This window comes from Vibrio methylphosphonaticus, from assembly GCF_023634655.1.
In the GTDB taxonomy this organism is placed as follows: domain Bacteria; phylum Pseudomonadota; class Gammaproteobacteria; order Enterobacterales; family Vibrionaceae; genus Vibrio; species Vibrio methylphosphonaticus.
Window position 1 is genome coordinate 57,672 of sequence record NZ_JAMKMS010000006.1, and the last position, 230,686, is coordinate 288,357.

The following is a 230,686-nucleotide window of genomic DNA, read 5'->3' on the forward strand; positions in this document are numbered from 1 at the left end:
GGGTGAGTTATCTTCCAATGGAGGTGAACAAAACGCTCACGGAAAAAACGCTAGGATTTGATAAGTTTATGTTGGTGCTTAGGGCTGATCACCCACTTAAAAGTAATGCGCTCAACGAAGTAATACAGTATCCGTTGTGCGTCAACGTTATCCCTGGTTATATTCAGGCTTCCAAAGTAGAAATGCTGATCAAGAAGTACGATTTAGAAAAAAGCATTGCAGTACGAAGTAACAATATGAACTTGATATTGGAGATTGTTAAAGACAGCGATTGTATCTATATCACTTCTTCAAAATGCCGTCGTGTCATTGATGATTCTTATCGTTGTGAAGAACTTCCGCCCGAGTTATTAAAAGATACCTATCGTCGAGAATTAGCGCTTTTTACGCACCAAGCCAATCGCCATAATCCATTTACCGATTGGTTGCAGAAAGAAATCACTTCACTCATCCAGTCTTAGTCTTTCAATCGCCATTATTAAAGATCGTAATAGTGGCTATCACGCTATTTTTGCCAGCTTTCTTATACCATTTCTATCAACAACGGTTCGTTCGAGGTTACTGCACTTTTAGTAATAACTTCAGCGCTTTATTCGTAGTCGAAGAGGAATATAAATGTATAAGTCTTTTGTTAAATCTGCCCTCGCACTTTCCGTGCTGGCCAGTGTCAATGTGCACGCGTCAAGCCAGCCAAATGTCGTTGCTATCATGCTTGATGATGTTACACCTGGAGATATCTCAGCTTACCATCGTGGTTTAGGTGCAGTAGAGACGCCGAATATTGATCGCATTGCGGATCGTGGGATGATGATCAGTGATTATTATGCTCAAGGTAGCTCAACGGCCGGTCGGTCTGCGTTTATTACTGGGCAATACCCATTTCGAACCGGTTTAACTTCAGTGGGCCAGCCTGGCTCGTCGCTCGGGCTTCAGAAAGAAGACCCAACTTTAGCAGAGATGCTCAAAGATAAAGGCTACGCAACGGTTCATGTTGGTAAGAGTCATTTAGGAGACAACAACAGCCACTTACCAACCGTTCACGGCTTTGACGAATTCTTCGGGTTCTTGTATCACCTCAATGTAATGGAAATGCCAGAGCAGCCAGAGTTCCCAAAAGACCCTAACTTCCAGGGTAAGCCGCGTAATGTAATCCACACTGTTGCCACAGAAAAAGTAGATACAACAGATGACCCAAGATTTGGTGTTGTTGGTAAGCAATCGATCGAAGATAAAGGCCCTCTAGGCGCTAAACGGATGCAAACCATTGACGGTGAATTCTTAGACTTTGCTATGTCATGGCTTGATAAGCATGAAACGCAGAACGATGATCAGCCTTACTTCATGTGGTACAACCCAACTCGCATGCACCAAAAAACCCATGTACGCCCTGAGTATAGAGGCGCGAGTCAAACCAATACATACTACGACGGGTTGATGGAGCTTGATGATCAGATTGGAGTGTTGCTCGATAAGCTAGAGGACCTAGGGGAAATTGATAACACAATTATTCTGTTTACGTCTGATAACGGAGTCAACCTAGATCACTGGCCAGACGCGGGTTCTGCCTCATTCAGAGGACAAAAAGGAACAACGTGGGATGGCGGATTCCGAGTACCAATGCTAGTAAGTTGGCCAGCCAAAATTCCTCAAGGTGAATATACCGATGGCTTCATGACCTCTGAAGACTGGGTACCTACCATCATGGCCGCTGCTGGTGAGCAAGACATTAAGCAAGAATTGTTAGAAGGCAAAGCGCTCAATGGTGAGCAATATCGAGTTCATCTTGATGGTTACAACCAACTAGACATGTTAACTCAAGGTGCACCAAGTGAGCGCCATGAGTTCTTTTTCTACAACGAGCAGGATCTTAACGCATTCCGTGTAGATGAATGGAAAGTCCATCTAAAAACGAAAGCTGAGTGGATCGCAGAACCAGAAGAGTGGCCTCTGGGTATGCTGATTAACATCAAAGCGGATCCTTATGAGCGCAGCCCTGATACGCGTGGTTGGTTCTTATGGATGAAAGAAAAGTCGTGGGTATTACCAAACTTGCAAAAAGCCGCGGCGAAATATCAACAATCTTTGAAGGCGTTCCCACCAAGACAAAAGGCGGGTGGTATTGGAATGGCTGACAAGTCAGTCGTGACTAAATAGTAGTCAGCCCCATCAACGAAAAGGTGTGCTTTTCAAAGCACACCTTAGGTTCGGAAACGTTTATGAACAAAACATCCATTTGGCACACTGTGATTGCGCTTACTTTGCCTTTGTCCTTTGTCGCCTCTGCACAAGACTCAGCAAAGAGCGATATGGCCAATCCTATGTCGGTGTATACCGGCGGTGAACTTATTGCCGGAAATAAAGGATTAGGCGCAACATTCCAGTTTGGCGTCAATCAAGGTAACTGGGGGTTATTGGGTAAGTTGGAAGGGAAGAACAATTTCGAAAACTACCGTGCTCGATTTTTTACACCCAATAAGAAAACGGGAACAGGCTTGTTTATTGATGCTGGGCATGATTTTTCAAATGAAGGCATGACATTAAACTATGCTTCGGTCGGGATTATGCAAGCATTCAAGTTGAGCGATAAGGTCAACCTATACAGCGCCTTGACTTATGGGCAGATGTGGGAGGAGAGCAATCAATTTAAGGACACGCAAATCATTAGTAGTGTCAATTATCTCAAGTATGACTTTGCCGACCAATTCTATCTTCAACTCGTCCCTCAATACACCTACGGATTAGATGGTGAAAATACACGAGACTTTTCTGCTGAAATGCAACTGGGATACAAAGTGGATAGTGACAACATCATTATCTTTAGCGGTGATACTGACAACAACGCTTGGATCACCTTCCGCAATCGTTTTTAGTCCGGAATAATACTTATGAAAAAAACAATACTCGCCTCAACCCTTGCTTGTGCTTTTATGGTCACCGCTCCTTTTACCACGATGGCCAAGCAGGGAATGGAAGTGACCACCGCCTCGACTGCTATCCATAATGGAACAGTACCGATTGAAATGGCAGGTGAAGCTGCTCAGAAACAAGACCAGCAACAGTTGGCTCAATTGGCTTATGAGTACGCTTTCTCTATTGATGAAGCCTATAAGTATTTCTATCAAACTGTCGTTGAGAAAGATTATCCTCTGAACCAGTTCCAGAATATTAGAGTGTTGGCTGATGATACTTATACCGCACACCCAAGCATCAATAATGACACTTTACACATCATGGGCTGGATGGATTTAGCGGCTGAGCCAGTGATCATTACCATCCCTGATCATGACGAAGATCGGTACTGGTTGTTCCACACAATGAATATGCAGCACTTTACCGATTCTGCGTTTGGCTCACCTCAAAGAGGAACAAAAGGCGGCAGCTTTATGTATGTCGTTGAGGGCTGGGAAGGGGAGGTGCCTGAAAGTGTGGATGAGGTGATCTATGTGGAGCACCCATTAGTCAAAATGATGGGTAGAATTATGGACCTTGGTGGTGAGGATTCTGCTACGGCCCAAAAATTAATGGACCAATGGAATATCCGAACCTTATCCGCGTATTTGGGGCAAAAAGGACCAGAACCTGTGGTTCGTGATTACCCCCATCCGGAGCACACCAACTGGGTAGAGCGGACTAACTTCGTTTTATCTGAAGGGACAATGATAACTCATGACCAAGCATTGCTCGACTATTTCAAGTTCCTAGGTCTTGGCACCCCGCCAGTTAACTTTACTGACGAGCAGTTGCGACTGATTCAGTTGGGTAAAGAAAAGGGGTTTCTACGAATTAAGAACTCTGGCTTTGACGATTCTCGCGACGTGCTTGGAACTCGCGCTGAAATGACACGAGTACCAAATTTCCAGCATGCTTATGGTACGTTGATGGGGCAATGGGGCTTACCAGCCAAGCACACCATGTATACGGGTGATTTCTTTGATAGCGAAGGTGATGTGCTTGATGGGAGCAAGTTCGATTACACGGTGACGTTCACTCCGCCTCCTTTGGAAGACGGTGGGTTTTGGTCTTACACGGCCTACAGTGGCAATACTCGACTCATGGAAAATAATGCCTTGAATAGGCACTCCCGAGGCGACCGAACGCTGATACCCAATGAAGATGGAACGTATACCATCACCATGAGCAGCAACACAGATGGTCACGAAAACAACCCTAACTTCTTACCGATACCTGATCATCGATGGTACTCAGTGCTTCGTATGTACACACCAGGTGAAGAGGTGAGAATGGATGAGTGGAAATCAGTACCTTTTACAAAAATTAAAACGAGTGCGAAGAAATAATCTATCAAATAAACGTCCATATTTGAGTTACTAGGCGTTGACTAGAGTCAGTAAGGTGTTACTGACTCTTTTCTTCAACGAATAAGCGTTGTAGCACAACTGGCACCACTTTTGGTTATTTTACCCAAACCACGCCGTTATCCTCTCCTTTACGCTAGCATTCTTTTTCCAAATCCAATATATCCCATCTTCAAGCTCTTCCACTGTCATACTTTCGGGTTGATATACGGGATGACTACCGTCGTATTTTGACCAGTCGGTGGTCAAAATACGCCCTTCTTGCTCAAGTTGATTGAACGTCTTTGAACCGGGAAAAGGGATCATATAGTGTGGGATCACCTTATCAACGTTAATCTCTTCTACAAACTCTTGGGTTTGCTCAAATATAGAAGCATCGTGTTCATCAAAACCGAACAAAAAGTCTCCCCACACTTCGATGCCGTGACGCTTTATTTCTGCGATGTGCGCCTTCATTTTGGATGGCTTCACAAACCCTTTTTTCTGTGCTTTTAACGCTTCCTCGGATGGGGTTTCTATCCCTAACAATACCGCTTTAAATCCGGCTTTAGCCGCCGCATTCAGTAACTCTTTGTCGCGAGCAATTAACACGGTCGTTTCACCATAGAAGCTCATGTTAAGTGGTTCAATCGCCTTAAACAGCACGATCGCGTACTGTCGGTCGTGATATACAGTCAGTTAGTGGTAGTGAACAACTAACTGGTTGGTTTCTTCCTGTCCTAATGCATCAAGATAATGCGTTTCTACTACCGCTTTCACAAACCGGCGAAAGTTAATCTTTTTCCAGGTATTGGTTATTTCTTCTTTACTATTCTTGCCGCGATTCAACAATTGCTCCCCCTGCTCACTGGGGATAAGTTTAATATAGCCATCTTTCTGAATGCTCGCTTCGACAGGAAAACCAATAATGACAGTGGCATGATTGAAGTTTGTATCCATGTTTTTATAGATCACTACTAGGCGATCAAGTGTTTCTGGTAAGTCTTCTTGCTGGGTGATTTTATCTTCAAACTCTGCCCAAAGTGCAGCGACGTTATCCAGTGAAATAGTTTGCGTTACGACACTTCGGACATAGGTTTTGTTTTTATCCAGTGAGTGCTGTTTAACCTGCTTCTGAGTGGGGGACTTCTCTGCTTTGAATGACGCTTGTCGCTTGGATGAGTGTTCAGCCATTACGGGTTGCATAAGTACTGCTCCCAAAATGGCACCCGCGATGATCACGGTTGTTAGTAGTGATGCGAATAGTTTCATTTCTTCTCCTTAGATTTATTCATTATCAGGAGAAGTGTACGACTGTAATGGTAACCAAAAGGTTATCAATTTTAGAATCTGAGTTAGAATCTCAACCAATCAGATTACATGGTTTTTCATAGCGAAGTGTAACCATTCAACGTGTCGCTTACTTATGACTATAAGTGGAAGTGACGACACGGTTAGGGCAGTTAGACGGATAAGTTACGTTGACTCTAGAGCTTGAATATCTCTAGAACGCCATGAGCTATAATGGATGTGATTTCATGACTACCAAAGGTAAACTATGAAAATGTTTCTGGTATTAAGTGCGGCTTTATTCACTGTTACGTCACCAATTGCTCAGTCCGCTGATAACGTAAATCTTGCGGAAATTATGCTGGTTTCTTCGCTGGATGATTCACCGGGTACTGCTTAGATATTGCTGGGGGAAAAGGAGCAAATGCACCGATAGATAGAGGTTTGCAAGCTCATACTTGTTATCACTAGACTAGCGACATACTTGAAGACCAAGGCTTTGATACATCTTTGATTTCACAAGGTGTTTTTCGAATCGCGTACTTTGACGTTTGCATGTCTGCATCATCAATAAAACAAGGGGCATCACTTGGTTTAGAGCGGTGTGATTCTTCGGCAAATGAAAGTTTTACATTGAATGATAGCGGCCAAATTACACTGAACAGCGATCCTAAGTTATGCCTGACTGTTGATAGTGAAAATAAAAGAGAAGGCCGTTGTGGGTCGCCCGTTCACGTGATGAGACCATTATTTCTGCAGTTATGTGAAGAAAGTCAAGGTGACTATCAATACTGGGCAATTAAATCTCTGTAAGCATTTAATTTAATAGGTAACGAGCGTTTAAAACGTCGAGGGGTTTTTCTAATCTGGTATCCGTCATTTATAGTGTGGTAGACGAATATAGTGTGGTAGACAAAAGATTTAAACCCGGAACAGTGTTGGCTTATTTATCGCGAGTAAATTTGTATCCCATGTCTTACTTCGTGATAAAGACACGCGTGTTTCCCTTAAAAGGGTCGTAAGACCCTTTTTATCACACGGACGAGAGTCAGTGTTAGACGATCGGTGCTAAGTCGGCAGGGCGGTAGTAAACCGACTTGAGTACTTTGCCTTTACGAATAGTTTTTGCATCGGAAACGAAATCTTCAGCACATTTCGCTATGATGTAAGCGCCTTTTTGTACTGCCATCAAAGTGATACCTTGCTTTGCATAGTGCGCTTCTGTTTCTGAGTATTCCTGCTCGTCGCGACAGACTTTACTCATGTTGCTTGAGTGAATTTCATCCCAGCATTTGATGAAATCGATGTTACGATTTGCAGCGACGTGCAGTAGCAATTCGATTAAATAGCTAATGGCGAGGTTGGCTTCAACTTTATCGTCACCCAGGTGCACCAGTCTTCCCATTAACACGTAAACGGAATCAATGATGGCATCGGCTTGCTCTATTTTTGAGTCGGCTTCTGCCAGCTCGGTCATTTCTTCAATGGCTAGCGAGCTATGTAACATATCTGCCGCATCATCTAACGAAGACGGCGCATTCACGGGAAGATCGAATGTGGCACGAAACTCCGTGATATCTTGATATAAATGGTCAAATATTTCTTGGGTCAGTTTAGTTAAGTTCATCGGTTCTTTTTCGTTAGATTACAATGAAAATGATCCTATCAAACGGCGTTGTTGATAGCTAGCTGAAGTTAAGTACGGATGAGCCTACACGAATGATGATATTTATTTCACCAAGTGAAATAAATTGTTAGTTATGATATTGTTATGCACAGATATGCTGAAAATAATATTGCGCAACCTATAAGTGATTAATATACTGATCTGAATTTCAACAATCGAGTAAATGCACTCGATTGTTTACGGTTTTGCTTCGTTCAGCTCAACGATAGATGAACTAAGCAACCAGTTTCAAAAGGTACACGTACTTTTTGGAAACGACGTTTTGGAATTAGGGTCCCGATTCGTCACAAAAAGCCACCTCGAGAGAGGTGGCTTTTTACCGTATTCGTTTCTAGTGCTTGAAAGATACCTGATTAAGTGCGTAAATATTTACCCACATTCCGACACGTCTTGATAAAAACTATCGAATTTTCCCCACAAGTGAAGCAATTGATTGAGCGATGGGGCATCAATAAACTTTGCATTGATATGATCTTGCTCGCTCATTAGGACCAAAAAGTGACTTGTGATGCTTTTCGCTTGTGGAGTGGCATACCACTGAGCGAGTAATTCGCTTTCGCTTAATTCATTGTAGCGCGCAAGCTCGATACCGCTATCTTCATTACGTATATAGATTGCAAGCGACATTCCCATGATTACCCCATTAAAACACGCGAACTTTAAGCGCGATGTTAACAGTAATTACTTTACCAATCATCATATGGAAAGATGAAATTTGTGTCCGTTTGTAAAGTACGGCTCTAGATGTCACAGCTTCGCAATGACCAGATTTTTATGATTGGATGATGCTTGCCCTAATCATCGGAAATCACTTGTTGGGCTATGGTATTGGCGTCGTGATGCTCCATTGAGTCCACAACGTCGTAAGTGATGCAGTAGCTGATGAGCAGTATGAGTGGAATGAACTTAATCCAAGCTTTCATGGTGATAGCCTCTAATCGATGAATACTTAGAAACTATCACTCACTTGGTGTCGACGAAATCGTTATTATCGCAATGTTACTTTGCTATCTTCGTTGCTGTGGAAACGGTTGAAGCAGGAAGACACTTCTACTTACTTTACCTTCTGTTAATTAACTGGCAAAGAGGTAAGGAAATAACTTCTTACGTTCAAGCTCACTAAGACCACTCACACGAGCGATATTGTTATCAGGTATAGCGTCAGGCTCAGGGTAGTGCTTGAGAACTTTTTCCATACTCGCTTCCCGAATTAAATGAAAAATCGGATAAGGGGAGCGATTGGTGAGATTTTCAGCGTCTTCAGGCTCAGCGCCACCAAAACAGTAGTTTGGATGGAAAGTCGCGACTTGATAGATGCCTTCCCAGTCATTTTGTTTGATGAGTGCTTCCACCCAATCGATAAAGAAGTTGTAGTCCATGAAGTCATCAAGCATGTTAGGCACTACGACAAGGGTAGTCTCAAGGTCTTCAGGTTCAGTTTGCTCTAACAGCATCAGCTCCCCCAGAATATCCTCTAGCAGTCCTTCTTCTTTGTTCGCCAAACTGACAAAGGTTTTGATCTGCTTATTACGCTCTGGCTTTGCGGCAAAAGGGCATAAATTTAGCCCAATCACGACATCTTTTAACCATTGTTGGACTTGCCCTTCAATGTGGACGATTTCTTCTCGTAACGACATAACACTCTACCGATAAAATTATTAAAGCGGATTATATGATCGCTGAAGACGTTTCGCTAATAATCGCTCAAAATAACGGTTAAGCAGGGGAGTTGGCAGGCAACTGAGATTCGCCGATGAGTTTTAGCTTCCAGCAAAGTGCAAAGAGTAGTAGGTATAATAACCCACCGCCTTCTACCACTCCCAACCATTGCGACTGCTGCCAGCAATACAGTAAAAAGAAGCCACCTAAACTGCCACCAATGTAATAGTGCACTAAATACAACGCGGTCGCGGTCGCTTTAGCGCGTTGTGCTTTTTGGCTAACCCATGAATACGCCAAGGTATGAGTAAAGAAAGCGCCGCCACTAATGAAAAGTAGGCCGATAACCATGGCAGGAATGCTGTCGATGATAGCAATAAGCATTCCGCAAAGGCTTATGGTTGCGCCGAGTGCCATTCCTGTAATAGGGGCAAAATGGCGGCTCCAGATCCCACTCCATTTCGAGCTTAAGGTACCGGCGAGATAGCAAAGGAAGATCAGTGCTGCCATGGCAATAGGTAAGTTGTGAGGGGCACTGACTAGTCTAAATCCCATCACGGAATATAGATTAACAAATAGTGCAAAATTTACCCCGCCAATAAGCATGGCGAGCCAGATTCTATTGTCGGAGAGGTGCATGACTAAGGCGCGATTATGATGGCGGAACATGCCTCGTGTCGGTTTGAAATGTTTCTGAGGCGGTAGCAGCCAAGCCACAATGATCACGCAAACGAGGGTGAAGCACGCAATTACAATGACGGCTGTTTGCCAGTTAAACATATCGGTTAAGACACCGCCTGCGATCCGCCCGGCAATGCCACCTAAAGAATTGGCGGCAATATAGCCGCCAATTGCATTATTGAAAGCGTCGCTAGAGAGCTCTTCAACCATATAAGCGACAGCCACGGAGGCAAATGCAGCTAAAGCAACCCCCATTAATGCACGCAACATGACAAGGGATAATAAGCTTGTTGTGAGTAGCATTAATGCGCCCACGACAGGAAGCATGAACAGTCCGGTTAGCATCACCGCGCGCCTTCCAAAGCTTTCTGAGCTGATTGCCCATGGCACTAACGAGAAGGAAAGCGCTAATGTTGCGGCGGCAAAGACCCAATTTATTTCTGTCTCAGAAACTGAAAAATGGTGCGACAATTGAGGAAGAATGGGCTGAAAAACATAAAGGTTACAAAATACCAGAAATGACCCTAATGAAAGCGCCCACGTCACTTTACTATATTCTGCTGAATGCCGTTCAATCACCGTTCACCCCATTACTTTTCAATGCCGACCAAAGCGTCGTAATGTGATGAAATTATCACTCAGGCGTGAATAAATAAAATATATTAATACTATCGTCATAATATATTTTATTTATATGGATATTCGTCAGCTTAAACATTTCTTAGCCGTGGCTCGGGAGCAAAACTTTACCCGGGCTGCGAAGAAGGTCAACATTGCTCAACCGGCGCTAAGTATTTCAATAAAAAAATTTGAGCAACAGTTAGGCGTGCAGTTATTTTCGCGGATCGACAAACAAGTAGTGTTGACTCAGGAAGGGCGAGCATTGAAGCCCCATGCGCAAAAAATATTGCAACAAGTCGACGATGCAACGTTGGCAATCGATGAGCTGAAAGGGTTGTTGAAAGGAGAAGTTCGCTTGGGAACGCCGAGCATGATGGGGAGCTATTTCTTTCCTAAAATCATCATGGCGTTTAAATCTCAATACCCGAACTTGAAGATGACAGTGGTTGAAGCTGGGACTCAGGACATTCGTAGAATGTTGCTGGCGGGGGAGATTGATTTGGGTGTCATTCGTAATACGGATGTGCCAGACGATCTTGACGTCGACCCAATTTATCGTTCCGAAATGGTAGCGGTTATGAGTGAGCACCATCCGTTTGCATCACGAGATAAGTTAACCTTTGACGCGTTTTTTCAAGAAGAGCTGGTGATGTTTAAGCCCGGCTATTTTCATCGAGACTACATTGATGAAGAGTGTCAAAGAAGAGGGGTAGAAGCTCAGTTTTCTTACGAAACAAATTTGCTGCCGATGATTTTGAGCATAGTAAAGCAAGATTTTGCTATTACGGCTTTACTTGAACTCGTGACTGAGCATGAACCACAAACGCGCGGTATTTCATTCGATCCGCCGGTGTTTGTGGACTTGGCATTGGCATGGCGTAAAGATGGTTACCTGTCTCGCGCCGATAGAGCGTTTATGGAATACATCAAAATTCATACTTGAACCGTTAATTGCGTGAATCGGCCTCAATTCGGCTCAGTTTGTCTGTGGCTTAATTAACGTCGCTAAGGTCGGGTGTTATTGACCCGACTTAGCTTTTCATTACATGTCTAATGGATAAAATGTGTTTAGTGACTGACGGTTTTTGACAATAGGTTAACGATGAGAACCCCTGCCACAATAAACCCAATCCCAATCAGGGCGGGTAAGTCAAGTTTTTGACCGTAGACAAAGTAGCTAACGGTAGCGACTAATACGATACCCGCGCCACTCCAAATCGCATATACCACACCAACTGGCATTGACTTGACTGTGACCGATAGTAAAAAGAAAGCGATACCATAACCAATGATTACAATAATACTCGGCGACAGTTTGGTGAACTGTTGTGTTTTTGGGATGAATGAAGTTGCAATCACCTCAGCCACAATGGCAATAGAGAGCGCAATGGCAGGGGGCAACGAAACAAGTAGTTGGAACATATAGCAACACGCCACATAGATGAACACGAAACAGCTCGTATTCTGAGGTGCGAAGTATAAATAAAAACTATCGATTTGAAAGTAATGAAAGCGTAATTGAATATTACGTTGCTGCAATAATCAGGTGAAGGTGAAGGTGTAGATATCGATGTTTGATGGGTTTCAAATCAGCGAAAGCCTCGTTCTAAAATTAAATGAGTGAGGCTTATAAGTAGGGGCTGTTGAATCTTAAATCCATTTACGTCAGGACAAGCAAACGCTATTTAACGGTATTCGAACTCTAAGATTATTGAAACCGTATGAGGGGGTGCTTGGCTAGAACTGAGTAAGCTTGCATTAGTTTGAGTTGTACATGCGCTCAAAGTTCTTTTGATTCCAGCCAACCATGACTTGATCGCCAATCTTTAGTACCGGGATTGAGCGTGCGCCCATTGCTTGCAGCTCTTTGCGTCCTCTTTGCATTTTTGCATTAGTCAGACGATATTTGTAGCCTTTACTATCCAAATAGCGTTGGGCATCTTTACAGTGAGGGCATTTGTCAGCGACATACAGGACTAAACGTTTCATAGCATTACTCTAAAGCGGGTTTTGACGGGCGCAGTGTATCGACAATTGGTGGAAATTACCACTTGCCTGCTAGTGAAGAGCAGGCAAGTAAGATGACGACGTTACTCTATTTGTTGTTTAGGGCCAAAACTGGGTCGCTTAGGTGGGGTTTACCGATTCGAGAGTGTGTCGCGTCAAGAGAGTGTCGCGGGATCGATAAAGCACAGTTGTTGATATAACGTTGCTGTTTTCGGCATGTCAACATTATGAGAGCCAGCGAGGTCTAGTACGTTTTTGTACATGTATTGCAGCTCTAACGCTCTTTGATTCTTTAAATCGAGAAGCATACTTGTTTGGTAAGGCTTCATCGCCGCAGTATTACTAAGCATAGTGTCAATTAAAGTCGATGGCAGATCGGTCCCTAACGCCTTTGCTGCCGCTTGGACTTCTTGCATGACTTCCTTTGCCAATGTGACGAGTTCGGGACACTGCATGATTTGCTTGGTATCAGCGGATAACACTGCAGACAATCCATTGAATGGCACGTTCCAGAGCAGTTTTTTCCAGCGCGCGTCGACAATGCGTTCTTCTACATCAACGTCTACACCACTTTCTCGAAAATCACTTGCAACACTTTCTACTGGTGCAAGACCTTGCGCGCCAAACGCGCCGAGAGTGAGTCGGCCGTAGTCGATATGATGAATATGCCCTGGGCCAATCTTGTTAGAGCAGATGAAGCAAAGCCCACCAGCGACAAAGGGTAAGTTGAGCTGCTCACAAAGCTCTTGCTCTGCTCCAATGCCGTTTTGTAACAATACGATGAGTGTGTCAGGTTTGACTATTGGCGCAATGAGGTTAGATAACAGCTGGTTGCTTGTCGTTTTGATTGCGACCAATATGACATCGGCTTTTGGCATGGTTTCACTAGTCGAATAGGCTTGCAGTGAACTAGAATTAATCGAAAAGTCGCCATAGTGGGAGTCAACCGTTAGGCCATGTTCGCGAACATGAGCAAAATCGGAGTGGAAAAGAAAATGCACATCTTGCCCGCTGTGATGCAATCTCGCTCCGTAATACCCACCAATTGCGCCAGTCCCGATGACGGCGAACACCTTCTTTGTCATATTTACATCCTTGTTATACCTTGATTTAAGTAATGTACATGAACTAACGAATTAGGGAACCTTTGGTCGCAATGTTGGTAGCAAAATGTGAACCGCCGGTTACGTTAATTTTTTGATATTAATAACGCTGAAACAGATACTTGCCGCGTGTTCTCGGTTTTAAAAAGTATTCATTGCTGTGCCATGGTATGCGCTTTATCATTCGTAAGTATTTATTCGGTTTAAGCCGCACATGTAGATGTAATAGCAGGTAGTAAGATGATTGAAAGAAAAGAAACAAAACAACGTATGAGCCGTGCCGTGATTCATAACGGTACGGTTTACTTTTGTGGTCAAGTTGCCAAGGATTCAACGCAAGACATAACTCACCAAACAACCACTATGTTAGAAAAAGTTGATGAGTTACTTGAAAGTGTGGGCTCTAGCCGTGAAAAGTTACTATCAGCAACGATTTATGTAAAAACAATGGCAGATTTTAAAGCCATGAATGAGGTGTGGGATGCGTGGGTACCTGAAGGTCACGCACCAGCACGTGCTTGTGTTGAAGCAAGCATGGCTCGAGAAGAACTGCTGGTTGAGATTTCGGTTGTCGCTGCTGTATAGCATTTAGCTTACATTTGATATCGAGGGGCATCGATACAGTATGTTACTTGCTCAAATGACTCTATCGGCAAACAATTGGGCTACGTCCTCTAGATCTCTAGGTCTTTAGATTTAGAGGGCTTGTAGTGAACTCCCGTTAAGACGCGAGTTGCCTTGAAAGTAAGTTTGGCGAAAAAGGAATAACCATGAGTCAGCAGATTTTATTATGCCCTAAGTGCAAAGTAGAGCTATTACCTAACAGCGGGAATGAGTGTCGAGAGTGTGCGACAAAATACCGTAAAATCGCTCATTGCCCTGAATGTAACGATTCGTTGGAAGTGTTAAAAGCATGTGGTAATGTAAGTTATTACTGTAACTGCTGTAGAATGCAAAAATCCCGCACAACCATTGATTGGCAATTTGAGGCCGTAAGCCGCAGCCAGTCATAGTCATTAACGCTTGGCTTTGTTCCTAATGCATTGTAGAAGGAAGTGCATTAGGCGTGGCATGTCAACACCCGCTAGAAAATCTTCGATGACACCATCACTTGTTCTATGTTTACCCGTTATCATTATTAAATACCACATGACAGGTATCAGGTTTGCCTTCCACCTAATGCTCCATCATAGATTTCCCATCGGTATCCATCGACTCGCACAGGCGGGGATTGTTTTGTAAACGACCGAGTTGATTAGGTTCACCAATTTAAGTGCAACCTCACGCTAACGTAAAGAAAACAAATATATTTTTGGTATTTCAGCTATCTATTCCTATCCTGATAATTACAAAGGGATATTGCGGATAGTGATGAATGGGAAATGTCGAACTTAGTAATGATCATTCTAAAAGAGCGATTTTACTAGTTGAAGACGATAAAACAACGCAGACGCTAATGAGTTCGTTGTTAAAAAAACGTGGCTATGATGTCACGGTAGCAAACCATGGGTATGAAGCGCTAGAAGCACTCAATAAGAGTGAGCACATTCAGTTTGTAATTAGTGATTGGGTTATGCCAAAGATGAATGGCGTTCAATTATGTAAAGAGCTGAAATCCAACGACTACAGTCGATATATGTTTTTTGTTTTGCTGTCGTCGCAAGACGATCAGGATTCAATTATCAACGGCATTGATGCTGGTGCAGACGATTTTGTTGCCAAAAACACCCCTATAGATGAATTAGATGCCCGTATACGAGCGGGTTTCAGAAATCTAGGGCTTCATAATGAACTTCTAAACAAAAATCGTCAGCTTGATTCCGCTTATGCAACGATTAGGCAGGATTTAGATTCAGCGGGTGACTTCATACGTCAATTGCTTCCTACGCGCACTGAGTTTCATGAAGCGTCGATGGCGTATACCTCTATTCCAAGTGCACAGATTGGGGGGGATATTCTTGGTTATTTCCGTTTAGATGACGACCATTTGGGTTTTTATCTATTAGATGTCTCTGGTCATGGTGTCGCGTCGGCGTTGTTGTCTTTCTCAGTTCATCAAACATTGTCAGTCGTTAATGGTCCAAACTCTCTTGTCTTTAAAGGCGATGGGGATAAAAAGCAGATCCGCCCTGCGGATGAAGTGGTGACAAAACTTAACGAAATATATAGCCAAGACTCTTCAAACCACCTCTATTTCACCATGGTCTATGCGGTACTAAATAAAAAAACTGGAGAATTGAATTACTGCTCGGCGGGTCACCCGCCGATTATTTGGATGCAACGAAAGGATAACTCCGCTCAATTTTTAGGCGATGACAATTTTGTTGTTGGAATGTTTGATTTTGCTGATTATAAACAAGATACGATATGTTTAGGACCTGAGGATGAAATTTGGCTTTACACCGACGGAATTACCGAGGCGAGAGTTGGGGACGAGTTTTATAGTGAAGAGCGACTGAAAGACTTAATTGAATCTCAACAACAGAAGACGTTTGACGAGAAGCCAGGGCATATCGTGTCCTCTGTACGTGAATGGCAAGAAAATGAAATGTTTGACGACGACGTCAGTATTCTAGGTTGTAAGTGGGCACCGCAAAGGTAAGGGGTTTTTATGAAGTACGATATTTCTAATAGCGACTTGTTTACGGTTATTCAGGTTAAAGAAGAACGGTTTGATGCTGCACTTGCGACGTCTTTTTGTCAAACGATAGAAGGGATTCAGTCAGAGATACAACCCAATCTATTACTTGATGTTTCTGAGGTTACATTTATGGATAGCAGCGGACTCGGCGCAATGATGCAGATATACAAATTGCTGAGAGATAAACAAATCTTTTTGGTTGGGGCGACACAGCCAGTGTGTGACTTGTTCAAATTAACGCGTATGGATAGGCTGATTAATATCTACGATTCTGTAGAAGAAGCGATGATGAGGTCAGATTAATTTTTCGAATCGTTTGAATACTCAGTAAGTTAGTTAGATAAGGCAGTGTTGTGAGTGTATAGGCGTTATGATTGTTGCGCCGTTTAACGGAAGAAGTCATTGACTCATATAAATGAAACCTGCGGGATATTAGTGATCAATAGGAGTGAGTTATGGCCATGGATGGGGAAATATACTCAAATACATACAAGAGTGCGATTGAAACATCTCGATTAGCAGTGGACGATCTAAAAGAATTTTGGAGGTCGAGCCTTCTTAATGAAAATAATATCGGTGAGCTTGAACTTTGTGTGGTTGAATTGCTCAATAATACTTTTGAACATGCATATGACGGCAAAGATGGGCAGTTAATTGAAGTCGTTAGCCGATGCAACGAAAGCAAAGTTTTGGTCGATATTAGCCACTTTGGATCAAGTATGTCGCAAGAAGAGTTTCATAGTGTACTCGAAGCAGATTTTATTGCCCCCGATCCTAATGACCCTGAAACATGGGTAACATCTGGTCGTGGGTTCATGATTTTGGCTGCGCTACTAGATGAAATTGAACTCACACAGGAGGGAGATAAAAGTACATTTACATTAATTAAAAGAGTACAACGAGAGCTCTCTCCGTATAGGTAAGAGTTAGCTTGATTTGATAAAGCCCCTCACACCCATACGATAGACGACCTGTATTACCCCATCGTATGAGCTTTAGATATACACATACTTAAAAATACATGGAATGTTGGATGCGTCTCTATGAAGAATAACAGCAAACGTCAAAGGGTGTCAGTGACCCCGCTTTTTCTATTATCTGCTTTCGCCACATTTGTGCCCTCTACTGCTTACACCGCACAGCTGCCGGAACAGGTACAATTAGCCCCTACTCAGCATGTTGTGAGAGGTAATGACGCTGAAGCTGCGACCTTAGACCCAGCGAAGGCTGAAGGGTTACCTGAAATGCATGTAATTCGGGATCTGTTTGAAGGCTTAGTGATTCAAGATGCCGATGGGAATGTGGTTCCTGGTGTCGCAGAATCATGGGAAACCAAGGACAACAAAACCTTTGTTTTTCATCTGCGATCCGATGCCAAATGGTCGAATGGTGATCCTGTCGTCGCTTCTGATTTCGTCTTTGCGTTACAGCGAGCCGTTGATCCAGCAACTGCATCGCCTAATGGCTGGTACCTGAAAATGACCAAGATTAATAATATTGCCATGATCTTGAATGGCGAGAAGCCAGTATCGGAACTGGGCATAAAAGCAATTGATGACCAAACCCTTGAGTTTACTCTCGACAGTGCGGTGCCTTATTTTGTTGCAATGACAGGTCATACGTCGATGATGCCAGTTCATCAAGCATCGATGAAAGCCAGTGGTGACAAGTGGGCGCGGGCGGGCTTATTGGTTTCAAATGGCGCATTCACTCTAACGCAGTGGGTTGTGAATGAGCGTATTGAACTGGCAAAAAACAGTGAATACTGGGATAGCTCAAATACCGTCTTAGACTCAGTGACGTTTATTCCTTTTGAAAGTCAAACTGCAGCTTTAAATCGTTATATGACCGGTGAAGTCGATATTACTTCAGACGTCCCCGCTCAGATGGCGGCACAATTAAAGAAAGAACAGCAAGACGCGTATAAAGTCGTGCCATTACTGTGTACCTATTATTATGCGTTCAATACCACGCGAGCACCATTTAACGATGAGCGAGTTCGTAAAGCGGTGTCTTACACGATTATGAGGGATGTAATAACTAACGGTATTACTCAGGTTGGTAATATTCCCGCTTATACGTTTTCTCATCAGTATGTTGCAGGGTTTGATGCAACTCAGCCTGAATACAGCCAGTGGACTCAAGAACAGCGCGATCAACAAGCCCGACAATGGTTATCTGAAGCCGGCTATGGGGAAGATAATCCTTTAGATGTTAGGTTACTTTATAATACCAGCGAAAGTAATAAATCCATTGCAGTTGCTATCTCCTCAATGATGAAGAAGAACTTAGGCGCCAAAGTGGCGCTCGAAAACCAAGAATGGAAATCCTATTTAGTGGCTCGTCGAGAGGGGGACTTTGATATTTTACGAACCTCATGGTGCGGTGACTATAATGAGGCGTCAACATTCTTATCTTTAATGACGTCGGATAGTGCTGGAAATCGAGCCTTTTACAAGAGTGATGCCTACGACCAGCAAATAAGTCGTGCGTTGTTAGCCACTGATATTGAAGCGCGTAATCAATACTACGATGCGGCGGAAGCAATTTTGGTCGAAGATATGCCAATTGCGCCTATATATTATTACATGCAGGCTAGATTGGTACGCCCAACGGTTGGCGGGTTTCCCGTTAATAATGTAGAAGGGCGGATCTACTCTAAGGATTTATACGTGTTGGCACAGTAACATTGGCGAGAACACCCGCTACCTAAAACTCGCGATGGTTAGTAAAAGAAAAGGATGCCGTAGGCATCCTTTTCGAGTTTAAGACGATAGCTTGTTAACTTCGCTGACTAAGCTAAGAAAGAATAATCAGTATGGTACCAGCAAGTGTCATCAAAATATTCGCGATGGCATAAGTCCCGGCATAGCCAAGCGCAGGAATGGTTGAACGAGCGTGTTCATTCACTACATCCATCGCGGGTGCACACGTACGGGCCCCGACAATCGCGCCTATTAGCAATGCGCGATTCATTTTCAAGAAATACGCACCTACTAAGTAGGCAAGCACGACAGGCACAACGCTAACGAGAAAAGCGATAACAATGACTTGTGGGCCAACCTGAGTTAGGTGCTCAAACATTTTTCCGCCAGCACTCAACCCGATTCCGACCATGAAGAACATCAGCCCGAGATCTTTGACCATATTGAGGGCGCCTTGAGGAACGTAACCGAAAGTAGGGTGGTTCGCCCGCAAAAACCCAAGCGTGATGCCAGAAAGCAGCAGTCCGACAGCATTACCCAAGCCAAATGACACTTGACCAAATGTCATAGTAATCAGGCCGAACATAATACCCAAAATAAAGAAGCTACAAAAAGCGAGTAGGTCTGCCATTTGGCTATGTATAGAAATAAAACCGACCTTTTCTGCCAGCCCCAAGACGCGACTTTTTTCGCCACTGACTTGCAAAATATCGCCTTTCGCGAGCACGATATTCGCATCCATCGGCATTTCAATTTGAGCTCGAACTACGCGGTTTAGGAAACAGCCAAACTCTGACAAGTTAAGATTTGATAGGCTCTTTCCTGCGATATTATCACTCTTAACAACGATCTCTTCTTCAACGATACGAAGGTCAAGCAGGTTACGGTCGAACACCTCTTTTCCGTTTCTGAAGCTTGGGTCCAATCGTGCATGACTGTCGGGGAAACCAACAAGCGCGATCTCATCACCTTCTTGTAAAATCGCATCGCCGTCAGGATGGGCAAGAATACCATTACGACGAATTCGTTCAATGTAGCAACCAGTTTGACGATAGATGCCAAGCTCACGCAGGTTTTTGCCGTCGGTCCAGTCAATTAGCTCTTGCCCTACTCGGTAGGCGCGAATAATGGGAAGATAAACCTTACGTTGACCAGAGCCGCCAAGACCGCGCTCTTGAGCGATTTGTTGTGCGGAGTCATGAAGATTTTGCTTTTGCAGTTTCGGCAAGAGTTTGGCCAACATAATCATACTGATAAGGCCAATCAAATACGCCATGGCGTAGCCCACGGAGAGGTTTTCTAGAACCAAACCAAAATCCATACCGCGTGGAATGGTGGCTAATCCTGAATTCAAGGCATCTTGCGCACCCACAAGCACAGGTGTTGCTGTCAGGGCACCTGCCATCACTCCAGCGGAGAGTCCGTAATCTAGCCCTAAATAATGGCTCGCGAAATAGGTTACCGTTAACGCAGTGACCAACACGACTAAGCTTAAGATGAGGTAGTGCTTACCATCTCGAAAGAAAATACCAAAAAAGTTTGGCCCGGCTTCAATCCCGACACAGTAGATAAACAGCATAAATCCGATGGTGAGGGCTTCGGCGTTAAATGAGAATCCGAGATGTCCCATAACCAGTGAGGTGATTAACACACCAATCGAGTTACCGAGCTGAAGATTTCCAAAGCGAATTTTGCCAAATGCAAGGCCGATCGCTAAGGCGACAAAAATAAGGAGGATAGGGTTTTGATCTAACAATTGTACTACGTCAATGTTCACTGTAGCGACTCGAAGCAACCAAGTTGAATGGATTATAAAGTGTGGCGATTGTAGCGGAAATAATCAAAAAGATAAGTGATTTTTTTTAAGATTGACCATTAGATTACATATTGTGGGTGTTCTCTGACTTCGCTGTATTAGATCAATAGATATTTGGTATCGGTTTGTCGCAATATTGATATAGATCCCAATAAAAAAGCCAACTCCCAAGAGTTGGCTTTAAGCTTGATACTTTCAACTATACTGTTGATTAGACAGTGAGTTACTCGTCGAAAAGGCCTAGATTTTCTTTTGCGTACGCTTCAAATTCTGTACAGCCACCGATATGGTCTTGATCGATGAAAATCTGAGGAACCGTTTCAACTGGCTTGCCTACAGTTTTCTCTAGGTCAGCTTTAGAAATACCTTCCGCGTGGATGTCAACATAGCGGAAGTTGAAATCGTCACGTTTTGCTTTAAGCGTTTCTGCGTGCTCTTTTGCACGAACACAGAATGGACAACCTGGACGACCAAAAATTACGACAAACATTGACTTTCTCCTTGAAGATTAAATTCTTACTAAGCACTAGGAGTTTGATTAACTCGGCTCTTATAGTGTATTGACAACAACTATGCCTTAAGATGAAAAGGAAATAAAGCCGGAAATACCACTCACTGCCATAGGTAAAACCTATTAGTACATATGTTAGTCAGTTTGCAGCTTCAGTTGGTGCGTTTATGTTGTGACCCATGCCGAAATTGCGAATTTAAAAATGGGTAAAACGTTTGTTGATTGGTTTATATCAACTTTTCATTTCTCGGGTCACTGCATGCTATTAGTGGCTTATAACTCTCATGTGTTTTTACTATCGGCAGGGCTTGCAATTTGAGACACCACTTTTTCAACGTCGTATTTTGATCTTCAACGACACTGCACTTTAGGTTTTCGGTATTGGATGAATCTTTTATCTGCTGAGGCTTAAGTTTCTCGCATCGAAGATGAGTCGACAATGGTGTAATGGTGAGCTTGACGATATACCGAAAGGATATTGGTATGTTTCAGTTTATGACTTCGAGTCGTATCGTATTTGGCGAAGGCGCTTTGCAATCGTCTCTCTCTATCATCAACCAATTTGGCTACAGCGTATTGCTTGTCACAGGGCAGGATAGGCAACGCGCAGAGCCAGTTATTCACTATCTTCACAGTCAAAATATGCGCTATCAGCATGTGGCAATTTGCGGCGAACCGAACATTACTATGGTGGAAGAAACCGCAATTATGGGTCGCCGTTTTAACCCCGATATGGTCATTGCTATTGGCGGGGGAAGCGTTTTGGATATGGGGAAAGCACTCGCCGCAATCATTCCTAATCAAGGTGATGTTTATGACTATGTGGAAGTTGTGGGGAGAAATGTACCATTAAAAACAAAGCCGATTCCAATGATTGCGATTCCAACGACTGCAAGCACGGGGGCGGAGGTCACTAAAAATGCAGTATTAAAATCAGGACAAGATAAGGTAAAAGTGAGCCTGAGAAGTCCAGATATGTTGCCTGATGTCGCAATTGTGGATCCAGTACTGACTTATGGGACGGATGCTTATACTTCGGGACGGGGAGCAATGGATGCGTTTACTCATTTGATGGAAGCTTATGTATGCGGTGAGCCAAACCCTCTGACGGATATGGTCTGTGAGGAAGGGTTAAGAAGGTTAAGCCAATCCATAATTTCAGGCTGTAAGCAAGACAATCCAAAAGCGCGCGCTGACCTTTCTTTTGCCGCTATGCTTGGTGGCATGGCGATTACCAACGCTAAACTTGGCGCGGCTCATGGGCTTGCCTCTGCACTGGGCGGTAAAATTTCAGCGCCTCATAGCGTGATCACGGCACAATTAGCGCCCCATGTGATGACTGAAAATGTGAAAGCAGCAAAGCGTGCTGGGCGTAGTGATGTGCTGAATCGTTATCGTCATATTGCTCAGATTCTAACCTCACGCACCGATGCGTCGATTGAAGATGGGGTTGAATGGGTCATCATGATTTTAGAGCGCTTAGAATTACCAAAATTATCTGATTTTGGCGTTTGTCATACTCCATTTGACGTTGTTGCAGCAGACGCAATGAAGTCGGTGGCGATTAAAGGCAATCCGTTACCGTTAACGGTTGATCGCTTAGAGCATATTTTAAATCAAGTATGTCAGTGTCATTGTGATTCTCGAGACAAGGTGACACAAGACCCAGCGCAGGTGGAGTATAGAAATAATCCAATCGAAACGGATTAGGGATAAGAAGAGACAAAAAAGAGAGGCATTAGCCTCTCTTTTTAATGTTTGTCAGCTGGCTTAAAAATTAGGCAGCTTATCGTAGCGTGAGTCTTTTAGTACTTCTTTAACACGTTTCAGATTGTCTCTGAAGCGACTACCACGTCGAAGGGTAAAGCCAGTAGCAAGGACATCGATAATGGTCATTTGTACAACACGACTCGCCATTGGCATATAGACATCGGTGTCTTCAGGTACGTCAACCGTAATAGAAAGCGAACTGGCTTTATCGAGAGGTGAGTCTTTTGCTGTAACCGCAATGACAGTAGCACCATTTTCACGGGCAAGATGCGCAATCTCTACCTGACTCTTTGTTCTGCCGGTGTGCGAAATAAGCACAATAACGTCGTTATCTGAACAGTTAATACAACTCATTCTTTGCATCACAACGTCTTCATAACAAGAAATTGGGATATTGAAGCGAATAAATTTATTTTGTGCATCTCGGGCAACCGAAGACGATGCACCGAGCCCAAAAAATGAGATTCTTTTCGCTTGTGTCAGTAGATCTACCGCGCGGTTGATCTGCATTGAGTCTAAGCTGTTTTTGGCCACATCCAAGCACGCCATTGTCGATTCGAAGATCTTATGGGTGTATGCGTCAGGTCCATCATCTTCCTCAACATTTCTGTTGACGTATGGTGTGCCATTAGCAAGGCTTTGTGCCAAATGCAGTTTAAAATCAGGGAAACCTTTTGTGTCGAGTCGTCGACAAAAACGGTTTACCGTCGGTTCACTGACATCTGCCATTTTAGCTAAGGTGGCAATGCTAGAGTGAATGGCTGTCTGGGGAGACGCCATGATAACTTCAGCTACCTTTCTTTCAGATTTGCTGAAATTTTCTAAGTTCTTTTGGATTTTCTCTAATGTATTCATAGTGTTCACAGGGTAAAGAGAACATCTTGTTAGCGCATAATGGTTTGATAAGGTGCCAATGATCTAGGGGTAGATTAGTGGATTCTTTATCAATATCGAGTTTATAAAGTGACTTTATCGAGGTAATAGAGACACTGTCGATACGCGCTAACTCCATAAGTTCAGTATAAACGAACAAGCCAGTCAGCTGTAATAAAAGGTCACATGAAATCTTTAGAATATGACAGGCATCAAACAAAATTTTGGAAGAAAAAAACAAATGGGCAAAAAATAAGCGAAAATGGTGCTTTTCTAGCCCGTTTTCGCCGTATTAGCGCCACAAAATAGAAATAAAATTTCATAATGTGAGTATTGCACCTGGTTTCTTCTAAATCTAAGGTGTTAACTGATAATGCATCAGTTGGTTGAATGGTGCGGCGCAGCGTTTATCTGTTTCGCGAGGTGTTCGATCTGAGTGATTAACTCCGCGCCACTCTCTTGTGCTATTTCACGTTGTTCTTGTAATACTGCTCTTAGCACATCTGTAGAGGTGAGTGGGTTCGCTAAAACTACTCGAAAAACAATGGTATTGAGCTCGTTCCATCGAGTCGGGTTCAACTGTGTGCGTGACACAAATGAGCGTCCGGTTTCGCGTTGTTTCTTCTGAATGAGTTTGGTCAGCTCATTTAGAAGCGTATGGATACGAGAGACTTGCGTCGGTGTCGCGATGTTTAGAGCCTGTTTGGCGGACTCCGGTACATAACGATAAGTTAATAGACACAATTCGGGCTTGGACACCAACTCAAAATCGGGTTGCTTATCGATCAGTTCAGAAAAGAATGTCGCTTTTTCGATACTTTGGTTAATGAGTAATTCATAACCAGGCCGGCTAATAATATGCATTGCGGCATACACGAGCATCGCCATACCAGATCGCGAGCCCTCTAAAGTATGGCTGCCGAGATCTTTTGACCCTTTACGAAGAATGTATTGGGCATGATGTTCAATACTCTTCATTGCATCTGGGTTTTTGAAGAGAACCATTCCAGCACCCATAGGGATATATAGCTGCTTATGCGCGTCTATTGTGACTGAATCAGCCAGCTCAATACCATCGAGCAAGTGGCGGTATTTATCAGACATTAAGGTCGCGCCACCCCATGCTGCATCAACGTGGAAATGGCATTGCTCTTGTGCACAGATCTGAGCAATATCGCGTAATGGGTCAATGTGGCCTGTTTCTGTGGTGCCAGCCACGCCAATTACCGCGAATGGCTTGATTCGTTGCTGATTTAATTGCTCAAACTTGAGTTGCAAGTCTTTAGGGCAAATTCGGTTGTTATTGTCAGTCTTTACGGCAACGAGCCCTTCCTGACCAATACCAAGAATATCAGCGGCTTTTTTCAGTGAATAATGACCTCGTTCGGATACCAAGATAGCAAGCCCTTCGTAGCCATAATGTTTCATGGCTTTGAACAAACCCTCACGTTCAACACCTTTAAAGTCGGCGTCAGCGCATAAGGCGTTGTTTCGTGCGACCCAAAGTGCCGTAATGTTGGCGATAGTTCCACCAGAGCAGAATGCGCCCAATGAATGGTTGGCACTGTGCATCCAGCGTTGATAAAAAGGTTCATTTTGCGAGTAGATAAGCTTATGAAGCATACCTAGTACTTGACGCTCCAATGGCGTAAATGCTTTTGAAGTCTCTATTTTGACGAGGTTTTGATTCAGCGCGATCATTATTTTCGATAGCGGCATCAAAAAATAGGGTAGTGCTGATGTCATATGGCCAATAAAACTTGGCGATGATGTGTGTACGGAATGAGACACCAGCGTGTCTAATAAGTGCTGCGTATGCTCTGAAACGAATTCAGGCTGCTCGGGAATAACCGCGCTAGAGAAATCTTTTTCAATTTCATAAAGCGGTTTTTCTTCAGCCACAATATGCTCTCGCAAAAACTCGTTAAGGTTTCGCGATAAGCTTTCTTCGATTTGTGTCAGCGTTGAATCTGGTCCTTCAGGGATAGTGAATATGCGAAGAAGGCTCTCAAAGCTGACGTTAGCAATTTTTTGCTCAGATACCATATCGTAATCTACTAATATTCCATTGGTGCAAGCGGCACAATCTAAACCAATTAAACGAGAATGTCTTCCAATAATTGAAATGAGAACTAAAGTTTCAGCGTGCTACAGATAAAATGGTGATGTTTTGGCTAATTTAGATGCAAAAGCTGGCTAAAAAGCCAGCTTTAGAGACTGAAACACTATTTACAACGGGTTGCTTCGACTTTAGCAATCGCATCGTTGTATTTGTTCAGGGCAGAATCAATTTTCTTTGGATGGCTAAGCAAGTCAGCGAAGGCACTGCGCAATTCATAATTTTGTTGATGTGGTGTTGCTTGACGGTCAGCAAAGCTTGTAGCGGCAATTTTACCCAACTCGTCATTACGCTGAGACAGTGTTTTGATATCTTGTTGCTCAAGTTGTAGCCAACTTTCAATCGGGCGCTCTGTTGACACTTTATTTTGGTCATTTTCTAGATAGTAATGCACTGCGACTCGATTGAGTTCAAAGTGGTTCTTACGACCCTCTAGAAACCACTGGCTCACATCTTGTAGCTCGGGATACTGCTCTGTGGTAAGAGTGATTAAATCTTGATACCAGTTAATGGATGCATCGACATAGGCATCATATTTACCAGACAGGCATTGAGTATCTGCAGCAAGCGAAGAGAATGAAGTTGTTGCTAGCATCATAGCGGCAAGCCATTTTTTCATTATTAAGTCCTTTAAATGGGCTGAAATAAATTAATTATAATTATTAGAGTGCGGGGAGTATAACGACTTTACGCAAAAAATCCTGCGATCTAACTTCCAAGAGAAACAAAGAACAGCATTAAAACAGGCACTAATAAGCTGAGAATAAAGCCACTGACAATGGCGACAGGCACACATTTCACGCCGCCGGTACTTTGGATTACAGGCAGGGTAAAGTCCATGGCGGTAGCACCGGCGTAGCCGATCGCTGTACTTGGCTTTTTCTGAATAAAGAGGGGTATAAAGACTAATGCAACTAACTCTCTAAGTAACTCTATCATAAAAGAAGCGCCTCCAAATACGGGACCAAATGCGTCCCCCATTAAGATACCTGCAAGTGAATACCACCCGAACCCCGATGCCATCGCAAGCCCTTGGTAGGCAGGGATTTCAAGCACCCACGCTGCTAAAAGACCACCGATAAGGGAACTCACAATAATAAGAGCAGCGATGGCCATGCCTTGTTTATTGACCAAAATTTGCTTAAGCGATAAGCCACTATTTCTTAGTTGAATACCGATGAAAAAGAGTAGTACAAACAAGATCCACTCACTGGCTGCCTCGACCCAGGTTAAGCCAAGTGGCAATAAGAGACCTGCGGCAAGACCGCTTCCTACGACAATGATCAGCTTTAGGGACTCAAGTGCCATGCGAGACAGAGGTAAGTTTGAACTCTTGTTTTCTGACTCCAAGGGGAGGAAGCGATCAATTAGTGGAAGGCACAATAGATTACATGTACTAATAATGACAAAGAACGTCACCGTCATTGTAATGATTATTTTTAAGTTACTACCAAAGTCTTCTAAGGCTGCGAGGCTCAATCCCATTAAAAACAAGATGACGTAAATCAGCCAAGACGTTGCTTGGTTGATTTTGTCGAGCACGTCGATACGAGAGATCGAAAAAAGATAGCCGAATACCAATGGAGCAAAGATAAACAACATGCCGGAGAACATAAGCTCAATAATCCTTCAAAATACGAACTGGTCGTATTGTGTAGCCTTTGCGCTTTAAAAACAAGCAGGTAGAAAGGTGTTTACCTTATAGAATGCGCACCGGATCCTTTAACTACATTCCGGAACTGCGCATGATGTCGGCGGTATGAGACTTAAATTCAGCATCATTCATTGATGTCAGCTGAAGCATGACCTCGGCTCCGTCTATATTGATCTCAACTTCGTGTTCAGCCAGTTCTTCTTCATTTTGTTTTCGAAATAACAGAATGTGGTTTGCGATTCGTGCAATATCGAGATACGACACTTCTGGCCTATCTGAGACCTTTTCTTGGTTAGATGCCACTTCAACAAAGTCTTGATCGAATGCCCAAGTTGTTAGCACTTTCTCGCTAATAACGGGGCAGCGAGAATGAAAAATTTGCATCGCCAGCTCAGGTTTGAGGTAGTTACCTTTTTCTAAGTAGAGATGATATTCATTGACCAAGCAGAACAGTCCAATGTCTGCGAGCAGACCAACCAATAGTGCTTTCTCTTGCTCTAAGTAGCCGTACTCCTCTTTTGATTGTTCTTGAAAAGCGCGAGTAACAAGAACCATAGTCGCCGCTAACTCGCGTGAAACTGCGGCACTTTGCACAAGGACACTTTTGCAATTATCAGATAGGTTAACGGAATGCTTGAGGAGTTCAATAGACTGAGCGGTGACGATATCACGTACTCTTAATATGCCAAGTCGAGAAACAGCAGTGTGTAAATCGTTACAAGTAATATTTCTGCGATTGAATACAACGGAGTTTGAGACGCGTAAAACAATGGCAGCTAGCCCCGGATCGTCCAAAAGACATTCCGCAATCTCTGTGATTCCAGTGGCCTCAAGCGTACAAAGCTTTTGTATCTTTAAAACAACTTCAGAGATAGGTGGCAAGGAAATTTTGCCCGTATTGATAGATTGTTTAACGAGCTCGGCAAACTCGGTCTCTAAGCTTTCTATTAATAATTGTTGATTATCAGGGAGCCAGTAAAACGATAAGTGATTCATAGGACTTCGGCAGCTAAATATAAGCATCCAGTTTACCTGTGCTTGCACTTAGTTGACAATATTCTTAGTGCCAAAATGTCGTGCCAAGTCAATTGTTTGACGTTTAAAACAGCGTTCATATATTGATAGTTATGCCACTAGATGAGCATGATATAAAATCGTGAAGTGACTCGCATTTGCTGTGAGGTGTGGTTATGTAAATGTGATGTTGCCCCAGACTTATTTTGCAATGTGAACTATGATTGAAGCATATTATATAAAAAGAGAGACACCGCAGTGGTAACGCAGGTCTACTCTAGTTTTACTTTTTTCGCTTAAAATAATGCTGCTTTTCTGGTGATCACGTTAATCGGGGTAATGGATTAAAGGATCAATGGAAATGATTGAGCAAAATTTTTACAACTATACAATTCAATTTGGTGAATCACAAAAGCGTTCAATGTTTGGAGGTACAGGCTTATTCAAAGAAGGCGCCATGTACGCGTTAGTTAGCAATGATCGTATTTTTATTCGTGGTGGATTAGACCTAGATGACGCTTTAAGTGACTTAGGTTGCGATAAGTTCAAACACGTGAAAAAACAGTCTACTGCGACGGTTAACTATTACGACATTACAAAAATATTCGAATCTGATTCGCCACGTTTGTATGACTTAGTCAAAAAATCTATCGAGAACTCGGTAAGTCAGCGTTGTACAAAAAACTCGATAGAAAACCGACGACTTCGTGACTTGCCTAATATGCAATTGACATTAGAGCGCATGGTTAAAAAATCGGGTATTGAAGACGTGAAGACATTCTTAGAGCTAGGTGCCCCGAATGTGTTCAATCGAGTAAAGCGCACTTACGGTAGCGATGTAGACGTGAAACTATTGTGGAAGTTTGCTGGTGCGGTTGATGGTGTCCATTGGAAACTCATCCAAGATCCAATGAAACAGCAATTACTGGATAACTGTTCTCAACTTGATGCCTAATCATTGTCTGCAATTGCGTCTGTTATGGAATGAATAAAATGAAAAAGGTCATACTACATGTATGACCTTTTTGTTTTCTATTCTGTTTTAGATAAGGCTAAGCGTAGCTGTAAGAAAACTTAGCGGTAATAAACTTAGCGGTAATAAACTAAGTGGTAAGAAAACCTAGCTAATAGAACACCTAGTTAATAGAACACTGAGTTAATAGAACACTGAGCTAAGATAAAGCTTAGAAAAACAGGGTGTACTCGTTGGCACTTTAGAATGCGAAGCGCGCTGTAAACATCAATTGATCACCGTAGATGTGATTGATGCGGCCTTCTAAACCAAGAGAGAATAGCTCTGTTGAGTGGAAACGTCCGTAGATAGAGCCCATCCAACGATCTTTATCGCCAACATTTAAGTAACCCGCTTTACCACCGATCTCAAGTTGTGGACCTAACCATTGGCGCACACCAAGGTTGACTTCCATACCAGTGTCCGTTTTATGGTGCTCACCATTGTCATGGATATGCGCAAGCATTTCACCGGTAAAGTCAGCCCAGTTGTTTACAGGAGCATGGAAGCCGACACCACCAGTAATATCATAATCGCCTTCGAATTTTGAATCGATACTACCAACGATGTGAGCATTTGGGTGAATAGACTTACTGATTCCCGCTCCAAATGTCATTGGGCTAGCACCGATACGAGCTTCGGCGTAATCGTAGCTAAAGTTGCTCATCGTTGCTTGATTTTGCTCTTGCTCTGCAAATGCATGCTGCGATGTTACGACCATTAATGCTGCTAAAAGAGTCTTGCGCATAATCTTTGTAAACCTTTTTGTTTGATTTTAGTTCCCTGCACATAAGTGCGCGCCGTGTATTGCATTATTGACGGCAATGATATGTGGATATGATAATCGAAAGTGTCCCTTAATCACCAACAAAATGTGTCATCAACGCGGGGAAATTCCCAAAAAATGACATAGTTAAACAAATTTCCAGCAGTATTGACGTATCTATACGGTAAAAATTAATGAATTGTTACTTTCTTAAGTGGACGGTGCTTGGTGATAAGTACGCCGTTTAAGTTGTGCCTATCACCATAGAGAGCGCTTATCAGCGTTTTTTAACCACCGTTATCTCACAAGTAAGTTATTACTTAGTGAGCAGTAACCGTTGATTAGGTTCTCTAGTCACCATAATTAATGCGATTTTTAGACAAGGCGTCAAAAACGCGCTCAGTGTCTAATATCCTCGCCCAAGGCATGAGCTCTGGTTCATGCTTGATCATAAAGGTCGTTAACTGCTGTTTTATGACATCCCTTAGTTCATCACCGCGCCATGGTTTGGTGATGTAAAAGTCCAAGCAGGAGTGATTGACGGCTTCGATGGTGTCTTCATGACCCGCTTGTCCAGTGAGAAGGATTTTTCGACTGGCATGCGTGTCTTCGTTCTCGTTGAGTTGGATAAGAAAACTGACTCCCGTTTCTCCGGGCATAATGTGGTCACACAAGATAAGCGCGAGCGGGACATTTTCACGTTGTTGTTCTTGAATAACCTCTTTTGCTTCAGCAACGGACTCAGCACCCTCAAGAATAAAGTTATCTTCAAAATCCGATAAGTCTTGTAACACGCTGTCGAGAACGTCGCGTTCATCGTCAACACATAAGATTAAATACTCTTTCATCATGTTCTCCTTTGTGCGTGTTGCTTGGTAAGCTCTATTCGTGTTGCTTGGGTTTATTAAGTTCAATTGCAGCTATTCGTTTCTCATTACCGGTTATGCACTTGGCGTTTCTAACGGTAGGTAGACAGACATGTTGGTATAGACTCCCAGCTTTGAATCGACATTAATCCAGCCTTGATGTTGGGCCAAAATTTGCTGGCAAACCGATAAGCCGATACCTAGACCAAAGTTGCCTTCTTTTTTTGTGGTGTAATTCAACTCAAATATAGCCCCTTGCTGCTCAACCGGAATGCCATCGCCGTTGTCGATAAATTGATAAACTGCGTAATCGAGTCCTTGGCGCTGTTCACAGCTAGTTAGAATTTGAAATTGTCCGTTTTCAGGTAGTGCATCTAGCGCATTTGAAATTAGGTTGGTCCATACTTGCTGCAACGCGATCGGCATACATCGAATCTTAGGAATATCACCGTATTCCTTAATGACATCGTGGCGTTTCAGCCTATTTTCAAAGATCACTAACGTGTCTTCTATCCCTTCATGTAAGTCAACCCACTCATAAGACTCATTGTCTGGCCTTGCATAGCCCTTGAGGCTTTTCACCATGTCAGCGATGCGCTGTGCACATACTTGTATGGACCGTAATGTGGCGCCCGTTTGTTGGTATTGTTCGAGCTGGTGGAGGCGCTGCGAGAGTTGCTCTGGTGACACTTGGGCAAGTTTTAGTAAATCAGAATTGTGGTGTAAATCGAGCTGCACAAGTCGTTTAGCTAGGCGTCGGTCGGTAATTGTAGTCTGTAGGTTCTTCGTTCTCGTGCGTAATTCCGACGTAGAGAGGGGCGTTGATAGTCTGGACTTTTCGAACACATTAACCCCAAAGGAGAGATCGTCTAGGTGACTATCTTGTTGAAGGATCGTGCTTATTTTATCGGTCACCGTTTCTGCACCCCGTAAGATGGCGGAAACCGGATTATTGAGCTCATGGGCGACGCCCGCCACTAATTGACCGAGCATGGCCATTTTTTCTTGGTCGATGAGTTGTTGGTGCGCGGACTCGAGTGATTCTAGCGTCTTTTGTAGTTCAAGCTTAGTGTTAATGCTGCGTTGAAGTCGGCGATTAAAATGGCGCAGTAGAAGGTTTGTAAACAAGGGGAGCAAGTCGGTATTCGAATGCATGACTTGTGTGAACACTTGTCGGTCTAATTTTATGACTTTGGTGCGGGTGAGCGTCATTGCTGTGGAAAATGAGCATTCTCCAGTGACAAACGACATTCCTCCGACAATCCCTCCTTTATTGTGCCTAATGACTTCGCATTGTTGCCCGAGTTGGTCTTTTTTGTACAAGGCGACTTGCCCATCCACAATGAACCACAGAAATTGGTTGGCCTGTCCTTCCTTGGTGAGCAAGTGCTCGGCAGAGTATTGTCGTACCGCCTTCGTTTCATCACTTTCAGTAAAGAATTTAAGCAAGGCTTCTATGACTTGTGCCGCGAGATCATCGTCGGAGAGCTCATGAAAATCATGAATAAAGCTCGCACGATAAGAGTGCATCTTACGTTCGATATGCGCTCGCATTAATTTTTGTTGATCGAGTATCTGGCTGTAGTGCAGTAAGTCATTTTTCTCTTGGGAAACGATATACGTAGACAGCTCTTTCTTTACCGTTTTTCGTAGGACGTTTTCAGCTAGCGGTAGCGTTAGGCAGTGGTCAAGCTGACCTTCATTGACCGCGTTAAGGATGGCTTGAATGTCGCCATAGTTTGTTTTTGTCATCAAAATCTTTCGAGCGGTTTGGGTGTGGTGAGAGCCCTCAAGCTGAATTAGAAATTCGCCACCATCAAAGATGTTTGAATGACGAGCGATAACAAGTGCGAGCTGTTGTCCCGTCGAACCAACCAGAGTCAATAGTTCATGAGCATCCTCAATAGAGGTAACAAGATGAACATCAAAATGCGATTGATATGAGGATAACTCGGTGTCGAGTAGATCGAGATTCACCAAGTCATTGTCTAGACATAACACCGCATATCGATTTTGTTGTCGCATTCGTTTCCAAACCTTCTCCATCAGAGTTACGTTTTAATATAACAATAAAAAGCATGGGGTTATGAGAAGTAGGTATGAGATTGGAGATCCTTTCAAGTTAGGTTAGACTGAATGAAATACACATCAATAAAATGTCTATACCTCTATGCATCAATTAAAGAAAATGGCGGCTATCGGTGGCGCTGTCGCACTCGTTTTATGTTGGCCTTTTGCCGTCGGACATATTGGCCAAAAAGTGATCGAAGATGGCGTCGAGCATCTAGATAGCGACACGGTAAGCGCTGAAGTGGTTCGCTATGATCGTGGTTACTTATCCTCTCAGGTAGAAACTCACTATCAAGTGAATGATCCGGCTTTGAAAGAGCAGCTGGAATTAGATGGGTTACCGACAGACTTCGTGGTCGCGAGTGATATTACCCATGGTTTGTTCAGCCTTAGCGCTGAATCGGTAATGGCGAATTATCCAGACTTTCCTCTGTTACTTAAAACCGTCACCCAGCTCAATGGCAACACAGATTATGACTTCGCACTGGGGAGTTGGAGTTATCAAGGCAATGAAAGTCAGAAGGTAAACTTTTCTATTTCTCCATCGTCGGCGAGTGGAACTGTTACCGTGCTTGGACAAGTATCGATAGATGCGACAATTCCTTCTATTCAATTAGATTTTGAAAATGGAGAGCAGTTACTGGTTTCTGACTTAAGCATTAGTGGTGATGGTAAAAAAGAGCAAGATTTTTGGCTGGGCGAACAGCAAGCATCAGTGAAAAGCTTTCGTATCTTAGACCAGCAACACACTAGTATTTTTGATATTGATACAGCGTCTTATACCTTTAAGTCCATGTTGGATTCAGAGCAAGATAGAATTGATACTCAGCACCTGTTTGACTTGAAAGCGTTGACGTACCCAGAAGGTGCAGAGCTGAGCAATTTAAAAGTGGATTTCTCACTAGAATCTTTAGACCGTGCCGCATTTGAGGGCTTGGTTGGGATCTATCAGTCCAATCCTTCTTTACAACATGCCGACATTAACACGCTGGCGCCGCTGGTAGAGACGTTGTTTGCCAGAGGTTTTAAAGTTGCGATGAATGATATGCACTTTGCACTTCAAAATGGTGAGTTTAAGTCTAAATGGCGAGTTGAAATTCCTGAAGGGACAGTGAATGTCTCTAAAGACCCAAGCCTAATTATGCCAGCACTGACAGGCAATATGGATGCATATATGTCCAATGACATGATCGCTTCTCATCCTATGTTGTCTCAAGGCGTAGATGAGCTCGTGGTTATGGAAATGATCGAACAACAAGCGTCGGGATATCAGTTGAAAGCTGATATTGAAAACGGTCAACTGATGTTTGCAAATGGACAAAAAATTCCGCTGCTTGCCCTGTTTCTGCCATTGATGATGGCGCAGCCCGGTGCCCAATAATCACGTGTTGTGAAAACTCGCTGTGTTTAAGCAAGAAAAGAGGTCTTAGGACCTCTTTTCTTGCTTCTTATCTATATAAAAACATGATATTACTGAATCTTAAACCGATTAAAGAGTAGTTAGGAGTAGTAAGTTCATGGAACCGATTCAAGATAATGTCTTCAATTTTAGTGCTGGCCCTGCGGCACTGCCAAAAGCCGTAATGGAAAAAGCTCAAGCAGAGTTTATTGATTGGAACAATCTCGGCACATCGGTCATGGAGGTCAGCCACCGAGGTAAACCGTTTATTCAGGTTGCAGACGAAGCTGAGCAAGATCTTCGCGATTTGATGGCGATTCCTGATAACTATAAAGTCTTATTTTGCCACGGTGGGGCGCGAGCACAATTTTCCGCCGTTCCTCTGAATTTGTTAGGAAAAAAGACCAGTGCAACCTATATCGATGCTGGTTACTGGGCAGAAAGTGCAGTTGAAGAAGCTCAAAAATATTGCACGCCTAACGTATATCAAGCAAAGACGACGATTGATGGTAAGGTTACGGTAAAGCCCGCAAGTGAATGGCAGATTGATGCAGACTCTGCCTATGTTCATTTTTGCCCTAATGAAACGATTGATGGCATTGAGATCAACGAGCTTCCTCAAACTGATCTACCCATCGTAGCGGACATGTCATCAACGATTTTATCGCGTGAAATCGATGTATCTCAGTACGGTGTGATTTATGCGGGCGCTCAAAAAAATATCGGTCCGGCTGGGATTTGTATTGTGATTGTTCGTGATGATTTATTAGATCTTGCTAGTCAGGTGTTACCCTCTTTTTTGAACTATAAAGTATTGGCAGAGAAAGACTCGATGTATAACACGCCACCAACGTTCGCTTGGTATTTATCAGGGTTGGTATTTAAGTGGTTGAAAGCGCAGGGTGGGGTTGCTGAAATTGAAGTTCGTAATAAAGAAAAAGCCGCCATTCTTTATGACTTTATTGATGCTTCCAATTTTTATAGAAATGATGTGCATGAAGCAAATCGCTCATTGATGAATGTGCCATTCCAACTGGCAAAACCTGAGCTTGATGACCAGTTCTTAGCACTAGCAGACGAGCGTGGCTTGCGTGCGTTGAAAGGGCACCGTGCGGTAGGTGGAATGAGAGCATCTATTTACAACGCAATGCCTATTGAGGGTGTACAAGCACTCGTTGCGCTAATGAAAGAGTTTGAAGCGCAATACGCGTAAAGATAAAACAGAGTTAACGAGTTACGTAAAACCGCACGAGAGTGCGGTTTTTTGTATTTGTCTACTCAGAAGTCCTGGGATAGTAGTGATGTTGATGGATGCTCGCTGAGATAAAAAGCCCCCCAATAATTGGTGTCCAACTATTAATTGGTGTTCAACTATTTGGAGGGCCGTTCAAAAGGAGCGGCTTGTTACGCTATTATAGTGTTTGATGCAGCTCGAAATAACGACCTTGCTTAGCTAGCAATGCATCATGATGCCCAAGTTCTAGGACTTTACCGTCCTCAAGTAAACAAATGGTATCGAATGTATCGAGGCTAACCAAGCGGTGGGTAATAAACACAACGGTTTTACCTGCGAAATGATGATCGAAGAGCGCCATGATTTGCTGTTCTGTTTGCTTATCTAAGCCTTCGGTTGGTTCGTCGAGTAATAGAATAGGCGCATCGTGCAACAGCGCTCGAGCGATACCAATTCGTCTTTTCTCGCCACCCGAAAGTTGACGTCCCCCGTCACCAAGCCAAGTGTCCAAACCCGAATCAGTGAGCAACGTGTCTAGGTTTACTTGACTTAATGCGGCCTCTAACTCTGAGTCTTGAGCATTAGGCTTTGCCATTGCTAAGTTATCGCGTAATGAGCCATTTAGAATATCAACGCGTTGGCTGACAATGCTCATTGATTGTCTTAACTGTACTTCACTCCAGTTTTGAATATTGTGACCAGCCAGTTTGACGCTGCCGGCTTGAACGTCCCAATAGCGAGAGATAAGTTGTAATAAAGTGGACTTGCCGGAGCCAGTTTGTCCTACAATCGCTAATTTTTCACCGCTATTAACGAAGACTGAGACGTTTTCTAGCGCATGTTGATGGGCGTCGTGGTAGCTAAATTGTACGTTATCAAACTCGATCGAGAAGTTGTCGTTATGCGCGACAGGTTCTGTGGGAAACTGCACTTCTGGCTTAGCAAGGATAATTTCGTTTAAGCGCTTAGCTGATGTCAGTGTTTGTCCAAGGAACTGAAATGCGCCAGCGATAGGCATCAGTAATTCAAAACTGGCCATGGTGGCAAACACCATGAGAGCAATGAGTGGATCCGGTTGATTGCCAGCAACACCATCAGCGGATAACCACAAAATTAGGATGAGTAACCAACCATTAGCCAGAATCAATAACCCCTGTGCAAGACCAGAGATTTTGGCATGGAGAAACTGGTTGCTTAACAAGCGTTGCTGCGCATCTAGAATCGCGTCGCGGTAGCGGGACTCGGCCCCGAATAAGGTTAATTCGCTATAACCTTGTAGCCAGTCTAATGTCCGAATTCTAAGATCGGCTTTATTTAACGTTAGATCGTGGCCGTTGTTCTTACCAAGGGAGTAAAATAAAATCGGCCAGATAATCAACAGTGCCAGTAAAATGCCACCCAGAGTAAGGGCTAGCGTGGTATCAAACCAGCACAGTACCGCGGTAAGACCAATAATACCCAAAAAACCCACAACAATCGGGCTGATCAAACGCAAGTAAACATGATCCATTGCGTCGACATCGGCAACTAAACGGTTAAGCATGTCTGCGTCACGAATATTAATCGCTTTACTTGGGATGAGCGGCGCAAGTTTGCTAAAGAAGAATACTCGCAGATCGGTCAGGAGTTTAAATGTCGCGTTGTGGCTAACAACGCGCTCCCCCCATCGCCCTGCTGTTCGTCCCATGGCGGCGCCACGAACGCCTGCGCCTGGAAGCATGTAGTTGAAGGTTTCTCTTGCGATAGTCAGTCCAGCAACGGCGGAGGCGGAGATAAACCATCCCGACAGTGTTAATAGACCGATAGAGGCAAAGAGTGTCGCAAAGGCGAGTAGCATCCCCAGAGACAGACCAAACCAGTGTTTCTTATACAATTTAAGATAAGGGAGTAACTCACGCATCTAAATTCCCCTTATTGTTATCAACCATCGTTTCGTGTGCTGACAACATGGATTTAAATAACCCATCCGTTTGTGCTAAAGCTTCAAAGTTGCCAGATTGTTCCAAAGACCCGCGATTCATGACCCATATATTATCGACGCTTTTAAGCTGTGATAGCTGGTGAGTCACCGTTAACGTGGTTTTTCCTTGAGTCGTTTGTCTGATGCCTTGTGTGACTAACCGTTCACTTTTAGCGTCTAAGCTGGCGGTAGGTTCATCAAGAAGCCAAAATTGACCGTCTTGAATCATAGCGCGAGCGAGTGCCAAGCGTTGAGCTTGCCCGACGGATAAACTACTAGAACGGTCGGTAACATGGTAATCAAGGCCATGTTGATCGACAAATTCATTTGAAAATGAGGAGGATAGGGCGTTTAGCACGGTGTTATCGCTGACATTTTCCTTGCCCAATGTAATGTTTTCACGGATGGTGCCGTGTAAAAGCAGTGGGTTTTGGCCCACCCAACTGACGTTCTCACGCCAATCATCACAGGCAAGATCACGCAGTTCTTGTCCATTGATTTTCAGTGAGCCCGAGTAAGGCATAAAGCCTAAGATCGTGTTCACCAAGCTTGTTTTACCCGCGCCGCTCGGACCGACAAGCGCAATGCTTTGGCCATTTTCAATATGGAAGCTAATAGGACCGACGAGTCGCTTACCTTCTGGACTAAATATCTCAAGATTATCAGCGCAGAGCTCAATCTGAGAGTTGGTGTTCAGTTTGTCTTGGCCCTGCGGTAGGTTTTCCACTTTAGTATCTAGGAACTCTACGATGCTTTCCGCCGCGCCAACCGCTTGCGCTTTAGCATGATAAAACGTACCAAGATCTCGTAAAGGTTGATAAAATTCAGGGGCAAGGATCAAAATGAACAGACCCGCAAACAGGGTAACGCCAACGCCGTAATGACCAAAATTGATTTCACCAATCAAGCTAAAACCGAAGTAAACGGCAGTCATTGCAATTGAGATAGACGTGAAAAACTCGAGGACGGCGGAGGACAGAAACGCTAAGCGAAGCACGTCCATTGTTCTCTTTCGAAAGACTTCAGAGGCGCCTTCAAGGACATCCTTTTCTGCCGCCGTTCGGTTAAAAAGACGGATTGTTGTCATGGACTGCAAGCGATCATAAAAGTGTCCGGACAAACGTTGCAGTGCTTTGAAGTTCTTTCTGTTTGCGTCCGCAGCTTTCATCCCAACCAATGCCATGAAAAGTGGCACAAGGGGCGCGGTAATCAGGAAAATGAGACCCGCGGCCCAGTTAATAGGGAACACGACAATCAAGATAACAAAAGGCACTAAGACCGCGAGTGACATTTGCGGTAGATACTTGGCGAAGAAGTCGTGCATATCTTCTACTTGTTCCAGTACCAGTGTTGCCCAAGTCCCAGCGGGTTTGCCTTTTATATAGCTTGGTCCCAGTTCATGGAGTTTATTGAGAATAAGCTCTCTAATGTAACAGCGGATTTTTTCGCCACATTTAAACCCAGCAATTTCTCTTCCCCACGCGCAACCTGCACGCCCTGCCACCGAGACAATAAGTCCGATAAAATAGGGGATAAGTTCATACTTGTCAGTATGTTCAATAATGAGCTGGTGGAGTATGGTCGCAATCAAGGCAGCTTGTGCGAGCAAGAACAAGCTGGACAGCACACCGAGGCCAACTGCGATCAGTAGCCAGCGCTTTGCCAAACGACTTTGCGTTTTGAGCCAGGTGTTCAAGCTTCGTTGTTTCTTTTTATCCATTTAGACGGCTTAACTTAATGAGTATTATTCTTAGAAGAAGCGGGGAGTATACAAAAAAGAACCCAGTGTATACACCACTGGGTTCTAAGGTTTTACAATTGCTTTAGGAGTTGATAGCGTCGAGGAAGCGTTCTGCGTCCAGTGCAGCCATACACCCTGTGCCTGCGGAGGTAATCGCTTGGCGATAATTATGGTCCATCACATCCCCAGCCGCATAGATACCCGGGATGGAGGTTTGTGTAGCATTACCCTCCAAGCCTGATTTCACGATGATGTAACCATTATTCATCTCCAACTGGCCTTCAAATAATGAGGTGTTTGGTTGGTGCCCAATGGCAATAAATGCCCCCATTACTTCAATGTGCTCAATGCTGTCAGTTTGAGTGTCTTTTACATTTATTCCCGTCACGCCCATTTCATCGCCCACGACTTCATCAAGCGTACGGTTGGTGTGCAAAACAATGTTGCCGCTTTCTACTTTATCCATTAAGCGCTTGATTAAGATTTTTTCTGCGCGGAATGTCTCACGGCGGTGGACTAGGTGTACTTCTGACGCAATATTTGCGAGGTACAGTGCTTCTTCCACAGCGGTATTACCGCCACCGACGACGGCGACTTTTTGATTGCGGTAGAAGAAACCATCACAGGTCGCACAGGCTGAGACACCGCGCCCTTTAAATGCTTCTTCGGACTCGAGTCCTAGGTACTTGGCTGAAGCACCCGTCGAGATAATAACAGCGTCGGCTGTGTATTCTTGGCTGTCACCAGAAAGCTTAAATGGGCGCGAACTGAAATCGACGTTATTAATGTGATCGAAGATGATTTCGGTGTCGAATTTCTCAGCGTGCTCTTTCATTCGTTCCATTAGAAGGGGACCACTAAGATCCTCTGCATCACCAGGCCAGTTCTCAACATCGGTGGTCGTAGTGAGCTGTCCACCTTGCTGCATTCCCGTGACGAGCACTGGGTCTAGGTTGGCACGAGCTGCATAGACAGCGGCAGTATATCCAGCAGGACCTGAGCCAAGAATTAGCAATTTACAATGTTTTGAATCAGCCATGTTTATTCTCACTTATTTATCTTTAGGCAGCGATGTTGAGCTACTCGCTTTATCTTCCCTAATATATTGGGCTTTGCGGATAAGAATCAACACTTAGCACGCAACAATGTCAGATATTTACAAAATCCGTTAGCGATAGATGGATAAATAGCCCGATAGGCCTAGCTTTTTACGTTAACCAACTATCGTCATCTAATTTAAAAGCATAATCGACTACTCTCAATGGTGATGGAGGTAGGGCATGATTAGTTATGGTATTCGGCGGTGATTAATGTTGTTAAGTTATTGAAAAATAATGTTTAAATCCATTGTGATAGTTGGCTGTGCTAGTTTTGGGCTGCTTAGATAGGTTTGCTTGATGGTGATGTGCTGTAGAGTGAGCAATTGTTGGTTGTATATGTTGAATTTGTATTTTTGCCGGGTGTAAATGCTGGAAATTGTTGAATTAATAGATTTACTGCGTTTTACTTATTTGTAATGAAATTGTTGCATTTGTAGCTAAAGTGCAAACTAACAAGGCGATTATTATGTTACATTCCAATGAGAACACCCTACATTTAACTCAACTCAGTGCGGAAGCGACACAACAGCTTTCTCCTTCCTTTTCTAAACTACCCAATACCGAGCATGCTGATGGGCAATATCGCCTGCGTCGTTATTCGGTGATTCAATTTTGCGATGGAAAAGTGGTGGAAGAAGATAAACATGACTTTATTCAAACGGAGCACTTTAATCATTTCCAAGGGGATGTAATTCGTCGCTTTGAGCCAATCCTCTCCAAAACATTGCATAGCGAAGGCATGCGTGAATTGGTCTCGTTATTTATGACGTCAAACCACCTCCCTAATGGACAAGAAATCGAAATACATCAAATGCGCATCGCTGCCGTTTATGAAGAGACTCAAGTCGCGCCAGAAGGGGTACATCAAGACGGTTTTGACCATATAGCGATTGTTGGTATTGAGCGCAAGAACATCGTGGGAGGGGAGGTGATGCTTTACAACGACAATCACGAAGCGCCGTTCTTTAGAAAAGTGCTCGAAGATGGCGAAGTGGCTATTTTAGATGACCATCGCTTATGGCATAACGCACAACCTATTCGTTGTGTTGATTCTGAAACAGAAGGTCACATGGACGTGTTTGTACTTACTGCTAAGGATGCAAACAATGCACTTCACTCCTAATTCAGCTAGAGAACACTTTCCAGCGCTAGCACAGCGGCATAATGAACGACCGGTTGTGTTTCTCGATGGACCGGGCGGGTCGCAAGTACCGCATACTGTACTTGAGGCAATGACGCACTATTTAGGACGTTATAACTCAAATCTCGGCGGGCATTACTTTTCGAGTCAACATACTGTCACGTTGATGGCAAAGGCTCGCAGCGCAGCCGCTGAATTTCTTAATGCGGAAAGCGGTGAGCAGGTTATGTTTGGGGCCAATATGACGTCCTTGACGTTCCAGTTAAGTCGTGCGATTTCTCGTGACTGGCAACCTGAGGATGAAGTCATTGTCACTGCTTTGGATCATTATTCGAATGTGTCGTCTTGGCAACAAGCGGCCGACGATAAAGGCGCCATTGTTAAGCAAGTTCAGGTAGATGAGCGCCATTGCACTCTGGATTATGAGCACTTTGAATCATTACTGACCACTAAGACGAAGCTGATTGCTGTGACGTATGCATCGAATACGACAGGGTCCATCACCGATATTCGCCGTATTGTGGCGGCGGCAAAGAAAGTCGGGGCCCAAGTGTATGTGGATGCGGTCCATTTTGCACCTCACGCATTAATCGACGTACAAAGTTTAGGCTGCGACTATTTAGTGTGCTCCGCCTACAAGTTCTTTGGACCCCATTTAGGTCTTGCCTACATTGCACCGCAGCATCTGCAATCGCTCAAGCCATATAAGGTTGAACCGGCAACCAATATTGGCCCGGGTAGATTTGAAACAGGCACTCAGAGTTTTGAATCATTGGCAGGTTTAATCGCGGCAATTGACTATTTAGCCCAATGGGGCGAAGGAAACGGGGCTCGTAAAAAGTTAATATCATCGGCTCGCATCATTGCCCAGCATGAAGAGCAAATCAGTCGTTACTTTTTAGAAAGACTGTCTAGGTTAGACTACATGACGCTCTATGGAACGCCGGAAGCAGACCATCAGCTAAGAACCCCAACCTTTGCTTTACGTTCGGATGTACACTCACCTGAATGGATGGCAAAAGTGCTCGGGGAACAAAATATCTGCGTGTGGAACGGGCATTTCTATGCGTTAGGTTTAGTTAAACAACTGGGGATTGAGGCGTTGGGTGGCGTATTAAGAGTAGGCTTTATGCATTACAACACCTTAGCCGAAGTGGATACGTTTTTTGATGCTCTTGAATCGATGCATTGATCTATTGCGCATTGATGTTTGCTAATTATCGCCCTCATGAAAGAGGGCGATATTGGCTCTGTCTTCTGACTATTCAGACACTTCCACTTCGTAAGATGTAAACTTCCTAATGTTAATCACGCCTGTATCAAAGATCAGGTATTGACCTTTAATCCCCTTTAGTACGCCAGAAACAACCGGCTCTTTATCAAAGTTATGGGACTTAATCTTAGTTGGGTGCTCGTCTACTGGATAGCTAAGAGGTGTAATGCTCTCGGCAAGTATTTCGATAGAGTGTTCGCCATATTGCGCGCGGATCTCGGCAATTTTATCGGCAACAAGAGGAAGCAACTCTAGTGCTTTTTCTTGCAGCGCAATGGGAGCACCATCTTCTTTTAATAGTGTGCGCCAGTTGGTTTTGTCGGCAATGTGCTTTGCCAGTTCAATCTCAATTAAGCCAGAAATGTAGCGAGTTGATACTTTTAAAATAGGTAGACCCTGTGTGGCACCTTGGTCGATCCAGCGAGTGGGAATTTGAGTGTGACGAGTGATACCCACTTTTAGGCTCGAGGTATTCGATAGGTAGACAAAATGGTCCACCATGCAGTTGGCTTCGCCCCATTCTGGCTCTCGGCAAGTACCGGCATCGTAGTGGCAAGTTTCAGGTTTCATGATGCACATATCGCAACTGGCGAGCTTACGCATACAGACGAAGCAGTGACCTTGAGAATAGCTTTTTTTCGTTTTTTTACCGCAGGCACTACAAAAGATATTGCCAGTATGGGTAAGGGTTAATGTGCGGCCGATGAAGGACGCGAGTTCAATTTCGTGCTCGCCAACAGGCAGACGATATTGAACCGTTGAGTCGAGAGTAGCACGCATTTTGGACAGCGTGCCAGATGCTAAAAGCGACATGACATTACTCATTTTTGTTGTTTTGTTTAGTGTAACAAATACTAGATAACGGGTCTGTCTAAAATCGTATTGGTCCCCCCAAATATTAAACGTGATTTAGTTGTTACAGGCTAGTTTAAACCGTCCGGACTAACTCAAATATTTGAGACTGGCTAAAGCATTCCAGACAGGTTTAAAGGTGACGGGGAGCCTATCGGTTATTGAAATGGAGAGTGCCAGTGCGTTTGAGAGCTACCATTATGTTTGGCGTTATACATGGCTTGATCCGCTAACTTGATCAGTTCATTGGGGGTTTTGGCTGACTCAGGATAAATAGAAACACCGATACTCAGTGAAAGCCCATACCGGTCTAATTGCAGCGATCCAACCAGGTCCTCCATAGCGTAATGGAGCTTGTCGCAAATGATATGAATGACGTTGAGCTGCCTTAGGTTTGAAAGCAGAATCACAAACTCGTCACCGCCATATCGGCAGACAAGATCACTACTGCGCAGGTTATTGGTTAAAAGATTTGAAATGCCTTGTAAAAGGTTGTCCCCGACGTGGTGGCCTTCATTATCATTTACGGCTTTAAAATTATTGACGTCGAGAAATAGCAACCCAAAGTGTAATTGATTAACTTGATGGTGCGCGATTTCGTTTTCTAATCGGGAGTGAAAATCTTTCCTATTCGGGAGTCTAGTGAGGTCGTCTCTGCGGGCTAGTTCCTGAAATTTTTGCTCGGAAACTTTGAGTTCATGAAATTTAGTGTTGAGGTGGTGCTGAAGATAGTTGAGTGCTTTTGCTAAATCCCCAATCTCATCCGTTTGGTTGAATTGATAGAAGTGAGCTGTTTTTCCGAGTGCTATGCGCTGTGCTAAGCGTGAGATTCTTGTTAGTGGAAGGGTGATCAGCTTGAATAGTGAGTAAGAAAGCAGTAGTGCGGTCAGCATAAAAATGAGAACGGTGACACCAAACCCACGGATTGCGGTGTGCGTCCACAGCTCTGTAATAGAATCGCGCCTTGTTTGCCCAAACATATAAAAATGAGATGTGCCGTGAATGAGAAATTTGGCGGGAGAAAAATAAACGTAGCTATGCCCCTCAGGTAGCTGTTGATCAGTTACCTTAAAAAATGACACGATATTTTCTGAAATAGTGTTAAAAGCTACAGGGTGATCTTGCTGAATTTGCTCTATTTTTCCGCGAGTATAGCCAAACTGCTTATCGTTATCACTGTGTAAAAGATAGTCGCCGTCAGTATTGGTGATAAAAAACGTAGAGGGCGCATCCATAATGGATGTTGCATTCTCCATTAATTGCTCAATGTCGATAGCAATGAGTAACGAAAGGTCACGCTTGTTCAATGTCGGCAAGGGGTAAATGACAAAAACAAAAGGCACCGGTTTTGGGTGCGATATTCTATCGTAGTGCATTGAAATTGGCGATACAAAGATCTCGTGCGGATGAAATGCAAAGGCTTGTGTATAAAAGGAAATATGGGCAAGGTTATTCAATTCATCACTATCAACTTGAATCACATTTTGTTGTTGGTTGCGTTCTAAGCGGAGTATTTCTTGATGCGATTGAGCTCGATCGATCACAGAGATACTGTTAAATATCACATCATTTTGGATCACTGCGGCGATGATAGAGGATAAAGCCGCTGAATTCGTATTGTCTTGCTGGGTGTCGTCTTGCAGGGTATTTTCTAGCAGTGTTGCTAAGGTATCATTCATTCGTTCGATGTCATGCAGCTTTTCTTGCAAAGACCGAATAACGGTACCTGAAGTTTGCTTCATCTTTTCTTCGGTGTTAGAAACGAGTAATGTCACCGAATGTTGATAGGTGAGCCAAGCAACACAAGAAAATGTGCCAAAGATAGAAACAAAGAAGATCAAGGTTATTTTACTAGAAAGCTTCATGGTTCGGCTCTTTTGGTATGTTCCATTACTTTTTCAAGCGACTTTCCACTGTATACGGCATCCCACATTGCTTCACGTTCGTGCGGAGATTCAACGGGCGCTAACCAAATGAGTTTTTGTTGTTGTGTTTTAGGCGAGAACTGAGCCAATGGGCTCTGTAGTCCGTGGCGCTGAGTGATTTCCAATTGAACCCAAGGTTCTAGAGTGAAATTAATCCATTGGTGTGCGAGTTCAGAATGTTCAGTATCGGCAAGTATTGCCCAGCAGTCTAGCCAAGCTAGTGCGCCTTCTGTTGGAATAGTATAAGCAACATTCGCGCCGGATTGTTGTAATGACGTTAACTGCTGGAGGCCAAAGTTAGCAAACATCAGTGACAATTCAAATTGATTGAATAGTTGGGTCGCTTCTTCAACCGAGTCATAAAAAGTCTGAGAGTTATCTCTAAGAGCGATGAGCTTTTTGGCGACATTGGACTGCTCGGTGGCAGGGATGTTAAAAGGGTCATCAAGGCTAAGTGTCAATGCAGCAAGGCTTGTATTGTGTGTCCCACCATCATAGCTCAACACTTTTTTATCGTAAGCAATAGACCAAAATTCGTTCCATGAAGAGGGAGGCGTTTTCACGCGATCTTTATGGTAGATCATCCCCATTGAAGAATAAGTAAACGGCATGCCATAGATCGTGCCGTGCTGTGATGTTCTGGTGTTACGATTAAGGGGTGTAAACTGATCACTTAACCACCGGTTATTTGATATCTTAGATATATCAATGGGAAGAATGCGTTTTAATTTAATATATCGCTTTAGCTCAGAGGAGTTTAATACCACGATATCAAATTTATGCTTGGCATTATCAATATTGTTCCGTAACTGCTTATCGTTAGTGACATATGTGATGTTTATATCGGTGTTATATTTTTTTTCAAAATAAGATACGATATCCATGTCGGTATAACCATGCCAAGATAGTATATTTAAGTTGGAATTTGCTTCTGATTTAGCGCAAGCAAAAGCCATGATTAATATAGAACTGCAGACTATCTTTCTCTTCATTTTATTGCCTATTAAGACCTAACCCTAAAGAGTAATAGGATCGATTTTTGTTATTTCAAATTAAAATTAACAAATCCATCAACTGGCTTGTTTTTGATGTTGGATTTGAGATCTTCGTCACCAAAAAGCTAATTTTTGAGGTCGGTATCACATTTTTAGTGAGATTGGGTTGTAACGAATCTCAAAAGTTGGAATGGGTATCGTTACCAGTCTTTGTTGAGTATTTAGTCAAATAAATAAATAGATCACAGCTAATATCGTTATCGGTTTGCTAGTAAATAATAATTCTAAAGCACATGTAACCATGATGAGTTAGAGATAATAAATGTTGAGGTTTAAATGGAATTAACTGAGGCAAAAGATTTTGTTAATTTAAATAATACGCAGTACTTTAAATTCAGCAAGAAGGTTTTTACATTCATAGCGGTAATATCGGTAGCGGTTAATATCCTTTTTTTGGTGTTGCCCTTGTTTTCTATGCAGGTTTTTGATCGTGTTTTATCGTCAGAAAGTAGAGAAACCTTGGTTATGCTAGCATCTGTCGCATTATTTCTTTTATCTATTCAAGCGTTACTCGATTGGGTGAGAGGGCAAGTAATGCTGCGTTATGGTTATGGAATTGAACAGCACTCATCAGATTTTGCGTTTAATATTTCAATGCTAAAGTCTCAAGAGAACAATGGGATACATAGCCAACCGCTCTCAGACCTATCACGAGTAAAAGAGGTCATCGCATCACCCGGCATTTTTGCTCTTTTTGATGCGCCTTTTGCCCCAGTTTTCCTAGCGGTTATGTATTTAATGCACCCGTTACTCGGTCACTTTGCTCTTGCTGGTGCCACTGTCCTTTTTGTTATTTCGATTCTAAGCCTGCTCGTTACTAAGCGTCTGCAAAATAATGCCAGCCAGCATGCCGGCACGTTTAATGCGTTAACCAGTGATTGGCTCAAAAATGCTGAAATTGTTCAAGCGCTTGGGATGAACGACAACTTAGTGGCTAAGTGGCGCAAAGAATCGATTAATCCAACCGTAGACAAAGCAACCGCAGACAAAATCTCACGAGGGATTTTGGCGCTAGCAAAATACGCTCGAATGCTGTTACAGATAGGGGTGCTATGTGTCTCTGTGATTCTAGTGCTCGAAAATGAAGTGGGAGCCGGTGTGTTGATTGCCGCCTCGATGATCATGAGCCGAGTCCTGGCGCCCGTAGAACAAGCAATTCACAATTGGCAGAGTTGGTTAGAGGGATGGAAGGCACATAAGCGCTTACGTCAAGCTTATCTTGAGCAGCCGGCAGATGTGGTGGAGCTACCGAAAATTAAAGGTACCATCCAATTTGAAAAGGTCACGCTTGGGCATCACGGAAGTGAAAAGCCGCTACTTGAAGAACTGTCATTTGTTATTCCTGCCGGCGCTTCTGTCGCTATAGTAGGAGGAAGTGGCGTCGGAAAATCGACGTTAGTGAAAGCCATGTTGGGGCTGGTTACCCCTGTTAACGGCCAAGTGCGTATTGACGGTGCCACCTTGAACCAAAGACAAGTGTCGGAACTTGGTAAGCAGGTAGGTTATGTGTCCCAAAATAGCCAACTACTGTCCGGTACTATTGCACAAAATATTTGTCGCTTTGATGACGCTGTTGAAGCAAAAAACATTGTCGACGCCGCCAAATTAGCCGGTGTTCATGAAATGATTCTTACCCTTCCCAATGGATACCAAACGCTGGTTGGGAGCTTAGGTATTCGGCTCTCGGGTGGGCAACAGCAACGAATTGCCATGGCACGAGCACTTTATACCAAACCTGCACTGCTCATTCTTGATGAGCCCGATTCGAACCTAGACCATCCGGGGCAAGCCGCACTAACCGACTTTATCGCGCAGGCACATTATAAGCGCATCACCGTTATTGTTATTTCCCATCGAATGTCGATCATTCAGCATACCGGTCTTTGCATGGTGCTTGGCGAAGGGCGAATGCAACAATATGGCAAGACAAGTGACATTCTCAACATCCCCAAAAGCAAAGAAAGCGGTATGGAGAGTGCATCATGAAACTGACTCACACAGAAACCTCTCGTTCATTCAATTTGTCATTAAGCGGCTACGTTCTATTGGGTTGGTTGGTGTTGTTATTGTGCGTGATTGGCGTTGGATACTGGAGCTATCGAGCGCCGCTTAGTTCCGCATCATTGGCACCGGGTAAATTGGTCACCGAGTTAGAGAATCAGGCGGTTCAGCATCACACCGGAGGGGTGGTTGAAATCTTATCCGTTAAAGAGGGACAGCGTGTAGAGAAAGGCGATCTGCTATTGGTGCTGTCTGACCCACTATTAGTGAGCCAGTTAGAGCAACTTAACCAGAAGAAATTTATCGTGCAGTCGAGGCTTTCTCGGGTAGCCGCTGAACTATCTGGCGACACCATACAATGGAAGCAAGCGCATGAGCTCACTCCTATTCAAGCTCAGATACGCCGTGATCAGGCATCGCTACTTAATCAAAATCGATTAATTCACAAAGAGCAACTTGCATCGTTACATCAACAAATTACCCAGTCTGAAAACGACAGTGATAGTTATAAAGCGTGGTTATCAAGCGATGCACAGTCACTAAAACTATTGAGCGAAGAGATTGAAGCCAACTCTGCTCTGTTGGAAAAAGGCTATGTGTCAAAAGTCGCCTTTTTGGAACTAAAGCGAGAGTACTCCAGCTTGGTGGCAAGAATTGCCGAACATCGAACGCGTATTAACAGAGCTCAAAGTAAAATCATTGAGCTAGGTTCGCAGATTGACGCCATGAAAATGAACTTTATGCGCACCGCGCAAGAAAAGAAGCAAACGCTCGTTTCAGAAGAACAAGCCATATTAAAGCAGTTAAAAGCATCCAACACCCTCAATGATCGAATTGAGGTAAGAGCGCCGGTAAGTGGTGAAGTCATTAACCTCACCATTCATACCCAAGGAGGCGTTATCGCACCCACCAGTACAATTTTAGAAATTGTGCCGAAAAACACCCGTGTGGTAGCGAGCGTTAATATTCAACCCAAAGATATCGAATCGGTGTATGAAGGTCTGTCAGCAAATATCCGACTGACATCATACAGCTTTCGACAAGTCCCAGCGGTAACAGGTGAGCTTATACACCTCTCTGCGGACAGCATCGTGGATGAGCGGCTAGGCGGTCATTTCTATCAAGGAAAGATAGCCCTCGATGCAACGGAGCTTCTCGATCTTGGCTTAGATCTTAAACCGGGTATGCCGGTAGAAGCACAAATAGTACTAGAGGAACGCACGGTTCTCGATTATTTACTTTCTCCGCTGATACAGAGTATGGAGAAGGGGATGAGAGAGATTTAGGGCAACGTCAGAAAGGAATGATCGACATGGAATTAACAAATATAAAAGGCACGTTAGGAGATAACGAAATCAACGGTGGAAATGCCAATGAACACATTAGGGGGCGTAAAGGAGATGACGTAATCAACGGTGGAGATAATAATGACATCGTTGAGGGAAACCAGGGCGATGACACTCTCAATGGTGGTGCGGGTGATGACATCCTATTTGGCGGCGTGGGAAACGACACACTAACTGGTGGTGTTGGTGCGGATACATTCGCCATGCGTATCACCCATGGTGGTAAAAATACCATTACCGACTTTGAGGTTGGCACCGATAACTTACAGTTCTTAGTGGATCGCAAACATTTCGTGTTGTCGAATGATTTAGCACGAAATGACACCCATGAAGGTCACGTAGACAATAAACTGGACCAAAAGCTCGAAAGGTTAAATGATAAATTTTTTGACGATTCACTGGGACTTAAAGTGGCTGCTGAAGGTAGCAATGAAACGTTCGGCCTTGAAAATGCGAATACGTTTGTTGACACTGCAGTTGACGAAGAATTGTCGATTATTGTTAATGGCGATGATCTTGTTTTAACTTTTTTCTCGGGTGTTGGTAATGGAAATAAAGGGACAACCATTACTCTTAATGGCGTAGCTGATAATGTCTATATTGCACGTATTATTGATGGTAGCGAAGAGTTAACTGATGCTCAACAAGATAACATAGTCGGTATCCTCACGGGTGACATCCCAGTATTTGAGGGCTCAGTTCTCGATTATCACTATCAAAATCGTTTAACATTGACAGATACCGTTAATGATCGTGATGGTGTGGTCCAACTTGATGAAAGTGTAGAAAAAGCAAGCTTTGCAGATGGGACATATACGTTGGTCACAGGTCACAATGGTTACGACAACTTGAAAGCCGAAGAGGGAGTCGACTCTCTTTTAATCGGTACTCATGGTCATGATGACCTCACAGGCAACAACGGCAATGATGTCTTAATTGGTGATAATGGGGTTGGGTTTACCCACGCCCCTGGTAACGATAACCTAAATGGCGGTGGAGGCGATGACATTCTCCATGGTGGTTCTGGTAATGACCATCTTGATGGTGGCGAAGGGATCGATAAGGCCGTATTTGGCGGCTCAGTATTGGACTATAACTTCTTACATCAGTCTGGCGGTAATACGGAAGTAAGAGATTTAGTCGGCGGACGAGACGGTAATGATTTTGTCAAAAACACCGAAACCTTTTCCTTTGCTGACGGCGAGTATGCATTTCTACGTGGTCACAACGCAGGTGATAATTTAACGGCTGGAGATATTGATACTCTATTAGTTGGGTTCACTGGTGATGACACTTTGAACGGCGGTGCCGGAGACGATGTATTGCTCGGCGATAACGGTGTTGGTTTTACTCACCATGGTGGTAATGACAACCTCAATGGTGGCGCAGGGAATGATCTTCTTCACGGTGGTGCTGGAAATGACAACCTCAATGGTGGAGAAGGAATCGATACTGCGATATTTAGTGGGTCTTACCTAGAGTATCATTTTCAAAATCGCCTCACGGTCACAGATACAATTGGTGGACGTGACGGTAAGGATCAACTAAGCAATGTTGAAAAAGCCACTTTTTCAGAAGGAACGTACACACTAGTAACTGGTCACAATGCCTACGATAATCTTAAAGCAGAAGAGGGTGTTGATTCCATGCTTATTGGTACTCATGGTCATGATGATCTCACCGGTAGCAGCGGTAATGATGTGTTATTTGGAGATAATGGCGTTGGGTTCACGTATCTGGGAGGCGATGACACGCTAGACGGCGGAGATGGTCAAGATTACATACATGCAGGTGCGGGTAATGACACCATATATGCTGACCAAAAGGCACCAGCACACTTAGCTATTAACGCTGAAAGTGACATTATTGATGGGGCTGAAGGTATCGATACACTGACCTACAATGATACTTACAAAAATGCTGACTCCTTAAAAGTAACGGTTGTTGATAGTGATACCTTTAATGTTGAGACGTTGCAAGGTTCTGATGTCACATCAACGGATACGGTTTCAAATGTTGAAGTATTAAACGGTACTCGTGGTGACGACATTATCGACTTCAGTGGCTTAGGGCATGGTATGACCTATAACGACAAGTGGACGGGCGCAGGTCAAGAGGAAGTAACGGGTACTGACTACGACGATATTATTAACGTGATGCACGGTGACGATACCGTCTACGCAAGTGGCGGCCAAGATTATGTAAATGGAGGGCACGGTCAAGACTCATTGGTGTTTAACGCTGCGAAAGCGGATATAAATGTTGAAGTAAACGGAGCTGCCCATAAACAAGAGTATAAAGTTTTTGATAGCTCTCTCGATGTGAACCTTGACGTAGATACAGCTAATGATGTGTTTACTATTATAACAAATGTTGAGTATATAATCGGAAACGATGGATCTTTTGAGATTGTTTAGTAGTAATGGGTAATATGTACTTGAAGAGGTCTTCGACATATGTCGAAGACCTTTTTGTTATTTTCCCTAAACCAGTGCTTCATACGGTGGTGATTGTACCGAAGGGCTACTGACCGAAATCAAGGTCGGATATTCGAAAAAGACAATTTGAGAAAGGCAAGAACCCTTTTGATTGCGTATTAAACCGATCCCCCACAACCAGCAATTTATAGATCACACAAAATTGTCAATGTTAAGCGCTGGATAGAGCGAGAGGCTTCATGGTATCGGAATTTGATGATTGCGAATCATAACGCCAAACAGTACGTTATTGATGTACTAGTCAAGGAGTTTTGCGCCACTTTATGAAGTTTCCTTATCAATGCCTCTTGCTAATGGTTGTTGTCACGGTAGCGGTTGTTCAGTCTTTTCAATTATGGGGGGACCAGAAACGGCTGGTTTTAACGTCTGAGCAATTTAAGCGCTTTGCGACCAACGATCAGCAAGATGGAGGTCAAAGCCTGTCGACGCTGACAGCCAATAAAAACCAAGTTCAACTCAGTTGTGAATTAAAAAGCAGCGACTACCCCTGGCCCTACTGTGGGTTGTCTATTCATTTAACTGATGATGCATCAAAAGGAAAAGATCTTTCTGCGTATCATACGTTAGAAATTGAACTGGATTACCCCCAACCGCTTGATGCCGAAAAATCGCTGCGCCTTTATTTGAGAAACTACAATCCCGCCTATTCAAACCTTGAAGATGAGTATACTCATAAGTACAACGGCATTACGCTGAATTATGACAATCAGAGGTTATCGATCCCTATTAAAAACTTTCAGGTGATGACGTGGTGGTTAGTCGACAATAAAATACCCTTAGAATTTGCTTCCCCTGAATACAGCAATGTTACTAAGTTTGAGTTAGCGACGGGGTCAAACTCCGCGCTGGGTGACCATCAAATAACGATTAAGAACATCACGTTGATAGGGCGCTATATTGAGGGTGAAGGCCTGTTTTTAATGTTACTTGTGATTTGGGTTATTGCTGCCACCAGTTTGATTATGTGGGAGTTTAGAAAGCACCACCGAGATATTGAACGTTCGCAGCAAAGAACGGCGCATTTAGCCCGTCTCAATCAGAGGCTAGTAAGCGAAAACATTCGGTTTGCCGAGTTAGCACATAAAGATGCTCTCACGGGGATCCGCAACCGACATGCGGTTAGAGAGTGGCTAGATAGCTATCAGGAAAGCACCTCAACTCATGTAATGAGTATTCTTTTTATTGATATTGACTACTTTAAATCCATCAATGATACCTATGGACACAGTGTTGGTGATGACGTGTTACGTGAATTTGCGGTGATATTGTCGGAGTTTATGACTGAACCAGACATTGTTGTACGCTGGGGAGGCGAAGAGTTTGTCATTTTTTGTATTGACAAGAATCGCTCACTCGCTGAACAAGAAGCCGAAAAGATACGCCAGAAAGTGAGCAGCCATCTATGGGTACACGGGGATCCGTTGACGTGCAGTATTGGTGTTTCAGATGTGTACGATGGCAATGTTTATGCAGCCATCACTCAGGCAGATAACTATTTGTATCGTGCCAAACAAGCGGGAAGGAATTGTGTTGTGGCTGGCTGATTCGTTGGTTAGCCAAGTTGGTTGATAATGAAGTTTGATGATCACTAAGCTGTTGATGATAAATAAGTTTGTTGATGATAACTAAGTTTTTTGATGATCAAGGATTCATCAGCGGGTCCGTTGGATCGATGGGAGTCATTTCGCTTTCTACCGTTTCTACCGTTTCGACTTCAGGAATGATGGGCTCTTTAGGGCCTAAATATTTAGGCTGCGTGTCCATGATATATAAGTCCAAGAATGCTTTTGTTCGTGCAAAGACTTCTCTAAGACGAATAGAGAAGCCCGATTTAGATGTTGGACCCGATACCGCAAGGCAGGTCGCATTGATATCGTAAGAACGCGCGATAAACAGCGCTCGTTCACAGTGAAACTTTTGCGTGATGATGAGAAAGTCATCGGTATCGAAGATTTTCTTGGCTCGAACAATGGAGTCTAGCGTTCTAAAACCAGCATAATCGAGGTGAATTGCTGGTTCGGGTACTTCGGCTCGCAACAAATCACGCTTCATTGTCCAAGGTTCGTTGTACGAGCGATGGGCATTGTCTCCGCTGAGTAAAAAGTGTGACACTTTCCCTTCATTATAAAGATCGATAGCGGCTTCGATGCGATGTGAATAATATTCATTGAGTGTGCGGCCCAAGTACTTACTGGTGCCTAACACCACCGCAACTTGGACGTTATCTATCTGTTTAATAGACGTGAGAATGCGGTCTTCAGCTTGCCAGCTAACCCAGCGGTCAACGGAGACAACAAAAACAACGAACATGATCACAGTATAACAAGCAATACGAAGCCCTCTCTTGATGACAGAGAGCACGGATGTGGAGAACAACGTTTCCTTGCTAAATCTAAAGGTCACTAAATCTGACGATTCCTTTGAGCCCAAATTCCTATACTCACAAAGCTTAGAACCACAATGCTGAACATCAAGCCGGGTTCGGTATTATCCAAAACATCTGCTAATAAGGGCGTTGCTTTTATTATCACCAGCCCATAGCCAAATGCGTTAAGTAGTATAAAGCAGACCGTACGAATTGCGAAATTTGTGTTTCGCAATGCGTTTCGCATCAAGCGGTTTATGTCTGCCCCAAGTACGACAAGTACGCAAGCAACAAGTGCCGTGGAGACCTCAAAAAGATAGGGCGAAATAAACTGGCCACCGGGCGCGAAGATGTTAAGCATAAAAGATAGTCCTTACTACTGATGTCGCATTGCTGAGTCTAGAAACGGAGTTATTAAACAAAAAAAAGGCCCTTGTAAACAAGAGCCTATATGTTAGTAAACCGCTAAATGTGAGGTGTATTCCGTTTAGAACGCAGAGCGCTTGTACTTACGGTACACGGGCTGCCAGAAGTTTTCTTCAATTGCGGCACGAAGCGTCTCGTCAGAGGTTTCTTTTGCAACGCCTTGCTCGATGGCTTTTTTAGCGACCGCAAAGGCAATGCGTTTTGACACTAAGTGAATCTCTTCTAATGGCGGCAATAGTTGCCCAAAGCCTTTTTGTGCCAGTGGAGAACACTCGGCCAGCGCTCGGCTAGATTCCATTAACATTTCATCGGTAACGCGCGAGGCTTGAGCCGCGAGTACACCAAGACCAATACCAGGGAAAATATAGCTGTTATTACATTGCGCGATAGGGTAGGTTTTTCCTTCCACAACAACAGGGTCAAAAGGGCTACCTGTTGCGACCAATGCTTGACCTTTGGTCCAGCGAAGAATGTCATTGGGTGTTGCTTCAACACGGCTGGTTGGGTTTGAAAGTGGGAACACAATTGGGCGTTCACAATGCTGATGCATCTCTTGGATGATCTCTTTACTAAACAGACCCGGAGCGCCAGATACACCAATTAATACTGTTGGCTTACCATTCTTAATGACATCGTGCAGAGAGAAGCCACTGTTTTCACTTTGCCAATCGGCGGTGTTAGCGTGCTTTTGTACCAAACGTTGTTGGAAATCGAGAAGGTTTTGCATGCCTTCTTGCAATAAGCCCCAACGGTCAACCATAAAGACTTGTGAACGAGCTTGTTCATCAGAGATGCCTTCAGACACCATTTGCGCCACGATAGCTTCGGCAATACCACAACCAGCAGAGCCTGCACCCAAGAAGGTAATGCGCTGGTCAGACAGGTTACTGCCTGCCGCTTTACATGCCGCGAGCAAAGACCCTACGGTGACCGCAGCGGTACCTTGAATATCATCGTTAAAACAACAAATGCGATCTTTGTAGCGCTCAAGCAGTGGCATCGCATTTTTCTGTGCAAAGTCTTCAAATTGAACGAGCGCATCAGGCCAGCGGCGCTGAACTGCTTGAATAAAGTCTTCCACAAACGCGCGGTATTCATCGCCAGTAATACGTGGATGACGCCAACCCATGTACATTGGATCCGCAAGACGCTGTGGATTGTTGGTGCCCACATCTAAAACAATTGGTAACGTGTAGGCAGGGCTAATTCCGCCACATGCTGTATACAGTGCCAGTTTCCCAATTGGGATCCCCATGCCGCCAATGCCTTGGTCTCCCAATCCCAAGATACGCTCACCATCCGTGACAACGATAACTTTAACGTTGTGGTTGCGAGCATTGTTTAGCAAGTCGTCAATACGGTCACGGTTTGGGTAAGAGATAAACAAACCTCGTCCACGACGATAGATGTTTGAGAAGTTTTCACACGCTGCCCCAACAGTAGGGGTATAAATGATCGGCATCATTTCTGAAATATGGTTTTGAACCAAGCGGTAAAAAAGCGTCTCATTGGTGTCTTGGATGTTACGAAGATAAATGTGCTTATCCATGTCGCTTTCGAAGCTCGTATATTGCTTATACGCTCGGTCTACTTGTTCTTGTATGGTCTCAGTAGTTTCCGGTAGTAGCCCTTCTAAGTTGAAAGACATACGTTCTTCATTGTTAAAAGCGCTGCCTTTATTTAGAAGTGGGGTACTAAGTAGGGCAGGGCCTGCATATGGAATATAAAGCGGTCGTTTATTGTTGTTCATGGGTTACCTGTTTGGGAACAGTGGAGATGGAATTGAGCACAATTGAGGTGCGTAATTTACCATATAATTCTCGATATCGCGATGAAGTTTTGTTAACGGCTTGTGTCTCGCTAGGGAAAATTGTATTGATGCATCTCGAAACTTTGGTTGACCCTCGTTATACTCACATCCCTAATACTTATTGCTTAGTGTCGTTATGATTTCTCTCCCTATTGATAGCATTGAATCCGAATTTAAACAGTTACTTAACAAGCACCACTTGGTGGTTGAGGCTGAGACGGGATCGGGTAAATCGACACGTTTGCCACTTTGGGCGATGACACAAGGAAGGGTGCTGGTGGTTGAACCGCGTCGGATTGCGTGTACCTCGCTGGCTGCGTTTGTCGCAGAAACGCTATCTGAAAAGGTAGGTGTGAGTGTGGGGTATGCGATAAAGCTCGAAAGTTGCTACCAAGATAGCTCTCGTGTGGTGTTTGTGACACCGGGTGTTGCTTTACGTTGGTTTGCTGAAAATCAACTGGCGAATTTTGATATTGTCATTATTGATGAGTTTCATGAACGACGTTGGGATACAGACTTACTGGTGGCACTATTAAAAAAAGCACAGAGCCATCGAACCGTCATCACCTCGGCGACCATTGAAGGAGAAAAGCTCGCTGGGTATTTCGGTGCGCAACGTTTGGTGGCGCAGGGACGTCATTATGACGTTGCACTCCAGCATGTCCGAGACGATAGCCGCCAGTTGCCCGATAGCCGAGATTTAGAGCAGAGAATTAAAGAAACGGTTGAGCGTTACTGGCAGACATTAAACGGTGATGTGTTGGTGTTTCTCCCAGGCCGAAAGGAAATACAACAAACGGCGTCTATGTTGCGATCCACTGCTGAGCAATACGACTGTATTATCGCTCCCTTATATGCGGCCGTCACAGACTCGGAACGTACGCTAGCGATGACAAAGCAGAGCAAGCGTAAGATCGTCTTGGCGACGAACGTGGCTGAAACCTCCCTGACAATACCGAACATAGAATTGGTTATCGATTCTGGTCTTGAGCGTCGCAATGTTCAAAGAAATGGTCGTACTACGCTGATGCTCTCTCATATTTCCAAAGCCAGTGCTAAACAGAGAAGTGGGCGAGCGGGCCGCGTGATGAATGGGCAATGTGTTCGTTTGTATGGCGAGCATGCCGCGCTTGCCGCAGTGACGCCACCAGAACTTCAGCGAGAGTCCGTTGTGGAACCGGCTCTTGTTGCGGCAGGGTGTGGCCTGTCGATAGAGAGACTAGAATTTATCGATGCAATTCCCGTGAAATCCCTAGAACAAGCGATCCTGCATTTGACAGAGCTTGGAGCAATTAATGAATCTGGTATCACCGAACATGGTCGTCAACTCGCCCCGTTACCGGTTGATACTTTATACGCACATCTAATCGCGAAAATGCCGACCAACGCATTAAAAGAAGTGATGATCGACTTAACGGCGGCGTTGTGCACAACAGGCAATGTGTACCAACTCTCTGGTAATGAAGAAGTGCTTGAAGCGCTGGATAAACAAGAGCCAAGAGGCTGCGATGCGACGCTTTTAGTAGGATTGGTTCGAGGCAAGGTGTTTAGCGGCATTACTATTAATGCGGAAGCATTGAAGGAAGCGCAAGGTCTATCACAACAGATGCGTGATGTGTTTCAGTTGCCTGCGCGAGAGGTTGCGTCACGTTATGATATTTCAGAGTGGATACTGGCAACGATTCAGGCTAACAACGAATTGTTGTTTGTACGCCGCAAGAAACGTAAAGAGGCGCTTGGCAATGGTCATATGGAAGTTCTTCTTGGGCGTCAAAGCAGGCTGAAACCAAGCTCTGAAGGAGCACTGGTGTTTTCTATTCATAGCTTACCGGGACGAGGCGTTAGGGAAACTATGAACTTAGCCACTGCCGTTATGCCCGTTAGCATGACGATGATCGAACACTCAGGCGTTGGCCAGTGGCGGACAAAAGAAACGGTTGATACTGAGCAGGGCCTGAAAAACCTCGATGAATTGCAGTACGCTGGTAGAGTGATTACAACGCGACTATCAGAGCCGGAAGGCGGCAGCGCATTAACCATGATGGTCAACGCCATCATGGTTAAGAAAGTGTTTCCTGCGTTAGCTCAACGCATTCAAAGTGAGTTGAAGCACTGGCAGCTTTACCAAGAATTGGGGCTGGCTGAGCATAGTAAAGTAGTCTCACCGATCACCGTAGAGCAATGGTTACACGATAATTTGAAAGCTCTGGGCGTGGAATCGTTGAGTGATCTTGAGTTGTTGGATGAAGATGATTTTATTGTAGAAGGTGTTCCTCATTGGGAGTACCAAGATTTTGCTGCTCGTTTTCCGCTCATTATTCAGTTAAGTGGTTTAAAGTTGGACGTGGAATATTTTGGGCGAAGTAAACTTGTCCAAGTTCATTTCAATAGCGGCAGTAGAAAGGCGGATCCAATGCGCAAAGAGTTACCTGCTTGGCAAGGGTGGCGAGTCCGTTATAAAAAAGCGAGCCGAGTGATTGATCTAAGATAAATGATGCTTAGTGTTACCGCTGTATTTTTTGGGCTCTATTATCTTAGGCTGCATTTCGGTTGTGGTATCTATCCTGCTTATCCTGCGTATGACCGATCTTAGAGCAGGGCTTAGGAACGCAATCGGTTAAATAAGATTATGCACACTGGTGCATTTTTGTTCATTTTTTGTTGCGAATTGGCTTTTTATATCACTATTAAATCACTACTGAAGTAATAAAAGATGATTTTAATATATCCTATTGCTATATGCCGACTGTTGGACAATAGTAGCTATATAACATTCTGTAAGCAGGAGTGGTGATGAGCAGTGAGATCTTAACGGAAATAGAATTTGACTATACAAGCTTTCTTGGCGCATCTTGCAGCAAGAAGTGGACATTTCTTGAAGCATTAACCTCCGTCGCACCAATTTTTGGGGAAGCGTGGAAAGCGAATGCAAAAGAACTAGAGGATGTTGACTCACGTTTGTGGAATGAAGCACTTAATACGCTTTCAAGTCGACAAAGTGATGAACGCAATTTGATTCGTTTAATTCGTCTGGCTCGTGAGGAAAAAATTTCCCGTCTTAAAGTCGTGATGCCTTATTCACTGGAAGTTGAGCAATTAGACGAAATTCAGACAAAAACCGAAACAAAAGTTTTATTAGACACTGAGAATGATGTGCTAACGATCATACTCTCGTCCTAATTGAAAAGAGAGGGGGCATTTAACCCCCTCTCTTTTTACTAATACGCTCGTTGCTATCAATACGTGAGTAACTGTTAAACAATAAATCAGTCAGCGATTAAATTATAATCGCGACGAAGAATATCAATGATTTCTTGTTTAGGGTTATCGCTCAATACGATCTTTTGTCCTGTGATTTTCTCGGCAATACCAATGTAGGTTTCAGACACGCTCGTCAGAGCGTCTAGCGGTAGAGCATTATTGATGGCTAATGCTTCACGTTCTGGCATGCGCTCTTTGTTAAGCAGGATATCTGGGTCTGGGAAGTAGTTAAGGAGAAACTGTCTAAAGCCTTCTTTGGAGTTTTCTACGATTTTACCTTCTTGATAAGCCGTCGTATCCCAAATACGAGATGAGTCAGGCGTTCCCACTTCATCCATGTAGATCAATTTTTCGTTGCCGCTTGCATCAGTTACATAGCCAAATTCAAATTTGGTATCAACAAAGGTTTGATCAATTTGCTCAAGCGCGTCGCTAATGACGGTAAACCCTTCTTTTAGCAATTTCTCGTATTGTGCGACACCTTCGATATCAGAGAAGTTAAAAGCTGAGTAGTTATCGACGATATTGTCGCGAGTGATATTAACGTCATCAGCTTCTGGTACGCCAGGGATATCACGTAAAATTCCTTTAGTCGACGGAGTAATGAGTACGTCGTCAAGTTTAGAATCCTTCTTTAATCCTTCTGGTAGAGTAATACCGCAGAATTCTCTTTCGCCTTGCGCATAGGCGCGCCACATAGACCCTGTTATGTACTGACGGCAAATCGCTTCAATCATGACAGGTTTAGCTTTTTGAACAATCCAGATAAATGGGTGAGGAATATCTAAGATGTGGCTATCAGCAAGCCCGCTCTCTTTAAAGAGCTTGAACCAATGATTGGAAATGGCATTGAGTGCAGCGCCTTTTCCAGGAACGCCTTTTAGTCCACCTTCACCATGCCAGATACAATCGAATGCTGAAATACGGTCACTGATTACCATAATAGCTAGAGGGGCATCTTCTGCCACATCATAACCTTTATCTTTAATCAGGCGGCGACTATCTGCTTCGGTCAACCAATAGACTGAACGTACTTTACCACTATGCACAGGCTTATCGGTACGAATTGGGAGATCATCGTTTACAGCAAGGACTTGATCAGCGAGACTCATTGAGACATTCCTATCTAACGTTGGCGTCGCAGCAAAGGCGACAAAGAAGAAAGAGCAACTAAATGCTCACTTTTCCCCGCATCATACCAGAATTCAGACTCGCTTCCATCATAAAAGCAAACGTTTGCTTCGTTTTCCTATTTATCTTTCTTGTCCGTTCAGAAAAGCGCCATTTCTTTGCTGTATTGATTCTCCGAACGAAGGATTAGTGTAAATAAGGAGAGGGCACAAGAAAAATAACTTCGCAGTTATATTGTTGAGCAAGCTGCTGCAAGTGCTGCTGACTAGTGGATGAAAAGTCGCCATGGGCGATAATGGCACAGGCATTGCCTGACTGAATGGCTTTTTCGATAACTTGTGTTTGGCTTAGGTGCAGTGATGGTTTCATTTGCACCATATGATTACCCAGCTCTTCATAATGAGAAACTTGTGCCATTGTAGGGCGAGGACATTCTGCAGTAAGTAGTATCCATTGATGTTTTGAAGCGAGCTGAGACACTTGACTGAGTACATTCGTTTCCATGCCCCGTTGGTACGGCGGAAGCGCTCTTTTTGCCGTAACGTCACGACGTGAATGGATGTTCAGTGGGTTAAGAATTTCAGTATCTCGCAACATAAACCTGTCCTTTTATACATGCTGTATGTCTATACAGTAGTTTTAAGGTGTAAAAAGGTCAATGTGTTTTTTTAAATCTGTCCGTATATATTCTTAAGCTATTGATATATATGGATTTATAATTTATGAAAATGTGACGTGGAACAACATAGGTTTCGGAAGTAGACGTAGTAACACTGAAGTACTGTATAACTACTGTATGAAGGGATAGCCATGGTGTTTGATTGACCGATTTACGATGCGCTAAGGAAAAAGAGGAATACGGTGGGCAGGTGTAGAGTAAAAATAATAACGCCCCTTTTCTAAAAGGGGCGCCTGAAAAAAGCTAAGATTTACACAGGGAGTCTCTGTATTCTAACTCCGCTTGATTAAATTGCCTTACATCCATCGCCGCGAAGTTGACACATTCCTCACATGAGAAATGACACTTGCCGTCGACATACTGGTGCTTAGTCACATAGTTTGGTTTTTGGCACCAATCACAAAAACCTTCAATGGTGAACGTATACATTTTTTCTCCCCACCCTTAAATACTGGGTGTTATTCTCACTACTGATTATGACATGAAATAGCATTCAATGTTAAATAATTGTTTCATATATCGTGTTTTTATAAGCATTAGTGAGAGCGAGGTGAGTTTTAATGAATTTTTTGAGATTTTTTGACATGTGCCATCAGCGTTTTGAACGCGATGTTGAGCTGTTTCATCTCGTCTTCAGACCCTTGGATGTCAGGATGGAAAATACGAGATAGCTGCTTATAGCGAGATTTAAGCAAGGTAGGCGTAAGTAGTTTTCGTTGGTTCGGCGAAAATCCAAATCGCAAATATGCTTCTTCGATTGCGTTTGACGGCGGAGTTACAGGCGCACTATGTGGCGCAGTTTGCGAAATTTTTAATTTATGCTGAAGTGCTGTGATGGTTCGTTGCTGAGCTTGTAAAGCCTCCTGTAAGCGTTGATCACCACGGCGTTCGTTCGCTAAAGCGCGTTTGAACTGTGTTAAATAGTAGCCAACTACCGTTAAAATGAGCAATAACAATGCCCAGTACATAAAGTGGGTAGTCCAAGACATAGCAACGCGGTTGTTGAGTCTCACACTGTTGTTATAAGATTGATTATTCCCTGATACGGCAGGTTGAGGGGTCGCTCCTTCTTGCTGCTGCAAAGCGTCAATCTGACGGCGCTGTCGCTCGTTAAACTGCTGTTGCAGTGCGAGCTCAAACTCTGCCTCAAAGGCGCTAGATTGCTCGACAGCTAAGGAGTACCAAAGCACGGCTTGGTCTGCGGCTGGAATATTTACCTTATTATCACTATAGAGCTTAGCGAGTTTACCGTAAGTACTTTTGTCACCTAGCACAGCTAGCTTGGTGTATAAAAGGGCAGCACGTGAAGTGTTTTGTGTGATTCCTCTTCCGTATTCGAGTGCTTGGGCATAGTTGTAGGTCGCGTTGAGGTGACCATTGTTGCTTGCTTGTTGATACCAGTGGCTAGCGTTGGCGAGGTCTTGTTTCACTCCTTGTCCAGTCTCATAAGCAAGCCCCAGCTGATATTGGGCATCGGCGTTATCAAGAAGGGCTTGCTGTTCTAGAGAAGCGATGGAGCTCGCGAGGGCAGAGTGGTTAAGCACAACGCACAAGGTAATGACGCGGGTGGAGAACGACCATGCGCGACAAAGCAGCTGAACCATTATCTTCCGAGTCATCATCTTCCTTAATAATAACGAATGGCAGGTAACGCTATTTGAGCATTTTAGGTGCTTGTGCGCCATTGATTGGTCGGTTTACCGAGAGCTTGCGACCTTTTTTTAGTCCAACTTCATAATCGGCCGTGATATTTTTCATTGCATCTCTAAGTTGTTGTTTGAACGTCTCACGGTCGATATTTTTAAACTCTTTATCGATATAGTTGTTGATTTTGTTGTTTGACTCATCATCAGGGGTAATGATAGGAAGCTTTTCTAGTGCGCCTTCAATCCAACCAGAAACAAAAGAGTTAACCCGTCGAGTGACTTCCGCTGTTGAAGTCCCTGAGCCTGCAAACCCATTTCTAAACTGCCCGGTATGCTCATTCATTTCTCGATAAATAATATCGAATGCGAACGCTGCGAAGATCGCTCGGTCCGCCTCACCAATAAACTCAACACGTTTGAGTCCTTTGTGATTTAGCAAAACGGCCTCGACGCCAAATTTGGTGTTAATACCACGAATCACACGTAGAAGCGTTGAACTAATATTGGCTGGCAACAAATGCGTCGATTGGGTTTTCCCCATTTTGATGAACTCGATGTCATCTTTATCCAGCCCATACTTCAGCATGAGGTTATGCGCCATTTTGATCGCATTTGCGGCTTCATTGACGTTAGCTGAATTACCTAGTTCAAGGCATTTGGCAATTTTTTTAAGGGCTTTTTGTTTATCCATCGACAATGTGAGTTCTCTGTACCGCGAAAGAAAAAGGGCACTATTTTAACGATTTTCCGAGGAAAGGGGAAGCATGGGTTTAGATTTACCTAACGCATGAAGGTGAATCATTAAGATGGTAGTCGGCACTACCCCGAATGGGCGAGTTAGGCGAAGACCTAGCATCGCGCCTAACTCGCATCTAACTCGCACCCAAGAGAGCACCATAACGATGTTTTCTTATGGACTCTCTTTGGACTAAAGTTTGGGAAAGTTGTTCAAAGACAAGTGAGGATGAGTTAGATACCTAGTTCGTCTAATAAATCTTGGCTCGCGCTGTCTTGCTTTGTTTGGGCTTTCTCTGTTGCTTTGTCTTTTATCGCTTGCTCAATGAGCATGTCAGGAGATTCATCGGCTTGTACTTCAAACTCTTCCATTTGGATGAATTCGGTTTTATCCATAGCAAACTCTAAGTAAAAGATATTGTTGTTTGCCGTTGAGAAAGTGACGCGTCTTGCCTGTGGGCGTTCTAAATTAGTGTCAACCGATAGAACAACCTGCTTGTTTATCGCGAGCATCTTAGGTTGGTTTTGCGTGATATTCGTTTGAAGTTCTTTTCTCACCTTGTTGGTGAAATCACCAACCAGTTGATTCATTAATTCACCAAGTACGTCGCCGACTTCATCGGCATTATGGTGAATGGCGAGTTCTTCTTCTGGCATGCCCATGCTGCGCATGTAGTTTGAATAGACTTCTAAAGCCGCTTGTGACGTAAAGTTGATCACAACCAGGCCAGAGAAGCCACCGTCAAATAACACAAAACAACCGAAGTCGGGTTTTAGTGTCGTTTTGGTGATTTTTTGCACCATGGCTGAATACGTAACACTTGATTGCGTTGCTGACGTGAGTACATGTGATACGGATTGGCATAGCTTAAGGAGAATGTCTTCCGTGGTAATAACCTTGGTTTTTTTCATTAGATACCGCTTTATTGAATGTCTGCTTCCTTGATAGTGCCGAGTTTGGCATGAAGGAAACATCTTGAAAAGATATAAACGATGCACAATTGCTATGAGATTGCGATTTGATCACACTTTTAATTGTTGTAAAGTGACGGGATAAGTAAAATTAATACGCACCGACAAAAAAACACCAGAAATCACGGTTTATTCCTGTGAATCATGGGCTTTAGTGGTTAGGTGTATCATCACTTTTAATACTCCCTTGCTGAGTGGATCGGCATGTTTAGGGGCAGGAAGCAAAATGTTACCAAGACTCAGTTCTCAATCTGATATTAATCCTACAGTGATCGTTTTTCTGGAGCAGCTAAAACAACAAGGCTTCTCTGGAGATATCGAGACGCAATATTCAAGTCGCTTAGCCGTAGCGACGGATAACAGTGTCTATCAAGTACTCCCGCAAGCGGTTGTTCATCCCAAAACCACCGGCGATGTTCAACTCATTGCTCAACTGGCAAATACAGACCCATTTAAGTCAATCCAATTTTCTCCTCGCGGTGGAGGGACTGGGACAAATGGGCAGTCACTGACGTCAGGTATTGTGGTTGATTTATCTCGTCATATGAATCAGGTGTTGGAGATTAATGAGGCTGAAGGTTGGGTTCGCGTCCAAACAGGCATGGTCAAAGATGCCCTTAACGATGCGGTTCGTTCTTATGGTTACTTCTTCTCGCCAGATCTATCTACTAGTAATCGCGCCACTGTTGGTGGAATGGTTAATACTGACGCATCGGGGCAAGGGTCTTTAAAGTACGGCAAGACATCGGATCATGTCTTGTCTTTGCAGGCGGTGCTTGCAGATGGCTCACTATTAGAAAGTGACGGCTCTCTTGGATTTTCTGACGATGATAACTTCGTTACAACGGCATTAGGCGTCTCCGAGCAAGTGTGTCGTGAAAACCGTCCACTGATTGAAGAGAAGTTCCCGGCGCTTAATCGGTTTTTGACCGGTTATGATTTGAAAAATGCCTATGACCCTAAAACTGGCTCATTTGATATCACAAGAATATTGTGCGGAGCGGAAGGCTCACTAGCGTTTATTACTGAAGCCAAGCTAAATCTCACGCCGATACCTAAAGCACGTACCTTGATTAACGTTAAATACAATACGTTTGAAGCGGCGTTAAGAAATGCGCCGTTCATGGTACAAGCAAATGCGTTGTCGGTAGAAACCATTGACTCGAAGGTTCTAAACTTGGCTAAGCAAGATATTGTTTGGCATACGGTGAGTGACTTGATTACCGACGTACCGGGTAAAGATATGCTTGGTATCAATATGGTTGAGTACGCTGGTGCAGATGAGCAAGAAGTTCGTCTTAGTGTCGAGCAGTTGACCGCGAAACTTGATGAAATGCTGAAAACTGAAGAAGGCGGTATTATCGGCTATCAAGTGACAAACGATGTCGCCAGTCTTGGTCGAATATATAACATGCGCAAAAAAGCGGTTGGCCTTCTTGGTGCTGTTAAAGGTAGCGCTAAGCCAATTGCCTTTGCAGAAGATACCTGCGTGCCCCCAGAAAACTTGGCTGATTTTATTGATGAGTTTCGTGCACTACTCGATGGTCACGGATTGCATTATGGCATGTTCGGCCATGTAGACGCGGGTGTTTTACACGTGCGACCTGCGCTGGATATGTGCGATCCGGAACAAGAAGCGTTGATGCATCAAGTGTCTGATGAAGTCGTCAAACTGGTAGCTAAATATGGCGGTTTAATGTGGGGGGAACATGGCAAAGGCTTTCGTTCTGAGTACGGCCCCGCATTTTTCGGAGAGACACTGTTTAATGAATTGCGTCGAATTAAGTCGGCGTTTGATCCACACAACAAGATGAACCCTGGCAAGATATGTACGCCGCTTGATAGTCAAGACGAATTGGTTAAGGTGTCAGCGGTTAAACGAGGCACGTACGATCGCCAGATCCCGATAGAAGTGCGCGATAGCTTCTCTCAGGCGATGGAGTGTAACGGCAACGGACTGTGTTTTAACTATGATACGTCATCGCCTATGTGTCCATCAATGAAGGTGACTGCGGATAGACGTCACTCTCCTAAGGGGCGGGCGGGCATGGTACGCGAGTGGCTTCGCCAGTTGTCTGAGCAGGGCTTCGACGTCATTGAGTTGGAAAACCAGACTCAATATGCCAGCAGCGCAAAAGGCTTGATTGAAAAGTGGCGCAATACTCTGAACAAACGTCATGAGTACGATTTTTCACATGAAGTTTATGACGCGATGAACGGATGCTTAGCGTGTAAGGCATGCGCCAGCCAGTGCCCAATTAAAGTAGATGTACCTAGCTTTAGAGCCCGTTTCTTGAACTTGTATTACACTCGCTATCAGCGTCCCGCTAAAGATTACTTAGTGGCAAACATTGAGACGTTACTTCCTTACATGGCAAAAATGCCCAAGACGATTAACTTTGCGCTGAAACAGCCGTGGGTTCAATCTCTTACTGCTAAAAGTGTTGGGTACGTGGATGCGCCTTTGTTGTCTGTGCCGACACTGGAGCAGCGCATGAAGACACAGCTGATAGAAGCGTTTGATTTAGACAAATTATCCAAACTGACAGACGCTCAGCGAGCGGATTATGTCTTAATTGTCCAAGACCCATTTACCAGTTTCTACGACGCCGCAGTTGTTGAAGATTTTGTTAAGCTAGCGTTCGTACTAGGGAAAACACCGGTGGTGTTGCCGTTTAAACCCAATGGTAAGGCTGCGCATATCAAAGGCTTTTTGAAGCAGTTTGCACAAGGCGCTCAATCCACAGCTGATTTCTTACAGCAAGTGGCGCAGCTTAACATTCCGCTTGTCGGTGTCGATCCGGCACTTGTTCTTTGTTACCGTGATGAATACGTCGAGATACTTGAAGATAAACGGGGTGAGTTTGACGTACTTACGGTACATGAGTGGTTAATGCCCTTGCTCAGTACACTGACATCATCGCTTTCTGGTGACAAAGAACCCTGGTATTTGTTTGCACACTGCACAGAGAAAACCAAGATGCCAAATGCGGAGAAAGAATGGGGCACTATTTTTCAGCACTTTGGTGGCGTGTTACACACCGTGCCAGTAGGTTGCTGTGGCATGGCGGGTACGTTTGGACATGAGTCAGATAAGTTGCAGATGTCGAAAGATATTTATGGGCTCAGTTGGAAGCCACAAATGGCATCGTTACCCAAAGAGCGCTGTCTTGTGACCGGCTATTCTTGTCGAAGCCAAGTAAAACGAATTGAAGATCAGCCAGTTCAGCATCCTCTACAAGCAATATTGCGTTTGATTAACGTTGTTTAACTGATTAAACGTTGATAGCCCTTGATTTCAGATAATAAGTGCGACGTTATGGGTCAGTTTTCAAGCCGTAAACTGACCTTGCTACTCGCGCAGTGAGCTTATTATTTACGTGCAGAGTTTATTACTTACGTGTAGAACTTTCTATTTACGTACAGGGCCAACTATTTACGTACAGGACTTGCGAGCATTTCACTGCAGCGGTAATAGCGGTTTCATGAAAGGGGTAAACAATGCGAAAAGGGTTGGAGCTAAAAATACCACCAGTGGTGGTTTTTGTCATTTTTGCCGCGGTCATGTATGGCATTCATGCGGTTGATAGCACTTGGCTGTTTCTCTATATCCCCTTGAAAGTGGTTTGGATTGGACTGCTTGTCCTGATAAGTGGTTACGTTGGCGTGTCGGGCGTTAGAGAATTCCATCGTTCAAGCACAACGGTCGATCCTACTCGTCCGCACAAAGCCAGTAAAATTGTTGATTCTGGCGTATTTTCGGTGACTAGAAACCCCATGTATGTCGCATTGTATTGCTTACTATTGGCTTGGGGTATTTATTTAGAAGATGTGTTAAGTCTGCTGCTCAGTGTATTGTTTATTGTCTATATGACTCGATTTCAGATTAGACCGGAAGAGGAGATCCTAGAGGATAAGTTTGGAAGCGAATACAGAGCGTATAAAGCAAAGGTCAGGCGATGGATTTAAATATCCTATCTCGTTTAACACACCCTAATTAACACTAACGCCAGCATTAGCTGGCGTTTATCTATGATTAAACTCAGTGACCCACGGTTTAACCCAATGACGCACTTCGTTCGATAAAATCCGTTTTACGTTGATTGAAACGTTCAACTAGATCAGCCACGGCTTCATCACAGTACGGTTTTAAACCAGTAGCAACCATTCGCTTCATGCCTGTCCCAACAACTTCACCATCTTCAGTAAAAGAAAAGTTGAGTGTGACTAAACCACGTTTACCTTCTACATCAAATGTAGCGCCTGTGAATTCAACTTCAGGGTGCTTAAGATCGATACGAGCAAATTCAACTTCCATACTTTCATAGATCACCAGTGGACGCTGGCAGTTAATCATCATTTGCTGCTCTTGCATCAAGGGCACCATGATATGAGGGAAGTTCATTCCAGAAAATTGCACATAGTTGGTAACAACGTGTTCTATGAAGGCTTGATCATGACTGATTGCGCCTTCACGAGTCATATGCAGGTATTCTTTATCGTTACTATCAACGAGAGAGCTTTCTGTTTCACACTTTTTACTCACACTTAGCGGTGTACCATTGGCCACCATGCCAGAAAAGTCAAAGCGCATTTTTTGGCTGATGCCTTCTTTTTGCAGAAGTACCGCAAACAGTAAATCGCCTGGGACACAGAAGCGTTTTGCGTCTTCGTCATGAATAGGGTTGAAATCACCGGCCACATTTTTTGCGAAGTAACTGGCTTGCTGACGAGTGAACTCAAAATGCTCGTTGGTGGTTGATACGTAAGGTGTTAGAAACATAATAATCTTCGATTAAACACAATTGAGCAAATTATATATGAGTAATCGGATTGAATGGTCTATCCAGTGACAATTTTGAACGATGAACGACAAAAAGGAGTTTGTCTGCAAGTTGGTGATATAGGTTAGGGGGGCAAATAAAACGCTTCAGCCAGGGAGAAACTGACGGTGCTCCCCATTAATAACGAAAAGGTCGAGCTCGCAAACAAGTGGATGATTACTTATTTGCGAGCACAATACGCAGATTGCGTGGCCAGTAAGGTAGTAACCCAACGTTATTGAGCGACACTCGTTTTCATGACGGATGTCTTAGACGTTAAGGTTAATAACACGATACATGATAGCGCAACAACAATACCAAAAAGGGACAACGTAAAGACCGATGCATAACCAAACTGATCAATCGACATCCCGGCTAGCATTGCCCCAACACCAAATCCGCCTGCCATACAAAGCATAAGGAGTCCTTGCGTTAATGCTGGTGAAGCAGGGCTCAACCGGCCAGCGATAGCTGGGATAATCATATCGTTCCATGACATCGCCTGCATAAGCACGACAAGCAACGCGATAGGAATAAGGCTATGTACGTCTTTCCCTGCCGTAACCCAAAATAGTGACCCAATAAGTAAATACACTATTTGGGCGGTGAACCAGACATTAAATGGGCCACTTTTTTGCATCCATCGGCCAGCTGACTCCAGCATGAAAATACTGATGAATGCGGAGGCCGCCATGCCAAGAGCTGAGTTCCCTATTTCGACTTGGTAAACTTCTTTGATGAGTAGTGGACCAAGTTCCATAAGGTTAGACGACAGGAACATGGAGAAAAACACCGCTAAAAGAAACAGGAACCATGGCAGATATTTTTTGGGAGTATCTGGAATGCGGCTTTCGTTAGTGTCAGTTTCCACTTCCATTTCTGACACGTTGACACTGGGTGGAGGTGCGATCGATACAACAATGAGCACACAAACAACAAGGGCAAGCAGTATAAGCAATTGATTATCGCTTGAAACGTTAAGGCTCTCTGCGATGGCAACAAGAACACCGGTTACGATAATGCCAAAGAATTGGCATTGAAATAAACTGGTTAAGCCACGGCCTTCTTGCTCTTGGTTTTGACTCGACGCGAGAACAAAGGTTGGGTTGAGGACCAACAGACTAACACTGCCGATACCAATGAGAATGCCGACGGTCCAATAAATAGGCATAGTCGTTTCTGCAAAATAGAGAATGAGCAACGCGATGATATGAATGAAGAGTGCCATTCTTTGTATGATTCGGTGGCAAGCGTATTTATCGGCAATTCCTCCAATCAGCGGTGCGAGTAGTCCCGCGCCACCAATTAAAGCCATGACTTGCCCCAATAGTGCTCCGCTAGAGGTTCTTTCTATAATGATGGGGTTAAGTAAAATTGCGATGCCAACCCACTGGACGATACCAAGCGATGCTTGGGCGAAATGCCATAATCGAAAACCGTTCATGAGCAGAGATTCCTCTATTAATAATTTACTCATGAATTGTCGATAATCTGGTGTGAGTTACAAGTAAATTACCCACTGTTACCCTCTCAATCTGAACGTAAAGTTAGTGGGAGTATTAGCCAGTATTTATGAGGTAAATAATCAAGACTATTGATATACAGATGACGAAATAAAGCGGAAGGTTGAACTTTATACTTTGCGCAGCTGGGCAGGGCTGGTTTGTAACATCAGGCGAATTAAGTTCAAGTCTGAGTTGAATCACTCGCGATTTCATCTAGGGTTTAATGAGAGCGTGTGCTTTTTAGTGAATATTCAAACTAGCAGCGTTTAAGTGGAACGAATTAAGTGGTAGAAAAGGTTCGACATGGACGTAGCGCTTGTTAAATCTAATCTTCTCTCAGCTAAATCTCATTGGCAAGGAACTTGGATCTGAAATGATGGTTGATAATTTTGGTCTGCGTTGTCCACATATTGAAAAGGTATAAATAATGAAATCACTTGTATCAATTGTTGTGCTATCAAGCTTAGCGTTGTTTGGCTGTGCGAAGTCTGAGGTAACAAAAGATGAGGGGAAAGCTAGCATGGCAAATCCCGCGGCTGTGTTTTGTGAGCAGAACGGTAGCTACGACTTGGCAACAGGGCAATGTAACTTGAGTTCAGGAAAGTCAGTCGACGCATGGACCTACTACCGAGAGCAGCATAGTGATAACGACAATAAATCCGAAGCACAGCGTTACTGCGAAGCGCAAAAAGGGGTTTATGAGGCGGCAAGTCAGCAATGTACATTGGCAAATGGCGATGTGATGGATGCGATGGATTATTTCCGAGATCATCAGACATCGAGTAACTAGCACTATATAAGTGACGATATTAAAGTGTTCTCGTTCTAGTTAGGCGATTAATTTAAGGAAGCACCGGTGGTTCGAAGTCCGTTTTTAGGCAAGTGGGTTATTGTTGTAACGTTAATGCTCGTGCTTAGTGGGTGTAGCCATCGGATCATTGAAGCCAATCCACAAATGTACCAAAGTTCAGATTCCTTAGCGCCTTATCAGCAACGGACGTTTAATCAATATGCGATGCAAACTCGTGATTGGTTGGATGAACACCGTGTTTTTCATGGTGCAGGCTACGAACGGGAAATGGATGCGGTGAGTCCCTATAAACTCGAACCAGAAGTACCGAATGGCAAAGGAGTGCTATTGGTACACGGCTTAGGCGATTCACCTTACTCTTTTGTCGATATCGCGCCTTATCTTGCTGAAAAGGGTTACTTAGTTCATGTGATGTTATTGCCGGGACATGGCTCTAGACCCGCGGACTTAATGAACCCGACGTCTGAGGATTGGTCAAATGCGGTCGCCCATCAGGTAGAACTGCTTCGTCAAGATGTGGATTCAGTTTGGTTGGGTGGGTTTTCGACTGGCACCAATTTGGTGACCAGTTATGCGAGCACTGAGGGAAGTATTAAAGGGCTTATTTTGTTCTCTCCAGCGTTTATACCGAAAGATCCGCTTGCTGGCCTAGCGGGCTTTGCTAGCCACTTCGTCGATTGGGTTAGCATAGAAAAAGAGCAAAATTATTCTCGCTACGATTCACTAGCAATGGATGGTGCGGCGCTGTACTACCAAAGTGCGGTTCATGTACAAGAGCAGCTAGAGAGAGAGGTGCTCACTGTGCCTGCGATTTTAATGCTTGCTGAAAGCGATGAACTTATTGACGCGAAAGGCGTATATGATCTATTTAAAACCCGTTTTAGCTCTCCTAAATCTGAACTTATTTGGTATGGCGATCGGGATTATAGTGATCCGCGATTCGTAAAGTTTCCTATGAAGTTGCCCGAGTTTTATATACAAAGTGGCTCTCACATCTCGGTACTATATCGGCCAAATAATGCACTTTATGGTCGCACGGGTCTAATGCGTCAATGTGGAGATAGTCAGGAAGGAGAAATCTACGAGGTAGACTGCCCAAAAATGCCGACGTTAACACATGCGGCGTGGGAACTTTTTGATGATGAAACCATTAGTGCGAGATTAAGTTGGAATCCTTACTTTGAACCGACAATGAAACGAGTGGTCGAGTTTATGGAAAGAACTCAATAAAATATTGTTTAGTTCTTTAAGTTTATTTTTAATGATGACTTAGTTTACTAGTACGCTCTATTGATCTTCATCATACTAAATATCTTGATATGACGGAGAAAAAGAGTGAATTGCGTTTTTTTGTTAACGATATCTCATATTGTAATTTGTATTAATGACAAAGCCTTAAAACTATAGATAATTGTCTCAGTTGTTTGAAATAAGATGTTTCAAATGGGTATAACAATGGAAGACTTCAACATGACCAATAGTTGGATTACACTAGATTACAAAATAGCTTTTTTCTTTCCTTCGAGATAACTCTATCGAATGCACGCTCCAGTGCGCCCTGATTTAAACTTTGGATGTAAATTACTATTATATTTATAATTATTTTTACGTCTCTGATAAATCAAAAAAATAGAATTTAAAATTAAATCGTATCTGGAACTTATTTCTAGGTAGGGTTGTCTTTAATTAGTTGTTTGCCTGCCTGAATGTAATTGGCAAATAATCAATAGTATTAGGATAATATCATGGAAAACTTTAAACATCTGCCAGAACCATTCCGTATTCGTGTTGTTGAGCCAGTAAAACGTACGACTCGTGAATACCGAGATGAAGCTATTGTAAAAGCGGGTATGAACCCATTCTTATTAGACAGTGAAGATGTTTTCATTGATTTGTTGACCGACAGTGGTACAGGTTCAATTACGCAAGAAATGCAAGCTGCTATGCTTCGTGGTGATGAGGCTTATAGTGGCAGCCGCAGTTACTATGCACTTGCGAATGCAGTTAAAGATATTTTTGGCTATGAGCTTACGATTCCAACTCACCAAGGGCGTGGCGCAGAGCAAATCTATATTCCAGTGCTGATTAATAAGCGTGAAAAAGAGAAAGGTTTAGATCGCACTAAGATGGTTGCGTTGTCGAACTACTTCTTTGATACGACGCAAGGTCATACACAAGTTAACTGTTGTGTTGCGAAAAACGTCTACACTAAAGATGCATTTGATACTGCTGTGAATGCAGACTTTAAAGGTAACTTTGACTTAGAAAAATTGGAAGAAGCAATTATTGAAGCAGGTGCAGCGAATGTTCCATATATCGTGAGCACGATTACCTGTAACTCTGCTGGTGGTCAACCCGTGTCGATTGCGAACCTAAAAGCGGTGTATGAAATTGCGCAGAAATATGACATTCCGGTGATTATGGATTCCGCTCGTTATGCTGAGAATGCTTATTTCATACAGCAGCGCGAAGAAGGCTATCAAGATTGGACTATCGAAGAAATTACTCGTGAAACTTACAAGTATGCTGACGCATTAGCGATGTCTGCTAAGAAAGACGCGATGGTACAAATGGGCGGACTATTGTGCTTCAAAGATGAATCTTTGATGGACGCCTACACGGAGTGTCGTACTCTTTGTGTTGTGCAAGAAGGCTTCCCGACCTATGGCGGTCTAGAAGGAGGCGCGATGGAGCGTCTAGCGGTTGGTCTATATGATGGTATGCGTCAAGAGTGGTTGGCTTACCGAATTAATCAAGTGCAATACTTGGTGAATGGTCTTGAAGCAATCGGGGTCGTTTGTCAGCAAGCTGGTGGTCATGCGGCATTCGTCGATGCAGGTAAGCTACTACCACACATTCCTGCGGATCAATTCCCTGCTCACGCACTCGCTTGTGAGTTGTACAAAGTTGCGGGTATTCGTGCAGTTGAAATTGGCTCATTACTGTTAGGTCGTGATCCTGCAACAGGCAAACAACACGCTTGCCCTGCAGAGCTGCTTCGCTTAACCATTCCTCGCGCAACATATACTCAAACGCATATGGACTATGTGATTGAAGCGTTCGAAAAAGTGAAAGAAAATGCTCATAAAGTAAAAGGTTTAGACTTTACCTATGAGCCTGCAGTATTGCGTCACTTTACTGCTCGTCTGAAAGAAGTTGAAAAAGTTACAACCAGTACGACTGAGTCAGCATTGGCAGAAGCGTAAATAACCACTAGAGCGTAGCAAGTAAATGCTACGCTCTTTTTTTGCCTGAATAATAAAAGCTGAAACTAATCATAACGAGAAATTCTACGAGAATATATTATGAATAAGAGTCCATCTTTAATAGGTGGTGCCTGTATTATTGCCAGCGTATGTGTGGGTGCTGGAATGCTAGGGCTACCGAGTGCAGGAGCAGGGGCGTGGACAGTTTGGTCCCTATTGGTAATAACTATTACCATGATAGTAATGACAATATCCGGTTGGATGTTGTTGGAAGCATTTAAAAACTACGATCTAAAAGTTTCATTTGATACAGTTACGAAGGATTTATTAGGATCAAAAATAAATCTATTTAATAATATAACCGTGTACTTTGTTGGTGGTATTCTTTTATACGCCTATATTACCTCTTCTGGTCTTATATTAAAAGATGTCCTAGGAATAAATGACAAGCTTGCTTCCATTTTCTTTGTGCTTATTTTTTCTACCTTTGTTTGGCATTCAACACGCGCCGTCGACCGTATATCGGTTGTACTGATCGCTTTTATGGTTCTAAGTTTTATTTTTGGTGTGTCGGGCTTAGCCGTCAATGTTGATATGGGTGTGCTCTTGGACACGATCAGCGCCGAAAACAACTATGCACCGTACGCGATGGCGATGCTACCAGTAGCGTTGACTTCTTTTGGTTATCATCATTCGGTGTCATCAATGCGTGCCTACTATGGGAGTGAATCTCAGGCGAAAAAAGCAATTCTAGGAGGCACGGTTATCGCGTCTATCCTCTATTTCGTTTGGCTTATTAGTATTTTTGGTAATCTGCCTCGCGCAAACTTTGGTCCTGTCATTGAGCAAGGTGGAAACGTTGACGCCTTACTCACCGCGCTTGGCTCAGTTATAGAGTCCGATAGAGTGGCGAATGCCATTAATACATTTTCAATGGCGGCGATTCTATCCTCATTCATTGGAGTAGGGCTGGGTTTGTTTGATTTCCTTGCTGATTTCTTTAAGTTTGAAGATTCCCGTCAAGGGCGTGCAAAAACGTGGTTAGCAACGTTCTTACCTCCTCTTATATTTTCTCTACTGTTTCCTTTTGGTTTTGTCATTGCCATTGGTTATGCGGGCGCAGCGGCTACGGTGTGGGCATGTATTATTCCTGCGATGTTAGCCAAGAAAACGAGAGACGGTGACAATGGAACAGAGGGCTTCCGAGCACCTGGTGGCATGATAATGATCTATTTAGTGATTGGCTTTGGTGTACTCACTGCCGTTTTCCACTTCTTATCTATGCTAGGAATGTTACCAATGTTCACTGGCTAATGAACCAGAACATCATACCCAAGTAGATGGCCGACTATCTACATCAACGATTTAACTTAGAGATTGGTTTCATCGCTCTGAGTGACACAAATAATGGATAAAGGAACATATATGACCGCGATTTCTACCAATAAAGCCCCTTTGGCTATTGGGCCTTACGTTCAAGGCGTAACATTTGGCAATATGGTAATAACATCAGGGCAGCTGCCTATTAATCCGGAAACAAAAGTGATGGATAGTGATGTTGCCGAGCAAACAATACAGTCGTTAACGAATGCGGTTGCGATTGTTCGTGAAGCGGGCTTAGAGCCTCGCCATATTGTAAAGGCTACGGTGTTTGTTAAGGACTTAAACGAATTTTCTAAAATCAATGCTGCCTATGAGGCATTCTTCGAAGCTCATAGCGCTCCGTTTCCAGCTCGTTCATGTGTGGAGGTTGCACGTTTGCCTATGGATGCGAAAGTCGAAATTGAAGTGATAGCGGTTTTGCAATAAGTAAGACGAGACTATAACCGAGTAGTTGGTCAGGGGGCGCCTTGATAAGGCGCCTCATCTCAAGCAGGTTGCTTGCTTCCCCATCGGTATTTCATTTAATGAACTGGGAATTCATTGTTTTGTGAAGAGTTACTTACTTCTCCACGTTTTACTTACCCAACCTCCTGCATTTTCGTCAAAATAATTGCCTGTAAATTCTTGTTTGAATTCAACGATATTATCTCGTTCAGGGTGCTGGTCTAACAAAGAATTGATGTACTGCGCCATTGGGTCATTACATTGTTCTCTTACTTTTCTCTCCGCGACTTCTTTTATGATTTGCATGCGGTACGACTTACTCATTTTTTTCATCTTTTACCTCCTTTGCTGCGAGCGGTTTACAAACCATAGGAGGGTTTTAGATGTCGGTCAAATAATGACCAATGTTTTATTGAGAAATTAGTTCAATAGTGTTAGGCCGACGTATAACAACGAGCAAAAAAGGCTAAAGTTACATCCAGTATGTTACTGCCCAAAGTAACCCATTCGAACTATTATTGCTGGCAGTTTTTAACAAGTCCCCTTGTTTAGATCGGAGATACATCATGTCAAACTTCAAAAAATGGCCAGCCATCGACCCAGAGAAAGTCGCTAAATATAAATACATCTGGGAAAATGTATCCGCCGCTGACAATTTAGATCCAAAAATCGCTGCTTATCTCGCTCGTGTTAAAGAGCAGGGTGGCGGTAAAGGTATTGAACAACTTAGCTTTATCAACAAAGATTACTTAGGCTTTTATCAAGCGCCGTTTTCACAAGATCTCGATAATGCTGACGTTGTTATCTACGGCATGGGAATTGAAAAATGTTCACCAACCGGCTCATCTCATAAGTTCGCACCACAGCGTTTACGTCACCTAAGTAAAATGGGGATGGGGACTGTTGGTGATAACGGTGAGTTGCCATTCGAATGGTGCCGTGTTATCGATTACGGAAACTGGGATAGCTTAGGTCAATTTGAGCTCAAAGCAGAAGTTGAACAGTTGACTGAGCTTCTTCATCACATGGTTGTTGAAAAAGACTGTACACCGCTTGTCTTCGGTGGTGATCACACTATTCCATATCCAACCATGCGCGCTTTAGGTGAAAAATACGGTCCATTGCGAGTGATTCACTTCGATGGTCACTATGACTTATCAACAAGAGCCGATTTTGATTATCCGTACACGTCTGGCCACTGGTTGGCTAAATTGTACTCAGAAGGCCTAGCGGATCCAGAGCGCACGGTGCAAATTGGTATGCGTGGTCGCCAAACGGCACTTGTTAAAGGTAACCATATTGCATTTGGTACGACGGGCTTTACGTCGAACGAAGTGTATGACCTTGGTGTTGACGCCATGGTTGAGAGCATCATCGAACGTTGTGGTGATGGTGGTCCGGTTTATCTGACGTTCGACTTAGATGCATTAGATACCGCGTTCTGTCGTGCTAACTCAAGTCCCGATCCATTCGGTCTAAGCCATCTGCAAGTTTACGAAATCCTGCGTAAAGTGAAAGCGTCAGGTAAAGTTCGTCTTGTTGGTGCAGATATCGCTGAATATACTCCGGATACGGATCCAACAGATAAAGATGGCATTATCGCAGCTGGCTTTGGCTGGGAGCTGTTCTGTTGGCTGGCTGAGACTAAGCGTGACGAAAACGGCGAAGATCGCCACACGGAATGGCCATTGGCATTTGGTTCTGTGACTTTATAAGCTTAGGGCGTCATGATCTAGGTTCGTTATGAGCTAGGTTCGTTACGAGCTTAGTACGTTATGAGCTAGCGAAATAAACAATAAAAGGTTCGACAGTGTCGAGCCTTTTTTGATCCTGCCTTATTTGCTGTGCTTGTCAGTGTTAATGGTAGCTCCTGTGAGTCTTAAATACTGTTCCTGCTAGTCTTAAATACTGCTCCTGATTACGTGAAGTAGGGCGTTAGTCAATCAAGCCTAAAGACAGCAAAGCAAGGTATGCATTGCTATTTTAACCATGTAAAACAAAGTAAATTGACGAGACAAAAGCAAAGTCTGTGGTAAACTTAATGATAACAATAATCATTAATATAAGTGTGCTATGAAAAAGCCATCTCCTAAAGTCCTTACCTTGACCCAGTCTGAGTCGTTGACACCAAACATGCGCCGTCTCACCTTGCAATCAGACGCGTTAAAAACATTCGACCCTAGCAGTAACGGAAGTTATATCAAATTCTTGTTTAATGAAAATGGCGGCACTGCACTCAACGGCCTGAGTGAAGACAATCGTCCCAAAATGCGCACTTACACGATACGCTCGCTTGATGTTGACCACGGTACGATTGAGGTGGACTTTGTCACCCATATCACTGAAGACCAACTATGTGGATTCGGCAGTCGTTGGGCGATGGATGCGCAAGTGGGCGATCAAATTAGTATTGTGGGGCCTGGCGCAATCCAAAATGTAAATACTGAGAAAGATTGGTTTTTCTTCAATGCAGATATGACCTCACTTCCTGCTCTGTCAGTAAAACTGGCAGAATTACCTACAGACGCGAAAGGTTACGCGATTATCCAATTAATAGACGCAGCGGACCAGCAAACGATAGCGGCACCGCAAGGCATTGATGTCATTTGGACAACAGAACCTGTCTCTAAAGTCGCGATTTCACAGACGTGGTTAAGCGGTGAACCATATGTATGGTGCGCTTGCGAGTTTGATGAAATGAAGCAATTGAGACAGTTTTTCCGCAACGATAAAGCCATCCCCAAAGACGATATTTACATTAGTAGTTATTGGAAAAAAGGTGTGGCAGAAGACGGTCATAAGGTCATTAAGAAGCAAGACCATGATGAATTTGAAGGCTAGTACCTAAATCCAAGTTAGTACATAAGCTAGTACATAAGTTGGTACCTAAGTAAACGCAGTGATTGCTTTAGTCATTGGTGGCAACCAAGGCTATACAAGTTAAAGAGAGTGATGGCTGCGCTTTTAAGTATTGGTGAGTTTGATTAATCATATAAAATAAGCTCACCAAACTTAGCTGTAAATTTGCTGCGCCCGCATGCAAGTCCGTGATAAATTCTACTTATGTCACATTAATCTTCACTAATATCCGGCTTTATTTTTCCTAGCAGATTAAGTGTCTGCTTGTTAGACTCCCGCACAGAAAAATAACAACATAATTACATCCCAAATACGCGTCTTGCCTTTTGTACCCTACATACAAATGAGAGGCGCGATTAACTGATAGAGGTCCCCCAGGTACTATGAGTAATAGCACTATCTCGCAATCGGAAATTCATCAAAATCAATGGCAACTAAATCAAACACTTGTCGAGTCACTTTTACCTATTCTAGGTCGACTCTATCGAGAAAAAGGCGTGGAAATCCTGTTGTTTGGTAAGACGCTTGTTAACGCCACCACGATTGATATTATTAAAACCCACCGAGTCTCTCGTCATTACGCTCCTCAGCCCGTTAATGTTGCTCAAACTGCGCCATTAATAGAAAAACTCATCGAACTTGACTTGTCGCCGTGTTGTATCGATATCGGTCAGCTTGCCCAACAATACTGGTCAACTCACGATGATCATAAGAATATTGCAGATTTCTTGATGACGTCACTGGCAGAAAGCATTAGCAGCAATGGTGAGAAAGAAACTCGAGATGTTGTGCTTTATGGGTTTGGTCGCATTGGGCGTCTTCTGACGCGAATCTTAGTTGAGAAAAGTGGCCCAGGTTATCCACTTCGTTTGCGTGCTATTGTTGTGCGTGGCGGGAAAGATGGCGATTTACAAAAACGCGCGAGTTTGCTGCGCCGAGATTCAGTGCACGGTCAGTTTAATGGCAGTATTGTTGTTGACGAAGAGAACAAAGCGTTGATCGTGAATGGCAACTACATTCAGGTGATTTATGCGAATTCGCCTACCGATGTCGACTATACGCATTATGGTATCAACAATGCTCTTGTTGTCGACAATACCGGTGTTTGGCGTGACGCTGAAGGTTTAGGCCAACATGTTGCCTGTCAAGGTGCAGAGCGCGTGTTGCTAACCGCTCCAGGAAAAGGCGACATTAAAAACGTCGTATTTGGTGTTAATCACGATGTGATTCAAGACAGCGACACGATAGTGTCGGCTGCAAGTTGCACGACGAATGCAATTACGCCAACGCTTAAAGCGGTTAATGACAAATATGGCATTGTATCAGGGCATATTGAAACGGTTCACTCTTATACCAACGATCAAAACTTGATTGATAATTACCATAGTGGTGATCGTCGGGGTCGTTCTGCGTCGTTAAATATGGTTCTCACGTCAACGGGTGCAGCAAAAGCGGTATCTAAAGCACTTCCTGAGCTAGAAGGTAAGTTGAGCGGCAACGCGATTCGAGTACCGACCCCAAATGTTTCAATGGCGGTCGCGAACTTAAACCTTGAGAAAACGGTATCTAAAGATGAGTTGAATGCGTACCTTCGCGAGATCTCATTGACGTCTTCACTTGCAGCGCAAATTGACTACACAGACTCGACGGAAATTGTCTCTACCGATTTGGTTGGCGCACGTCATCCCGGTATTATCGATGGTCAAGCCACAATAGCGCAAGATAACCGGTGTGTGCTTTACATTTGGTATGACAATGAATTTGGTTATAGCTGCCAAGTCGTTCATTGTATGGAACAGATGATGGGCGTAAAGTTTAAGACATACCCAGTTTTGGCGTAACAGTAACGTAATATTGAAACCGCCACTGTTTGCTAGAAACAGTGGCGGTTTTTTATATGTCTCCTACTTTTCACGTCACGTATAGCTTTCACGTCACGTATAGTTTTCACGTCACATATAATTTTAGAACACGTATAGCTTTGGGTGACATATAACGTATGGTGACAACTAGCTTTAGGTCGCGTTTAGTTTTGATTTCGCATCTAAAACATGATGAATCAGTTAGCGCATTTTGTCGCTAAGATCGTTAAAGGCGCACCAAGGTCATCAAACTTTAAGCTCCAGACATATCGTCCTTCTTCCAGAATCGTCACCGCCGTATCTTTCCCATAGCCCCCAAATTTAAGCGTGTTTTCTTGACCAAGCTTGACGCTTAGTCCTTCCGCGGTGAATTGAGGCTTCCAATCTTTTGTGGCGTATTGCATTCGATAGCTGCCGGGTTTTTCACTAGCGACAACTTGATACACGCCGTTTCCTTTGTATTCAAACGCTCGAGATGATGTGTGCTTCCAGTTAGAGTCACTGAAGTCACCCACAACATAGAGTGATTCATCAATGGGACCTGCCTCGGGCAATGTTGGGTTATCACAAGCGCTCATGAAGGCATCACCAGTGCTGACGGTAGAGGCGGCAATCAGCCCGATTGGAGCCGCACCAGTTGGCTGATCAATGTGAAGAAAACGGCCTTCAAATGGAGACAGTGCTATTGAGTAGAATCCAGATGAAAGCGCTATTTTTTCGTCCGATTGTAAGTCAGTCAAGGTCGAGGAGGAGGCGATCGTGTCACTGGATATCGATATTTGTTGATCGCTGTTTGAGACATTGAGGATGTATAGAATCGACTCGTCTTGGTCTTGTTTAACGTCAGCGTAACTGACTTGGTCTGCCAACACGTTGGTTCGCGATCCGTTAGATAACGCTGGATGCTGCGCTCTCAGTGCCATTAATTCGCTAACATATGTCTTAAGATTGGCTTGTTGAGAGTTCAGCGTGGTATTGATGCCTTCTATACGAGCACTCGTGCGAGCGACATGATCATCGCACTTTCCAATGATGGCGCAGTCATTGTCAATTCGATTGGCAAACCCTTCTAGTTCGTCCCCAATTTCGTCCCCATAATAAAGGGTGATCGGGCCGGTGTAAGCGGCTTGGAATGATACTGCTGCTTTATAGCGCTGCCAGTATCCATCATCATTTGGGTCGGCAAGGTTGCCACGTTGAATAAGATCGCCAAAGCGGACTAGGTCATGGTTGCCTAACATGAGGTTTGGCTTAGCATGGTCTGGGTACAGGGCATGAAGGTTCATACCTTCCGCGATCCATTCGCCTGTTTTTCCGCCGACGCCGGCTTCATTCACGGCTAAGGTTTCTACGAGTCTATATCGTACGGGAAAATCAAAGGCTGAACAAAGCGCTGGTGATTCGTCAGAACCGTAACCAGTTTCAATAATCTTGTTTTCACCAGCCCAGATTTCCGCCACCATGTAGCCTAATGGATTCACTTGATGGCCATCTTGGTTGGTATACGTAACGGATTGAGAGGCATCATCAACGGTTTTACGAATTTCTTGCCAGGCTTGCGTTGGAACTTGATAGGCTTGGTCAAGTCGCCAGCCATCAATTTTAAGTTCTTTAATCCAGTATTCTGCAACTTCTTTGTAGAAGGGTAGGCTTTCTGGATAGCTGACGGGATTGTCGCTGCCAACCGGTGTTAAGCCGCTAGGCGACGGGACGACATTGCTTTTATGATGCCCAAACACGCCGTCGAAGAAAACATACATTCCACGGGCATGAGCCTCATCGACTAATTTTCTTGCATCATCTAGGGTGCCAAAACGCGGATCAATTTCAAAGTAGTTAGTCGCAAAATAGCCTGTCGCGTCCAATCGATCTGCCCAATGGTCTTGTCCCGAGATAGGTTCAGAGTTGAAAATCGGAGTCAGCCATAAGCCGTTCATACCGAGTGATTGGATATAGTCAAGTGAATCGATAATACCTTGTATGTCACCTTTGTGATGGCTGGTGCCATAGCCAGTACCATGACCAATGCTATCATCGCCATTGACGAAGCTTTCAACCATGACTTGATAGATACGAAGGTCATTGGCCGCTGAAATGTTTGAAGAGTCACAGCTATAAAATAATGGTTTTGTCTGCTCCGACGGTGTCGTTGACTCAGAAGCACAACCAAAAAGCAAAGCGGAAGTGATGGATAGATAGAGTGCCTTTTTTATGGGTTTCACGTGATGTCCTTTTCATTTTTATAGTAGGGCAACGTGAATGATGAACGATATAAAGTGCAGAAAAATCCACCATATTTAAATGATATAGGGAGGAGTAAGAAGGCTGAGAGAGCGCTATCACGCTTGGTTCCAATCTAAGGAAGTGTAACGTGATAGGCGTCTTGTTTTGTGCGTTTACGAGATAAAAAATTATTTATTTCCGATGGCAATGCCTTCTCGTCTTGGATCAGCGGCGCCTTCTAGCCCATTTTCAGTGACTCGAATGGCGTGTAAGCCCGAATTAAGATCTCGAGTGTTGACCTTGTAACCCATTTTCTCGAATGGTTGAGAAAATTGAGTGAGTGGTGTGCCACTTTCTAGATCCATTTCGCCAAAACGGTTGATCATTTTCGGTTGGTTGATTGCTTGTTGGATATCCATTCCCCAGTCAACATGTGCGACGATACTTTGCGCCACATAGCCGATAATACGGCTACCACCAGGGGAACCTATCGCCATGTATGGCTTGTCCGCCCTCATCATAATGGTCGGTGACATAGACGAGCGAGGTCGCTTCCCCGGCTCTATGCGATTGGCGATGGGTTTACCATCTTTTTCACCCAAAAAAGAAAAGTCGGTGAGTTCATTATTTAGCAGGAAGCCCGACGCCATCACGCGTGAACCAAATACGTTTTCAACCGAAGACGTCATGGAGACAACGTTTCCTTCAGAGTCAATGACATTGAAATGCGTGGTTGAGGGTAATTCGATAGATTGGTCTTGTGAACCGTTAGCAAGCTCTGGGTTTGGTGTGCCAAACGGTGCCGTTTGTAATGCCTTATTGGGTGTAATGAGGCCACTTCTTGTTGCGATGTATTCCTTGTTAAGTAATCCATCGGAGGGGACATCATAGAAATCACTATCGGCCATGTACATGCCTCTATCTGCGAACGCGAGACGAGAAGCGTCGGCGAGGATCTGCCAACTTACAGGGTTGTTAGCACCTGTTTTAGCAAGGTCAAACTCTTCAATGGTCATCAGTATCTGACCGATTGTAAGCGCGCCGCTGCTTGGTGGCCCCATACCGCATATGTCGTATTGCTTATACGGTGCACAAATCGGTGCCCGTTCTACAACAGAATAATTCGTGAGGTCTTGTTGGCTAAGCAGGCCAGGGTTTCCTTTAGCATTACTAACGGCATCAATAATCGACTGGGCCACTGCGCCTTGGTAGAAACCATCAGCACCTTTGTCTGCGATTAACGAGAGAGTATTTGCATACTCTGGGTTCTTCAGAATAGTACCTTGTGTTTTTGCATTGCCATTACTGTCTAACAAATACTGGCGTGTATCAGAGTGGCGGGATAGGAATTCTTTATCTCGTTCAATTAGAGAGGCCAGTCGTGCACTAACTGGGAAACCATTTTTTGCAAGTTCAACAGTCGGTTGAATTAATGATGCCCAACTTAGCTTGCCGTATTTTTGGTGGGTATCCCAGAGTAATTTAACCGTGCCAGGTGTGCCGACTGAGCGTCCGCCAACGACTGCATCGTAGAACTTCATTGGCTTACCATCATCACCTATGAACAAGTTGCTGGTGGCCTTTAGAGGGGCTGTTTCGCGACCATCATAAGTGGTGAGCTTGTTACCCTTAGCATCCCAATAGACTAAGAAAGAACCACCGCCAATACCACTAGATTGAGGCTCAACTAGGCCTAGTGTAAGTTGTATTGCAACCATGGCATCTATCGCATTCCCTCCTCTAGCTAACACGTCAGCACCAGCTTGACTTGCTGTTGGGTTGGCAGCTGTGACCATCCAATCCGTCGCGGTAACTATAGATTTGTTTTCTACGTGAGTGGTCGGTTCTGGCGCAAATGCGTCGGTGGCTTGTTGTGAGGCAAATACCGGGTTACTCATTGCAATAAAAAGCAATGATAGTAAGTGTTTAGGAGGGGCACAGAGATGCATGGCGAGTCCTTATCGAGTTGATTCTTGTTCCATGCGGATAAGTCTCGGTGACAATGTGGCAGTTAGCAATGAAAGGTTGCTATTAAAGCGAATTTTAGTGGCAGACCTATCGAAACACGTCTGCCATTTGGCAGGATGTGTAAATGATAGGGTTAACATGTTTGGCAGGATAGAGCAGGCGAGGTAGCGTAACCATGTACGTTACCTCGCAGAGTTCACAACGTTTAGGCTATGTCGTTAAATCGGCAACAAACTCGGGTTGCTCGACCGTTGCTGGTTTGAGTTGGTTTTTAAGCCAGCTATTGAATAAACCAAAGTCAGAGTGCATAGGCCAAAATAATGACGCCACGACTTTTTTACCGCAGAAAAGCGGGTGGTCACTGATGATACGCAGACCTTTGCTACGATTATATTGGTCAAGAATATATTCAGGTAACAGAGCAATACCTTTTTGCGCGGCACATAAGTCAACAATGGTATTCAAATCATCCAAACGCCATAAGTTATTGGAGGCGACATGGGAGAGGTTTAGTAACTCATCTACGCCATCCATTAGCAAGATCCTAGGAGGGTTTGCTTCATCATCAAGTTGAACATTCTCATGACTTACCCACCAACAGTTTGCCTGAAATAATTCTTCGACATTAAAGTCATTGTTGGTTTTATGGTAAGGATTCCCTAATGCAAGATCGATTTTTCCTTCGCTTAGGTAATTACCAAGAATAAAGCTTGGTTTTGTGACAACGTGTAAATCAACATTCGGGAATGCATCGGAAAATTCGAGTAAAGTTTGTTTCACTTTATTGTTAAAGACGAGCGGGTCGATGCCCACACGGTAGACTATCTGTTCAGAGACGTTCATTTGTTGAGCAACAGTAAGTAGCTCTTTGTATTTACCAATGACGGGTGTCGACAAATGAAATAACCGCTTACCTCTGGCAGTCAATGATATTTTGGTGTGCTGCCTGCAAAACACCTCAAAGCCTAAATCTGACTCTAAATTTTGCACAGCAGTGCTGACGGTAGATTGAGATTTTCCAAGTTTTCTAGCAGCGGAGCTAAAAGACCCTTCGTTAACCACCGCTACAAACGAAACAATGTTTTCGAACTGTAGTTTCATGAATAGACCCCGGATACTGACAGAATAAGCGTATTAATATTTATATAATTATTCTGGCACGATACCGACTTGACGTTAGTTTTACAACTGGTCAATAAAGATAAAGTGACTAAAGCAAGTAAAATATATCAAATTCACTGAATTTATCTGAACTTTATAAATTGTATTACAACTAAAGATCATTTTTACTCCGTTCTCACAGCAATCTAAAATAACCTCAAAGCACAAAAGGTGATCTGTGCCACATATCCATGTAGTGGTGAAAGTATTTTCATATTCGTTTGGAGCTTGGTGGTTTGCCATTAAGCTGCTGTTTTATATTGATTTGTAATTTCTTTCGTGTTGACTTGTGTGGCTGTTCGTGATTTTGATGTACACATTATTGATTTAATCGATAGAGGTTATTTTTAAGCGGCTTGAATTGTTAATTAAAATAGAGTTCGGTTTGGGAATGATTTATAAAAAGGGAAAGATATGTTTACTCAACTATATGTAAAAGCATCAACTTTGATGACTGAGTTTAAAAATGATGAACGTGGTGTCACTGCGATTGAATATGGTTTGATAGCGGTTGCGATGGCTGCTGTTTTAGGGGTAGTCTTTGGTGGTGGTGTTGGTGGGGGTGATATAGGTAAGGCTCTTAAGGCAGTATTTGATTCTATTACTACGGCTTTAGGTGGAACACCAACAACATAATAATGATATAGTATCTCGAGCTAGTTAAAAATCACGCTCGAGATACATATAAGTGAACTTTCATTAATGCTGTATTTGAATATATTAATCGTATTTTGCAGCATACTGTCGCTGTCAGATATTTTTCGAAGAAAACTGCCAAATTTAGCGTTGATATTGTTAGGTGTTTTTCAGCTTTCGATGCTAAATATTACCAATATCCACATAACGACGTTCTTACTTGTGCTGTCTATTGGTTTTGTTCTTTTCTATTTCGATTGTATTGGTGGCGGAGATGTAAAGTATGCAGCTGTTCTATCATTGGCGCTACCTCTCACACGGTTGCCGGAAGCATTGTCGTATACAGCTTACGCTGGAGGTATGCTTATTATTGCTTACTATATACTGTATTTTTTTTCCGAAACAAAGAAAATACAGCATATGAAACTGCCATATGGGGTAGCGATTAGCGTTGGCTTTTATTTAGCGATATTCGATCACCACTCTAGTATCTAAAATGTAAAATAAGTGACGTGGTAACCATGCGCTCAAGAATTGTTTTATTAATCGCTTCGATAGCATTGATTATTGGAGTGGTTGGCCTTGTCGATTTGATGAAGAAGGCCCCAGTTCAAGTAAAGACAAATGAACCGGTTATTAACGTCGCTGAAGAGCGTCATGTGACGGTTTGGAAAGCAATTAATCCCATTGTAAAAGGCAAACCGATATCCATTGAGTTAGTGAAAAAAACTCAACTCCCTCTTAGTGAGGCGCTTAAGTTTGGTATCAAAAATGATACCAAAGTGGACTTTGACCCTAGCACGCTTACCAATACCGATATTCACCAAGGTGCGATTATCATGCCTGAATATCAAACCTCTCGAACTCAGCCCGGCTATATCGACCTTCTAATTACAAATGGTATGACGCTCTACCCGCTTCAAGTTAGCGACAAAAACCTCATTAATGATTACATTCGACCTGGTGGGTACGTCGATGTATTGACGGTGAGCTCACCTAACATCAATCTTGCGGCCAATGCCGATAAGCCAAAGCGTTTTAAAGGGGTAAAAGCCTCGATGTTTCTTAAACACGTTAAAGTGTTAAGTGTTGATGATGGTGACGACAGTGATGTGATATCTGCTCGCGCATCCGTTAAAGAAAAAGGTATGACCACGATAGTCATAGAAGTGCATCCTGATGATCTAGCTAGACTTGCACTCGCACAACGAACGATGCATATCGAGATTTACCGTAGCCAAACTTATCAAAAACCCACTTATGCAGAAGTTCGGAGCATCATGGACAATTATGTTGGTGTGGAAGAGTTTCGTGGCAACACTGCAAACCCTAGAGAGGCGATGTAATGGATCGTTTAGCAACAAATACTCGTCTTTTCCTGCACGTATTGTTTGGGCTCTATGCCCTGCTTGTGAGTCAATTTGCGCTGGCGGCCGATCGTTATATAACGATTAACGACGGTAGGCATATTCAATTGCCGGTCCCTATCGGTAAGGTTTTTATTAGCAACCCGGATATAGCCGATTACAAAATCATCAATGAGACGACATTAGTTGTGTTTGCCAATGGGATGGGGCAATCCCGTCTGATCGTTTACGGCATGCAAGAAGACGTACTGCTATCAGACAGAATTATCGTTGATTTGGACCTTTCTCAGTTACGTCGACAAGTAAAATTTCATTTTCCAGACTCTGAAATCAAACTTGAATCCATTGGCGAACAAGTTGCGGTCAGTGGTGTTGTTAATAGTGAACAAGAACGCGACGAAGTCTATCGTTTAGTCGCGACGATGCTCGGACGAGAAAAAACGGAACGATGGGACAAATCGGAGAAGCTCAAGTTTAAGGCTGATGGCATTGATTTGGAAGAGCCTGAAAGCATGGTGTTTGCCAGAAATATGACGTGGGAAGGCATTGTTGAGCGGCTAGAAGTGGCCACTGTACAGCAAGTGAACGTGAAGATTTCTGTCGCACAAGTAACGGAATCATTTGGTGAGACGATTGGTGTCGATTGGGGATCTCTTGGTGCCGATGTCGGTGAGTTTGTCTTCAATCAATTTGAGGCCGCTAACCTTGCAACCGTTATTAGCGCTTTAGGTAACGAAGATATCGCTCAAGTATTGGCTGAACCCAACCTAACCGTATTGTCTGGTGAGTCGGCAAGTTTCTTAGTCGGTGGGGAAGTCCCCGTTGTTGTCACTAATACTGGCAGCACGAACATCACGTTTAAAGAATATGGTATCCGACTTGACCTTACTGCGAAGGTACTAAGCGAAGATAAGATTCGAATGCAGCTTTTTCCAGAAGTCAGCGAGGTTGAAAAATACGTGCAAGCCGCGGGTATTGAAGTGCCTCAACTGACGTCTCGCCGTGCCATGACCACAATCGAATTGGCTGATGGCGACAGCTTTGTTCTGGGCGGTTTGATGAGTAGTGCCGACTTTGAAGAGATGCAAAAAATCCCATTAGTTGGGGATATTCCGGTTATCGGTGCCGCCTTTAGAAAATCAGTCACTGAACGCAAGCGAACGGAGCTCATCATTGTTGCAACCGTGAATCTTGTTCAGCCGATCAAGCCTACTGATATTCAACTCCCTATGATGCGAAAAACCTCAACGCTTGTGCGCTGGCTTAATATTGACTCAGACCACGGCTATGCAACGCCTTCTGACGCGACAATTCGATTGCTTTCTCAAGGAGGGTTTATCCAATGACATTTAGGCTCTTATTAGTTTGCGCAATATTATCTCTCTCTGGCTGTACCACAGAACGTTATTTTGGTGGCAATGGTCTGGAAGCATTAGTTTATCAGCAGCATCACACGATTGAGATGTCCATACAGGATAAAACGCATGCTCAGCAACGACTAAGCGCTTTGTTCTCTTCCGTGGAAGATGAAGATACCGGCGCACTGTATCACATTGAATATCGCAGCAACGTGGGTAAAGTACTGATAGATACCATCATCAATGATTATCCCGCTTTTAAAGTAAAAAAAGACAAGGTGACGTTAGCAAAAAACACCAAATTACTCAGTGATTTGAAAGTGCAGATCACCTTCTATGCACTTGAAACGGAACAGTGCCATGCCGCTCAAATAGGGTTTGAACATTCTCAGACGAATTGTTTTTCTGAATCGGCAAGGTTAAAGCAAGTGGCTAATAAATCGCGCTTATTGGGAGGTAATTAAATGTTTGATCTTTCAAAAGCGTTAAGTACTAAGAGCAAGGCCGCCCCTAAAGTTGCGAAAGGAGTGTCGGGTTGTACGTTAATCTATCAATCGCAACAATGTCTTGACCTCGTTAGCGAGGTATTTCGCTTTGAGGGTTGGAACGATCCAACTTGTATGAAAGCATCTCAAGGCGTCGGTAAATTTTCTGAACAACAAAACAGCCATATTGTGTTACTGGAACTCAATGAGTCATCGAATGTGGTTGAAGATGCCAAGGCGTTTGCCAGCAAACTACCGACTCATAAAGGTGTGGTTGTTATTGGTAAGGAAGACGCGATTTCGACGCTACGTTCGTTGAAAGAAATGGGTTTTTACTACGTATTTTGGCCGGTGAATAAACAAGAGTTTGCGGACTTCTTAACCCATGTAAACAAGAATTTGAAAACCTTCTCTGGTGTGAGTCAACAGCGAAAGGCAAAACGAGTGGCGATTGTCGGCGCTAAGGGCGGTACGGGTACCTCCTTTATCGCTACCGAATTGAGCTCCTTATTATCGACTCAGGGTACCGACACGATTTTAGTGGATCACCAGTATACGGACAGCAACATCGACGTGTTGATGGGGCTTAAAGATTTTAAGCCTAAGGCGATCGATGAATTTACTGCACCATTGCATGAAATGGATGAAGAAGGGGCATTGAGCTACCTCCATTCTGCTCGCAAAAATCTTCGTTTGTTATCGATTGATGGCAACATGAGTCAGAACGATATTCTCAATTACAACCAAACGCTGTGCGAGCTTCTCGCGCGAAACACCAATTTTATTGTTGAAGACTTTTCTGGCAGCGTTGACTTTAAAGTTGAGGCGCAATTGCTGGTGGACAACTTCGATGTGGTGGTGATTGTGTTCGACGCCTCAGTGTCGGCGGTACGCAACGCCAAGCGTTTATACGAACGCATCGAAAATCTTCAATTGGCGCTGTCAAAGCGAACGCGTGTTATTACCGTAGCGAACTATCATCGCCCAGATAGCGCGTTTGTGTTGCAATCGGCTGACCTCAAAAAATACGTTGGGGCAGATATCAATCTTGAAATTGGTTATTGCAAAAATTTATCACACATCATCATCGATGGTAAAAGAGCCCATAAGCACGATCGGAATATCAGCCGTGCGATGGATTCTCTCATGAAACTGATTAATGGCCAGCCTGTTGAGACCAAAGGGTTAACGCAGTGGTTTAAGCGAGCGAGTAAGAAATGAGTTCGAACAAAGACCTATACTTAGCGTTTCGCAGCCAGATATTTGAAGCGCTGGATGCCGAAGCGGTTCAAAAAATGAGCCGTAGAGATATCGAGTCGCAGATTCAAAGTGCGGTCGACCTACTTGCATCTAACTATCAACGACCGATCACATCGGTGATGAAGTCCGGTTTGGTTAAAAGCTTAATCGACGAGTTATTTGGTTTGGGTCCGTTACAGCCCCTGATTGAGGACCAATCGATAACCGATATCATGGTTAACGGTCCTAACCATATCTTCTTTGAGCGTCACGGCAAAGTACATCAATCTGAGGTCACGTTTGTCAATGAGGAGTTACTACTCTCGATTGCCAAACGCATTGCCTCCCGGGTCGGTCGGCGTGTGGATGAACTGTCACCAACCGTAGACGCACGTCTTGAAGATGGCAGTCGTGTCAATATTGTTATCCCGCCAATTGCTCTTGATGGCACCTCGATCTCCATTCGTAAATTTCGCGAGCAAAACATTGGTTTTGAAGACTTGATTGGTTTTGGTTCCATGTCAATGGATATGGCGCGTGTGCTTATGATCGCGTCGCGTTGCCGAATGAATATTCTGATCTCCGGTGGTACTGGCTCTGGTAAAACAACGTTGTTGAACGCTTTGTCGAATTATATTGCCGATGATGAACGCGTCATCACCATTGAAGATGCTGCTGAGCTGCGGTTACAGCAGCCTAACTTGGTGAGGTTGGAAACGCGGACCTCGAGCATTGAACAAACGGGCGCGGTGTCACAACGAGATTTAGTGATTAATGCCCTACGTATGCGCCCTGATCGCATTATTTTAGGGGAGTGTCGTGGCTCTGAGGCCTTCGAAATGCTTCAAGCTATGAACACTGGCCACGACGGCTCTATGTCGACACTGCACGCCAATACACCAAGAGATGCGATTGCTCGTGTCGAGTCCATGGTGATGATGGCCAACCTCAACCAACCCCTCGATGCTATTCGCCGTACGATTGTCAGTGCGGTTCAGCTGATCGTGCAAGTGAATAGAATGCGAGACGGCACAAGGAAGATCACAAGTATTGCCGAAATAGTGGGGCTGGAAGGCGAAAGTGTTGTGATGGAAGAAATCTATCGCTTCCAATCTGACGACACCACCTTCAGTGAAACCGTGCAAGGCGACTATGTGACTAATGGTATTATGCAACGTTCAGAGCTAGTAAAAAAAGCACAATTCTTTGGTTTGTACGACGATCTGATGGCGTCATTTAGAGGGGCGTAGCATGTTGTGGATCTCACTGATACTCTTTGCAATTGCCTTACTCCTCATGAGTGATTCAAAGGCGAAAAAAGTTGACCACTTTTTTGCCGTTGAGAGTGTCGAGGTCGAAAACCTGAAAGCCGTTAATGTGGGAACGCTGGCAGGCAAGCGAAACTGGCAGAAATTTAAAGATTCCATTTCTCCAACGCTGCAAGTGCTTGGGCCGCGTTTTCCTCTCTATATTTTACTATATACCCTAGGTGTGGTTGTTGGATCTTGGTATGTCATTTTTGATCTACTGGCGATTCGCAACGCCTGGGTTGCAGGCGTTATCGTGTTGGTGTCCATGCTTGTCGGTTACCGATACCTTTCCAATAAAAAGCGCAAGGACTTTGAAAATACCTTTCCGGATGCATTGAATATTCTGATGAGCGCCGTGACGGCGGGTGACAGTTTAATGCAGGCCATCACGTATGTTGGCAGCTCGATGGACAACACCATCGGTCGTGAGTTTAAGATGATGGGTGAGCGACTAAAAATGGGTGAGCCGCCAGAAGTGGTGCTACAGCGTTCTTGCAAAAACTATCCTTATCCAGAGTTTTTGTTTTTTACGGTGACGCTCAAGGCCAATATCAGTCGCGGTGGTCAGTTAAAAGGCGTGTTGGCGAGGCTTATTCGCGTTCTGGTCGACGCTCGAACACTCGAAAAAAAGAAAATGGCAATGACATCAGAAGCGAGAATTTCTGCAAAGATTGTCGCCGCCATTCCTTTGGCGTTTACTATTCTTCTGAATTACATCAACCCAGGGAGCATCGACTTTATCCTCCATGATGAACGCGGCCAATACATTCTTTACTACGTCGTAGGTAGTGAATTTATTGGGTTATTTATTGTATGGTTCTTAGTGAGAGGAGTTCGAACATGACGTTGGTGGGGGCTTTTCTTATCGTGCTTGGTGCGCTGCTGTACTTCGTCCTTAACTCATTTCGCTATGAGCAACGTCGCAAGCGTATTGCCGGTTACATTGAAGAAGAAACGAGTAGGGGCCCAACCACCATCAACCGCTTGCTTGTGCGCTTTGGTAAAGGAAGTCAAAAGGAACTGGAACAAAAACTTGTCAATGCAGGGTATTACAACAAAGATTGGGCAAAGTATTATTTCCCCGCAAAAATCTTGATTGCAATGCTGATCGCTATCGCGGTTTTTTTCTCGAGTTTGTCTGAACTCAATAAAATGCTGGCAGGTGTGTTGGCGTTAGTTGGCGTCATTATCATTCCAGATTTATTACTTGAAGTACGTCGCAAGGCATTGGTAGGAAAAACCTCAAGCCAGTTGCCTTATTTGTTAGACATGATGTCGGTATGTGTTCAAACCGGTATGACAATTGAAGCGACCTTGAGTTACTTATCGAAAGAGCTCGAGGCGTTTGATGGCGATCTTTGCTACCAAATAAAACGAACCTCAGACTCTGCAAAGATCAAAGGGCTTGAAAAAGCACTCGACGATCTCAGTGAGCGAATTCCGACACCAGCTGTGAGAAGTTTCGTTCTTACACTTATTCAAAACTTGCAATATGGTACCTCGGTCGCAAGTGTTTTGAGTGATTTAGCGGAAGACATGAGAAAGATACAAGTGTTGACAGTCGAAGAGAAAGTAGGCCGCTTGTCTGCAAAGATGAGTGTACCGCTTATTTTATTCATCATGTTTCCGATTGTCGTTTTGATTCTTGCACCAGGCATCATGCAGATGTCTATCAACATAGGTGGTTAAACATATGCGATGGAATGCAATGGCGGTAATGCTGGTGTTGAGTACGACGCTCGTCGGGTGTGAAACGACCAGTCAGCAACAGACTGAAGAAAATATGATTTCAGGTATGGAAAAAGTGAATAACTACGATGGCCTGATTGCGTTGTATAAATCTAAGCTCACCAGTGGTCAGCAAGACGATCAGGTGATGGAGCAATTGGCTTATGTCTACTTTGATAAAGGAGACGTTGAGTCTGCTCGCTTTTATTCGCAATACCTTATTGATAAAAAAGTAGTAAATAGTGGGCTTCTGCAATTGCAAGGGCAGATAGAAGCAGAAAATAATCAGTTTGATCTAGCGATCGCGTCTTACAATGAGTCAATAGCGCACGGAAATACATCCGGCAAGGTTAGGGTCCTTCTTGGCGTTGCATACAGTCAGTCCGACCAATTTGAAGAAGCAAAGCAACAATTTAATCTCGCTCGATTACGAGGTTACGATGATATTGCCATTAAAAACAATTTAGCGGTGGTCTATTTAGCACAGCAACGTTTTGATCTTGTCATTGAAACACTCGCACCGGTAATAAAAGAGCACCCTAATAACGCCAAGGTTAAGGCGAACCTTGCTATTGCACTACTTAAGTTAGGACAAGTCGCTGATGCTAAGACATTGCTCAAGAATGATTATAACGCAAGTGAATTGATCTCAATTTCCCAACAGTTTGCCTACGTTGGTGCCGAGTAATGAACACTCGTCGGCGTCAACTCGGTGTCACTAGCATTGAATTTGCTTTAGGCGGATTGGTGTTGATGTTTTCGACTTTCGCTATTTTCGAATCGAGTTTTCAAACCTACGTCGTCAATATGACGGAATACTCGCTGCGTGAAACGATTCGAAATACCAAAATCTACCAAGGAAGCAGTATTCATGAACAATATGAAACACGCTTTAAAGCACTGATTGAAGACCAAGATAACCTTTGGCACTTTTTAATCGACAGCAGTAAGTTCTCAATTGAAGGCAAATATTTTGAGACGTTTGATAAATTTATTGCTAACGAAGGGCATTCTAGCGAGAACCTATCGTTTACTTACGATCTTGCGGAAATTACGGTGACATACCTTTATTCACCTGTGATCGAAATGTGGGGAAATAGTGAGACGCCAATCAGTCGGACCATGGTGCTGAACCTCGAGCACGAGGGGTGGGGGGATGATGTTCAAGACTAAACCACGCATCGCGCAACAAGGCTCATTTGCCATTGAATTGGCGTTTGTTCTGGTGGGCCTATGTATGATTTTTTTATTCTCCACGGACCTGAGTCATAAGTTGTTGGTGAGAGCAAAGCTTGATCGCTCCAGCTTTGCTTTAGTGAATGTATTGAAGGAAAGAACACGTTACTTTAGCGATGATAATGGGGATGTGTTGGACTTTGATGTGACCACACAAGACCTCACCAATATGTCTATAGTGGCATCTCGAATGCTAAATATTGATCAAAGCCAAGTCGCCATTCAGATTGAATCTTTGGTGAATGGCGTGGAGACTCACTTGCCTAGCCAGCGTTTCGGACAGCTAGCTTGCAGCGGGGGGGGGATTGAAGACTACACAGACCTTGTGCCTGTCGAAGATGGTGTTAGTCATCCGCTTTATCGTGTGACGCTGTGTGAAGAACATGATTCATGGTTTGAATCTTTCACTAATGGTGGAAACCCGAAGATTACTATTGCTTCTAGTTCTGTGATGCCAGGGAGATGATGATGAAACGTTCTATTGGCGTTCGCAGTATAAAAAAACAAGGCGGTGTGGCAGCCATCTGGATAGGGTTGTCATTGGTTCCTATAATGGGGTTCACGTTTTGGGCGGTAGAAGGCACTCGGTATGTGCAAGAAAAAAGCCGGTTGGGCGATGCAGCAGAAGCAGCGGCGATTGCGGTGACGATGGCAGACCAAGAAGGCAGTGCAAACGAGTTTGCCACTAAATACGTGAATGCGTATGTTAGAGATATTAAGTCTTCTCAGGTGACGACGAAAAGGAAGTTTCAAGAGGCAATACCCGATAGCGATACGCTCGAATTTATTCAATACACTGTCGATGTAAAGACTACGCACGATTCTTGGTTTTCGAGTACGTTTATCCCTTCATTTGATGAGACTCAAGATCTCACTGGCCAATCGCTAGCAAAGAAGTATCCAGCTTATTTAGGGGATAATAATATTGATATTGTGTTTGTGTCTGATTTTTCGGGTTCAATGAATTGGCAATGGGGCAAAGATAGTACTTACAAAATCGATGACTTGAAAAAAGCAGTTAATACGATTTCTGAGAAACTGCTATGTGTAGACATTGAGACGGAACCAGATGGGACTAAAGTATGTGGTGATAAGGAACAAGATAATCTAGCAGATAAACTAGACAACCGTATTGGTGTTGTACCATTCAACATTCGAGTTAGGCATCGAAATACTAATGGCAATGCGTTTTCGACAAGTCAACTCCGCTATTTACACACCGTTGATACAAGTGTTTCACCTAAGTCATTCGAAAAAGTGGACTGGGATCTTTGGCGAGAATACTACGCTTGGCAAGTCTATGATTGTGCGGAGAATAAAGAGGACTGCCCGAGCATCGGCTCTAGAACAAAAAAAAACTTGCATAGACAGGCTAAGAGGATAATCAGTGCACTCAACATTACTTGGGGGAAGGAAAAGCATTGTGAATGGGATCGTCGTAATCAAAAGTGGATAGAGGTTTGTGATTGGCGTTACAATACCAATGTATATCATTTAGACCGATATAAATATGTTGATTATGCAAAGTCTGTTGACCAGATGCTAGTTGATAAGTACGACACTTATAAGTTTCACTACAAAACCGATGTAAATAATCGACTTTACTCAGGATTTGGTAACAAGAATAATGTTCAATTTTATAATGTAGCGCTGACAAATAAGCTTTCTGATGTAAATGCGATTAAAGGAATGAGTGCGAATGGCAGCACAGCGGTCTTTCAGGGGGTTATAAAAGGCGTGCAAGAGCTAAATGATGGCAAACCGACGAATGATGATGAGCTAGAAACTTATAAAACCAAAGTGAAAATGATGCTTATTTTAAGTGATGGGCAAGAAACACCTGAATCTAATATTTTTCCAATGTTGGTTGACTCTGGCTTGTGTGACGAAGCAAGAGCGTTAATACCCGGTTTGTACATCGGTGTCATCGGAATTGATTTTAAGGCTTCACTACAGAGTGGTTTTCAAGATTGTGTTGTCGATGCTGATGAGGACATTATTGATGTCTCTAATCTAGATGAGCTCATTGAAAAAATAGAAGAACTGATTCGTAAAGGCTCAAAAACGAGCGGCACAACCAAATTATATTGAGGCTACCCATGTTATTACCGCGTTTTTATTTACTGCCAGTTGTGATGCTCAGTCTTTCATTTGGTGCTTACTCCTCAAGCGGCACTCGTATTGAATATTGCAACGACCAAAATGGTGAGTATCGCTACACAACGGAGGTAGTGTCAGTGAGTGGTATTGGGCAGCACCACAATGGCTTTTTGCAGATTGAGCAATCTTCAAATGATCGTGCGTTAAAACAAGCATTGTTGGCAATGAATCGCTCACAAGTGAACCAGGATAATTGTAATACCTTCATTACCAACGAAAACATCGAAACATCATCGAGTAAAGATGGTAAGCAAGTGGCTCGCTTGCAGTTTGGGTTTGATAACGCTCACTTATCGCCAATAGCGAGGCAATCTCTCAACCGCGTTGCGCAAGATCTTGCTAAGCAAAAGGTGGCTTTACAGGTAGAAGGACATACAGACAGTGTTGGTGCTAAACAATACAACCAGGGGCTTGGTTTAGAACGTGCGATGAATACAGCGGATGTACTATTTTTCCAAGGTGTTGAGCGTGAAAAAGTAGTGATGAAATCCTATGGTGAATCAAAACCAGTGGCAACGAACTCAACAGTGGAAGGCAGAGCGAGTAATCGTAGAGTCGATATTCTGTTGAATGAATAATGCGCTACAGAGTTATTTATGGAATGCGGCTCAATAATACACCGCATTTTGTAAATTCACTTACGTCGTTTTAGATAAATGAATGGTGGGTCACTAAAGTTCACAGTTCTATTAAGCGTTGTAAAGACAATCTAGAAATGGGCTGATATGATAGTCAGAATATAAGGAATATTAATGGCTGGTTGTTTATTGAGCATTTTAGTGTGCTTTTAGATAGACGGCTAAGTCAATGTTAAAGTCAGATGAGGTTGTCGTGAATTTTCCCCACCGAGTTTTTAATTCTAAAACGGTTAAGTTGATCGCATTAGCAAGTCTAAGTGTTAGCGGCATCGCTAATGCATTGGAAGTCATGAATGCTGATGAAAAAACGCAGTTAGAAAAAATTAGCAGCGATTATGACAACGGTTATCTACAAACCGGGCTTGAAGAGAGCAACGAAACGTACACTCAGCTTTTTTCAAATATTGAGTCTATTAAGATCAATCTCGTTAACAATATCGAAAACATTAAAGTTGATTCGGCTTCAATGGAAAAGAAATTGGTTGCTGGTGTCTATGATGAGCCCTTATCGCAAACATTGCGTGACTTAGCAATGAGCGTCGGTAAACTCAAAACAGAATTGAGCGATAAAGAAAAGCAACTGTCAGAAAAGAAAACTGCAATCTCAAAAAGTGAAGCGGTGATTAAAGGGCTGGATCGCACTAAAAATGAAGAGCTGCTTGCCTTATATAAGCAAGTTAAATCTCGTTATATTGTAGAGTCACGCAAAGTCAATCAAGAGACATTTGAGGGCAGTTTAGAGTGTGATTCAAGCGAAAGTATGTCGGCGTGTGTTAATCGCAACATGAACACGATGAAACGCACATTCATGCTACAGAAGGGCGGTCTAGAAAGAGTTAATATCACATCTTTTAATATCGTTGATGCCACACAAAAAATGAATGGCGATCTCACCTACACCGCTCAAGCAAGCTACAAAAATGAATTTGATTCCAATACGGAGCTTGAACTGCGCAAGGCTCTTGGACTTGAAAAAGTTAGATTTGTTTTTCGCTCAAATTCAAACAACACTGTTTTCTATATTAATGACCAAAAGGTAGGGGCAGGCGACAAAGTAGATGTCGCGGGTAACTACGTTGGCGTGTATAACGTTCGAGCGGTGAATAATTCAAAAACACAGTCTTTAAAACTTAGCCTCAAGAACGAAGGTGACTACTTCTTTCCTTTTTCAAATGTGAAAACCAACTCTACACCGAGCCCAGTGAAACAAGATGCTAAGGCGAAGAATTCGGTCAAGGTTGATGCGGATAAATCACCGTCATCTGCCCCCGCATTAACGAAACAAATCTTAGATGGTTATACCAAGAGTAAACCAGTAAAAGATCAAGAAGCGGACGCATTGGCTGGGAAACGCTTTACCAATACTGTTATTCATAAAGACGACGCTTACCAATATCTACTGCCTATCGAATACTCTGATAACGGCAGCAAAGCGGTGTATTTATCAAAGTCAGATGCTACGCGATACTGTGCTGACAAACTGTCTTCTCAACTGGCATCAAGAACGGCGTACCAGTACCTGCTCAATGGTAATAAATTGGGAATAGGTAACTATTGGTTGTCATCTGGACAAGTGTTTTCTTCAGCGCTAGATGAAAACGCGACTAAAAAAATCACCAAGAATAAGTTTGTTTGCATGATGAACATGACTGGAACTTGGTAAGATTTGCAAGCAAGTTTGAGGCTAAATTAAGTTTATTACCTTTACTTCTTGATTGTTTAGCTTCTTGAGTCATCGAAAAAGCCAATGGTGTCTGAAGTGACCCCCAATAGTTGGACACCAATTATTGGGGGTCTTTTTATGTCCAAATACAACCGAGCATTGGCTTTTTTGTGAGGGTATTCATTGTGATTAACGTCGACCCATTAATCGGTGTGACTTGTACGGTTTCTCGAGAAACACCAATACGCTAACCCGCCCCAGACTGCGGCTTGTAGCCACAATTGACTCCATTGCGCTGACACTTGTGACCAATCGGCACCCATCTGGTTGAGTTTTAAAAATCCGCTAATCGCAGGTTCGGTTGGGAATATGGCAGCGAACCATTGTATTGGCGCCGGTAGCATTTCACTTGGCCAAATAAATCCAGCAGAAAAAATTAATGGCATGGAGCTAAGTAGAACGAGTACCGTTACCAACTCTCGTCTTGGCGTGATTGCTCCAATCAGAATGCCAATAAAACATGTGGTAAGAAAAAACGGCAACATTAAGGTCAGTACTTCACTAGGGTGGGCGAGCTTACTGATGCCATACATGTCAAAGCTGGCACCGAAATAAAACATGCCGAGTATATAATAAAACGCCAGTAACACCCCTGTTCGCACCGCTATGACTTTTAACGCTGATTGTGATTGCCAGTAGCCATTGCCTTGCCTTTGAGTGCCTCCGATCAAGCCTGATGCCATTGCAAGGGTTTGTTGAAGAATCAACACAAAGACAGCGGGTACCACGTAGTCGATATATCCCATGTGCGGGTTGAAGGTCGGTTTAGCATTAAGTTCGGTCGCCGCATATTGCTTTGCTGCCAGCTCGAGTGGGACGCCGTCAATTAATAACTTAGACACTTTGGTTTTCGCCGCGAGCGTGCCTCCAGCCTGAGCAAGCCCTTCAACCACCGTTCCGTATACCAAAAATAAGGCCGCATCACCCGCGTAGGAAAGCACAGGGCTTTTACCCATCATTAGGTCTTTGTAGAAGTGTTCAGGGATAACAATAAATCCGGTGATTTTACCGTCTTCAAACCACTGTTTAGCGTCCGTAATCGTGCTGAGGCGGCTTACTACTGTTACGTTCGGCGTGGCATCGACCATGCGTTCGAGTGTATAACTCGTTTGGCTTTTGTCGAGGTTGACCACTGCAATTGGTAACTCGCGCGGGATCTGCGTCGTGTAAGGAAGCGGATAAAGAAATGAGTAGAAGATGACACCGCCAAATACCGTGAGAGTGACGACGGGATTGGTGAGAATCGCTCTTAACTCAAGTTTAATATGTTCGAGTAACGTCATACTTGTGACTCCTTACTCATATGTTTTTTGATCAGTACAACGGTCAGCACCAGTGGAATGACATAACCCAACATAGGTGTGAGATGGCTAAGAGATTGAATGGCTATGACGCCGTAACTTGCTTGGCTCACTTGAACCTCTATGTAATGGCTGATTGGCAGTAGTTCTCGCCAAGCTGTTGCAAGAGGGCTCATATCAGCCGCAGGGAAGGTGATTCCCATGAATGCAAAGCTTGGTGCTGTAAATGCGCCAGCAAAACTCATTGCCCTTGCAGCATCACAGGTGAGGAAGAAAAAGAAACACGCCATGATCATACAGGTTAGCGTCGTGACAACTTGTGCGAAAAACAGCACGAGCCAGCTTCCTTCCATCGGCCAACCAATGATGTCGTAGAACCATATTAGGAAAAATGAACCCTGTAATAGAAACCACAAGAAATAAGGTAACAGCGTACGGCTCAGGTGACCCACGATGGAGGTGTTACCAAACCATGGACTTAATCCCGAAATTCGATAATTCGCACTAAGCACTAATACCGTAAAGGAAACAATGGCGATTTGCCAAATAGCGGGAACAATGGCGGACACCAGAAACTGGGCGTAATTGGTTCCTTTATTAAACAGCGGTGTAATTTGAGTTCTTACTGTGACGGCATTACCCATCGCCGCTAGACTAGTCGTATTGCCTTTGGACAGCGCTTGAACCACACCGACTTGCGCATTAAAGGTTCCTTGAGCCTGCAGCGCGGCCGAATTAATTAACCGTCCAACGAGTAGGTATTGGCTGTTGTAAAACAGAGTCACTTGCGGGGTCAGTGATTTTGTAATCGCTTTATCAAACGAGGCGGGTACATATAAAATCGCGTAGATGTCACCTTCGATCAATGCAGATTTAGCTTGTTGAATGTCGTCATATTGATGATCGATACTCAACATTGAGGTCGCATCATAATTACGAATCAGCTTCTGAGATAACGTACTTTTACTAAGATCGACCACTCCGACAGGTAGGTTATTGGCGATGCCTTGAGAAAATATCCAATAGATAGAAAAACACAAGACAATAGGCACCCAAGTTAGGCATGAAAGCAGCCATTTATCATGACGGAGAATGTGCCATTGATTGTAGTGCCGTCCATCAGAGGAGATGGACGCTACGGTGTTAGAACGCTGGTTCATACTCAGCCCTTACATCTCAACGGCAAGGCTCATGCCCATACGTAGCTTATCTTTATGATCTAATGGGCGCGCTTCCACTTCAAAAGTGCGTAAGTCAAATCCTTGAGTGGCATCGGTCGAGCGCCAAGTGGCGAAATCACCCATAACGGCTACGTGGTTAACCTTGAACGTGACGTCGGTATCTAGAGCTGGTACGTATGCCGTAAATTCAGCGCCTTTCTCAAAATGTTGTAGCAGATCTTCACGAACATTTAAAACCGCCCATGAATCTTTAGTATCGACAACGGTCACTACAGGAAAACCTTGCGGGGCCAGCTCTCCACTGTGGAGCAGCACCTGAGAAACTTCACCATCAAACCAAGAATGAATCTTAGTATCTGCAGCATAGGCTTCAACTTCGGCTACTGCGCCAGCCGCCATGCGAACTTTTTCAGCAGCCGCAACTTTGGTTTCATTACGAGCGCCTTCTTTCGCCATTTCAAACATCTGGTAGGCGGCACTTTCAGTGTATTTAGCCGCTTGCCATTGTGTTTTAGCTTCATCGCGTTTTTGTTCTGCAACAACGCCATCTTTGTATAGGTTATTGACGCGAAGATACGTTTTCTCCATCAGTTGGGAGGCAGCGCGAGCTTTGCGCCATTGATCTTCTGCCGCTCTTATTTGTTGTTGACGAGCACCGTTGTTTGCTTCTTGGGCAAGTGCGCCCGCGGCTTTTTCACCCGCGACAGCTTGTTCGAGTTTGGCATCTATTTCTGGGCTATGAATCGTAAATACGAGTTGCCCTTCATTAATTTCGTCGCCTTTACGGACCATAACTTGGTCGATTCTACCTGGGACTTTAGACGAAATACTGTACTGTTGTGACTCAATCTGCCCTTGAAGGCGGAAGGGTGGGGTTTGGTAAGCGTCAAAAAACTTATAACCAACCCAACCTGCAATTACGAGCGCGCCAAGTGTCGCGAGTGTTGGTTTAACCTTGTTCATAATGCATCCTTAGAAGTGATTTTTGCAGGGTTGATAGAGTTATATTTATACTGACTAAAACTGTTCATTTCATTGGACAACGCCAATAGCTTGTTTAGAGAGAGCAGGTACTGGAAACTGGCCGCGGCTTGTTGAGTTTTGATACTAGCGACATAGAGTTCCGCATCAACAACATCAATGGAACGTCCGAGCCCTTGAGCAAACGCTTTTTGTCTCAGTGATAGGTTCTCTTTTGATAATGACAAGCTGGAGTTCAGTCCAATCGCTTCGTCGAGGGCCTGCTGTGCTTCTAAGTAGGTTTTTTCCACCAACACACTTAAGTCTTGTTTTGCTTGGCGTTTGAGGTATTGAACTTGGCTCACCGCGCTATTTGCTGCTTTTACCTTTTCACTACGACCGGTATTTTCAAGAAGTGGCACACTCACCCCAATACCCACCAACCAGTCAGGGGTCATTTGATTGGCTAATGAATCACCTTCATAAAGGTTATAGTCACCGTAGGCGTAAACTTCAGGGTAGTATTTGCCGTTTTCCGCTTTGATAAGACTGCTGGCTTGCTTTTCTTTAGCGTCGAGAATCGCCAGTCCGGGATACGTGTCCAATGTTTGGTCAACGAACGCATCAAGAGGGGGTAAATTACGGTTAATAAAGAGCTCGTCTCTCGGTTCAACTTTCTCGACTTGCCCTAAGATTTGTGTCAAAGCAGCCTGAGCAATATTTAGACTATGTTGCGCTTTCTTTCGCTCAATTGTGGCTTTATCGAGTGAGGCTTCTGCTTGTAAGCGTTCTACCCTGGCAATTTGACCTTGCTGTTCCAGCTTAATCGCGTAATCGCGATGTTTCGTTAGCCCTTGCTCGGCGGCAAGGCGTGTTTCAACCACTTCTTTAGCCAAAATGACACTGAAGTAGTATTTGCTCAAGTCTTCGTATCGTGCCTGTACTTCCATTGCAAACTGGCTTTCGGCTTCTTCTTGGCGACCTTCCGCTGCGGTTTGTGCTGCGTTGATGCGACCACCAGTGAAGATTGGCCATACGGCGCGGATAGAAGAACTAAAGATGTCTTGATGTTCGATAGTGGATGTAATACCGCCGAGTACTGAGCCTAAATTACCCAATCCAGGGACGCTGATATTTGTATTTAAACTCTCTGCTAGCTGATGCCCAGAAACGGTTACATCTTTGTCTAAACGTGTGTAATTCGCCCCGAGGGTAATACTAGGCAGATTAAGGTTGCTCGTTGCACTTTTTAAATGACCATAGCGCTCGACGTTGGCTCGCTGCGCGGCGAGTGAGTTATTGTTTTGTTGAAGCAGTTGCCATGCCTCGTCAAAAGAGACGTCTGCACTCCATGCACTAAGTGACAGAGTGCCTAGCAATGCGCCCACAACCAACGGTAGGGACTTAATCTTCATGTATGCTCCAAGCCATATGTTAATAAAATATTTAGAGTTTATACTCTAATAATATTCAGTGCAATACCTTAAAGGTAGTTGTGATTGGCGGGAACGCGAAGTTAAGTGTCTGTTTTTTTTGACGATGGTCATGAAAAATAGAGAGGCCGTACTGAACCTCTCTACCTAGCGTGTGTTTACTGCTGTGATGGGCAAAAGTAGCCCGCTCGCCACACTAAGTTTTTTGCTTGCTTCATTGCTTGCAGCACTTCTTTTCCAGACATTTGCGGAGAGGAAAAAGAGACAAGTAAGTCGTTTTCAACGTCTTCATGTTGAGCATTTAGTTTTTGATAAGCTCTCACGTGTGTGAACGTTGATGCTCGGTTTTTTGACAGCACAGCCCTATCTAGGCAAATTCCAAAACAGTCACGTTTCATAGCCTTGCTCCTTTTAACGTGGTTCCCTGATATACGCTCTCATTACTTTTGTTTTTTATTGAGAGGTGACGTTTTCTAGTGTTATGGCCTATCGCCCAGAACATTCGATGCTCATTGCTGATCTAATGTGTAGTTGTACTCATAGCGCTTTCGCTACTCATAGAGCTTTCGCCCCTCATAGAGCTTTTGCCACTTATAGATAGCGCTTTCGCTAATCTTTGCTGAAACCGAACTGGAGGCGTCCTTGTTTCGTCGGTATCGATTTACTATACGGTACGCAGTCTAATTAGTTCTAAAATTAACCTAAATTCGCTGTGATCTTAGTCAGTGTTCTTTATGAACAATATGAAATCAACGCATTTGTCATTAAGAGTGGCAGGCAGCGCATGCGTGGTTGAAAAGTGTCCGCTTATGATTTTTTTGAGAGGGTCACAGAACCAGGATGCGCTGAGTGTATTTATGTTACAAGGCTGTTACAGTTCTGATATTAAAGGAGAATGACAATGAGATGGAATCAGTTCAGCTTTCGTCATCGTCTGCTCATTATTATGACGTTTTCTGGCTTGCTTCAGTTGGTTATATTGTCTTTGGCTGGGTTTAGTTACATCAAGCAGTCACAAGAGCAGGAAATGGGATTCAAAGCGAAAGGGGTTGCCACGTTTTTAGCGCAGTCATCGTCTGTGATTGAAATGGTAGAAGATAACGCTTCGGCTGAGATGCAATCTAGGTTTCGGGGATTGACCGAAATGATTGGTGCGGCTTTTATCGTCATCGGTGACCATCAGGGTATCCGTCTTGTTCACCCTATAGATGAGCGCATTGGTAAGCCAATGAAAGGGGGAGATAATGATAAGGCTCTGGTAGATGGACAGGCGTATGTTTCATTTGCAGAAGGCTCCCTTGGAAAGTCAGTTCGTGGGAAAGCGGCCATTTTTAATGGTAATGGTCAGATCATTGGCGTGGTATCGGTTGGCTATTTGATTGATAGATTACAAGACAGAATCGAGCCTTATTTGGCTTTTTTGTTAGGAATGGCGGTGTTGGTGCTGGTGGTTAATGGCGTGGTATCGAACTACATTTCTCGACGTTTTCAGAAAGCGATTTTGGGTTTTGAACCGGAAGAGATCGGTCGCCTATACGGTGAGCTAGACGTAACAATGAGCACAATTAAAGAAGGGGTTATTAGTATTGATTCTAACGGTGTTTTACGATCAATTAATACCAGTGCCTGTGATATTTTAGATCTCAACAAACAACAAGCGCTTAATCAACCTTTGGTCGATGTGCTACCAAATTCGGATTTGCACAGTTTAGTTAATAGCCAAGAGGTCGATCATGATATTGAACTGTACTTGAATCACCAGCGTATTGTCGCGAACCGAAGCCCAATTATCGTCGATGGTAAGGTTGTTGGGGCGGTATCGAGTTTTCGTCTAAGGGATGAAATTAGCGAACTCACGGCGCAATTGTCTCAAACCAAGGCCTATGCCGAGATGCTACGCGCTCAGACGCATGAACATCGCAACAAACTCAATACCATTAATGGCATGCTGCAAATGGGTGAGTTAGACGCCGTTCAACATATGATTGGCTTAGAGACCGCACATTATCAGTCTTTGATAGAGTTTTTACGAGAGACGATGCGTGACCCATTAATTGCGGGCATGCTGTTAGGAAAAACGGAGCGTGCACGGGAACTTGGTTTGACGCTCGTCGTGGATCCTGAATCGCGTTTAGAGCCTCTCCCTACGCAGCTCAATGCGGATGATCTTGTCACCATTTTAGGTAATTTGATTGATAACGCTTTTGAAGCAACGTTATCAGCCATTAACCAGCGACCCAATCAGCGTTTGGCTCGTTCGAAAATTGATGTTTCAGTGAGTGATTATGGCAATGAAATCATCTTGGAAGTGGTTGATCGTGGCTGCGGTTTACCGAGCGACATTGATGTTTCTTCCCTATCGGAAAGAGGCGTGTCGAGTAAATCTGCCAGTAATCGCGGGGTTGGTTTGTTTTTGGTTAAGCAATTAACGGAGCGCTATCAAGGGCAATTAGAGCTGATAGCCAATAATGATATGGGGACTCGAGTCACTGTATATGTACCAAAGGATGGAATGGCATGAGTGCATTGACACGTGTGATGATCATCGAAGATGATCAAAAGATAGCAGAGCTACATCGTCGCTACCTCGAAAAAATGGGTGGGTTTGAGGTCGTCGGTATTGCGACTTCTCGCTCGGAAGCGGAAATCCAGCTAGAGCTCCTAGAGCCTGAGTTAGTTATGCTCGATGTCTATCTTCCCGATGGTACTGGCATTGATATTCTCGGGCGGTTACGAACCATGAATCAAGCGTGTGATGTTATTCTCATTACCGCTGCGAGGGATGTAGAAACCTTGCAGCAAGCGATGCGAGGAGGGGTGATTGATTACTTGCTAAAACCAGTCATGTACCCTCGTTTGGAAAGCGCGTTAAAGAAATATCAAAAACGAACTAAGCAACTTCATCATATGGATGGGTTAGACCAATCACTGGTCGACGAAATGATGCAAAGCCATACTGCGGAAGCAAAAGCAGACCAGTACCTGCCAAAGGGTATAGATGGCGTTACACTGGAAAAAATACGCACGTTGTTCAATGAACATGGCCTCTATACCGCTGATGAAGCGGGAGAAAACATCGGAGCAAGCCGAACAACAGCACGGCGTTATCTTGAATTTTTAATTAGTACCGGTGAATTAGAAGCGGATGTAAATTATGGCTCAGTGGGGCGACCAGAACGTTGCTATCGCCGCTTAGCTCGTGAATAACCGTTGGAAGAGATAATACGACGTGAATAAGCAGGCGACCCACAAGGTAGAGCGCCTCGAAGTTTTAGACATTCGAGATAACTTAGATACCTCAGATACCTCAGATACCTCAGATACCTCAGAATCATTGGCCCTGGTGCCATTTACCCGAGCGCAGTACCCTCTGCTTATTGATTGGATTGATTCGGAAAAACTTAATTATCTATGGGGCGGTTTTCAATTTACGTTTCCTCTGACTCAATCTCAACTTGGTAAACATTTCTCCAATAGTCTTAGTCACCCTTTTTTATTACAACGAGAGGGCGTGTTTGTTGGCTTTGTTGAATTATTTCAAGCCTCTGACAGTGTGCTGCGCATTTGTCGCGTGTTTATTTCCCCAAACTACCAAGGGAAAGGGCTGGCGTCCCAGATGTTACGGCGCTTGATTGCATTCGCCAAAATGAAGCAACCTCAGTCAGAGATCACGCTATCCGTTTTTGCTCATAATTACGCAGCCATTCAGTGTTATCAACATTTGGGCTTTGAGCGAACCGAGATAGTAAAAAACGTAAAGTTTGTCGCGGGGCAATACTGGGACCTGTGGTTAATGGCCTTGAAAGACGACGAATCTGATTTTAACTCGTCCGGCCAAACACTGCCTTCGCGATAAAATAGGTGTGAGTAAATAGAGAGTAAGCCGGCATGTTGACCATTGAAGCGCTAAGTCCAGAGAACCTGCAACACGTATTACAGTTGTCAGTGCATGAAGCGCAAACTCCTTATGTTGGAGCGATTGAAACCATCATTGAACGAAGTACACCGCAAGCGGCAGAAACTCAATGGGTGATTTGCCTAAATGGCACGCCGGTAGGTTTTTTTCTGCTCGATAAAGCTTACTCGAATCAGTATTTATTTTGTCCAAACGGAGCGGTAGGCTTGAGATCGCTGCTGATTGATTGTCGCTATCAAGGTCAAGGTGTTGCGAAGAGGGCGATTGGAAAAATCCTGCAGAATTATTCAGTATGGCTGCACACTCGGAATGCTGATTTGTATCTGACCGTTAACTGCAAGAATACGTTAGCAAGACAGCTATACGTAAAGTCAGGTTTTATCGATACCGACCAGCTTTACCTTGGGGGGGAGGCGGGGCCTCAACATATAATGTGCTTTAAATCAAAGCAGCTTAGCTAAATAAGACTATGATGCCTGCGAATTAATGTTGTTGAGATGACTGGTATCGTCGAGATGGCTGGTGTTGTCTCGATCACTTGTACAGTTAACAAGTATCTTATGGCTAAACAAGATCGCTGAATGTTAGAGACGTTATGTTGAATGCTCGACGTGTAACGCCCAATAGTCGAGGTATAGTATTTAGTCCTCTCGGTATAGAACCCATCCCTGATGGGTTAACTATCTCAACTCGTAAGAAAAAGGCCAATAGTGTGATTTCAAAGCTCCCGCGCTGGATTGAATCTGGCGCATTTATTTTATCTTTGCTTGCCGGGACCGTGAATGCGGTCGGCTTGCTAGGTTTTCAACATCAAGCGATTTCCCACTTGTCAGGCACCGCGACCTTACTGGGAACGCAGCTGTTTACCGACTGGGTAACCTCCACGCATTTGGTTGGGATAGTATTGAGTTTTTTATTGGGGTCAGCCATTTCGGGAATGTTCATATCGAATGCCTCTTTGAAGCTAGGGCGCCAATATGAATGGCTTTTGTGTATCGAAAGTGCATTTTTGCTGTTCGCCACGTACTTTTTGATTGAGGGTTCTGCGACCGGCAGTTATTTTGCTTCGGCGGCGTGTGGTTTACAAAATGCGCTTGCTACAACCTTCAGTGGTGCGGTTGTGCGCACAACCCATGTAACTGGAATCGTCACCGATTTGGGGATAATGATTGGTTCCACACTGCGAGGTGAAGCGTTTGATAAGCGCAAAGCTAAATTATTCGTCACCATATTATTGGGGTTTATTAGTGGCGGGTTAGTGGGGGCAATTTTATTCAAACAGTTGGCATTTTATGCGCTATTGCCACCTGCGGTATTATGCATTATTTTGGCGTTAGGCTATCGCGTGTATAGAAAGCGGATTGCTTATACCTCTTGTTCAAATTAAGGAATCGAATAGTGAAGACACAATGGATTGTGGACGCGTTTACGTCTGAGGCATTCAAAGGCAACAGTGCTGCGGTTATGCTGGTCGAGGAGTTTCCCAGCGAGCAATGGATGCAAAGCGTAGCGACGGAAAATAACCTGTCTGAAACCGCATATATAAAACCGATTGCGCCTAACCACTACTATATTCGATGGTTTTCTCCAATAACGGAGATTGACTTCTGTGGTCATGCAACCCTGGCATCCGCTTATGTCCTTTATAATTATCTGAGTACCGAACAGGGTATTTCCGCTACACAAACCCTTCGTTTTTCGACAAACGACGTCGGAGATCTTACGGTCAAGCAGTGTGAGTCAGGTCTAATTGAAATGAGCTTTCCTAACCAAAATCCAAAGCCTATCAAGAATATCCCTCAGGCATTGCTCAACGGGCTGTCACGTGAACCGCTACGCATTTTACGTAATGATCAAGCGTATTTCGCCGTCTATGAATCTGAAGAAGATGTTACTGAAATAGAAGCGAACAGTTCAGTATTAGCTCTGTTAAAACCGTATGATGTTGTCGTGACGGCACCGTCGGACGACCCACAGCGAGATTTTGTGTCTCGTTATTTTTGGCCAGCGAGCGGTGGAGATGAAGACCCAGTGACAGGGTCTATACACGCCGGACTAGGGCCTTATTGGGGAGAGCAACTTGGAAAGACGTCAATGGTTGCCCTACAAGCGTCGCGACGAAGTGGCTTGTTGAACATAGAGATCTCTGGCGAAAGGGTCTTGGTTTCTGGTAATGCGGTGTTGTTTTCTAAGTCTCAGCTGTATATATAAAGCGAACTTCAATAAATAAAGACGCGTTCACTGCTAGCGATAAGCATCAAATTAACCAATGCCTCTTATAATCTAAGTACAAGCGTTTGAGCTCAAGAGTTGTAAATGAAACTATCGAAAAGAGAAAGTCGTGTGGTAGAAGGGGCGATTGCACAATGGTTAGAGCAAGGTGTTATTACCCAAGAGGATTCTGATAAGCTTAAGAAGAGTTATCAAATTGCAAAGATTGACTGGTCCTTGGTCGCTAAATACTCGTTTTGGATAGCGATCGTTTGTATTGTATTCTCAGTCGTATCCGTGCTCCTAGATGAGTGGCTAATTAGGCTATTTGAGGAGATTTTTACCGCCCCCGATATTGCTAAAAGTGGATTCTTTGCATTAATTTCAGCGTTATTTTACGGGTTTGGTCTTCGTCGTAAGAAGTATGCACCGGACAATATGTTTAGCAATGAAGCACTCTTTGTCCTGGGTATCGTCAGCACAGCATTGTCTATCTACTTCCTAGGGCAGGTAATTCAAGCGGAAAGTTTAACCAAGTTAATACTCATGGCGTCGCTGGTTTATGGTGTATTAGGACTTTGGATTCCATCGTTGATCGTTTGGTTATGTGCGTTGCTGTCATTCGGTTGTTGGTTTGGATTTGAAACTTATCAGGCGAGTGAGTTGGGCTACTTTATTGGGCTAAGTTTCCCGCTGCGTTTTGTGGTGTTTGGTGCGCTACTCATTATCTCTAGTTTGTGGGTGCAGCGTCGTTGGAAATCTAAAGAAGACTTTGCCATTACGACACGTGCTGTTGGCTTGTCGGTGTTCTTTGTCTCTATGTGGCTAATGTCGGTGTTTGGAAATTATGCCGATTGGGTGGTATGGAGCGAAGTCAGTCAGTTTACTTTGATACATTGGTCGGTGTTACTGCTTATGGCGTCGATTGGCTCTGTTTATCATGGTATGAAGTATGATGATGAATTGACGAGAGGGTTTGGTTTAATCTTTATTTTTGTCAATCTTTACACCCGTTTTATTGAATACTTTTGGGAAGGGACCCATAAGGCGGTATTCTTTGCCATTCTAGCAATAAGCTTTTGGTTCTTTGGGACTCGGGCGGAAAAAATCTACAGTATTGGTCGAGCGAATGAAAAAACCAAGTTGAAATAATACCTGAGAACCCTGTTTGTTACCGCAACCCTTTGGGGGCGGTATATCGTTAAGTGAAGACTACCCCTCAGCGTGTTCATTAGTGAATACGGGTAATAATGAACACGGGTAAATTCGCAGCGTATCAGCCTTCAATACACGGATTATAATAAGAGCTAGCGACTCAGTCCTTAGCTTTATTGCAAACCGCGCGAACCATCCCTTTGAAGATAAATAGATGGGCAGGCATCATAGCAAACCAGTACAGTAAACCTCGGAACCCCTGAGGATGCCACCAGGCGGTAATGTTGATTTCACGTTTGTCTCCTAAGTCGGTAACGGTAAACTCAAGCCTTCCTAATCCTGGCCCTTTCATACCGAATAATAGCGAAAGAAATCCTGGCTCTTCACAACGAATAACTTTCCATGAATCAATGAAATCACCGACCTGAAGTTGTGGCCCTTTTGGCGCACGTCGAATAGGGCGACCACCGCCAAAGAAAATATCCAACCATTCTCTTGTCCGCCACAATATATTGGCAAAAAAGTAGCCTTCATTCGGGCTACCGATTTTTTTTACCACATTCCATAGTGCTTGAGTGGACTTGCTTGTGGTTAACGTCGCGCCGGTCTTTTTGGGGTAATAACCATACCCAGCTTGCCAACGGGTGAGGGCGCTGGGGTCAAACCCCCAAACATTGCTCAGTACAAAATCACCATCTTGCTCGACGCTGGATTTGACTGCGTCAGCATAGGAAATTAAGTGTTGAGGGTAACGCGCTTGGATTGACGCTGAGTCTGCAATGAAGTCGTGCTCTAATCCAGCCAGTAATGCGCGTCCGATAGTTGAGGGTACTGAGGTAACAACACCAAGCCAGTATGAGGCAAGTTTAGGAGTGAGTAGACTGGTTGCCCAAAGGCGTAGAGGCTTATTAACGCTGTCACAGATAATTTGGAACTGCTGGTGGTAGGATAAAATATCCGGTCCACCTACCTCATAGATGATATTAGAAGGCATGTCTTCATCAATCAGTTGTAAGAGATAATAGTTAAGATTCTCCAAGGCAATCGGGTTAGCTTTGGATTCGACCCATTTAGGGGCAATGAGGACGGGCAGATTATAGACGAAATCACGCATGATTTCATAGGCCGCTGAACCTGGTCCGATAATTACGCCGGCCCTCAATTCAGTCACTGGAACCTTGCTGGTTCTAAGCAAGTCTCCCGTCGCTTTTCTAGCTGCTAAATGTTCGGAGTTTCCGGTTTGTGGTTGAATCGCGCTTAAGTAAATAACATGCTGAACGTCACTGATTTCAAGCGCTTCTTTGACATGGCGTGCGAGCGTCAGTTCGTAGTCGAGAAAGTCGTGACCATGAGCCATGCCATGCACAAGAAAATAAACGATATCGAAATGTGGTATGAGTGCGAGCGTGGCTTCACGGTTAGCTAAATCTAGATACTCGAACGTTAATTGAGAGTGAGGCATGACTCGGGCTTGAAGATAATCAATTTGACGCGCAGCGGCGGTCACTTCATGGCCTTGCTCAAGGAGTTTAGGAATTAATTGTGACCCGACGTAGCCAGATGCACCAAGAACTAAAATACGTTTCATTCATCACTCCGTTGAATAAATATTATCTATATAAAATCTAACATGTTTTCCATGTTTTCCATGTGTTTCACGTAAATTGTTTGGTGTGGTCACGTTATTTTTAGTGGCAGACGGCAAGCGAAAATAGACGGGAGATTTAAATAAAGCAAGATTTCATTCTTAGCTTGCTGTTAAAAGCAAACAGTTCGCCTTTAACGGGTTAAATTGGCTTCCTACAAAAGCCTTTTTAGTGTAGATTCACACTCCAATTTTGTATGTGATTGAAGTGTATTAATGCTTAAATTGTCTGACCTAAGTAAAGGCTATATCGACGGTGGGGAATTTCACCCTGTACTGCAAGGTGCAGAGTTAACATTGTCGCAAGGTGAGCAATTGGCATTGATGGGTGAGAGTGGATCTGGAAAGAGTACACTTTTGAACTTGCTGGCTGGTATTGACCGCGTGGACTCTGGTGAAATTTGGTACCCAGATTTCGCTATGCATGACTCTACTGAAAGCATGCGCACGGCTTACCGCCGTAATAACATTGGTCATATATTTCAGCAATTCAATTTACTTCCAACACTGAATGTTGCAGACAATATTCGTTTCTGCCGTCAAATTAAAGGTTTACCAGAAGATCGAGGTTTATGGCGTCAGATATTATCTGCGTTAGATCTGATGGCGTTATTAGGGCGTTATCCAGAAGAAGTGTCTGGTGGTCAACAACAACGAGCGGCGATTGCTCGAGCGCTTTATATGGAACCTAAGATTCTCCTTGCGGATGAGCCAACAGGTAGTCTTGATGAACGTAATGCAGAAGCGGTAATGCGCTTGCTAACGTCGTTGACGAAACAGCTAGAGTGTACGTTACTGGTGGTGACACACAGTGAAAAAGTCGCCAATCACATGGATGGGTGTATACGCCTTCAAGGGGGGCAATTGCATGTTATTGCCCGTAGTTAAGGCGCTACTTGGGCATTATCGCCGCCATCCACTGCAAATATTACTAGTTTGGTTAGGGTTAACACTTGGGGTTTCACTCCTAGTGGGTGTGACCGCGATTAACCATCATGCTAAGCAAGCTTACGCGAGCGGTGAAAAGCTGTTCGCCAATCCTGTCCCATATCGAATCCGACCAAAACACGCTGATACGAAAATACCTCAAGGTTTTTATGTCCAACTGCGTCGTGAGGGCTTTAAACAGTGTGTGCCATTTGACATGCACAAAGTCACCTCACAAGATGGACTAGAGTTAAATCTGGTTGGCGTTGACCCAATAGCGTTACTGCAATTAAGAAATTCAATCACGATCAGTGATATCGCGTCTCAAGACCTCATTAAAGTACCATCGACGGTCATTGTCAGTGCTGATTTAGCTGAGCTAAAAGGCTGGGTTGCTGGTGATGTGATCCCATTAGAGGGGGGGGCAATACTAGGGCCGATTAAAATCGACAAGAAAAGCGGTATCCGTGGAACGCGCATATTGACGGATATGTCACTGCTACGCAGCCTTAAAAAGTCTTCCGGGTTATCTGTTATCGCGTGTGGCGAAATGTCTTCGGAAAAGTTAGAAGCTTTGCGCAAACGTATTCCTAATGGGATGACGCTTTCTCGCAGCTCCCAGTCGCAGTTAGAGGCATTAACCAAAGCCTTTCATACTAATTTGACCGCAATGAGTATGCTCTCTTTTGTTGTCGGGTTATTTATTTTTTATCAGGCAATGTCTTTGTCTCTAGCCCAGCGTCAGCCACTTGTGGGCAGCCTGCGTCAGCTAGGCGTCTCAGGCTGGCAACTGGCTCAGGCACTCTGTCTTGAACTCGCGGGATTGGTGTTCTTGAGTTGGTTAGGCGGCAACGTATTTGGATTACTGCTTGCTAATCAGCTTATTCCCGCCGTGTCTCAAAGCTTGAGCGATTTGTACGATGCCAATATCGGTTTGACGATAGAGTGGAGTTGGCAGTGGAGCATCTATAGTTTTCTATTAGCGTTTATTGGTGCTGTTGTATCGTGTGGTTGGCCTCTAGTTCGCCTACTGAAATCTCAGCCTATTCGCCTTTCATCGCGTTTATCGCTGATGCGATTTACTGGGGCTGAGTTTACGTGGCAAGCCTTTGTTGCGTGCGGATTCTGTGTTGCCGCGATTGCGATTTACCAAGCACCTAAATCCCAAGCCTCGGGTTATGCCATTATTGTATTGATGCTATTAAGTGTTGCACTTATTACGCCGTTTATTATTTGGAAGGTGTTTACAGGTCTTTCATTCTCTCTTAAGTGGGTAAAAGTTCGATGGTTCTTTGCTGATGCGGCGGCGAGTATGAGTTATCGTGGTGTTGCCAATATGGCCTTTATGCTTGCTCTAGCAGCAAATATGGGGATTGAAACCATGGTTGGAAGCTTTAGAGACACCACGGACCGTTGGCTAACGCAACGCTTAGCGGCAGATATCTACGTTTATCCAACCAATAATACCGCAAATCGCATGAGTCATTGGTTAAAGAGCCAGCCAGAAGTTGATAGGGTGTGGTGGCGCTGGGAAGAAGAAATGCCAACCAAATATGGCATGATGCAAGTTGTGAGTACTGGCGACTCAGTTGGCGAACTCGATTCTCTGACCGTTAAAATAGCGATCCCTAATTATTGGTACCACTTACATCACTCTAGGGGGGTGATGATCAGTGAATCAATGGCATTAAAGCAAGGGCTGAGGCCTGGCGATTACCTTAATTTGGACAAACCGTTAGGTAAGAACTGGCAGGTGATCGGTGTTTATTACGACTACGGGAATCCATATCACCAAGTGTTAATGTCACAAAATCGATGGCTTGCTCACTTTTCAGGCTCCGGAGATGTTGCGTTAGGTGCCGTGCTTAATGATAAAGAACAGTCGGTTTTGGTGCAACGAAGGCTTCAAAGTGAATTTAGATTAAATAGTGAGCGCATTTATGACAATACGACCATTCACAGAGAAGCGATGCAAACCTTCGATCGTACGTTTGCGATTGCTGATACGTTAGGCAATATTACATTGGTGATTGCGGTGTTTGGGATCTTTTTCTCAACCATTGCTGGGGAGGTTTCTCGTCAGCGGCATACGTCTTTATTGCGTTGTTTTGGTATTTCAGGACGAGAGCTTGTCTTGATGGGAGGGCTACAATTGCTAGTCTTTGGATTAATTTCCGCGGCTATTGCGATGCCGTTGGGGATCGCTCTCGCTCAACTTATCGTTGATATTGTCATTAAGCAGTCTTTTGGTTGGTCACTGCAGCTGCAAATTGTTCCGTGGCAATATTTAACGTCATGCCTTTGGAGTATGTTGGCATTGATGGTAGCTGGAGCGATACCTGTGTTGAGATTAATTAGAAGCACTCCTATCCATTCGTTAAGGGATGCATTGTAAATGAATCGACTGCAGAAGCTCATTTTTGCCTGCTGTTTAACCGTTGTGGTCGCGGCTTCATTTGTGGTTATCCTCAAAGATGATGAGCAACGTATCACTCGCACAAAAACGACCCATATCAATACGATATTTGGTTCGCCCGGTAAAAAGGTTTTCGAACCCGTCTTACCTGATCGTGTGGTGACATTGCCTACCGATTTTCGTTCTCACCCTGAATTTCAACATGAATGGTGGCAACTTGTTACTCAGCTAAAGGATGTTCATGGTCAAACGTATTGGATGAGATGGCGATTTTTTCGTTATGCGAGTGATGACCGCATCAAAACCGGTTGGAAAGATCCGCAAATCTACATTTCTAATGTTGTGTTGACCAGTCACCTTGGGATGTTTACGGATCAGCGAATTGCTCGTGGTGGAATAGGTCAGGCGGGTGGAGTGAGTCGACCGTTTAGAGTCTGGATTGATGATTGGTCTTGGCGCTCTTTATCCCATGACCCTATGCCGGGAAATTTAAAGCTATCTACAGACAAATTTAGCGTTAATTTGCAGTTTGAACGAGAAGGGGAATATGCGGTCACTGGTGAGCACGGCTATCACCTCAAGCATGACTTATTGCCACGAGCTTCTTATGTGATTGAAGCACCGTTTGTTCATTCTACAGGGCAACTAACTCTACCAAGTGGAAAAGTTCTCAAGGTAACAGGCAAGGCATGGCTGTCAAAAGAATGGGGCAGTGAGTTGGTTGGGGGAAATTATGTTGGCGAAGATAATTTTATTATCCGACTTTCTGCAACACGAGCCCTAGTCGTCAGTCAATACCGTTACAAAGATAACATGCCGTATGTTAGTGCAAGCTTGATAGACAACAACGGTGACGTTACCGCGATTGGAAGTGATGAAATTGAGCTAAAAGCCCTTAATTTTACTGCCTTGCATGATGGTGCAAGTGTGCCTTTAAATTGGAAAATTTCAATACCAGAGCATGATATTGACCTTGTCATCAAGGCCGGAAGGCAGGTCAACTGGGTGAACTTTGTTGTGCCTCAATGGCAAGGTCCTGTTCGTACTCAAGGTTCTCATGTTGCTCCCGGTTATATCCAACTGAGCGGTTACTAAGAAAAGTACTCCACCCTAAAATTAAGGCTACTCGCTTCTAATCACCTATAAAAATGTTGTTACTTAGCAACATTTTCTCTCATGCTACTTTTGCCCAGAATTTTCTAGATCAAGATGATATTGACAGCCGCACATGCATCGCAATTGTTTGTGATCGTTAGCATATTTCTGCACTATACTAATCTATAGTTGGTGCATTATTTTATGGATATCTCGAATGGTTTCCTGTTAATATTCGGTTATTCCTACAAATAACCTCCGTACAATCGATTTTTTCTGTAAATTAACTAGATATAGAATCTAACTATTCAAACAAAACGAATAACTATAAAGGGTTTATCTATGAACGACGTCATTCGTGACTTTTTTAAGATGGAATCAGCAGGTGGTATCATCTTGGTGATTGCAGCTGCGATTGCGATGGTTGTTGCTAACTCTCCTCTCAATGAACTTTACCAAGGCGCACTTCATACGTACGTGTTTGGTCTATCTATTTCTCACTGGATCAACGATGGCTTGATGGCCGTATTCTTCATGCTGATTGGTCTAGAGGTAAAACGAGAGTTACTAGAGGGTGCATTGAAGTCTCGTGAGACTGCGATTTTCCCAGCAATTGCTGCAGTAGGTGGCATGGTTGCTCCGGCACTGATTTACGTTCTCTTTAACTCAGGTGATCCTGAAGCAATGAGTGGCTGGGCAATCCCAGCAGCAACGGATATCGCTTTTGCTCTTGGTATTATGGCGCTGCTTGGTAAGCGCGTACCGGTAGCGCTTAAAGTATTCCTGTTGGCGTTAGCAATTATCGATGACCTAGGTGTTATCGTTATTATCGCGCTATTTTATAGCAGTGATTTGTCGACACTTGCTCTTACTATTGGCTTTGCAATGACGGCTCTCTTGTTTGCTTTAAACTCAAAGCAAGTGACCAAGCTGCCTATTTATCTCGCAGTCGGCTTAGTATTGTGGGTGAGCGTATTAGCTTCTGGTGTTCACGCGACATTGGCAGGTGTTGTGCTTGGTTTCGCTATACCACTTCAAGGTAAGCCGGGAGAACATTCACCGCTGAAACACATGGAACACACACTTCACCCTTATGTGGCTTTTGGTATCTTACCAATCTTTGCTTTCGCGAATGCAGGCATCTCACTACAAGGGGTGTCAATGGAAGGCTTAACATCAATGTTACCTCTGGGTATTGCAGCCGGCCTATTGATTGGTAAACCTCTAGGTATCTTTACCTTTAGTTGGGCGGCGGTTAAGCTTGGCGTAGCTAAGCTTCCGGAAGGGGTTAACTTCAAACAGGTATTTGCGGTTAGTGTGTTATGTGGTATCGGTTTTACCATGTCGATTTTCATTGCTTCTCTAGCGTTTGTTGGTGTGAGTCCTGAATTTGATACATACGCAAGGCTAGGTATCTTGATGGGATCAACGACAGCAGCAGTTCTTGGTTATGGCTTACTTAATGCCTCGTTACCAAAGGAAGCAGCACCTGAGCCTAAAGAGCAATATTAAATCCTCAGGAATCACTTGATGTAATTAAGCCCAACTTCGGTTGGGTTTTTTTTACGTTAAAATCTGATGAGGTTAACTTAATCTCCCCGTTGCGAATCGATTAAGCAGCGCTTTAATCCATATTGCCATCTTTCACTTTTACAGTGAGATAAAGGTAAGATATTTCTTGAATCGCTTTCCTTAGAACCATTGCATCGTTAAAATGACGCTTCTTTCAAAGGGGGTTAGATGCACCAATCACTAAAATATATAACGGGTTACCCAGCTAACTTAATTGAACAAGTGTCAGGTTTAGTCGAGTCTGGTCGTTTTATTGCGTGGTTTGAACAGCGTTATCCTGAATCGCACCAAATAAAAAGCGAAAAAGCATTGTTTGATTTCACTATGCAAATTAAACAGCGCTTCATGAAAAAAACAGCGCCAATCACAAAAGTGGTTTGGGATAGTAAGATTCACCTAATTAACAATGCGCTTGGTTTACATACCTATGTTTCTCGCGTGCATGGTGGAAAGCTAAAAGCCAAAAATGAAATTCGTATTGCGAGTATCTTTAAAGATGCGCCTGAACCTTTATTGAGAATGTTAGTGGTTCATGAATTGGCTCATGTTAGAGAGAAAGAGCACGATAAAGGGTTCTATCAATTATGTTGTCACATGGAACCTAACTATCACCAGCTTGAGTTTGATGCCCGTCTTTTTATGATTTACAAAGAGTTGATGAATGAAAACGCCAAAAAACGTTAATAAGAACACGGCTAAAGATCCGCAAACAACGCCTGTCATTGAGAAGCGAGCGGCAGCAGGGTTGCATAAAAATAACCGACATCATGGGCGATATGATTTTGATGCTTTGGTGAAATCCGTTCCGGCATTGAAAGCGGTGATGACGAAAAACCCCAATGGTGAGGACACGATATCGTTTTCTGATCCTTTGGCGGTTAAATTGCTCAATAAAGCGCTCCTTATGTCTGAGTATGGTGTGGAGTATTGGGATATTCCTGAAGGGTTTTTATGTCCTCCGATCCCGGGCCGAGCGGATTACGTTCATTGGTTAAGTGAGCATTTAAATCGAGATCTAGCAAAACCTGGTACCAAAATAAAAGTACGAGCGCTTGATGTGGGGGTAGGCGCTAACTGTATTTATCCTATTATTGGCGCATCGCAGTACCATTGGAATTGGGTTGGTTCCGAGATAGATACAAGTGCCATTGAAGCAGCAAGACTCATTGTTGATAATAATTCGTTGTTGGCCAAAAAAATTGAGATTCGTCAGCAAGCGAATCCAGATACAATTTTTGAAGGGGTGATTAAGTCTGAAGACTTTTTTGTTGTCACCACCTGTAATCCTCCGTTTCACAAATCACTAGAAGAGGCGAAGCAGGGATCGGAACGTAAAGTTAAGAACCTTGGACAGAACCGCCAGCAAAGGGGCAGCAATGCACCGTCCGTGGATACCTCTGCCCTTAACTTTGGTGGGCAAAAAGCAGAGCTATGGTGTCCGGGTGGCGAAGCGTCGTTTGTCTCCAAAATGGCACAAGAGAGCGAGCGCTTTTCCAAGCAGGTGATTTGGTTTAGTACTTTGCTGTCCAAAAAAGACAATATAAGACCATTAACGAAAAAACTGGAACAACTAGGCGCGACAGAAATTGTGATACAAGAAATGGCACAAGGTCAGAAAAAAAGCCGTTTTGTTGTATGGACCTTCATGTCAACCCAGCAGCGAAGTCAGTTCGCTAAAACGCTGAAGTAAGTGTTATTGGGAGAGCAATGATTGGTATTTCTCAACCATTGCTCTATTGCCTGCCTTTGATTCAAGATCGACTAATACTCTCAAACTTGGCTTTTGATACCCATAGCGGTGATTGAACGCCAGCAAACGTAGCCGAGCGTCTTTCAATTGATTATTTTTAACCTCGATCGCCGCTAATTGTATTGTAGCGTTAGGACGAAGAGGCTGGTGATCAAGTGCTTTAATAAAGTAATTTTCAGCTCTTTTTACGTCGTTTGCTTTAAGTGCACACAATCCTGCATTCTCATAGCTTGCGGACACTTGGTAGTAATGAGGCTGCTTAATCGCTTGGTTGAAGTAACGATCAGCGTGGTAATAGTCCCCTTGCTTACACAAAAATGTTCCGTAGTTATTCAAAATCGTGCCGTTGTTGGGATGAGCGTTGCTTGCTCGTTCATAGGCTTTTCTCGCCGCTTTGATATCACCAACAGTTTCATAGTAATAGGCTAGGGTTAGTCCGGTGCGATAGTACTTAGGGGCATGTTCAATGGCTTTTTCAAAGTTTTGCTTGGCGCGAGCGTAATCTCCTTGTTGCATGTAACCAAGCCCAAGTTCAATGCGCGATTCAGCGATAGCAATAGGATCTTTTTGCACATTCGTTTTGCTTCCATCAACCGTAACGCAGCCAACTAAAAGTGACATTGCTAATAAAGCGGGTATCCGCCACTTCACCATCTTATTTACCTTTTTCGACGCTCAATATAATGAGTTTATACCTTCTATAATAAGCATTTAGACGCTTATCCGGTGTTAGTGTGTGTACTGGTGCGAGTGAACGCTCAGAAATAACTGAGCGAGTGAAAGCGAGTTGCTCACAAAGTAGCCGAACAGTATTGGAATATTAACTCTAATCTGTATCTGGGGTATGAACTTCGCTAAAGTATTGGCGAAGAAATTAAGCGGTAGCACAGAAATGACTTTTGAAAAAAAACCATGGTTAAACACCTACCCAAATGATGTGCCTGAGAAGGTCAACATAGATCATTTTCAAAACATCAACGCGCTATTTGAGCGCTCATTTACAGAATTTGCCGATAAGACGGCCTTTATCAATATGGGACACTCTCTCACTTACAGAGAGTTAAATGAAAAAAGTGACGCATTTGCAGCGTACTTGCAATCGTCGTTGGGTGCAAAGAAAGGCGATAGAATTGCTTTAATGATGCCTAACTTATTGCAGTACCCGATTACCATTTTGGGCGCTTTAAAAGCAGGTTTAGTGGTTGTTAACGTTAACCCACTCTATACGCCGAGAGAGCTGGAACATCAGCTTAGAGATTCCGGCGCAACCATCATTGTTGCTGTCACCAATTTTGGCGAGAACTTGCAAAAAGTCGTCGCAAAAACCAGCATAAAGCACGTCATCTTAACCAGTATTGGTGATGCTCTGGCGCCTCATAAACGCACGTTAGTGAACTTTGTGGTCAAATACGTGAAAAAAATGGTGCCTAAGTACCATTTGCCAAGCGCAATTTCTTTACGCCGTGTATTAACGGAAGGCAAGAAGCTGGACTTTAATCCACCTAAGATAACAAGTGATGATTTAGCGTATTTACAGTATACCGGTGGCACAACGGGTTTGGCTAAAGGGGCGATGCTAACACACCGAAATATCATCGCGAATGTCTTACAAGTGTTTGGTCATTTTGGTCCGCGTACCGCTCAAGACCAAGAGCATGCTGTCACGCCTTTACCGCTTTATCACATCTTTGCTAACTCGGTCAGTATGATGTTGATGATGTATATGGGAGGTACAAACCTATTGATCACCAATCCAAGAGACCTGGACTCTTTTGTAAATGATCTGAGCAAATACCCATTTACGATGGTGTTTGGTTTGAACACGCTGTTTGCTGCGCTCAATAACCACGCCAAATTTAAACAGTTGGACTTCTCTCATGCTGAATTCACGATAGCGGGAGGGATGGCGACGCAAAAGCATGTTGCGGACGAGTGGCAAAAAATAACAGGCATGCCAATCATCGAAGGGTATGGTTTAACGGAGTGCTCGCCTGTAGTCGCGGGTGGCATTCATACCCAACAGTGTTTCGTCCCTGCTGTTGGTGTCCCATTACCGAGTACAGAATTACGTATTGTCGATGAGCAAGGTAATGAACTCGGGGTTAATGAGATCGGTGAAATTCAGATCCGTGGCGATCAAGTAATGAAAGGGTACTGGAAGCAGGAAGCTGAAACTCGTGCAGTGCTAACGGATGATGGTTGGTTGTACTCTGGCGACATCGGAAGAATGGATGAGCAGGGGGTATTCTTTATTGAAGACCGGAAAAAAGACATGATTCTCGTGTCTGGTTTTAATGTTTTCCCAACAGAAATTGAAGAAGTGGCCACGTTACACGCTAAAATTGTCGAAGCAGCTGCTATTGGTGTACCGGATGATGTGGCCGGCGAAAGGGTCAAGTTAGTGGTGGTGACTAACGGACAAGTGACGGTTGAAGAGATTAAGAAACACTGCCGCCAGCACTTAACGGGTTACAAGATCCCTAAAGTGATTGAATATCGAGATTCGTTGCCAAAAACGAATGTTGGTAAAATTTTAAGACGAGAACTGCGATAAGCCAGTCATTTCGTAGGTAGAGTTAACAATCCCTAAAGATGCGCATCTTTAGGGATTTTTTATATCGTGTTTTGGCTGGCTATTAACAGTTTAACGCTAGTCCGTCACCGTAAAATTGTCCGCGCTGAAGTGATCCAAATCGTACGGTGTTTGCTGATAAACACAGTAGTTTAACCAGTTTGCGAACAAAAGGTGCCCATGACTACGCCAGCTGGCGCAAGGTTTGTTATCTGGGTTGTTGTTGGGGTAATAGTTAACCGGAATAGCAGGTTCCATTCCCTCTCCAAGGTCACGTACATACTCATTATGAAGCGTTAGTGCATCGTATTCTGGATGCCCGGTAACAAATACGTTTCGTTTATCTTTGGTCGATGCTAGGTACACACCTGCCACATCAGAGCTGGCAAGAATATCTAAGTCGGTATGCTGCTCTAAATACTCGACAGAAAAATCGGCATATCGTGAGTGTGGTGCAAGAAATGAGTCATCAAAGCCACGCAGTACAGGGTGATAAGGGTGGTGGATTGAATGGTGATAGACACCAGACAGCTTTTCTTTACGTGTACGTTTTGGCAAGTTATAAAGCAGTTTTAGTCCTGCTTGGGCAGCCCAACATACATAGAGCGTTGAAGTCACATGCTTGTTCGCCCAATTCATAATGGTTTGTAGGTGATCCCAGTACATGACATCTTCAAATTGCACCAAGCCAAGCGGTGCGCCGGTAATGATTAAACCATCGAAATTACGATTTTTAACCATCTCAAATTGGCGATAAAAATTGTCTAGGTGTTCTGTCGGCGTGTTTTTACTTGGACGATCGTCAATGCGCAGTAACTCAATATCCACTTGAAGAGGACTATTTGAGAGTAGCCTTAAAAATTGCGTTTCCGTTTCAATTTTTTTAGGCATGAGATTGAGAATGAGCACTTTAAGCGGGCGGATCTCCTGAGACGATGCACGAGTTTCCGGCATTACAAAGATGTTTTCTTCACGCAGTACATCGGATGCGGGCAGTTGATCAGGAATCTTAATTGGCACAGCTTTCTCCCTAAGCTAATGGTCTTCTGGACGTCTATACATCTAAAGTTAACCGAAACGCGGTGCCTTGTCGACCGTTAATTGTTGTCAAACGTGGACTGTATTGACTTACGAGAGATTTCCCCCCTGATGAGGAAAGTAATTCTGTATAATGCTTGAAAATAACCTCAGCGTGTCATCATTGGATTATTGTGACGAAATTGATATTAATTCGGGGTCTACCGGGGTCGGGTAAATCTACCTTAGCGCAAACCTTACCTGCTTATCATGTCGAGGCGGATATGTTCTTTTTGAATGATAATGGGTTGTACCAATATGATGTAGCCCGAATTGAAGACGCACATCGTTGGTGCCAGTCTCAGGTGGAAGAACAATTATCACGCGGTAATGACGTCGTTGTCGCTAATACGTTTGTCCGCCGTTGGGAAATGAAAGCCTATCAACAGATGGCAAAACGATATGGCGCAGAAATAGAAATTCGGGTTTGCCGTGGACGCTATGCCAATATTCATGGCGTGGAGCAAAGGGTGATTGATAAGATGCGGCGACGTTGGCAAGATTGATACCCGCGTTTCATTATGCTAGCGGCATTATAGCTTTACAATAGGATTGAATAGGAAAAACAGATGGCAAAACGTTCACCAATTGTTGAAATGACTTCATATGGTATTTACTCTACATGGGACTCTAGTTCGAAAACGCTACCTAAAATTCAAGAGTTTACGACCAACGTTACCGCCGATGAACATGTGGAATTTGGTTTCACTGTCAATATTAAAAAGGCGAAAGGTGAACGAATCCAGTTTTGTATTTTTCACCCCGGAATCATTGGTAAAAAAGGGCAGGTATTAGAACCTTTTGACGGGGAAGAGCATATCAATAGCAACGATTGGGATTTTTATTTAGGCGATACGATTCAGTTGCTTCATCCAAGCGAAGGACTAGAGAGCAATTTGGGTGAATGGAAGATGGAAATGTCGTTACAAGGAAAAGTGGTAGCGGAGAAAAAATTCAGAGTGATGGCAAGAGACGAGGGGCAGTTTTGGAAAAATCGCGGCTTCTAGTGACCATCCGACTGAACAGTTTTGTACATAGAGTCGATGATAAGCAACGTTTAATTGAACTCGCGGGTAGTCTGAAGTGCCAGTTGAAGCGTATCCGACGATCTCGAAACTGGACGTTAATTGGTCAGCCTCAATCACTGACTCGATTTGCTCTTGAATCGGATGTAGGTTGGATTGCTGTCGCTGTGGATAAAGTGTTGGCGGAGTATAAATCTCCCATTCAGCAGGTATTGGAGAAAAATCCGGATGTCACGGTCGCTGAACTGATGCATGAATCGGGTTGTACCTTGAAGGAAGCGCGAAAAGCTATCGATGACCATGAAGGTTTATAGTCAATGAAGGTTTATAGTTAAAAGATTTCTATTGTTTCAAATGAAAATGCCAGTTTCACAATTTCGAATAGAAACGGTGATACTGGCATTCATGTATTAGCGACACAGGCTTTTTACTACCCAAGTCATGCTATGGTCGTAGTAAATCCCTGACCTTTTGATGATTACTCTGAAACGTAAGTAATCACAAAATCGGTAATTTTTACCATATCGTCAATCGCAATGTATTCTTCAGTGGTGTGCACTTTCGCCATACCTGTTGAAAGGTTCACAGTGGTTAAGCCTTTCTTATTGAAGTTATTTGCGTCACTACCGCCGCCAGTGTGTTTGGTTGCCGCCTCAATACCATTTTTTGCAAACGCCGCTTTGACTTGCTGAACGTGTGCGTCATCTTCGGCGATAACGAATGCGTTATAAGCTCGTGTCGATTCAATCTCAACGGTTGCGCCAAACTTTTGAGCTGAAGCTTCGAAAGTTTCAACCATGTGTTCAACTTGTGCAGCAAGTTTGTCACCGTTCAAAGAGCGAGCTTCGGCGATGACCGTTAGCTCAGGCATGACGATGTTTGTTGCTTGACCGCCATTGATCATACCGATGTTTGCCGTGGTTTCTTCATCAATGCGCAGTAGTTTCATGTTCATGATAGCGTCAGCAGCAACGCTTGCCGCGCTAATGCCTTCTTCTGGAGCGAGACCTGCGTGAGCGGGACGACCAGTGATTTTTGCGATGATTTTTTGTTGACCCGGAGCACCAGTTACAATGCTACCAATGGCGCCACCGGTATCAAGAACGATCGCTTTGTCTGACTGGATGAATGACATATCAAAGTATTCAGAGCCGAACAAGCCGCCTTCTTCGTGAACAGTGAAAGCCACTTCAATAGTTTTATGTTCAAGGTTTTGCTCTTTAAGGCATCGTACCGCTTCCATGACTGCTGCAATACCAGATTTGTCGTCGCCACCAAGAATCGTGTTACCTTTCGAGCGAATAATGCCGTCTTCGATAATTGGCTCAATGCCAATACCTGGAGACACGGTATCCATATGGGCGCTAAAAACAATGCTGCCTTCAAGAGTGCCTTCAAGTCGACCGTACACATTAAAGCCATTGGTGTACTTTTCTGGGACGGGCAGCTTGCTAACGGTAAAGCCAAGCTCACCTAGTTGCTCTGATACCGCTTCTGCGATGGCTTTTTCGTTGCCAGATTCACTGTCGATTTTTACTAGTTCAAAGAAATGGTTGACCAAACGGTCCGTATTTACATGGGTCATAGGATTCTTTCAGGTTTAGAACAGGGAGGATTACTTTACACCCTATGTTTACGTGCTAGACCTGAGATAAATCAAAAAAAACGCCGCATTTCAGATTTTGTGCCTAGTTTTGAGAAGTTTTTTGTTTCGAAAATTGGTAACAAGCTGCCATTGTAGTAGAAACGATCAATGTGCTGCCTCCCCATTGCAATAACGATAGAACTTCATTTAGGAAAAACACCGAAAAGAGTAATCCGAATAATGGCTCGGTAGCCATGAGTAATGACGCATGGCTTGCACTGAGAAATCTCACGGAGTAATTCTGTATAAAAAATGCCAACAACGTACAGGCTAGTGCAAGGTATAAAAGATAAAGGACTTGTTCTACCCCAAATAAAGCGAGCATCTGCATCGTTTGGCTCGCATCAGATTGAACAATAATGAGCCCAAACATTGACAGGGTAACGACGCTGAGCTGAATAAAAGTGACCAATTCCAAACTCAGAGCCTCATCGCTCAATGCTTTGCGACAGACCACCACCATAATAGAGCGTAGGATCGCTGCAGTCAGTATCAGCATGACACTGTCGTTGAGGATGATGGCATTCCAATCTGTGTTTGATGCTAAGGCGATGCCTACTACACCTATAAAACAATACAAATAGATTGATACCGGCAGGGTGGCTTTGAGCCAAATACGCTCGACAAATGGGGTAAAGAGTACGCAAAGGCTAATAAGTACCGCGACTTCACTCGCTTGAGTTAACATCACGGCCCAAGTTTCGGTGATGAAAATACCCGTAAGAATAACACCGGTTGTTGTACCGACCGCCAGATAGCGACGAGGTAAGGCTAAGAAGTCAGCCACCGCATTTTTTCTAATCAGAATCACTCCAAGCACTAGGCTGCTAATAGCAAAACGCGCAAATAGTAGTTGTTCAAGTGACATGAGATCCAGTAACTTTTTTGATACCCCGTAGCTGGTTCCCCACATAACAGAAACAAGCAGTAGCCCTAATATGGCAGTATTTGATGGTAAATAACTTGCATAATGTCGGTTGATTGGCATTTGTACAACATTCCCTTGTTAAATATCTTCCTGCTTATGCTAACTTATGAATTACAAAGTAATAATATCTCCAGTAATCAAAGGAGTGATGACCGGTGGACACAAATAAATTGATGGGCCTCTTACCCGACATTGCCGCGTTTGTCGTGGTGGTTGAATCAGGAAGTTTTACAGCAGCTTCTCAGCGTCTCGGTGTGACGCCATCTGGAGTGAGTCGTCAGGTCAGTCGGCTAGAGTCAGCGCTAGCGACCGATTTGCTCGAAAGAACGACACGTAAGCAGGTCACTACAGACGCAGGTAAGGCGGTTTATGAATTTGGCAAGAAGATCATGGAGGCCGCCACTGATATCTCAGTGATCACCAGTCAAGGTGACCACGAGGTAACGGGTGAGTTGAGAGTCGCTGCCCCAAAAGCCTTTAGTCGTCATATTTTAGAGCCACTATTGCTGTCCTTTTTGAGGCGGTACCCCAAGGTCAAATTAAGGCTGTTTGTCAGCGATGAATTTGTCGATCCGTTCGGTCATAATTTAGATATTGTTTTTGAACTGACGCATTTACCACGTGAAAATCTTGTTGCCAAAAATTTGGGCAGTATTAAAACCGTGCTATGTGCAAGCAAAACGTATTTGCAGTTAAATGGTATACCGTTTGAACCCAATCAATTATTACAACATCAATGCTTATTTTTAAATGAATCGCCGAATGATAATCAGTGGATTTTTACTCGCGGCGACGATGTTGTGAAAGTGCAGGTAGATGGTCCGTTCAGTGTGAATCATTCAGAGATGAGACTTAACGCGGTAAAGCAGGACTTTGGGATAGGGGTGTTCCCAGAGTTTGTTGCACGGGATGCCTTACTAAAAGGAGACGTGCTTCCGGTGCTTCCTGATTGGGAAATAAACTCAAGATATCAGGGATTGGTGGTGATGCAGTTTCCACAATCCAAATATATGCCAGCACGTAGACGAGCTTTTATCGACTATATTGTTGATGCGATGGCGGAGCAGTCGACGTAGCCAGTCATCGCCTATCCTGTAGATAGTTTGATGGAGCGCATATCGTGATGAAAGCGCGCCATTGTTTCTGAAGTAGGCTGTTTAAGCTTATGATATCAAATCTTTAATTAGGTAAAGCGTTGTGGGAAATCACTAAAAATACCATCAACGCAATTGCGTAGCTTGAATGACTTGGGATTGTTGACGGTGTAGCACCAAATAGAGACATGTTTGTCTCTTAAAGCATTAACATGCCTTTGGTTTAGCCAGCGGTAGTTTAAGTGGCAACTAAATGCTTCCACATCGTCGATCAATTGAAGTAGCTTTTTATTGAGCCTGTTTCCTAATACGCCAAGCTTGATGCCCAGGTTAGCGGAGTAGAGTGCACGCATAACGCTGGCGCTAAAGCTTGAAATGAGTAGCTGTTCACGGTTAATGGTACTAGTGGCAAGTGCTTGTTCGAGTAATAACACAACGTGTTGAGCATCATGGGTGTCTATCTTGATTTCCAGATTGATGTAAAGTTGGTTTTCTTCACAATACTGTAACAAGGTCTCTAACGTCAAAATGGGTTCAGCGCGATACTGTTCACCTTTCCATGCACCAAAATCGAGTTGCTGTAGCTGCGCAAGCGATAATTGATCGACGCGACCGCGTCCATTGCTGCAGCGATCAACCGTATGATCATGGCAGATCACCAGAATGTTATCCTGACTGGGCTGCACATCCACTTCGACCCAATTAAAACCAAGTCTTTTGGCTTCCTTGATACTAATTAAGGTATTTTCCGGATGGGTTCCCGCAACGCCACGGTGTCCAGCGACAATTAAGCTCATATGTTAATCCTATTCTTGTGCGATTGAGCTGCGTCAGTCAATTTGGTCATTCTATGGCTTAACTGGATGAACGACAATTGAAAAATCCGATTTAAAACGAAGGGAAACATGTCAAATAAAGGGATTATGTTGCGGAGTTGTAAATAAAAGGATATCTTACCGAAAGAGATTAGACCAGTTGAAGATATAATGAAAATACACAATATAAAAGGGTATATACAGCAGATATATTTAGTTGAATATCCAGATAAATTGTTACTACTCGATGGCGCAAGCCGAGCAGACGTTAGCACAATATGTCAGTTTATTACTCAAGAGTTGACTCGTCCATTGAACGATCTAAAAGTGGTGGTGGTCACTCACATGCATCCTGATCATGCCGGCGCTGCACATCGTCTTCGAGCGCTTTGCGGCTGTGATATTGTCTCTTCAAAACAATCACATCAATGGTATCGAGGCGTTGACGGTTTTTTTATGCACCTTGCTGATCTTTCGTTAGCGTGGTGGATGGCGAGTCGTATGGGAAAGCCTCGAAAGAATTTATGGTATAAGAAATCTCTTTCCCCACAATATAGTGTTGTGGACGGTGATCGTCTCCCTAACTTTTCTGATTGGCAGGTCATTGCTACTCCTGGTCACACAGATCGGGATATCTCTATCTACCATGCGGGACAGGCGGTGATATATGTGGCGGATCTTATGGTGCAAGTTAAGCAAAATTTGGTGGCGCCATTTCCAGTGTTTCACCCTAATCAGTACAGGGCGTCGATCAAAAAAGTGTATCAACTGAATGCAAAACAAGTGCTATTAGCGCATCGTAGCGCCGTAATTTTTGACGAAAAGGCAATGGAGCATTTGCTGGATACGGCGCCAAGAACGCCAGTGACTCACTGGCGAGTAGTGAAAATAAAAGCCAAAAAATTATTTAATGGGCTATCTAATCGTTTTTCTTGGTCTTGACCTGGGCTTTATCTTGGTTTGGAAAAATAAGTGAGTTGGTATCGAACCCAGCTTTATCGGCTATCTGGATATAGTTATCTAACGCTTCTTGAGGGAGAGTTGGACTGCGGGATAGAAGCCAGAAATAATCCAAATTGTAGCCACTCACTAGTGCGACCGAGTAGTCATCCTCAAGATAGTAAACCACATAACTTCCGTAAAAAGGACCAAAAAAAGAGACCTTTAGATGGCCGATATCAGGTGTATCGATAAACTTAGCTTTTCCTTCCGCTTCAGACCATTCGTTTTCCTCACTGTCCCAACCACGATTGACCACTTTTACTGAACCATCTTCATTGATGGAATAGAATGCTGACACATTGTCTAGACCACGTTCAAAGCTGTGGTCCAGACGAGCAACTTCATACCACTGCCCAAGATAACGATTAAGTTCAAATTGGCTGACAGGCTGTACGTTGCTAGGCATGCCTGTACAGGCGGCTAATAGAGCAATCGATCCAAGTACGATTAGCTTACGAAAATTAAGATTCATCTACGTTCCTTATTTATGAATACTTCTTTTATTATAAACGTTTAAGTGTAATATCGATCAGAATACTCAACAAATATTGCATAAACCTCTTAATACGCATACTCTCTTTGACGGTCTCAACGTCAGATCTGGCTCCAAAGGTAATCACAATTCATGTTTGAAATATTTCTCGTTCTTGCAATGCTGGTCGGTTTGTTCTTTGTCGCGCTTAAATTTTTCGTTAAACAAGAAGACACCAAAACTTATCGATATAAGGCAAAGGGGCCCATATTATCGGCGCCTCAAACCGCTTTTTATAATGCATTAAGAGAAGCCGTTGGTGAGCATGGATTGATATTCACTAAGGTTAACTTGTCCAATGTGGTTACTCCGACCCAAACTACCAACAAAAAGCAGTGGTACATTGCCAACAACGTGATAGCGAAAAGCTATTTCGACTTTGTAATTTGTGACCCACGAACACTGCAACCTAGGGTGGTGATTGAATATGATGATGGTCAAAAGTTGCATCAAGGGAAAATAGAACGTCAAAGACTGATTATGCAAGTCTGTAAATCTGCGGAGCTACCGTTGATTGGTGCCAGTGTTAAGATGAGCTACCAAGTAAGTAAACTACGCCGTCTTATTGGCGCCCACATCGATCTTATCGAGCCAGAGAAAGAAGTTCGATTCTGCAAGCGTTGTGGTAGCCCAATGAATATCAAAACCGCAACGCAAGGTAATTTCAAAGGACGTCGATTCTTTACCTGTAGTCGCCAACCATTGTGCCAATACACAGAAAACTACAACGTTGTGTTTGAAGATGACTCGGAACGCCAGTAGGTACTATAAAGAAAACGGAAATAGTTGAAATTTCAGGGACAAAAGCACAAAAACAGAGCGAACTGGTGATATAAGCGCCAAACAACATCAAAAATACAAAAATGTGCTTGCACCGCCTAATGTCTCTCGTTAATATCTTCCTCGTTCTAAGGAATAACGCCCGCTTAGCTCAGTTGGTTAGAGTACTTGCATGACATGCAAGGTGTCACTGGTTCGAGTCCAGTAGCGGGCACCACTTCCTAAGTTTACCTTTGAGGTTAGCTGTTAATAGAATATAAAATATGCCCGCTTAGCTCAGTTGGTTAGAGTACTTGCATGACATGCAAGGTGTCACTGGTTCGAGTCCAGTAGCGGGCACCAAATTTAATACAAAAAAGCCCACTTTATGTGGGCTTTTTTGTATCTGCAATATCACTGACACCTCACCATATCTTCGATACATCAAAAACGGACCATCGTGCGGGGTAAGTTCTTTTCCTTAGTCATTCAATTGCGTTAGATACCCGAATTGGGGGAGTATACGGATGGGGAAAATTAGATTAGCGTTGTTTGCTTATCGCAGTTTGACGAATTAGGGACCCACGGCATGAAAAGAGAACACAACTTGGAACAGTATTATGAGACGTATGGCGTTGGACGTCCCATCGTAATGATTCATGGCTCTTATGCGACAACATCAACTTGGAAGCGAATGCTGACGACTATCCCTTCTGGCTATCGTTGTATATTAATCAAGTTACCTGGCCACTGCGGTACGCCAGACCCCACAGATTTTGGTCAAGCAATGGTTGAAACTGAACTGAGCATTATTGAAGCCATTATTGAGAAAGAGTGTGATGAGCCGATTCACCTTATTGGCCACTCCTATGGTGGTGTTGTGGCGTTGGCGTTGGCACTAAAGGGGCCGGTGAAACTGTCTCAGTTGAGTTTACTTGAACCTGTTGCTACGTGGGTGCTTGAATTAGAAAATGATCAGGTGATGCTCACCGTGATCGAAGAATTTTTAAAAGATTATCGATTGTCTGTTGAGAAAAAACAATCTGATGCATGCGGCAAAGTGATCGATTTTTGGAGTGCAAATAGCGAATTTTCGCAGTTTCCAAGCGAAGTAAAACAAAAGATGGCAACATTGGTAAGTAATAATCTCCGCCATTGGGACATTTGCACCACGGTTCCCGCTGCAGCATACAATTTAGCGTCGATGACGGTGCCGACGGATATTCTTGTTGGAGGTCTGTCAAATAATGCCGCTCACGCTATTGCTGCTCACCTAAACGCCTTACTACCCAATGCCCGATACTGTGAAGTCCCCGGCGCGCGCCATAGCCTAGTTGTCACTCATGCCACGGAGTGTGCAGAGGTGATGTTTCCTAAAAGGGCGACACAGCACAACTGATACGAAAATGCTCATTGATTTGGCTTGTGTAAGGCAAAATCAATGAGTTATATTTTTTTGACCTCCAGAATTTTAGCAAGCGCGGCTGTTTAACTTCCGTTAAGTCGTCTTTCTTTTTTGCGACATACTGACTAATACCAACTCATTTCATGTACTGCCATCTGCGGTGAAAATTATTACTCCGATCCCTAATTTCGATCTTCTATACCCTAAAGGCATGCCAAGTATGGCTTCATTGTTATGGTAATGGGTGGAGTATCGAGATTGTTAATTCAATGCCAAATATTACAGTCGGTGCGTTCTAAGACATTCTAGATATCGGTTGTGAGGATGAATGATAACTAACTTTCTTGTTTAAGGTCTATGTTATGTTATAACATTACACTTTGTTTTCAATAACAACGTTGAATTAGGGAAAATGCAGTACTTTTCAAAACTATCTTATCTGGCTATTAGTATCGCCAGTATCATTTCAAATCAATCAGTTGCGAACGAGAAATCAGTGGATGAAACTCACGTTGTCACCGCAACTTCATATGAAAAAAAATTGTCAGACGCTCCAGCCAGTGTTTCGGTTATTACCGCCGAACAGTTGGAAATGATGCCATATAACAATCTTTCAGATGCACTGATCAATACAGTTGGCGTGAATATTGCGGACATCGGTCAAGGCCGAAAAGGTATTGAAATTAGAGGTATGGATACGTCTCAAACGCTCATTCTCATAGACGGTCGCCGTACCAGTCGAGCATCTGATTTGATGGGGCACGCTAACGTTGAGTTGCAAAATATTCCGGTATCAAATATTGAACGTATAGAGGTCATTAAAGGTCCGATGTCGGCATTGTATGGCTCGGATGCTTTAGGGGGAGTCGTTAATGTCATTACCAAGCCAATAACGAATGAGTGGCAATCTCTTGTCACTATGCATGGTGGTAGCGGGGTCTCTGATGGCGGAAATAGATTTAATGGCGAACTGCAGACTTCGGGTGCGCTAGTTCAAGATAAGTTGTTTATGAAGCTCGCTGCGGGCAGCTATTATCGTGGTTTAGTAGAGAATCGTTACGATCCTAATGAAACGGACATATCGGGGAATCGCAACAAATACATTGATGCGCAAATCAAGAGTATTATTACAGAACAGCAAGAGTTGGATTTCATGCTTCGCGTAGCGCAGCAGCAGACATGGTATGACTATCTCATCACGAGTGGCAACGGTGCAGGTGAAGAGACTCGCAGCACAACAGATTACGATACGCTCGACTATTCCATTACTCATTCTGGATATTGGAATCACTTCGATACTCAGTTCCGAGTCTATGGTTCAAGTGTTGAACAAACTAATAATAAAACCGTTGGAGATGCGAATACTTCCAACAAAGTGGATGAGAATATTATTGATGGTCAAGGTCAATTTAACTGGGGACCTCATCAGTTAACGCTCGGTGGTCAATGGCGTCATCAAAACCTTAAGAGTGCGGATTTAACCTCCGGAGAAGGGTCGATGAGTCAGGGGGCCTTATTCGCTCAGGGCGACTTTGAAATCACCGAGTCGGTTTCGTTTCTTGCAGGAGCTCGATTAGATGAACATTCAGAATTTGGTTCAAATTTTTCACCACGAGCGTATGTCGTGTATACCCCAACTGATGGTTGGACGCTAAAAGGCGGTTACGGGGAAGGTTATAAAGCACCAACAATTAAGCAGTTATCTCCAAAATATCTGAGTATGGGTTCCGGCCGCCCCTTTGACATTATTGGTAATGAGGATCTTAAGCCTGAAAAGAATAAAAGTTATGAGGTTTCTGCGGAATACAACGCCAGTCGCTGGTCGACGGGTTTAACGTTGTTCCAAAACAACATTGAAAACTTAATTGTTACGCAGTGTGTTGAAGGTTGCCAAGGTCGCCCAATGCCAGGCAAAACCATTTACCAATATATGAATGTCGAGGAAGCGGATATTAAAGGGTTGGAATGGCAAGGGCACCTTGATATTACTCGCTCCGTTTATATCGACGTTAACATGACGTTGCTCGATGCAAAAGATGGTCAGACTGGTGAGGAAATTGAGAATAAGCCCGAGTCACAAGCTTATGCAGCGTTGAACTGGCAAGCTCTTGAAGCGCTCACAACCCAAGTCTCGGTTAGACACGTAGGTAAGCAAACGTATGAATCGAGCACTTTACCTGATTATCAAGTCTACAATCTCGTTGCAAAATATAGCCAAGGTGACTTTTTAGGTTCGATTGGAGTCAACAACCTTTTCGATACTTATTTGCAAGATCGCTCAGAGCTATTTACTTATGCGATTCAACCCAGAGAAATCTATTTTAAAGCGGAGTATCGCTTCTAATTATGATTACTCGATACGTTTTAGCACGGCTGCTCATTGCAGCGTGCTTTTTTGCTGCTACTGGCAGCAGTATGGCCGCCAATATTGTGTTGTTGCATACTGATTTCGTCTCCAACAGCAAAATAAAGCTGTTGTCCGAAATCGCCCGTGATAATCAAGTTGAGCTTATTGTAACAAAGAGGCTGTCTTCAGAAATCCTTACTAATGCTGAGCTCGTGATCGCCGATGCGCCACGCACTCCAGACAAACTGCGGTTGCAACCATTAGTAAACGAGTTACCCAATGATCTGCCTTGGATGATACTTGGCAATCAATCACAAAGCGCGTCTGAATTCCTTTCTGCCGAATTAGTTGAAAAAACCGCAGACTATTGGCATAACGGGACGAAAGAAAACTATGTGCATTTATTTAAAATGATTCGTGCGTGGCAAAATAAAGAGAGCATTGTTTCTTTTCCTGCGGCTCAAAAAGTGCCTTTGAACGGTATTTACTATGACCATGAATATGTCACAGACTTGTCCAAGCGCCTTGGATCTGAAACCGATACCAATAAACCCATCGTAGGACTTGTGATTAGCCGAAGCGTCTTTACGGACCAAGAGTTTAATTATCTAGAGCGAATGACTCGGCTAGCAAACGAATCTAATGTGATCCCTGTTTTTTATTGGTTTGATGGACGAAGCCAAGGTTTAGATTGGCCATGGCACGACATTAAGCCAACAGCGTTGGTCAACCTCACTCATCTTCATAACGGAAAAGATCGCATTGAGGAAATATCAAAGCTTGATGTTCCAGTGATTCAAACGCTCCATTATCGAACGGGCGATGCCAAGTCCTGGCAACAGAGTGAGGTTGGGGTTGATGCAGGTATTGCTTCTGTCATGCTTTCCACTACCGAAGCATGGGGATTTACCGATCCACTGGTAATCTCTGCTGGTAATGATGGTAAGAAGCAGGTGATTGAGCCACAAGTGGCACTTTTGTTCGACAAAATTACGGCCATGTACCGCCTGCAAACCAAGTTAAACCAAGATAAATCCATTGCAGTTATGTACTGGAATGCGCCCGCTGGTGCAGAAAATATCTCGGCATCAAACCTCAATGTTCCTAGAAGCATTCAAAGTATTTCGTCGGCGTTAAACACCAAAGGCTACAAGGTGGATACGTTAAATGAGCAACAGTCTATCGAAGATGCTAAGCAGCTACTTTCAGGCTATTACCAACCAGATACAACACTAGAATTGCTCAATCGGGGTTATGCGGCCAGTGTTAGCCTTGATGACTATTTAGAATGGTTCAAACATCTACCTATATTTCAGCAGAAGTTTCTTCTTCGCTGGTGGGGAGATCCTGCACAACACACCGCTTTAAGAGAGGTAGATGGCAAGCAAGCGTTCGTTTTTCCAGTGAAACGATATGGGAATCTCGTGGTATTGCCTCAACCTCCACGAGCCGGCACTGTTGGTCATGCGATCCACAATACTAAAGAGCCGCCCGATCACCTCTATCTTGCGGTCTACCTTTGGTTGCAGCAGCAACACGAAAGCCAGAAGCTTGATGCGCTTATCCACCTTGGTACCCACGGTTCTCAAGAGTGGACACCTGGGAAAGCTCGAGGACTTTCAGCGAGTGATTTTCCATACATAACACTTGGTGCGGTTCCAGTTATTTATCCTTATATTCAAGACAATATTGCTGAAGCGTTGCAAGCGAAAAGACGTGGACGCGCGACGATTATTAGCCACCAAACGCCGCCATTTGGACCCGCAGGTCTTTATGGCGATTATGTTGCTCTGAATGGGTTGCTTGGTGATTACCAAACAGCGCCTGAAGGGGCAGTCAAAGACAAGTTACAGCAACAAATTACCGAGCAAATATTAGCATTGGACATTGCCGCTGACATGGGGATGACGAACGACGTTATTCACAGTCATTTTGACGAGGCTGCTGGTGCACTTGAATCTCATTTTGAACGCTTGGCGGCTGATGTTATACCTTTAGGTCTCCACAGTTTTGGGATCGAGAAATCTCATCAAGAGGTGATTTACACGATCTTACTTCAGCTTGGGGATGAGTTCATTGAGAACTTCGAACCTTCAGCCTCCGCATTTTGGCAGCAGTTTGATGGAGACTTAAGCACGCTTGACTCAACGGTGCCAGCCCAATGGATAGAGGGTATCATTCAAGGCGATCTCGAGCCTAGCGATGAGATGAACGGCTATGCCGATATGGTTAAGCTACGTTACCCAAAACTTGCGAATAACGATGAACTAAATGGCCTATTAAATGCACTGGACGGCCGTTATGTCTCGCCAGGAGCAGGTGGTGATCCAATTCGTAATCCTAATTCCACAAGTGGTACCAACTTGTATGGTTTTGACCCAGCCAAGATTCCAAGCGCTGCTGCTTATGCTGCGTCTGAAAAGGAACTGAAGAAATTAATAGCAGCACATGAAGATGAAAATGGTGAGCGGCCTGAGAAGATTGCATTTTCACTTTGGGCAGGAGAAACGCAACGCCACTTTGGCATGCTTGAAGCTCAGGTTTTAAGAGCGCTTGGGCTAGAACCTATTTGGGACAGGGGCGGTAACCTTAAGCAATTAAAAGTCATACCAGCTGAAGCGCTAGAGCGAGAGCGTATTGATGTCGTCATCCAAGCGACATCTGTTTACAGGGATCAATTCGATGGATTTATGCGTAAGCTGTCCACAGCGATTGAAGAGATTGCTCAGCTTGAGGATAACAATGCTATTGCTTTAAATAGTCGGTCGGTTGCTGATGAGCTGATTGCAAAGGGCTACAGTAAACTTGATGCACAGCGTTTTGCTTCGGTTCGTATTTTTAGTAATGCACCTGGTGATTATGGCTCGGGTGTTAACCACAAAGCAATTCAGTCACAAACATGGGACCACGAGGACGCGCTTGGAAAGCAGTTTGTCAGTCGTTTGCAATACGCCTACGGTGGCGGTATGTGGGGAGAGAAGCAAAGCGATATTAATTTATTTGCCTATCAACTTGCTGATGTTGACGCTGCGATCATGACGCGTAGTAGTCGTCTTCATGGTGTATTGTCGACCGATCATCCTTTCGAATATCTTGGTGGGCTATCGAGTGCGATCCGCACGGAGTCCGGTGAAGCTCCCTCTTTGTATATAAGCGATTTGCGTCAGGCTGAGGGGCGCACTGTTACTGCGAGCCAATTCTTGGGCGAAGAGCTTAACGCACGGTATATGAACCCTACTTGGCTTAAAGCGATGAAGACGGAAGGGTACTCGGGTGCAATCAATATGCTTGATGTCACTAATAATATTTTCGGTTGGCAGGTTACTGCGCCGGAGACAGTTCGAGATGAGCAGTGGGAGCGATTAAGTGAAGTTCTGATTGATGATAAATACCAACTCGACCTGAATGAGTGGTTTGAGAGGCATCAACCAGCCGCGCAAATGCAAATTATAGAAAGAATGATGGAAGCGGTGCGCAAAGGATACTGGCAGGCATCAGAAGAGAGACTTCGTTCATTGATTGCACGCCATCAAGAGCTAGCCCCCATGGTTGAACATCATCAAGCCCATGAGATTACCCAACGTTACCTAAATGAACTCGCAGCCGGCTTTGGAATGTCTGGTAGTGCGAGCAGTTCAGAGCAATCTGAAACGGTATCGGGAAACATTATGAAAGAGGTGGATAACGTCGAACTGCCGAATGCAGAAGATACGAAGTTGCTGCTACTGATTCTATTTTCACTGGTTTGCGTCGCCTTTGGTGCGTTGAGTCAGTACAAACAAATGAGAGATTAAACCAATGAACCAAATAGAAACCCTTGTCTACCAGTTTTCAACGCTGTTTATGCAGCCCATTATGTTATTGGTACTTCTCATCGTGTTGTACTCTCTATACAGCCTGGGGCGTTTTCTTATGGAGTTTTTGCAAAGACGCTCAAGTACGTTCAATTCGAGCCTAGTGCGTTATGCACAGCGTACCCAAAACTATTCTGGCGAACATCTCGAACTCAGAGTGATAAAAGAGCTAGAACCTTTACGTCTTATCAGTCGCTCGGGCCCTATGCTTGGCCTAGTCACTACCATGATTGCCATTGGTCCTGCGCTAGTTGCTATGGGGGAAGGTAATATAGAAAAAGTGGCGGAAGAGATGATCGTAGCCTTTTCCGCTTCTATCCTCGCACTTATTGCCGCAAGTATAACCTTTACGGTGATGACGGTTCGTCGCCGCTGGTTATTAGAAGACATGGTTCGTATTGAGGTGAAATCTGAGCAATGAGATTTTTAGAAGCAGAAGACGCAGACGATCCTATCTTATCCATCGTCAATATGGTTGATTTATTCGCCGTTGTAATGGCTTTTCTTATGATGCTTAACGTGACAGGAGCGCAATTGCCAGAGAATAGCATCTTAGTCGAAAACCCAGGTGAAAAAGACATGCGGATAACCATTAAGGACGGAGAAACTCTTACGCGTTATGAAAGATCGGAAGAGATGGGAGAAGGAACCGGTACTATTGCGGGGCAAACCTACAAACTGGACGATGGTCGGTTGGTATATGTACCGGAGTAACTGTCAGGATTGACGGAAGATAGCCGTAGCCAGTAAGTTCACGACAAGTAAAGGTACTTGTTTGATATCGAATTAACTCATAGGATATGGGTTGTTCGATATCTTACTCGTCACAATATAGCTTATTGGCTTTGCCATGGAGACCTTATGTCTACGCCCCTCAATGATTGTATTGTTCCTATGTATCCAACGATTCAAGCTTTGGATGTGGATGGTTTAGAGCCTGGGGAGCATAAGTTCTGGTTTGCCGTTGCCACCGATGCGATTGGTCATCCCCAAACGCTTCCGGTTCGCGTGTTTAAAGGCGAGCGTGCCGGTAAGCGGGTTATGATTACCGCGGGGATTCATGGTGATGAGCAAAACGGTATTTTGGCAGCTCAGCAATTGGCGCGAGAGCTAATAGGCAAATTGAATGCTGGTGTGGTGACTATTGTTCCCACGGTGAATTTGTCTGGTATTGCGCGCCATAGCCGTGACTTTTATTCCGCTGCGCCTGATAGTTCGTCTTCCAACTTAAATCGGGTGTTTCCTGGCAACTCGGAAGGTGATGAAGCGAACCGTTTTGCAGCCAGTTTGTGGCAGAATTTGCTGAAACCGAATGCTGACTTAGCGATTGACTTACATTCGCAGACGTCTGGCTCTGCGTATCCGTTATATGTCTTTGCCGACTATCGCTTAGATGACGCTATTCGTATGGCAAGATTACTCAACCCTGACGTCATTCTTAATGACCCGGGTGATCCGGGTATTCTTGAAACCGCTTATAATCGAGCGGGTATTCCTTCCATCACCATTGAGGTGGGAATTGGGCGTTATACCGATATGCAGATGGTTGAGCGAGCCGTCAATGGCGTGTTGAACGTCTTGCGCTCGTATGAATTGATTGCAGGAGAGGTGGCGTCACAAACGTTACCTTGTACGGAAGGTGACGAAATTATCAGCATTCGAGCTAAGCAAGGTGGGTTTGTTGTCTGCCAAGTAGCGTTACTCGATAAAGTCGTGACAGGGCAACCGCTCGCCACCCAATATAATAGTTTCGGCGATGAGATAGCGCATTATGTCGCGCCTTCAGATGGGGTGGTAATTAGCCACAACGTTGAGTCGGTGAGGGCGCCAGGATCGTTAGTTGTGCGTTTGATTAAGTAGTGCGTTTGATTAAATAATGCGTCACGCAGTCGTAAATTGTAATGATGAGACACGTTGATTGACATGGGTTTGAATGCAAACTCTGAGTCTCGTCAATACAGAGCCGTCTTAACCTACATTACGCGCCACCATCAGCACTTCATCAGCCGAGTATAGGTTAGAAATGGTCGCTTCAACTTCCGCGCCTAATGTCGATTTGTACAAGCTCTGGGCAAAGTTATCCGCACGCGTCGTGACGTATATATGTTTGAGTACCGAGTCATTTTGCGCCAACCTTTCTTTTACTAAAGGCAGGGTTTGCGTAATGAGTCCACGTCCCACGCCTTTTCCTTGGTGTTTAGGAGAGACTGCTAATTGCTCTATCTCAAGGATGACTTCTGGGCGAAAACCACTCTTTTGAGTCCAAATAATAAAGCCAATAATTTGCTTGTCGTTATTCTCTGCAACAAAACACAGCACGCGAGGGTAGGCATTGAAGTTACATTGCAACCATTCATAAGATTGTTTTTGTCTTACGAAAGTCGCTTTGTGTATCTCCGCGGCAGCGGTTAAATCTGACTTGTCCATCAACCTGACTTTCATTCTCACCTCAAAAAATTGGATAGATGCAGCGCCGCTCTTAATAGTTGGAACGCCGATTACCTAGGCGACAAAGTGTAGCAAATATTAACGCTGGCGCTGTGTAAAAAACGTGTCAGGGTCGCAGTGATTGGGAACTAAGACTAATTTAGGCCATTGATTTAGCCAGTTTTTGGAGCGAACCCTTTGCCAAAAGAGCGCCAAAGGCACCTTTGGATTATGAGAGACTTGCCCTGCCAACAAGGTATCAATACCAAACGCCGAAATACACTCTAATTGGCAGCCGTTTTGTCTTACGGCAATCGCGGTTTCTTTTTCTGGCCAGTAACTCATCGCCTCGATGATGTCAGTATAGGGTTGGTGACCATTTCTAATGTGCATCAATGCTTGATTTCGTACTTGCCAGTTAATGTCAGGCATTTTGTTATTTAGGTAAGCTTCTATGCTCTGCTGATGACTTGAATTGACTTCTGACGGGTCAAAATAAATAACGTCAACATCGTTCAATGGTGTCGGCGTTGTGCGATTGTGCAAATCGTCCCAAACTACATTTCGAACAAACCCCGCCGCTAAGTAGCATGGTTGAAGAGTGACACTCGCGACGCAGGTTAATATTCTTGACCTAAGCGCGTCTTGTTGCATTAATTCAAACAGCTTTTCCATATCTTTTTATCTTTCTATCACTCTACAACGAGACTGCTTTAAGATGCTGGTCGAAAAGGGCCAAGAAGTGTGATCGTATAAGATGCATATTGCTTACTTTCGTCATAGCCATTGTTGGTGATATTCGTGATATAGCCGTTGAAACTGCGTACCAATTTTTGTTTTCCAGATTCAAAAGTATAACGATTAAGCGTCATCGTTTGCCCTAACTGGTCTGTCGCAGACAGTCCCTTTGCATACAAGACTAATGTTATTTTATAGGGCTCGAAAAAGCCCTCATTAACGATAGCCTCAGAAACCAAGTATTCATTGCTGTTGTAATCTTTCGCTGTGAGTTCACTGGTCGACGCTAAATACGGTTCGGCCATACTATCTTCCTTGAATTAAGCGCTTGATAATTATCTAAGATTAGCAGCTAAGAAAATAAATAGGGAAATGAAAGATAGATTGTGAGAAATATCTATTAAATGGATTGAGTACTCACAGAATAAATATGGTTACTGCCGAGTAAGTTATCGCTGAATAGGCTAGATTCTGAAACATAATTTCTTGTTTCATTGATACTAGGAAATACATCACATATTCAATGATGGTTATTTTAGCTAAAGCAAAGCATGCTTTACTTATGACGGTGAATCATTATTAAAAGACGGCGAAAAGGAAGGAATATGCCACTGTCATTACAAAATGCTTACGACTTGATGCAAAGTGATTTGGAAGAGTTTCTTAATCGTGTACCTATCACTATCTCTGGTGCGGGGAGTAAAGTGAAAGCGGTTCAGTATTATTTGTCTGATACTGGGTACAGTTCACTAGGAAGAGTAAAAGGCATGCCCAGTAACGAGGTTCGTCGGCGATTTTCGACCATGAACTATGGCAACACAAGAGGGCCAGTTAGCTGTATACATATACCGGTGACTTCATTCGATAAACTGACATCCGATTCCTTTGTCAGGGTTAATGGTTACAACACTTCTAATTTCTTATGTACCACACAGCTTTCTGGATGTACTTTTGCAGTTAGAAAAAATAAAGATGGATTGGAGTTCACTCATATTCAACCAACAGATACGGTGCACGGACCTCAAGTTCAACAACATATGGCGCAAAGTTACGAAGTCTCTTTTGGTCGCGGCCAGGTTAGTGATGGTACAACTTATGCGGCAGGTACGTCAGTGACGATAATGGGACAACGGAAGAATAACCTTTGGGAAGTCTTTGCTCAGTACCAAGATTCAGATAAAAACGTACTTGGCGTCGTTTGTATTTATAAGGAACCCAGTTCGGTTGCTTACGTCACGTAATGCTGTTTCAGTATTATCGAGCACCAATAGGCAAGTAATCGCGCGCAATGAAATAAGCCTCCCCTGTTTGTTAATCGTCGCAGGGAAGGCATTATCTTTTTAAGAGGCTACTTTTTTCTGATGATAAAAAACTCTCTTTATCAATGAAATAAGCGCTGGACCAATTAGTACCGCGACCGCCAACGAAGTAAAGGCGAAAGTGATAGGACGATCCCACAAGAAGCTAAGCTCTCCATCAGCAATCATCAAAGCACGTCGAAGGTTTTCTTCCATTAACCCACCTAAAATGAATCCTAATAGGAGTGGTGCAAGTGGGAATTTAGCAAGTCTCAGGGCAATGGCGGCCATCGCAACGAGTATCATGATAAACACATCCATAGTATTGAAAGAGACTAAATACACACCAGTGATAGAGAAGAATATGATCATAGGTAAAAGGACAGTTCTAGGTACTGCAAGTAGCTTGGAAATATAAGGGATCAAAGGAAGATTCAGTATGACAAGCACGACGTTACCAAAGTACATGGAAATAATGACAGACCAAAAAACGTCTGGGTGCTCAACGAACAGACGTGGGCCAGGTTGAATACCATACGCAATCAGTGCACCTAGCATAATTGCTGTGGTTCCAGAGCCTGGAATACCCAACGTCAACAGTGGAACAAATGAGCCACTTGATGCAGCATTATTGGCAGACTCCGGAGCAACGAGCCCACGGATACTGCCTTTGCCGAATTCGTCGCGCTTTTTTTTTGGTGCTAAATTTCTCTCCATACCGTATGACAAAAACGCTGCAATTGTGGCACCAGCACCTGGTAGTACACCAGTGAAGAAACCAAGAATGGAAGAGCGAATAGATACGGGAGCCACTTCTTTAAACTCTTCTTTGGTGACTTTCATGCTACCAATGTCGCTCATTAGGTTTTGCTCTTCACTTCTGGTGTCTTGTTCGGGTTTTAGAATGCCCATTAACGTTTCACCTAGGGCAAAGGTTGCCATGGCAAGTAGCAGGAAGCTAAAGCCATCCATCAGGTCAGTTAAGCCAAAGGTAAAGCGCTCAACCCCCACACCTTTATCGATACCAACGGTCGAGATCATTAGCCCTAAGATGGTCATCATCCACGCCTTAATGACTTGCCCTTTACCAGCAAATGCGGCGACAGCAGAAAGGCCAAGCAACATAAGAGCAAAATAGTCCGATGATTGGAAACTCAGTGAGACTTGCGCTAATGCAGGAGCTGCGATTAACAGCATGATGGCAGAAAGGGTGCCGCCGGTAAAAGAGGAGTAAGCCGCAAGCGCAAGTGCTTTTCCTGCTTGGCCTTTTTGCGCCATAGGGTAGCCGTCAAATGCGGTGACAACCGTTGATGAACAACCCGGGGCATTAATTAAAATAGAAGAGGTTGAACCACCAAAAACGGCACCGTAATAGACACCAGCCATTAGGATCAGCCCTGAAGAAGGGTCTAGTCCGTAGGTGATTGGGATCATTAGGGCGATAGCCGAGATAGGGCCTAAACCCGGCAGCATACCGATAAAGGTGCCCACAAAACACCCAACGATCACCATCATGATGTTCATTGGCATGATGGCTGTAGATAAGCCTTGTAAAATTCCGTCTAACATAATGGATCCTACCAAAGAGTAAAGATGATGCCTGGCTCAAGATAGATATCTAAGCCTTGAGTCAGCATGAGATAGAAAGCGATCACAAAAGGAAATGATGCGCCGAACAAGACTTTCTTACGTCGTTCTCCCAGTAAATAGAATCCGAACATAAGGAAAAACCCGGTGGCGAGAACAAAACCTAAATAGGTCAGCCCAATCCCATACAGTGCCATTAAGATGATAAATCCACCGAGTAGGAGCCAATTCATATTGGCTTCAGATTCTTTTTTCTCATCAGGTTGTCCAGTGACGAGTAGCAGTAGAGATAAGCCAATACCGATAAAGGTGAGAATAGTAGGCAATGTACGAGCGGTGAAAGGTTCGTATTCATCTCCTGGAAACATTGGAATAAGCGATGCTTGGTATCCGTATCCAAGACATAAAATGAGAAAAATCATCGCACCTATACGGTCACGGCAGAGTAAATTCTGCTTAGTAAACGTCTTTGAGGTGAAATTTGACATAACTGACTCCAGTGAATAATCAAATAAACTGTAATAATGAAGCAAAGAAAAAGCCGTCCATAAGGGGCCGATGGGCATTCGACCCAAGAGGGTAGTTAACAGAGAATCTGTTGAGGACTCACAACAATAGGCTCTGTCAGCGATACCCTATAAACAAAGGAGTACAGCTAGTCACGTCAACGAATTGAAGGATTCGTTGTTGTGTCTTATGGACGGCAAAAATAAAGATTAGAGGAGGTCGACTCCTCTAAATTAGTACCCGGTAGACCGGAGAATCATTTATAAGGTCTCAGGTATCGGTGTAATCACTATTTATTTAGGAATCCAAGTTCGGTCATCAGTGTGCCCATTTGCTTTTCTTGGTCCTCTAGGAATTTATAGAAGTCTTGGTCAGGCTTGTAGTTGTCAATCCAACCATTACGGTCCCGAACAACTGCCCATTCGTCTGTTGTGTACATTTTTGATAAAGCATCCGTCCACTCTTTGACTTTCTCTTCGCTCGCACCAGGAGCGGCAAAGAATCCACGCCAGTTAGCAAAGACGGTTTCGTTACCATATTCGGTGAGTGTTGGGATATCGGGTGCGGCTTCTAGGCGTTTAGGCGCTGTCACGGCAATCACTTTTACTTGGCCTGACTTAGACATTTCAAGTACTTCGCCTAAGCCTGTAGAAAGTAGTTGAGTTTCACCAGATAACAGTGCAGCCATCGCTTTACCGCCCGCATCGTAGGCAATATAACGTACTTTCTTAGGGTCAAAACCTTCGCCTTTAAATGCCGCCGCCACAACGAGGTGGTCCATGCTGCCGCGTGCTGAACCGCCGGCAATTTTTACTTTGCGTGGGTTTTCTTTGAAGTCTGCGACCACGTCTTCCCATGTGTTATATGGCGAATCCGCAGGGGCGACAATCGCGCCGTAGTCAGCAATAGTTGCCGCAACAGGCGTTAAGTCGCGGAAAGATTGTGGAAATACACCAGTTAGTGAGCGAACCACGATAGGTGTGGAATTCACCATCAACGTATCTTCTTGGCGTTCAGCGGTTTCGATTAAGTGAGCAATTGCTTTGCCGCCACCACCACCGGATAGATTTTGAAAGGAAACATTGTCGACAATATCCGCTTTTACCAATACATCACCGGTTCCACGAGCGGTCATATCCCAACCGCCGCCTGCGCCACCAGGGATGATGAAATGAATTTTTTCAAGATCAGCTGCATAGCTACCAAATGACAGTGTTGCTGCCACGATTGAAGCAGCGAGTGTTGGTTTTAATGCCTTAAACATGTTCACGTTCCTTATGTTGACTATTGTCTGCCAGTATTTGCTCACCTGACGGGACCTCTATGGGTTAGCTAAAGGTTAATTATTTGTTACGTGGCTATCAATAAAGCGTCGATATTGAGAATAAAGAGCATAGGGTGAATACTGTTCATAAAGTTCATGAGGAGGTATGGCTGTTAGACATTAGTCTACATTGTCGACAATTTGATTGAATTTAGCGCGTATTGTTGTTTAAATAACCGGTGTGGCAATGGTATTGTCAACAGTATTGACTTTGTAATAGGTGGTAGCGTAGATGAATGTCGGTCTAGCTTTGAACGACGAAGTCCCTTCTAAAGAAGGGACCAAATCAGAAAATTTAACAGAATGCCTTATTGAAGACATTGTTCTAGGAAGAATTGCGTCTGGTAGCAAAATATCAGAGCCGGAATTAGCAAAGCGTTTTGAAGTGAGCCGTGGTCCGTTACGTGAGGCTATTATGCGACTAGAAGGACTAGGGTTAATCGAACGTATCCCACACGTTGGCGCAAGGGTCATCACACTGTCTCAAGACAAATTAATAGAGCTTTACTCCGTTCGTGAAGCGTTAGAAGGGATGGCAGCAAGATTGGCGGCGCAGCATATTAGTGATGAAGAAGTCATTGAATTGGAAGGGTTACTGGCAAGGCATTCAGAACATATCGAAGAAGTCGATGGAGCATCATACTTTCATCAACACGGTGATTTTGATTTTCATTATCGAATTATTAAAGCGAGTCAAAATAGCCAACTAGTGAACCTGTTATGCAATGAGTTATATCACCTACTCAGGATGTATCGCTACCAATCACCAAGAACTCAGTCTCGTCCAGAAGCCGCATTAAAAGAGCACTTATTCATTTTAGACGCCATTAAGAATAGAGATCAAGAATTGGCAGAGCTACTAATGAGGCGACACATATCAAGAAGCAAAGCCCTAATAGAGAAAAATCTAAATAGTTAGTCACCATTAACTGCTGCGCTCAGATTGTGGACAATCAGAGCATAGCCCTCGACAAGGAGAGGAAAATGTCAGTATCCCCAGGTCAACTATTTCGTGACGCCGTCACCAATAATAACCCGTTGCAAGTGGTCGGCACGGTAAACCCTTATTGCGCCATGATGGCAAAAAATGTCGGACACCAAGCCATTTATCTCTCTGGCGGTGGAATCGCGAATGCGTCGTATGGATTGCCAGATCTTGGTATTACCACGCTGAACGATGTCTTAGTCGATGTAGAACGTATCACTAACGCCTGTGATTTGCCGTTGCTTGTTGATATTGATACCGGTTTTGGCGGTGCTTTTAATATTGCACGTACGATAAAAGCATTAGAAAAAGCGGGTGCGGCTGCCGTTCACATTGAGGACCAAGTGGCGCAAAAGCGCTGTGGACATCGTCCGAATAAAGCGGTGGTAAGTCAACAAGAAATGGTTGATCGCATTAAAGCTGCCGTGGACGCCAAAGTGAACGATAGCTTTGTCATCATGGCGAGAACTGATGCACTAGCAGTAGAGGGGATGGACAAAGCTATACAGCGTTCCATTGCTTATGTGGAAGCGGGCGCAGACATGATTTTTCCCGAAGCGATGACGTCATTAGAGCACTACAAGCAGTTTAAAGCGGCGCTGAACGAGGCAACCGGGAAAGAGGTACCTATTCTTGCCAATATTACTGAATTTGGTCAAACCCCTTTGTTTGGTTGTGATGAACTCGCCAGTGTGGGTGTCGATATGGTGCTTTATCCTCTTTCAGCATTCAGAGCGATGAACAAAGCGGCGGAAAACGTATACCAGCACTTACTAGATTTTGGTAATCAAGAGGCGTTGACGGGAGGCATGCAAACACGAGCCCAGTTGTACGAACATCTGAATTATCACAGTTACGAAGACAAGCTAGATCAGTTGTTTGCGGAACAGAAATAATGCACGCAATAGACGAATCCTAAGAAAAATATTTCACAAAATTAATCCAATAACATGATGCCGCGAGAGAGATCCTATAAAGGACAAAAGCGGGAAAAGGAGTTCAATATGCCTAATTCAGCGATAGGTGGTGCAGGTCTTCGAGGCCAAAGTGCGGGTAGCACATCTTTATGTACTGTTGGTCAATCGGGAACGGGGTTAACGTATCGAGGCTATGATATTACTGACCTTGCAAATAATGCACAATTTGAAGAAGTGGCTCACCTGCTACTTAGAGGTCACTTGCCTAATCAAAAAGAGCTCGACGAATATAAGACGATATTGGTCGGATTACGTGGTTTACCAGAAGCTCTGAAAAAAGCGCTAGAGTTGATTCCTGCGGATGCCCATCCAATGGATGTTATGCGAACGGGCTGCTCCATGTTAGGCAACTTGGAACAGGAGTTAGATTTTTCGCAACAAGGCTCGGCGACAGAAAGAATGTTAGCGCTATTTCCCGCCATGATTTGTTATTGGTACCGTTATAGCCATGATGGGGTGAGAATTGACACCGCAGACCATTCCGAAGAGTGTATTGGTGGGTACTTTCTTAAAATGCTAACGGACAAGTCTCCCTCAGAGCTGCATAAGAAAGTCATGCACTGCTCTTTAATTTTATATGCTGAGCATGAATTTAATGCGTCTACGTTTGCAGCCAGAGTATGCGCGTCAACGCTTTCAGATATTCATTCATGCGTTACCGCGGCGATTGGTACGCTGCGTGGTCCACTGCATGGTGGGGCGAATGAAGCAGCCATGGAGATGATCCAAGATTGGCGTAGCGCTGAAGAAGCGGAAGCCAATATTATGCAGATGCTGGCCAATAAAGACAAAATTATGGGCTTTGGACACGCCATTTATCGTGAGAGCGATCCACGTAATGCATTGATAAAGCGCTGGTCTCTAGAACTCTCTAATGCAGTAGGCGACAGCTATCTTTATGATGTCTCTGAACGAGTAGAGTCTGTGATGAAACGTGAGAAGGGCTTGTTTTGTAATGCCGATTTCTTCCATGCCTCTGCATACCACTTTATGGATATTCCCACCAAATTGTTTACCCCTATTTTTGTGATGAGCCGCTTAACTGGTTGGGCTGCACACGTCTATGAGCAGCGTGCGAACAATCGCATTATCAGACCGAGTGCGGATTACGAAGGACCAGAAGCACGAGAGTGGATCGCCATTGACGATCGTGATTAACCGGTAAGGCAAAGGATGTAAGCATGTCTAATCAAACTATTCATTACCAATATCGCAAGCCGCTCCCTAATACTCAGCTGGATTATTATGATGCACGCTCGGCGGTGAATGATATTGAAGCTGGTGCGTACGAGCACCTTCCCTATACGTCACGAGTATTAGCTGAAAATCTGGTTCGTCGCTGTGACCCGTCAGAGTTAGAAGCGTGTTTATCTCAGCTAATCTATCGACGTCGTGACAAGGATTTTCCTTGGTATCCGGCGCGTGTGGTTTGTCACGATATTTTGGGACAAACCGCATTGGTTGACTTAGCGGGATTACGAGACGCCATCGCTGATCAAGGCGGCGATCCGGCAAGTGTGAATCCTGTGGTTGAAACTCAACTTATTGTTGACCATTCATTAGCTGTCGAGCACGCCGGGTTTGAAGCGGATGCTTTTGAAAAAAATCGAGTCATTGAAGAGCGCAGAAACGAAGATCGTTTTCACTTTATTGAGTGGTGTAAGACCGCATTTGAAAACGTAAGCGTGGTACCAGCGGGTAACGGCATCATGCACCAGATTAATTTAGAGAAGCTCTCGCCAGTGGTGCAAGTGAAGCAGGGCGTTGCGTTCCCGGATACCTGCGTAGGCACAGACAGTCATACCCCTCATGTGGATTCACTGGGGGTTATTGCTATCGGGGTGGGTGGCCTTGAGGCTGAAACTGTGATGCTTGGTCGTCCTTCAATGATGCGATTACCCGATATTGTTGGCGTGCGCTTAATTGGTGAGCGCCAACCAGGGATCACTGCAACCGATATTGTGTTGGCATTGACGGAGTTTCTCCGGTCTCAACGTGTTGTGTCGAGCTATCTAGAGTTTTTTGGCGAAGGCACTAAGAAACTGACTATCGGAGATCGAGCGACGATATCAAACATGACACCGGAGTACGGTGCATCGGCAGGAATGTTTTATATCGATGAACAGACCATTAATTATCTAAAGCTGACTGGGCGAGATGATACACAAGTTAAGTTAGTGGAAAATTATGCCAAGCATACGGGCTTGTGGGCAGATACGTTAGCGAACGCAGACTATGAACGGGTGTTAGAATTTGATTTATCTTCAGTGGAGCGCACGTTGGCGGGACCATCGAACCCACACCGTCGCTTACCCACCGCACAGCTTACCCAACAAGGTATTGCGGGAGAATGGCAGCAACAAGCGGATGAAATACCCGATGGTGCGGTTATTATTGCTGCGATCACCTCATGCACTAACACCAGCAACCCAAGAAATGTAGTCGCCGCTGGGCTTATCGCAAAAAAAGCCAACCAGTTGGGATTACTTCGTAAACCGTGGGTGAAATCTTCATTTGCGCCCGGCTCCAAAGTGGCCAAGTTGTATTTAGAAGAGGCAGGACTCTTACCAGAGCTAGAGAAACTTGGCTTTGGAATTGTGGGCTATGCTTGCACAACATGTAATGGTATGAGCGGGGCACTGGATCCAGAGATTCAAAAAGAAATTGTCGAGAATGACCTGCACACCACTGCAGTTCTGTCTGGTAATCGTAACTTTGATGGGCGTATTCATCCTTATGCCAAGCAGGCATTTTTAGCCTCACCCCCTCTGGTGGTCGCGTATGCGCTAGCGGGAACCATTCGATTTGATATAGAACGTGATGTGCTAGGGGTTGATGCTTCGGGTAACGCTATCTACTTAAATGATATCTGGCCAAGCGACGAAGAAATTGATGAGGTGGTGAGCCAGCACGTCAAACCAGAGCAGTTTAACCAAGTTTATATCCAGATGTTTAAATTGGATGATGCCGAAAAAGCCACCAGTCCGCTTTACGATTGGCGAGCACAAAGTACCTATATTCGCAGACCGCCCTATTGGGAAGGGGCGTTAGCTCGGAAATGCACACTACAGGCGATGCGACCGCTCGCAATCTTAGGGGACAATATAACCACTGACCACCTGTCACCTTCCAATGCCATCTTGGCCAACAGTGCTGCGGGGGAATATTTAACCACTATGGGTGTGCCCGAAGAAGACTATAACTCGTACGCGACGCACCGAGGCGATCACCTTACGGCGCAACGAGCCACTTTTGCGAACCCTAAGTTATTCAATGAAATGGTGGAAGAAAAGGGTGCTGTGGTTCAAGGTTCGTTGGCGCGCATAGAGCCCGAAGGCAAGGTGACTCGTATGTGGGAGGCTATTGAAACCTATATGGACCGAAAACAGCCATTGATTATTATTGCGGGTGCCGACTACGGGCAAGGTTCGTCTCGAGATTGGGCGGCAAAAGGCGTGCGCTTGGCGGGCGTTGAAGCGATTGTAGCTGAGGGCTTTGAACGAATTCACCGCACCAACTTAGTCGGTATGGGCGTATTACCACTGCAATTTAAAACCGGAACAGACCGAAAGGCGTTAGCGCTTGATGGTACGGAGTCTTTCGATGTCGCTGGAGAAATTAAAGCGGGTTGCGACCTAGCATTAGTGATCACACGAGCCAATGGTGAAAAGCTTGATGTGGCCGTGACATGTCGATTGGATACGGCAGATGAAGTGAAAGTGTATTCAGCTGGTGGCGTTTTACAGCGCTTCGCTCAAGACTTTTTAGCGCAGTAGGGGGGATGTATGACGAAGCAAATCAGAATTCCAGCGACTTATATGCGCGGTGGTACGAGTAAAGGTGTATTTTTCAGTCTGCAAGACCTGCCGATAGAAGCTCATAAGCCAGGTGAGGCGCGAGATAAGCTACTGATGCGTATTATTGGTAGTCCGGATCCTTATGCTAAGCAGATTGATGGGCTAGGGGGCGCAACCTCAAGCACCAGCAAAACAGTGATTGTGTCGAAAAGTGCCCGTTCAGAGCATGATGTTGATTATCTGTTTGGCCAAGTATCCATTGATAAGGCGTTTGTCGATTGGAGTGGTAATTGCGGCAATCTATCTGCTGCGGTCGGTCCATTCGCTATTCATAGCGGGCTTATCGATAAAGCGCGTATTCCGGACAATGGTGTTGTGTCAGTGAGAATCTGGCAAGCCAATATCAGCAAGACGATTATTGCCAAAGTCCCTATTGTTGATGGTGAAGTGCAAGAGCTGGGGGACTTTGAGCTAGATGGCGTGACATTTCCAGCAGCGGAAATCGAAGTTGCGTTTGTCGACCCTGCTGATAGTGCGGGCTCTATGTTTCCGACAGGCAATCTTGTCGATGATCTTACTGTTCCAAACATCGGTACTTTCAACGCCACGTTGATAAATGCGGGTATTCCGACAATTTTCATTGATGCAAACGAACTCGGTTTAAATGGCGATGAGCTTCAAGCTGATATTAATAGTGACCCGCACTGGCTCGACAAGTTTGAGAGCATTCGCGCTTTTGGCGCGATGAAAATGGGTCTGATAGATTCGCGAGAACAAGCAAAGACACGACAGCACACACCAAAGTTGGCATTCGTTTCACCGCCTAAAAGCTACGTCACCTCAAGCCACAAGCCGATAAGTGGTCATGACGTAGATTTGTTAGTACGAGCGATGTCTATGGGACAACTGCATCACGCGATGATGGGTACCGCCGCCGTTGCTATTGCTTGTGCTGCGAGTGTGGAGGGGACGGTGGTTAATCTAGCCGCAGGAGGTGGCGCTAGACAGGCGGTGACATTTGGTCATCCGTCTGGGACGTTAAAAGTCGGCGCGATCGCGTCAAAAGCGTCAACAGGCTGGACTGTCGATAAAGCCATCATGAGTCGAAGTGCGAGAATCCTTATGGAAGGTTGGGTTCGCGTACCATCGGATACAATGAATTAGACATATTGGAGGACGCATTATGTCTGCATATCAAAAAGAATATCAGTGGGCCGAGCAACAACCAGAATTATTTTGGCAGCACCAGTCGAAAGCCATCGATTGGTTTGAAGCGCCAAAGAAAATACTAACGAAAGATGAGAATGGTATTGAACGTTGGTTTCCTGATGGCGTCATGAATACCGCTTGGTTGGCATTGGATTACCATTGTGAACAAGGTCGTGGTGATAATACCGCGCTTATTTATGATTCACCGATGACGGGCGTCAAGCAGACGTTTAGTTACTTTGCACTAAGAGACAAGGTGGCGAAAGTTGCCGGGATGTTGGCGAGTCAAGGCGTGACAAAAGGCGACCGAGTAGTTATCTATATGCCGATGATCCCAGAAGCCGCAATGGCAATGTTAGCGTGCGCACGGCTTGGGGCAATTCACTCGGTGGTGTTTGGTGGTTTTGCACCGAGCGAGCTCGCAGTTCGGATTGAAGATGCGGAGCCAAAAGTCATCATGACCGCCTCTTGTGGGATTGAGGTTAATAAAGTTATTCCCTATAAACCGTTGGTTGATAAGGCAATTATGGATAGCCGATGGAAGCCTGACAAAGTCTTCATGCTTCAGCGCAAGCAATGTCAAGCTGAGCTGGGACAAGAACGCGATCTAGATTGGCAAGTTGAGTACGAGCAAGCTTTACCTCATGCATGTGTGCCCGTGTTGGCAACCGACCCACTTTATATTCTCTATACGTCCGGAACAACGGGCAAGCCTAAGGGCGTAGTACGTGATAATGGCGGGCATGCCGTGGCGATGAAATATTCGATGAGCACGATTTATGATATGCCTACTGATGGTGTGTTTTGGGCCGCTTCGGATGTGGGTTGGGTTGTAGGGCACTCGTATATTGTTTATGCGCCACTTATTCATGGTTGCACATCTATATTGTTTGAGGGTAAGCCAGTAAGAACGCCAGATCCCGGCGCGTTTTGGCGGGTTTGTGAAGAGTATGATGTGAACGTGTTATTCTCAGCTCCGACGGCATTCCGTGCGATTAAGAAAGAAGACCCCAATGGTTTGGCGCTTAAAAATTATGATCTAAGTAGGCTGAAAAGTATTTTCATGGCCGGCGAACGACTTGACCCGCCAACCCTTGACTGGGTCGAACAACATACTCACAAACCCGTCATTGATCATTGGTGGCAGACGGAAACTGGTTGGGCGATATCTTCCAACCCTGTTGGTATTGAAATCATGCCAATTAAAGCCGGTTCGTCTACCAAACCAAGTCCAGGATTTAAGGTTGAAATATTAAATGAGCTCGGTGAACCCGTCGCGGCCAATCAACAGGGCTTTGTATCGCTGAAACGACCATTGCCACCAAGCTGTTTGACCACCGTATGGCGAAATCACGACCGATTTGAATCAGGCTACTTGAGTCAATTTGAAGGTTATTATGTGTCAGGCGATGGCGGGTATCTGGATGAAGAGGGGTATCTCTTTATTATGGGGCGTGTCGATGATGTTATTAATGTCGCTGGACACCGATTATCTACTGGTGAAATGGAGGAGATAGTTGGTGGCCACCCTGCCATTGCTGAGTGCGCTGTAGTGGGGGTGCATGATGACCTAAAAGGGCAGTTGCCTCTTGGCTTAGTCGTTTTGAAAGATGGCGTAAAAGTCAATAATGCTGAACTTGAGCATGAACTCGTGGGCAAAGTGAGACAAGAGATCGGCGCGGTTGCGTGCTTTAAACATGCACTGGTCGTTGAGCGTCTGCCAAAAACACGCTCCGGAAAGATTTTGCGACGCGTAATTCGACAAATTGCTGATGGCGAGAGCTATACCGTGCCATCGACGATAGATGACCCAGGGAGTTTATCGGAGATTGAAAACGCGTTGCAGGCTGATTAACTCGCCGTTAAAACGAGCGGTCGACTTTAATTGTCGTAAGGAACCGAATTCATTTGCCACATTTTAAGGGTATGTTTCGGTTCTTCGCAGCGGCCAAATAATATTTGATACTTGGGTGTAAAGGGTTCGCCGATATAGGTAGTTCGGCTGAACTTTCCTGTTTTTAAGTCGATCTGCGAAACAACTCGTCCTTTAAAGTTCTGAAAAATAACGAACTGCTCACTTTGAAAGACAAGCTGCTCTTGATAAAACCAAAAGTGGTCGCTTGTTGCGGTTAAGGAACATTTCATTGGTAGTGCTGCAAATGAAACAGGGGCCCATAATAACAACGAGAATAGTGATAACAGCAGTGATTGTCTCATCTTGGCTTTCCTTGGCTTTTTGATAAGTATAGTCAGTGATTTGTGTGATATTGCACCAAGACTATTGTTCACCATATTTCTGTTTGCTTTTTTATTTGCACATGCCTGACAAAACCCTCACACTAGGCGCACATTTGTAAACCGCTCTCTTTTTTGTAACATTTAGTCCCATTATGACCGACTTAGCCTTTACTATCCGTTCAGCGAAAGCAGACGATCTGGAAACGTTGAATGATCTTATGTACGAATTACATCAGTATCATCACCAGGCCGTGCCAGAAGACTTTAAGTCTGCGGATGAAGTGCAACAAGAAAAGAGTATTGCACGTTACCTTGATTCGCCCGAATGCTTGGTACTTGTACTAACGGTTGATGGCGCAGAGCCTTCAGCCAACCCAATTGTTGGCTTTATTACTGCTCAATTTTGTGAATTATTATCCCCAATTAGTCGACCTTGTTTAGTTGGAAATATTGATGAGCTGTTTGTTTTACCCAGTTATCGGCAGCACGGTTATGGTCAAGCATTACTTGCAAAAGCAGAGTTACGCTTAAGAGAGTTGGGAGCATCGCAAATACTGGTTGAAGTGTGGGATTTTAATCAAGCAGCACTCGACTTATATAAGAAAGAGGGATTTTTCTCTCATATTCATTGTCTTAGAAAAAAAATATAATTTAGGTACTTTTGTGACTCAAATTTTGAGCCATATTGCTTTTGCGCTTTTGCTTGCGTTATTAACAATACATCAGAGCTTCGCTTCTTCGTCGGCCACAGATGTGACTTCGTCTAAGATGCCCGTCACCACGTTTAATGAACTATCGGATAGCCTCCGACAACCATTTGTGCATGACGATCCGCCGTTAGCCCCAACGGTGAGAGGCGCATTATGTCTGGTTCGCAGCGATGATCGTATTTTGCTCGTAGATGAAATTGTCACGGGTAAATTATCACTTCCCGGTGGTACGATAGAGAATAACGAGAATCCCCGGTTAACGGCTCAACGCGAAACGTGGGAAGAAGCGGGGCTTGTCGTCGTTGTGGGGCGTGAATTAGGAAGAACGGACAGAGCGGTATTTTATGAGTGCTTAGTTGAGTCCGATATTATTGCTTATAGTGAAACCAACTACGGGCGTGGTGTTGAGCTACCCATTTACTTCGCACCGCACTTTGGCGTGGAAGTTCGCAGTGCGAATTTTCTCAGCCCTATGACCGTGTCGTCACTGGAGTATCGCTACCCTCAGCAATGGCCATTGGTTGAAGACATGTTTTGGTCTATAAATAACCAGCCAATTCGCTACATTGATAATTTGATTAGCTCGGCGCCTCGAATCCATCAAGTGGAACTCTCTTGGCTAGTCAGTACACAAGAAGCAATCGTCGCCGCCCCGAAACATGTCCAAGAAGTGATTTTAATGGGGGGGAACATCCTCTATGTATTCATTCAGCCCTTGTTGCTTCTTGCTTTTTTACCACTATTTATTTGGTTGTGGGGTAGGCATTTTACCGCGCAGCTCATGTTTGCCGTGACCGCAACATCCTTATTTATTTTAGTGGCTAAGCAAGGTTTTAGCTTTCCGGTCCCTCATGCTTATCTGCCAACGCTTAATTATAATGAACGCAGTGGATTTAGCTTCCCCGATTTATTGATGGCGAATTGGATCTGTATTTCCAGTATTGTGGTAAGTCAAATAAAACCGAGACACCTGAGTAAGTTTGCGATTGCCGCTTTTCTTGTCACCCTCACTATCGCGTTTTACCAGTTTATTAGTGGCGGTGCCTTTTTATCAGATATGTTTGCCGGCGCAATCCTTGGTGCGTTAGTGGGCTGGCATTTCATTCGACACTATTTCAGTCTGACTGTGAGCGAAGACTATACGTTCACTCGCATTACGCTATGGGTTGTGTTAACGATAATTGCAGCGATATTAGCGTATATATGGCAATTTCCTTCATTTTTGAGTTGGTTAGCATTGTGCATTGGTATGTTGCTCTTTGCTGTCGCGAGCAGCTATTGCCCACCTCGCTCGCGAATGTGCTTACGAGAGTTACTGTATTCGCTGTCGATAATTTTGTTCATGTTGATTGGCTACTTTCATTTAGAAGAGGTTGTTGCACATAGTGGGATAGGGTCATTGCTGCTACAAACCTTGGTCGTTCCTATTATCATAATCGTTCCTGCCGTCGTTATGGTTTTATTTCGTAATCAGCATCGTCGCTAAGACTTTTGCCTTGTCACTTTACTGCGTATAGAGAGGCAATAAAGTGACGTCTCATTAGCTGAGTGACGTTTCATGGGGTGGCGCATTAAGGTAAATTTCGGTTCAAAACTTGTATTAATCTACGACTCTACTGAAGAGGAGAGTTCAAATGATTATGGCAGTAATAGCAGCGTGTTCGGCACTGATGGCCAATTTAGCCAGTCAACTCAATGGCGCGACTGACGCAGCGCTTGATGGTGTTGCAGATATTATGTTTATATAGTGAAAAGGTCTGCATTAAGCAGACCTTTTGTGCGCGCGTGTTTCGCTTTCAATAAAGAAATAACAGCGGCATTAGTGATTAATGACCAACTCGTTATCTTGAGACTTTCCAGCGAAGTACAGTTTTGTTTCCTCGATAACAACGTTTCTGAGCAATATAAGGCCAATCAAATTGGGAATTGCCATTAATCCGTTGACGATATCGGCGATAATCCAAATCATATCGAGATGCAAAAATGCGCCAGACGCCACTAAGCCAACAAAAATGATTTTATAAGGCAATACGGCTTTTGTTCCCATCAAATAAACCACACAGCGTTCGCCATAGTAGTTCCAGCCTAAAATGGTGGTGAAAGCAAAGAAAATGAGACCGGTCGAGACAAGAAGCGGCCCAAGTGTGTCGTTGTTTAGCCCAACAGCAAAAGCGTGTGTCGTCATTGCCGCGCCCGCAAGATCACCTTGCCAAGCACCGGTTAAGATCAGCGCTAAACCCGTCATGGTACAAATAATGATGGTATCGATGAACGTTCCTGTCATAGAAACCAGCCCTTGGCGTACACAGCTGTCGGTTTGTGCTGCCGCCGCTGCCATCGGGGCACTGCCAAGTCCACTTTCATTAGAAAAAACACCACGAGCGATACCAGACTGAATGGCAAGCATGATACTGGCTCCCACAAAACCGCCAGTCGCAGCCGTTCCTGTAAAGGCTGAAACAATCACAAGCTCAATTGCACCATACAGTTGATCTGCGTTGATAATGATGACGCTCATACAAGCAATAACATAAAGGACCGCCATTGCTGGAACGACTTTACCCGCGACTTTAGCAATCGACTTAATGCCACCCAGCGTGACAAAGGCAACAAGAATAGTGAGCACGGTTGCCGAGATTTCTCGTGATACGCCATAGGAGATCTCACTGGCATCAAGAATGGCGTTAACTTGTGGAAAGGTACCAATACCAAAGCAGGCCACGCCTAACGCGAACACGGCAAACATGGTGGCAAGGACGCGAGAACCAACACCGTCACGAAGGTAGTACATTGGTCCGCCGAGCATCTGACCTTTGTCATCGACGGTGCGATATTTAACGGCAAGAAGGCACTCAGCATACTTGGTTGCCATACCAAATACGGCCGCGAGCCACATCCAAAATAGTGCGCCAGGGCCGCCTAGCTTAATGGCGGTTGCGACACCGACAATGTTCCCGGTACCAATAGTTGCTGATAGAGCAGTACACAATGCCGCAAAGCTAGAAATATCTCCATTGTTCGAGTTTTCTTTGGAAAAAATTAAACGAAGGGCGGTAGGTAAGTATCTAAACTGGAGTAACCCCAGCTTTAGCGTAAAGTAAACACCGGTGCCGACTAACAGAATGAGAAGTGGTGGTCCCCAGACAAAATTGTCTACGGCTTGAAGCGTGGATTGTAGGTTGTTCATGATTTCCCCTTAATAAAACTAAATTTAAGGAGAAGAGAGAAAGGGCAGTCACATTTGGCGCCCCTTTTTATAGCGGGAACCCACAGGCGTGACTACTCATGAAAACGATGAGTTGTTCAATATGGCTTTTCTCTCCTCTGTCCTTTTGCCTGAGAGTTTCACTCAACATTGGCGTTGAGCTTGCTCCTTCGGCGGCCGCTTTCTACAACAAAGTAGTACGGCTCTCTCCAGAGGTTCCTCCAACAACAGTCCTCACTTTATACTTCGAATGGTTCTCGAAGTCTGATTTCTCAGAATAAAGCACCTGAAAGATTTACTTCTTCGGTGGGTTTAGTTAACTAAATGTAACAACTTAGTTAATAACCTCTCTCCTGCTGTCTTCATCGGAACAATTATCTATTTTATAGATAATTTGCGAATGCAATCCTAGCGCAGTTAATTAGAGAAGTCATGAATAAATTTACAATTTAATTTCACTTATTCGAGTGCAAGCGCGCGCCATTTGTTATATTTGAACAAGTTTCTGACTTAATGCATCTAGCATTAAGTTAGAGTGGTGTAGAATCAAGTTAACCCCTTGGAAATACGCTATTTTGTTCATTTCTTAGCCTTGTCGCTAAAGGAGGTGTTATGACTCGTTTAATTGCCATTGCATTTTTGGTAACGTTAGCCTTTATGCTTTTTCGTTACCGGACGAATGAAAAAGTTCAGCAAGGGGTTATCATCACCTTGTTGTCAGCTTTTGCTATTTACGTCGCATCACTAGTGGTTACTGAGCTCATTCGTTAACTTATTATTTCGGCAGTTTATTTTCGTCGAACTCGTTGCCTAGATGATGGTACAAGCGCTATAAGAGGTCTGTGTGGAAAACAAAACGGAAGATCAAGAACAGCTAAATGAAGATGTTGTTGTCATTGAACAAAAGGACAAGCGTGCTCGCTTGTACATTGGCATCGCCGCTGCTTTAGGCCTTGCTGCGGGTGGATTGATTGGCGCAACGGTCACACAAAACGATTGGCAACAACGCTACAAGTCTCTAGACACTGAGTACCAGAGCGCACTTAAAGTCACACAAAAGCAGGACTCAGAACTTAGCGAACAATTGGCTCAAGCGGACTCCGATGCGCAACTTAGACTGCGTCAAGCTGTTGAACTTAAAGTAGCCGAGCATCAAGAAGAGCTTGAAAAGTTGAATGAAAAAGTTGCTCAGTTAGAAAAAGATAACGCTAACCTTCAAGGTAAAATAGTTAATCAGAAAAAAGCCATCGTCACGCAAGAAGAAAAAAATAGCCAGTTAGTTCGTAAAACTGATATTCAAAGCTCTATGTTTGAGCAATCTCAAGAGCTATTTAAACGTGAGAATGAGCTGAAAACTGAGGTCGCTAAACTAGAACAAGAAAAGTCTAAGTTACTGCCAGAAAGTAAAGCACTAAAAAAAGATTGTGATCTCTTCTTAGCCGGCACGTCATGGGATGCTAAATCAGATTCCTGTGACAGACATGACAGTGTCATATCTAGGCTAAGCCAGATAGATCAAATGCTCAAAGTACACAATATGGATCTCAACCATATCGCGACGTTAAAGCAAGAGCTCGGTATCCAATAGCCGAATGTTTCTCATGCTGCTCCCTTCACCAGTATTGATAGCCATCATGCTGGAAGGAGGGAGTTTGAACCCTGCCTAAGAATTGTGTAATTGATAACTTACCGTTCAAAAAATCATTCACTATGAGTCGAAATTGTTAGGCCAACGTGCTGATAGTGGGCGCTATTCGTTCTAAATTGGGAAAACAGTCTATCGTCATAGGATGTTTTCTTTTGCTAAAGCCTACGCTATTTCCATTAACCACGCTTGCTCTGCTTATTTGCTCCGCTTCTGCTTTTTCTAAGCCTGTACAGTTCGTTGAAACAAAACCTGTACTGGTTAGTGCCATCAACTATCACCAAGAATTAGAGGTGTCTTCTTATTATGTCAGTGAGAAACTTGACGGTATTCGTGCCATTTGGACCGGAAGTAAGTTGGTGACACGCTCTGGTCGAGTACTTAATGCACCAGATTGGTTTATCAGTGAATTACCTGATATATCGGTTGAAGGAGAATTGTGGGCTGGAAGAGGACAATTTTCAAAAGTACAAAGAACTGTACTGGATACCGTGCCTAATGATGAACAATGGCAGGAGATTCAATACATGCTGTTCGACGCGCCCGGGCATATAGGAAAGTTTGAACAGCGCTATCAATTTCTTACTGCCTTCTGTCAAAGCTTCTCAGGGAGCCACCTTAAATGTGTTGAACAGATGTCATTTGACTCTCATAAAGAGTTGCAACATTACTTGGAATCGTTGACCAGTGTGGGTAGTGAAGGGTTAATGCTAAAACAAAAAGGCGAGCGGTATCATCCGGGACGGAATGCTTCACTGGTTAAAGTGAAAAATGTGCAAGATGCAGAGGCCATCGTCGTTGGTTATAAACCGGGGAAGGGCAAGTATGAGGGTAAAATGGGTGCGATTTTAGTGGAGTTAAGTGACGGCGCTCGGTTTTATATTGGGTCTGGTTTTTCCGATGTTGATCGAAGTAATCCTCCAAAATTGGGTGATACGGTAACGTTTAAGCACAACGGCTGGACGGTAAATGGTATTCCGCGATTTGCTCGTTACCATAGGATTAGGCTACCGGAATAGTGATGTGATTAGCGGTTAATTACGGTTTAAGAACCTATACTTTAACCTCCTTGAATTATTACCTACTCACCGAGTGCACGAGAATAGGTTGCCTAGATAAGAGAGTGATTATGAGTATGCATGAGAAGCTAGATTATGTGGAATTTGCCGCACGAGATTTGACGGCAACGAAAACGTTTTTTAACGCCGTCTTTGAATGGGAGTTTCAAGACTACGGCGATGAGTACAGTGCATTTTCTGGTCAAGGTATGAACGGTGGATTTTATCAGGCAGATTTGTGTTCAGTATCGGCACAAGGTGGCGCGTTGCTGGTTTTTTATAGCAATAATATTGAAGAAACCTATAAAAAAGTGGTGTTATCTAAGGGGCGGATTGTACGTGAAATTTTTGATTTTCCCGGTGGTTGTCGATTCCACTTCATAGAGCCAAGTGGTAACGAGTTTGCGGTGTGGTCTGAGTCTAAATAAAAAAAGGCGTTAGCTTGTCGCTAACGCCTTACCGTCTTTAGGCTTCTCTATGTCACTTGCTTACGATTAAAACCGTGACTCATCGTTATTGATGGTTAGCGACTTTACCTAGCTTTAACCAGGTATCGATGACAGTATCTGGGTTTAATGACACTGAACTGATACCTTGTTGCATCAACCACTCGGCAAGGTCATCATGATCCGACGGTCCTTGACCGCAAATCCCTACGTACTTACCTGCTTTTGTGGCAGCATCAATCGCCATTTTCAGCATCGCCTTAACCGCAGGGTTGCGTTCATCAAATAGATGAGCAACGTCGCCGGAATCGCGGTCCAAGCCTAACGTTAACTGAGTCATGTCATTAGAGCCGATGGAGAATCCATCAAAGTACTTCAAAAACTCATCAGCAAGTACTGCATTTGACGGTAACTCACACATCATGATGACTTTAAGTCCTTCTTCCCCACGGCGTAAATCAAATTTAGCAAGCAGGTCGATAACAGACGCCGCTTCGCTAGGAGTGCGGACAAAAGGTATCATGATTTCAACGTTTTTTAGTCCCATTTCGTTACGAACACGTTTGATGGCTTGCGTTTCAAGCTCAAAGCAGTCCTCGAAAACGGGAGAGATATAACGAGAAGCACCACGGAAGCCCAGCATAGGGTTTTCTTCATGCGGTTCGAAATCGCGCCCACCCACGAGATTGCTGTATTCATTGGATTTGAAATCAGACATACGGACAATGACGCGCTTTGGCCAAAATGCTGCGGCAATGGTGGCGATGCCTTCCGTAAGCTTACTAACGTAGAAGTCGATTGGGTCACGGTAACCACGAATACGTTGCGTGATTTTCGCTTTAAGCGAGTCGCTCTGAGCATCAAAGTTAAGAAGCGCTTTCGGGTGAATACCAATCATCTTATTGATGATAAATTCAAGTCGAGCCAGCCCAACGCCTTCATTGGGTAACTGCGCGAAGTCGAATGCGCGGTCTGGGTTACCAACGTTCATCATGACTTTAGTTGGAAGCATCGGTAGCTCATCTACCGCGGAACGGCGGACTTCAAAATCAAGCTCCCCTTCATAGACGTAGCCGGTTTCACCTTCCGAGCACGACACGGTAACCGTTGCGCCATCGGGTAAAGAGGTCGTTGCGTTGCCACAACCTACAATTGCAGGGATGCCGAGTTCACGTGCAATGATTGCCGCATGACAAGTACGACCGCCACGGTTGGTCACAATGGCAGATGCTTTCTTCATGACAGGCTCCCAGTCAGGGTCTGTCATGTCAGTCACAAGCACGTCACCTTCTTGGACTAGCGACATTTGGTCAAGTGAATCCACTAAGCGAACAGGACCACTACCGATACGTTGACCTATGGAGCGACCTTCGACAAGTACGTCTGCTTTGCTATTGAGTTGGAAGCGCTCAACGACATTTTGCTCGCTTTGAGAGCAGACGGTTTCTGGTCGTGCTTGTACGATATAAAGCTTGCCGTCGATGCCATCTTTCGCCCACTCAATGTCCATTGGACGTTGATAGTGCTTTTCGATGATCATCGCTTGTTTCGCGAGCTCTTTGATCTCATCATCTGTAAGGGAAAACTGGTTTTGCTCTTGCTCGGTGGTATCAACGATGTCGACTTGTTTGCCAATCTCTTGATTCGTGGAATAAATCATTTTAATCAGCTTAGAGCCAAACGTCTTTTTGACGATTGGTGCTTGGCCTGCTTCGAGTAACGGCTTGTGGACATAAAACTCATCAGGGTTCACTGCGCCCTGAACTACCATTTCACCTAGGCCCCAGGCGGATGTGATAAACACAACTTGATCAAAGCCAGATTCGGTATCCAGGGTAAACATCACACCAGATGACGCTTGGTCTGAACGAACCATGCGTTGAATACCTGCCGATAGCGAGATACCACGGTGGTCAAAGCCTTGGTGAACACGATAGGAGATAGCTCGATCATTAAAGAGCGAAGCGTAAACGTGTTTGGTTGCTTCGAGCACCGCATCAATGCCATGTACGTTCAAAAATGTTTCTTGCTGCCCAGCGAAAGAGGCGTCAGGTAGATCTTCTGCTGTAGCAGAAGATCGCACCGCGACAGAAAGTGCCGGATTGTCGTTAATCAATTCACGGTAGTTAGAACGAATATCTTGTTCTAAGTCCGCAGGGAAGGGGGCATCGAGTACCCATTGACGAATCATTGCGCCTGTCTTTCGCAGTGCGTCAACATCATCAACATCTAGTTCATCTAACAGTCCGTGGATACGCTCATCAAGACCTTCAAAATCAAGGAATTGATTAAACGCGTGAGATGTTGTGGCAAAGCCATTTGGGACAGAAACACCAGCATTAGAAAGGTTAGACACCATTTCGCCTAATGACGCGTTTTTGCCGCCGACTTTGTCGACATCTTCCATGGAAAGTCCATCGAACCAGAGGGTATTATTTTGCATGTCTATCTCCAGAAACATTGCAGCGTAGGGTAATAAGCAATCGTTTACGTATTCAGCCGAAAAATAGATAACTTTATTTTTCAAAACTGTGGGGGAACGTTATTGAATGCTAGGGTTTATTATCGATATTATGTAACGCATCCTACTTAAAATAATCTGATAACTTAACTATAAAATGAAAAATTTAGGTCAAAGTCGTGACGTATTCTACGTTTCTGACGGAACAGCGATTACTTGTGAGACACTGGGTCATGTGGTTTTGGGGCAATTTTCGGTGACAGCAAAAGAAAAGACATTCCCGTTTGTAGAAAGTGATCATAAAGTCGATGAACTCATTAGAGAAATTAATCAATCCTATGAACGAAATGGCGTTAAGCCGTTAGTGTTTTTCTCGATTGTTGTGCCACATATCCGTACAAAATTATTAGCGTCTTGCGCGCATTGCTACGATGTTTTGGAAAGTGTGGTCGCGCAGGTAAAAGGCGATTTAAACATGGAGCCTAAACCCCAGTTACAGCGTTCGCATAGCGTGGGGAAAGATTCGGATAAGTACTTTGATCGGATAGCCGCTATTGAATATACATTAGCGCATGATGATGGGGTGTCTTTGAAAAATATTGATCAAGCCGACATTATCTTGCTCGGGGTTTCGCGAAGTGGCAAGACACCAACGAGTCTTTATATGGCTATGCAATTTGGTCTTAGAGTGGTGAACTATCCGTTTATTGATGACGATATTAAACGGTTGCGCTTACTGCCTGAGTTTGAAATTCATCGTCATAAATTATTTGGACTCACTATTGATCCTGAACGACTCACTGAAATAAGAGAAAATAGATTGGCGGGTAGTGATTACGCGAGCACTGAGCAGTGTTTACAGGAATTAGCCAGTGTCGAATCATTATTTCGCCGAGAAGCGATTCCTTATATTAATACGTCGTCACTGTCAGTAGAAGAAATCTCGACTCGAGTTTTGGAAAGAGCAGGGCTTAAACGTCGACTGTTTTAATATTTAGAGAAGTGTATCAATTACAATCGCACATATTAATTGTTTTCGGGTTGGTCACTTTTCATTGAACCTCGCCTCTAATCTCGACTGAGCATCACAGTAATTATAGCGTGGCGAGGTATACTCATGACTACCTTGTATTCATAAGCCTTAATGTTAAGTATGTCGTTCGCGCTATTTGTTGCTTTTTGTTTTTTGATGATCGTATTAGTTTGTTACTTTGGGTTGGTAAAGCCAGAACCTGAAGGAACCCGTGGTCGTTGGCGGACATTTGGAATCGCGACCGCGTTGTCAGTGTTAGTGTGCGGTCTTTCTTTGCTGGTTTGGAGTCAGCTGAAATCGGAGGTTCCTAAACCCGAAAAGCCAGCTGAGCTGAGGAATGGCGAGACCATGATGCTAGAGCTGCAGCAAGCGTTAGAACAGGACCCTAATAACAGTAAAAATTGGTTCTCGCTGGGACAAATGTACATGCAAACTCATGAATTTGATGCGGCCATCACCTGTTTTGACTATTCGATTCGTTTGTCTCAGAACCCCTACGCGGGTCAATATGCTGCGATTGCAACGGCAAAATACTTTTCTGAATCACAAACAATGACGCCAGACGTGTTGAGTTTTTTAGACAAAGCCCTACAAATGGATGAACTAAACGATACGGCGTTGCTGCTGATCGCCTCTGATCACTTTTTAAACGCTCGCTATACCGACGCGATTACGCAATGGACAACAATCCTAGACTCGAACCGACCGGGTATTCAACGAGCGGATCTCATTGAAAAAATCAATCAAGCGAAAAGTATGCTCTGAACGTAGTGTTGGTATGAATCTATGGTTGGTAACGCTCGATAACACTCTCATGAATTAGCGGTTTCATGAGAGTGCTGAACTTAATGATGGTGAAACATGGTCTCTACCCAAAGCTTGCTAGCGAACAGCATAAATCGCAGACCTTGGAACCAGCGAACTGTGGTTTAAGCTCTCCATTAATTGATAGAGTTTATGAGAACTTCATTTTTGTAGATACGATGCAAATTTTCGAGAGACTCAATCCGGAGTGATCGTATTTCAAATTCTTTGTCGCCCATATTGATAACGTCAGCGTTGAATGTCACTTTCAGTGATTCAATGGTTTGTTCGAGAGTAGATAACGATTCCTTTAGGTTTGTGGCACACGATAAGTTTGTCATCCAATGCTGAACACCAAGTGATGGCGTGATTTTTTGTAATGTCATTTCCATCTTATTATCCTTCAAGTAGACGTTCCAGTTTCCATACCTTTACGTTACAAAATTTCATATACAATGGCATGTTAGGTCTTATCGGTTCTTTAGGTACATTGGTTCTTTAGGTAGGTGATGAGAGGACTTAATATTGCATAATGGCCGGTCAAACTCTATCTCGAGACTTCAAATAAGTTGCAGAAAGCGTATCGACTTTATTTCTTTTCGTGAATGTGTTTTTTACTATTCATTAAGTAATGCTTAACGACCAACGCAAGGTTCATCTATAATTAAGCAAAATGTGTGACGCTTACACAAATTGACGTCTGTACTCTGGCGGAGTGCTGCCAACCCAACTCTTAAACGCACGATTAAAGTTACTCAAATCACTGTAACCTACTTGCCAGCTAATCTCTTGAACGGAAAGGTCACTCTCTCTGAGTAACTGTTTTGCTATGCGCTCACGTACTTGCTCTTTAGCTTCTTTAAATAAGATATTTTCACTTTTCAGATTTCTCTGTAGCGTGCGTTTTGTCATGCCTAGCATCGTTGCAAACCAATCAATGTTGAACCATGGCAGTGTCGCATAAGTGTTGATGAGAGTGATGACGTTTTGGTGCCAATCAAGAGTCATCGCTTGCTCTGCAATAGGTCTATAGTGACTGGAAAGGGGGATAACAATTGCCCCGTACTGCTGTTGAAATTCGATTTGGGATTGATGGAAATGTATCGGTAGCTTGTTGGCATTCTGACTCGAAGAGATGAGTTTTGCGTGTGAAGGTTGCCATCCGTTTGCGATAAATTTCCTGCAAAGGCTGATGATGGTGAGCGTCCTAAACCACTCAGCTTGTTCAAAGCCAGCGGTCGAGGGGTGATAACGACTGCGATGACACAACCACGACAGTCCATCCTTAACTTCTGTCCAAATCGTAATGTGATTACTGAGTTTCGGGATTTCAGCCACTAAGCAACGTATTGCCTCTTCTAACGAATTGCACTGCGCAATCTTCTCATCCAATTCCGGTGAGAGCTGTTCTAGTGAAGCTTTCCTGCCGACCTCAATGCTAATGGAATAACCAAAGTTCCGCTGAAGCTGGTGAATAAAATGCACCAAGTCTTGAGTAGGAAGCCACTGGTTCGATAGTGCGAGTTCGATAGGCAATTGGCACTCTAAAGCGATACTGCGCCAATCAAGAGACTTCTTATCACAGTACTCGATATATGGAGTCAGATTACTGGTGGAGCTAAGTAAGATGCTGTTTGTCTTGGATGATGCCTTCATCTCAATAGCCCTATCGTTGAGATTATATCTATGAAGAAAGCCATAGCGGACTCTCTTGGAGTGATAAAGATAACGTCACTGGAATGAAATGTCACCAAATGACCTAATTTTGTGTTGGTCCTCTCCTTATACTTCTCTCAACCTAAACAGGAGAACAATTATGAAGCTTAAACATGTTGCCGTTTTAGTCTCGTTAACGACCGTATCGTCATTTGCTTTTGCAGCAAACCCCGTTGAAGAAGCACTCAAAGTTGAAGGCGCTCAAGTTACCTTGACTGTGAAAGAAGCGAGTACAGCCTTTACCCCAAGTTTTACTGACTCAGCTCGTGAGTTATTCAATAACTTTCACTGGCAAATGGGCGGCGACCACAGCGTTTACTACAACATGCACATGAGTGAGTTTCTACCAACAGCGATGGCGGCTCCAAACGAAGCGTACAAGCCTTTAGTCAAAAACATCGATCCACGACTAGCGGCACTCAACGTTGATACTGAAAGCAAAGGTCAGTTGACAATGGACGAGTACTTGGCGGATGAGCAGTTCCGTACTCAAGGCTTTATGTTGATTCATAAAGGGGAGATCGTTTACGAAGCTTACCCAGGCATGAAACCGACAGATACGCATGTTTGGGCATCGACTGCAAAAACAACCGTAGGTACAGTCGTGGCGATGTTGGTCGAAGAAGGCAAGGTCGACCCTGAAAAAGAGATCACCGAGTATGTTTCTGAATTGAAAGGAACGAACTGGGATGGCATCACAGTACACCAAGTCCTGAACATGTCGACCGCTCTAGACAATGAAGAAACATTAGAGTCTATCTTGAACCCAGACTCTGATGTGGTACGTTTCTTCGCGGCATCGTTTAACTCACCAAGAGCAAAAACGGGTGAGATGGAAACGTGGATGAACGTGGCTAAGGGCGCGCAAAAGCTTGAAGGTGAAAAAGCAGGTGACCATTTCCGGTACGCATCTATTAACACCATGGTGCTGACAAAGTTAGTTGAAAACGTTGAAAACAAAACCTGGACTCAAGTCTTCGAAGATCGTGTTTGGTCAAAAGTGCACGCACGTCAACCAATGCAATTCAACCTAACGCCAGATGGCATGGCGATCGCGGTTGGCTTGGTTTCATCAACAGTGGAAGACATGGCTCGCTGGGGCACGCTATTCACACCTAGCTGGAAAGCGGTGGCTGATGAGCCAGTGGTGTCACAAGCTGTGATTGACCGTATCCGCAACGGTGGCGACCCCAAAGCATTCGTGGGTACTAGCAAAGAGAGCAGCTCACTGCATGCTTACAACGAAAAAGCGGACTACAACGCATACCAGTTTGATTTCATTTTCAACGATGGGGCGATGTCTAAAAGCGGCAACCTAGGTCAATTTATTTACATTGATCCGGCCCGTGATTTTGTTGGCGTGATGTTCTCAACCAATCCGTACCACTCTGGCTTTGGTGAGAATAAAGGTCCAGCACTGATGCGTTCAGCAGCAAAACTACTTGCTGACAAGTAATCTATTTATTAGTTAACGGGATGTTCCAGGCTTCAAGGAGGAAGCAAATGAGTTTCGAAAGCTATAATGAAAACGTTTGCTTGTTAAATTCGTAGAGGTTAGGTCTAGCCCGTCTTTATCATGTTAAGTCAGAACGTATTATCGATTGTTGAGTGGTGGTTCAGATTGTTCTGATCCAGCGCGTCGCGAACTCAGTTTATTTAACGTAATCGACATTTTTCAATGGTCTATGCACTTAGTGAAATCCTCACTGTCGTGATGTTGACGGATGTTATTATGTGAGCAAAAAGAAAACCAACCCGTTTTTGGTTGCCAGCTTGGCTAAAAATTGATCAATTTTCACGATCACTTCTTCATTCTGAGTAGTAGCCAGTAACTTTAGCCGAGAACACACCATACTGCTGCAAGACAGGTATGAATCAAGCCGCAATTAAGTCGAGATGGATCGTTAGATTCTCGCGATATTTCGATACCCAAGATATGTTCGCTGCTTACGGAATATCACGCTCTGGGATTAATGTCGGTAAATGAACCCCCCATACATATACTTGGTGGCTTCTGCGCCTAAAATGGCCACTTTGTTGCCTGGTTGCAGAATGCCACTGTTCACCAGTTTGGCAAAACTTGCCCAAATAGCGGCAGATCCAAGGTTTCCCCAATTCTTCGCATCATTGATAACTTTACCGCGCTCAATTCCCAGCGCGTCGCTAAGTTGGGCATCAATATGTCCACTGGCTTGATGTGGAATGATGTAATCAAAGTCTTGAACATGATGCCCTTGTTGGGCTAGGGCGTTGATACTAGCAGTAAATAAAGCCTCACCACTTTGCCGAACATTTGTCGCGTTATGATGAAAGCGAGCGATGGTTTTTTGGGTATGTACGGATAACGACCCACCATCTAAAGAAAGGCCGGGTGACATGTCGGTGCCAATTTGTCCCATGAAACAATCGCTAATAATGCCATTCTGAGAGCCATCATCAGGCCCTAGGATAACGCCACCAGCACCATCGCCCATTTGCATGTAATTCACGAGTTGAGATTGGTCTAAAAACGATTCACTAAAGTCAAAGTAAACAGAGCCCGTTTCACTGCCTATTAACGCAATAGGTTTGCCTAATAGTGCGATGCGTGGGATCGCAATCTGAAGAGCGCTGGCAAAGCCTGTACACGCTTGCCTCAACTCCATAAATGGACCATGAAATTTTAGCTTTTCTGTCACCCATGCAATGCTTGGGGGAAGCTGAGTGTCTGGCGTGGTGGTATGACCGATGAGGTAGTCGATGTCACTCAGAGAAATTTGAGACTGAATCATCAAGCGTTGCATGACTTCGACGACTAAGTCTGAATTTGTCGGTGTTGGTTGGCTAACATGTTGATGAAGACTTCGACTAAAGTGACGTTTCTCGATGCCAAGAAAAGGGGCGATGCGACCAGCAATTTTTGCATACCGTCTTCCGGATAGCTTCTCTAGCGCGGTCATTAACTGTTCGTTATTGAGTTGCTGTTGAGGAAAGGCGTTATTCGCCGCGAGTAGCTTTACTTGTCCGGGTAGAAAAACTGTGCTCATTGATTGCCTTCCTTTGAATCAAAAATAGTTTCTAGTTCAACGCCTATGGTTTCGAAAGCGCTACGTTCGCTGGCAAGTAATGTGTATAAACGGTCAGCAATACTGTTTTTAAATGATTGCCATTGAGAATGCTCAAAGCCTAATGCAAGAGCATGACGCTTGGATAAGGTGACGTGTTTGGCTTCATCTTGTTTAATCGCTCGACATAGTAAAACAAACGGATGGTCGCTACTCAGGCTGCCTTTTTCAATTGCTAACATGAGTCGGCATACGAGTGCGTCTAAGCAAGCTATTTGAGCAAAATGAACATCAAAGCTTTGTCTTAATCCAAGTGCGGCGAAAAATCGTTGGCTACGGCGCTTTATTTGAGTGATATCGTCAGGCTCGGGCAAACTTAGGCGAATCATTTCTAATGCTTCTTCGTGATATTGTTCGTCAGCAACGATCGATTCAAAATCGGCAACGGCTTGTTGCAATGGGTTGTTGTCACGTTGTCGTTGCACTTCATTATGGAAAACCCATTGGGATGATTGCTCCCCGCAGATCAGTAAAGGTAAAAGCCGAGCGAGCGCTCGCTGTTGATCCGCTGTGAAGTCGATGGATTGCTGACGATATTCAACAAGCCAGTACCTTACTGGGCTTTCGCTTTGAGTTGATTGAGGGAGCGAGGGGAAACATGGTTTCATAAGTCTTAGTCACAATTCCTTCAGTAACACGTACTATACATAGACCGATAGATGAGAAAAATCTTTCAAATAATTGTTAATTAATTATGCATTATATTTTCAAATTGTAGTTTAAGTATCTCACGATAACGACCTAATATATGAGACATAGTGGTCATTTTAACTGAGGATTACATATGCAGGGTTTACCAAATGGGCTAATCGAAGGTCGTGTTTTAACTAAAAAAGTATGGACGGATAACTTGTTTAGCTTGGAAGTTTCTGCTGCCATTGAGCCCTATGCTGCAGGTCAATTTACTAAATTGGCATTGTTGGATGAGCACGGAGGCTGGATCCGGCGGGCGTATTCTATGGTCAATCACCCTTCACATGGTTATGGCCACCAGCACTTAGAGTTTTTGATTGTGGCCGACAAATCGGGGCAGCTGTCTCCAAAGCTGCAAATGTTAGATGCAGGCGATACGCTCTTTGTTGGTAAGCAAGCATCGGGTTTTATGACATTGGACGAAATACCAAACGAGGCTCGTGAATTGTGGATGCTCGCGACAGGTACAGCGGTAGGTCCATTTTTGTCTATTTTAGAGGATGATTCGATCGCGTCGCGATTTGATTCAGTGACCTTAGTGCATGCGGTGCGCGCGGCTAATGAACTGGTGTACCCTGATATTACGTCTGCACTAGGTGAAGTGCTGGGTAGCCGGTTTAATTATCTTTCTATTGTTTCAAGGCAAGATCATGAGTTTAGTTTGCGAGGTCGAATTCCGGCATTACTGAAAAATCACGAAATTCAAAACAAGCTGGGAATACATTTGGACCCCCAACGCAGCTTTGTGTACTTATGCGGGAACCCACAAATGGTAAAAGATACCAGTGCTACTTTAGTCGAATTAGGCTTGTCGAAACACTTACGTCGCAAACCTGGTCAATTTGCGAGTGAAAATTATTGGTAGTTAACCCAAAGCCGTATTTAAGACTATGGTGTTCAGCGAACGTTAATACGCTTAACTATGCTTAATACGCTTTACCAAGATTAATATGTGTAACCCACGCCAAAAAACGCCGATTCCAAACCGGTGTTGTAGCCGACATCTGCGGTAAAACCTGTTACCCCAGTTTTGAATAGCAAGCCAATATTGCCATTAAAGCGCAAATCTGATTCGTATTCTTTGAAAGGAAGGTCGCTGACTTTTTCGAGGCTGCGATTAGCGACACCCGCCCCAACATAACCCGCGATGTTATCGTTTAATGATTTCACCACGCCGATATTCAATGCAAAATCATCGTTGTTCGGCCCTGTGCCACCGGATAGATTTGAATAAAATCCAAAACTGAGGTTTCTATCATGATAGAGGCCCACACCAAATCCACCGTCACTCGTGGTACCCACGGTGACACTGTTATATTCGCCCGCTAAAGCTGGCGCGCAGAGCAGGCATAAAGAGGCGAGTAAGCGTAGTTTCATAGTGACCCTATTGAGTAGTGTTACCCTGTGAGCGAGAGCATACCGAAAACGAGAGTATCTCAGAACTAAGTTAAGATGCTATTAATTAAAGGTTATATTAGATGTGAAAAAAAAGCCCTAATTTTTAATTAGGGCTTTGGCAAAAAATCGAATGGGTCACATCACAACCTATGGAGTGCAACCGCAACAGCGGGACGCCAACGATTCGGCAACGCTACGTTTAGTATTTCGACTCTCTTGTTTGTTGCTCTGCTTCCCATCGCGGTACCACCGTGTCTAGGAAGTGTTGCTTTTCAGCATTCATTTTATCCATATCCATCCCCAGAGCGGCTTGTGCTTTTTCTTTGGTTGAAATATCTGGAATTTCTACGGGATCGGTAATGCCTTTCTTCGCGAGTAAACGAATCAGCTTGGTTCTAGCATCGGCCGCTTTGTCTACCGATGTACCAAGCACTTCAAGTGCTACCTCTGGCGCGTGCATGTGCACACCATGTGACGCGATAGCGTAGTCCCAGCGCCATTGAGCGTGGCGAATATCCATCAGGATTGGCTTCATTTCTTCTTCAGTTGCGCCCGCATCCCATGCTGCGCCTGCTTCAAAGTGAGCCGCGACAATTTGTTTTTCAGCGGTCAGCTTCATGTTTAATACTTGAGCTTTGCGCGTAGAAACAATGCCCTGTAACTGATCTTTAGATTGTGTGTGACAGTTTGCACAGGTATCTTCGAAGCGATCAAATGGATTGCCAACTTTGTGGTCGGTATACACAGTGCCATCTTCTTTGGTTACTTTTGGCATATGGCAATCCACACAAACCACGCCATTCTTACCATGAATGCCATCACGCCATGTTTCATAGCCTGGGTGCTGGGCTTTTAGCATTGGGGCTTTTGAAACGGCGTGTTGCCAATCTTTAAACTCAATGCCGTCGTAATAGACTTCCATTTCACCTACGCTTGTACCACGATCCCAAGGGAATTTAACGCTCTTGTTGGGACCGGTAAAGTAATATTCAACATGGCACTGCGCACAAACAGACGCTTGTTTGTCGAGGCGAGATTGCTCCTCGAATTTCTTACCTATAGCGTCGAAGGCACGCTCAACGTATGGACGAGTGAGAGCAAGTTCTGGCTCACCATTTTGGAATTTCTCGCTACGAGTATCGTGACAGTCGGCGCAACCGATGGGGTTGGAGATTTCCCCACCCAAGCGTGCCCATTTCCCTTCGAAATAGCCATCTTCGCCACGCTCTTCAATCATACGAGCAACGTCTGGGCTTTTACAGCTCCAACATGCCATTGGCATCGGGCCCGATTTAGCGTCGGTTGGCCCGCCAGTGCGCAGGGTTTGTCTTACATCGTCTAGCGCAAAGAAGTGACCGCGGGCTTTGTTGTAGTCTTTCGCAAAGCCGTACCCAGCCCATAGAATGACCATATTGGGGTCTTGCTCAAGTGCATCTTCTATTTCGGCACTCTCACTGGTTTGCTTCCAGGTTTTGTATTGATCGGGGTGATTCTCTTCATAGGTTTGGTTTCTAGGATCAGCCAACCCATCTTCTGTTGTCGCAAAAACCGGTGCACTAGCGGCAGCTAGTATTGCCAGCGATGCAACGGAACTAATAATCCAATGCTTATTCACAGTGTAATCTCCGTATTCTAATTTTTGAAATGCGTTGTGGGGCTTTTCCATTTATAAGAATTGGAGATGTCCGTTGTGGGTAATAACGAAATATAAACCGCAATTGACGTTGTAATAATACGCCACAGATTGACATATTTTATTACATGTCGGCGCTTTCCTGTCCTAGATCAATTTAGGGGAGTGATCTCGATCATATCAAAATAAATCTAACCCTAAAGGGGTAGTCGTGGTGAATTTGTTGATATTAATTATCATTATAAAACAGCATCTTATGTAAAATTACACACACAAATAATAGTGACTTTGCTCACTAATTAGCCTTAAGGAAGTAGGCGAAATTAGCCGAGCAACATATGATCAGGTTGTGAAGCGTTGTGGCTTTCCTAAATAAGAATTGATTGCATTTTCTCATCTGATTTGAGGAAAAGTATTAATTATTGACCAAACTCCCAGTTACGCTCTGGTAGAGAAGGTTTAAGGAAAGGATACGATGGGCAATGTTAAATTGACCATAACGATAATGCTTCAGGCCCTTCTAGCATTTTCTCTTTATGGTTTTTCATTCAATGCCTTTGCCGATGATGATACAGCACTTCCGTCAACGGGAGCTGAGCAGCAGCGGTATAAGGTAGAGTTAATTCGTGATAAAGATTACAAATGTATTCAATGTCACAAAGACTCAAAACAGACACTTGCTGGATCCCATGGAGAGGATGCTATCTCTATCATAGGAAAAGAAGTGAATTGTACTCAATGTCACAGTGATATTGGACCGGACCACCGAGATGGCGCTTCTACCGTTGTTCAGTATCACGATGCCCAGTCGCAGCCTGGCACGGATAAAGTATGGCTCTCTCCTGAAGCGATACTAAAGGCGAACCAATTGTGTACGGATTGCCACCAACCTCAGCACTTAAGTGAAGACAGTTGGACGCATGACGTTCATGCTAAAAACTTAACCTGTAGCAACTGCCATTCCGTTCATGCTGAAAAAGCCAAAGTCTTATCGTTTGACCATAAAGCAAAGATTAAAATGTGTGTCGATTGCCATAAAGACTTCAACGAATTGCGTGAAGAGGAGGGCAGGTGATATGAGTTGTTCTAGACGAAATTTTCTAGCCGGATCTGGTGCGGTCATTTTTACCACGGGTGTTGCAACCACATCTGTGCTCACCAGCACGAACTCAAATGCGTCAGCGGATAGTGCGGAAACCGCCAAGCGCTATGGCATGCTACACGATGAAAATGCCTGTATTGGTTGTACCGCTTGTACAGAAGCGTGTAGAGAAGTCAATAATGTGCCTGAAGGTGTTTCCCGATTAGAGATTCATCGCTCTGAGCCAATGGGTGAGTACCCAGATGTTGAATACCGTTTTACCCGAACTTCTTGTCAACATTGTGAAAACCCTCCTTGTGTTTACGTTTGCCCAACGGGTGCTGCTTATAAAGATGAAGAAACCGGTATTGTAGATGTGCACAAAGAGAAATGTGTCGGCTGCGGGTATTGCCTAGCGGCTTGTCCGTACCAAGTGCGTTTTTTCCACCCAGAAGATCACTCCGCCGATAAATGTAACTTCTGTCGCGATACTAACCTAGCGGCAGGTAAACAGCCTGCTTGTGTAGAGAGTTGTCCGACAAAAGCGTTGGTATTTGGTGATCTAAACGATCCACAGAGTAATATCAGCAAGGCTATTACGGTTAACGCCGTCTATCGAGATAAAGCGCATTTGGGCACCAAGCCTCAGCTTTATAAAGTACCGTTCCATAAGGGGGAGGTGTAGCATGAGTATTTGGGAAACTGCCTTTCATTTTGACTCTTTAGTATGGGATTGGATCATCGCTATTTACCTGTTTTTAGCAGGTATGTCGGCGGGTGCGGTTATGATTGCGCTGTATTTGAAGCGTAACGTAATAGAAGGCAATCCAGCGGATAACGGCATATTGAAAGCCATGGCATGGTTGGCGCCATTTGGCATTATCGTTGGGTTGTTGATTTTGGTGTTCCACTTAACGAAACCGTTAGAGTTTTGGAAGATCATGATTTACTTTAATCCGACCTCAGTGATGTCGATGGGCGTGATTTTGTTCCAAGTCTATATGGCAGTGTTGTTTGTGTGGATTGGACTCATTTTCCGTAAGCCGATCATGGACGTTTTAGGCGGGAAGTTTGATTTCGTTGAAACTATCCTGATTAAACTAGAAAAAGTCGAAAATGGAATTGAGATATTTTTGGGTGTCTTAGCGATCGCTCTTGCGGCTTATACGGGCTTCTTATTGTCCGCATTGAAGACTTACCCAATGCTCAATAACCCCGTTTTACCGATTCTATTCCTATTTTCTAGCTTGTCCTCTGGCGCAGCCGCGAGCTTGTTGTTTGGTATCTTAGTGTTTAAAGAAGATGCGCACAGCCCGAGTGTAAAGTGGGTGCATCGTTTTGAACGCCCAGTCGTATTGTTTGAACTGTTTGTGATTGTTACTTTCTTTACTGGTCTTATCTTTAGTGGTGGGCAGAACGAAGCCGCCGCTTGGAATGCCATTGGCGGAGGTTTTTGGTCGAACTGGTTTTGGTACGGGGTAATTGGCTTAGGGATGCTATTGCCATTGGCGATGAATTTCTTTAGCTCTGACAAAGTGAAACATAATCATGGCTTTATTTTGGTTGTAACATCGCTCAGTTTACTCGGTGTATTGATGTTAAGGACATTTGTGTTGTACGCAGGACAAATGACGATTGTTTAGCCCCTGTATTTCTCCGCTAGCCTATGGATGTCGTCATTCTTTACAGAGTGACGACATCCATTTTCAAGCGGATATTTTTAGAGCGTAGGGGGTCAATTTGGTGTGTTCTAAAAGTGTGGGCTCTCGCTGTTATCATTGGGTTGAGGTTTTATGATTGGTCATATTGGATTACTCGCACTGATTTGTACGGCGATGGTCAGTACCTTAGGGGCGGTGTGCGGACTTATCGGCACTGTCAGAGTATTTCAATCAGATCTGATGGTGGGTATCGCACGAGTTACTCGCCTAAGTAGTTTTCTTGCTTTATTTTTCTCAATGATGTCGATGGTGATACTGGCGTATGGCTTTGCTATTGATGATTTTGCATTAAGTTATGTTTCCCAGAACTCCAACAGCCAGTTGCCGCTCCCATTTAAAATCGCCGCAACATGGGGTGGGCATGAGGGTTCCATGTTATTCTGGGTTGTGACGCTGTCACTATGGTGTGTGGGTTTGTCAAAAGCTCGCGCCGAGAGAAGGTATCGATTTCATGCCACTTGGATCATGCTTTGCTTTATTGCCATATTTGCCTGGTTTACCCTTCTAGCTTCCAATCCATTTGAATTTAATCCGACGTTACCCGCACAAGGCCGCGACTTGAACCCAATGCTACAAGACATTGGCTTAATCATTCATCCGCCTTTGTTATATATCGGCTACGTTGGTTTTGCGTCTGTTCTTGCTCTTGCCGTTGGGGCGTTATTGGATAATGAAAGCACGTCAACGTGGTTAAATGACGCGAAGACCTACACGCTGAATGCGTGGATATTTTTGTCTGTGGGTATTGCAGTGGGTTCTTGGTGGGCTTACTACGAGTTAGGTTGGGGAGGCTGGTGGTTTTGGGACCCCGTGGAAAACGCCTCATTGTTACCTTGGTTAACTGCAACGGCGTTAATGCATACACTACTGGCGTCAAGAGTCAGGAACCAACTGTTAATTTGGAGTTACTCACTGGCTTTTGTGACATTTTGTTTGAGTATTCTAGGCACATTTATTGTGCGTTCTGGCGTGCTCACCTCAGTTCATGCTTTTGCGGTGGATCCTAGCAAGGGTTTTACTTTATTAGGGATACTATCGCTTGTTTTCATACTATCGTTTTTGATACTGATTAAGCGTATTGACTCGATTCAGTCGCGAACCTTACAAGGCGTTTTAAACAAAAATTTTCTACTACTGGCGTGTGCGAACCTATTCACCTTAGCCACAACCATTGTCGTGTTTGGTACATTCTACCCAATGGTCTACGAGTTAGTAGGGCTAGGGAATATTTCGGTTGGCGCACCTTATTTCAATCTTCTAATTGCGCCATTGGCCATTATTGCACTGTTTGTTGTCGGATTTTCAGCGTTGTTAAAATGGGATTCGGCATCGCCTGATAAACTGCGTTCAACACTTGTTGGACTAGCGGTTGCTACCTTGGGTGTGGCGGGTGGCATGGTTAGCTACTACGTCTATCACAACGAAGCTGTCGGAGCTGAGTGGTCAATGTGGGCATTTTTTAGCTGCTGGGGCGCGCTTTGGGTTGTCGCCACTCATGGTATTGCGTTTTACCGCAACCGATCATCGATTCATTTTAAAAGAACGCATGTAAAAAGAACGCTTGTAAAAAGAGTGCATGTTAAACGAATGCTCTATGTGTCCGTTGCGCACATTGGGTTTGCCGTCGTCGCGTTTGGCGCAGCAATGAACAGTGAATACTCGTATGAAATAACGCGGAAATTGGGGCCGACGAGCCAAGTTGAGTTTGGCGACTATCAACTTCACTATGTTGACACGCAGCTCTATGTTGCGCCCACTTTTAGCGCAGAGCGAGCCGTAATTGAAATACGACCGTTACCAAACAAGGAAAGCCAATCAGAACAAATATGGTTTGCTTATCCAGAAAAGCGCCATTATCCGATACGCGTAATGAATATGACTGAGCCATCTATGACTGCGTTTTGGGACGGTGATATCTACATCTCCTTAGGAGAAAAAATAGATAGCGCTCATTACGCGGTGCGGATTCAATTTAAAGCATTTATCCGTTGGATTTGGTTGGGTGCACTGCTTATGGTTTTAGGCGTAACTGGCGTGTTGTTCAGCCAGCGCGAAAAGAGTAACGTCCGGGCATCATGCGAAAATAACCCTTCAATAATAGCCGGAGGGTACATTGAGAACTAGTCAGATTCACGCGATAAATGGGGCGCGTTGTTGGGTGTCGGTGTTTGCAGCATTGCTGCTGACAGTGTTTTGTTTGAATATCTCATCCGCATCCGCCAGTTCACAGTCGGTAGAGTTATTTGAATTTGACTCAATTAAACAACAGAAGGATGCCATTGCATTAGCAAAAACATTGCGCTGTCCTATGTGTCAAAACCAGAACTTGATTGAATCCAATTCGCCAGTCGCGAAAGATATTCGTTTAAGAGTGTTTGAGCTGATAAAGCAAGGAAAAACCGAGCAAGAAGTAAAAGACTATATGGTCGCTCGATACGGGCAGCATGTGCTTTATCAACCATCACTTTCCAAACAAAATGCGTTGTTGTGGGGAGCGCCGTTCATTATTGCTCTGATACTTCTTGTACTGATGTTTTATCGAGTTATCCGCACTAAGGGACATCAAACGAGTCGTGATGAGGGCTCGGTGTAATGTAACGTCGATACGGTAGGCGTAAATGACAAATTCCCACTAGTCAGCTTATTGCAACTCATTGTAATATCGATGTAAAGGATGTTTACTTTGAGTAAAGGATTATGACACCACAGCAACGCGACTTTTTAGAACAATACTTATCCACACTCTCTCAAGCAGAGCGAATAGCGGTTCCTGCGGCTATCGCTGAGCACTTCTGCGCCGATGAATACAATGCTAATGAATGCGCGCGATTAATTGATGAGGGCATCAAAACGGCAACATGTAGCCTAAAAGAAGGGTACGTCATTGATGATGAACCATTGCCAGAGATCGGGCGATTATCTGTTGTGCTTAATTGGCATCAAGTGCCCGTGTGTATTGTAAAAGTGACCAGTGTGGCGATTTGTGCGTTTGATAAAGTGCCGCCTGAATTCGCTTTTATGGAGGGAGAAGGTGATCGCAGTTACCCGTCTTGGCGTGCGTCTCATATTGAGTTTTTCCAGAGTTACGTCTCTCAGTTGGGTCTAACCTTTACTACAGACGATGATCTTGTGTTGGAAACGTTTGAAAAAGTTTATCCCGTTGGCGCATAAGGTCCTGTTCCCAATACGGTTATCGTGAGGTTAGTATCGTGACTTCATTACTATGAGACTCTCACATGACATAAGCATCCTGAGGTTAACACTATGAAACAACCATTATGAAAATAAGTATCGAAAGTCGTCGCCTTCACATGCGTCAAATCAATGCTAGCGATGAGTGCTTTTTTAGAGCGCTTCACCGTGATAAGCGGGTGACGCATCTATGCTTTGATACACCGACGGATGCGGAAATTCAGCACCGATTTGTGCAACGCTTACCACCTTGGAATATTACGGCATCTCATTGGCTATGTTTAACGATTGTGGAACAAGAAACAGGTAAGAAAATTGGGTTTACCGGGTTCATTATTGAAGATGATAAGGCTGAAGTTGGCTATTTAATCACACCTGATTGTCATGGTTATGGCTATGCAACAGAATCATTACAGGCGCTGTTAACGTGGGCGCAGTCGCACCTTCCTGATATCGGTTTTGAGGCGACGGTGACCGATGGGAATACTCAGTCTGAACGGGTATTAAGTAAGTGTGGCTTTACTCAGATAAAGCGAGTGCCGGATGCTTTCAGGATTAATGGTCACTGGCATGATGACGTTATCTATGCGCGATAGGTGTGCGTTACCGTAATGCAAGGGTCAGGTTATTGAGTGTAAAAGGAGAGACTCAATGAGTGTGATGTATAGAGAAATGCAATCAACAGATTATGATTCGGTCATTGGGCTTTGGAGTCATACGGAAAACATGCAGCTGCGCGAGGCAGACAGCCGAGAAAGTATTACGGCGTATTTAGACCAGAATCCCAATTTGAGCTATGTCGCTATGGTTTCTGGTCAAATTGTTGGTGCAGTGTTGGTGGGAACGGATGGACGCCGAGGCTATATTCAGCATCTTGCTGTCGCGGACAAGCATCGGGGGAAACGGGTTGGTCGAGGCTTAATTGAACAAGCCACACAGGCTTTAGGATTGATTGGAATTAACAAAACCCATCTTTTTGTCACGACGGAAAACGAAAACGCGCAGCAGTTTTATCGCTCGCTAGGGTGGGAGGACCGTAAAGAGATTAAAATGTATTCGTTTAATGCCTCAGCGAATCTGAATATCTAGTGACAATCCGTACACTGCCGTATTTGTCATTGCGATATGAGCGGGTCAGTCAATTCAGTTTTAAGCTCAGCGTAGAGGGGCGAGTTCAACAACTGAAACGCCCTCATTACCGGTCACTTGACTGTTAAGTTAGCTTTTAATAAAACGATTGTAGACGAAAAGAAGTAGGAAAGCGCCGAGGGTGGCGGTGATAATGCTGCCGATATTGAAACCGTTTGCACCACCCAAACCGAGTAGTCCGCCAATAAATCCGCCGACAAATGCCCCAGCAATACCCAGTCCCATTGTCGCTAACCAACCCCCACCATCATTGCCTGGCATTAACCATTTTGCGAGTGCTCCGGCAATTAGACCTAAAATAATCCATGAAATGATGCCCATGTTTCGCTCCTTACTATAATAAAAGCTTTGTAGATGACGTTATCATCGCTAAGCATAGTTCAAATAATAAACCGTCCATTCGTTTAATTGCTATAAACAAACAGACGGTTAAATGAATGATGACCAAGTATGTGAATGGAATGGGTAATCTTTTGCTTAGTGAGGTTATCCTCGAATAAAAATCATCTATTATTGATATAGCTATCTGACTTGATGACAAGGGTATGAGTAGATAGCGAAGTACCTTGGCATAAGGTCGAGGAGTGCAGCACCCATTAAGGAGTCGGGAATGAAGGTGTCACGGTTGGTTAATGTTCAATCAATTCTATTGTTATTCATCATTGGTTTGAACAGTGTCTTGTTCTCACATGCTTACGCACAAACAGAAAGTGAAGCGGTGCGCTCAACGAAAGAGCAGAGGGAGTTTGATCGTGTTAATCGTGAGATCAAAGATCTCGCAGAGTCGTTAAAATTATCGACTGGGGATCAAAAAGATGCGATTCAATTTAGGCTGTTTAATAAAAATAATGAGTTAAGAGAGATCATTGCCACCGGCGTTGATAATAATGCTTTACCAAAAGCAGTATTGATTGCTCAAGTTGCGCTACAGCAAGAGTACACAGAGGGAGCAAAAGCCTACCTTGAAGATAAAATTAAGAAAACGACTGAGAAGTTTAATGCTGCAAAAGATGAAGAAAAGCTCTCTATTCTGAATACCTACCGAGAATTACTGGAGTATTTGGACTCTTCCTATGAGAGCAGTTGGCAAAACTTAATGTGGTTGCAAAAGCTTGGAGAGCCTAATGTTGAGTTGGAGCAAGCTTCGGCATTATTCATCACTAAACGAATGAGATTAGTTTCCGCTTCAATAGAATACTTTGACCAACAGTTACAAACAGTGGCGACCCAAATTTCGGTCGCGCCTGATTCAGAAAAATCGGCGCTTCAGATGACGCAGTTAATCACTACGCAGCGATTATCGATTGAAACCGATAGCCTGCAAAAGCTGATTGTGCTGGGCGATGATATGGGCTTGGAGACCTCAGAATATAAACGTCAAATTTTCCAAGTTACCGGTAGTATTACGCAAGATATTTTAAATGTAAAAGTGCTGCTTTCTCTCGTCAACGAGTGGTGGAATGCGGGCTTAACATGGTTGGCAGACAACGCACCACAACAGTTATTCCAACTATTCATCTTTATTTTGATATTGATGGCGACGCGGATGATCGTCAAGCTTGTTCGCAAAGTGGTGAGCAAAGCCGTAGTCACCAAGAACTTTAAGTTGTCGCATTTGATGCAAAACTTCTTTGTTTCTATCTCTGGGAATATCGTTTGGATTATCGGTATTATGGTTGGTTTGTCTCAAATCGGCCTTAACCTTGCCCCAGTCTTGACGGGTTTTGGTATTGCTGGTGTCATTATTGGCTTTGCTCTTCAAGATACCTTGTCCAATTTTGCAGCAGGCATGATGTTATTAATCTATCGCCCATTCGATGTTGGAGATTTTGTCTTTGCTGGTGGCGTTGATGGTAAAGTTAGCCACATGAGTTTAGTCAGCACTACTATTCGTACCTTTGACAACCAAATTATCATTGTGCCAAATGGTAAAATTTGGGGTGATGTGATTAAAAATGTCACCCACGAGCGGATACGTCGTGTTGATATGATATTCGGTATTGGTTACAGCGACGATTTATTGAAAGCTGAATCCGTGCTGACCGACATCGTGACGAGCCATCCTTCTGTACTTAAGTCGCCAGAGCCGATTATTAAAGTGCATACGCTAAATACTTCTTCTGTTGATTTTATTGTTCGTCCTTGGGTAAAAACCGACGACTATTGGGATGTGTACTGGGACGTGACAAAAGAAGTGAAGCTTCGTTTTGATAGGGAAGGCATATCGATCCCTTTCCCGCAGCAAGATGTTCATTTGCACATGATTGATAAAAAAGACGCATAGCTTAAGGCTAGCGAGTGGCGTGGAGAGTCATACTCGTTGCTTAAGCAAATTTCAATTTTCCAGCCAAAGTATTACGTGTTGATGCTCGTAATACTTTGGTTGTTTGCCTATCAAACTGAAGATATCGGTTTATCATGAAACCGTATTAGTTTTGATCCTACCTGCGATTCATAATAAGCTTGGCTGATCTTAAGCGTATTGGTCGCGACTGGTTATTTAATAGTAAGTTAAGTAGTTTTTTTGACCGTTATTGTAACCACTGACCACTACCAACGCTTTTCAATAAAAATAATCAGGACTCTTACTTATGAGCCAACAACAAAATAACCCATTGCACGGCCTAACATTAGAAAAAATTCTAACTCGATTAGTTGAACATTATGGTTGGGATGAGTTGTATTACCACATTAACGTGAATTGCTTTAACAAGGATCCTTCCATCAAGTCGTCTCTCAAGTTCCTGAGAAAGACTCAATGGGCGCGTGATAAAGTTGAAGCACTCTATGTGTCGACGTTTAGTTAACACAGCAAGAAGAACGACGACCATGATTGCGTTGCGTATGTTTGTGTCAATATCGCTGCGAGGCAATAACAGTGGTCGTCACAAAGTTCATAATACTATTATCTTTACAGACTAGAGCGGCATTATGCTGAAAATTTCTAATAGCGTTGAATTAGCCGAGTGGGAAATAGAACTTACGGCAATCAGGTCAATGGGCGCTGGTGGGCAGAAAGTCAATAAAACGAGCTCAGCGATACATTTACGTTTTGATATCAAACGTTCAACGCTGCCAGATTTTTACAAGGAAAGACTGTTAGCGCTATCTGACACGAGAATAACGAAAGAAGGCGTTGTGATCATTAAGGCGCAAGCTTATCGAACTCAAGAGCAAAATAGAGAAGATGCTTTAGAGCGCCTTAAACAGCTCATTGTCTCTGCCGCTGTTGTCCAGAAAGCGAGAAGGGCGACCAGACCAACTCGCAATTCACAGACCCGTAGAATGGATGCGAAGAAGCGCAAAGGAAATACTAAGGCGCTCAGAGGCCGAGTTTCTGATTGATTGTTAATCAGCGTAATCGATGATCCAGTTGCTTTACGTAAGTCGTAACTTTGTTATCGTATGATGAATACCGATAAATTGACGTATAAGGATATACACATGAAAATTATTAAAGATGATTTACAAGGCCCTGAAATTCAGGGCTTACTACAGGAACATCTTGATGATATGTACGCCACGTCTCCCGCTGAAAGTGTTCATGCATTGGATTTAACAGAGCTACAAAAACCAGACATTACTTTTTGGTCAGCTTGGATTGAAGGTAAACTTGCTGGTTGTGTTGCTCTCAAAATGCTAGACGGGCAGCATGGTGAAATTAAGTCAATGCGCACGGCGCATTCTGCTCGTGGCAAGGGGGTCGCCAAGCATCTTGTTGTTCATGTGTGTCAAGCTGCAAAGCAAGAAGGGGTTATTCGACTGAGTCTCGAAACAGGAACGGAGGCATTTTTTCATCCAGCACGAACGTTATATCAGGGTTTTGGCTTTGTAGAATGCCCTCCCTTTGCTGATTATGCACTGGACCCCAATAGTGTCTTCATGACGAAGCCGCTATAGTGGATTGAGTGTTCAAAGATAGCCACACAACCAACAAATAAGGGAGGAAGGATATGGATGCCATTCGTTTTCGTTATGTTGAGTGCCCGTACTGCGGCGAGCAATTTGAAACTTCCATTGATTGCTCTAGTGGTGAGCAGCAGTATATTGAAGACTGTTATGTCTGCTGCCGACCTATTTTGTTCTCGATTACGTTTGTTGATGATGATCTTATTGTTTCAACGCGTCATGAAAACGACGCTTAACTTATGTTTGTCCAAGATTAACTTACGTTTTCTAAGACTAACTCTTATTTCTAAGGCTAATTTAGGTTTCCAGGCTAACTTAGGTTTTCAAGGTTAACTTCGGTTTCCCAAGACTAACTTACGTTTCCCGACATATGCCGACATCGTCCTGTGATGCGTGATAATTAAAATTGTTTACTCGCCATCAATACTTTTCAGACCATTATGACATTTTTGTAGAGTAATGTTGATAAACGTATTTAAAGGAATAACATGCTCCCCATCAATTTAGATGTATTTCTAACTGGCTTTTCGTTAAGTATTTCCCTGATTCTTGCTATCGGTGCGCAAAATGCTTTTGTTCTTAAGCAAGGGCTTAAGAAGCACCACGTTTTTTTTGTCTGCCTCGTGTGTGCTGTTTCAGACGCGTTGTTAATCTCAGCCGGTGTAGGAGGCTTTGGCGTAATCATTCAGACCTACCCATCGGTTGAGACTATCGCTCGTTATGCTGGTGCTTTGTTCTTATTTGTGTACAGTTTTCAAAGCTTCCGTTCTGCTTTCACGGTACAGCATCAATTGGAACCAGAAGGTGAGTCTAAGGGTTCATTGTTAAAGACGTTGGGCATTTGTCTTGCGTTGACATGGCTAAATCCACACGTTTATTTAGATACGGTGGTATTGCTTGGCTCGATATCGACACAGTACCAGCCTGAGCAATGGTCATTCGGTGTTGGAGCGGTAACGGCATCGTTCGTTTTCTTTTTCTCTTTAGGCTATGGCGCCCGTCTGCTTATTCCCCTCTTTAGTAAGCCTTTATCTTGGAAAGTACTCGAAGGTTTAGTGGGAGCAATCATGTTGTTTATCGCCGTGACGCTGGTATGGGAATAGAGGAATGGAAGCGTAAAATGAGTAATCTAGGTAAAGCGAGCCGGAATCATGCGGTCATCGTGGTGACACATATAGTGAGTGGTTTCGTCTGAGAGATGCAGTCGTAGCATAGCAGAGTATTGATGTGTCTTGCAGATTAAGCCCTAACTAATAGTTAGGGCTTAATGCTATATGTTGTCGTGAGCACGAGTGATGCCACGGTTATGACGTTGGAATTTTACGACGCTTGTATCGTTGAAATGAGCTTCTCTGCTTCATCTAAATGATGGCCACCAAACAAATTGCAGTGATTGAGAACCTGATAAAGGTTATAAATGTACTTTCTGTACTCATACATAGGTTCAATCGCGAGGATACTTTCATACCCTTGATAGAATTCAGGACGGAACCCTCCAAACAGTTCAGTCATAGCTAAATCACACTCTCTGTCGCCCCAATAGCTTGCAGGATCATAACAAATGGGTCCAAATGCCGTGTTTGCTACGTTACCGTTCCATAGGTCGCCATGCAGGAGTGATGGCTTGGGATTGTGTCCAGAAAGTTGCTCGTTAACTAATTCAACAAACTCATTGATTGGTGTAAAAGAGATGTGCTTTTCTTTAAGCAGCTGAAGCTGCCAACCAATACGTTGTTCAGAGAAAAAACGCGACCATTTTTTATGCCACTTATTTGGTTGTACGGTTTCGCCGAGGTAGTTATCTTGATCAAAGCCGAACTCAGCTTGCTCCCCCCACTTATGTAGTTTGGCCAACTGCACACCAAAACGGTGGCTGCTCTCAGCGACATCCAGAGGTTTAACTGGGATGTAGTTGAGAACCAAAAACGCACACTCTTTTGTTTTGCCAATGTGTACAACTTCTGGGAGCTGTACGGTATTGGTTTCCCGCAAGGCGTGGAGGTTTTCCGCTTCTATCTCAAATTTGGGCAAAAAGTCTTTGTGATTGGTTTTAACAAAATAGCGTTGCTCACCATCACTGATCATGTAGCATTGATTGATGTCGCCACCATCCATTCTAACTCGTTCTTTTATATTGAACTTAAACATCAATGTGTCTGATAGTTGGTCTGAAATCGCTTGCCACATACGCTACTCCCATGAATCAATACTCTTAGTATTCTAGAACAACCTCGCTAGGTATACAGTGATAATCGGCACAGCTTGGATATTGAGCGCTTGCAGTGGTTCAAAAGGTGCGAGTTTTTGTGGCTTAATATGAAAAGAAAAACCTTGATATGGGAAGGGAAGGCGTCATGAGTTGGACGAACTGCGTTTTTAGTGGGGGGAGTCGCACTTCGCTATTCGGGGATTAAATGATGTAAAGAGCACCGGGTAAAGTAAGGGACGCTTTCCTCCGTTACTCATTACATCATCAGGATGGCAATTAAGCGTTGAGTGCCTGTTCTAAATCGGCAATGATGTCATCGATATGTTCAATTCCCACAGAAAGACGGATCATTTCGGGCGACACGCCCGCTTGTTTTTGCTCTTGTTCCGTCAGCTGTCGATGTGTGGTTGAAGCGGGGTGACAAGCGAGCGACTTAGCGTCACCAATATTCACCAGTCGTTTGAAAATATTGAGGGCGTCATAGAAGCGCACGCCTGCATCGTAGCCCCCTTTTAGTCCAAACGAGAGAATCGCGGACGGTTTGCCTTTCATGTATTTCTCTGCTAATGCATGATGTGGCGAGTCAGAGAGCCCTGCGTATTTAACCCAGGCGACGCTGTCGTGGCCAGCGAGGTACTGGGCAACTGCAAGTGCATTTTCTGTGTGTCGCTCCATTCTTAGTGATAAAGTTTCTAATCCCTGCATCAACATAAATGCATTCATTGGTGAAAGTGCCGCGCCTGTGTTTCGTAGTGGAACGGTACGGGCTCGCCCAATAAAGGCTGCTTCGCCAAAGGCGTCTGAATAGATAACATCATGGTAAGAAGCTTCGGGCTGGCTGAATACTGGAAAGCGTTCTTTGTGTTCGGTCCAAGGGAATTTACCCGAGTCGATAATCATGCCGCCAAGTGTTGTGCCGTGCCCACCTACATACTTGGTGAGTGAGTGAACAACAATGTCGGCACCAAACTCAATGGGCTTGCAAAGCGCTGGAGTCGCAACCGTATTATCAACGACGACCGGTACACCTTGTGCGTGAGCTAATTCCGCTACACGCGCGAGATCGATGATATTACCTGCCGGGTTACCGATGCTTTCGCAAAAGACCGCTTTTGTTTTGTCATCGATGAGCTCAGCTAAACTCTCTGGCTTGTCATCTTTGGCAAAACGGACTTCTATGCCTTGGTTTGGCAACATATGCGCGAATAAGGTGTAGGTTCCACCATAAAGTTGCGGGGTCGCCACGATATTGTCGCCAATCTGTGCCAACGTCAAAATGGCGTAATTGATAGCCGCGCTGCCTGCGCTCACTGCCAACCCTGCAATACCACCTTCTAATGCCGCTAGCCTTTTTTCTAGAACATCATTGGTTGGGTTCATTATGCGGGTGTAAATGTTACCCGGAACCTCTAGATTAAATAGATCCGCACCGTGTTGAGCGTTATCAAATTCGTAAGCAACAGTTTGGTAGATGGGTGTTGCGACAGATTTCGTCGTCGGGTCTGTCTCGTAACCAAAATGAATCGAGAGCGTTTCGTCTTTCATCGTTCTTCCTTGTCTTGTCGATAATCCTAAAAGCACTAGTGCGAAGCATTAAACGCCGTTAGCGGCCACAAGCGTAAAGACGTATTAATGAATGGGTTGTTTTTTGTTCAGTGCTCATTATTAAATCGACTTACTGAATGAGTCAATCGCTATGCGTATTAATTGTGCGGGAACGTCACCAGCCTATCGTGGCACTCCGTCATTCACTCTGGTACTCTGCAGATTGATGGCAACAGTTTAGTTAGATGTAGATAGTATGAAATCATTAACCATATTGGATGGTGGCATGGGGCGTGAGCTTCAAGAAATCGGTGCACCATTTTCGCAACCGCTGTGGAGTGCACAAGCTCTGATTGAGTCACCAGAGCATGTCCGTCAAGCGCATCAAAATTTTATTGATGCGGGTGCCGAGATTATTATTGCCAACAGTTATGCGTGCGTGCCGTTTCATCTTGGTGCAGAGCGCTATGAGAAAGAGGGCGCGCTGCTTGCTCAGAAAGCTGCTCAAATTGCGGCATCAGTTGCACGGGCTTCGGACGACGTTTCGGAATCACAAGATCGGGTGAAGTCTGACTGCAGGCAGGGAGCGTTACAACAAAGCGTGCGGGTCGCGGGTGCGATTCCACCACCTTTAGGGAGCTATCGACCGGATTTATTTCAGGCGGAGCAAGCAGAGCCGGTTATTGAAACGCTGTATAACGCGCAAGACCCTTATGTGGATCTTTGGATTGTAGAAACCATCTCAAGTTTTGCTGAGTTTGAAGTAACACACCGTATTTTGAAGGTATCTAACAAGCCAACCTATTATGCTTTTAGCCTGAGTGACGCTGATACCGACAATGCAACACTGCGTTCAGGCGAGTCACTAAATGAGGCGATCCAATCTGCGTGTAGCCTTGGTGTAGATGGGGTGATGTTTAACTGTTCGGTTCCTGAAGTGATGGCACAGGCAATTCAGCAGGCTAGGGCAGTGATTGAGCAGAGCGGTCGTGAGGTTACGATTGGCGTATACGCTAATAATTTTATGCCGATTAAGACTGATCATGAAGCCAATGGGACATTGCAGTCGATGCGTGCATTGTCGCCAGACGACTACTTAACTTATGCCAAGCAATGGCATCAGCTTGGGGCGTCAATAATTGGTGGGTGCTGCGGAATAAGTCCTGATCATATTCGAGCATTAACTAAATGGAAACTCGACCAAAACTTGTGATGTTACAGAGACTGCCTATCGCCAAATGCGACAAGGAGCAAGGACACATGGTGTCATTGCTCCTTAATTATTTCGTACTTAGTTATGTAAGGACTCAGTTATATAAGGACTTAGCTATGTAAGCACCTAGTTATGCAAGTACTCAGTGAATCAATCCTTAGCTATTTAAGTATTAACTAATAGCGAGCATTTTCTTTTGGTGCGCAAGGTACTCGTTGTAGGTACCTTGGAACTGTACTAACTGCTTGTCTTTAACGTCGATGATTGATGTTGCAAGAGAAGAGACAAACTCACGGTCATGGCTGACAAAAATCAAAGTGCCTTCATATTTCTTTAGGGCATTGTTTAATGCTTCAATAGCTTCCATATCCATGTGGTTGGTCGGCTCATCCATCACTAATACATTGATGTCTTGCATCATAAGCTTACCAAACAATAAGCGGTTCTTTTCTCCACCCGAGCAGTTCTTCGCTTTCTTATTCGCATCATCAGCGGTAAACAGTAAACGACCTAAAATACCACGAACCATCAAGTCGTCGTGTTTCACCGTGCGCCATTGAGAGATCCAATCGAAGATACTCAGATCATTGTCAAAATCAGCCGTGCTATCTTGCGGGCAATAACCGATAGACGCGTTCTCAGACCACTTTACCACACCATGGTTTTGTTCTAATTCGTTGACAAGACAACGTAAAAACGTAGTTTTACCAACACCATTCTCGCCGATAACGGCTAAACGAGTGCCGGCTTCTAAAAGCAAGTTGCCTTTTTCAAACAGCACTTCACCTTCAAAGCCATGTCCAAGATCTTGTAGTTCTAAGGCTTGACGGTGAAGTTTTTTACCTTCGCCAAAATCAATCGATGGGCTAATACGGCTAGTCGATTTCACTTCATCGAGCTTAATCTTATCCATTTTTTTAGCACGAGAGCTTGCTTGTTTGGCTTTAGATGCGTTGGCACCAAAACGGTTAACGAAATCTTGCAGTTCACTAATCTCAGCGGCTTTCTTTGCATTGCTCGCGAGTAGTTGGTCACGAATCAGCCCTGATGCTTCAAGGAAGTACTCGTAGTTACCTGGGTAAATACGTAGCTCACCATAATCTATGTCTGCCATATGAGTACAAACAGAGTTTAGGAAGTGACGGTCATGCGAAATGATGATCATTGTGCACTTACGTTGGTTAAGCTCTTCTGCTAGCCAGTTAATGGTATGAATGTCCAAGTTGTTGGTCGGTTCGTCGAGCAACAAGATATCTGGGTTAGCAAACAGGGCTTGGGCAAGGAGAACACGTAGTTTCCAACCGGGTGCGACTTGCTGCATCAAACCAAAATGTAATTCTTCTTCAATACCGGCTTGGATCAAGATATCGCCAGCGCGGCTTTCTGCGGTATAGCCGTCCATTTCTGCGAACTCACTTTCGAGCTCAGCAACCTTCATACCGTCTTCTTCGCTCATTTCTGGTAATGAGTAAATACGATCTCGCTCTTGCTTGATTTCCCAAAGTTTACGGTCACCCATAATCACAACATCGATAACGTTGTATTGCTCGAAGGCAAACTGGTCTTGACTCAAAACACCCAGTTTTAATCCCGGTGTCATTGATACGTTGCCAGAGCTTGGGGTTAAGGCACCACTAAGAATCTTCATGAACGTTGACTTGCCACATCCATTGGCACCGATCAAGCCGTAACGGTTACCGTTACCGAACTTAGCTGAAATGTTTTCAAATAACGGCTCAGCGCCGAATTGCATGGTGATGTTAGCGGTAGATATCAAAGAAGTATTCCTAGGTATGAGAACGACGATGCGTTTAAAGTCACTTAAGCTAAATTAGTACAAGCAAAACGTAATATAAGCAAAAAGTAACAAAGCGAATCGACAGAAATGAAAGTACAGATTGTTACGCGGCGGATTATACAGATTTATCTAGCAAATAACAGACATGAGATGTAAGTCACAGAACAGTTTATCTTTTTCATCTTCCTTGAGAATGGATGACGCCAACTCATTCTCAATGAAGCAAATGGGCTAGGAAGACAGTAAAAAGGAGCGATTACGAAAAGGATGGAGTAGAGTAATAATAGTGGCACGCAAACATAGATGAATAGAGTAACGGATATGGTGAAAAATACGGTTTTCAAATGGCTATTAGTTAGTACAGCTTTCGCCATCTCAGGGTGCGCAAGTTACAGCATAACCGAACAAGATATGACGAACTATCTGCATGATAATGTAAATTTTGAGCAGTCGGTAGGCATTGAGAATGTGATGTACGCGCAAGTATCCGTAGATGATTTACAGGTAAAAATAGGTCGCAGCGATGCCGAGCGAGTCTCGGTATTTGCAAACACCAGTGCTGAAGTTCAGATGCTAAATGCGGATAAAATAGGTCTCGATCTGGCATTAGAATTCAGTGCGATACCGACTTATCAAGCGGAAAGCGGTGAAATATTTTTAAAATCACTGCGTTTGGAGCAGCTAGATGAGAGCAAACAAGTACTAACGCCTGAAATTAAGGCACTAATTAAACCCGCGGTGTCGATGATAGGCTACGCGTTATCCGAGTATCCGGTGTATAAACTCGATAGCTCTAAAGTGCAAGAAGCGCTGCTAAAATCAGCCGAACCCAATTTAGTGGTTAAAGATAATAAGCTGGTGATCGAGTTGTTTAATTAGAAAACAGTCTAACTGATTAAAAAGACAACAATTGATAACGCCCTATCGAAACAATAGATGTGAGGTACAGCATACCTCGATAACATAGCGTAGGTTTTCTAAATCAAACGCTTACATAGGCTTGTCTTCTTTGATATGTTTACCTTACATTTTTTACCGTTGCTAGGAGAGCAGTCGTGGTGGTAGATACTGATGGCTATCAAGCATTGATAGAGCATTTAGCCATGAATTTGGATGTGTTTACCTCTAAGGTGGGTGACACAGGTGCGGAAACCATTGAAGATGTGGCGACCGACATGGTGGCGTCGAATATCATGGTATTGTTTGAACAAAATCCAGAACTTCATTCCAGTGTGCGATTTAAGCTGCTTAAGGAAGTCGACTTGGTGATCCAAGATCTTGAAGAGGTGTTGGCCGGTGTTTGGAATAGAAATGCAACGAATGAGCAAGTCTCATTTCTTGAAGAGTATATCGCATTAGTCAAAAATCTATTTGATACCGCGGTTGCAAAGTACGATTAGCGACGTTGTATTGGTCCATCCCAGCATAGATCAACCTTAGATAGATTCATCCTAATTTAAGATGAAAAAAGAGGCGCTACGCCTCTTTTTTTGTATCAAATCACGCAACATAATGGTTAATTGACAGAGCGAAAGTGCCAGAATTTAGCAGCCCAATAAGGATTATCTAAACGCGACAAAATGACGCCTTTGGATGTTGATGCGTGCATGAACGTATTCCCACCTAAATAAATACCTACATGCCTTGTTTTATAACCCGTCTTGAAGAACACTAAATCGCCGCTTTGTGCGTTGCTATAATTCACTTTGTTGCCAATATTGACCTGTTGGGCAGTGGTTCTGGGTAGTTTTACTGAATAGGCATCATTATAAACGGCCTGAACAAAAGCAGAGCAGTCCACACCACTGAAATTAGTACCGCCTAGCCGATAAGGGACACCCTGCCATTTTTTGTATTCATTTAAAAATGGAGCGTTATCTACTGTGTTGTAGGATTGCTGAGTATGAGCGGTGCGTTCAGGCGAAGAAGAACACGCTGATAAAGCGGCAACCATACTGAAAATTATCAATAACTTACGAATCTTCATGTGTCATCTTCATTCAATAAAAGTGTAATAAATCTGTCATTGAGAATAACTACTATTCCTAGTAATTCTATACTAATTCAACGAGTTGTCTAATTCTCATCCTAGATGAGAAGACACTCATTGTGTGACCAAATAATTGGACTTAGCATGACAGCCTCCACAGCAAGGAAAGGTTCCACCTCACTGATTCGCTCACTCAGCATTATCTTCTTTCTTATTGTAATGCTCTTTGTTGGATTGAGTTGGTTAAGTGCCAATGGTCTTACTCAAGTTAAACGTCAATTTGATTCACTTTCCAATCGCGCATTACCATTAGCCATGAACAATGCGGGGCTAACGCAAGATGTGTTAGAACAAGTCAAACTACTCAGCTACGGGACGCAAACGAATTCCGGTGAGGAACTGGCGACGATACAAGGGCGTATTTCTGAGCTTGTAGAAGCAAGCACTATCAAGTCAGAACAGCTGTTTGACATTGCTGACCTATATAATCAAGCCGTCACCAGCGAACAACAAGAGTTACTGAGTAGCAAAATTACAGAGCTGCAATCGCTGACGCAGTCAATACTTGAGTTGCAGGCTCGCATCGTCGAAATGAAAGCACACATAGACAAAGAGATGAGCGGTTTTCGGTATGGTTTGAGCTCTATCGGGCCTGAAATGAACCGTATTAGCCTTATTTTATCTGATGACCATCCAGCAGCTGTCGATGCCGCGAGTCGTTTCATTGTCAGTGCCAGTTCGATGGAAAGTACATTCCTAGTACTTATGATGCAAGAAAGGCTCTCCGAAGCAAACAAGCATTATCGCGAAATGCGTTATCGTCTCTCCAGTGTCGACTTAGCCTTTGATGATTTTGCTCAGTCGCACCCTGAAATAAAGGAATTTGCTAGTTTGACGGCGCCGTTTGGCATGGTGAAGGATGGGTTTCAAGCTGAAGGTGTCTTGCGTCAAATCTTAGCCCGATTAGAGCTGGTGGAAGAGCAGCAAATACAGTTATCTCGAGCAACAGCGCTCGCAGATGAAACGTCTCAATTGTTATCGGAAGTGTCCAGTACAGCATCGTCGCTGATTGAAGCCAGTAAAGCCGTGGTGAGTGACACCATTCAATTCAACATCTATAGCTTGATTGTGGCGACTGCCATTTTGATTGTTGTCATCGTATTCATATTTTTCATGTTGCGTCGTTGGATCAACCGCTCGCTGAAAAACATTGCCAATCAGCTGAAACTGTTGACTGAACATGATCTGACAAACACGGTTGCACTGACAGGCCCAAGCGAGATTCAAAATATTGCCCTAAAACTCAATAACGTCACTGAGACTACGCATGACTCGATCGAAATGGTGACAAGAAACTGTGAAACCTTGTATCAAACAGCAGAAATTAGTCATGGCGCGGCGGAAGAAACGCGCAATAGCATGCGTGAGCAAAACACATCGCTTGATGGCATGGTGACTACAGTGACGCAGCTAGAAGCCTCAATCAATGAGATTTCTTCTGTTACCAATGCTTCGTTGAGTGATTCTCAGCAGGCAGAGAGCTTTGCGACCTTGGGGTTAGAAGCTGTTGAGTCGAATCGAGAGCGTTTACACTCATTGGAAACCACGTTAAGCAGTAATGCAGAGTCAATGGATGAACTCGATACAAAAGTGAAACAAATTCAAGAAATGGTGGATCTTATTAGCGGCATCGCCGACAACACCAATCTACTGGCATTAAACGCGGCGATTGAAGCCGCGCGAGCTGGAGACATGGGACGTGGATTTGCGGTTGTGGCAGATGAAGTGAGAAAGCTCGCCAGTGATACCTCCAACCAAACAACCAACATTCGTCAAATGATGACAGAACTAAAAGAAGCCGCACAAGAGTCGCGTCAGTCAGTTATTGAGTCGCGTGATGAAATGAACCAGGCACTGGTATCGAGCGAGCGAGTTAAAACGTCGTTTGAGGATATTGAAAACGCCATTGCTCAGATCCGCCAACGTGTTGAACAAGTTTCTGTAGCCACAGAAGAGCAAGAGCGTGCAACAGCAGAGGTTGGTCGCTCTATTACACATGTGAGTGCGCAAGCTGAAAACGCTAATTTACAGTTAGAGTCTATGGTGGAGAGCGCAGAGCAAGTCGCAGATATTGCCGGACATCAGCAGGCAATGTTACATAAATACCAACTGGCACCAACTCGCTCGTAATAAACCATGCTCCTACAACTCAGCCTTCCTCAAGTGTCTGAGTCTCTAAAAGGTTGGGTAAGCATCTTATCTAGCCTTTGTTCTTTTGGATTGGAAAATTGAGGAATACCGATGACGACATCTTGGTGTCCTTTTTCAGGTTGCGCTTGATACGTACCAAACAGCTGATCCCAGATAGATAGGAAGAAACCGAAGTTGGAATGCGTTTCCTTGGCAATTACCGAGTGGTGTACACGGTGAAAATCTGGTGTCACTATCCATTTACGAAGCGTTCGGTCCAAGGATAACGGCAGAAAGCCATTACTATGGTTAAACATCGCGCTGGCATTGAGAATGACTTCAAATAGCAACACTGCGATTGGAGGTATGCCGAGCAACAGGATCAGTGTGATTTTAATGAGCATCGACAATATAATTTCGATGGGGTGAAATCGAGCACCGGTCGTGACGTCAATATCACGATCTGAGTGATGCATTCGATGCAAGCGCCATAAAAAAGGTACGCGATGAAAAAGGAGATGTTGGAAATAGATAGCACCGTCGAGCAACACGACACAAAGTGGAGTAAGTAACCAAAGCGCGAGCTCAGACTGCCTAATGGCGTCGAACTGGTTGAATAGACCTATATTGTTTTGCTGCGCCAGGTAAGCCGCGTCGATGGCTAGCAAGGGCATCACCGTTGCTAACAGAATAGAATTGAGCCCAACTAAGCCAAGGTTATTGCTCCAGCGAAGCTGACGGGTTCGTGTCCGCTCTTTCCTTGGTGAACGGTATTCCCAAAACGCGCAGCCGACGAGCACAGTGATAAAAATGAGAAGACGGATCGCGTCGCTATTTTCCATCAATTTACGGTTTCCTCTGTCTAATTAGGATAAGCAGGGTTAGAATTCCGGCATCTGCCCTAAGATTACCACGAAAATGAGATTTCACGCTTTCCACCGCCTTTATAATGATCGACTTGCTATTGCCACTAAACCGTTTAACGCGCGCGGAGCTAAGGTCAAACGTTGTCCCCAGTGCCAAATTGCGCAGCAGTATTGTATCTGTGACTACCAGCCAGACGTTGAGTCCAACATTGCAGTGTTACTGCTTGTCTCTGACGCAGAGATATTAAAACCCAGTAATACAGGGCGCTTAATTCTAGATACAGTGAAAGAAGGTTACGCCTATGCTTGGAGCCGCACTGAACCTGACTCCCGCTTACTCGAATTGCTGAGTGATGAGAGATATCAGCCTATTGTCGTGTTTCCAGAAGATTATGTTGACGATAAGTCTCGCTTACTGACATTTGAGAAAAAGCATGAAGCAATCGCAACAGGTAAAAAGCCGCTGTTTATTTTCTTAGATGGTAGTTGGCGCGAGGCGCGTCGAATGTTTAGAAAATCGCCTTACCTTGATGAGTTTCCAGTATGTTCGATTAAGCCTGAAGCGATATCGAATTACATTATGAGAAAATCAAATATTGAGGGGCATCTAGCAACGGCGGAAGTGGCAAGTTTGGTCTTTGAACAATTTGGCGAAGCAAAGGCTTCTCAAGTCCTTGACCATTGGTTTGCGGCGTTTAGAGAAAGTTACATGATGAGCAAGACTCGTTACTCAATCGATCGTACCAGACCGGATTTACATAAGTATATCGCGCTGATCGGTGATGAGACATCCCTCTAAACTCCTTGTGATTGTGCTGACATGTTGAGCAACTAAGTTAGGCAAGAGGATAACTTAGCGCTGAGTCACGGTTTGAGGGGGTAGGGATATGGATAATGCCCGAAGATATTTATTTTTCACCCGAATTTTGGGTTAGCAAGGAGAGTTTTGTATGTATTACGGCTTTGATGTCGGTGGCACAAAAATTGAGTTTGGTGCATTCAACGAAAATCTAGAACGAGTGGCTACTGAACGTGTCCCAACACCAAGTGACAATTACCAAGTACTGCTTGATACGCTTGCAGGGCTTGTCGCGAAATATGACGGTGAGCTTGGCGTTGAAGGCAAAGTTGGCCTTGGTCTTCCAGGGATGGAAGATGCAGACGACGAAACGGTGCTAACGGTAAATATTGCCTGTGCGAAAGGGCAGCCACTTCGACGTGATCTTGAAGCACTTATCGGTAGAGAAGTGAAGCTTGAAAATGATGCGAACTGCTTTGCATTGTCTGAAGCATGGGATGATGAATTAAAAGACTCGCCATCGGTTATGGGACTTATCTTAGGCACTGGATTTGGCGGCGGTCTTATCTATAAAGGTAAAGTGTTCTCTGGTCGCAACAACGTTGCGGGTGAGCTTGGCCATATGCGTCTTCCTATTGATGCGTGGTTCCATCTAGGTGAAAACGCACCTTTGTTAGAATGTGGTTGTGGAAACAAAGGCTGCCTAGATAACTATTTATCTGGTCGTGGTTTTGAGCTTCTGTACGCGCATTATTACGGTGAGAAGAAGAAAGCGATAGAGATCATCAAGGCGCGTGAGGCGGGTGATGCCTCAGCAACAGAATTTGTTGATATGTTCATGGAGCTCCTCGCGATCTGTTTAGCGAACATCTTCACTGGTAATGATCCGCATGTAGTGACGCTAGGTGGTGGCTTATCGAACTATGAACTCATTTACGAAGAGATGCCTAAGCGCATTCCTAAACACCTCATGTCGGTAGCAAAGTGCCCTAAGATCGTTAAAGCGAAACATGGCGATTCTGGTGGTGTTCGTGGCGCCGCGTTCTTGAATATTAAATAATTAATTTCCAAGAATAAACTCAGATTTTTAGGCCAATGGTTTATACCATTGGCTTTTTTATAGCTGGTTGTTCAGTAGCAAGGTTAATGCGAATAGGGTAGAAGGGTTATCAGAAATGTAGCGTTTTGAAGACATGGCTTACTGCGTAATTTACTTTCGTTGAATTTTGGGCAGATACTGCTATTGCTTAATGTAATGAGTTAGGCTTGCGCAATTGGAGAAGGGCCAATGTCAGAGAAAGTAAAAGAGATGTTATTACTACTCGCCGTCGCCATATTGGCCGTTGACACATTAATGGTGCAAGCACTGATGCCACTCAATGGTGATGTTTCCTTTTTGTTAACAATGGCAAAAAATACTGGTTTGAGCCACTTTTATAATGAGTATTATGAAGTTAACCCGCCACTTATTGTCTATATTTACAAAGTTTTCCTTATGCCATTTTATATGGGCATTCTTGGTGATATATCATCGCTTAGACTAGGTGTCATTTTATACTTACTAGTTGGGTTATATCTAGCTTGGTTGAATTTGTCTTACTTAAATAAAAACATGCAGATTTTACTTACACTTTCATTAGCTTCTGGACTGTTTTTAATACTACAAATAAGTTTTGGACAACGTGAACACCTGATTGCTGCAGGATTAGTTGTTTATTTAACAGAGGTGTTACGCTCTTCCAATAGTGGTCAGTATAGACTATTAAGTGTTGTTTCACTTTTAATGGTAGCAATATCTATATGCCTTAAACCCCAATACCTGCTTGTTGTTATATTTGCGGAATTGTATATGGTCAAGAATAATACACTGTTCTATAGGTGGAGAGAGATAGCAACGGTCGTTATTTTTGGTGGGGGATACTTACTTGCTGTGGTTTTATTTCAACCGGAGTACTTTAACTTTATTGTCCCCTTGGCTAGAACGTATTACGGCGGTTACTTTCCGGACTTTATTGATGTGCTAATGACGGCATCTGCCTTTTTGTTAGTGATGTTGATACCTTACTATCTTTTGAAGAAAAGACCACACTATAGTCAGTTAGTCTTTGTTATATTTCTTTTTTTTATCGCATCATTAGGTGCGTTTATTATGGGGAGAACAGCATTTGGTTACCATCTAATACCTGCGTTTACCTTTTCATTTTCTCTAGCTTATATGGCAGTTATTATTATGCTAAAGGATGCTGTCGATAATTTCTCAATTAAAACGGCGGTATTGTTATTACTGTCTGTTCTTCCCATTGTTGTATTTAAACATGAAGATATACGAAGGAGTTATCAAGTTGACTATTCTACAGCATGGCATCAATTTGTTGCTAAGGAGCAAAATTTGTCGGATGAAATGTTTGTGGATCCCGATGTGTTGAATTTATCTCAGAAAGTAGATAAATATACAGACAGAGGGGACAATATAATTTTTCTAGCTTCAACTAATATGCTCCCACATCACACAATTCCTGTGCATTCCGGGCTTTCATGGCTAGCAAGGCAACCCAATTTTTGGCTATTGCCTATAGCAATAACAGAGCCACAAAACAGCCAGCATCGCGAAACGATTCGGTTTGTACAACAGACAATTACGGACGATATTAATGTAAATAAACCTCGTGTCCTCGTTGTACAGTTGCGAGATGAAACGGTGAGGCGCTATGGAGAAACCCAGTTACTTAACGTACTCTTGGAGTATCCAGAGTTTGTTGATGCCATCAATCAATACAAAAAAGTTGAAAGTGTTTTCGTTGATAAGTCAGTTTACCAGCTGTACCTAAAGAAATGAACTTTGTGAGTTGGTTTGGATAGTTATTTGTTTATTAGTAATATTTAGTTAGATTAATGGAGGTTGCGATAGGTACTTTTGTGGTTAATTACTTTTTTTACATAGCTTCTCGTTTCACTAATTGGAAATTCAGTGGTTAAGTAGTCAAAGAGTGCATCTTCAGTCATTTTATTCACCATATGAGAAAATTTTTCTACGGAGTTAGTACGTTTAAAGTACTTAAGTAAATTTGAAGGACCACAGTTATAAGCCGCTATGGCTAACCACTCTCTTGAAAGAGAGGAGCGAATATCTTTAAGGTAATATAATTTCAAGACGCTTAAGTAAGCGGTTCCGATGTTAATATTTATGCTCGGACTGTATAACTGCTCTGTAGTGAATGTTGATTGAGAATAATAACGTTGTGAAATTTCTGCTACGGCTCCATCTTTCATTACTTGCATTAAGCCATAGGCAGGCGCTGATGAGCGCGCTCTAGGATCAAAATAACTTTCAACATGGATAACGGCAAGTATCAAGCTAACGTCAATTCCCCATGTTTTCGATGCTTTTTGAACGATAGGAAAGTACTGCATGGCTTTTTTGTGCGGGTTGATGTTCCTGATTTCTTTCGTCAGGTATTGAGGAGATGTAAGGCCACCTCGTAGTTCTATGATTGAAGATGGACCGTTTTTATTAGTTGATATAGATGAGTTAGGTTTGATAACGAGTATCTTTGTTGAGTTGTCACGAACACTCGGTAAAGCTTTACTTTCTAAGTCAGTTAGTTTACTTGCGACGGCCAATTCGGTAAGACAAGCGAGCACTACACAGATACTTCTGGTTGAAATTATTCTTCTTCGATTCGTGCATACACTGGTCATTGTCCTCTCCACATCATCTCTTTTCATAGAATAATAGCCATTTAGGCTAGAGGAAGCCGTCTTGTTTTTGATAAGGAGAGAAATAAGCGAATCTGGTGGCTTGGTATATTTAAGTTACTAAGTGTTATCGCGCGTTACGTAGCTTGTTATGAATCCATTGATGCTGCCTAGTGAAGTCGGTATGGAGCGGCCAAAACATGGATGCATAAAGTTGTTTTCCAAATAAGTTAATTTCGTCAGAGAATGTAATAAGTTCATCTCGTCTGTTGTGATTCTTAATTAAGTGGTGTGGTAGAAATGCTATTCCTTTTTGAGCCAAACAAAGGTCTAATATAGTACTAGTGTCATCAAGTATCCAAGTGTTGTGTTTTGCAATACTAGAAATATCCACAAAACTCTCACAACCATCGATTAATAATAGACGCATAGTAGACAAATCTGAGTCTGTGGATACTTCTTTATGGATAACCCAGCTGCAGTTAACTTTGAAGAGCTCATCGATGTTAAAAGACAATTCAGTTTTATGATAAGGGTTACCAATCGCGATGTCGACTTTGTGATTGTGTATGTATTGCCCTAATATTTGGCTCGGTTTTGTAAATACTGTAAGTTCTGTATCAGGAAATACTTCAGAAAATGCGACTAGAACTTTTTTAACGTCATCATTAAATATTAATGGATCAATACCGATACGAATTTTACTAGTGTCACTGTTATGAAGAGACTCAGCAACCTGAATTAATTCATAATATTTGGATATGATGGGGGCAGAGAGTTGGTAGATCTTTTTCCCTTTGTCCGTTAGTGTCAAAGACTTTTTGCTGCGATCAATCAGTGAGTAGTCAAGTTCGTTTTCCAAGTTTTTAATCGCACCAGAGATCGTTGACTGAGATTTTCCAAGTTTTCTTGCGCCGTTACTAAACGACCCGAAGCTAACAACTGCGTGAAAAGAGAGCAAATTGTCGAATGGCAACTTCATCCCAATATCCTCATTTCGCTTTGTAAATCCAGTTGAAAGCGTAACATTTTCTGTAAAGTATGAATGTCAATATGGTAAAAGTGTGATGCATGTCACGTTATTTTTCATTGATTTTTATACTTAAGCTAGTTTGAAAAATTAGTCATCTTAATCTAATTTATTGAATTTTATTAACTTTAATGAAAATGTAATGCAATAGTTTTAGGAGGGCTTGTACTAATTGAATACATTGTATCGGTATTCTCGATACCGTTCACTTTTGAGACAGTGATCCAGGTTCTACAGTTATCAATGCTAAGTGCAAACAGTTGATAGAGGGAATATTACCATGATGACTGAACTATACGTAAAAGCGACTAATTTTCTGACTAGTCTTAAAGAAGATAATCGAGGTGTTACCGCCATTGAATACGGCTTAATTGCAGTAGCAATGGCAGTATTGCTAGCCGCGGTGTTGACTGCTGATGGTGGGTTTGTAGAAAACTTATCAACTGCATTTGGTACCGTTGCGACGAATATAAGTAGCGCTAACTCTTAGACTTAGCAATATTTTGCTGCCTGAGATGACACAGTTTGATTTTATACTTATCGCCGTAATGCTCATTACTTGCGCTCTAATCTGTGCCAGTGATGTAGCATTACGGAAAATAAGTAATGTTTACGGTGTTGTTATTTTAATTTGTTCTGTCCTCCTTTTATATGAGTCGAAGCAAGGAGTTACCTCACATCTAATTAGTGTCGTAATTGTTTGTTTGTTAACACTGACTGCCTTTGGTTTTAAAATACTAGGTGGTGGTGACGTTAAGTTAATGATTGCTTTTTCAATTGCTATTCCAATTCATTACCTAGGCGCTACGATCTTTAATGTGGCCATTATTGGAGGAGCGCTGGCACTTTTTTATTTGCTAAAATACCGAATCTTAAAATTAGTTCCTGAGAGCGGTGAAGCGGGTTTACCTTATGGTTTGGCGATTAGTTTTGGGTTTTTCAATACGGTATGTAATTTATATGTTTAACAGGTGAAATTATGAGATCTCGAATAATTGTGTTCGTCGCTCTCATAGCTATATTAGTTGGTGGCTATGGAATCTACGATAGCGTATTAAAAAATAAAAACGGTGCACCCGTTGTGGCTAAATCAGACCCACCACAACCTCAGCAAGAGACTGTTGAGTATATCACTGTTTGGCGAGCCATCAATACGATAGAGCGGGGTGAGGCAATAGTGTCAGACGCCCTAAAACGCGAACAAATGCCACTAGCTAAAGCGCTTGATGAAGGTATTCGCTCAGATGTTGAGCTCGACTTTAGCCCTTCAACCTTATTCAATCGAGACATACCGCAAGGCGCTCTTGTTCTTCCTGAACATATTACGCGTGAAAATGACCCAGGATATATTGATTTACTTGTGACTGAAGGGATGACCCTATACCCCCTTGTCGTGAGTAATAAAAATCTGATTAGTGATTTTATTCGACCAGGTGAACGCATCGATATTTTGACGGTGAGCTCACCGAGCTCAAATTTGTCTGGTGCTGTCGAAAAACCTATCCGTTTCAAAGGTGTTACTGCCACATTGTTCTTACAGAACGTCAAAGTCCTAAATATGGGGACAGAAGATGACGAACAGAAAGTAAAACCAGTCGTAGGAAATCAAGAGGATGGTTTTACCACCATTATTATTGAAATCCCACCGACAGAAGTCGCGAGATTAGCGCTTGCTCAGCGAACTATGCATCTTGAAGTGTACCGGAGTCGAGATTACGAAGAACCTGTGTATGCCGATGTTAGAAATGTAATGAGTAATTACATCGGAATAGAAGAAATGCGAGGTTCAAAAAACAAAAATGGGCGCGGAGGAGAATTGTAATGGACGACAATTATCAAGTGCATTGGATGCGCACGTTTACCACCATATTGTTATTGATGTGCTCGGCACATGTTTACGCTGGGCAGCAATATATTACAGTCAATGACGCTAAACATATTGAGTTAGATGAACGAATCACGAAAGTGTTTATTAGCGACCCAGATATTGTTGATTACAACGTAATCAATGAGACAACCATCGTAGTATTTGCTAAATCGGTGGGTCAAGCTCGCTTAATGGTCTACGGGGCTTCTGAAAAATTGCTTATGTCAGACCGAATCATAGCGGATATTGACTTAAGTCAGGTTCGTCGCCAAATCAAGCTTCACTTTTCAGATGTGGATATCAAGATTGAATCAGTTGGAAGTCAAGTTGCGGTAAGTGGCATCGTTCATTCTGAACAGCAGCGCGATGACATTTATCGAATGGTTGCAACCTTGTTGGGCAGAGAAAAGACGGAACGTTGGGAAGAGAGTCAGAAGCTAGAGTTTGAAACAGATTATGTCTCTCTCGAAGAACCCGAAAGCATGATTTTTGCGAGAAATATGACCTGGGAGGGCATCCTAGAGCAGTTGGAAGTTGCCACTGTTCAGCAAGTTAATGTCAAAATTTCCGTAGCTCAAGTCACCGAACGTTTTGCCGAGACGGTCGGGGTTGATTGGTCTTCACTTGGGGCGAATGTCGGCCAATTCTTATTCCAGCAGTTTGAGGCCGCCGATCTCACCACTCTTATCACCGCGCTGGGCAATGAAAATGTTGCGCAAGTACTAGCAGAACCCAATCTCACCGTTATCTCTGGCGAATCAGCCAGCTTCCTTGTTGGTGGAGAAATACCGGTGGTCGTTTCCACGAATAACAATGTGAATATCACCTTTAAAGAGTTTGGTATCAAGCTTGATTTAACCGCAAAGGTTCTTTCCGAAGAAAAAATTCGCATGCAACTGTTCCCAGAGGTCAGTGAGGTCGAACGTTACATTCGTGCCGCAGGTATTGAAGTACCGCAACTTGCCACTCGTCGTGCAATGACAACGATTGAACTTGGCGATGGAGACAGTTTTGTGTTGGGTGGATTAATGAGCAGTACGGATTTCGAAGAGATTCAAAAAACCCCGATTATAGGCGACATCCCAGTGTTAGGCGCGGCGTTTAGAAAGTCATCAACAGATAGACGCCGAACTGAGCTCCTTATCGTCGCTACCGTTAACTTAGTTAAACCGATGAAAAAAAGAGATATTCAGCTGCCATATATTAGCAAAACGAACACGCTACGCCGTTGGTTAAATATTTCGGAGCCGGAAGAAACCAACAGTGGTGACAATCCAACGATTGAGCTGCTTTCTAAAGGAGGGTTTATCCAATGAAACTATGGCAAGGAATGCTCTTAACTCTGCTACTTACTGGATGTAGTGAGCGTTACTACAACGGCAAGGGAGCTGAAATGTTGGTTTATCCAGAGCAGCACGTTTATGAATTCACTGCAAAAACGAAAGCTGAAGCCGTGGATAAATTATCACAAATATTTGAGGCAGTAGATGACATTGATTCCGGCGCATCGTATTCCATCGAATATAAAAACGCGAAAGCAAAACAATTACTTGATGCGTCTTTAGCGGATAAAAAGTTATTGCCTTATCGCGCAGAGACATTTGCCGTCACCAAAAATGGCTCACTGGCCAGTGACGTAAAGCTCATCATCACGTTCCATACATTGGTGATGAAAAACTGTGAGCCTTCAAGGATTGAATCAGATAACGCCAGTCGAAACTGTTTCACAGAAGCGGCTCGAGTACAGCAGGTGGCTCATAAAGAACGTTTAGTGGAGGGAATCTAATGTTCGATATTACAAAGAAACTTCCTGAAGTAGAAACGTCAAAGCCAGACATACCGACTCGATCTGGTCCAACGGGCTGTGCACTCATCTTTCAAACAAAAGAGTGTCAAACATTAGTCGAAGAATTGTTTGAATTTGAAGGTTGGGATGCGCCAAACAGCGTGGATCACCACAAGGTTGATAGCCAGTTTTACGCCAAACAAGATAGCAATCTCATTATTGTTGAGCTTAATGAATCAAGCAGTGTGGTGGAAGATGCAGAAGCAATTGCTGCGACCTTACCCACCCATAAAGGTGTGGTCATTATCGGACAAGAAGACGCCATTTCAACGCTGCGTGCGCTCAAGGGGATGGGGTTTTATTACGTATTTTGGCCGATTAACAAATATGAGTTTGCTGAATTTGTTATGCATGTACATAACGACCTAAAGTCGTACTCAGGCGTGAGTAAAGAGAGAAGAGCCAAGCGCGTTGCTGTTGTTGGCAGTAAAGGCGGGATCGGCACGTCGTACATCGCGACTGAACTCAGTGCCAAGATGGCCGAGGACGGCGTAGACACGATTTTAGTTGATCATCAATACAACGATAGCAACATAGATGTGTTGCTGGGGCTGGCGGACCATACTCCCAGAGCGTTGGATGAGTTTTCAGTACCGCTGCATGAACTCGACCTAGACGGGGCAATAAATTACCTCCATCCGGTCAGTCAAGATTTAAGATTGCTCTCACTCCAAGGGGAGGCTTCTCAAGATGATCTGCTCGCCTATAATCAGACTCTTTGTGACTTATTAACGAGAAATACCAACTTTATCGTGGAAGATTTCTCAGGCAGTGTCGATTTTCAGGTGGATTGTAACTTACTCGTTGAAAACTATGACGTGATTGCCATTGTCGTGGAGCCATCGGTAGCCGCGGTTAGGAAAGCAAAATCGCTCATTACGAATCTTGATACGATCCGTGATGCCACGCATAAGCGAACTCGCATTATCACCATTGTAAACCACCACAGACCCGATAAAAGCTTTGTCATTCAGCGTGATGAGCTGGAAAAATACTTAGGATCCAGCGTTGATCTGGATTTCAATTATTGTAAAAACCTCCCACATCTCCATGTTGATGGTAAGCGCGCTTATAAGCATGACAGACACGTGAATCAATCGATCGACCAATTGGTTCGCTTGGTCAATGGACGTTCTGCGAATAAAAGTAAAGGACTACTGCAAAGGTTAGGTATCCGATGAGTTCGAATAAAGACATTTATATCGCTTTTCGTTCTCAAATCTTTGAGGCTCTCGATCCTGAAGCGATTCAAACACTCTCTGAAAAAGAAATAGAGAACCAAATTCGCAGCGCGGTTGACGTACTGGCAAACAGTTTTGATCGTCCAATTACTGCGATGATGAAGAGCGGCCTGGTCAAAAGTATGATGGACGAGCTGTTTGGTTTAGGACCAATTCAACCGCTTGTTGAGGATCAAAGTATTACCGATATCCTGATTAACGGACCATCAGATGTCTTTTTCGAAAGGGAAGGTAAGCTTCATAGGTCGGATATTTCATTCGTAAGCGAAGAACAAGTATTGGCGATTGCTAAGCAAATCGCCTCGAGAGTAGGGCGTCGAGTGGACGAACTATCGCCTACGGTAGATGCTCGCTTAGAAGATGGTAGTCGTGTCAATATTGTTATTCCGCCAATTGCTCTCGATGGAACATCCATTTCAATAAGGAAGTTTAGAGAACAAAATATTGGCGTTGAAGACCTGGTTGATTTCGGTTCAATGACGATCGATATGGCAAGGGTTCTCTCCATTGCTTCTCGTTGCCGAATGAATGTCCTTATCTCGGGCGGGACGGGTTCTGGTAAAACAACGCTGCTTAATGCCTTGTCTCAATATATTACCGAAGATGAACGTATTGTCACGATAGAAGATGCAGCGGAACTCCGTTTGCAACAACCCAATCTCGTGCGACTAGAAACTCGAGCCGCTAGTATTGAGCATACTGGAGTAGTGACACAGCGAGATCTCGTGATTAATGCGCTTCGAATGCGCCCCGATAGAATTATTTTGGGGGAGTGTCGTGGACCAGAGGCATTTGAGATGCTGCAAGCGATGAATACCGGTCACGACGGCTCAATGTCAACACTCCATGCTAATACCCCCAGAGACGCAATCAGTCGGGTTGAATCGATGATCATGATGGCTAACCTCAATCAACCCCTTGATGCAATACGCCGCTCTATCGTGAGTGCGGTGCAAATTATCGTGCAAATTAGTCGACTCAGAGATGGTTCGCGAAAAATAACTAATATTTCGGAAATAGTTGGCCTTGAAGGAGACAGTGTGGTGATGGAAGAGCTTTATCGCTTCGATTACCAAGAGTCGGGATATGGTGAGGCGGTAAAGGGTAAATTTGTTACCCAGGGTATTATGCAACGTTCGGAGCTAGTCAAAAAGGCGCAGTTTTATGGTCTTTATGATGAATTGATGAGCTCATTCCAAGGAGCAGGATTATGATGATTTGGCTCTCACTTGTTTTATTCGGCGTGGTTGCGCTCATGCTGATGACAGGACAAAAACACAAAATAGGGGTTTACTTCCCAGAATCAGACGTCGATGCTGAATCCGCATCAGCGATCAACGTTGGCTCGCTAGTACCGAAAAAGGGCTTTAAACGAGCACAGGACTCTTTTAAGTTTTCGGCGCAAAGTTTAGGGCCTAGAGCCAACTTTTTAGTCTTCGCTTATTTATTACTGAGTGGTTTTATTGCTTGGTACATCGCGTTTCAATTTCTAAAAACAAACGCCGTTATTATTTCCATTCTAGTGATGATTGCATTGGTATTTATTGGCTATCAATGGTTACTTGGACGACGACGTAAACTCTTTCAACAAAGCTTTCCCGATGCACTCAACATATTGATGAGCGCCATTACGGCGGGTGAAAGCTTGATGCAAGCAATCAGTTTTGTTGGGCAAAACCTTGATAATGAAATAGGACGTGAATTTAAGAATATGGGTGACCGACTCAAACTCGGTGAAACGCCTGAAAAAGTATTATTACGAGCGGCTAAGCGATTTCCCTATCCGGAGTTTATATTCTTCACGATTACTCTGCGGGCCAATATTAGTCGAGGCGGTCAATTAAGAGGCGTGCTTGCAAGGCTGATTCGTGTGTTAGTGGATGCGCGCACAATGGAAACTAAGAAAATGGCGATGACCTCAGAGGCGCGGATCTCTGCCAAAGTTGTCGCTGCGATCCCCCTTATTTTCGCGATGATTTTGTATCAAGTCAGTCCAGATAACATCAATTTCATTCTTCATGACCCAGAAGGCGTATACGTAATGTACTACGTGGTGGGCAGTGAATTACTCGGGTTATTCATTGTGTGGTTGCTGGTTAAGGCGGTGAAATTATGATTTTGGTTATCAGCATTTTATTCGTCATGTTCGCGATTGTATTCGTAGTCAGTGAAGGCGTTCGCTCACACGCTCGGCATAAACGTTTATCGACGTTAATGATCAAAAACCAGCCTTTGGTGCCAGTTAAAACCAACCGAATCATTATTGGTTTTGCCAAAGAGCAACGAAAAGATCTGGAGCAAAAGTTACTTGATGCCGGGTATTACAACAAAAATTTGGCGAAGTATTATTTGCCAGCAAAAGTCATTGCTGCGGTGATGGTAGCGGTCGTCATTTTCCTAAGTGACATGACGATACTCAATCAGCTGGTCGCCCTGATGATTGCGTTTGTGAGCATTATCATCGTGCCGGATGTGCTATTGGAAATGCGCAAACGATACATGGTCAGAAAAATATCTCGCAGCTTGCCCTATTTGTTGGACATGATGTCTGTATGTGTGCAAACCGGGATGACGATCGAAGCGGCGTTTAGTTACTTACATTCCGAGCTAAAGGCATTTGATAAGGATTTGAGCTATCAAATCAAGAAAACGTCAGATTCGAGCAAAATTCACGGAATTGAGAAGGCTTTAAATGACTTAAATATCCGATTACCCGCGCCCGAGGTGCAGAGTTTTGTCTTAACGATTGTACAAAACTTACATTACGGCACTTCGGTTGCCAATATATTGAGCGATTTAGCCGAAGATATGCGAAGAATTCAGTTACTTAAGGTTGAGGAAAAGGTTGGGAAGTTAGCCGCAAAAATGAGTGTTCCGCTTATCTTGCTCATTATGTTTCCCATCGTAATTTTGATTCTTGCACCGGGCGTGATGCAGGTTGATTTTAACGTAGGACAATGATCATGAAGACTAAATGGATTTTGTTAACTCTGACGACGACATGGCTACTAGGCTGCGCGTCGAGTAATGGACCAACTGATCAGGAAATGGTTGCCAGCATGGAAAGAGTGGATAACCACGAAGGCTTGATTCAACATTATAAGGGGCATTTACAACAAAGCCCGGAAGACCTAAAAATCACGCAAGAATTGGCCAACGTTTATTATGGCAAAGGTGATATTGAATCAGCTCGTTTTTATGCGGATCACTTGTTGGAAAAAGGGGTCAGTAATTGGCAATTGTATCAACTTCGCGGCCAGATACACGACAAACGCGGTGAGGATGAACGGGCAATTGAACGGTATTTGCGCTCAGTAGAATTGGGTAACAAAACCAGTGATATTCATGTTCTATCGGGTATTTCTTATAGTAAATTGGACAACTTTGAACGAGCGGAAAAGGAATTTAATCAAGCAAGATTGAAAGGACATAATGATGTGGCCGTGAAAAATAATTTAGCGGTTGTGTATCTAGCACAGGGTAAATATACAAGAGTGACCGAACTCTTGGCACCAGTATTCAAAGAAAATCCAAACAATGAGGTGGTCAAGGCGAATCTAGCAATAGCTTTTTTCAAACTTGGTCAATTTGGACAAGCTAGAGAGTTGCTGAGTGGAGATTACACCGAAACACAAGTGTCATTAATCTCGAGACAACTCTACGAATTTGATGGTTAGTTGTTATGGGTGCTCATAAATTACGTCAGAAAGGGGTAACAACAGTGGAATTTTCAATCGGTGCTATTGCATTGATTTTAACAACGCTGATGATATTTGAAGCCAGTTATCATATTTATGTCAATAACTTAGTGGAATACGCACTCAGGGAAACGGTGCGTAATACTCAATTTTATGTGGGTGAAAGTACCCATGACAATTATAAAGGACGAATTGATAACTTAGTGACTGACGAAGGGCATTTATGGTCGTTTATGACGCCACAGGAAAATTTCACATTAACAGGTAAGTACTTCAATTCCTATTCAGACTTTGTTAATGGAACGGGATTGTCAGAAGACCACTCCGACTTTACCGGCCAGTACACGCTTGCTGAGTTGACGTTATCTTATGAATACACACCTATTGTTAATTTGTTTGGCAATGAGCCACAAACCATCTCAAGAACGACTGTGTTAAATCTAGAGCATGAAGGGTGGGGGGAGTAGTTATGAAGCACTCCATGCAATCCCAGAAAGGCGCTTTTGCTATCGAGTTGATGATCGTGCTGTTCATATTTGCTGGCATCTATTTATTCATGACGGACATCAGCCACAAACTATTGGTGCGGGCTCAGTTGGATAGAACCAGTTTTGCTTTGGTTAATATACTCAAAGAGCGTACTCGTTTTTATGGCGGGGTATCGTCACTAAGTGAATCCGACCAAGTCGACATGCGACAGCTTGCGTACCGAATGCTCGATAAGGATGAAACCAGCCTTGCTATCAAGATTGAGGCGCTACATAACAAAACAACGGTGGAAGAATTTACCAGCGCACCATTTGAAGCGCTAGGTTGTCAAGCGGTTGGTATTGAAGAAAAAGGTGCGTTAGCGCCAGTAGAAGATGGGACAATTTACTCACTCTATCAAGTGAGCTTATGTGACCAAAAGGACTCTTGGTTTGCGAACTTTTGGGGAGACTCAGGAACACCTACTTTCACGATCACATCTAGTTCAGTAGTGGCGGGGAGGTAATATGATGTACCTAAATAGACTGAAGCGGAAAAATATACTAAAGCTAAAAAATATACTAAAGCTAAAAGACACCTTGAAGCCGAATACGCTGAAGCGAAAACCAAGTGTACATGCGCCAATGTCTCACCAAAAGGGCATCGCCGCTGTATGGATGGCAGCCACTTTGGTGCCAATTTTGGGGTTGACCTTTTGGGCGGTAGAAGGCACGCGATATATACAAGAAACGAACCGACTTAGGGATGCAGCTAAAGCAGCGTCTATAGCGGAAACGATAGAAGACAAACGTGATTCGTATGGTGCCGATGAACAAAGAATATCTGACGCTTATATTCATGATTATGTGAGAAATATACAAGTCTCTAATGTGACCGTTGACTGGGTTCATCAAGAGCAAACTGATACTCAAGATGAGTACATTGAGTACTCAGTTAATGCCACAACAACACACAGTTCATGGTTTGCGAGTAACATCATTCCGTCCTTTGATACCAGCGAAAATCTAAATGGTATTGGCGTTGCCAAGAAATACCCAATCATTTTAGGCGATAAAAATATCGACATAGTATTTGTCTCCGATTTTTCAGGTTCAATGAGCTGGCAGTGGGGTAGCAATAGTTCATGTAACAGTTCTAGTTGCAAGATAGCGGATCTAAAAGTCGCAGTTAAGGCGATAGCAGACAAGCTTCTGTGTTCGAATGTATCGACTGATGCCGTGAGTGGCGATGATGTGTGTGATGATGATGATCAAAGTGGTCTCACAAGTAAGCTGGATAACCGAATAGCGATTGTCCCGTTTAACATCAGGACACGAGAAACAAGAGAGGCGACCGCTGATTTAAGTGCAAGAGAGTTTACCGTTAGTCAATTACGGTACCGTGATGATGTGGATGAGTCCGATTCAGAACGAACTTATGAACAAGTCAGTTGGAATAAATGGCGAAAACACACGTCTGGTGAGGTTTATGATTGTGCCGAGGACCAAGATGATTGTCCCGATCAAAAACTTTGGGAGAGAAAGCAAGCACAGCGATTGGTCAGTATTTTTGACATTGACTCAGATGATGACGATGACTCTTATCGTGTTGAAGTTTACGACTATGTGGATTTTTCGTTAACCGTTGAAGAAATGTTCGAGAATACTTTCCCAGATATGAAAACAAAATATCGGGTCGATGATAATGAGCTGTATCGTGGCTATGGTGACTCAGACGCGGGGCAATTTTATAACATTGCACTCACGAATAATCGAGGTGACATAGACCAAGTTGATGATATGAACGCCAACGGCAGTACGGCAGCATTTCAAGGAATGTTAAGGGGCTTTCAACATCTAGCTGAAGGTAAGCCAGACACCGACGATGTGGACGAGTTGGCGACCTATGATGAAAAAATCAAGATGGTTATTGTACTCAGTGACGGTGTGGAAAGCCCGAACAATGGAATTCTGGGGGCGTTAGTTGATGAGGGGATGTGTAACAAAGCCAGAGAAGAGATACCGGGTTTGTATATAGCCGTTATAGGCATTGATTTCCAAGCATCAGAGCAAAGCGGTTTCCAAGACTGCGTGATAGATGTGGATGAAGACATTATTGATGTAACGGATACCGACGATTTTATTGAAGTAATCGAAGAATTAATTAAAAAAGGATCTCGTGGTACAGGTGTAACGAGACTGTATGGGTGATTAGGAATGTCAAAATTTAAAGCATTGATTGCAACCAGCGTGTTTGTGTCTTCTTTTGCAGTTGCAGAAGACCCGAGTAGTTTCATTACCGAGTATTGTGGCGCGAAGCATTATGAATATTCGCATAAAATAACCATCGGTGAGATTACGGGAGTCGGTTCTCATCGAAATGGTTTTCTTCAGGTGACGGAAACCAGTAATGATGATGAGTTGAAAATGCTCTTGTTAAAACGGTCGTCTTTATTAACGGATAAGAGCGATTGTTTAACGTATATCTCGAGTCTTGGTATAGCCTCGTTTGGAGAAGCGACCGACAAAGGTTATTTGGTTGCTAGAGTGCATTTTGCGTTCGACAAGTATAATTTAACACCACTTGCGAAAGATGTGTTGTCGGGGGTTGCTCGTCAGCTCGCCCAGAATGATTATCAAGTGACGGTAGAAGGGCATACTGACTGGATAGGAAGTGAGTCCTATAATCAGGCGTTGGGTCTAAACCGAGCTCAAAGCACGGCAAAAGAGCTGCAAGGTTTTGGTATCGCAAAGCAGAATGTGACACTTAAATCATTCGGTGAGTCTGAGCCTATTGCGTCGAATAACTCTAAAGATGGGCGTTCTCAAAACCGACGCTCAGATGTATACATACCAGTGGAAGAGTCTGGTAATAGCGATTAATTAATCGACACATTTAATGACTAATATAAAACCAGTGATGCTGGTTTTATATTAGATAGGTAAACGGCTGTATTTGTATATTTACTTACTCAAACCATTTCAATTTACTGTGTAATTGCGTCACGCTTCCAACCACAATCAGTGCGGGACTTTGCGCTTCGCTTGCCATCTGTGGCAGGGTGCTGAGTTCGCCTTGAAAGACTCGTTGTTCTCTACGCGTTCCATTTTCAATAATGGCGCAAGGTGTGCTGGCATCAAGCCCATGCTCGATCAGTTGCGACGTGATGTGTCCACTTTGTTTAAGACCCATATAAAACACAAGCGTATTGTTGGATTGCGCTAACGCGCTCCACTCGATCTCTCGGCCGTCTTTTTGCACGTGACCCGTAATAAATTGGACACTCTGTGCATGATCTCGGTGAGTGAGTGGGATACCCGCGTATGCGGTAGCGCCGGCGGCGGCGGTAATACCCGGAACCACTTCAAAATTAATGTCGTTTTCTGCGAGTGTTTCGAGCTCTTCACCCCCGCGCCCAAAGATAAACGAGTCACCACCTTTTAGCCTGACAACTTTTTTACCCGCCAACGCTTTATCCACCAGGATTTGGTTGATTTGATCTTGAGGAACGCAGTGAAAATCGAGTTTTTTTCCCACATAGATAAGTTCAGCATTAGGTTTTGCTAAGGCGAGAATTTCGGTTGAAACGAGTCTATCATAGACCACAATATCTGCGGCTTGAATGACGCGATAGCCTTTTACGGTTAATAAGTCTGGGTCGCCAGGGCCTGCACCCACTAATGAAACAAAACCGCGCGTTATTGGGTTAGGAGTGGTGGTCATATAATACCTATCCGTCAAATTTGATGATAAAGAGTAACACTCAAAAGGCTACATAGAGTCGCTACTTTTTATCGCCAAATCAATGTAAGTGCAATCTCACGCTTGCGTGGGACTGCACTTATTATGTTTATTGTTACCGTGTTAGCTATTTAGTGCTTAGTGCTTAGTGCAGGTTCAGCATTCGCAGCGGTGTTTGCCTCTGCGTTAATAGCTGGCGCAGTTTTAGCGTGCGTTAAGTATAGAGGAATACACGTCATCACCAAGCCACCAACGATGTTGCCGAGAATAGTTGGGATAAGGTTGAAGTTCAACCAAGTCGCAATACCAAAGTCCGCGCCTAGAATCATACCCAGTGGAAATAGGAACATATTAACGACGGTGTGCTCAAACACTAATGCGAAGAAGATGAAGATAGGGAACCACATCATCGCGACGCGTCCAGATACAGAGCGTGCTGTCATGTTACCGATTACGCCTAGGCATACCATAAGGTTACAGAAGATACCGCGCACAAAACAGGTAATCCAGCCGTCCATACCCATGTTCTCGAACCCTAGGCTGCGAGCCGTTGAGACCGCGACGAATTTTTTTGCAACGGCGTTAAGCTCGAGAGAGAAGTTACCTGTTAGTGATACTGCGACAAGGTAAGCAACGATCAAAGAACCGATTAAGTTACCTAGGCCAACAATACCCCAACAACGGAAAATACGATTCCAAGTAATACCTGGGCGATTAGCAAATTTTGCTAATGGCGCGAGACCAAAAACACCTGTCACGAGGTCATAGCCCATGACACTTAAGATAACAAAGCCCACAGGGAAAACGAGTGCGCCAACAACACCCATGCCCGTTTGAACGATAGTGGTGATTGCGACCACAACCGCAAGAGATAGAATGATGCCTGCCATCGTACTGCGGATGAGTAGATCACGAGTGCTGGTGTTTGTTTTTGCTTCGCCAACATTGATCATGGTTTGCACGAATTGTGCAGGTTTAAAATCATCAGACATAGAATTGTCCCTATAAAAGTTTAAGTTAAAAGTTAAGATTGAATAGTGATAGGGGCTGAAATGCGTTCTCAGAACGGACAACCCCTATAGGCTATTTAATCTTTGGAATTAAGCCGAAATTTCGACGAAACCTTTTGCCACCCGTGTCTTGTACGCTTTTACGCTAAAACGGTCGTCTTCTAAACACAGACCTGTACTTAGGTTAAAGCGTTGCTTCTTAAGTGGGCTTGCGACCCAAAGTTCGCCTTGGTGTTCACAAGTCAAACCGCGAGATAGCACGTTTGAGCGAGCAAATGGGTCCATGTTACTAATAGCAAAAACTTCTTCGTTGTTTCTTGGGCGGAAGATTGCTACTTGTTGTCCATCAATTAATGCACAAACGCCTGTTCCAGGAATGATGTCTTGGATATCGCATACTTTTTGAAATGCCATGATTATTTCTCCAGCTCTACGTGTAGGATGTCGCCCTTAGCATCTGGGTGTTTCTCTGTGTAAGTGGCTGGACGGTGTTGTTCACGCTCTTGTACGAAAACAACATTGTCATCACGTAAATCGCTGTTAATGAAGTGAGCAAAACGCTTATGTTGAGATTCGTCTTCAACCGCATTTGTCCATTCGCAACTGAAGTTACCGATAAGCTTCGCTACGTCAGCTTCAAGCTGCTCATTTATGCCAAGTTTATTGTCTACAATCACTTCGCGAAGATAATCAACACCACCTTCCATGTTATCCATCCATACGGAAGTACGTTGCAGTGGCGCAGCGGTACGAATGTAGAACATCATGAAACGGTCGATGTACTGAATCAGCGTAGCTTCATCTAGATCTGAAGCGAGTAAGTCGGCGTGGCGAGGTTTCATACCGCCGTTGCCACACACATACATGTTCCAACCCGCGTCGGTTGCAATGATGCCTAAATCCTTACCTTGCGCTTCCGCACATTCACGGGTACAGCCTGATACACCAAACTTCATTTTATGAGGCGTACGAATCCCTTTATAGCGATTCTCAATACGAGAGCCTAAGCCTACAGAATCCTGCACGCCGTATCGACACCATGTAGAGCCGACACAGGTCTTCGACATACGTAGTGCTTTTGCATACGCTTGTCCTGTCTCGTAGCCCGCGGCAATCAACTTTTTCCAAATGGTTGGAAGGTCATCTTTTTGCGCGCCAAATAGACCAATACGCTGTGCACCGGTCACTTTGGTATAAAGGTTATATTCAGCCGCCACTTCCGCCAAAACCTTAAGCGCCTGTGGCGTCACTTCGCCACCCGCCATACGAGGAATGACCGAGTAGGTACCATCTTTTTGGATGTTACCGAGGAAGTTGTCGTTGGTATCATGAAGCTTAACAAGTTCAGGCTTGAGGATATGCTCGCCCCAGCAAGACGCTAAAATAGAACCCGCTAGTGGTTTACACACTTCACAGCCATAGCCTTTACCGTGTTTTTCTAGCAGTTCGTCGAACGTCTTAATTTCTTCGATACGGATCAGGTGGAACAGCTCTTGGCGAGAATAGGCGAAGTGTTCACATACATCGTTTTTCACTTCGATGCCTGATTTGGCTAACTCAGCATTGAGAACTGACGTTACAAGCGGAATACAACCACCACAACCGGTACCTGCGCCTGTTACTGCTTTGATATCACCAATTGTGTGATGACCATCGGCAACGGCTTGGGCGATTTTGCCTTTTGTTACGTCGAAACAAGAACAAATTACCGCGGTTTCAGGTAACGAATCTGCACCCAAAGACGGTTTTTCTGCACCAGCGTGAGCAGGAAGGATAAGGGTGTCTGGGTGCTCAGGAAGCTCAATATTGTTGAGCTTCAGTTGTAATAAGTCGCCGTAATCAGATGTGTCGCCGACCATGACTGCGCCAAGTAATTGCTTACCGTCTTCAGAGACAATGATGCGTTTATACACTTCTTGTTCTTCGTTTTGGTAAACATAGCTTTTACAACCAGGTGTGCGGCCATTCGCATCACCAATAGAGCCCACTTTCACGCCAAGAAGTTTTAACTTCGCGCTCATGTCAGCACCTTCGAACTGACTGTCGTTACCAACAAGGTGATCGACGGCAACCGTGGCCATTTTGTAGCCTGGAGCCACCAGCCCGTAGAACGTGCGGTTCCAAGAAGCACATTCACCAATCGCGTATACATCGGCATCGGTTGTTTGGCAGTGGTTATTGATCTCAATACCACCACGCGGTGCAATACCTAAGCCCATCTGACGCGCAAGCTTGTCTTGTGGACGAATGCCTGCCGAAAATACGATGAAATCAACTTCTAGATCAGTGCCGTCAGCAAATACCATAGTATTACGTGCTGTCTCGCCTTCAGGTTTGATTTCCTGCGTATTTTTGCTGGTATGTACTTGAACGCCCATGCGTTCAATTTTGTTACGAAGTTGCATGCCGCCTTGAAGATCAAGTTGCTCGGCCATCAGTACTGGTGCAAATTCAATAACGTGTGTGGTCACACCTAATGCTTTTAATGCACCAGCCGCTTCTAAACCAAGTAAGCCGCCACCGATAACGACACCGCTTTTGCTTTTCTTTGCTGTCGCTTCAATCGACTTGAGATCTTCGATGGTACGGTAGACAAAGCAATCTTTACTTTCATTACCCTTAATAGGCGGAACAAACGGGTAAGAGCCCGTTGCTAGAATGAGCTTGTCGTACTTGATTTCACGACCCGTACTGGAGTAAACGATTTTATTCTCACGGTTAATGTTGATCGCACGTTCGCCGATCAACACATTGATACCGTGTTTTTCATAAAAGCCTTCTTTAACTAAAGAAAGTTCGTCAGCCGTATGGTGAGAGAAATAAGAGGAGAGGTGGACACGGTCGTAAGCGACGCGCGGTTCTTCGCAAAAAACGGTAATGTCTAAGTTGGTTACATCGGTCTTGTCGACTAAGTCTTCAAGATAGCGATGACCGACCATGCCGTTACCGATCACGACAAGCTTCATCTTGCTCATATTAATACCTAAGGGTTATTCTTCAATTCTACGCGCATTGTTAAATGTGAAAGAAAATTAATATATGATGTAAATCAATTACACTTTCAAACTACCCTAAAGGGGTAGGTGCTCTGAGCAAATAGTATACTTTTGTGTATTTACCTGCGTGACATATCGGAATAAACAATGGCAGGTGACAAGGTTGTTAATATGCTGAGTTTTTTGTGCGTGCGTTGTGTTAATGATTTGCGGTGGGAACATTCACTTTTGTAATACAAATTGAATGTGATTACAAAAGTGAAATTTTCCTTCATTTTGAGTCATAGGGTTGTGAAGGATTATGAATAGCTAGTGATATGAGGAAAAACGCGTACTTAACCGACAAATAACCAGATCCCAACCGCACACATCAAGGTTCCAGCTAAACGGTTCAATGTCTTGACGTTTTTTGATTGACCTAAGGAGCGCTTTAATCCCTTTCCTCCAGTGGCATAAATAGTCATACAAATAAATTCACTGAGTAAAATAATTACCAACATGATTGATACTTGAGAGGCCATCGGCTTGGACTGGTCAATAAACGGGGGAAGCAATGAAATCATAAATGCCCAGCCTTTAGGGTTGGCAATCGCAGTTATAAACCCTTGAACGACAAGATCCCAGTCATTATGGCGAATAGCGTTATCGGTATCTGTTGAGATAGCCAGCTTGCCTTTCGAACGCCACATTTGGACACCAAGATAGAAGAGGTAGCTTGCGCCGACGGTTTTAAATACGATGAATATATCGGGGTATTTCAGCATGACAGCGGCAACCCCAAGAATTGCAGCTAAAGCCACAACGGCGACACCGACGAGCTCACCTATCATCATCCAAAGTGTACGACGATAACCAATGCTCATTCCCATGGTGAGCGCTAACGTCATGCACATGCCAGGAGTGATAGATACAAAAAAGAAGGTAGGAATAAAAAGACTCAGTGTTGTCCAACTCATAAAATGTAAACTTAGAAAAGGGAGAGGCAGACAGTGTAAACAGAGATAACAACAAAAAACCACTTAATTCTAATCACGGAGTCAGGAATATATTGAAGACGGTTTTGCGTCGGGTTGATAGTGGCAATATTTGTGAAGGGTAAGAAAAGAGTGCCCAGTCCCTTGGGCGGTGCCTAGCCAAAGGCATTATTATTGGGGTGTTGACAACAAATTAGTATTGACACTAATAGCGTTAGTAAAAATAAAAACACTTCGTGACATATCTAGCAGTTTGATAAATGAAAGCTCACCTAAAAATCCACTCGATTTCGGAGTAGAAAAGTACAGGCTCTTACTTTTCTAGTGAATTCTATTGATTATTAATAAATATAGAGACGTAACGACTATTTACCAAAGGTTGGAGATAACGAGTGGGTTTTGACTTACATACTGTTAACACGCATTGTGGCGAAGTTACCCATAAGATGGAAGGAAATAAAGAAATGGAATTTGGAAAAACCATTCGAAAGATAAGTGCGGTATTGATCGTAAGTTATGCGTCGCTTGGAGTGGGCAGTGTTCAGGCTGAAGAGAAAGTATATCGTCTTAAGCTAGCTGAAACTTGGGGACCCAACACCCCTATTCTTGGTGATGCGAGTAAAAATATGGCGAAGCTTGCTAAAGAAATGTCCAATGGTCGCCTGATCATTCGTATTGACTCAGCTAACAAGCATAAAGCGCCTCTTGGTGTGTTTGATATGGTGAAGTCTGGTCAGTATGATTTAGGGCACTCTAGCTCTTATTATTGGAAAGGTAAGGTTCCCAATACGCTGTATTTTTCTTCTATGCCATTTGGTATGACGACGATGGAGCAGTATTCATGGTTCTACCATGGTGGTGGAATTGAGCTCATGCAGCAAGTCTATGCCCCTCACAATCTATTGTCGTTTCCTGGTGGTAATTCTGATATTCAAATGGGTGGTTGGTTTAAGAAAGAGATCAACTCGATTGACGATCTACAGGGCCTCAAGATGCGTATTCCCGGATTTGCAGGAGAAGTTTTAGCAAAGGTCGGGGCAAAACCCACCAATATCGCACCGGGTGAGCTATACACCTCTCTAGAGCGAGGTACCATCGATGCGCTTGAGTGGGTGGGGCCAGCATTTGATTTAAGAATGGGATTCCAGAAAATTGCGCCTTACTATTACACTGCATGGCATGAGCCAGGATCTGAAACACAGTTCTTAGTGAATAAAAAAGTATGGGCCAAATTACCCGATGATTTAAAGGTAATCTTGGAAACGTCATTTCGCGTAGCCGCGTTTGATATGTATACCCAAGCGTTACATGAGAATGCGCAAAGTTGGTCTAAGATGAGCACTGAATATCCGGATATCAAAGTGCGCAGCTTTCCGCCAGAGGTTATCAGTGAACTGAAGAGTGCTAATGAAAGCTTGCTAAAAGAGCAAGCAAGTAAAGATGAGTTAGCAAAAGCAATTTTGGATTCTCAAGCGAACTATCTGGAAAAAATGCGTGAATGGACCAATATGTCGCTTCAAGCGTATTTAAATGATCAAAACTGAGTACGTTGATTGTTAGAAATAAGCCTCTTTAGCGCAGGGAGTGATCACTTCCGTTATCGAGGCTGATATTGCTTTACTGTTCATATATTGCTTTACCATCCGCCTATTGTTTACTAACTGCCTATTGTTTACTAACTGCCTATTGTTTACTAACTGCATAATGTTTACTAACTGCATACTGTTTACTAACTGCATACTGTTTACAGACTACAGACTGTTTTACTGACCACATATTGTTCCTCCATCTGACTTTGCAGATTTTAAGCCCCAACTAACGTCGTTGGCACGACGTACAGCCACGACAGGCGGAGCGTGTATGCTTATCAAGCAGGCTTCGCTGCACTTTACAGTACGCGTTTTTCAGTGCTCGCCTGGCTGAGAACCAATCGTCGGGTTTTTCTAGTAATAAATAGCCATTGAAGCGCTTTACTAGTTGAAGGCGATTTGCGTTTATAAACCGACTATCAAAGCTAATATCAAAGTAGTCGAGTGCTTGCTCAATGGATGTGAAACTCTCGATTGTCTGCTGAATCTGTGATTTTTGCATGGTCATGGAAATGTCCTCTTAACAAGCCAAAATATAGCGTATTTAGCTCAACGGAGTTTTGATACGGATGATGGTTTTATTGATTACCAATGGTTACTTTTAGTCTGTTCTGGCCAGCGTAACCGCGATATGCTTGGGTTAGCGCTGTAAAAGTGCCGATTGATCAATACAGAACAATCGGCGGTTCGTAGTATACTAGACGAGAGGTATTTCATTGGCCGCGTTGATTATGCTAGCGACGTAATGTCGAGTGAGCAAGATCGAAATCACTAACGGCTTGCTGGAGTTGAGATAAGTCTGAACTGCACAGGAAGGGTCTGAGCGTCGCAAACTTTTCGTCAGACCAGCTATATATCTCTAGTGATAGCAGTGTATTAACGGTCTCGCTATCAAAGCGATATTTAACGAGTTTAGCCGGTGAACCGGCAACTATACTATAGGGCTCGACATCCTTCGTTACCACACTGTTGGCGGCGATAATTGCACCTTCACCAATGGTAACGCCAGGCATGATCATGCAGCGCATTCCTAGCCAAACTGCGTCATTTATTGTTGTCGGTCCTTTACTTTGATACGACTGCTCAATGTCTTCCATAAATGGGTAGAGGCAAAACCAATCCGCCCTGTGGTTATGGTTTCCGCCCATCAGAATGATGGTTTCTGCCGCTATACAAACGTAGTCTCCAATGTAGAGTTTGTCTATCGCCCAGCGAGGATCCCACGTTTTACTGACTTCATCCCCGTGTAAGTAGCGAATAACCGACTCTTCGAAGCCGTTATCCCAACAATCACTGTAATAGCTGCGTTTACCTTTAATTAGAATATTTTCGTTTTGCACGACCTCATGCAAAAGCTGGAACTTAGACCAATGCTTATTCGCCATTCTTCTTCTTACTTATATAATTATCTAGCTAGCGTTAAACAACGAGTGAGTTGTCACGCCCCAAATGTTCATAAAAGCCGTCAATGAATACGGGGTTGATTTAGTAATGGATTAAACAACATAGCAAGAACTTACCATTAGGAAACGTAGAGAGTGTCAACTGCATGATGAGCAGCGACGCAAAGATGTGTCAATTTGACGGTTTGATGTGATACGTTCACCCAACACCGCACTAAGGAAGAGTATGCCAGAGTTTATCATCGACAGTGTTATCGCAAAATCAGCTTTTGAAAATGGGTAGGTAACATAGACTAGTTACCTTGTCACTTGTGTACCGCTGTGAATATTCGACTGACTAAGAATGCTGAGATGCGTTCGCGTCTTGCGTGGGAGGGGGCGTTGGTGTACGTCGGCTGCGCAGCATTGGCTCGTGTATCGCGATAAGCTCATTGAGTTTCTGTTTATCCACTACAACACTACGTTTAGTTGCGTCATTTTTCGCTTCGTACATGGCGAAATCAGTATAGATGAGCAATTGTTTGATGCTTAGGCTGCTGGTGTCGGGTAAAAATACCCCAACGGATGCAGACAAAGATAGTGTTATATTCTTGCCCCGCAATACGAAGTCAAAGGATGTTAAACGTAATAAAATATCATCCAATCGTTTGCCAGAAAGGTGGCTGATGATAACAAACTCATCGCCGCCTATACGATAGATATCTCCCTTCATCGTTTGATTCAAGCGTTTGGTGTAACAACGTAGCACATGATCACCTACGTTATGTCCGTAGGTATCATTAATGTGTTTGAATTTGTTTAGATCAATATAAATGAGGTAATTGCCTTTCCCCAACGTTTGTTTTCTAATGCGATTTAATGCATGACGGTTTTTAAGCTTGGTTAAGGCATCGCGATTTGCCCGGTGATGGGTAACGAACCAGAAAAAGACACAAACTAAAACGAGTAACACAAGTAATCCGATGATTACGTCTAAACGTTGTCTTTCCTGCTCTTTTTCGTGAAGTTCGCGCCAGTTAGCAGGCGGTAAGTAGCGCTTGTTGATCGCGTCGCTGTCAATAAAGTCTAAAGTTCGATTAAACAGTTGTGATAATGTTTCTCCACGTTCAGTTTTAGGAAAGGCAAAGCCTAATTCAGAGCGATAAAAAGGACGGAAATACTTATCTTCGATAACGTTAGAAATATTTTCGTCGAACAGCAGCTTGTTTAGCGTGACGTGGTTCGTCACGGCGTAATTGATTTCGTTGTTGATTAACCCTTTCATCATACTTTGGGTATCTGGATAGTAGGTTAGTGCTTTATTCGGTAATAGACGTTCTGTTACTTCAGCAAAAATATCGTCTTCTACTACACCAATACTTTCAGCAAATAACTCAGAGATATGTTTATAAACTTCTTGTTTGAATCCAATTCTTTTGGCTATGACACCGTCAATAAACGCATAAGGGTGGCTAAAGTAGGCAATATTGGTTCTATTTTTCGATGAAGCGATAGGTGTAGTGACATCTCGGTCCCCGAGTTTTAGCTTGAGGAAAGTGGTTTTCCAAGGTTCTTCTGGTTGATATAAGAATTGGCAGCGTAACCCATTAAGCTCACAAACCTCTTTAGCGAAATCAACGGAAATGCCCGTTGGTTGACCTTGTTTGTCTGAAAATACGTAGGGTTGGCGAGGATTAAGATAAATGCTCACAGGCGTCGTCAAGTCAAAGTTCGAATTGGAAAGTTTCTGCTGTAACTGCTCGATAGCAATTGAAGTAATATAGTCTTCTACCGTTTTCCTCATTTTCTTTTGAACATTTTCTTGCGACATGATTTCACTAAACCGTGATAACAACGCCATATTTTGAGGCTTGTTCGTGACGATAGAAACAGGGGGAATCGTGACCTTATCGTTGATCAATTGTGGTTTAAAACCTGCATTGAGGAAATCTTCAAGTTGAAGAAATGTTCCTATATAGCCGTCAATGTATCCACTCGAAATAGCATCAAATGCAACTTGGTTATCACTAAAGTCCAAAAC

General features: G+C 43.9%; 214 protein-coding genes, 2 tRNA genes and 1 riboswitch (2 of these 217 only partly in view). Of the genes, 132 read left to right on the forward strand and 84 right to left on the reverse strand.

The features are described from left to right. The 4 genes from M9196_RS08700 to M9196_RS08715 all read left to right on the forward strand — a co-directional run. Positions 1 to 461 carry the 3' portion of a LysR family transcriptional regulator gene (locus tag M9196_RS08700; protein ID WP_250617148.1) on the forward strand. 436 nt of this gene lie to the left of the window's left edge, so only the last 461 of its 897 coding nucleotides appear in the window; its start codon lies beyond the left edge, outside the window; the stop codon is at positions 459 to 461. A gap of 154 nt (positions 462 to 615) precedes the next feature. Next, positions 616 to 2,154: a sulfatase-like hydrolase/transferase gene (locus tag M9196_RS08705; protein ID WP_250617149.1), complete on the forward strand. Its 1,539-nt coding sequence runs from the start codon at positions 616 to 618 to the stop codon at positions 2,152 to 2,154. Positions 2,155 to 2,216: 62 nt separating this feature from the next. Beyond that, on the forward strand, positions 2,217 to 2,870 hold the full coding sequence (locus tag M9196_RS08710) for a hypothetical protein (RefSeq protein ID WP_250617150.1): 654 nt from the start codon (positions 2,217 to 2,219) through the stop codon (positions 2,868 to 2,870). Positions 2,871 to 2,885: 15 nt separating this feature from the next. Further along, positions 2,886 to 4,298 carry a DUF1254 domain-containing protein gene (locus M9196_RS08715; protein ID WP_250617151.1) on the forward strand — a complete coding sequence of 471 codons (1,413 nt, stop codon included), beginning with the start codon at positions 2,886 to 2,888 and terminating at the stop codon, positions 4,296 to 4,298. Positions 4,299 to 4,418: 120 nt separating this feature from the next. Here the strand turns inward: M9196_RS08715 and M9196_RS08720 are convergent, their stop codons facing one another. Both M9196_RS08720 and M9196_RS08725 read right to left on the reverse strand, forming a co-directional pair. Beyond that, positions 4,419 to 4,931, reverse strand: coding sequence for a B12-binding domain-containing radical SAM protein (locus tag M9196_RS08720; protein ID WP_250617152.1), 513 nt, complete (start codon positions 4,929 to 4,931; stop codon positions 4,419 to 4,421). A 63-nt stretch (positions 4,932 to 4,994) separates the two neighbouring features. Continuing rightward, the gene (locus tag M9196_RS08725) at positions 4,995 to 5,567 is read right to left on the reverse strand and encodes a hypothetical protein (RefSeq protein ID WP_250617153.1); all 573 of its coding nucleotides are present in this window, start codon (positions 5,565 to 5,567) and stop codon (positions 4,995 to 4,997) included. Between the two features lie 286 nt (positions 5,568 to 5,853). Between M9196_RS08725 and M9196_RS23510 the strand changes: the two genes are divergently transcribed. Next, positions 5,854 to 5,985: a hypothetical protein gene (locus M9196_RS23510; RefSeq protein WP_284677137.1), complete on the forward strand. Its 132-nt coding sequence runs from the start codon at positions 5,854 to 5,856 to the stop codon at positions 5,983 to 5,985. Positions 5,986 to 6,140: 155 nt separating this feature from the next. Beyond that, entirely contained in the window at positions 6,141 to 6,398 is a 258-nt protein-coding gene (locus tag M9196_RS08730; protein WP_250617154.1) for an RICIN domain-containing protein, read from the forward strand. Between the two features lie 241 nt (positions 6,399 to 6,639). On the opposite strand, the gene M9196_RS08735 is transcribed toward M9196_RS08730, so the two are convergent. The 5 genes from M9196_RS08735 to M9196_RS08750 form a co-directional block, all read right to left on the reverse strand. After that, the gene (locus tag M9196_RS08735) at positions 6,640 to 7,212 is read right to left on the reverse strand and encodes a nucleoside triphosphate pyrophosphohydrolase family protein (protein WP_250617155.1); all 573 of its coding nucleotides are present in this window, start codon (positions 7,210 to 7,212) and stop codon (positions 6,640 to 6,642) included. A gap of 429 nt (positions 7,213 to 7,641) precedes the next feature. Beyond that, a complete protein-coding gene (locus M9196_RS08740) occupies positions 7,642 to 7,905 on the reverse strand; it encodes a hypothetical protein (RefSeq protein ID WP_250617156.1) in 264 nt (87 codons plus the stop codon). Between the two features lie 161 nt (positions 7,906 to 8,066). Then, a complete protein-coding gene (locus M9196_RS23515) occupies positions 8,067 to 8,195 on the reverse strand; it encodes a hypothetical protein (protein ID WP_284677138.1) in 129 nt (42 codons plus the stop codon). Positions 8,196 to 8,345: 150 nt separating this feature from the next. After that, positions 8,346 to 8,909, reverse strand: a complete 564-nt coding sequence (locus M9196_RS08745; RefSeq protein ID WP_250617157.1) for a DUF1415 domain-containing protein — start codon at positions 8,907 to 8,909, stop codon at positions 8,346 to 8,348. Between the two features lie 79 nt (positions 8,910 to 8,988). Continuing rightward, a complete protein-coding gene (locus tag M9196_RS08750) occupies positions 8,989 to 10,191 on the reverse strand; it encodes an MFS transporter (RefSeq protein WP_250617158.1) in 1,203 nt (400 codons plus the stop codon). Between the two features lie 115 nt (positions 10,192 to 10,306). On the opposite strand from M9196_RS08750, the gene M9196_RS08755 reads away from it, so the two are divergent. Beyond that, positions 10,307 to 11,176 carry a LysR family transcriptional regulator gene (locus M9196_RS08755; protein ID WP_250617159.1) on the forward strand — a complete coding sequence of 290 codons (870 nt, stop codon included), beginning with the start codon at positions 10,307 to 10,309 and terminating at the stop codon, positions 11,174 to 11,176. 125 nt (positions 11,177 to 11,301) lie between these two features. On the opposite strand, the gene M9196_RS08760 is transcribed toward M9196_RS08755, so the two are convergent. From M9196_RS08760 to M9196_RS08770, 3 genes are all read right to left on the reverse strand, one after another. Continuing rightward, complete coding sequence (locus M9196_RS08760; protein WP_250617160.1) at positions 11,302 to 11,655, reverse strand: DMT family transporter; 354 nt, start codon at positions 11,653 to 11,655, stop codon at positions 11,302 to 11,304. A 336-nt stretch (positions 11,656 to 11,991) separates the two neighbouring features. Beyond that, positions 11,992 to 12,222: a glutaredoxin family protein gene (locus tag M9196_RS08765; RefSeq protein WP_250617161.1), complete on the reverse strand. Its 231-nt coding sequence runs from the start codon at positions 12,220 to 12,222 to the stop codon at positions 11,992 to 11,994. 173 nt (positions 12,223 to 12,395) lie between these two features. Beyond that, positions 12,396 to 13,325: a putative 2-dehydropantoate 2-reductase gene (locus tag M9196_RS08770; RefSeq protein ID WP_250617162.1), complete on the reverse strand. Its 930-nt coding sequence runs from the start codon at positions 13,323 to 13,325 to the stop codon at positions 12,396 to 12,398. Positions 13,326 to 13,583: 258 nt separating this feature from the next. Here M9196_RS08770 and M9196_RS08775 point away from each other — a divergent pair, with 258 nt between their 5' ends. The 6 genes from M9196_RS08775 (at position 13,584) to M9196_RS08795 (ending at position 18,671) form a co-directional block, all read left to right on the forward strand. After that, entirely contained in the window at positions 13,584 to 13,928 is a 345-nt protein-coding gene (locus tag M9196_RS08775; RefSeq protein ID WP_250617163.1) for a RidA family protein, read from the forward strand. 185 nt (positions 13,929 to 14,113) lie between these two features. Further along, positions 14,114 to 14,356: a YfgJ family double zinc ribbon protein gene (locus M9196_RS23700; protein ID WP_406707648.1), complete on the forward strand. Its 243-nt coding sequence runs from the start codon at positions 14,114 to 14,116 to the stop codon at positions 14,354 to 14,356. A 362-nt stretch (positions 14,357 to 14,718) separates the two neighbouring features. Further along, entirely contained in the window at positions 14,719 to 15,945 is a 1,227-nt protein-coding gene (locus M9196_RS08780; protein WP_250617164.1) for a SpoIIE family protein phosphatase, read from the forward strand. Positions 15,946 to 15,954: 9 nt separating this feature from the next. Next, entirely contained in the window at positions 15,955 to 16,287 is a 333-nt protein-coding gene (locus M9196_RS08785) for an STAS domain-containing protein (RefSeq protein WP_250617165.1), read from the forward strand. Between the two features lie 152 nt (positions 16,288 to 16,439). After that, a complete protein-coding gene (locus M9196_RS08790; protein ID WP_250617166.1) occupies positions 16,440 to 16,907 on the forward strand; it encodes an ATP-binding protein in 468 nt (155 codons plus the stop codon). A gap of 120 nt (positions 16,908 to 17,027) precedes the next feature. Continuing rightward, a complete protein-coding gene (locus tag M9196_RS08795) occupies positions 17,028 to 18,671 on the forward strand; it encodes an ABC transporter substrate-binding protein (protein WP_250617167.1) in 1,644 nt (547 codons plus the stop codon). 112 nt (positions 18,672 to 18,783) lie between these two features. On the opposite strand, the gene M9196_RS08800 is transcribed toward M9196_RS08795, so the two are convergent. Together M9196_RS08800 and M9196_RS08805 are read right to left on the reverse strand one after the other, a co-directional pair. Further along, positions 18,784 to 20,466, reverse strand: coding sequence for an aspartate:alanine antiporter (locus tag M9196_RS08800; RefSeq protein WP_250617168.1), 1,683 nt, complete (start codon positions 20,464 to 20,466; stop codon positions 18,784 to 18,786). A 262-nt stretch (positions 20,467 to 20,728) separates the two neighbouring features. Beyond that, complete coding sequence (locus M9196_RS08805; protein ID WP_102470603.1) at positions 20,729 to 20,995, reverse strand: GrxA family glutaredoxin; 267 nt, start codon at positions 20,993 to 20,995, stop codon at positions 20,729 to 20,731. Positions 20,996 to 21,499: 504 nt separating this feature from the next. Between M9196_RS08805 and M9196_RS08810 the strand changes: the two genes are divergently transcribed. After that, positions 21,500 to 22,726, forward strand: a complete 1,227-nt coding sequence (locus tag M9196_RS08810) for an iron-containing alcohol dehydrogenase (RefSeq protein ID WP_250617169.1) — start codon at positions 21,500 to 21,502, stop codon at positions 22,724 to 22,726. A 60-nt stretch (positions 22,727 to 22,786) separates the two neighbouring features. On the opposite strand, the gene M9196_RS08815 is transcribed toward M9196_RS08810, so the two are convergent. The 5 genes from M9196_RS08815 to M9196_RS08835 all read right to left on the reverse strand — a co-directional run bounded on the left by M9196_RS08815 (position 22,787) and on the right by M9196_RS08835 (position 28,428). Next, positions 22,787 to 23,641, reverse strand: coding sequence for a MurR/RpiR family transcriptional regulator (locus M9196_RS08815; RefSeq protein ID WP_250617170.1), 855 nt, complete (start codon positions 23,639 to 23,641; stop codon positions 22,787 to 22,789). A gap of 396 nt (positions 23,642 to 24,037) precedes the next feature. Further along, positions 24,038 to 25,705 carry a pyridoxal-dependent aspartate 1-decarboxylase PanP gene (panP, locus tag M9196_RS08820; RefSeq protein ID WP_250617171.1) on the reverse strand — a complete coding sequence of 556 codons (1,668 nt, stop codon included), beginning with the start codon at positions 25,703 to 25,705 and terminating at the stop codon, positions 24,038 to 24,040. 179 nt (positions 25,706 to 25,884) lie between these two features. Next, a complete protein-coding gene (locus M9196_RS08825; protein ID WP_250617172.1) occupies positions 25,885 to 26,397 on the reverse strand; it encodes a hypothetical protein in 513 nt (170 codons plus the stop codon). An 89-nt stretch (positions 26,398 to 26,486) separates the two neighbouring features. Then, a complete protein-coding gene (locus M9196_RS08830; RefSeq protein ID WP_250617173.1) occupies positions 26,487 to 27,392 on the reverse strand; it encodes a lysine exporter LysO family protein in 906 nt (301 codons plus the stop codon). Between the two features lie 112 nt (positions 27,393 to 27,504). Beyond that, on the reverse strand, positions 27,505 to 28,428 hold the full coding sequence (locus M9196_RS08835; RefSeq protein ID WP_250617174.1) for an HDOD domain-containing protein: 924 nt from the start codon (positions 28,426 to 28,428) through the stop codon (positions 27,505 to 27,507). A 373-nt stretch (positions 28,429 to 28,801) separates the two neighbouring features. Here M9196_RS08835 and M9196_RS08840 point away from each other — a divergent pair, with 373 nt between their 5' ends. Beyond that, positions 28,802 to 29,401 (forward strand): TfoX/Sxy family DNA transformation protein, encoded by a 600-nt coding sequence (locus M9196_RS08840; RefSeq protein ID WP_250617175.1) that lies wholly within the window; start codon positions 28,802 to 28,804, stop codon positions 29,399 to 29,401. A 259-nt stretch (positions 29,402 to 29,660) separates the two neighbouring features. Here the strand turns inward: M9196_RS08840 and M9196_RS08845 are convergent, their stop codons facing one another. The 3 genes from M9196_RS08845 to M9196_RS08855 form a co-directional block, all read right to left on the reverse strand. Next, positions 29,661 to 30,206 carry a hypothetical protein gene (locus M9196_RS08845; protein WP_250617176.1) on the reverse strand — a complete coding sequence of 182 codons (546 nt, stop codon included), beginning with the start codon at positions 30,204 to 30,206 and terminating at the stop codon, positions 29,661 to 29,663. 368 nt (positions 30,207 to 30,574) lie between these two features. Then, complete coding sequence (locus M9196_RS08850; RefSeq protein ID WP_250617177.1) at positions 30,575 to 31,072, reverse strand: response regulator; 498 nt, start codon at positions 31,070 to 31,072, stop codon at positions 30,575 to 30,577. Between the two features lie 93 nt (positions 31,073 to 31,165). Then, entirely contained in the window at positions 31,166 to 33,115 is a 1,950-nt protein-coding gene (locus tag M9196_RS08855; protein WP_250617178.1) for an ATP-binding protein, read from the reverse strand. 145 nt (positions 33,116 to 33,260) lie between these two features. On the opposite strand from M9196_RS08855, the gene M9196_RS08860 reads away from it, so the two are divergent. Both M9196_RS08860 and serC read left to right on the forward strand, forming a co-directional pair. Then, on the forward strand, positions 33,261 to 34,541 hold the full coding sequence (locus tag M9196_RS08860; RefSeq protein ID WP_250617179.1) for a DUF945 family protein: 1,281 nt from the start codon (positions 33,261 to 33,263) through the stop codon (positions 34,539 to 34,541). A gap of 136 nt (positions 34,542 to 34,677) precedes the next feature. Next, positions 34,678 to 35,772 (forward strand): 3-phosphoserine/phosphohydroxythreonine transaminase, encoded by a 1,095-nt coding sequence (serC, locus tag M9196_RS08865; RefSeq protein ID WP_250617180.1) that lies wholly within the window; start codon positions 34,678 to 34,680, stop codon positions 35,770 to 35,772. Between the two features lie 199 nt (positions 35,773 to 35,971). Here the strand turns inward: serC and cydC are convergent, their stop codons facing one another. The 3 genes from cydC to trxB form a co-directional block, all read right to left on the reverse strand. Then, entirely contained in the window at positions 35,972 to 37,693 is a 1,722-nt protein-coding gene (gene cydC, locus M9196_RS08870) for a heme ABC transporter ATP-binding protein/permease CydC (RefSeq protein WP_250617181.1), read from the reverse strand. Next, positions 37,686 to 39,473 (reverse strand): heme ABC transporter permease/ATP-binding protein CydD, encoded by a 1,788-nt coding sequence (gene cydD / locus M9196_RS08875; protein WP_250617182.1) that lies wholly within the window; start codon positions 39,471 to 39,473, stop codon positions 37,686 to 37,688. The genes cydC and cydD overlap by 8 nt, the downstream gene beginning before the upstream one ends. Positions 39,474 to 39,576: 103 nt before the next feature. After that, positions 39,577 to 40,533 (reverse strand): thioredoxin-disulfide reductase, encoded by a 957-nt coding sequence (gene trxB / locus M9196_RS08880; protein WP_250617183.1) that lies wholly within the window; start codon positions 40,531 to 40,533, stop codon positions 39,577 to 39,579. Positions 40,534 to 41,060: 527 nt separating this feature from the next. On the opposite strand from trxB, the gene M9196_RS08885 reads away from it, so the two are divergent. After that, positions 41,061 to 41,717 carry a 2OG-Fe dioxygenase family protein gene (locus tag M9196_RS08885; protein WP_250617184.1) on the forward strand — a complete coding sequence of 219 codons (657 nt, stop codon included), beginning with the start codon at positions 41,061 to 41,063 and terminating at the stop codon, positions 41,715 to 41,717. After that, the gene (locus tag M9196_RS08890) at positions 41,701 to 42,927 is read left to right on the forward strand and encodes a cysteine desulfurase-like protein (protein ID WP_250617185.1); all 1,227 of its coding nucleotides are present in this window, start codon (positions 41,701 to 41,703) and stop codon (positions 42,925 to 42,927) included. The genes M9196_RS08885 and M9196_RS08890 overlap by 17 nt, the downstream gene beginning before the upstream one ends. A gap of 69 nt (positions 42,928 to 42,996) precedes the next feature. Here M9196_RS08890 and M9196_RS08895 read toward each other — a convergent pair whose 3' ends face one another. The 3 genes from M9196_RS08895 to M9196_RS08905 all read right to left on the reverse strand — a co-directional run bounded on the left by M9196_RS08895 (position 42,997) and on the right by M9196_RS08905 (position 46,669). Continuing rightward, positions 42,997 to 43,821, reverse strand: coding sequence for a DUF2797 domain-containing protein (locus M9196_RS08895; RefSeq protein ID WP_250617186.1), 825 nt, complete (start codon positions 43,819 to 43,821; stop codon positions 42,997 to 42,999). 197 nt (positions 43,822 to 44,018) lie between these two features. Next, a complete protein-coding gene (locus M9196_RS08900; RefSeq protein ID WP_250617187.1) occupies positions 44,019 to 45,725 on the reverse strand; it encodes a GGDEF domain-containing protein in 1,707 nt (568 codons plus the stop codon). Further along, entirely contained in the window at positions 45,722 to 46,669 is a 948-nt protein-coding gene (locus M9196_RS08905; protein WP_250617188.1) for an ABC transporter substrate-binding protein, read from the reverse strand. Before M9196_RS08905 ends, M9196_RS08900 begins: the two co-directional genes overlap by 4 nt. A gap of 447 nt (positions 46,670 to 47,116) precedes the next feature. Between M9196_RS08905 and M9196_RS08910 the strand changes: the two genes are divergently transcribed. From M9196_RS08910 to M9196_RS08935, 4 genes are all read left to right on the forward strand, one after another. After that, complete coding sequence (locus tag M9196_RS08910; RefSeq protein WP_250617189.1) at positions 47,117 to 48,826, forward strand: type I secretion system permease/ATPase; 1,710 nt, start codon at positions 47,117 to 47,119, stop codon at positions 48,824 to 48,826. Further along, positions 48,823 to 50,127 (forward strand): HlyD family type I secretion periplasmic adaptor subunit, encoded by a 1,305-nt coding sequence (locus tag M9196_RS08915; RefSeq protein WP_250617190.1) that lies wholly within the window; start codon positions 48,823 to 48,825, stop codon positions 50,125 to 50,127. Before M9196_RS08910 ends, M9196_RS08915 begins: the two co-directional genes overlap by 4 nt. Before the next feature lie 26 nt (positions 50,128 to 50,153). Then, positions 50,154 to 52,604, forward strand: a complete 2,451-nt coding sequence (locus tag M9196_RS08930) for a calcium-binding protein (RefSeq protein ID WP_284677139.1) — start codon at positions 50,154 to 50,156, stop codon at positions 52,602 to 52,604. 344 nt (positions 52,605 to 52,948) lie between these two features. Beyond that, positions 52,949 to 54,229, forward strand: a complete 1,281-nt coding sequence (locus M9196_RS08935) for a sensor domain-containing diguanylate cyclase (protein ID WP_250617191.1) — start codon at positions 52,949 to 52,951, stop codon at positions 54,227 to 54,229. Between the two features lie 97 nt (positions 54,230 to 54,326). Here the strand turns inward: M9196_RS08935 and M9196_RS08940 are convergent, their stop codons facing one another. The 3 genes from M9196_RS08940 to M9196_RS08950 all read right to left on the reverse strand — a co-directional run bounded on the left by M9196_RS08940 (position 54,327) and on the right by M9196_RS08950 (position 57,226). Beyond that, positions 54,327 to 54,995 (reverse strand): SanA/YdcF family protein, encoded by a 669-nt coding sequence (locus M9196_RS08940; RefSeq protein ID WP_250617349.1) that lies wholly within the window; start codon positions 54,993 to 54,995, stop codon positions 54,327 to 54,329. A gap of 92 nt (positions 54,996 to 55,087) precedes the next feature. Then, positions 55,088 to 55,411 (reverse strand): DUF3392 domain-containing protein, encoded by a 324-nt coding sequence (locus tag M9196_RS08945; protein ID WP_250617192.1) that lies wholly within the window; start codon positions 55,409 to 55,411, stop codon positions 55,088 to 55,090. Between the two features lie 126 nt (positions 55,412 to 55,537). Then, positions 55,538 to 57,226, reverse strand: coding sequence for an NAD-dependent malic enzyme (locus M9196_RS08950; RefSeq protein WP_250617193.1), 1,689 nt, complete (start codon positions 57,224 to 57,226; stop codon positions 55,538 to 55,540). 196 nt (positions 57,227 to 57,422) lie between these two features. Here M9196_RS08950 and M9196_RS08955 point away from each other — a divergent pair, with 196 nt between their 5' ends. After that, complete coding sequence (locus M9196_RS08955) at positions 57,423 to 59,777, forward strand: helicase-related protein (RefSeq protein WP_250617194.1); 2,355 nt, start codon at positions 57,423 to 57,425, stop codon at positions 59,775 to 59,777. 302 nt (positions 59,778 to 60,079) lie between these two features. Continuing rightward, complete coding sequence (locus M9196_RS08960) at positions 60,080 to 60,466, forward strand: transporter (protein WP_250617195.1); 387 nt, start codon at positions 60,080 to 60,082, stop codon at positions 60,464 to 60,466. 86 nt (positions 60,467 to 60,552) lie between these two features. On the opposite strand, the gene M9196_RS08965 is transcribed toward M9196_RS08960, so the two are convergent. The 6 genes from M9196_RS08965 to M9196_RS08990 form a co-directional block, all read right to left on the reverse strand. Beyond that, complete coding sequence (locus tag M9196_RS08965; RefSeq protein WP_250617196.1) at positions 60,553 to 61,659, reverse strand: phosphoribosylaminoimidazolesuccinocarboxamide synthase; 1,107 nt, start codon at positions 61,657 to 61,659, stop codon at positions 60,553 to 60,555. A gap of 205 nt (positions 61,660 to 61,864) precedes the next feature. Next, complete coding sequence (locus M9196_RS08970; RefSeq protein WP_250617197.1) at positions 61,865 to 62,275, reverse strand: hypothetical protein; 411 nt, start codon at positions 62,273 to 62,275, stop codon at positions 61,865 to 61,867. A gap of 325 nt (positions 62,276 to 62,600) precedes the next feature. Beyond that, positions 62,601 to 62,786, reverse strand: a complete 186-nt coding sequence (locus M9196_RS08975) for a hypothetical protein (RefSeq protein WP_250617198.1) — start codon at positions 62,784 to 62,786, stop codon at positions 62,601 to 62,603. A gap of 128 nt (positions 62,787 to 62,914) precedes the next feature. Further along, positions 62,915 to 63,976, reverse strand: coding sequence for a J domain-containing protein (locus tag M9196_RS08980; protein WP_250617199.1), 1,062 nt, complete (start codon positions 63,974 to 63,976; stop codon positions 62,915 to 62,917). A gap of 34 nt (positions 63,977 to 64,010) precedes the next feature. Continuing rightward, positions 64,011 to 64,694, reverse strand: a complete 684-nt coding sequence (locus M9196_RS08985; RefSeq protein ID WP_250617200.1) for a DUF2786 domain-containing protein — start codon at positions 64,692 to 64,694, stop codon at positions 64,011 to 64,013. 278 nt (positions 64,695 to 64,972) lie between these two features. Continuing rightward, positions 64,973 to 65,650, reverse strand: coding sequence for a DUF3334 family protein (locus tag M9196_RS08990; protein WP_250617201.1), 678 nt, complete (start codon positions 65,648 to 65,650; stop codon positions 64,973 to 64,975). A 286-nt stretch (positions 65,651 to 65,936) separates the two neighbouring features. Here M9196_RS08990 and ydiJ point away from each other — a divergent pair, with 286 nt between their 5' ends. Continuing rightward, positions 65,937 to 68,981, forward strand: coding sequence for a D-2-hydroxyglutarate dehydrogenase YdiJ (gene ydiJ, locus M9196_RS08995; protein WP_250617202.1), 3,045 nt, complete (start codon positions 65,937 to 65,939; stop codon positions 68,979 to 68,981). A 230-nt stretch (positions 68,982 to 69,211) separates the two neighbouring features. Continuing rightward, entirely contained in the window at positions 69,212 to 69,679 is a 468-nt protein-coding gene (locus tag M9196_RS09000) for a methyltransferase family protein (protein ID WP_250617203.1), read from the forward strand. An 88-nt stretch (positions 69,680 to 69,767) separates the two neighbouring features. Here the strand turns inward: M9196_RS09000 and M9196_RS09005 are convergent, their stop codons facing one another. Both M9196_RS09005 and M9196_RS09010 read right to left on the reverse strand, forming a co-directional pair. Next, on the reverse strand, positions 69,768 to 70,493 hold the full coding sequence (locus M9196_RS09005) for a DUF3581 domain-containing protein (RefSeq protein WP_250617204.1): 726 nt from the start codon (positions 70,491 to 70,493) through the stop codon (positions 69,768 to 69,770). 275 nt (positions 70,494 to 70,768) lie between these two features. Further along, positions 70,769 to 71,977 carry an MFS transporter gene (locus tag M9196_RS09010; RefSeq protein WP_250617205.1) on the reverse strand — a complete coding sequence of 403 codons (1,209 nt, stop codon included), beginning with the start codon at positions 71,975 to 71,977 and terminating at the stop codon, positions 70,769 to 70,771. Positions 71,978 to 72,465: 488 nt separating this feature from the next. On the opposite strand from M9196_RS09010, the gene M9196_RS09015 reads away from it, so the two are divergent. The 6 genes from M9196_RS09015 to M9196_RS09035 all read left to right on the forward strand — a co-directional run bounded on the left by M9196_RS09015 (position 72,466) and on the right by M9196_RS09035 (position 77,864). Further along, the gene (locus tag M9196_RS09015) at positions 72,466 to 72,828 is read left to right on the forward strand and encodes a DUF333 domain-containing protein (protein WP_250617206.1); all 363 of its coding nucleotides are present in this window, start codon (positions 72,466 to 72,468) and stop codon (positions 72,826 to 72,828) included. 66 nt (positions 72,829 to 72,894) lie between these two features. Continuing rightward, a complete protein-coding gene (locus M9196_RS09020) occupies positions 72,895 to 74,079 on the forward strand; it encodes an alpha/beta fold hydrolase (protein ID WP_250617207.1) in 1,185 nt (394 codons plus the stop codon). Positions 74,080 to 74,304: 225 nt separating this feature from the next. Then, positions 74,305 to 74,379: a tryptophanase leader peptide gene (tnaC, locus tag M9196_RS23705; protein ID WP_390902880.1), complete on the forward strand. Its 75-nt coding sequence runs from the start codon at positions 74,305 to 74,307 to the stop codon at positions 74,377 to 74,379. 215 nt (positions 74,380 to 74,594) lie between these two features. Continuing rightward, the gene (gene tnaA, locus M9196_RS09025) at positions 74,595 to 76,055 is read left to right on the forward strand and encodes a tryptophanase (RefSeq protein WP_250617208.1); all 1,461 of its coding nucleotides are present in this window, start codon (positions 74,595 to 74,597) and stop codon (positions 76,053 to 76,055) included. Between the two features lie 99 nt (positions 76,056 to 76,154). Continuing rightward, the gene (locus tag M9196_RS09030) at positions 76,155 to 77,369 is read left to right on the forward strand and encodes an aromatic amino acid transporter (protein ID WP_250617209.1); all 1,215 of its coding nucleotides are present in this window, start codon (positions 76,155 to 76,157) and stop codon (positions 77,367 to 77,369) included. 111 nt (positions 77,370 to 77,480) lie between these two features. Then, positions 77,481 to 77,864, forward strand: coding sequence for a Rid family detoxifying hydrolase (locus tag M9196_RS09035; protein ID WP_250617210.1), 384 nt, complete (start codon positions 77,481 to 77,483; stop codon positions 77,862 to 77,864). Positions 77,865 to 77,993: 129 nt separating this feature from the next. Here M9196_RS09035 and M9196_RS09040 read toward each other — a convergent pair whose 3' ends face one another. Continuing rightward, positions 77,994 to 78,215 carry a hypothetical protein gene (locus tag M9196_RS09040; RefSeq protein ID WP_250617211.1) on the reverse strand — a complete coding sequence of 74 codons (222 nt, stop codon included), beginning with the start codon at positions 78,213 to 78,215 and terminating at the stop codon, positions 77,994 to 77,996. Positions 78,216 to 78,448: 233 nt separating this feature from the next. Between M9196_RS09040 and M9196_RS09045 the strand changes: the two genes are divergently transcribed. From M9196_RS09045 to M9196_RS09055, 3 genes are all read left to right on the forward strand, one after another. Continuing rightward, positions 78,449 to 79,597 carry an arginase family protein gene (locus M9196_RS09045; RefSeq protein ID WP_250617212.1) on the forward strand — a complete coding sequence of 383 codons (1,149 nt, stop codon included), beginning with the start codon at positions 78,449 to 78,451 and terminating at the stop codon, positions 79,595 to 79,597. A gap of 358 nt (positions 79,598 to 79,955) precedes the next feature. After that, on the forward strand, positions 79,956 to 80,723 hold the full coding sequence (locus M9196_RS09050; protein WP_250617213.1) for a siderophore-interacting protein: 768 nt from the start codon (positions 79,956 to 79,958) through the stop codon (positions 80,721 to 80,723). Positions 80,724 to 81,124: 401 nt separating this feature from the next. Beyond that, a complete protein-coding gene (locus tag M9196_RS09055; RefSeq protein WP_250617214.1) occupies positions 81,125 to 82,582 on the forward strand; it encodes a glyceraldehyde-3-phosphate dehydrogenase in 1,458 nt (485 codons plus the stop codon). Positions 82,583 to 82,800: 218 nt separating this feature from the next. Here M9196_RS09055 and M9196_RS09060 read toward each other — a convergent pair whose 3' ends face one another. The 3 genes from M9196_RS09060 to M9196_RS09070 all read right to left on the reverse strand — a co-directional run bounded on the left by M9196_RS09060 (position 82,801) and on the right by M9196_RS09070 (position 87,895). Then, complete coding sequence (locus M9196_RS09060) at positions 82,801 to 84,825, reverse strand: alpha-amylase family glycosyl hydrolase (RefSeq protein ID WP_250617215.1); 2,025 nt, start codon at positions 84,823 to 84,825, stop codon at positions 82,801 to 82,803. 189 nt (positions 84,826 to 85,014) lie between these two features. Continuing rightward, on the reverse strand, positions 85,015 to 86,775 hold the full coding sequence (gene ggt, locus M9196_RS09065) for a gamma-glutamyltransferase (protein ID WP_406707651.1): 1,761 nt from the start codon (positions 86,773 to 86,775) through the stop codon (positions 85,015 to 85,017). Positions 86,776 to 87,004: 229 nt separating this feature from the next. After that, positions 87,005 to 87,895 (reverse strand): LysR family transcriptional regulator, encoded by an 891-nt coding sequence (locus M9196_RS09070; RefSeq protein ID WP_250617216.1) that lies wholly within the window; start codon positions 87,893 to 87,895, stop codon positions 87,005 to 87,007. 474 nt (positions 87,896 to 88,369) lie between these two features. On the opposite strand from M9196_RS09070, the gene M9196_RS09075 reads away from it, so the two are divergent. The 15 genes from M9196_RS09075 (at position 88,370) to M9196_RS09145 (ending at position 101,775) form a co-directional block, all read left to right on the forward strand. Beyond that, positions 88,370 to 88,591 (forward strand): Flp family type IVb pilin, encoded by a 222-nt coding sequence (locus M9196_RS09075; RefSeq protein ID WP_250617217.1) that lies wholly within the window; start codon positions 88,370 to 88,372, stop codon positions 88,589 to 88,591. 66 nt (positions 88,592 to 88,657) lie between these two features. Beyond that, the gene (locus M9196_RS09080; RefSeq protein ID WP_250617218.1) at positions 88,658 to 89,086 is read left to right on the forward strand and encodes an A24 family peptidase; all 429 of its coding nucleotides are present in this window, start codon (positions 88,658 to 88,660) and stop codon (positions 89,084 to 89,086) included. Between the two features lie 26 nt (positions 89,087 to 89,112). Continuing rightward, positions 89,113 to 89,937 (forward strand): RcpC/CpaB family pilus assembly protein, encoded by an 825-nt coding sequence (locus tag M9196_RS09085; protein ID WP_250617219.1) that lies wholly within the window; start codon positions 89,113 to 89,115, stop codon positions 89,935 to 89,937. Next, positions 89,937 to 91,304, forward strand: coding sequence for a type II and III secretion system protein family protein (locus tag M9196_RS09090; protein ID WP_250617220.1), 1,368 nt, complete (start codon positions 89,937 to 89,939; stop codon positions 91,302 to 91,304). Before M9196_RS09085 ends, M9196_RS09090 begins: the two co-directional genes overlap by 1 nt. Beyond that, positions 91,301 to 91,780 (forward strand): hypothetical protein, encoded by a 480-nt coding sequence (locus M9196_RS09095; protein WP_250617221.1) that lies wholly within the window; start codon positions 91,301 to 91,303, stop codon positions 91,778 to 91,780. Before M9196_RS09090 ends, M9196_RS09095 begins: the two co-directional genes overlap by 4 nt. Beyond that, entirely contained in the window at positions 91,781 to 93,022 is a 1,242-nt protein-coding gene (locus M9196_RS09100) for an AAA family ATPase (RefSeq protein WP_250617222.1), read from the forward strand. Then, positions 93,019 to 94,290 (forward strand): CpaF family protein, encoded by a 1,272-nt coding sequence (locus M9196_RS09105; protein ID WP_250617223.1) that lies wholly within the window; start codon positions 93,019 to 93,021, stop codon positions 94,288 to 94,290. Before M9196_RS09100 ends, M9196_RS09105 begins: the two co-directional genes overlap by 4 nt. Before the next feature lies 1 nt (position 94,291). Continuing rightward, positions 94,292 to 95,194, forward strand: coding sequence for a type II secretion system F family protein (locus M9196_RS09110; protein WP_250617224.1), 903 nt, complete (start codon positions 94,292 to 94,294; stop codon positions 95,192 to 95,194). Then, positions 95,191 to 96,039 (forward strand): type II secretion system F family protein, encoded by an 849-nt coding sequence (locus tag M9196_RS09115; protein WP_250617225.1) that lies wholly within the window; start codon positions 95,191 to 95,193, stop codon positions 96,037 to 96,039. Before M9196_RS09110 ends, M9196_RS09115 begins: the two co-directional genes overlap by 4 nt. A 4-nt stretch (positions 96,040 to 96,043) precedes the next feature. Beyond that, positions 96,044 to 96,766 carry a tetratricopeptide repeat protein gene (locus M9196_RS09120; protein ID WP_250617226.1) on the forward strand — a complete coding sequence of 241 codons (723 nt, stop codon included), beginning with the start codon at positions 96,044 to 96,046 and terminating at the stop codon, positions 96,764 to 96,766. Next, positions 96,766 to 97,251 (forward strand): TadE/TadG family type IV pilus assembly protein, encoded by a 486-nt coding sequence (locus M9196_RS09125; protein ID WP_250617227.1) that lies wholly within the window; start codon positions 96,766 to 96,768, stop codon positions 97,249 to 97,251. The genes M9196_RS09120 and M9196_RS09125 overlap by 1 nt, the downstream gene beginning before the upstream one ends. Further along, positions 97,238 to 97,780 carry a tight adherence pilus pseudopilin TadF gene (tadF, locus tag M9196_RS09130; RefSeq protein WP_406707658.1) on the forward strand — a complete coding sequence of 181 codons (543 nt, stop codon included), beginning with the start codon at positions 97,238 to 97,240 and terminating at the stop codon, positions 97,778 to 97,780. Before M9196_RS09125 ends, tadF (M9196_RS09130) begins: the two co-directional genes overlap by 14 nt. Further along, entirely contained in the window at positions 97,780 to 99,405 is a 1,626-nt protein-coding gene (locus tag M9196_RS09135; protein WP_406707652.1) for a pilus assembly protein TadG-related protein, read from the forward strand. Before tadF (M9196_RS09130) ends, M9196_RS09135 begins: the two co-directional genes overlap by 1 nt. An 8-nt stretch (positions 99,406 to 99,413) precedes the next feature. After that, positions 99,414 to 100,052, forward strand: a complete 639-nt coding sequence (locus M9196_RS09140; RefSeq protein WP_250617230.1) for an OmpA family protein — start codon at positions 99,414 to 99,416, stop codon at positions 100,050 to 100,052. 229 nt (positions 100,053 to 100,281) lie between these two features. Further along, complete coding sequence (locus M9196_RS09145) at positions 100,282 to 101,775, forward strand: hypothetical protein (protein WP_250617231.1); 1,494 nt, start codon at positions 100,282 to 100,284, stop codon at positions 101,773 to 101,775. A gap of 203 nt (positions 101,776 to 101,978) precedes the next feature. On the opposite strand, the gene M9196_RS09150 is transcribed toward M9196_RS09145, so the two are convergent. The 5 genes from M9196_RS09150 to M9196_RS09170 form a co-directional block, all read right to left on the reverse strand. Further along, a complete protein-coding gene (locus M9196_RS09150) occupies positions 101,979 to 103,118 on the reverse strand; it encodes an ABC transporter permease (RefSeq protein WP_250617232.1) in 1,140 nt (379 codons plus the stop codon). After that, a complete protein-coding gene (locus M9196_RS09155) occupies positions 103,115 to 104,296 on the reverse strand; it encodes an ABC transporter permease (protein ID WP_250617233.1) in 1,182 nt (393 codons plus the stop codon). The genes M9196_RS09150 and M9196_RS09155 overlap by 4 nt, the downstream gene beginning before the upstream one ends. 9 nt (positions 104,297 to 104,305) lie before the next feature. After that, positions 104,306 to 105,280, reverse strand: coding sequence for an HlyD family secretion protein (locus M9196_RS09160; protein ID WP_250617234.1), 975 nt, complete (start codon positions 105,278 to 105,280; stop codon positions 104,306 to 104,308). Next, positions 105,277 to 106,692 carry a TolC family protein gene (locus M9196_RS09165; protein ID WP_250617235.1) on the reverse strand — a complete coding sequence of 472 codons (1,416 nt, stop codon included), beginning with the start codon at positions 106,690 to 106,692 and terminating at the stop codon, positions 105,277 to 105,279. The genes M9196_RS09160 and M9196_RS09165 overlap by 4 nt, the downstream gene beginning before the upstream one ends. A 176-nt stretch (positions 106,693 to 106,868) precedes the next feature. Next, positions 106,869 to 107,108 (reverse strand): Rossmann-fold NAD(P)-binding domain-containing protein, encoded by a 240-nt coding sequence (locus M9196_RS09170; protein ID WP_250617236.1) that lies wholly within the window; start codon positions 107,106 to 107,108, stop codon positions 106,869 to 106,871. A 503-nt stretch (positions 107,109 to 107,611) separates the two neighbouring features. Between M9196_RS09170 and M9196_RS09175 the strand changes: the two genes are divergently transcribed. The 7 genes from M9196_RS09175 (at position 107,612) to M9196_RS09205 (ending at position 113,989) form a co-directional block, all read left to right on the forward strand. After that, positions 107,612 to 109,231, forward strand: coding sequence for an ATP-binding protein (locus M9196_RS09175; RefSeq protein WP_250617237.1), 1,620 nt, complete (start codon positions 107,612 to 107,614; stop codon positions 109,229 to 109,231). Beyond that, complete coding sequence (locus M9196_RS09180) at positions 109,228 to 109,917, forward strand: response regulator (protein WP_250617238.1); 690 nt, start codon at positions 109,228 to 109,230, stop codon at positions 109,915 to 109,917. The genes M9196_RS09175 and M9196_RS09180 overlap by 4 nt, the downstream gene beginning before the upstream one ends. 22 nt (positions 109,918 to 109,939) lie before the next feature. Further along, a complete protein-coding gene (locus M9196_RS09185; RefSeq protein WP_250617239.1) occupies positions 109,940 to 110,566 on the forward strand; it encodes a GNAT family N-acetyltransferase in 627 nt (208 codons plus the stop codon). Between the two features lie 32 nt (positions 110,567 to 110,598). Continuing rightward, a complete protein-coding gene (locus M9196_RS09190; protein ID WP_250617240.1) occupies positions 110,599 to 111,087 on the forward strand; it encodes a GNAT family N-acetyltransferase in 489 nt (162 codons plus the stop codon). Between the two features lie 251 nt (positions 111,088 to 111,338). Further along, positions 111,339 to 112,013 carry a YoaK family protein gene (locus tag M9196_RS09195; RefSeq protein ID WP_250617351.1) on the forward strand — a complete coding sequence of 225 codons (675 nt, stop codon included), beginning with the start codon at positions 111,339 to 111,341 and terminating at the stop codon, positions 112,011 to 112,013. Between the two features lie 11 nt (positions 112,014 to 112,024). Further along, entirely contained in the window at positions 112,025 to 112,837 is an 813-nt protein-coding gene (locus M9196_RS09200) for a PhzF family phenazine biosynthesis protein (RefSeq protein WP_250617241.1), read from the forward strand. Positions 112,838 to 112,942: 105 nt separating this feature from the next. Further along, complete coding sequence (locus tag M9196_RS09205; RefSeq protein WP_250617242.1) at positions 112,943 to 113,989, forward strand: hypothetical protein; 1,047 nt, start codon at positions 112,943 to 112,945, stop codon at positions 113,987 to 113,989. Positions 113,990 to 114,152: 163 nt separating this feature from the next. Here the strand turns inward: M9196_RS09205 and M9196_RS09210 are convergent, their stop codons facing one another. Beyond that, positions 114,153 to 115,580 carry a DUF2867 domain-containing protein gene (locus M9196_RS09210; RefSeq protein ID WP_250617243.1) on the reverse strand — a complete coding sequence of 476 codons (1,428 nt, stop codon included), beginning with the start codon at positions 115,578 to 115,580 and terminating at the stop codon, positions 114,153 to 114,155. Between the two features lie 273 nt (positions 115,581 to 115,853). Here M9196_RS09210 and M9196_RS09215 point away from each other — a divergent pair, with 273 nt between their 5' ends. From M9196_RS09215 to rlmF, 6 genes are all read left to right on the forward strand, one after another. After that, positions 115,854 to 116,525: an ABC transporter ATP-binding protein gene (locus M9196_RS09215; RefSeq protein ID WP_250617244.1), complete on the forward strand. Its 672-nt coding sequence runs from the start codon at positions 115,854 to 115,856 to the stop codon at positions 116,523 to 116,525. Further along, a complete protein-coding gene (locus M9196_RS09220) occupies positions 116,506 to 118,959 on the forward strand; it encodes an ABC transporter permease (RefSeq protein WP_250617245.1) in 2,454 nt (817 codons plus the stop codon). Before M9196_RS09215 ends, M9196_RS09220 begins: the two co-directional genes overlap by 20 nt. After that, the gene (locus M9196_RS09225) at positions 118,960 to 120,075 is read left to right on the forward strand and encodes a lipocalin-like domain-containing protein (protein ID WP_250617246.1); all 1,116 of its coding nucleotides are present in this window, start codon (positions 118,960 to 118,962) and stop codon (positions 120,073 to 120,075) included. It begins immediately after the preceding gene. Positions 120,076 to 120,417: 342 nt separating this feature from the next. Beyond that, positions 120,418 to 121,587, forward strand: coding sequence for a Na+/H+ antiporter NhaA (gene nhaA / locus M9196_RS09230; RefSeq protein WP_250617247.1), 1,170 nt, complete (start codon positions 120,418 to 120,420; stop codon positions 121,585 to 121,587). 228 nt (positions 121,588 to 121,815) lie between these two features. After that, positions 121,816 to 122,331, forward strand: coding sequence for a YgjP-like metallopeptidase domain-containing protein (locus M9196_RS09235; protein ID WP_250617248.1), 516 nt, complete (start codon positions 121,816 to 121,818; stop codon positions 122,329 to 122,331). After that, the gene (rlmF, locus tag M9196_RS09240; protein ID WP_250617249.1) at positions 122,309 to 123,337 is read left to right on the forward strand and encodes a 23S rRNA (adenine(1618)-N(6))-methyltransferase RlmF; all 1,029 of its coding nucleotides are present in this window, start codon (positions 122,309 to 122,311) and stop codon (positions 123,335 to 123,337) included. The genes M9196_RS09235 and rlmF overlap by 23 nt, the downstream gene beginning before the upstream one ends. A gap of 3 nt (positions 123,338 to 123,340) precedes the next feature. Here rlmF and pilW read toward each other — a convergent pair whose 3' ends face one another. Then, the gene (pilW, locus tag M9196_RS09245) at positions 123,341 to 124,051 is read right to left on the reverse strand and encodes a type IV pilus biogenesis/stability protein PilW (protein ID WP_250617250.1); all 711 of its coding nucleotides are present in this window, start codon (positions 124,049 to 124,051) and stop codon (positions 123,341 to 123,343) included. A gap of 238 nt (positions 124,052 to 124,289) precedes the next feature. On the opposite strand from pilW, the gene M9196_RS09250 reads away from it, so the two are divergent. Then, positions 124,290 to 125,951 carry an AMP-binding protein gene (locus M9196_RS09250; RefSeq protein WP_250617251.1) on the forward strand — a complete coding sequence of 554 codons (1,662 nt, stop codon included), beginning with the start codon at positions 124,290 to 124,292 and terminating at the stop codon, positions 125,949 to 125,951. Between the two features lie 96 nt (positions 125,952 to 126,047). Here the strand turns inward: M9196_RS09250 and metA are convergent, their stop codons facing one another. After that, positions 126,048 to 126,989 carry a homoserine O-acetyltransferase MetA gene (gene metA, locus M9196_RS09255; RefSeq protein ID WP_250617252.1) on the reverse strand — a complete coding sequence of 314 codons (942 nt, stop codon included), beginning with the start codon at positions 126,987 to 126,989 and terminating at the stop codon, positions 126,048 to 126,050. Between the two features lie 191 nt (positions 126,990 to 127,180). On the opposite strand from metA, the gene M9196_RS09260 reads away from it, so the two are divergent. From M9196_RS09260 to M9196_RS09270, 3 genes are all read left to right on the forward strand, one after another. Further along, a complete protein-coding gene (locus M9196_RS09260; RefSeq protein ID WP_250617253.1) occupies positions 127,181 to 127,552 on the forward strand; it encodes an ATP-binding protein in 372 nt (123 codons plus the stop codon). Positions 127,553 to 127,615: 63 nt separating this feature from the next. Next, a complete protein-coding gene (locus tag M9196_RS09265) occupies positions 127,616 to 128,053 on the forward strand; it encodes a DUF3859 domain-containing protein (protein WP_250617254.1) in 438 nt (145 codons plus the stop codon). Further along, the gene (locus M9196_RS09270) at positions 128,032 to 128,385 is read left to right on the forward strand and encodes a ribosome recycling factor family protein (RefSeq protein WP_250617255.1); all 354 of its coding nucleotides are present in this window, start codon (positions 128,032 to 128,034) and stop codon (positions 128,383 to 128,385) included. Before M9196_RS09265 ends, M9196_RS09270 begins: the two co-directional genes overlap by 22 nt. A 164-nt stretch (positions 128,386 to 128,549) precedes the next feature. Here the strand turns inward: M9196_RS09270 and M9196_RS09275 are convergent, their stop codons facing one another. After that, positions 128,550 to 129,656: a M20/M25/M40 family metallo-hydrolase gene (locus M9196_RS09275; protein WP_250617256.1), complete on the reverse strand. Its 1,107-nt coding sequence runs from the start codon at positions 129,654 to 129,656 to the stop codon at positions 128,550 to 128,552. 103 nt (positions 129,657 to 129,759) lie between these two features. After that, positions 129,760 to 130,704, reverse strand: coding sequence for a DMT family transporter (locus M9196_RS09280; protein ID WP_250617257.1), 945 nt, complete (start codon positions 130,702 to 130,704; stop codon positions 129,760 to 129,762). Between the two features lie 95 nt (positions 130,705 to 130,799). Between M9196_RS09280 and M9196_RS09285 the strand changes: the two genes are divergently transcribed. Then, positions 130,800 to 131,720, forward strand: coding sequence for a LysR family transcriptional regulator (locus M9196_RS09285; RefSeq protein WP_250617258.1), 921 nt, complete (start codon positions 130,800 to 130,802; stop codon positions 131,718 to 131,720). 107 nt (positions 131,721 to 131,827) lie between these two features. Here M9196_RS09285 and M9196_RS09290 read toward each other — a convergent pair whose 3' ends face one another. After that, on the reverse strand, positions 131,828 to 132,535 hold the full coding sequence (locus M9196_RS09290) for a glycerophosphodiester phosphodiesterase family protein (protein ID WP_250617259.1): 708 nt from the start codon (positions 132,533 to 132,535) through the stop codon (positions 131,828 to 131,830). A 189-nt stretch (positions 132,536 to 132,724) separates the two neighbouring features. Here M9196_RS09290 and M9196_RS09295 point away from each other — a divergent pair, with 189 nt between their 5' ends. After that, positions 132,725 to 133,495, forward strand: coding sequence for an MBL fold metallo-hydrolase (locus M9196_RS09295; protein WP_250617260.1), 771 nt, complete (start codon positions 132,725 to 132,727; stop codon positions 133,493 to 133,495). Here the strand turns inward: M9196_RS09295 and M9196_RS09300 are convergent. Continuing rightward, positions 133,473 to 134,027 (reverse strand): lipocalin family protein, encoded by a 555-nt coding sequence (locus M9196_RS09300; protein WP_250617261.1) that lies wholly within the window; start codon positions 134,025 to 134,027, stop codon positions 133,473 to 133,475. The two genes, M9196_RS09295 and M9196_RS09300, sit on opposite strands and share 23 nt — an antisense overlap. Positions 134,028 to 134,180: 153 nt before the next feature. Between M9196_RS09300 and M9196_RS09305 the strand changes: the two genes are divergently transcribed. The 9 genes from M9196_RS09305 to M9196_RS09345 all read left to right on the forward strand — a co-directional run bounded on the left by M9196_RS09305 (position 134,181) and on the right by M9196_RS09345 (position 144,312). After that, entirely contained in the window at positions 134,181 to 134,849 is a 669-nt protein-coding gene (locus tag M9196_RS09305) for a DUF2726 domain-containing protein (protein ID WP_250617262.1), read from the forward strand. A gap of 158 nt (positions 134,850 to 135,007) precedes the next feature. Beyond that, positions 135,008 to 135,084: transfer RNA gene (locus M9196_RS09310), tRNA-Val, on the forward strand. A 48-nt stretch (positions 135,085 to 135,132) separates the two neighbouring features. Beyond that, a tRNA-Val gene (locus tag M9196_RS09315) sits at positions 135,133 to 135,209 on the forward strand. Positions 135,210 to 135,435: 226 nt separating this feature from the next. After that, a complete protein-coding gene (locus tag M9196_RS09320) occupies positions 135,436 to 136,245 on the forward strand; it encodes an alpha/beta fold hydrolase (RefSeq protein ID WP_250617263.1) in 810 nt (269 codons plus the stop codon). Positions 136,246 to 136,747: 502 nt separating this feature from the next. After that, positions 136,748 to 138,595: a TonB-dependent receptor plug domain-containing protein gene (locus M9196_RS09325; RefSeq protein WP_250617264.1), complete on the forward strand. Its 1,848-nt coding sequence runs from the start codon at positions 136,748 to 136,750 to the stop codon at positions 138,593 to 138,595. A gap of 2 nt (positions 138,596 to 138,597) precedes the next feature. Continuing rightward, complete coding sequence (gene cobN, locus M9196_RS09330) at positions 138,598 to 142,392, forward strand: cobaltochelatase subunit CobN (protein ID WP_250617265.1); 3,795 nt, start codon at positions 138,598 to 138,600, stop codon at positions 142,390 to 142,392. 4 nt (positions 142,393 to 142,396) lie between these two features. Beyond that, entirely contained in the window at positions 142,397 to 142,873 is a 477-nt protein-coding gene (locus tag M9196_RS09335) for a MotA/TolQ/ExbB proton channel family protein (RefSeq protein ID WP_250617266.1), read from the forward strand. Then, the gene (locus M9196_RS09340; protein WP_250617267.1) at positions 142,870 to 143,166 is read left to right on the forward strand and encodes a DUF2149 domain-containing protein; all 297 of its coding nucleotides are present in this window, start codon (positions 142,870 to 142,872) and stop codon (positions 143,164 to 143,166) included. Before M9196_RS09335 ends, M9196_RS09340 begins: the two co-directional genes overlap by 4 nt. Before the next feature lie 147 nt (positions 143,167 to 143,313). Beyond that, positions 143,314 to 144,312, forward strand: coding sequence for a succinylglutamate desuccinylase/aspartoacylase family protein (locus M9196_RS09345; RefSeq protein ID WP_250617268.1), 999 nt, complete (start codon positions 143,314 to 143,316; stop codon positions 144,310 to 144,312). Between the two features lie 108 nt (positions 144,313 to 144,420). Here the strand turns inward: M9196_RS09345 and M9196_RS09350 are convergent, their stop codons facing one another. From M9196_RS09350 to M9196_RS09360, 3 genes are all read right to left on the reverse strand, one after another. After that, positions 144,421 to 144,879 carry a GNAT family N-acetyltransferase gene (locus tag M9196_RS09350; RefSeq protein WP_250617269.1) on the reverse strand — a complete coding sequence of 153 codons (459 nt, stop codon included), beginning with the start codon at positions 144,877 to 144,879 and terminating at the stop codon, positions 144,421 to 144,423. Between the two features lie 99 nt (positions 144,880 to 144,978). Next, positions 144,979 to 145,554, reverse strand: coding sequence for a nucleotidyltransferase family protein (locus tag M9196_RS09355; RefSeq protein WP_250617270.1), 576 nt, complete (start codon positions 145,552 to 145,554; stop codon positions 144,979 to 144,981). Positions 145,555 to 145,592: 38 nt separating this feature from the next. Then, the gene (locus M9196_RS09360) at positions 145,593 to 145,922 is read right to left on the reverse strand and encodes a hypothetical protein (protein WP_250617271.1); all 330 of its coding nucleotides are present in this window, start codon (positions 145,920 to 145,922) and stop codon (positions 145,593 to 145,595) included. Positions 145,923 to 146,222: 300 nt separating this feature from the next. Between M9196_RS09360 and M9196_RS09365 the strand changes: the two genes are divergently transcribed. Then, the gene (locus M9196_RS09365) at positions 146,223 to 146,858 is read left to right on the forward strand and encodes a hypothetical protein (RefSeq protein WP_250617272.1); all 636 of its coding nucleotides are present in this window, start codon (positions 146,223 to 146,225) and stop codon (positions 146,856 to 146,858) included. Between the two features lie 99 nt (positions 146,859 to 146,957). On the opposite strand, the gene M9196_RS09370 is transcribed toward M9196_RS09365, so the two are convergent. The 3 genes from M9196_RS09370 to M9196_RS09380 form a co-directional block, all read right to left on the reverse strand. Continuing rightward, the gene (locus M9196_RS09370) at positions 146,958 to 148,484 is read right to left on the reverse strand and encodes a tripartite tricarboxylate transporter permease (protein ID WP_250617273.1); all 1,527 of its coding nucleotides are present in this window, start codon (positions 148,482 to 148,484) and stop codon (positions 146,958 to 146,960) included. A gap of 8 nt (positions 148,485 to 148,492) precedes the next feature. Further along, positions 148,493 to 148,990: a tripartite tricarboxylate transporter TctB family protein gene (locus M9196_RS09375; protein WP_250617274.1), complete on the reverse strand. Its 498-nt coding sequence runs from the start codon at positions 148,988 to 148,990 to the stop codon at positions 148,493 to 148,495. Between the two features lie 308 nt (positions 148,991 to 149,298). Beyond that, positions 149,299 to 150,273: a tripartite tricarboxylate transporter substrate binding protein gene (locus tag M9196_RS09380; RefSeq protein WP_250617275.1), complete on the reverse strand. Its 975-nt coding sequence runs from the start codon at positions 150,271 to 150,273 to the stop codon at positions 149,299 to 149,301. Positions 150,274 to 150,565: 292 nt separating this feature from the next. Between M9196_RS09380 and M9196_RS09385 the strand changes: the two genes are divergently transcribed. From M9196_RS09385 to M9196_RS09410, 6 genes are all read left to right on the forward strand, one after another. After that, positions 150,566 to 151,252: a GntR family transcriptional regulator gene (locus tag M9196_RS09385; protein WP_250617276.1), complete on the forward strand. Its 687-nt coding sequence runs from the start codon at positions 150,566 to 150,568 to the stop codon at positions 151,250 to 151,252. A 65-nt stretch (positions 151,253 to 151,317) separates the two neighbouring features. Continuing rightward, a complete protein-coding gene (gene prpB, locus M9196_RS09390) occupies positions 151,318 to 152,214 on the forward strand; it encodes a methylisocitrate lyase (protein ID WP_250617277.1) in 897 nt (298 codons plus the stop codon). A 108-nt stretch (positions 152,215 to 152,322) separates the two neighbouring features. Further along, the gene (gene prpC, locus M9196_RS09395; protein ID WP_250617278.1) at positions 152,323 to 153,453 is read left to right on the forward strand and encodes a bifunctional 2-methylcitrate synthase/citrate synthase; all 1,131 of its coding nucleotides are present in this window, start codon (positions 152,323 to 152,325) and stop codon (positions 153,451 to 153,453) included. A 23-nt stretch (positions 153,454 to 153,476) separates the two neighbouring features. Next, positions 153,477 to 156,071: a Fe/S-dependent 2-methylisocitrate dehydratase AcnD gene (gene acnD, locus M9196_RS09400; RefSeq protein WP_250617279.1), complete on the forward strand. Its 2,595-nt coding sequence runs from the start codon at positions 153,477 to 153,479 to the stop codon at positions 156,069 to 156,071. A 9-nt stretch (positions 156,072 to 156,080) separates the two neighbouring features. After that, positions 156,081 to 157,256, forward strand: coding sequence for a 2-methylaconitate cis-trans isomerase PrpF (gene prpF / locus M9196_RS09405; RefSeq protein ID WP_250617280.1), 1,176 nt, complete (start codon positions 156,081 to 156,083; stop codon positions 157,254 to 157,256). A gap of 19 nt (positions 157,257 to 157,275) precedes the next feature. After that, positions 157,276 to 159,156 carry a propionyl-CoA synthetase gene (locus M9196_RS09410; RefSeq protein WP_250617281.1) on the forward strand — a complete coding sequence of 627 codons (1,881 nt, stop codon included), beginning with the start codon at positions 157,276 to 157,278 and terminating at the stop codon, positions 159,154 to 159,156. A 26-nt stretch (positions 159,157 to 159,182) separates the two neighbouring features. Here the strand turns inward: M9196_RS09410 and M9196_RS09415 are convergent, their stop codons facing one another. Further along, entirely contained in the window at positions 159,183 to 159,518 is a 336-nt protein-coding gene (locus M9196_RS09415) for a hypothetical protein (RefSeq protein ID WP_250617282.1), read from the reverse strand. A 173-nt stretch (positions 159,519 to 159,691) separates the two neighbouring features. Between M9196_RS09415 and M9196_RS09420 the strand changes: the two genes are divergently transcribed. Continuing rightward, the gene (locus M9196_RS09420) at positions 159,692 to 160,189 is read left to right on the forward strand and encodes a GNAT family N-acetyltransferase (protein ID WP_250617283.1); all 498 of its coding nucleotides are present in this window, start codon (positions 159,692 to 159,694) and stop codon (positions 160,187 to 160,189) included. A 13-nt stretch (positions 160,190 to 160,202) separates the two neighbouring features. Then, a complete protein-coding gene (locus M9196_RS09425) occupies positions 160,203 to 161,735 on the forward strand; it encodes a bifunctional NUDIX hydrolase/phosphatase PAP2 family protein (RefSeq protein ID WP_250617284.1) in 1,533 nt (510 codons plus the stop codon). 333 nt (positions 161,736 to 162,068) lie between these two features. On the opposite strand, the gene M9196_RS09430 is transcribed toward M9196_RS09425, so the two are convergent. Further along, the gene (locus M9196_RS09430; protein ID WP_250617285.1) at positions 162,069 to 163,436 is read right to left on the reverse strand and encodes an alanine/glycine:cation symporter family protein; all 1,368 of its coding nucleotides are present in this window, start codon (positions 163,434 to 163,436) and stop codon (positions 162,069 to 162,071) included. A gap of 127 nt (positions 163,437 to 163,563) precedes the next feature. Next, positions 163,564 to 163,677, reverse strand: a riboswitch (glycine riboswitch). Positions 163,678 to 164,066: 389 nt separating this feature from the next. On the opposite strand from M9196_RS09430, the gene M9196_RS09435 reads away from it, so the two are divergent. The 4 genes from M9196_RS09435 to M9196_RS09450 all read left to right on the forward strand — a co-directional run bounded on the left by M9196_RS09435 (position 164,067) and on the right by M9196_RS09450 (position 166,585). Then, a complete protein-coding gene (locus M9196_RS09435) occupies positions 164,067 to 164,225 on the forward strand; it encodes a hypothetical protein (protein WP_250617286.1) in 159 nt (52 codons plus the stop codon). Positions 164,226 to 164,298: 73 nt separating this feature from the next. After that, a complete protein-coding gene (locus M9196_RS09440) occupies positions 164,299 to 165,042 on the forward strand; it encodes a chromosome partitioning protein ParA (protein ID WP_250617287.1) in 744 nt (247 codons plus the stop codon). Positions 165,043 to 165,254: 212 nt separating this feature from the next. Then, a complete protein-coding gene (locus tag M9196_RS09445) occupies positions 165,255 to 166,118 on the forward strand; it encodes a DNA ligase (RefSeq protein WP_250617288.1) in 864 nt (287 codons plus the stop codon). Between the two features lie 110 nt (positions 166,119 to 166,228). Further along, positions 166,229 to 166,585 (forward strand): VOC family protein, encoded by a 357-nt coding sequence (locus tag M9196_RS09450; RefSeq protein ID WP_250617289.1) that lies wholly within the window; start codon positions 166,229 to 166,231, stop codon positions 166,583 to 166,585. Positions 166,586 to 166,670: 85 nt separating this feature from the next. Here M9196_RS09450 and ppsA read toward each other — a convergent pair whose 3' ends face one another. Beyond that, the gene (gene ppsA, locus M9196_RS09455) at positions 166,671 to 169,064 is read right to left on the reverse strand and encodes a phosphoenolpyruvate synthase (RefSeq protein WP_250617352.1); all 2,394 of its coding nucleotides are present in this window, start codon (positions 169,062 to 169,064) and stop codon (positions 166,671 to 166,673) included. Between the two features lie 157 nt (positions 169,065 to 169,221). Between ppsA and ppsR the strand changes: the two genes are divergently transcribed. Beyond that, the gene (gene ppsR, locus M9196_RS09460) at positions 169,222 to 170,055 is read left to right on the forward strand and encodes a posphoenolpyruvate synthetase regulatory kinase/phosphorylase PpsR (protein ID WP_250617290.1); all 834 of its coding nucleotides are present in this window, start codon (positions 169,222 to 169,224) and stop codon (positions 170,053 to 170,055) included. 162 nt (positions 170,056 to 170,217) lie between these two features. After that, positions 170,218 to 170,862, forward strand: coding sequence for a TPR domain-containing protein (locus M9196_RS09465; protein ID WP_250617291.1), 645 nt, complete (start codon positions 170,218 to 170,220; stop codon positions 170,860 to 170,862). A gap of 176 nt (positions 170,863 to 171,038) precedes the next feature. On the opposite strand, the gene M9196_RS09470 is transcribed toward M9196_RS09465, so the two are convergent. Both M9196_RS09470 and M9196_RS09475 read right to left on the reverse strand, forming a co-directional pair. Then, entirely contained in the window at positions 171,039 to 171,293 is a 255-nt protein-coding gene (locus tag M9196_RS09470) for a hypothetical protein (RefSeq protein ID WP_250617292.1), read from the reverse strand. A 292-nt stretch (positions 171,294 to 171,585) separates the two neighbouring features. After that, a complete protein-coding gene (locus M9196_RS09475; RefSeq protein ID WP_250617293.1) occupies positions 171,586 to 172,557 on the reverse strand; it encodes a helix-turn-helix domain-containing protein in 972 nt (323 codons plus the stop codon). 160 nt (positions 172,558 to 172,717) lie between these two features. Here M9196_RS09475 and M9196_RS09480 point away from each other — a divergent pair, with 160 nt between their 5' ends. Further along, positions 172,718 to 174,073, forward strand: a complete 1,356-nt coding sequence (locus M9196_RS09480; RefSeq protein ID WP_250617294.1) for a serine hydrolase domain-containing protein — start codon at positions 172,718 to 172,720, stop codon at positions 174,071 to 174,073. 514 nt (positions 174,074 to 174,587) lie between these two features. Here M9196_RS09480 and M9196_RS09485 read toward each other — a convergent pair. After that, positions 174,588 to 175,643, reverse strand: a complete 1,056-nt coding sequence (locus tag M9196_RS09485) for a 3-oxoacyl-ACP synthase III family protein (protein WP_250617295.1) — start codon at positions 175,641 to 175,643, stop codon at positions 174,588 to 174,590. Beyond that, complete coding sequence (locus M9196_RS09490) at positions 175,640 to 176,329, reverse strand: hypothetical protein (RefSeq protein ID WP_250617296.1); 690 nt, start codon at positions 176,327 to 176,329, stop codon at positions 175,640 to 175,642. The genes M9196_RS09485 and M9196_RS09490 overlap by 4 nt, the downstream gene beginning before the upstream one ends. A 176-nt stretch (positions 176,330 to 176,505) precedes the next feature. Between M9196_RS09490 and M9196_RS09495 the strand changes: the two genes are divergently transcribed. Continuing rightward, positions 176,506 to 177,279 (forward strand): ferredoxin--NADP reductase, encoded by a 774-nt coding sequence (locus M9196_RS09495; protein ID WP_250617297.1) that lies wholly within the window; start codon positions 176,506 to 176,508, stop codon positions 177,277 to 177,279. 80 nt (positions 177,280 to 177,359) lie between these two features. Here M9196_RS09495 and M9196_RS09500 read toward each other — a convergent pair whose 3' ends face one another. Beyond that, positions 177,360 to 177,791 (reverse strand): hypothetical protein, encoded by a 432-nt coding sequence (locus M9196_RS09500; RefSeq protein ID WP_250617298.1) that lies wholly within the window; start codon positions 177,789 to 177,791, stop codon positions 177,360 to 177,362. A 220-nt stretch (positions 177,792 to 178,011) separates the two neighbouring features. Then, positions 178,012 to 179,478 (reverse strand): ammonia-forming nitrite reductase cytochrome c552 subunit, encoded by a 1,467-nt coding sequence (nrfA, locus tag M9196_RS09505; protein ID WP_250617299.1) that lies wholly within the window; start codon positions 179,476 to 179,478, stop codon positions 178,012 to 178,014. Positions 179,479 to 179,920: 442 nt separating this feature from the next. On the opposite strand from nrfA, the gene nrfB reads away from it, so the two are divergent. The 8 genes from nrfB (at position 179,921) to M9196_RS09545 (ending at position 186,528) form a co-directional block, all read left to right on the forward strand. Continuing rightward, positions 179,921 to 180,520: a cytochrome c nitrite reductase pentaheme subunit gene (nrfB, locus tag M9196_RS09510; RefSeq protein WP_250617300.1), complete on the forward strand. Its 600-nt coding sequence runs from the start codon at positions 179,921 to 179,923 to the stop codon at positions 180,518 to 180,520. A gap of 1 nt (position 180,521) precedes the next feature. Then, positions 180,522 to 181,211, forward strand: coding sequence for a cytochrome c nitrite reductase Fe-S protein (gene nrfC / locus M9196_RS09515; protein WP_250617301.1), 690 nt, complete (start codon positions 180,522 to 180,524; stop codon positions 181,209 to 181,211). Between the two features lies 1 nt (position 181,212). Beyond that, a complete protein-coding gene (gene nrfD, locus M9196_RS09520; RefSeq protein WP_250617302.1) occupies positions 181,213 to 182,169 on the forward strand; it encodes a cytochrome c nitrite reductase subunit NrfD in 957 nt (318 codons plus the stop codon). A gap of 150 nt (positions 182,170 to 182,319) precedes the next feature. Next, positions 182,320 to 184,371 (forward strand): heme lyase CcmF/NrfE family subunit, encoded by a 2,052-nt coding sequence (locus tag M9196_RS09525; protein WP_250617303.1) that lies wholly within the window; start codon positions 182,320 to 182,322, stop codon positions 184,369 to 184,371. Then, positions 184,361 to 184,840 carry a cytochrome c-type biogenesis protein gene (locus tag M9196_RS09530; RefSeq protein ID WP_406707654.1) on the forward strand — a complete coding sequence of 160 codons (480 nt, stop codon included), beginning with the start codon at positions 184,361 to 184,363 and terminating at the stop codon, positions 184,838 to 184,840. Before M9196_RS09525 ends, M9196_RS09530 begins: the two co-directional genes overlap by 11 nt. 104 nt (positions 184,841 to 184,944) lie before the next feature. Next, complete coding sequence (locus M9196_RS09535) at positions 184,945 to 185,418, forward strand: ASCH domain-containing protein (RefSeq protein ID WP_250617304.1); 474 nt, start codon at positions 184,945 to 184,947, stop codon at positions 185,416 to 185,418. Positions 185,419 to 185,525: 107 nt separating this feature from the next. Next, positions 185,526 to 186,035 carry a GNAT family N-acetyltransferase gene (locus tag M9196_RS09540; RefSeq protein WP_250617305.1) on the forward strand — a complete coding sequence of 170 codons (510 nt, stop codon included), beginning with the start codon at positions 185,526 to 185,528 and terminating at the stop codon, positions 186,033 to 186,035. Positions 186,036 to 186,111: 76 nt separating this feature from the next. Continuing rightward, positions 186,112 to 186,528 (forward strand): GNAT family N-acetyltransferase, encoded by a 417-nt coding sequence (locus tag M9196_RS09545; RefSeq protein WP_250617354.1) that lies wholly within the window; start codon positions 186,112 to 186,114, stop codon positions 186,526 to 186,528. 129 nt (positions 186,529 to 186,657) lie between these two features. On the opposite strand, the gene M9196_RS09550 is transcribed toward M9196_RS09545, so the two are convergent. Next, positions 186,658 to 186,909 carry a GlsB/YeaQ/YmgE family stress response membrane protein gene (locus M9196_RS09550; RefSeq protein WP_250617306.1) on the reverse strand — a complete coding sequence of 84 codons (252 nt, stop codon included), beginning with the start codon at positions 186,907 to 186,909 and terminating at the stop codon, positions 186,658 to 186,660. Positions 186,910 to 187,198: 289 nt separating this feature from the next. Between M9196_RS09550 and M9196_RS09555 the strand changes: the two genes are divergently transcribed. The 6 genes from M9196_RS09555 to M9196_RS09580 all read left to right on the forward strand — a co-directional run bounded on the left by M9196_RS09555 (position 187,199) and on the right by M9196_RS09580 (position 191,600). Next, the gene (locus M9196_RS09555; protein WP_250617307.1) at positions 187,199 to 188,872 is read left to right on the forward strand and encodes a mechanosensitive ion channel family protein; all 1,674 of its coding nucleotides are present in this window, start codon (positions 187,199 to 187,201) and stop codon (positions 188,870 to 188,872) included. Positions 188,873 to 189,179: 307 nt separating this feature from the next. Beyond that, positions 189,180 to 189,395 carry a VF530 family protein gene (locus M9196_RS09560; protein WP_250617308.1) on the forward strand — a complete coding sequence of 72 codons (216 nt, stop codon included), beginning with the start codon at positions 189,180 to 189,182 and terminating at the stop codon, positions 189,393 to 189,395. Between the two features lie 124 nt (positions 189,396 to 189,519). Further along, positions 189,520 to 189,933, forward strand: coding sequence for an alternative ribosome rescue aminoacyl-tRNA hydrolase ArfB (arfB, locus tag M9196_RS09565; RefSeq protein ID WP_250617309.1), 414 nt, complete (start codon positions 189,520 to 189,522; stop codon positions 189,931 to 189,933). 99 nt (positions 189,934 to 190,032) lie between these two features. Beyond that, positions 190,033 to 190,488, forward strand: a complete 456-nt coding sequence (locus tag M9196_RS09570; protein WP_250617310.1) for a GNAT family N-acetyltransferase — start codon at positions 190,033 to 190,035, stop codon at positions 190,486 to 190,488. Positions 190,489 to 190,541: 53 nt separating this feature from the next. Next, positions 190,542 to 190,733 (forward strand): CPXCG motif-containing cysteine-rich protein, encoded by a 192-nt coding sequence (locus tag M9196_RS09575; protein ID WP_250617311.1) that lies wholly within the window; start codon positions 190,542 to 190,544, stop codon positions 190,731 to 190,733. A 252-nt stretch (positions 190,734 to 190,985) separates the two neighbouring features. Continuing rightward, complete coding sequence (locus M9196_RS09580; protein ID WP_250617312.1) at positions 190,986 to 191,600, forward strand: LysE/ArgO family amino acid transporter; 615 nt, start codon at positions 190,986 to 190,988, stop codon at positions 191,598 to 191,600. 217 nt (positions 191,601 to 191,817) lie between these two features. On the opposite strand, the gene M9196_RS09585 is transcribed toward M9196_RS09580, so the two are convergent. Both M9196_RS09585 and M9196_RS09590 read right to left on the reverse strand, forming a co-directional pair. Beyond that, positions 191,818 to 192,684 (reverse strand): fructosamine kinase family protein, encoded by an 867-nt coding sequence (locus tag M9196_RS09585; RefSeq protein ID WP_250617313.1) that lies wholly within the window; start codon positions 192,682 to 192,684, stop codon positions 191,818 to 191,820. A gap of 298 nt (positions 192,685 to 192,982) precedes the next feature. Further along, positions 192,983 to 194,251: an O-acetylhomoserine aminocarboxypropyltransferase/cysteine synthase family protein gene (locus tag M9196_RS09590; RefSeq protein ID WP_250617314.1), complete on the reverse strand. Its 1,269-nt coding sequence runs from the start codon at positions 194,249 to 194,251 to the stop codon at positions 192,983 to 192,985. A 256-nt stretch (positions 194,252 to 194,507) separates the two neighbouring features. On the opposite strand from M9196_RS09590, the gene M9196_RS09595 reads away from it, so the two are divergent. Continuing rightward, positions 194,508 to 195,464 (forward strand): homocysteine S-methyltransferase family protein, encoded by a 957-nt coding sequence (locus tag M9196_RS09595; RefSeq protein ID WP_250617315.1) that lies wholly within the window; start codon positions 194,508 to 194,510, stop codon positions 195,462 to 195,464. A 172-nt stretch (positions 195,465 to 195,636) separates the two neighbouring features. Here M9196_RS09595 and M9196_RS09600 read toward each other — a convergent pair whose 3' ends face one another. Next, positions 195,637 to 197,241, reverse strand: a complete 1,605-nt coding sequence (locus M9196_RS09600) for an ABC-F family ATPase (RefSeq protein WP_284677143.1) — start codon at positions 197,239 to 197,241, stop codon at positions 195,637 to 195,639. Between the two features lie 342 nt (positions 197,242 to 197,583). Here M9196_RS09600 and M9196_RS09605 point away from each other — a divergent pair, with 342 nt between their 5' ends. Beyond that, complete coding sequence (locus M9196_RS09605; RefSeq protein WP_250617356.1) at positions 197,584 to 198,141, forward strand: DUF1439 domain-containing protein; 558 nt, start codon at positions 197,584 to 197,586, stop codon at positions 198,139 to 198,141. Positions 198,142 to 198,317: 176 nt separating this feature from the next. After that, positions 198,318 to 198,662: a DUF3802 family protein gene (locus tag M9196_RS09610; RefSeq protein ID WP_250617316.1), complete on the forward strand. Its 345-nt coding sequence runs from the start codon at positions 198,318 to 198,320 to the stop codon at positions 198,660 to 198,662. Positions 198,663 to 198,778: 116 nt separating this feature from the next. Here the strand turns inward: M9196_RS09610 and M9196_RS09615 are convergent, their stop codons facing one another. Continuing rightward, complete coding sequence (locus tag M9196_RS09615) at positions 198,779 to 199,249, reverse strand: NlpC/P60 family protein (RefSeq protein WP_250617317.1); 471 nt, start codon at positions 199,247 to 199,249, stop codon at positions 198,779 to 198,781. A 147-nt stretch (positions 199,250 to 199,396) separates the two neighbouring features. Here M9196_RS09615 and M9196_RS09620 point away from each other — a divergent pair, with 147 nt between their 5' ends. Further along, complete coding sequence (locus tag M9196_RS09620; RefSeq protein ID WP_250617318.1) at positions 199,397 to 201,442, forward strand: methyl-accepting chemotaxis protein; 2,046 nt, start codon at positions 199,397 to 199,399, stop codon at positions 201,440 to 201,442. A 29-nt stretch (positions 201,443 to 201,471) separates the two neighbouring features. Here M9196_RS09620 and M9196_RS09625 read toward each other — a convergent pair whose 3' ends face one another. Continuing rightward, complete coding sequence (locus M9196_RS09625) at positions 201,472 to 202,284, reverse strand: sterol desaturase family protein (protein WP_250617319.1); 813 nt, start codon at positions 202,282 to 202,284, stop codon at positions 201,472 to 201,474. 76 nt (positions 202,285 to 202,360) lie between these two features. Here M9196_RS09625 and M9196_RS09630 point away from each other — a divergent pair, with 76 nt between their 5' ends. From M9196_RS09630 to M9196_RS09640, 3 genes are all read left to right on the forward strand, one after another. Then, a complete protein-coding gene (locus tag M9196_RS09630; protein WP_250617320.1) occupies positions 202,361 to 203,107 on the forward strand; it encodes a tRNA-uridine aminocarboxypropyltransferase in 747 nt (248 codons plus the stop codon). A 151-nt stretch (positions 203,108 to 203,258) separates the two neighbouring features. Next, positions 203,259 to 204,167: an N-acetylglucosamine kinase gene (gene nagK, locus M9196_RS09635; protein WP_250617321.1), complete on the forward strand. Its 909-nt coding sequence runs from the start codon at positions 203,259 to 203,261 to the stop codon at positions 204,165 to 204,167. A 228-nt stretch (positions 204,168 to 204,395) separates the two neighbouring features. Continuing rightward, on the forward strand, positions 204,396 to 205,943 hold the full coding sequence (locus tag M9196_RS09640) for a hypothetical protein (RefSeq protein WP_250617322.1): 1,548 nt from the start codon (positions 204,396 to 204,398) through the stop codon (positions 205,941 to 205,943). A 53-nt stretch (positions 205,944 to 205,996) separates the two neighbouring features. On the opposite strand, the gene M9196_RS09645 is transcribed toward M9196_RS09640, so the two are convergent. Further along, positions 205,997 to 206,833 carry a transglycosylase SLT domain-containing protein gene (locus M9196_RS09645; RefSeq protein WP_250617323.1) on the reverse strand — a complete coding sequence of 279 codons (837 nt, stop codon included), beginning with the start codon at positions 206,831 to 206,833 and terminating at the stop codon, positions 205,997 to 205,999. 97 nt (positions 206,834 to 206,930) lie between these two features. Continuing rightward, positions 206,931 to 207,785 carry a LysR family transcriptional regulator gene (locus tag M9196_RS09650; RefSeq protein WP_250617324.1) on the reverse strand — a complete coding sequence of 285 codons (855 nt, stop codon included), beginning with the start codon at positions 207,783 to 207,785 and terminating at the stop codon, positions 206,931 to 206,933. A gap of 328 nt (positions 207,786 to 208,113) precedes the next feature. On the opposite strand from M9196_RS09650, the gene M9196_RS09655 reads away from it, so the two are divergent. The 14 genes from M9196_RS09655 to M9196_RS09720 all read left to right on the forward strand — a co-directional run bounded on the left by M9196_RS09655 (position 208,114) and on the right by M9196_RS09720 (position 219,835). Continuing rightward, positions 208,114 to 208,323, forward strand: coding sequence for a Flp family type IVb pilin (locus M9196_RS09655; protein ID WP_250617325.1), 210 nt, complete (start codon positions 208,114 to 208,116; stop codon positions 208,321 to 208,323). Between the two features lie 25 nt (positions 208,324 to 208,348). Then, entirely contained in the window at positions 208,349 to 208,801 is a 453-nt protein-coding gene (locus M9196_RS09660) for an A24 family peptidase (RefSeq protein ID WP_250617326.1), read from the forward strand. A gap of 11 nt (positions 208,802 to 208,812) precedes the next feature. Beyond that, positions 208,813 to 209,655, forward strand: coding sequence for a Flp pilus assembly protein CpaB (cpaB, locus tag M9196_RS09665; RefSeq protein WP_250617327.1), 843 nt, complete (start codon positions 208,813 to 208,815; stop codon positions 209,653 to 209,655). Positions 209,656 to 209,711: 56 nt separating this feature from the next. Then, positions 209,712 to 211,016: a type II and III secretion system protein family protein gene (locus M9196_RS09670; RefSeq protein ID WP_406707659.1), complete on the forward strand. Its 1,305-nt coding sequence runs from the start codon at positions 209,712 to 209,714 to the stop codon at positions 211,014 to 211,016. Beyond that, entirely contained in the window at positions 211,013 to 211,486 is a 474-nt protein-coding gene (locus tag M9196_RS09675) for a hypothetical protein (protein ID WP_250617328.1), read from the forward strand. Before M9196_RS09670 ends, M9196_RS09675 begins: the two co-directional genes overlap by 4 nt. Next, on the forward strand, positions 211,486 to 212,727 hold the full coding sequence (locus tag M9196_RS09680; protein WP_250617329.1) for an AAA family ATPase: 1,242 nt from the start codon (positions 211,486 to 211,488) through the stop codon (positions 212,725 to 212,727). Before M9196_RS09675 ends, M9196_RS09680 begins: the two co-directional genes overlap by 1 nt. Next, positions 212,724 to 214,001, forward strand: a complete 1,278-nt coding sequence (locus tag M9196_RS09685) for a CpaF family protein (protein ID WP_250617330.1) — start codon at positions 212,724 to 212,726, stop codon at positions 213,999 to 214,001. The genes M9196_RS09680 and M9196_RS09685 overlap by 4 nt, the downstream gene beginning before the upstream one ends. Then, the gene (locus tag M9196_RS09690; protein ID WP_250617358.1) at positions 214,001 to 214,903 is read left to right on the forward strand and encodes a type II secretion system F family protein; all 903 of its coding nucleotides are present in this window, start codon (positions 214,001 to 214,003) and stop codon (positions 214,901 to 214,903) included. The genes M9196_RS09685 and M9196_RS09690 overlap by 1 nt, the downstream gene beginning before the upstream one ends. Next, positions 214,900 to 215,748 carry a type II secretion system F family protein gene (locus M9196_RS09695; protein ID WP_250617331.1) on the forward strand — a complete coding sequence of 283 codons (849 nt, stop codon included), beginning with the start codon at positions 214,900 to 214,902 and terminating at the stop codon, positions 215,746 to 215,748. The genes M9196_RS09690 and M9196_RS09695 overlap by 4 nt, the downstream gene beginning before the upstream one ends. A 2-nt stretch (positions 215,749 to 215,750) precedes the next feature. Next, positions 215,751 to 216,464, forward strand: coding sequence for a tetratricopeptide repeat protein (locus M9196_RS09700; RefSeq protein ID WP_250617332.1), 714 nt, complete (start codon positions 215,751 to 215,753; stop codon positions 216,462 to 216,464). Positions 216,465 to 216,469: 5 nt separating this feature from the next. Further along, entirely contained in the window at positions 216,470 to 216,952 is a 483-nt protein-coding gene (locus M9196_RS09705; RefSeq protein WP_250617333.1) for a TadE family protein, read from the forward strand. Between the two features lie 2 nt (positions 216,953 to 216,954). Then, positions 216,955 to 217,479, forward strand: a complete 525-nt coding sequence (gene tadF, locus M9196_RS09710) for a tight adherence pilus pseudopilin TadF (RefSeq protein ID WP_250617334.1) — start codon at positions 216,955 to 216,957, stop codon at positions 217,477 to 217,479. A gap of 118 nt (positions 217,480 to 217,597) precedes the next feature. After that, complete coding sequence (locus M9196_RS09715) at positions 217,598 to 219,163, forward strand: TadE/TadG family type IV pilus assembly protein (RefSeq protein ID WP_250617359.1); 1,566 nt, start codon at positions 217,598 to 217,600, stop codon at positions 219,161 to 219,163. A gap of 6 nt (positions 219,164 to 219,169) precedes the next feature. Further along, positions 219,170 to 219,835 carry an OmpA family protein gene (locus M9196_RS09720; protein WP_250617335.1) on the forward strand — a complete coding sequence of 222 codons (666 nt, stop codon included), beginning with the start codon at positions 219,170 to 219,172 and terminating at the stop codon, positions 219,833 to 219,835. Positions 219,836 to 219,920: 85 nt separating this feature from the next. On the opposite strand, the gene cobA is transcribed toward M9196_RS09720, so the two are convergent. The 5 genes from cobA to M9196_RS09745 all read right to left on the reverse strand — a co-directional run bounded on the left by cobA (position 219,921) and on the right by M9196_RS09745 (position 225,656). Next, positions 219,921 to 220,676: a uroporphyrinogen-III C-methyltransferase gene (gene cobA / locus M9196_RS09725; protein ID WP_250617336.1), complete on the reverse strand. Its 756-nt coding sequence runs from the start codon at positions 220,674 to 220,676 to the stop codon at positions 219,921 to 219,923. A gap of 149 nt (positions 220,677 to 220,825) precedes the next feature. Continuing rightward, positions 220,826 to 221,686, reverse strand: a complete 861-nt coding sequence (locus M9196_RS09730) for a formate/nitrite transporter family protein (RefSeq protein ID WP_250617337.1) — start codon at positions 221,684 to 221,686, stop codon at positions 220,826 to 220,828. A 108-nt stretch (positions 221,687 to 221,794) separates the two neighbouring features. After that, on the reverse strand, positions 221,795 to 222,118 hold the full coding sequence (gene nirD, locus M9196_RS09735) for a nitrite reductase small subunit NirD (protein WP_250617338.1): 324 nt from the start codon (positions 222,116 to 222,118) through the stop codon (positions 221,795 to 221,797). A 2-nt stretch (positions 222,119 to 222,120) separates the two neighbouring features. Further along, positions 222,121 to 224,679: a nitrite reductase large subunit NirB gene (gene nirB / locus M9196_RS09740; protein ID WP_250617339.1), complete on the reverse strand. Its 2,559-nt coding sequence runs from the start codon at positions 224,677 to 224,679 to the stop codon at positions 222,121 to 222,123. Positions 224,680 to 225,035: 356 nt separating this feature from the next. Continuing rightward, positions 225,036 to 225,656 carry a LysE family translocator gene (locus tag M9196_RS09745; RefSeq protein ID WP_250617340.1) on the reverse strand — a complete coding sequence of 207 codons (621 nt, stop codon included), beginning with the start codon at positions 225,654 to 225,656 and terminating at the stop codon, positions 225,036 to 225,038. 482 nt (positions 225,657 to 226,138) lie between these two features. On the opposite strand from M9196_RS09745, the gene M9196_RS09750 reads away from it, so the two are divergent. Beyond that, positions 226,139 to 227,218 (forward strand): TRAP transporter substrate-binding protein, encoded by a 1,080-nt coding sequence (locus tag M9196_RS09750; protein WP_250617341.1) that lies wholly within the window; start codon positions 226,139 to 226,141, stop codon positions 227,216 to 227,218. A gap of 271 nt (positions 227,219 to 227,489) precedes the next feature. Here M9196_RS09750 and M9196_RS09755 read toward each other — a convergent pair whose 3' ends face one another. The 3 genes from M9196_RS09755 to M9196_RS09765 all read right to left on the reverse strand — a co-directional run. After that, positions 227,490 to 227,765, reverse strand: coding sequence for a nitrogenase-stabilizing/protective protein NifW (locus tag M9196_RS09755; protein ID WP_250617360.1), 276 nt, complete (start codon positions 227,763 to 227,765; stop codon positions 227,490 to 227,492). Positions 227,766 to 227,997: 232 nt separating this feature from the next. Next, the gene (locus M9196_RS09760; protein WP_250617342.1) at positions 227,998 to 228,648 is read right to left on the reverse strand and encodes a CatB-related O-acetyltransferase; all 651 of its coding nucleotides are present in this window, start codon (positions 228,646 to 228,648) and stop codon (positions 227,998 to 228,000) included. Positions 228,649 to 229,003: 355 nt separating this feature from the next. Continuing rightward, on the reverse strand, positions 229,004 to 230,686 hold the 3' portion of the coding sequence (locus M9196_RS09765; protein WP_250617343.1) for a GGDEF domain-containing protein. 399 nt of this gene lie beyond the right edge of the window; only the last 1,683 of its 2,082 coding nucleotides appear in the window; its start codon lies off the right edge, out of view; its stop codon occupies positions 229,004 to 229,006.

Excerpts from the sequence above, each read along its gene's own strand:
- M9196_RS09750 (WP_250617341.1), top strand. The coding sequence starts at position 226,139 with ATGGAATTTGGAAAAACCATTCGAAAGATAAGTGCGGTATTGATCGTA.
- M9196_RS08705 (WP_250617149.1), top strand. The coding sequence starts at position 616 with ATGTATAAGTCTTTTGTTAAATCTGCCCTCGCACTTTCCGTGCTGGCC.
- M9196_RS08930 (WP_284677139.1), top strand. The coding sequence starts at position 50,154 with ATGGAATTAACAAATATAAAAGGCACGTTAGGAGATAACGAAATCAAC.
- M9196_RS09105 (WP_250617223.1), top strand. The coding sequence starts at position 93,019 with ATGAGTTCGAACAAAGACCTATACTTAGCGTTTCGCAGCCAGATATTT.
- M9196_RS09715 (WP_250617359.1), top strand. The coding sequence starts at position 217,598 with ATGTCTCACCAAAAGGGCATCGCCGCTGTATGGATGGCAGCCACTTTG.
- M9196_RS09670 (WP_406707659.1), top strand. The coding sequence starts at position 209,712 with ATGTGCTCGGCACATGTTTACGCTGGGCAGCAATATATTACAGTCAAT.
- M9196_RS09005 (WP_250617204.1), bottom strand. The coding sequence starts at position 70,493 with ATGTTTCTAACACCTTACGTATCAACCACCAACGAGCATTTTGAGTTC.
- panP (WP_250617171.1), bottom strand. The coding sequence starts at position 25,705 with ATGGTATCTGAGCAAAAAATTGCTAACGTCAGCTTTGAGAGCCTTCTT.
- M9196_RS08825 (WP_250617172.1), bottom strand. The coding sequence starts at position 26,397 with ATGAAAAAATGGCTTGCCGCTATGATGCTAGCAACAACTTCATTCTCT.
- M9196_RS08785 (WP_250617165.1), top strand. The coding sequence starts at position 15,955 with ATGAAGTACGATATTTCTAATAGCGACTTGTTTACGGTTATTCAGGTT.
- M9196_RS09180 (WP_250617238.1), top strand. The coding sequence starts at position 109,228 with ATGAGTGCATTGACACGTGTGATGATCATCGAAGATGATCAAAAGATA.
- M9196_RS08790 (WP_250617166.1), top strand. The coding sequence starts at position 16,440 with ATGGCCATGGATGGGGAAATATACTCAAATACATACAAGAGTGCGATT.
- M9196_RS09115 (WP_250617225.1), top strand. The coding sequence starts at position 95,191 with ATGACGTTGGTGGGGGCTTTTCTTATCGTGCTTGGTGCGCTGCTGTAC.
- M9196_RS09550 (WP_250617306.1), bottom strand. The coding sequence starts at position 186,909 with ATGGGCATCATTTCATGGATTATTTTAGGTCTAATTGCCGGAGCACTC.
- M9196_RS09165 (WP_250617235.1), bottom strand. The coding sequence starts at position 106,692 with ATGAAGATTAAGTCCCTACCGTTGGTTGTGGGCGCATTGCTAGGCACT.
- M9196_RS08945 (WP_250617192.1), bottom strand. The coding sequence starts at position 55,411 with ATGCTTAACATCTTCGCGCCCGGTGGCCAGTTTATTTCGCCCTATCTT.
- M9196_RS09045 (WP_250617212.1), top strand. The coding sequence starts at position 78,449 with ATGTCAAACTTCAAAAAATGGCCAGCCATCGACCCAGAGAAAGTCGCT.
- M9196_RS09010 (WP_250617205.1), bottom strand. The coding sequence starts at position 71,977 with ATGAACGGTTTTCGATTATGGCATTTCGCCCAAGCATCGCTTGGTATC.
- M9196_RS08720 (WP_250617152.1), bottom strand. The coding sequence starts at position 4,931 with ATGAGCTTCTATGGTGAAACGACCGTGTTAATTGCTCGCGACAAAGAG.
- M9196_RS08980 (WP_250617199.1), bottom strand. The coding sequence starts at position 63,976 with ATGACTCGGAAGATAATGGTTCAGCTGCTTTGTCGCGCATGGTCGTTC.
- M9196_RS08965 (WP_250617196.1), bottom strand. The coding sequence starts at position 61,659 with ATGAGTCTCGCTGATCAAGTCCTTGCTGTAAACGATGATCTCCCAATT.
- M9196_RS09555 (WP_250617307.1), top strand. The coding sequence starts at position 187,199 with ATGAAGGTGTCACGGTTGGTTAATGTTCAATCAATTCTATTGTTATTC.
- prpC (WP_250617278.1), top strand. The coding sequence starts at position 152,323 with ATGCCTAATTCAGCGATAGGTGGTGCAGGTCTTCGAGGCCAAAGTGCG.
- acnD (WP_250617279.1), top strand. The coding sequence starts at position 153,477 with ATGTCTAATCAAACTATTCATTACCAATATCGCAAGCCGCTCCCTAAT.
- M9196_RS09295 (WP_250617260.1), top strand. The coding sequence starts at position 132,725 with ATGAAAATACACAATATAAAAGGGTATATACAGCAGATATATTTAGTT.
- M9196_RS08845 (WP_250617176.1), bottom strand. The coding sequence starts at position 30,206 with ATGCGCAAGACTCTTTTAGCAGCATTAATGGTCGTAACATCGCAGCAT.
- cydD (WP_250617182.1), bottom strand. The coding sequence starts at position 39,473 with ATGGATAAAAAGAAACAACGAAGCTTGAACACCTGGCTCAAAACGCAA.
- M9196_RS09220 (WP_250617245.1), top strand. The coding sequence starts at position 116,506 with ATGTTATTGCCCGTAGTTAAGGCGCTACTTGGGCATTATCGCCGCCAT.
- M9196_RS08760 (WP_250617160.1), bottom strand. The coding sequence starts at position 11,655 with ATGTTCCAACTACTTGTTTCGTTGCCCCCTGCCATTGCGCTCTCTATT.
- M9196_RS09155 (WP_250617233.1), bottom strand. The coding sequence starts at position 104,296 with ATGAACCAGCGTTCTAACACCGTAGCGTCCATCTCCTCTGATGGACGG.
- M9196_RS09370 (WP_250617273.1), bottom strand. The coding sequence starts at position 148,484 with ATGTTAGACGGAATTTTACAAGGCTTATCTACAGCCATCATGCCAATG.
- M9196_RS09085 (WP_250617219.1), top strand. The coding sequence starts at position 89,113 with ATGCGCTCAAGAATTGTTTTATTAATCGCTTCGATAGCATTGATTATT.
- pilW (WP_250617250.1), bottom strand. The coding sequence starts at position 124,051 with ATGGTGAAGTGGCGGATACCCGCTTTATTAGCAATGTCACTTTTAGTT.
- M9196_RS08900 (WP_250617187.1), bottom strand. The coding sequence starts at position 45,725 with ATGAAGCTTTCTAGTAAAATAACCTTGATCTTCTTTGTTTCTATCTTT.
- M9196_RS09480 (WP_250617294.1), top strand. The coding sequence starts at position 172,718 with ATGAAGCTTAAACATGTTGCCGTTTTAGTCTCGTTAACGACCGTATCG.
- M9196_RS09350 (WP_250617269.1), bottom strand. The coding sequence starts at position 144,879 with ATGGACAAGTCAGATTTAACCGCTGCCGCGGAGATACACAAAGCGACT.
- M9196_RS09035 (WP_250617210.1), top strand. The coding sequence starts at position 77,481 with ATGACCGCGATTTCTACCAATAAAGCCCCTTTGGCTATTGGGCCTTAC.
- M9196_RS08915 (WP_250617190.1), top strand. The coding sequence starts at position 48,823 with ATGAAACTGACTCACACAGAAACCTCTCGTTCATTCAATTTGTCATTA.
- M9196_RS08775 (WP_250617163.1), top strand. The coding sequence starts at position 13,584 with ATGATTGAAAGAAAAGAAACAAAACAACGTATGAGCCGTGCCGTGATT.
- tnaA (WP_250617208.1), top strand. The coding sequence starts at position 74,595 with ATGGAAAACTTTAAACATCTGCCAGAACCATTCCGTATTCGTGTTGTT.
- M9196_RS09590 (WP_250617314.1), bottom strand. The coding sequence starts at position 194,251 with ATGAAAGACGAAACGCTCTCGATTCATTTTGGTTACGAGACAGACCCG.
- M9196_RS09145 (WP_250617231.1), top strand. The coding sequence starts at position 100,282 with ATGTTAAAGTCAGATGAGGTTGTCGTGAATTTTCCCCACCGAGTTTTT.
- M9196_RS08795 (WP_250617167.1), top strand. The coding sequence starts at position 17,028 with ATGAAGAATAACAGCAAACGTCAAAGGGTGTCAGTGACCCCGCTTTTT.
- prpB (WP_250617277.1), top strand. The coding sequence starts at position 151,318 with ATGTCAGTATCCCCAGGTCAACTATTTCGTGACGCCGTCACCAATAAT.
- M9196_RS09720 (WP_250617335.1), top strand. The coding sequence starts at position 219,170 with ATGTCAAAATTTAAAGCATTGATTGCAACCAGCGTGTTTGTGTCTTCT.
- M9196_RS09320 (WP_250617263.1), top strand. The coding sequence starts at position 135,436 with ATGAAAAGAGAACACAACTTGGAACAGTATTATGAGACGTATGGCGTT.
- M9196_RS09345 (WP_250617268.1), top strand. The coding sequence starts at position 143,314 with ATGTCTACGCCCCTCAATGATTGTATTGTTCCTATGTATCCAACGATT.
- M9196_RS09160 (WP_250617234.1), bottom strand. The coding sequence starts at position 105,280 with ATGAACAAGGTTAAACCAACACTCGCGACACTTGGCGCGCTCGTAATT.
- M9196_RS09630 (WP_250617320.1), top strand. The coding sequence starts at position 202,361 with ATGAGATTTCACGCTTTCCACCGCCTTTATAATGATCGACTTGCTATT.
- M9196_RS08810 (WP_250617169.1), top strand. The coding sequence starts at position 21,500 with ATGTTTCAGTTTATGACTTCGAGTCGTATCGTATTTGGCGAAGGCGCT.
- arfB (WP_250617309.1), top strand. The coding sequence starts at position 189,520 with ATGCTGAAAATTTCTAATAGCGTTGAATTAGCCGAGTGGGAAATAGAA.
- M9196_RS09675 (WP_250617328.1), top strand. The coding sequence starts at position 211,013 with ATGAAACTATGGCAAGGAATGCTCTTAACTCTGCTACTTACTGGATGT.
- M9196_RS08780 (WP_250617164.1), top strand. The coding sequence starts at position 14,719 with ATGGGAAATGTCGAACTTAGTAATGATCATTCTAAAAGAGCGATTTTA.
- M9196_RS08755 (WP_250617159.1), top strand. The coding sequence starts at position 10,307 with ATGGATATTCGTCAGCTTAAACATTTCTTAGCCGTGGCTCGGGAGCAA.
- M9196_RS09055 (WP_250617214.1), top strand. The coding sequence starts at position 81,125 with ATGAGTAATAGCACTATCTCGCAATCGGAAATTCATCAAAATCAATGG.
- M9196_RS09470 (WP_250617292.1), bottom strand. The coding sequence starts at position 171,293 with ATGGAAATGACATTACAAAAAATCACGCCATCACTTGGTGTTCAGCAT.
- rlmF (WP_250617249.1), top strand. The coding sequence starts at position 122,309 with ATGAAAACGCCAAAAAACGTTAATAAGAACACGGCTAAAGATCCGCAA.
- M9196_RS09040 (WP_250617211.1), bottom strand. The coding sequence starts at position 78,215 with ATGAAAAAAATGAGTAAGTCGTACCGCATGCAAATCATAAAAGAAGTC.
- M9196_RS08850 (WP_250617177.1), bottom strand. The coding sequence starts at position 31,072 with ATGAAAGAGTATTTAATCTTATGTGTTGACGATGAACGCGACGTTCTC.
- M9196_RS08855 (WP_250617178.1), bottom strand. The coding sequence starts at position 33,115 with ATGCGACAACAAAATCGATATGCGGTGTTATGTCTAGACAATGACTTG.
- M9196_RS09695 (WP_250617331.1), top strand. The coding sequence starts at position 214,900 with ATGATTTTGGTTATCAGCATTTTATTCGTCATGTTCGCGATTGTATTC.
- M9196_RS09275 (WP_250617256.1), bottom strand. The coding sequence starts at position 129,656 with ATGACCCATGTAAATACGGACCGTTTGGTCAACCATTTCTTTGAACTA.
- M9196_RS08890 (WP_250617185.1), top strand. The coding sequence starts at position 41,701 with ATGCACTTCACTCCTAATTCAGCTAGAGAACACTTTCCAGCGCTAGCA.
- M9196_RS09095 (WP_250617221.1), top strand. The coding sequence starts at position 91,301 with ATGACATTTAGGCTCTTATTAGTTTGCGCAATATTATCTCTCTCTGGC.
- M9196_RS09150 (WP_250617232.1), bottom strand. The coding sequence starts at position 103,118 with ATGACGTTACTCGAACATATTAAACTTGAGTTAAGAGCGATTCTCACC.
- M9196_RS09125 (WP_250617227.1), top strand. The coding sequence starts at position 96,766 with ATGAACACTCGTCGGCGTCAACTCGGTGTCACTAGCATTGAATTTGCT.
- M9196_RS09015 (WP_250617206.1), top strand. The coding sequence starts at position 72,466 with ATGAAATCACTTGTATCAATTGTTGTGCTATCAAGCTTAGCGTTGTTT.
- M9196_RS09605 (WP_250617356.1), top strand. The coding sequence starts at position 197,584 with ATGGTGAAAAATACGGTTTTCAAATGGCTATTAGTTAGTACAGCTTTC.
- serC (WP_250617180.1), top strand. The coding sequence starts at position 34,678 with ATGGAACCGATTCAAGATAATGTCTTCAATTTTAGTGCTGGCCCTGCG.
- M9196_RS09070 (WP_250617216.1), bottom strand. The coding sequence starts at position 87,895 with ATGAAACTACAGTTCGAAAACATTGTTTCGTTTGTAGCGGTGGTTAAC.
- M9196_RS09175 (WP_250617237.1), top strand. The coding sequence starts at position 107,612 with ATGAGATGGAATCAGTTCAGCTTTCGTCATCGTCTGCTCATTATTATG.
- nagK (WP_250617321.1), top strand. The coding sequence starts at position 203,259 with ATGTATTACGGCTTTGATGTCGGTGGCACAAAAATTGAGTTTGGTGCA.
- M9196_RS09385 (WP_250617276.1), top strand. The coding sequence starts at position 150,566 with ATGAATGTCGGTCTAGCTTTGAACGACGAAGTCCCTTCTAAAGAAGGG.
- M9196_RS09525 (WP_250617303.1), top strand. The coding sequence starts at position 182,320 with ATGATTGGTCATATTGGATTACTCGCACTGATTTGTACGGCGATGGTC.
- M9196_RS09170 (WP_250617236.1), bottom strand. The coding sequence starts at position 107,108 with ATGAAACGTGACTGTTTTGGAATTTGCCTAGATAGGGCTGTGCTGTCA.
- M9196_RS09210 (WP_250617243.1), bottom strand. The coding sequence starts at position 115,580 with ATGAAACGTATTTTAGTTCTTGGTGCATCTGGCTACGTCGGGTCACAA.
- M9196_RS08940 (WP_250617349.1), bottom strand. The coding sequence starts at position 54,995 with ATGTTCGTTGTTTTTGTTGTCTCCGTTGACCGCTGGGTTAGCTGGCAA.
- M9196_RS09495 (WP_250617297.1), top strand. The coding sequence starts at position 176,506 with ATGCAGGGTTTACCAAATGGGCTAATCGAAGGTCGTGTTTTAACTAAA.
- M9196_RS09690 (WP_250617358.1), top strand. The coding sequence starts at position 214,001 with ATGATTTGGCTCTCACTTGTTTTATTCGGCGTGGTTGCGCTCATGCTG.
- M9196_RS09190 (WP_250617240.1), top strand. The coding sequence starts at position 110,599 with ATGTTGACCATTGAAGCGCTAAGTCCAGAGAACCTGCAACACGTATTA.
- M9196_RS08950 (WP_250617193.1), bottom strand. The coding sequence starts at position 57,226 with ATGAACAACAATAAACGACCGCTTTATATTCCATATGCAGGCCCTGCC.
- nrfA (WP_250617299.1), bottom strand. The coding sequence starts at position 179,478 with ATGGAAAAGCCCCACAACGCATTTCAAAAATTAGAATACGGAGATTAC.
- M9196_RS09290 (WP_250617259.1), bottom strand. The coding sequence starts at position 132,535 with ATGAGCTTAATTGTCGCTGGACACCGTGGCGTTGCGGGAACCCATCCG.
- M9196_RS09490 (WP_250617296.1), bottom strand. The coding sequence starts at position 176,329 with ATGAAACCATGTTTCCCCTCGCTCCCTCAATCAACTCAAAGCGAAAGC.
- M9196_RS23515 (WP_284677138.1), bottom strand. The coding sequence starts at position 8,195 with ATGAAAGCTTGGATTAAGTTCATTCCACTCATACTGCTCATCAGCTAC.
- M9196_RS09500 (WP_250617298.1), bottom strand. The coding sequence starts at position 177,791 with ATGAAACTACGCTTACTCGCCTCTTTATGCCTGCTCTGCGCGCCAGCT.
- M9196_RS09120 (WP_250617226.1), top strand. The coding sequence starts at position 96,044 with ATGCGATGGAATGCAATGGCGGTAATGCTGGTGTTGAGTACGACGCTC.
- M9196_RS08815 (WP_250617170.1), bottom strand. The coding sequence starts at position 23,641 with ATGAATACATTAGAGAAAATCCAAAAGAACTTAGAAAATTTCAGCAAA.
- M9196_RS09585 (WP_250617313.1), bottom strand. The coding sequence starts at position 192,684 with ATGTGGCAAGCGATTTCAGACCAACTATCAGACACATTGATGTTTAAG.
- ppsA (WP_250617352.1), bottom strand. The coding sequence starts at position 169,064 with ATGTTTCTGGAGATAGACATGCAAAATAATACCCTCTGGTTCGATGGA.
- M9196_RS09575 (WP_250617311.1), top strand. The coding sequence starts at position 190,542 with ATGGATGCCATTCGTTTTCGTTATGTTGAGTGCCCGTACTGCGGCGAG.
- trxB (WP_250617183.1), bottom strand. The coding sequence starts at position 40,533 with ATGGCTGATTCAAAACATTGTAAATTGCTAATTCTTGGCTCAGGTCCT.
- M9196_RS09625 (WP_250617319.1), bottom strand. The coding sequence starts at position 202,284 with ATGGAAAATAGCGACGCGATCCGTCTTCTCATTTTTATCACTGTGCTC.
- M9196_RS09380 (WP_250617275.1), bottom strand. The coding sequence starts at position 150,273 with ATGTTTAAGGCATTAAAACCAACACTCGCTGCTTCAATCGTGGCAGCA.
- M9196_RS23700 (WP_406707648.1), top strand. The coding sequence starts at position 14,114 with ATGAGTCAGCAGATTTTATTATGCCCTAAGTGCAAAGTAGAGCTATTA.
- M9196_RS09595 (WP_250617315.1), top strand. The coding sequence starts at position 194,508 with ATGAAATCATTAACCATATTGGATGGTGGCATGGGGCGTGAGCTTCAA.
- nrfD (WP_250617302.1), top strand. The coding sequence starts at position 181,213 with ATGAGTATTTGGGAAACTGCCTTTCATTTTGACTCTTTAGTATGGGAT.
- nhaA (WP_250617247.1), top strand. The coding sequence starts at position 120,418 with ATGAACGACGTCATTCGTGACTTTTTTAAGATGGAATCAGCAGGTGGT.
- tadF (WP_406707658.1), top strand. The coding sequence starts at position 97,238 with ATGTTCAAGACTAAACCACGCATCGCGCAACAAGGCTCATTTGCCATT.
- M9196_RS09355 (WP_250617270.1), bottom strand. The coding sequence starts at position 145,554 with ATGGAAAAGCTGTTTGAATTAATGCAACAAGACGCGCTTAGGTCAAGA.
- ggt (WP_406707651.1), bottom strand. The coding sequence starts at position 86,775 with ATGCATCTCTGTGCCCCTCCTAAACACTTACTATCATTGCTTTTTATT.
- M9196_RS09000 (WP_250617203.1), top strand. The coding sequence starts at position 69,212 with ATGCGAAAAGGGTTGGAGCTAAAAATACCACCAGTGGTGGTTTTTGTC.
- M9196_RS09300 (WP_250617261.1), bottom strand. The coding sequence starts at position 134,027 with ATGAATCTTAATTTTCGTAAGCTAATCGTACTTGGATCGATTGCTCTA.
- M9196_RS08710 (WP_250617150.1), top strand. The coding sequence starts at position 2,217 with ATGAACAAAACATCCATTTGGCACACTGTGATTGCGCTTACTTTGCCT.
- M9196_RS09140 (WP_250617230.1), top strand. The coding sequence starts at position 99,414 with ATGTTATTACCGCGTTTTTATTTACTGCCAGTTGTGATGCTCAGTCTT.
- M9196_RS09265 (WP_250617254.1), top strand. The coding sequence starts at position 127,616 with ATGGCAAAACGTTCACCAATTGTTGAAATGACTTCATATGGTATTTAC.
- M9196_RS08905 (WP_250617188.1), bottom strand. The coding sequence starts at position 46,669 with ATGGATATCGTATCTTATTTTGAAAAAAAATATAACACCGATATAAAC.
- M9196_RS09730 (WP_250617337.1), bottom strand. The coding sequence starts at position 221,686 with ATGTCTGATGATTTTAAACCTGCACAATTCGTGCAAACCATGATCAAT.
- nirD (WP_250617338.1), bottom strand. The coding sequence starts at position 222,118 with ATGGCATTTCAAAAAGTATGCGATATCCAAGACATCATTCCTGGAACA.
- M9196_RS09135 (WP_406707652.1), top strand. The coding sequence starts at position 97,780 with ATGATGAAACGTTCTATTGGCGTTCGCAGTATAAAAAAACAAGGCGGT.
- M9196_RS09280 (WP_250617257.1), bottom strand. The coding sequence starts at position 130,704 with ATGCCAATCAACCGACATTATGCAAGTTATTTACCATCAAATACTGCC.
- M9196_RS08975 (WP_250617198.1), bottom strand. The coding sequence starts at position 62,786 with ATGTATACGTTCACCATTGAAGGTTTTTGTGATTGGTGCCAAAAACCA.
- M9196_RS09415 (WP_250617282.1), bottom strand. The coding sequence starts at position 159,518 with ATGAGACAATCACTGCTGTTATCACTATTCTCGTTGTTATTATGGGCC.
- M9196_RS08955 (WP_250617194.1), top strand. The coding sequence starts at position 57,423 with ATGATTTCTCTCCCTATTGATAGCATTGAATCCGAATTTAAACAGTTA.
- M9196_RS08910 (WP_250617189.1), top strand. The coding sequence starts at position 47,117 with ATGGAATTAACTGAGGCAAAAGATTTTGTTAATTTAAATAATACGCAG.
- M9196_RS08990 (WP_250617201.1), bottom strand. The coding sequence starts at position 65,650 with ATGAAAAAAACCAAGGTTATTACCACGGAAGACATTCTCCTTAAGCTA.
- M9196_RS23510 (WP_284677137.1), top strand. The coding sequence starts at position 5,854 with ATGAAAATGTTTCTGGTATTAAGTGCGGCTTTATTCACTGTTACGTCA.
- M9196_RS09305 (WP_250617262.1), top strand. The coding sequence starts at position 134,181 with ATGTTTGAAATATTTCTCGTTCTTGCAATGCTGGTCGGTTTGTTCTTT.
- M9196_RS09335 (WP_250617266.1), top strand. The coding sequence starts at position 142,397 with ATGAACCAAATAGAAACCCTTGTCTACCAGTTTTCAACGCTGTTTATG.
- M9196_RS09110 (WP_250617224.1), top strand. The coding sequence starts at position 94,292 with ATGTTGTGGATCTCACTGATACTCTTTGCAATTGCCTTACTCCTCATG.
- ppsR (WP_250617290.1), top strand. The coding sequence starts at position 169,222 with ATGAAAAATTTAGGTCAAAGTCGTGACGTATTCTACGTTTCTGACGGA.
- prpF (WP_250617280.1), top strand. The coding sequence starts at position 156,081 with ATGACGAAGCAAATCAGAATTCCAGCGACTTATATGCGCGGTGGTACG.
- M9196_RS09225 (WP_250617246.1), top strand. The coding sequence starts at position 118,960 with ATGAATCGACTGCAGAAGCTCATTTTTGCCTGCTGTTTAACCGTTGTG.
- M9196_RS09655 (WP_250617325.1), top strand. The coding sequence starts at position 208,114 with ATGATGACTGAACTATACGTAAAAGCGACTAATTTTCTGACTAGTCTT.
- M9196_RS09580 (WP_250617312.1), top strand. The coding sequence starts at position 190,986 with ATGCTCCCCATCAATTTAGATGTATTTCTAACTGGCTTTTCGTTAAGT.
- nrfB (WP_250617300.1), top strand. The coding sequence starts at position 179,921 with ATGGGCAATGTTAAATTGACCATAACGATAATGCTTCAGGCCCTTCTA.
- ydiJ (WP_250617202.1), top strand. The coding sequence starts at position 65,937 with ATGTTACCAAGACTCAGTTCTCAATCTGATATTAATCCTACAGTGATC.
- M9196_RS09410 (WP_250617281.1), top strand. The coding sequence starts at position 157,276 with ATGTCTGCATATCAAAAAGAATATCAGTGGGCCGAGCAACAACCAGAA.
- M9196_RS09430 (WP_250617285.1), bottom strand. The coding sequence starts at position 163,436 with ATGAACAACCTACAATCCACGCTTCAAGCCGTAGACAATTTTGTCTGG.
- M9196_RS09685 (WP_250617330.1), top strand. The coding sequence starts at position 212,724 with ATGAGTTCGAATAAAGACATTTATATCGCTTTTCGTTCTCAAATCTTT.
- M9196_RS09545 (WP_250617354.1), top strand. The coding sequence starts at position 186,112 with ATGCAATCAACAGATTATGATTCGGTCATTGGGCTTTGGAGTCATACG.
- M9196_RS09615 (WP_250617317.1), bottom strand. The coding sequence starts at position 199,249 with ATGAAGATTCGTAAGTTATTGATAATTTTCAGTATGGTTGCCGCTTTA.
- M9196_RS08805 (WP_102470603.1), bottom strand. The coding sequence starts at position 20,995 with ATGTTTGTCGTAATTTTTGGTCGTCCAGGTTGTCCATTCTGTGTTCGT.
- M9196_RS09340 (WP_250617267.1), top strand. The coding sequence starts at position 142,870 with ATGAGATTTTTAGAAGCAGAAGACGCAGACGATCCTATCTTATCCATC.
- M9196_RS08895 (WP_250617186.1), bottom strand. The coding sequence starts at position 43,821 with ATGTCGCTTTTAGCATCTGGCACGCTGTCCAAAATGCGTGCTACTCTC.
- M9196_RS09030 (WP_250617209.1), top strand. The coding sequence starts at position 76,155 with ATGAATAAGAGTCCATCTTTAATAGGTGGTGCCTGTATTATTGCCAGC.
- M9196_RS09215 (WP_250617244.1), top strand. The coding sequence starts at position 115,854 with ATGCTTAAATTGTCTGACCTAAGTAAAGGCTATATCGACGGTGGGGAA.
- cydC (WP_250617181.1), bottom strand. The coding sequence starts at position 37,693 with ATGCGTGAGTTACTCCCTTATCTTAAATTGTATAAGAAACACTGGTTT.
- M9196_RS09755 (WP_250617360.1), bottom strand. The coding sequence starts at position 227,765 with ATGCAAAAATCACAGATTCAGCAGACAATCGAGAGTTTCACATCCATT.
- M9196_RS09360 (WP_250617271.1), bottom strand. The coding sequence starts at position 145,922 with ATGGCCGAACCGTATTTAGCGTCGACCAGTGAACTCACAGCGAAAGAT.
- nirB (WP_250617339.1), bottom strand. The coding sequence starts at position 224,679 with ATGAGCAAGATGAAGCTTGTCGTGATCGGTAACGGCATGGTCGGTCAT.
- M9196_RS08745 (WP_250617157.1), bottom strand. The coding sequence starts at position 8,909 with ATGTCGTTACGAGAAGAAATCGTCCACATTGAAGGGCAAGTCCAACAA.
- M9196_RS09745 (WP_250617340.1), bottom strand. The coding sequence starts at position 225,656 with ATGAGTTGGACAACACTGAGTCTTTTTATTCCTACCTTCTTTTTTGTA.
- M9196_RS08830 (WP_250617173.1), bottom strand. The coding sequence starts at position 27,392 with ATGTTCTCCGGCATGTTGTTTATCTTTGCTCCATTGGTATTCGGCTAT.
- M9196_RS09235 (WP_250617248.1), top strand. The coding sequence starts at position 121,816 with ATGCACCAATCACTAAAATATATAACGGGTTACCCAGCTAACTTAATT.
- M9196_RS09075 (WP_250617217.1), top strand. The coding sequence starts at position 88,370 with ATGTTTACTCAACTATATGTAAAAGCATCAACTTTGATGACTGAGTTT.
- M9196_RS09100 (WP_250617222.1), top strand. The coding sequence starts at position 91,781 with ATGTTTGATCTTTCAAAAGCGTTAAGTACTAAGAGCAAGGCCGCCCCT.
- M9196_RS09450 (WP_250617289.1), top strand. The coding sequence starts at position 166,229 with ATGAGTATGCATGAGAAGCTAGATTATGTGGAATTTGCCGCACGAGAT.
- M9196_RS08970 (WP_250617197.1), bottom strand. The coding sequence starts at position 62,275 with ATGTTGCGAGATACTGAAATTCTTAACCCACTGAACATCCATTCACGT.
- M9196_RS08935 (WP_250617191.1), top strand. The coding sequence starts at position 52,949 with ATGAAGTTTCCTTATCAATGCCTCTTGCTAATGGTTGTTGTCACGGTA.
- M9196_RS08715 (WP_250617151.1), top strand. The coding sequence starts at position 2,886 with ATGAAAAAAACAATACTCGCCTCAACCCTTGCTTGTGCTTTTATGGTC.
- M9196_RS09420 (WP_250617283.1), top strand. The coding sequence starts at position 159,692 with ATGACCGACTTAGCCTTTACTATCCGTTCAGCGAAAGCAGACGATCTG.
- M9196_RS09650 (WP_250617324.1), bottom strand. The coding sequence starts at position 207,785 with ATGAAGTTGCCATTCGACAATTTGCTCTCTTTTCACGCAGTTGTTAGC.
- M9196_RS09465 (WP_250617291.1), top strand. The coding sequence starts at position 170,218 with ATGTCGTTCGCGCTATTTGTTGCTTTTTGTTTTTTGATGATCGTATTA.
- M9196_RS09560 (WP_250617308.1), top strand. The coding sequence starts at position 189,180 with ATGAGCCAACAACAAAATAACCCATTGCACGGCCTAACATTAGAAAAA.
- nrfC (WP_250617301.1), top strand. The coding sequence starts at position 180,522 with ATGAGTTGTTCTAGACGAAATTTTCTAGCCGGATCTGGTGCGGTCATT.
- M9196_RS09535 (WP_250617304.1), top strand. The coding sequence starts at position 184,945 with ATGACACCACAGCAACGCGACTTTTTAGAACAATACTTATCCACACTC.
- M9196_RS08985 (WP_250617200.1), bottom strand. The coding sequence starts at position 64,694 with ATGGATAAACAAAAAGCCCTTAAAAAAATTGCCAAATGCCTTGAACTA.
- tadF (WP_250617334.1), top strand. The coding sequence starts at position 216,955 with ATGAAGCACTCCATGCAATCCCAGAAAGGCGCTTTTGCTATCGAGTTG.
- M9196_RS08725 (WP_250617153.1), bottom strand. The coding sequence starts at position 5,567 with ATGAAACTATTCGCATCACTACTAACAACCGTGATCATCGCGGGTGCC.
- M9196_RS09365 (WP_250617272.1), top strand. The coding sequence starts at position 146,223 with ATGCCACTGTCATTACAAAATGCTTACGACTTGATGCAAAGTGATTTG.
- M9196_RS08860 (WP_250617179.1), top strand. The coding sequence starts at position 33,261 with ATGCATCAATTAAAGAAAATGGCGGCTATCGGTGGCGCTGTCGCACTC.
- M9196_RS09090 (WP_250617220.1), top strand. The coding sequence starts at position 89,937 with ATGGATCGTTTAGCAACAAATACTCGTCTTTTCCTGCACGTATTGTTT.
- M9196_RS09680 (WP_250617329.1), top strand. The coding sequence starts at position 211,486 with ATGTTCGATATTACAAAGAAACTTCCTGAAGTAGAAACGTCAAAGCCA.
- M9196_RS08730 (WP_250617154.1), top strand. The coding sequence starts at position 6,141 with ATGTCTGCATCATCAATAAAACAAGGGGCATCACTTGGTTTAGAGCGG.
- M9196_RS09435 (WP_250617286.1), top strand. The coding sequence starts at position 164,067 with ATGACTCGTTTAATTGCCATTGCATTTTTGGTAACGTTAGCCTTTATG.
- M9196_RS09250 (WP_250617251.1), top strand. The coding sequence starts at position 124,290 with ATGACTTTTGAAAAAAAACCATGGTTAAACACCTACCCAAATGATGTG.
- M9196_RS08835 (WP_250617174.1), bottom strand. The coding sequence starts at position 28,428 with ATGAATCACTTATCGTTTTACTGGCTCCCTGATAATCAACAATTATTA.
- M9196_RS09475 (WP_250617293.1), bottom strand. The coding sequence starts at position 172,557 with ATGAAGGCATCATCCAAGACAAACAGCATCTTACTTAGCTCCACCAGT.
- M9196_RS09540 (WP_250617305.1), top strand. The coding sequence starts at position 185,526 with ATGAAAATAAGTATCGAAAGTCGTCGCCTTCACATGCGTCAAATCAAT.
- M9196_RS08960 (WP_250617195.1), top strand. The coding sequence starts at position 60,080 with ATGAGCAGTGAGATCTTAACGGAAATAGAATTTGACTATACAAGCTTT.
- M9196_RS08885 (WP_250617184.1), top strand. The coding sequence starts at position 41,061 with ATGTTACATTCCAATGAGAACACCCTACATTTAACTCAACTCAGTGCG.
- M9196_RS08840 (WP_250617175.1), top strand. The coding sequence starts at position 28,802 with ATGGAAATGATTGAGCAAAATTTTTACAACTATACAATTCAATTTGGT.
- cpaB (WP_250617327.1), top strand. The coding sequence starts at position 208,813 with ATGAGATCTCGAATAATTGTGTTCGTCGCTCTCATAGCTATATTAGTT.
- M9196_RS09375 (WP_250617274.1), bottom strand. The coding sequence starts at position 148,990 with ATGTCAAATTTCACCTCAAAGACGTTTACTAAGCAGAATTTACTCTGC.
- cobN (WP_250617265.1), top strand. The coding sequence starts at position 138,598 with ATGATTACTCGATACGTTTTAGCACGGCTGCTCATTGCAGCGTGCTTT.
- M9196_RS09640 (WP_250617322.1), top strand. The coding sequence starts at position 204,396 with ATGTCAGAGAAAGTAAAAGAGATGTTATTACTACTCGCCGTCGCCATA.
- M9196_RS09570 (WP_250617310.1), top strand. The coding sequence starts at position 190,033 with ATGAAAATTATTAAAGATGATTTACAAGGCCCTGAAATTCAGGGCTTA.
- M9196_RS08765 (WP_250617161.1), bottom strand. The coding sequence starts at position 12,222 with ATGAAACGTTTAGTCCTGTATGTCGCTGACAAATGCCCTCACTGTAAA.
- M9196_RS09760 (WP_250617342.1), bottom strand. The coding sequence starts at position 228,648 with ATGGCGAATAAGCATTGGTCTAAGTTCCAGCTTTTGCATGAGGTCGTG.
- M9196_RS09050 (WP_250617213.1), top strand. The coding sequence starts at position 79,956 with ATGAAAAAGCCATCTCCTAAAGTCCTTACCTTGACCCAGTCTGAGTCG.
- M9196_RS09205 (WP_250617242.1), top strand. The coding sequence starts at position 112,943 with ATGAAACTATCGAAAAGAGAAAGTCGTGTGGTAGAAGGGGCGATTGCA.
- M9196_RS09705 (WP_250617333.1), top strand. The coding sequence starts at position 216,470 with ATGGGTGCTCATAAATTACGTCAGAAAGGGGTAACAACAGTGGAATTT.
- M9196_RS09620 (WP_250617318.1), top strand. The coding sequence starts at position 199,397 with ATGACAGCCTCCACAGCAAGGAAAGGTTCCACCTCACTGATTCGCTCA.
- cobA (WP_250617336.1), bottom strand. The coding sequence starts at position 220,676 with ATGACCACCACTCCTAACCCAATAACGCGCGGTTTTGTTTCATTAGTG.
- M9196_RS09485 (WP_250617295.1), bottom strand. The coding sequence starts at position 175,643 with ATGAGCACAGTTTTTCTACCCGGACAAGTAAAGCTACTCGCGGCGAAT.
- M9196_RS09645 (WP_250617323.1), bottom strand. The coding sequence starts at position 206,833 with ATGAAAAGAGATGATGTGGAGAGGACAATGACCAGTGTATGCACGAAT.
- M9196_RS08770 (WP_250617162.1), bottom strand. The coding sequence starts at position 13,325 with ATGACAAAGAAGGTGTTCGCCGTCATCGGGACTGGCGCAATTGGTGGG.
- M9196_RS09080 (WP_250617218.1), top strand. The coding sequence starts at position 88,658 with ATGCTGTATTTGAATATATTAATCGTATTTTGCAGCATACTGTCGCTG.
- M9196_RS09700 (WP_250617332.1), top strand. The coding sequence starts at position 215,751 with ATGAAGACTAAATGGATTTTGTTAACTCTGACGACGACATGGCTACTA.
- M9196_RS09660 (WP_250617326.1), top strand. The coding sequence starts at position 208,349 with ATGACACAGTTTGATTTTATACTTATCGCCGTAATGCTCATTACTTGC.
- M9196_RS08735 (WP_250617155.1), bottom strand. The coding sequence starts at position 7,212 with ATGAACTTAACTAAACTGACCCAAGAAATATTTGACCATTTATATCAA.
- M9196_RS08740 (WP_250617156.1), bottom strand. The coding sequence starts at position 7,905 with ATGGGAATGTCGCTTGCAATCTATATACGTAATGAAGATAGCGGTATC.